Origin of the sequence: Curtobacterium sp. 314Chir4.1, from assembly GCF_900215175.1 — a bacterium.
GTDB classification, from domain to species: domain Bacteria; phylum Actinomycetota; class Actinomycetes; order Actinomycetales; family Microbacteriaceae; genus Curtobacterium; species Curtobacterium pusillum_A.
Genome location: NZ_OCMI01000003.1, coordinates 622,802 through 811,623, shown reverse-complemented (window position 1 = coordinate 811,623; position 188,822 = coordinate 622,802). Strand labels below are relative to the sequence as shown.

General features: G+C 71.7%; 175 protein-coding genes and 1 tRNA gene (1 of these 176 cut by a window edge). 97 read left to right on the top strand and 79 right to left on the bottom strand.

Annotated elements, in window-relative coordinates:
• Nucleotides 1–243 precede the first annotated feature (243 nt).
• The 3 genes from CRP27_RS12750 to CRP27_RS12740 form a co-directional block, all read right to left on the bottom strand.
• Complete coding sequence (locus CRP27_RS12750; RefSeq protein ID WP_097180986.1) at nt 244–1,002, bottom strand: HAD-IIB family hydrolase; 759 nt, start codon at nt 1,000–1,002, stop codon at nt 244–246.
• A gap of 40 nt (nt 1,003–1,042) precedes the next feature.
• A complete protein-coding gene (locus tag CRP27_RS12745; RefSeq protein ID WP_097180985.1) occupies nt 1,043–1,474 on the bottom strand; it encodes an acyl-CoA thioesterase in 432 nt (143 codons plus the stop codon).
• 65 nt (nt 1,475–1,539) lie between these two features.
• Complete coding sequence (locus CRP27_RS12740) at nt 1,540–2,136, bottom strand: nitroreductase family protein (RefSeq protein WP_097180984.1); 597 nt, start codon at nt 2,134–2,136, stop codon at nt 1,540–1,542.
• Nucleotides 2,137–2,228: 92 nt separating this feature from the next.
• Here CRP27_RS12740 and CRP27_RS12735 point away from each other — a divergent pair, with 92 nt between their 5' ends.
• Nucleotides 2,229–3,152 carry an AEC family transporter gene (locus CRP27_RS12735; RefSeq protein ID WP_097180983.1) on the top strand — a complete coding sequence of 308 codons (924 nt, stop codon included), beginning with the start codon at nt 2,229–2,231 and terminating at the stop codon, nt 3,150–3,152.
• A gap of 203 nt (nt 3,153–3,355) precedes the next feature.
• Nucleotides 3,356–3,763: an aldehyde dehydrogenase gene (locus tag CRP27_RS12730; protein ID WP_097181078.1), complete on the top strand. Its 408-nt coding sequence runs from the start codon at nt 3,356–3,358 to the stop codon at nt 3,761–3,763.
• 4 nt (nt 3,764–3,767) lie between these two features.
• Here the strand turns inward: CRP27_RS12730 and CRP27_RS12725 are convergent, their stop codons facing one another.
• Complete coding sequence (locus tag CRP27_RS12725) at nt 3,768–4,025, bottom strand: nuclease (RefSeq protein ID WP_097180982.1); 258 nt, start codon at nt 4,023–4,025, stop codon at nt 3,768–3,770.
• 101 nt (nt 4,026–4,126) lie between these two features.
• A complete protein-coding gene (locus CRP27_RS12720) occupies nt 4,127–4,963 on the bottom strand; it encodes an exodeoxyribonuclease III (protein ID WP_097180981.1) in 837 nt (278 codons plus the stop codon).
• A 107-nt stretch (nt 4,964–5,070) separates the two neighbouring features.
• Between CRP27_RS12720 and CRP27_RS12715 the strand changes: the two genes are divergently transcribed.
• The 6 genes from CRP27_RS12715 to CRP27_RS12690 are packed head-to-tail and all read left to right on the top strand — an operon-like array spanning nt 5,071 to nt 8,019.
• Complete coding sequence (locus tag CRP27_RS12715) at nt 5,071–5,529, top strand: Asp23/Gls24 family envelope stress response protein (RefSeq protein ID WP_097180980.1); 459 nt, start codon at nt 5,071–5,073, stop codon at nt 5,527–5,529.
• Entirely contained in the window at nt 5,526–5,717 is a 192-nt protein-coding gene (locus tag CRP27_RS12710; RefSeq protein ID WP_079238071.1) for a DUF2273 domain-containing protein, read from the top strand. Before CRP27_RS12715 ends, CRP27_RS12710 begins: the two co-directional genes overlap by 4 nt.
• The gene (locus CRP27_RS12705; protein ID WP_097180979.1) at nt 5,714–6,055 is read left to right on the top strand and encodes a hypothetical protein; all 342 of its coding nucleotides are present in this window, start codon (nt 5,714–5,716) and stop codon (nt 6,053–6,055) included. Before CRP27_RS12710 ends, CRP27_RS12705 begins: the two co-directional genes overlap by 4 nt.
• On the top strand, nt 6,052–6,633 hold the full coding sequence (locus tag CRP27_RS12700) for a hypothetical protein (protein ID WP_097180978.1): 582 nt from the start codon (nt 6,052–6,054) through the stop codon (nt 6,631–6,633). Before CRP27_RS12705 ends, CRP27_RS12700 begins: the two co-directional genes overlap by 4 nt.
• Nucleotides 6,630–7,223 (top strand): hypothetical protein, encoded by a 594-nt coding sequence (locus tag CRP27_RS12695; protein ID WP_097180977.1) that lies wholly within the window; start codon nt 6,630–6,632, stop codon nt 7,221–7,223. The genes CRP27_RS12700 and CRP27_RS12695 overlap by 4 nt, the downstream gene beginning before the upstream one ends.
• Nucleotides 7,224–7,230: 7 nt before the next feature.
• Nucleotides 7,231–8,019 carry an aminoglycoside 3'-phosphotransferase gene (locus tag CRP27_RS12690; RefSeq protein ID WP_255257575.1) on the top strand — a complete coding sequence of 263 codons (789 nt, stop codon included), beginning with the start codon at nt 7,231–7,233 and terminating at the stop codon, nt 8,017–8,019.
• Here the strand turns inward: CRP27_RS12690 and CRP27_RS12685 are convergent.
• Nucleotides 8,016–9,332 carry a M23 family metallopeptidase gene (locus tag CRP27_RS12685; RefSeq protein ID WP_141399765.1) on the bottom strand — a complete coding sequence of 439 codons (1,317 nt, stop codon included), beginning with the start codon at nt 9,330–9,332 and terminating at the stop codon, nt 8,016–8,018. The genes CRP27_RS12690 and CRP27_RS12685 overlap by 4 nt on opposite strands.
• 76 nt (nt 9,333–9,408) lie before the next feature.
• Nucleotides 9,409–11,076 (bottom strand): hypothetical protein, encoded by a 1,668-nt coding sequence (locus CRP27_RS12680; protein ID WP_097180975.1) that lies wholly within the window; start codon nt 11,074–11,076, stop codon nt 9,409–9,411.
• Between the two features lie 77 nt (nt 11,077–11,153).
• Here CRP27_RS12680 and pyrE point away from each other — a divergent pair, with 77 nt between their 5' ends.
• Together pyrE and CRP27_RS12670 are read left to right on the top strand one after the other, a co-directional pair.
• Entirely contained in the window at nt 11,154–11,705 is a 552-nt protein-coding gene (gene pyrE, locus CRP27_RS12675; protein ID WP_097180974.1) for an orotate phosphoribosyltransferase, read from the top strand.
• On the top strand, nt 11,702–13,822 hold the full coding sequence (locus tag CRP27_RS12670; protein WP_097180973.1) for a hypothetical protein: 2,121 nt from the start codon (nt 11,702–11,704) through the stop codon (nt 13,820–13,822). The genes pyrE and CRP27_RS12670 overlap by 4 nt, the downstream gene beginning before the upstream one ends.
• Nucleotides 13,823–13,949: 127 nt before the next feature.
• On the opposite strand, the gene CRP27_RS12665 is transcribed toward CRP27_RS12670, so the two are convergent.
• Nucleotides 13,950–14,903 (bottom strand): aldo/keto reductase, encoded by a 954-nt coding sequence (locus CRP27_RS12665; protein ID WP_097180972.1) that lies wholly within the window; start codon nt 14,901–14,903, stop codon nt 13,950–13,952.
• 106 nt (nt 14,904–15,009) lie between these two features.
• Between CRP27_RS12665 and CRP27_RS12660 the strand changes: the two genes are divergently transcribed.
• Nucleotides 15,010–15,654 (top strand): HEAT repeat domain-containing protein, encoded by a 645-nt coding sequence (locus CRP27_RS12660; protein ID WP_097180971.1) that lies wholly within the window; start codon nt 15,010–15,012, stop codon nt 15,652–15,654.
• Between the two features lie 320 nt (nt 15,655–15,974).
• Nucleotides 15,975–17,264, top strand: coding sequence for a sodium:proton exchanger (locus CRP27_RS12655; RefSeq protein WP_255257574.1), 1,290 nt, complete (start codon nt 15,975–15,977; stop codon nt 17,262–17,264).
• A 309-nt stretch (nt 17,265–17,573) separates the two neighbouring features.
• Here the strand turns inward: CRP27_RS12655 and CRP27_RS12650 are convergent, their stop codons facing one another.
• On the bottom strand, nt 17,574–18,263 hold the full coding sequence (locus CRP27_RS12650; RefSeq protein WP_097180970.1) for a metal-dependent transcriptional regulator: 690 nt from the start codon (nt 18,261–18,263) through the stop codon (nt 17,574–17,576).
• 22 nt (nt 18,264–18,285) lie between these two features.
• Here CRP27_RS12650 and CRP27_RS12645 point away from each other — a divergent pair, with 22 nt between their 5' ends.
• The 3 genes from CRP27_RS12645 to CRP27_RS12635 all read left to right on the top strand — a co-directional run bounded on the left by CRP27_RS12645 (nt 18,286) and on the right by CRP27_RS12635 (nt 22,020).
• Nucleotides 18,286–19,170 (top strand): CPBP family intramembrane glutamic endopeptidase, encoded by an 885-nt coding sequence (locus tag CRP27_RS12645; protein WP_176505586.1) that lies wholly within the window; start codon nt 18,286–18,288, stop codon nt 19,168–19,170.
• 114 nt (nt 19,171–19,284) lie between these two features.
• Nucleotides 19,285–21,069, top strand: a complete 1,785-nt coding sequence (locus CRP27_RS12640; RefSeq protein WP_097180968.1) for a phosphatase PAP2 family protein — start codon at nt 19,285–19,287, stop codon at nt 21,067–21,069.
• A gap of 72 nt (nt 21,070–21,141) precedes the next feature.
• The gene (locus CRP27_RS12635; RefSeq protein ID WP_097180967.1) at nt 21,142–22,020 is read left to right on the top strand and encodes a L,D-transpeptidase; all 879 of its coding nucleotides are present in this window, start codon (nt 21,142–21,144) and stop codon (nt 22,018–22,020) included.
• Nucleotides 22,021–22,193: 173 nt separating this feature from the next.
• Here the strand turns inward: CRP27_RS12635 and CRP27_RS12630 are convergent, their stop codons facing one another.
• Both CRP27_RS12630 and CRP27_RS12625 read right to left on the bottom strand, forming a co-directional pair.
• Complete coding sequence (locus CRP27_RS12630; protein WP_097180966.1) at nt 22,194–22,970, bottom strand: trans-aconitate 2-methyltransferase; 777 nt, start codon at nt 22,968–22,970, stop codon at nt 22,194–22,196.
• Nucleotides 22,971–22,972: 2 nt separating this feature from the next.
• The gene (locus CRP27_RS12625; RefSeq protein WP_097180965.1) at nt 22,973–23,770 is read right to left on the bottom strand and encodes an HAD-IIA family hydrolase; all 798 of its coding nucleotides are present in this window, start codon (nt 23,768–23,770) and stop codon (nt 22,973–22,975) included.
• Between the two features lie 177 nt (nt 23,771–23,947).
• Between CRP27_RS12625 and CRP27_RS12620 the strand changes: the two genes are divergently transcribed.
• From CRP27_RS12620 to CRP27_RS12600, 5 genes are all read left to right on the top strand, one after another.
• Nucleotides 23,948–24,625, top strand: coding sequence for a TetR/AcrR family transcriptional regulator C-terminal domain-containing protein (locus CRP27_RS12620; RefSeq protein ID WP_176505585.1), 678 nt, complete (start codon nt 23,948–23,950; stop codon nt 24,623–24,625).
• 234 nt (nt 24,626–24,859) lie between these two features.
• Nucleotides 24,860–25,525, top strand: coding sequence for a TrmH family RNA methyltransferase (locus CRP27_RS12615; protein ID WP_097181075.1), 666 nt, complete (start codon nt 24,860–24,862; stop codon nt 25,523–25,525).
• A 349-nt stretch (nt 25,526–25,874) separates the two neighbouring features.
• Nucleotides 25,875–41,084: a CARDB domain-containing protein gene (locus CRP27_RS12610; RefSeq protein ID WP_097180963.1), complete on the top strand. Its 15,210-nt coding sequence runs from the start codon at nt 25,875–25,877 to the stop codon at nt 41,082–41,084.
• Nucleotides 41,081–41,548 (top strand): hypothetical protein, encoded by a 468-nt coding sequence (locus CRP27_RS12605; RefSeq protein WP_097180962.1) that lies wholly within the window; start codon nt 41,081–41,083, stop codon nt 41,546–41,548. The genes CRP27_RS12610 and CRP27_RS12605 overlap by 4 nt, the downstream gene beginning before the upstream one ends.
• Nucleotides 41,549–41,563: 15 nt before the next feature.
• Nucleotides 41,564–44,017: a LuxR C-terminal-related transcriptional regulator gene (locus CRP27_RS12600; RefSeq protein WP_141399764.1), complete on the top strand. Its 2,454-nt coding sequence runs from the start codon at nt 41,564–41,566 to the stop codon at nt 44,015–44,017.
• Nucleotides 44,018–44,263: 246 nt separating this feature from the next.
• Here CRP27_RS12600 and CRP27_RS12595 read toward each other — a convergent pair whose 3' ends face one another.
• Complete coding sequence (locus tag CRP27_RS12595) at nt 44,264–45,262, bottom strand: LacI family DNA-binding transcriptional regulator (protein ID WP_255257573.1); 999 nt, start codon at nt 45,260–45,262, stop codon at nt 44,264–44,266.
• A gap of 205 nt (nt 45,263–45,467) precedes the next feature.
• Here CRP27_RS12595 and CRP27_RS12590 point away from each other — a divergent pair, with 205 nt between their 5' ends.
• Nucleotides 45,468–46,271 carry an NAD(P)-dependent oxidoreductase gene (locus tag CRP27_RS12590; RefSeq protein ID WP_176505583.1) on the top strand — a complete coding sequence of 268 codons (804 nt, stop codon included), beginning with the start codon at nt 45,468–45,470 and terminating at the stop codon, nt 46,269–46,271.
• Nucleotides 46,272–46,368: 97 nt separating this feature from the next.
• On the opposite strand, the gene CRP27_RS12585 is transcribed toward CRP27_RS12590, so the two are convergent.
• From CRP27_RS12585 to CRP27_RS12575, 3 genes are read right to left on the bottom strand one after another with little or no spacing between them, the layout of a single operon-like run.
• The gene (locus CRP27_RS12585; RefSeq protein ID WP_097180960.1) at nt 46,369–48,603 is read right to left on the bottom strand and encodes a YhgE/Pip family protein; all 2,235 of its coding nucleotides are present in this window, start codon (nt 48,601–48,603) and stop codon (nt 46,369–46,371) included.
• Entirely contained in the window at nt 48,600–49,337 is a 738-nt protein-coding gene (locus CRP27_RS12580; protein WP_097180959.1) for a hypothetical protein, read from the bottom strand. The genes CRP27_RS12585 and CRP27_RS12580 overlap by 4 nt, the downstream gene beginning before the upstream one ends.
• Nucleotides 49,334–49,993, bottom strand: coding sequence for a TetR/AcrR family transcriptional regulator (locus tag CRP27_RS12575; protein WP_097180958.1), 660 nt, complete (start codon nt 49,991–49,993; stop codon nt 49,334–49,336). Before CRP27_RS12575 ends, CRP27_RS12580 begins: the two co-directional genes overlap by 4 nt.
• Nucleotides 49,994–50,153: 160 nt before the next feature.
• On the opposite strand from CRP27_RS12575, the gene CRP27_RS12570 reads away from it, so the two are divergent.
• The 4 genes from CRP27_RS12570 (at nt 50,154) to CRP27_RS12560 (ending at nt 56,116) form a co-directional block, all read left to right on the top strand.
• Nucleotides 50,154–53,789, top strand: coding sequence for a S8 family serine peptidase (locus CRP27_RS12570; RefSeq protein WP_141399763.1), 3,636 nt, complete (start codon nt 50,154–50,156; stop codon nt 53,787–53,789).
• A 116-nt stretch (nt 53,790–53,905) separates the two neighbouring features.
• Nucleotides 53,906–54,076: a hypothetical protein gene (locus tag CRP27_RS18270; protein WP_158521898.1), complete on the top strand. Its 171-nt coding sequence runs from the start codon at nt 53,906–53,908 to the stop codon at nt 54,074–54,076.
• Between the two features lie 184 nt (nt 54,077–54,260).
• Entirely contained in the window at nt 54,261–55,556 is a 1,296-nt protein-coding gene (locus CRP27_RS12565; RefSeq protein ID WP_097180956.1) for an adenylosuccinate synthase, read from the top strand.
• A gap of 2 nt (nt 55,557–55,558) precedes the next feature.
• On the top strand, nt 55,559–56,116 hold the full coding sequence (locus CRP27_RS12560) for a low molecular weight phosphatase family protein (RefSeq protein WP_097180955.1): 558 nt from the start codon (nt 55,559–55,561) through the stop codon (nt 56,114–56,116).
• Between the two features lie 127 nt (nt 56,117–56,243).
• Here the strand turns inward: CRP27_RS12560 and CRP27_RS12555 are convergent, their stop codons facing one another.
• A complete protein-coding gene (locus tag CRP27_RS12555; RefSeq protein WP_097180954.1) occupies nt 56,244–57,491 on the bottom strand; it encodes an MFS transporter in 1,248 nt (415 codons plus the stop codon).
• 54 nt (nt 57,492–57,545) lie between these two features.
• On the opposite strand from CRP27_RS12555, the gene CRP27_RS12550 reads away from it, so the two are divergent.
• From CRP27_RS12550 to CRP27_RS12540, 3 genes are all read left to right on the top strand, one after another.
• Nucleotides 57,546–58,325 carry a helix-turn-helix transcriptional regulator gene (locus tag CRP27_RS12550; RefSeq protein ID WP_097181072.1) on the top strand — a complete coding sequence of 260 codons (780 nt, stop codon included), beginning with the start codon at nt 57,546–57,548 and terminating at the stop codon, nt 58,323–58,325.
• A gap of 227 nt (nt 58,326–58,552) precedes the next feature.
• Nucleotides 58,553–58,882 carry a hypothetical protein gene (locus tag CRP27_RS12545; protein ID WP_097180953.1) on the top strand — a complete coding sequence of 110 codons (330 nt, stop codon included), beginning with the start codon at nt 58,553–58,555 and terminating at the stop codon, nt 58,880–58,882.
• Between the two features lie 50 nt (nt 58,883–58,932).
• Nucleotides 58,933–59,271, top strand: a complete 339-nt coding sequence (locus CRP27_RS12540; protein WP_097180952.1) for a hypothetical protein — start codon at nt 58,933–58,935, stop codon at nt 59,269–59,271.
• A 9-nt stretch (nt 59,272–59,280) separates the two neighbouring features.
• Here CRP27_RS12540 and CRP27_RS12535 read toward each other — a convergent pair whose 3' ends face one another.
• Together CRP27_RS12535 and CRP27_RS12530 are read right to left on the bottom strand one after the other, a co-directional pair.
• Nucleotides 59,281–60,021, bottom strand: coding sequence for an SOS response-associated peptidase (locus CRP27_RS12535; RefSeq protein WP_097180951.1), 741 nt, complete (start codon nt 60,019–60,021; stop codon nt 59,281–59,283).
• A gap of 33 nt (nt 60,022–60,054) precedes the next feature.
• On the bottom strand, nt 60,055–60,741 hold the full coding sequence (locus tag CRP27_RS12530) for a hypothetical protein (protein ID WP_097180950.1): 687 nt from the start codon (nt 60,739–60,741) through the stop codon (nt 60,055–60,057).
• A 136-nt stretch (nt 60,742–60,877) separates the two neighbouring features.
• Between CRP27_RS12530 and CRP27_RS12525 the strand changes: the two genes are divergently transcribed.
• Nucleotides 60,878–61,303, top strand: a complete 426-nt coding sequence (locus CRP27_RS12525) for an organic hydroperoxide resistance protein (protein ID WP_097181071.1) — start codon at nt 60,878–60,880, stop codon at nt 61,301–61,303.
• A gap of 9 nt (nt 61,304–61,312) precedes the next feature.
• Nucleotides 61,313–61,699: a YchJ family protein gene (locus tag CRP27_RS12520; protein WP_097180949.1), complete on the top strand. Its 387-nt coding sequence runs from the start codon at nt 61,313–61,315 to the stop codon at nt 61,697–61,699.
• Here the strand turns inward: CRP27_RS12520 and CRP27_RS12515 are convergent.
• Nucleotides 61,692–62,558, bottom strand: coding sequence for a shikimate dehydrogenase (locus CRP27_RS12515; protein WP_097180948.1), 867 nt, complete (start codon nt 62,556–62,558; stop codon nt 61,692–61,694). The genes CRP27_RS12520 and CRP27_RS12515 overlap by 8 nt on opposite strands.
• Before the next feature lie 58 nt (nt 62,559–62,616).
• On the opposite strand from CRP27_RS12515, the gene CRP27_RS12510 reads away from it, so the two are divergent.
• Nucleotides 62,617–63,621 carry an iron-siderophore ABC transporter substrate-binding protein gene (locus CRP27_RS12510; RefSeq protein ID WP_255257572.1) on the top strand — a complete coding sequence of 335 codons (1,005 nt, stop codon included), beginning with the start codon at nt 62,617–62,619 and terminating at the stop codon, nt 63,619–63,621.
• An 87-nt stretch (nt 63,622–63,708) separates the two neighbouring features.
• Here CRP27_RS12510 and CRP27_RS12505 read toward each other — a convergent pair whose 3' ends face one another.
• Nucleotides 63,709–64,113: a DUF1304 domain-containing protein gene (locus CRP27_RS12505; protein ID WP_097181069.1), complete on the bottom strand. Its 405-nt coding sequence runs from the start codon at nt 64,111–64,113 to the stop codon at nt 63,709–63,711.
• Nucleotides 64,114–64,246: 133 nt separating this feature from the next.
• Between CRP27_RS12505 and CRP27_RS12500 the strand changes: the two genes are divergently transcribed.
• The 3 genes from CRP27_RS12500 (at nt 64,247) to CRP27_RS12490 (ending at nt 66,278) form a co-directional block, all read left to right on the top strand.
• Nucleotides 64,247–64,570 (top strand): chorismate mutase, encoded by a 324-nt coding sequence (locus CRP27_RS12500; protein ID WP_079238106.1) that lies wholly within the window; start codon nt 64,247–64,249, stop codon nt 64,568–64,570.
• Nucleotides 64,567–65,640 carry a beta-propeller fold lactonase family protein gene (locus tag CRP27_RS12495; protein ID WP_097180947.1) on the top strand — a complete coding sequence of 358 codons (1,074 nt, stop codon included), beginning with the start codon at nt 64,567–64,569 and terminating at the stop codon, nt 65,638–65,640. The genes CRP27_RS12500 and CRP27_RS12495 overlap by 4 nt, the downstream gene beginning before the upstream one ends.
• A 227-nt stretch (nt 65,641–65,867) precedes the next feature.
• Complete coding sequence (locus tag CRP27_RS12490; RefSeq protein ID WP_097180946.1) at nt 65,868–66,278, top strand: GNAT family N-acetyltransferase; 411 nt, start codon at nt 65,868–65,870, stop codon at nt 66,276–66,278.
• Between the two features lie 13 nt (nt 66,279–66,291).
• On the opposite strand, the gene CRP27_RS12485 is transcribed toward CRP27_RS12490, so the two are convergent.
• The 4 genes from CRP27_RS12485 to CRP27_RS12470 are packed head-to-tail and all read right to left on the bottom strand — an operon-like array spanning nt 66,292 to nt 70,611.
• Nucleotides 66,292–67,212 (bottom strand): 2-hydroxyacid dehydrogenase, encoded by a 921-nt coding sequence (locus CRP27_RS12485; RefSeq protein ID WP_097180945.1) that lies wholly within the window; start codon nt 67,210–67,212, stop codon nt 66,292–66,294.
• A gap of 17 nt (nt 67,213–67,229) precedes the next feature.
• On the bottom strand, nt 67,230–69,611 hold the full coding sequence (purL, locus tag CRP27_RS12480) for a phosphoribosylformylglycinamidine synthase subunit PurL (protein ID WP_255257571.1): 2,382 nt from the start codon (nt 69,609–69,611) through the stop codon (nt 67,230–67,232).
• Between the two features lie 47 nt (nt 69,612–69,658).
• Nucleotides 69,659–70,354 (bottom strand): phosphoribosylformylglycinamidine synthase subunit PurQ, encoded by a 696-nt coding sequence (gene purQ, locus CRP27_RS12475; protein ID WP_097181068.1) that lies wholly within the window; start codon nt 70,352–70,354, stop codon nt 69,659–69,661.
• Between the two features lie 5 nt (nt 70,355–70,359).
• A complete protein-coding gene (locus CRP27_RS12470; RefSeq protein WP_079238111.1) occupies nt 70,360–70,611 on the bottom strand; it encodes a phosphoribosylformylglycinamidine synthase subunit PurS in 252 nt (83 codons plus the stop codon).
• Nucleotides 70,612–70,756: 145 nt separating this feature from the next.
• On the opposite strand from CRP27_RS12470, the gene CRP27_RS12465 reads away from it, so the two are divergent.
• A complete protein-coding gene (locus tag CRP27_RS12465) occupies nt 70,757–71,371 on the top strand; it encodes a PadR family transcriptional regulator (RefSeq protein WP_097180943.1) in 615 nt (204 codons plus the stop codon).
• Complete coding sequence (locus tag CRP27_RS12460; protein ID WP_097180942.1) at nt 71,368–72,996, top strand: DHA2 family efflux MFS transporter permease subunit; 1,629 nt, start codon at nt 71,368–71,370, stop codon at nt 72,994–72,996. Before CRP27_RS12465 ends, CRP27_RS12460 begins: the two co-directional genes overlap by 4 nt.
• Nucleotides 72,997–73,172: 176 nt before the next feature.
• Here the strand turns inward: CRP27_RS12460 and CRP27_RS12455 are convergent, their stop codons facing one another.
• The gene (locus CRP27_RS12455; protein WP_255257584.1) at nt 73,173–73,994 is read right to left on the bottom strand and encodes a cytochrome c oxidase assembly protein; all 822 of its coding nucleotides are present in this window, start codon (nt 73,992–73,994) and stop codon (nt 73,173–73,175) included.
• 139 nt (nt 73,995–74,133) lie between these two features.
• Nucleotides 74,134–75,441, bottom strand: a complete 1,308-nt coding sequence (locus CRP27_RS12450; protein ID WP_255257570.1) for an acyltransferase — start codon at nt 75,439–75,441, stop codon at nt 74,134–74,136.
• 169 nt (nt 75,442–75,610) lie between these two features.
• On the opposite strand from CRP27_RS12450, the gene CRP27_RS12445 reads away from it, so the two are divergent.
• Both CRP27_RS12445 and CRP27_RS12440 read left to right on the top strand, forming a co-directional pair.
• Complete coding sequence (locus CRP27_RS12445; RefSeq protein WP_097180941.1) at nt 75,611–76,054, top strand: Fur family transcriptional regulator; 444 nt, start codon at nt 75,611–75,613, stop codon at nt 76,052–76,054.
• Between the two features lie 88 nt (nt 76,055–76,142).
• Nucleotides 76,143–77,672 (top strand): catalase, encoded by a 1,530-nt coding sequence (locus CRP27_RS12440; RefSeq protein ID WP_097180940.1) that lies wholly within the window; start codon nt 76,143–76,145, stop codon nt 77,670–77,672.
• A gap of 163 nt (nt 77,673–77,835) precedes the next feature.
• On the opposite strand, the gene CRP27_RS12435 is transcribed toward CRP27_RS12440, so the two are convergent.
• The 3 genes from CRP27_RS12435 to CRP27_RS12425 are packed head-to-tail and all read right to left on the bottom strand — an operon-like array spanning nt 77,836 to nt 80,134.
• Entirely contained in the window at nt 77,836–78,402 is a 567-nt protein-coding gene (locus CRP27_RS12435) for a GNAT family N-acetyltransferase (RefSeq protein ID WP_176505582.1), read from the bottom strand.
• A 32-nt stretch (nt 78,403–78,434) separates the two neighbouring features.
• Nucleotides 78,435–79,304, bottom strand: coding sequence for a VOC family protein (locus CRP27_RS12430; protein ID WP_097180938.1), 870 nt, complete (start codon nt 79,302–79,304; stop codon nt 78,435–78,437).
• 53 nt (nt 79,305–79,357) lie between these two features.
• Nucleotides 79,358–80,134, bottom strand: a complete 777-nt coding sequence (locus CRP27_RS12425; RefSeq protein ID WP_097180937.1) for an SDR family oxidoreductase — start codon at nt 80,132–80,134, stop codon at nt 79,358–79,360.
• A 111-nt stretch (nt 80,135–80,245) separates the two neighbouring features.
• Between CRP27_RS12425 and CRP27_RS18515 the strand changes: the two genes are divergently transcribed.
• The 3 genes from CRP27_RS18515 to CRP27_RS12415 all read left to right on the top strand — a co-directional run bounded on the left by CRP27_RS18515 (nt 80,246) and on the right by CRP27_RS12415 (nt 81,724).
• On the top strand, nt 80,246–80,488 hold the full coding sequence (locus tag CRP27_RS18515) for a hypothetical protein (protein WP_255257569.1): 243 nt from the start codon (nt 80,246–80,248) through the stop codon (nt 80,486–80,488).
• Entirely contained in the window at nt 80,475–80,777 is a 303-nt protein-coding gene (gene lepB, locus CRP27_RS18510) for a signal peptidase I (protein ID WP_255257583.1), read from the top strand. The genes CRP27_RS18515 and lepB overlap by 14 nt, the downstream gene beginning before the upstream one ends.
• 131 nt (nt 80,778–80,908) lie before the next feature.
• Nucleotides 80,909–81,724 carry a helix-turn-helix domain-containing protein gene (locus CRP27_RS12415; protein WP_097180935.1) on the top strand — a complete coding sequence of 272 codons (816 nt, stop codon included), beginning with the start codon at nt 80,909–80,911 and terminating at the stop codon, nt 81,722–81,724.
• A gap of 34 nt (nt 81,725–81,758) precedes the next feature.
• Here CRP27_RS12415 and CRP27_RS12410 read toward each other — a convergent pair whose 3' ends face one another.
• Genes CRP27_RS12410 through CRP27_RS12390 form a run of 5 tightly spaced genes read right to left on the bottom strand, consistent with a single transcriptional unit; the run spans nt 81,759 to nt 85,656 of the window.
• Nucleotides 81,759–82,079 carry a hypothetical protein gene (locus CRP27_RS12410; RefSeq protein ID WP_097180934.1) on the bottom strand — a complete coding sequence of 107 codons (321 nt, stop codon included), beginning with the start codon at nt 82,077–82,079 and terminating at the stop codon, nt 81,759–81,761.
• A gap of 10 nt (nt 82,080–82,089) precedes the next feature.
• Nucleotides 82,090–82,716, bottom strand: coding sequence for a response regulator (locus CRP27_RS12405; protein WP_097180933.1), 627 nt, complete (start codon nt 82,714–82,716; stop codon nt 82,090–82,092).
• On the bottom strand, nt 82,713–83,936 hold the full coding sequence (locus CRP27_RS12400; RefSeq protein WP_097180932.1) for a sensor histidine kinase: 1,224 nt from the start codon (nt 83,934–83,936) through the stop codon (nt 82,713–82,715). The genes CRP27_RS12405 and CRP27_RS12400 overlap by 4 nt, the downstream gene beginning before the upstream one ends.
• Nucleotides 83,937–83,959: 23 nt before the next feature.
• Nucleotides 83,960–84,730: an ABC transporter permease gene (locus CRP27_RS12395; RefSeq protein WP_176505581.1), complete on the bottom strand. Its 771-nt coding sequence runs from the start codon at nt 84,728–84,730 to the stop codon at nt 83,960–83,962.
• Nucleotides 84,727–85,656, bottom strand: a complete 930-nt coding sequence (locus tag CRP27_RS12390; protein ID WP_097180931.1) for an ABC transporter ATP-binding protein — start codon at nt 85,654–85,656, stop codon at nt 84,727–84,729. The genes CRP27_RS12395 and CRP27_RS12390 overlap by 4 nt, the downstream gene beginning before the upstream one ends.
• 139 nt (nt 85,657–85,795) lie before the next feature.
• Here CRP27_RS12390 and CRP27_RS12385 point away from each other — a divergent pair, with 139 nt between their 5' ends.
• Complete coding sequence (locus CRP27_RS12385) at nt 85,796–86,989, top strand: PP2C family protein-serine/threonine phosphatase (protein WP_097180930.1); 1,194 nt, start codon at nt 85,796–85,798, stop codon at nt 86,987–86,989.
• A gap of 523 nt (nt 86,990–87,512) precedes the next feature.
• On the opposite strand, the gene CRP27_RS12380 is transcribed toward CRP27_RS12385, so the two are convergent.
• Nucleotides 87,513–88,382 carry a phosphoribosylaminoimidazolesuccinocarboxamide synthase gene (locus CRP27_RS12380; protein WP_097180929.1) on the bottom strand — a complete coding sequence of 290 codons (870 nt, stop codon included), beginning with the start codon at nt 88,380–88,382 and terminating at the stop codon, nt 87,513–87,515.
• On the bottom strand, nt 88,379–89,653 hold the full coding sequence (purD, locus tag CRP27_RS12375; protein WP_097180928.1) for a phosphoribosylamine--glycine ligase: 1,275 nt from the start codon (nt 89,651–89,653) through the stop codon (nt 88,379–88,381). The genes CRP27_RS12380 and purD overlap by 4 nt, the downstream gene beginning before the upstream one ends.
• A 57-nt stretch (nt 89,654–89,710) precedes the next feature.
• On the opposite strand from purD, the gene CRP27_RS12370 reads away from it, so the two are divergent.
• Nucleotides 89,711–90,073 (top strand): sterol carrier family protein, encoded by a 363-nt coding sequence (locus tag CRP27_RS12370; RefSeq protein ID WP_097181065.1) that lies wholly within the window; start codon nt 89,711–89,713, stop codon nt 90,071–90,073.
• 313 nt (nt 90,074–90,386) lie between these two features.
• Here CRP27_RS12370 and CRP27_RS12365 read toward each other — a convergent pair whose 3' ends face one another.
• A complete protein-coding gene (locus CRP27_RS12365) occupies nt 90,387–92,960 on the bottom strand; it encodes a helix-turn-helix transcriptional regulator (protein ID WP_141399762.1) in 2,574 nt (857 codons plus the stop codon).
• Nucleotides 92,961–93,068: 108 nt separating this feature from the next.
• Between CRP27_RS12365 and CRP27_RS12360 the strand changes: the two genes are divergently transcribed.
• A complete protein-coding gene (locus tag CRP27_RS12360) occupies nt 93,069–93,464 on the top strand; it encodes a hypothetical protein (RefSeq protein ID WP_097180926.1) in 396 nt (131 codons plus the stop codon).
• Nucleotides 93,465–93,610: 146 nt separating this feature from the next.
• Here the strand turns inward: CRP27_RS12360 and purF are convergent, their stop codons facing one another.
• On the bottom strand, nt 93,611–95,068 hold the full coding sequence (gene purF, locus CRP27_RS12355; RefSeq protein WP_097180925.1) for an amidophosphoribosyltransferase: 1,458 nt from the start codon (nt 95,066–95,068) through the stop codon (nt 93,611–93,613).
• A 72-nt stretch (nt 95,069–95,140) separates the two neighbouring features.
• On the opposite strand from purF, the gene purM reads away from it, so the two are divergent.
• Nucleotides 95,141–96,235 carry a phosphoribosylformylglycinamidine cyclo-ligase gene (gene purM / locus CRP27_RS12350; protein ID WP_097180924.1) on the top strand — a complete coding sequence of 365 codons (1,095 nt, stop codon included), beginning with the start codon at nt 95,141–95,143 and terminating at the stop codon, nt 96,233–96,235.
• 403 nt (nt 96,236–96,638) lie between these two features.
• Here the strand turns inward: purM and CRP27_RS12345 are convergent, their stop codons facing one another.
• A complete protein-coding gene (locus CRP27_RS12345) occupies nt 96,639–96,860 on the bottom strand; it encodes a DUF3073 domain-containing protein (RefSeq protein ID WP_070417000.1) in 222 nt (73 codons plus the stop codon).
• A gap of 157 nt (nt 96,861–97,017) precedes the next feature.
• On the opposite strand from CRP27_RS12345, the gene CRP27_RS12340 reads away from it, so the two are divergent.
• Complete coding sequence (locus tag CRP27_RS12340) at nt 97,018–98,136, top strand: NAD(P)-binding domain-containing protein (protein WP_097180923.1); 1,119 nt, start codon at nt 97,018–97,020, stop codon at nt 98,134–98,136.
• A 224-nt stretch (nt 98,137–98,360) separates the two neighbouring features.
• Here CRP27_RS12340 and CRP27_RS12335 read toward each other — a convergent pair whose 3' ends face one another.
• The 4 genes from CRP27_RS12335 to CRP27_RS12320 all read right to left on the bottom strand — a co-directional run bounded on the left by CRP27_RS12335 (nt 98,361) and on the right by CRP27_RS12320 (nt 102,238).
• Nucleotides 98,361–98,801, bottom strand: a complete 441-nt coding sequence (locus CRP27_RS12335) for a DoxX family protein (protein WP_097180922.1) — start codon at nt 98,799–98,801, stop codon at nt 98,361–98,363.
• A 109-nt stretch (nt 98,802–98,910) separates the two neighbouring features.
• Nucleotides 98,911–99,177, bottom strand: a complete 267-nt coding sequence (locus CRP27_RS12330; RefSeq protein ID WP_097180921.1) for a DUF3072 domain-containing protein — start codon at nt 99,175–99,177, stop codon at nt 98,911–98,913.
• Between the two features lie 81 nt (nt 99,178–99,258).
• The gene (locus CRP27_RS12325; RefSeq protein WP_097180920.1) at nt 99,259–99,996 is read right to left on the bottom strand and encodes a hypothetical protein; all 738 of its coding nucleotides are present in this window, start codon (nt 99,994–99,996) and stop codon (nt 99,259–99,261) included.
• A 4-nt stretch (nt 99,997–100,000) separates the two neighbouring features.
• Entirely contained in the window at nt 100,001–102,238 is a 2,238-nt protein-coding gene (locus CRP27_RS12320; RefSeq protein ID WP_097180919.1) for an APC family permease, read from the bottom strand.
• A 130-nt stretch (nt 102,239–102,368) separates the two neighbouring features.
• Here CRP27_RS12320 and CRP27_RS12315 point away from each other — a divergent pair, with 130 nt between their 5' ends.
• Nucleotides 102,369–103,157, top strand: coding sequence for a MerR family transcriptional regulator (locus CRP27_RS12315; protein WP_097180918.1), 789 nt, complete (start codon nt 102,369–102,371; stop codon nt 103,155–103,157).
• Nucleotides 103,158–103,226: 69 nt separating this feature from the next.
• On the opposite strand, the gene CRP27_RS12310 is transcribed toward CRP27_RS12315, so the two are convergent.
• The 3 genes from CRP27_RS12310 to CRP27_RS12300 all read right to left on the bottom strand — a co-directional run bounded on the left by CRP27_RS12310 (nt 103,227) and on the right by CRP27_RS12300 (nt 105,426).
• The gene (locus tag CRP27_RS12310) at nt 103,227–103,808 is read right to left on the bottom strand and encodes a PadR family transcriptional regulator (RefSeq protein WP_097180917.1); all 582 of its coding nucleotides are present in this window, start codon (nt 103,806–103,808) and stop codon (nt 103,227–103,229) included.
• Nucleotides 103,805–104,638, bottom strand: a complete 834-nt coding sequence (locus CRP27_RS12305; protein WP_097180916.1) for a DUF4097 family beta strand repeat-containing protein — start codon at nt 104,636–104,638, stop codon at nt 103,805–103,807. The genes CRP27_RS12310 and CRP27_RS12305 overlap by 4 nt, the downstream gene beginning before the upstream one ends.
• Nucleotides 104,639–104,742: 104 nt before the next feature.
• Nucleotides 104,743–105,426, bottom strand: coding sequence for a YitT family protein (locus CRP27_RS12300; protein ID WP_217990733.1), 684 nt, complete (start codon nt 105,424–105,426; stop codon nt 104,743–104,745).
• A 60-nt stretch (nt 105,427–105,486) separates the two neighbouring features.
• Here CRP27_RS12300 and CRP27_RS12295 point away from each other — a divergent pair, with 60 nt between their 5' ends.
• The 3 genes from CRP27_RS12295 to CRP27_RS12285 all read left to right on the top strand — a co-directional run bounded on the left by CRP27_RS12295 (nt 105,487) and on the right by CRP27_RS12285 (nt 111,060).
• The gene (locus CRP27_RS12295) at nt 105,487–106,953 is read left to right on the top strand and encodes a PLP-dependent aminotransferase family protein (RefSeq protein ID WP_097180915.1); all 1,467 of its coding nucleotides are present in this window, start codon (nt 105,487–105,489) and stop codon (nt 106,951–106,953) included.
• Nucleotides 106,954–107,124: 171 nt separating this feature from the next.
• On the top strand, nt 107,125–107,787 hold the full coding sequence (locus CRP27_RS12290; protein ID WP_097180914.1) for a DUF6518 family protein: 663 nt from the start codon (nt 107,125–107,127) through the stop codon (nt 107,785–107,787).
• 108 nt (nt 107,788–107,895) lie between these two features.
• Nucleotides 107,896–111,060 (top strand): efflux RND transporter permease subunit, encoded by a 3,165-nt coding sequence (locus CRP27_RS12285; protein ID WP_097180913.1) that lies wholly within the window; start codon nt 107,896–107,898, stop codon nt 111,058–111,060.
• A 10-nt stretch (nt 111,061–111,070) separates the two neighbouring features.
• On the opposite strand, the gene CRP27_RS12280 is transcribed toward CRP27_RS12285, so the two are convergent.
• Both CRP27_RS12280 and CRP27_RS12275 read right to left on the bottom strand, forming a co-directional pair.
• Entirely contained in the window at nt 111,071–111,376 is a 306-nt protein-coding gene (locus CRP27_RS12280; protein ID WP_097180912.1) for a hypothetical protein, read from the bottom strand.
• 323 nt (nt 111,377–111,699) lie between these two features.
• Nucleotides 111,700–112,734: an alpha/beta hydrolase gene (locus tag CRP27_RS12275; RefSeq protein ID WP_141399761.1), complete on the bottom strand. Its 1,035-nt coding sequence runs from the start codon at nt 112,732–112,734 to the stop codon at nt 111,700–111,702.
• A gap of 208 nt (nt 112,735–112,942) precedes the next feature.
• Here CRP27_RS12275 and CRP27_RS12270 point away from each other — a divergent pair, with 208 nt between their 5' ends.
• Nucleotides 112,943–113,797, top strand: a complete 855-nt coding sequence (locus tag CRP27_RS12270) for a PPK2 family polyphosphate kinase (RefSeq protein ID WP_255257568.1) — start codon at nt 112,943–112,945, stop codon at nt 113,795–113,797.
• A gap of 269 nt (nt 113,798–114,066) precedes the next feature.
• Entirely contained in the window at nt 114,067–116,058 is a 1,992-nt protein-coding gene (locus tag CRP27_RS12265) for a DEAD/DEAH box helicase (RefSeq protein ID WP_097180910.1), read from the top strand.
• A gap of 175 nt (nt 116,059–116,233) precedes the next feature.
• Here CRP27_RS12265 and CRP27_RS12260 read toward each other — a convergent pair whose 3' ends face one another.
• Genes CRP27_RS12260 through CRP27_RS12250 form a run of 3 tightly spaced genes read right to left on the bottom strand, consistent with a single transcriptional unit; the run spans nt 116,234 to nt 117,820 of the window.
• Nucleotides 116,234–116,743, bottom strand: coding sequence for a DinB family protein (locus CRP27_RS12260; protein ID WP_097180909.1), 510 nt, complete (start codon nt 116,741–116,743; stop codon nt 116,234–116,236).
• A gap of 10 nt (nt 116,744–116,753) precedes the next feature.
• A complete protein-coding gene (locus CRP27_RS12255; protein ID WP_097180908.1) occupies nt 116,754–117,269 on the bottom strand; it encodes a MarR family winged helix-turn-helix transcriptional regulator in 516 nt (171 codons plus the stop codon).
• Nucleotides 117,266–117,820, bottom strand: a complete 555-nt coding sequence (locus CRP27_RS12250) for a MarR family winged helix-turn-helix transcriptional regulator (protein ID WP_176505580.1) — start codon at nt 117,818–117,820, stop codon at nt 117,266–117,268. The genes CRP27_RS12255 and CRP27_RS12250 overlap by 4 nt, the downstream gene beginning before the upstream one ends.
• Before the next feature lie 267 nt (nt 117,821–118,087).
• Here CRP27_RS12250 and CRP27_RS12245 point away from each other — a divergent pair, with 267 nt between their 5' ends.
• From CRP27_RS12245 to CRP27_RS12230, 4 genes are all read left to right on the top strand, one after another.
• Entirely contained in the window at nt 118,088–118,687 is a 600-nt protein-coding gene (locus CRP27_RS12245) for a hypothetical protein (protein ID WP_079238154.1), read from the top strand.
• A gap of 99 nt (nt 118,688–118,786) precedes the next feature.
• The gene (locus CRP27_RS12240) at nt 118,787–119,944 is read left to right on the top strand and encodes a S24/S26 family peptidase (protein ID WP_097180906.1); all 1,158 of its coding nucleotides are present in this window, start codon (nt 118,787–118,789) and stop codon (nt 119,942–119,944) included.
• Nucleotides 119,945–120,013: 69 nt separating this feature from the next.
• Nucleotides 120,014–121,177, top strand: coding sequence for an exonuclease SbcCD subunit D (locus tag CRP27_RS12235; RefSeq protein WP_097180905.1), 1,164 nt, complete (start codon nt 120,014–120,016; stop codon nt 121,175–121,177).
• Complete coding sequence (locus CRP27_RS12230; protein ID WP_097180904.1) at nt 121,177–124,152, top strand: AAA family ATPase; 2,976 nt, start codon at nt 121,177–121,179, stop codon at nt 124,150–124,152. The genes CRP27_RS12235 and CRP27_RS12230 overlap by 1 nt, the downstream gene beginning before the upstream one ends.
• A gap of 141 nt (nt 124,153–124,293) precedes the next feature.
• Here CRP27_RS12230 and CRP27_RS18265 read toward each other — a convergent pair whose 3' ends face one another.
• A complete protein-coding gene (locus tag CRP27_RS18265) occupies nt 124,294–124,470 on the bottom strand; it encodes a hypothetical protein (protein WP_176505538.1) in 177 nt (58 codons plus the stop codon).
• Nucleotides 124,467–125,261: a class E sortase gene (locus CRP27_RS12225; RefSeq protein ID WP_255257567.1), complete on the bottom strand. Its 795-nt coding sequence runs from the start codon at nt 125,259–125,261 to the stop codon at nt 124,467–124,469. The genes CRP27_RS18265 and CRP27_RS12225 overlap by 4 nt, the downstream gene beginning before the upstream one ends.
• A 96-nt stretch (nt 125,262–125,357) precedes the next feature.
• Between CRP27_RS12225 and CRP27_RS12220 the strand changes: the two genes are divergently transcribed.
• A complete protein-coding gene (locus tag CRP27_RS12220) occupies nt 125,358–125,795 on the top strand; it encodes a GNAT family acetyltransferase (protein ID WP_097180903.1) in 438 nt (145 codons plus the stop codon).
• Between the two features lie 109 nt (nt 125,796–125,904).
• On the opposite strand, the gene CRP27_RS12215 is transcribed toward CRP27_RS12220, so the two are convergent.
• On the bottom strand, nt 125,905–126,900 hold the full coding sequence (locus CRP27_RS12215) for an EamA family transporter (RefSeq protein WP_097180902.1): 996 nt from the start codon (nt 126,898–126,900) through the stop codon (nt 125,905–125,907).
• Nucleotides 126,901–126,936: 36 nt separating this feature from the next.
• Here CRP27_RS12215 and CRP27_RS12210 point away from each other — a divergent pair, with 36 nt between their 5' ends.
• The 6 genes from CRP27_RS12210 (at nt 126,937) to CRP27_RS12185 (ending at nt 133,108) form a co-directional block, all read left to right on the top strand.
• Nucleotides 126,937–128,061, top strand: a complete 1,125-nt coding sequence (locus CRP27_RS12210; protein WP_097180901.1) for a CPBP family intramembrane glutamic endopeptidase — start codon at nt 126,937–126,939, stop codon at nt 128,059–128,061.
• A 9-nt stretch (nt 128,062–128,070) separates the two neighbouring features.
• The gene (recQ, locus tag CRP27_RS12205) at nt 128,071–129,918 is read left to right on the top strand and encodes a DNA helicase RecQ (RefSeq protein WP_097180900.1); all 1,848 of its coding nucleotides are present in this window, start codon (nt 128,071–128,073) and stop codon (nt 129,916–129,918) included.
• Nucleotides 129,919–129,995: 77 nt separating this feature from the next.
• Nucleotides 129,996–130,739: a 1-acyl-sn-glycerol-3-phosphate acyltransferase gene (locus tag CRP27_RS12200; protein WP_097180899.1), complete on the top strand. Its 744-nt coding sequence runs from the start codon at nt 129,996–129,998 to the stop codon at nt 130,737–130,739.
• Nucleotides 130,740–130,881: 142 nt separating this feature from the next.
• Complete coding sequence (locus tag CRP27_RS12195; RefSeq protein WP_097180898.1) at nt 130,882–131,223, top strand: hypothetical protein; 342 nt, start codon at nt 130,882–130,884, stop codon at nt 131,221–131,223.
• 17 nt (nt 131,224–131,240) lie between these two features.
• Nucleotides 131,241–132,197 (top strand): M23 family metallopeptidase, encoded by a 957-nt coding sequence (locus CRP27_RS12190; protein ID WP_097180897.1) that lies wholly within the window; start codon nt 131,241–131,243, stop codon nt 132,195–132,197.
• A gap of 62 nt (nt 132,198–132,259) precedes the next feature.
• On the top strand, nt 132,260–133,108 hold the full coding sequence (locus CRP27_RS12185) for an NAD(P)-dependent oxidoreductase (RefSeq protein ID WP_255257566.1): 849 nt from the start codon (nt 132,260–132,262) through the stop codon (nt 133,106–133,108).
• 16 nt (nt 133,109–133,124) lie between these two features.
• On the opposite strand, the gene CRP27_RS12180 is transcribed toward CRP27_RS12185, so the two are convergent.
• Together CRP27_RS12180 and CRP27_RS12175 are read right to left on the bottom strand one after the other, a co-directional pair.
• Complete coding sequence (locus CRP27_RS12180) at nt 133,125–133,337, bottom strand: hypothetical protein (protein WP_097180896.1); 213 nt, start codon at nt 133,335–133,337, stop codon at nt 133,125–133,127.
• A 33-nt stretch (nt 133,338–133,370) separates the two neighbouring features.
• Nucleotides 133,371–133,886, bottom strand: a complete 516-nt coding sequence (locus CRP27_RS12175; RefSeq protein WP_255257565.1) for a MarR family winged helix-turn-helix transcriptional regulator — start codon at nt 133,884–133,886, stop codon at nt 133,371–133,373.
• Between the two features lie 153 nt (nt 133,887–134,039).
• Here CRP27_RS12175 and CRP27_RS12170 point away from each other — a divergent pair, with 153 nt between their 5' ends.
• Nucleotides 134,040–134,936 carry an alpha-E domain-containing protein gene (locus CRP27_RS12170; protein ID WP_176505579.1) on the top strand — a complete coding sequence of 299 codons (897 nt, stop codon included), beginning with the start codon at nt 134,040–134,042 and terminating at the stop codon, nt 134,934–134,936.
• A 107-nt stretch (nt 134,937–135,043) separates the two neighbouring features.
• Here CRP27_RS12170 and CRP27_RS12165 read toward each other — a convergent pair whose 3' ends face one another.
• Together CRP27_RS12165 and CRP27_RS12160 are read right to left on the bottom strand one after the other, a co-directional pair.
• Nucleotides 135,044–136,390: an MFS transporter gene (locus CRP27_RS12165; RefSeq protein ID WP_097180893.1), complete on the bottom strand. Its 1,347-nt coding sequence runs from the start codon at nt 136,388–136,390 to the stop codon at nt 135,044–135,046.
• Nucleotides 136,387–136,797 (bottom strand): MarR family winged helix-turn-helix transcriptional regulator, encoded by a 411-nt coding sequence (locus CRP27_RS12160; RefSeq protein WP_097180892.1) that lies wholly within the window; start codon nt 136,795–136,797, stop codon nt 136,387–136,389. Before CRP27_RS12160 ends, CRP27_RS12165 begins: the two co-directional genes overlap by 4 nt.
• A gap of 93 nt (nt 136,798–136,890) precedes the next feature.
• Between CRP27_RS12160 and CRP27_RS12155 the strand changes: the two genes are divergently transcribed.
• Nucleotides 136,891–137,643: an SDR family NAD(P)-dependent oxidoreductase gene (locus CRP27_RS12155; RefSeq protein WP_097180891.1), complete on the top strand. Its 753-nt coding sequence runs from the start codon at nt 136,891–136,893 to the stop codon at nt 137,641–137,643.
• 165 nt (nt 137,644–137,808) lie between these two features.
• Here CRP27_RS12155 and CRP27_RS12150 read toward each other — a convergent pair whose 3' ends face one another.
• The gene (locus tag CRP27_RS12150) at nt 137,809–138,078 is read right to left on the bottom strand and encodes a hypothetical protein (protein WP_097180890.1); all 270 of its coding nucleotides are present in this window, start codon (nt 138,076–138,078) and stop codon (nt 137,809–137,811) included.
• An 11-nt stretch (nt 138,079–138,089) separates the two neighbouring features.
• Nucleotides 138,090–139,232: an inorganic phosphate transporter gene (locus CRP27_RS12145; RefSeq protein ID WP_097180889.1), complete on the bottom strand. Its 1,143-nt coding sequence runs from the start codon at nt 139,230–139,232 to the stop codon at nt 138,090–138,092.
• An 87-nt stretch (nt 139,233–139,319) separates the two neighbouring features.
• On the opposite strand from CRP27_RS12145, the gene CRP27_RS12140 reads away from it, so the two are divergent.
• The 3 genes from CRP27_RS12140 to CRP27_RS12130 all read left to right on the top strand — a co-directional run bounded on the left by CRP27_RS12140 (nt 139,320) and on the right by CRP27_RS12130 (nt 141,906).
• Complete coding sequence (locus tag CRP27_RS12140; protein ID WP_097180888.1) at nt 139,320–140,189, top strand: alpha/beta fold hydrolase; 870 nt, start codon at nt 139,320–139,322, stop codon at nt 140,187–140,189.
• 110 nt (nt 140,190–140,299) lie between these two features.
• A complete protein-coding gene (locus tag CRP27_RS12135; protein ID WP_097180887.1) occupies nt 140,300–141,349 on the top strand; it encodes a biotin/lipoate A/B protein ligase family protein in 1,050 nt (349 codons plus the stop codon).
• A 44-nt stretch (nt 141,350–141,393) separates the two neighbouring features.
• Nucleotides 141,394–141,906: a hypothetical protein gene (locus tag CRP27_RS12130; protein ID WP_141399758.1), complete on the top strand. Its 513-nt coding sequence runs from the start codon at nt 141,394–141,396 to the stop codon at nt 141,904–141,906.
• Here the strand turns inward: CRP27_RS12130 and CRP27_RS12125 are convergent.
• Nucleotides 141,891–143,438, bottom strand: coding sequence for an AAA family ATPase (locus CRP27_RS12125; RefSeq protein ID WP_097180885.1), 1,548 nt, complete (start codon nt 143,436–143,438; stop codon nt 141,891–141,893). The two genes, CRP27_RS12130 and CRP27_RS12125, sit on opposite strands and share 16 nt — an antisense overlap.
• 190 nt (nt 143,439–143,628) lie before the next feature.
• Between CRP27_RS12125 and CRP27_RS12120 the strand changes: the two genes are divergently transcribed.
• Nucleotides 143,629–143,958, top strand: coding sequence for a hypothetical protein (locus CRP27_RS12120; protein ID WP_097180884.1), 330 nt, complete (start codon nt 143,629–143,631; stop codon nt 143,956–143,958).
• Between the two features lie 13 nt (nt 143,959–143,971).
• Here CRP27_RS12120 and CRP27_RS12115 read toward each other — a convergent pair whose 3' ends face one another.
• The gene (locus CRP27_RS12115) at nt 143,972–144,256 is read right to left on the bottom strand and encodes a GNAT family N-acetyltransferase (protein WP_097181061.1); all 285 of its coding nucleotides are present in this window, start codon (nt 144,254–144,256) and stop codon (nt 143,972–143,974) included.
• Between the two features lie 75 nt (nt 144,257–144,331).
• Between CRP27_RS12115 and CRP27_RS12110 the strand changes: the two genes are divergently transcribed.
• Nucleotides 144,332–145,228 (top strand): site-specific DNA-methyltransferase, encoded by an 897-nt coding sequence (locus CRP27_RS12110; RefSeq protein WP_255257564.1) that lies wholly within the window; start codon nt 144,332–144,334, stop codon nt 145,226–145,228.
• A gap of 35 nt (nt 145,229–145,263) precedes the next feature.
• Here the strand turns inward: CRP27_RS12110 and CRP27_RS12105 are convergent, their stop codons facing one another.
• A complete protein-coding gene (locus CRP27_RS12105) occupies nt 145,264–147,726 on the bottom strand; it encodes a DHA2 family efflux MFS transporter permease subunit (RefSeq protein ID WP_097180882.1) in 2,463 nt (820 codons plus the stop codon).
• 126 nt (nt 147,727–147,852) lie between these two features.
• Here CRP27_RS12105 and CRP27_RS12100 point away from each other — a divergent pair, with 126 nt between their 5' ends.
• Nucleotides 147,853–148,590 carry an alpha/beta hydrolase gene (locus CRP27_RS12100; protein ID WP_097180881.1) on the top strand — a complete coding sequence of 246 codons (738 nt, stop codon included), beginning with the start codon at nt 147,853–147,855 and terminating at the stop codon, nt 148,588–148,590.
• A gap of 18 nt (nt 148,591–148,608) precedes the next feature.
• Here the strand turns inward: CRP27_RS12100 and CRP27_RS12095 are convergent, their stop codons facing one another.
• Complete coding sequence (locus CRP27_RS12095) at nt 148,609–149,853, bottom strand: cellulase family glycosylhydrolase (RefSeq protein WP_097180880.1); 1,245 nt, start codon at nt 149,851–149,853, stop codon at nt 148,609–148,611.
• The gene (locus tag CRP27_RS12090; RefSeq protein ID WP_097180879.1) at nt 149,850–150,908 is read right to left on the bottom strand and encodes a LacI family DNA-binding transcriptional regulator; all 1,059 of its coding nucleotides are present in this window, start codon (nt 150,906–150,908) and stop codon (nt 149,850–149,852) included. The genes CRP27_RS12095 and CRP27_RS12090 overlap by 4 nt, the downstream gene beginning before the upstream one ends.
• Nucleotides 150,909–151,030: 122 nt before the next feature.
• Between CRP27_RS12090 and CRP27_RS12085 the strand changes: the two genes are divergently transcribed.
• From CRP27_RS12085 to CRP27_RS12065, 5 genes are read left to right on the top strand one after another with little or no spacing between them, the layout of a single operon-like run.
• On the top strand, nt 151,031–152,320 hold the full coding sequence (locus CRP27_RS12085) for an ABC transporter substrate-binding protein (RefSeq protein WP_097180878.1): 1,290 nt from the start codon (nt 151,031–151,033) through the stop codon (nt 152,318–152,320).
• Between the two features lie 24 nt (nt 152,321–152,344).
• On the top strand, nt 152,345–153,280 hold the full coding sequence (locus CRP27_RS12080) for a carbohydrate ABC transporter permease (protein WP_097180877.1): 936 nt from the start codon (nt 152,345–152,347) through the stop codon (nt 153,278–153,280).
• 24 nt (nt 153,281–153,304) lie between these two features.
• The gene (locus tag CRP27_RS12075) at nt 153,305–154,159 is read left to right on the top strand and encodes a carbohydrate ABC transporter permease (protein WP_097180876.1); all 855 of its coding nucleotides are present in this window, start codon (nt 153,305–153,307) and stop codon (nt 154,157–154,159) included.
• Entirely contained in the window at nt 154,156–156,417 is a 2,262-nt protein-coding gene (locus tag CRP27_RS12070) for a glycoside hydrolase family 3 N-terminal domain-containing protein (protein ID WP_097180875.1), read from the top strand. The genes CRP27_RS12075 and CRP27_RS12070 overlap by 4 nt, the downstream gene beginning before the upstream one ends.
• Nucleotides 156,414–157,688 (top strand): glycoside hydrolase family 125 protein, encoded by a 1,275-nt coding sequence (locus tag CRP27_RS12065; RefSeq protein ID WP_097180874.1) that lies wholly within the window; start codon nt 156,414–156,416, stop codon nt 157,686–157,688. Before CRP27_RS12070 ends, CRP27_RS12065 begins: the two co-directional genes overlap by 4 nt.
• Here CRP27_RS12065 and CRP27_RS12060 read toward each other — a convergent pair.
• Both CRP27_RS12060 and pgm read right to left on the bottom strand, forming a co-directional pair.
• A complete protein-coding gene (locus tag CRP27_RS12060; RefSeq protein WP_097180873.1) occupies nt 157,685–158,584 on the bottom strand; it encodes a hypothetical protein in 900 nt (299 codons plus the stop codon). The genes CRP27_RS12065 and CRP27_RS12060 overlap by 4 nt on opposite strands.
• Before the next feature lie 13 nt (nt 158,585–158,597).
• Complete coding sequence (pgm, locus tag CRP27_RS12055) at nt 158,598–160,217, bottom strand: phosphoglucomutase (alpha-D-glucose-1,6-bisphosphate-dependent) (RefSeq protein ID WP_097180872.1); 1,620 nt, start codon at nt 160,215–160,217, stop codon at nt 158,598–158,600.
• A 215-nt stretch (nt 160,218–160,432) separates the two neighbouring features.
• On the opposite strand from pgm, the gene CRP27_RS12050 reads away from it, so the two are divergent.
• The 8 genes from CRP27_RS12050 (at nt 160,433) to CRP27_RS12015 (ending at nt 166,204) form a co-directional block, all read left to right on the top strand.
• A complete protein-coding gene (locus tag CRP27_RS12050; protein ID WP_097180871.1) occupies nt 160,433–161,326 on the top strand; it encodes a DUF6177 family protein in 894 nt (297 codons plus the stop codon).
• Complete coding sequence (locus tag CRP27_RS12045) at nt 161,326–161,688, top strand: DUF6507 family protein (protein ID WP_097180870.1); 363 nt, start codon at nt 161,326–161,328, stop codon at nt 161,686–161,688. The genes CRP27_RS12050 and CRP27_RS12045 overlap by 1 nt, the downstream gene beginning before the upstream one ends.
• Nucleotides 161,685–163,439: an RNase A-like domain-containing protein gene (locus tag CRP27_RS12040; RefSeq protein ID WP_097180869.1), complete on the top strand. Its 1,755-nt coding sequence runs from the start codon at nt 161,685–161,687 to the stop codon at nt 163,437–163,439. The genes CRP27_RS12045 and CRP27_RS12040 overlap by 4 nt, the downstream gene beginning before the upstream one ends.
• A gap of 14 nt (nt 163,440–163,453) precedes the next feature.
• Nucleotides 163,454–163,780: a contact-dependent growth inhibition system immunity protein gene (locus CRP27_RS12035; RefSeq protein WP_097180868.1), complete on the top strand. Its 327-nt coding sequence runs from the start codon at nt 163,454–163,456 to the stop codon at nt 163,778–163,780.
• 116 nt (nt 163,781–163,896) lie between these two features.
• A complete protein-coding gene (locus tag CRP27_RS12030) occupies nt 163,897–164,244 on the top strand; it encodes a hypothetical protein (RefSeq protein WP_097180867.1) in 348 nt (115 codons plus the stop codon).
• A 43-nt stretch (nt 164,245–164,287) separates the two neighbouring features.
• Entirely contained in the window at nt 164,288–164,566 is a 279-nt protein-coding gene (locus CRP27_RS12025; protein ID WP_097180866.1) for a hypothetical protein, read from the top strand.
• Nucleotides 164,567–164,677: 111 nt separating this feature from the next.
• Complete coding sequence (locus CRP27_RS12020) at nt 164,678–165,769, top strand: DUF6183 family protein (protein ID WP_097180865.1); 1,092 nt, start codon at nt 164,678–164,680, stop codon at nt 165,767–165,769.
• Between the two features lie 57 nt (nt 165,770–165,826).
• Nucleotides 165,827–166,204: a contact-dependent growth inhibition system immunity protein gene (locus CRP27_RS12015; protein WP_141399755.1), complete on the top strand. Its 378-nt coding sequence runs from the start codon at nt 165,827–165,829 to the stop codon at nt 166,202–166,204.
• A gap of 167 nt (nt 166,205–166,371) precedes the next feature.
• Here CRP27_RS12015 and CRP27_RS12010 read toward each other — a convergent pair whose 3' ends face one another.
• The 6 genes from CRP27_RS12010 to CRP27_RS11985 all read right to left on the bottom strand — a co-directional run bounded on the left by CRP27_RS12010 (nt 166,372) and on the right by CRP27_RS11985 (nt 171,258).
• Nucleotides 166,372–166,617, bottom strand: coding sequence for a hypothetical protein (locus tag CRP27_RS12010; RefSeq protein ID WP_097180863.1), 246 nt, complete (start codon nt 166,615–166,617; stop codon nt 166,372–166,374).
• Between the two features lie 118 nt (nt 166,618–166,735).
• Nucleotides 166,736–167,398, bottom strand: coding sequence for a bifunctional 2-polyprenyl-6-hydroxyphenol methylase/3-demethylubiquinol 3-O-methyltransferase UbiG (locus CRP27_RS12005; RefSeq protein ID WP_097180862.1), 663 nt, complete (start codon nt 167,396–167,398; stop codon nt 166,736–166,738).
• Complete coding sequence (locus CRP27_RS12000; RefSeq protein WP_097180861.1) at nt 167,395–168,099, bottom strand: DUF2064 domain-containing protein; 705 nt, start codon at nt 168,097–168,099, stop codon at nt 167,395–167,397. Before CRP27_RS12000 ends, CRP27_RS12005 begins: the two co-directional genes overlap by 4 nt.
• Nucleotides 168,096–168,878, bottom strand: a complete 783-nt coding sequence (locus CRP27_RS11995; protein WP_369680019.1) for a glycosyltransferase family 2 protein — start codon at nt 168,876–168,878, stop codon at nt 168,096–168,098. Before CRP27_RS11995 ends, CRP27_RS12000 begins: the two co-directional genes overlap by 4 nt.
• Before the next feature lie 443 nt (nt 168,879–169,321).
• Entirely contained in the window at nt 169,322–170,392 is a 1,071-nt protein-coding gene (locus CRP27_RS11990; RefSeq protein WP_097180860.1) for an NAD(P)-dependent oxidoreductase, read from the bottom strand.
• Complete coding sequence (locus CRP27_RS11985) at nt 170,389–171,258, bottom strand: MTAP family purine nucleoside phosphorylase (protein WP_255257563.1); 870 nt, start codon at nt 171,256–171,258, stop codon at nt 170,389–170,391. The genes CRP27_RS11990 and CRP27_RS11985 overlap by 4 nt, the downstream gene beginning before the upstream one ends.
• A 117-nt stretch (nt 171,259–171,375) precedes the next feature.
• On the opposite strand from CRP27_RS11985, the gene CRP27_RS11980 reads away from it, so the two are divergent.
• The 6 genes from CRP27_RS11980 to CRP27_RS11955 all read left to right on the top strand — a co-directional run bounded on the left by CRP27_RS11980 (nt 171,376) and on the right by CRP27_RS11955 (nt 176,628).
• Nucleotides 171,376–172,605 (top strand): molybdopterin molybdotransferase MoeA, encoded by a 1,230-nt coding sequence (locus tag CRP27_RS11980; protein WP_097180859.1) that lies wholly within the window; start codon nt 171,376–171,378, stop codon nt 172,603–172,605.
• On the top strand, nt 172,602–173,093 hold the full coding sequence (gene moaC, locus CRP27_RS11975; protein WP_097180858.1) for a cyclic pyranopterin monophosphate synthase MoaC: 492 nt from the start codon (nt 172,602–172,604) through the stop codon (nt 173,091–173,093). The genes CRP27_RS11980 and moaC overlap by 4 nt, the downstream gene beginning before the upstream one ends.
• On the top strand, nt 173,090–173,602 hold the full coding sequence (locus CRP27_RS11970) for a molybdenum cofactor biosynthesis protein B (protein WP_097180857.1): 513 nt from the start codon (nt 173,090–173,092) through the stop codon (nt 173,600–173,602). The genes moaC and CRP27_RS11970 overlap by 4 nt, the downstream gene beginning before the upstream one ends.
• Nucleotides 173,599–174,042: a molybdenum cofactor biosynthesis protein MoaE gene (locus CRP27_RS11965; protein WP_255257562.1), complete on the top strand. Its 444-nt coding sequence runs from the start codon at nt 173,599–173,601 to the stop codon at nt 174,040–174,042. Before CRP27_RS11970 ends, CRP27_RS11965 begins: the two co-directional genes overlap by 4 nt.
• A 97-nt stretch (nt 174,043–174,139) precedes the next feature.
• Nucleotides 174,140–174,538, top strand: a complete 399-nt coding sequence (locus CRP27_RS11960; protein ID WP_097180856.1) for a PLD nuclease N-terminal domain-containing protein — start codon at nt 174,140–174,142, stop codon at nt 174,536–174,538.
• 224 nt (nt 174,539–174,762) lie between these two features.
• Nucleotides 174,763–176,628 (top strand): ABC-F family ATP-binding cassette domain-containing protein, encoded by a 1,866-nt coding sequence (locus CRP27_RS11955; protein ID WP_097180855.1) that lies wholly within the window; start codon nt 174,763–174,765, stop codon nt 176,626–176,628.
• Nucleotides 176,629–176,756: 128 nt separating this feature from the next.
• Here CRP27_RS11955 and CRP27_RS11950 read toward each other — a convergent pair whose 3' ends face one another.
• Nucleotides 176,757–177,200, bottom strand: a complete 444-nt coding sequence (locus CRP27_RS11950; protein WP_097180854.1) for a VOC family protein — start codon at nt 177,198–177,200, stop codon at nt 176,757–176,759.
• 29 nt (nt 177,201–177,229) lie between these two features.
• Complete coding sequence (locus tag CRP27_RS11945) at nt 177,230–177,724, bottom strand: MarR family winged helix-turn-helix transcriptional regulator (RefSeq protein WP_097180853.1); 495 nt, start codon at nt 177,722–177,724, stop codon at nt 177,230–177,232.
• 80 nt (nt 177,725–177,804) lie between these two features.
• Between CRP27_RS11945 and CRP27_RS11940 the strand changes: the two genes are divergently transcribed.
• The 4 genes from CRP27_RS11940 (at nt 177,805) to CRP27_RS11920 (ending at nt 182,758) form a co-directional block, all read left to right on the top strand.
• A tRNA-Gln gene (locus tag CRP27_RS11940) sits at nt 177,805–177,879 on the top strand.
• Nucleotides 177,880–178,487: 608 nt separating this feature from the next.
• Nucleotides 178,488–179,387: an SHOCT domain-containing protein gene (locus tag CRP27_RS18505; RefSeq protein ID WP_097181057.1), complete on the top strand. Its 900-nt coding sequence runs from the start codon at nt 178,488–178,490 to the stop codon at nt 179,385–179,387.
• A gap of 328 nt (nt 179,388–179,715) precedes the next feature.
• A complete protein-coding gene (locus CRP27_RS11925) occupies nt 179,716–181,152 on the top strand; it encodes a P-loop ATPase, Sll1717 family (RefSeq protein ID WP_141399754.1) in 1,437 nt (478 codons plus the stop codon).
• A gap of 1,291 nt (nt 181,153–182,443) precedes the next feature.
• A complete protein-coding gene (locus tag CRP27_RS11920) occupies nt 182,444–182,758 on the top strand; it encodes a hypothetical protein (RefSeq protein WP_141399753.1) in 315 nt (104 codons plus the stop codon).
• A 113-nt stretch (nt 182,759–182,871) separates the two neighbouring features.
• Here CRP27_RS11920 and CRP27_RS11915 read toward each other — a convergent pair whose 3' ends face one another.
• Nucleotides 182,872–183,450: a hypothetical protein gene (locus tag CRP27_RS11915; protein WP_097180849.1), complete on the bottom strand. Its 579-nt coding sequence runs from the start codon at nt 183,448–183,450 to the stop codon at nt 182,872–182,874.
• A 109-nt stretch (nt 183,451–183,559) separates the two neighbouring features.
• Between CRP27_RS11915 and CRP27_RS11910 the strand changes: the two genes are divergently transcribed.
• Nucleotides 183,560–184,132, top strand: a complete 573-nt coding sequence (locus CRP27_RS11910; protein WP_255257561.1) for a TetR/AcrR family transcriptional regulator — start codon at nt 183,560–183,562, stop codon at nt 184,130–184,132.
• A 78-nt stretch (nt 184,133–184,210) separates the two neighbouring features.
• Here CRP27_RS11910 and CRP27_RS11905 read toward each other — a convergent pair whose 3' ends face one another.
• On the bottom strand, nt 184,211–185,662 hold the full coding sequence (locus tag CRP27_RS11905) for an amidohydrolase family protein (protein WP_097180847.1): 1,452 nt from the start codon (nt 185,660–185,662) through the stop codon (nt 184,211–184,213).
• Nucleotides 185,659–186,264: a nuclear transport factor 2 family protein gene (locus CRP27_RS11900; RefSeq protein WP_176505578.1), complete on the bottom strand. Its 606-nt coding sequence runs from the start codon at nt 186,262–186,264 to the stop codon at nt 185,659–185,661. Before CRP27_RS11900 ends, CRP27_RS11905 begins: the two co-directional genes overlap by 4 nt.
• A gap of 110 nt (nt 186,265–186,374) precedes the next feature.
• On the opposite strand from CRP27_RS11900, the gene CRP27_RS11895 reads away from it, so the two are divergent.
• Entirely contained in the window at nt 186,375–187,112 is a 738-nt protein-coding gene (locus CRP27_RS11895) for an IclR family transcriptional regulator (RefSeq protein WP_255257582.1), read from the top strand.
• 232 nt (nt 187,113–187,344) lie between these two features.
• Here CRP27_RS11895 and CRP27_RS11890 read toward each other — a convergent pair whose 3' ends face one another.
• Complete coding sequence (locus CRP27_RS11890) at nt 187,345–187,611, bottom strand: hypothetical protein (RefSeq protein WP_141399752.1); 267 nt, start codon at nt 187,609–187,611, stop codon at nt 187,345–187,347.
• Between the two features lie 655 nt (nt 187,612–188,266).
• Here CRP27_RS11890 and CRP27_RS11885 point away from each other — a divergent pair.
• A protein-coding gene (locus tag CRP27_RS11885; RefSeq protein WP_097180844.1) for an MMPL family transporter crosses the window boundary here: on the top strand, nt 188,267–188,822 show its beginning. 2,384 nt of this gene lie beyond the right edge of the window; 556 of the gene's 2,940 nt are visible here — the first part of the coding sequence; it begins with the start codon at nt 188,267–188,269; the stop codon falls past the right edge of the window.

Below are 188,822 nucleotides of genomic sequence, written 5' to 3'. Positions count from 1 at the left end.
CGTGCGTCTCGAGCGGGTGAGACGCCGTGCCGGCAGCGAGACGCATCGGACGTTGCGAGACGCCGCCGGATCCGGCGGCGTCTCGTGGCGCGCGCGGTGTCTCGTGGCTGCGGCGGCGTCTCGCCGCCCAGCCAGCCCAGCCAGCCCAGCCAGCCCAGCCAGCCCAGCCAGCCCAGCCAGCCCAGCCAGCCCAGCCAGCCCAGCCAGCCCAGCGCGCCGGCGCAGCCCAGCGCGCCCCGCGCGTCAGCGCAGCGTGGGGATCAGCTCCGTGAGGAACGCGTCGGTGTCCTCCCAGCCCTCCACCGCGTGGCAGGGAACGCCGAGCGCCTTCACCGGGTAGTCGTTGCCCTCGGGGTCGAGGCGGTCCCCGACGAACAGCATGTCGTCGAGCCCGATGCCCGTGATCTCGGCGAGCCGCTGCATGCCGTACGCCTTGTCGATGCCCTTGCGGGTGATGTCGACACTGGTGGAGCCACCGGACCGGACCTCGAGGTCGGGGAGCTCGGCCTGGACCCGGCGTCGCAGGTCGTCCTTCTTCGCGCCGGTCGGGTCCCACTGCTTCTTGACGTCCACGGGGGCGGCCTGCCCGAGTGCCGAGAACGTGATCTGCGAGCCACGGTCCTCGAGGATGGGACCCCAGGTCTCGGACTCCCAGTATCCGGCGGTCTTCGCCTGGGCCTCGACCGCCGCGAGGGCACGTGCCTTCTGGTCGTCGGTGAGGTCCTCGGCGTACTGCAGCGCCCAGTCGTCACCCGCCCAGCGGTAGTACCGCGTGCCGCAGGTGGGCAGGAGGTGCAGGTCGTCGAGCGTCAGCCCGGGACGGTGCCGCAGCGGCGTGACGAGCTGCTGTTCGAACTGCGCGAAGTTGCCGCCGGAGATGACCGCGACCGGCACGACCTCGAGCAGGGAGGCGAAGGTCTCCAGCATGCGGGGGTCGAGCGCGGACTTCGAGGGGGCGAGGGTGTCGTCCAGGTCGAAGGCGACGAGGCGGGGCGTGGTCATGCCCCGATCCTGCCAGAGCCCGCCGACGACATGCCGGGTGTCATGCCCGGTGGGTGGCGGGGACCCGGTCGCGGGCGTACGTGATGTCGGTGTAGCCGTGCGGGGCCGGGTTGCCGTCGGCGTCGAGGTTGACGAACACGACCTCGTCGATGGTGAGGATGCTGCAATGCGTGAAGAGGTTCCGGGCCTCGGCACGCATGGTGAGCGAGGTGCGGCCGAAGCGGGTGGCGACGAGGCCGATCTCGACGATGTCGCCCTCGCTCGCGGAGGACACGAAGACGATCTCGGACATGTACTTCGTCACGACCTTGCCGTTGCCGAGCTGGATGATCGCGTACACCGCCGCTTCCTCGTCGATCCAGCGGAGGAGGCTGCCACCGAACAGCGTTCCGTTCGCGTTGAGGTCCTCCGGGCGAACCCACTTGCGCGTGTAGAAGTTCATCTCGGGTGCTGCTGCGGCTGCGGGTTCCATGTCAGTACATGATACGCGGCCGGGCTCCCGATCGGGAACCCGGCCGCGTGGACCGTACTGCGGTGCTACTCCTTGACGAGGACGACCTCGTCGAGGGCGATCCGGGTGCGCGGAGCGACCTCGCGCTCGGCGGCCTTCTCGTCGAGCTGCGACGGGTCCGCGACGGTGCCGATCGCCGTCACGGTGTAGGGCAGGAAGCGCTCGGGCAGGTCGAAGGCGGCACGGAGACCCTCGGCGTCGATCCCGGCCATCTGGTGCACGTGCAGCCCCTCGGCGTGCGCCTGCACGGTGAGGGCCGCCAGCGACTGGCCGAGGTCGTACTGCGCGAAGGTGCGCTCGTCGCCCTCCTCGGTCACGGTCTCGAGCACGCCGACCACCAGGGCGCTGGCGCGGAACGCCCACGCGGCGTTGAAGCCGAGCAGGTTCTCGTTGATCTTCCGGAACGTCTCGGTGCCCCGGCGGCCGGCGATGAAGCGACGCGGCTGGAAGTTCATGGCCGACGGAGCCCAGCGAGCAGCTTCGAGCACGGCGTCGAACTGCTCGTCCGAGATCGTGGCCGTCTCGTCGTAGGAGCGGGGGCTCCAGCGCTCCTCGAGGAGGGGGACGAGGGGCTGGCTGGAGTCGGTGGAACGCGTGAGCGTGCTGGTGTTCGTCGAGGTCATGGTGGCTCCAACGGTATTCGATGCGTTCGCATTTCCCGGCTGAACGACGTCACATGTCGCCGACGCCCGGGCCCGGTGCAAGGATGGGCGCGATGGGTGGCGTGTTGACCGGGTTCGCGATCATCGGCGCGATCATCGCCGCCGGGTACGTCGTCGGGCGCATCGGCCTGCTCGGGCAGCACGCCCAGTTCGTGATGAGCCGACTCGCCTTCTTCGTGCTCATGCCGTGCCTGCTCTTCCACACCATCGCGACCGCGGACATCGAGTCGCTGCTCTCGCCGATGCTCTGGGTGTCCCTCGTCAGTGCGCTCGTCGTCGCGCTCGGTGCGGCGCTCGTCTTCCGCCTGGTGCTCCGCAGGCCCTTGACGACCACCACGGTCGGCGCGCTGGCGTCGAGCTACGTCAACGCGAACAACATCGGCCTGCCGGTGGCCGTGTACGTGCTCGGTCAGGCGACGGCGGTCGTGCCGGTGATCCTGCTGCAGCTCATCGTGCTCGCGCCGATCGCGCTCACCGTGCTCGACACCGCGACCTCGTCCGGTGGCAGCTGGGGTCGGCGGGTCTCCGGGCCGTTCCGGAACCCGATCATCATCGCGTCGCTCGTCGGGCTGGTGTTCTCGGCGACCGGGATCGAGCTGCCGACGCCCGTGCTCGAGCCGTTCTCCCTCGTCGGTGCGGCCGCGGTGCCCGTCGTCCTGCTGTCGTTCGGCATGAGCCTGCACGGCGCGACCCCGCTGCGGGACCCGGCGATCCGGACGGACGTCATCGTGGCGTCGGCGATCAAGCTCGTGGTCATGCCGGCGGTGGCGTTCGTGTTCGCCCGGTTCGTGTTCGGGCTCGGCGAACAGGACGTCTTCGTGCTCACGACCCTCGGGGCGTTGCCGGCGGCGCAGAACGTCTTCAACTACGCGCAGCGCTACGGTGCGGCGGTCCCGGTGGCCCGCGACGTGGTGCTCATCTCGACGATCGGCGCCGTGCCGGTGCTCGTCGCGATCGCGGCGCTCCTGCACCCGTAGGCGGGTGTGGAGGGGACCGGACGGCGGCCTGGAGGCGCGTGGCGGGCCCGCACCGTGCCTCCCGTGCGCCCGTCGGTCGCGACCACCGCGCACGGTGGGCAGCAATGGTCGGGTCGCGTCGGGCGACCCGACCACTCCTGCTCGCGAAGCGCATCGACGGGGCGCGTACCGTGGGCGCCACCGAACGGAAGAGGAGGTCCCCGATGGACACGATGGCGATGATGAAGAGCATGTCGATGACGGACATGCCCATGGCGATGGACGCGGACACGATGCAGGACACGATGATGGCGATGAACGCCGCGTCGATGGCCGCGACGATGTGCTCCGCGAGCGACATGCAGATGGGCACGGACATGGCGACGTGCGCCGCGATGTGCTCGAACACGGCGATGATGGCCGACACGGGCATGCGCATGATGATGCGGCCGATGGGCATGGACGCGGACAGCATGCGCGCGATGCTCACGGCATGCGTCGCGATGGGCACGGCGTGCGCCGCCGAGTGCCGTAGCCACGCGGACATGGACGAGTCGTGCCGCTACTGCGCGATGGCGTGCGACGAGATGGTCGCGAAGTGCGAGGCCATGCTGGCCTCGATGACCGCCTGACGCGTCAGGCGACGCGTGCGGTGGTCTTCCGACCGCCCGCGCTGAGGATCTCCGCGGCCGGGTGGTGGGCGACCGGGTCGCCGACCGACACGACGGTGTCGGCGCCCGCCACCCGCAGCTGCGTCACGCCGCCGTCGAGGAACAGGACCACGACGTCGGCCGCCCGGACCTCGGCGACGATGCCGTCGCGCCATGCCCGGGGCGTGGCGTCGGCCATGACGCGCTGGATCGGAAGGATCGTCGACGGGGTCGTGCGGGACATGGCTTCACCTGCTCTCGAAGGGGTTCGGTGCAGGAAACCTACGTCCGGGCGTCGGTCCGCTCAACGCGGGCGGACCCGGGACGTAACAGAAGCCGCTCGGGTCAGAAGATCATCGGGCGGTCGTCGTCGAGCGAGGTCTCGAGGTCCAGGTCGACGGTCACCGGCACGTGGTCGCTCGGGGCGTCGCCCTTCCGCTCGTCGCGGTGGATGCGGGCGTCGGTGACGACGTCGGAGAACGCCTGCGACCCCATGACGAAGTCGATGCGCATGCCCTCGTTGCGGGGGAAGCGCAGCTGCTTGTAGTCCCAGTACGTGTAGCCGTCCGGCACGATCGGGCGCACCACGTCCTGCAGCCCGCGCTCCTCGAACGCCCGGAAGGCGGCGCGCTCGGGCTCGGTCACGTGGGTGTGGCCCTCGAACACGCTGACGTCCCACACGTCGGAGTCGAGCGGTGCGACGTTCCAGTCGCCCATCAGTGCCAGCGGCTGCTCCGGGTGCGTGGTGAGCCACTCGGACGTGCGGTCGGCGAGCTGCGCGAGCCAGTCGAGCTTGTACGTGTAGTGCGGGTCGCCGACCTCGCGCCCGTTCGGGACGTAGAGGCTCCAGAGCCGGACGCCGTCGACCGTGACGCCGAGCGCGCGGGCCTCCACCGGGAGGTCCGGCCCCTCGTGTCCCTTGAGGAAGCCGGGCTGGCCGGGGAAGTCGCGGGTGACGTCCTCGAGCGGCAGACGGCTGGCGAAGGCCACCCCGTTCCACTGGTTCAGGCCGTGCGCCTCGACCTGGTAGCCGGCGGCCTCGAACGCCTCGACCGGGAACTGCTCCGGCTTGCACTTGATCTCCTGCATGCCGAGGACGTCGACGTCCTCGCGCACCAGCCAGTCGACGATCCGGCCCACTCGGGTCCGGACGGAGTTCACGTTCCAGGTCGCCACGCGCATGGGTTCGAACCTACCGTGGTGCCACTGCGCGCCGTGTTCCGCTCTCGGGCGCGGCACGGCACGATGGTGTTCGCTGGGAGTCCAGCAAGCGAGCGCAGGAGGCACTGATGGCATCGACGACGAACCGCGTCGACGGGACCGCGACGACCGGCAGCACGACCGGCAGCACGACGACGCAGGTGACCACCAAGGGCAGGACGATCATCGACGACACCGTGGTCGCCAAGGTCGCCGGCATCGCCGCACGCGACGTCCCCGGGGTCTTCGCACTCGGCGGCAACGCGGCGCGGGCGTTCGGTGCGATCCGCGACGCCATCGGTTCCAGTGCGCTCGGCCAGGGCGTCCGCGTCGAGGTCGGCGAGACCCAGGTCGCCGTCGACCTGACGATCGTCGTCGACTACCCGACCCCGATGATGGACGTCGCCACCGCAGTGCGCGCCGCCGTCACGAGCGCGGTGACCGAGCTCGTCGGGCTCGAGGTCACCGAGGTCAACATCGCCATCAACGACGTCAACATCCCGGCCCTCAACGGCGTCGTGGACGAGACCGACGGTCGCGTCCGGTGAACGCCACCGTCGTCGGCATGGGCGTCGGCGCGCTGCTCGCGATCGTCGCCGTGACGCTCGGCTTCTGGGCCTTCGTGGTCGTGGCGGTCTTCATGCTCGTCGGTGGGCTCGTCGCCCGCATCGCGACGGGCGACATCGACTTCCGTCGTCTGCTCGACGTGCTCCGCGGACGGCGGAGCTCGTCGTGAGCCCGGCCGCGGTCGCCGGGTACGACCGCATCGGGTCGGCGGCACTCGTGCACACCGCACAGGCGGTCGCCGCCGAGGCGTTGCGCGTGCCGTTCCGGGAGGCCCGTGCCCGGGTCGCCGACGACGGTCACGGCGCGCTGGCGGTCGAGATCACCGCCCCGCTCACCGTGCCCGTGCTGGGGAGCCACGCGACCCCCGACGAACCCGTCACCACGACGGCGCACCGCGCCCGGGCGACGATCGCCGAGCGGGTCCGGACCATCACCGGCCGACAGGTCGAACGGGTGACCGTGACGTTCACGTCGTCGATCGTGGACACCCCGAGGAGGGTCCGATGACCCACGACCGGACCTACCGCCGCATCCTCCGCCGCGAGTCGACGGCGTCCCGCTCCGGCACCGTCGTGATCGCCGTGCTCGTGGTGCTCGTGCTCGCCGCCGCTGCCGTGTTCGCCGCCGCCCTGGTCTTCCTCGGGCAGCGCGCCCTCGGCATCGACCCGCGCGACCTCGTCGCCGCCGCAGCCCGGGCGCCGCGTGGCCTCGACACGACGATCGTCGTCGGGGTCGCCGCCATCGTCGCCGTCGTCGGCCTCGTCTTCCTCGCGCAGGGGCTCCTGCCGCAGCGTCGCCCCCGGCACACGATGTCCTCCGACCGCCTCGCCGTGGTCGTCGACGACGAGGTCCTGGCGTCCGCCGCAGCCCGCGCCGCACGCTCCGCGACGCGTCTCGGCCCGGACGCCGCAGTCGGGATCGTCGGTCGGCGCACGGTCGACGTGGTCCTGCGCCCCGCGGCCGGGGTCGACGTCCCCGCGGTCGCCGCGACGGACGCCGTGACCGAGGAGTTCCGCGCGATCGACGTCGTGCCGTCCGTGACCGCTCGGGTCCGGGTGCAGCCGACCGGACGGGTGGACGGGTGAACGCCACGAACCGCGGTGTCGGTCGCACCACGCTCGTCCTGGTCGGTCTCGCGCTGCTCGTGCTCGGCGTGGGGACGATCCTCGTGCAGACGGTGCCCTGGGCGGCATCGACCTGGCACGACTGGGCCCGGGTGCTCGGCGACCTCGGCCGGGACGCCCCGCGCGACGCCTCGGTCACCGCGTGGACGTGGGTCCTCGGCGGAGCGGTGGTCCTCGGCGTGCTCGCGCTGGTCGTGCTGACGACGCTCGGCGGCGGTCGCACCGGCACCGTGGTCGAGGACGACGGTTCCGCGGACGGGGTCGCCGGCGCCGTCCGGATCGACGCGGCGGCCGTCCAGCACGCGCTGTCCTCGGCGATCGGCGACCTGCCGGAGGTCGGCTCCCTCGCCGTCGACGTCTACCGCGTCCGTGGCCAGCGGGCGATCCGCATCCGGGTCCGTCCACGCCGTGGTGCCTCGCCCCGCGCGATCACGACGGGGGTGGAGGGCATCGTCGAGGACCTCGACGCACTGCTCGGCGACCGCCTGCCCGTCCTGCTCGAGATCGCCCGCGGCGGCGCGGGCTCCGGACGCACCGACCGGGTGCACTGAGCCCGCCGTGCCCCGCTCGATCGACGGACTCTCCAGGGCACGGGGCGACGTCGTGGTGCCGCAAGTGGTCACCGAGGCGGCCCGCGGTCGATCGGTGCAGGCCGTGTGGGTCAACGAGATCGGCGGGCGCACGTTCCGCATCGGGGACGACGGTCACGCCGAGGAGTACGTCAAGGTGCTCCCGCACGCCTACGCGCCGTGGATCGTCGGCGAGGCCGCCCGGCTGACCTGGGCATCCCGCTACGCACGGGTGCCCGAGCTGATCGACCACGGCACCGACGACGAGGGTGTGTGGCTGCGGACCCGGGCGCTCCCGGGCTGGAGTGCGGTCGACGAGCGCTGGCACGACGACCCCCGGACGGCCGTGATCGCCGCCGGTGAGGGGCTCCGCGCCCTGCACGACACCCTGCCGGTCCTCGACTGCCCCTTCGAGTGGTCGACGGCGCAGCGAACAGGTCGGGCCCGTGCCGCCGGCGCCGATCCCGACCTGCTCGGCCCGGAGCCGCCGACCGACCGCGTGGTGGTCTGCCACGGGGACCCGTGCACGCCGAACACGCTGATCGGTCGGGACGGGAAGTGGGCCGGCCACGTCGACCTCGACGCGCTCGGCATCGCGGACCGCTGGGCGGACCTCGGCGTGGCGACGATGGCGCTCGGGTGGAACTACGGGCCGGGGTGGGACGGGTTGTTCCACGAGGCGTACGGGCTGCCCGTCGACGAAGAGCGGACCGCCTGGTACCGGGCGCTGTGGAACCTCGACGACGACGGCGTCGAGTCGGCGGGGTCGACCGCTTAGAAGGCCACGCCCCGCGCCTGCATGAACGGGATCGGGTCGACGGTCGCGCCGCCGAGGTGGACCTCGAAGTGCGTGTGGCAGCCGGTCGAGGCGCCCGTGGAGCCGACCAGTGCGATGAGCTGGCCCGCGGACACCCGCTGGCCCGAGGCGACCCGGTACCCGCCGTTCACGATGTGGCCGTACGCGGTCTGGACACCACCACCGTGGCTGATCCGGACGTAGTTGCCGTAGCCGCCGTACCAGCCCGCGTAGTCGACCGTGCCCGCCGCTGCGGCGACGATCGGCGTGTAACAGCCGCTCGCGAGGTCGGCGCCGTCGTGCTTCGTGACGACGCCGGTGATGGGGTGCACCCGGTAGCCGTACGGGCTGATGACGTACCCGCTCGCCGGACGGACCCAGCCGGTGCCCGAACCGGATCCGGGCGAACCGCCGGCTCCGGAGCCACTGCTGCCGGACCCGCCGCCGCCGGTGTTCGCCGCGGCGGCTGCTGCCGCCGCACGTGCTGCGGCTTCCCGCGCCGCCTTCGCCTCGGCCGCCTTGCGGACCTTCTCGCCCTGCGCGAACTCGGCCTCGGTCCGGACGCGGCCGGACGTCAGGGTCGCGAGCTGCGCGTCGAGCCGTGCCTTGTTGCTCTGCTGTTCGTCGTAGGCCGTCTGTACTTCGTCCGCCGCGGCCTGGGCGGCCTGCATGCGCCGTTCGGCCTCGGCCGCGAGCTCGTCGAGCGCCTCGGACGCACGGTCCGCCTGCGCGGTCAGGGAGCGGGCGACGGCGGCGTCGGCGGTGGCAGCGGCCTCGACCCGTTCGGCCTGCTCGGAGAGCTTGCTGAGCGCGCCGAGGTTGTAGAGGAGGTCGGACGCGTCCTCGCCACCGGTGATGACGGACGCGGTGACGTCCGCGCCGCCGGAGCGGGCCATCTGCGCGGCGAACTGCCCGGCCTGGGCTGCGCTCTGCTCGGCGATCTCGGCGTGCTCCTCGGCGTCGGCGCGGAGCCGCTGTTCCTTCTCGGCGGCGTCCTGCGCGTCGCTCTGGGCCTCGAAGAACTCGGTGCCGAGCCGCTTCGCCTCGGCCTCGGCCGCCTTCACCTTGTCGGAGAGGCCGGAGATGATGCTCTTGATCTCGGTGATCTGGTCCTGCTTCGCGGACTCCTGCCCGCGGGCGGCCATGACCTCGTCCCACGAGGGGTACGTGGCCGCGCTCGCAGCCGGCGCGTCGAGCACCACCGTGCCGAGCAGACCCGCGAGTGCGAGTCCGGTGGCGGCGAGGCGGAGGCGCACGGTCGCACGCGGGGAGCGGTGGCTGGTGGGACGAGTCACGGGCACGAGCCTATACATCCGTACAGGCAGGAACGGGTGCCGCCGCGCGGCTGTGGACGACTTCCGGGGTGATCGCTCAGAAGCCGCGCTCGCGCCGGACGGCATCGGCGCTGCTCACCACGTCGCGCTGCAGGACCGCGGCACCCGACGTCCCGGCGTAGTCGTACACGTCGAAGCCGGTGCAGTGGGTGATCGTGGCGGGGGTGCCGAGCGAGTCCTCCACCGCGGTCGTCCAGAGGTCCCGCGTGCCGATCACGACGAACGTCGGCGCCGCGTTCCGGTAGGCCCCGAGGTCGACGAGCCACGGGTACGTCTGGAACGTGTCCCGGACCTGCAGGAGCTGCACGTTCGTCGAGGCGTACGTGGCGAGCGGCCGGACGGTCCAGAACTGGCCCACCCCGACGACGTCCCGCCCGTCGGCCCACCGGTCGAGGCAGGACGCGGGGTCGTACCGTGCCGTGCCGACCGCGCGGGCGGTGCTCGGTGCGGTCGCGACCCCGGCGAGCAACACCCCCGCGGCCGCCACCGCCAGGACCACCCGGACGCCGCGCCGCGGTCGGTGCACCCGGGTCGTGCGGACGGCGGTGCGCGTGAGCTCGGCGACCGCGACGAGCGCCAGCAGCGGGGCCGTCACGATCGGCTCGAGGTAGCGCGGGGTCTCCGACCCGGCGACGACGACCCCGACGGACACCGCCACCACCGTGACCAGGGGGAGCGCGGCGGCGACGAGCACGGTCCGCGAGGTCCGCACCCGCCACGCCCAGACGGTGCCGCCGACGGACAGGAGCACCCCGACGAACAGGAGCAGGAGTCCGGCGTCCCCGGCGGCGGTCCCCGCGCGGTCGTCGGTGAGTGCCGCGAAGAAGCGGAGGGTCTCGCCAGCGCGGGACGGCTGCACGTAGGTGGACGGGTCGAGCGACACGAATGGCCGCAGCGGGATCCGGAGCAGGTACCCGACGACCGACCCCGCGGTCACCGTGCCGGCGAGCAGCAGGACCGGACGCCAGGGCAGGCGCCGGGCGAGCGCGAGCAGCAGCAGCGTCACGACCACCGGCGCGGCCGACCACGGCACGTACAGCGGGTTCGACGCGGTGGTGCACGCGGCGACGAGCCCGAGGACGACGAGCACGGTGACCGAGGCCCGCCCGGTCCGGACCGCCCGCAGCACGAAAACCGCGGTGCCGAGCATCGCCAGCACCGCGCCGTAGTAGTAGGTCGTCGTGAGGAGCAGCGAGGCCAGCTCGAGCGACGTCGCGGTGGCCGACGACTCCGTCAGCACCAGGAGCGTCACGAACCCGAGGGCCACCGCGGACACGGCGATCCGGGCCGAGCGTCGGGCAGCGGGCATGAGCTCGTTGGCGGCCGCGCGCACCAGGGCGTACACGGCCAGCAGGACGAGCAGCCCGTTCAGCGCCAGGGCCTGCTGCGGGGTGGCGGTGACGACCGAGCAGAGCAGGTAGACCGGCAGCTCCGGGAAGAAGAACAGCGCGGGGGACATCGCCCACTCGAACGGCTGCCCGAGCTCCATCGAACGTCGGACGAGCGGCAGCAGCACCGAGTCGCCGTCGTACCAGAGCAGCTCGACCCTGGCGGTGGCGATGACGTGGCGCAGGGCCATGACGGACAGGGCCAGCGCGACCAGGCCGCCCAGCGCCTCCCGGCCGGTCGCGGCGACCAGCCCGCGCCACCGCGGGCCGCCCGTCGGACGCGCCACGACCGTCGTCGTGCGCGCGTCGGAGGCCATGCCCGGAGCGTACCCAGCCCAGGCCCCCGCAGGCTGGGGGAGCGCGTCCCGAGCCCGACCGGCTACCCTTGTGGGCTGTGACCGACGCGCGCGACCAGCTCATCCAGTTCATCTCGGACGAAGCGGTGTTCCACGGAGACTTCACCCTCACCAGCGGGAAGAAGGCGACGTACTACATCGACCTCCGCAAGGTGAGCCTGGACCACCGTGTCGCCCCGCTCATCGGCCAGGTCATGACGGACCTCGTCGGCCAGGTGCCGGACGTCGCCGCCGTCGGTGGCCTGACCATGGGCGCCGACCCGATCGCCAGCGCCGTGCTGCACCAGGCCGCCGCCCGCGGGCTCGCCTACGACGCGTTCGTCGTGCGCAAGGAGCCGAAGGACCACGGCCGCGGCAAGCAGGTCGAGGGGCCGGACCTGCAGGGCAAGCGCGTCGTCGTCCTCGAGGACACCTCCACCACCGGCGGCTCGCCGCTCAAGGCCGCCGAGGCGCTCGAGCGCGAGGGCGCGATCGTCGCCGCCGTGGCCGTCGTGGTCGACCGCGACACCGGCGCGAAGGAGAAGATCGAGGCCGCCGGGTACCCGTACTTCAGTGCGATCGGGCTGGCTGATCTGGGGCTGAGCGCGTGACCGCGGAGCGTCCGGGGGACGCGCACGAGCCCGACCAGACCGCCGGTCCCGCAGACGGGGACGACGGACTGGAGGCACGGCGCGAGTCCGCCCCGGACGCTCCGTTCCACGGTCTCCGCAGCGCTGCGGACATCTTCGGCGCTCCCCGCAGCGAGGACGAGTGGCCCTCCCGCCGCGAGCGTCGAGAGGCCGAGAAGGCGGCGCGGGAGACCGGTGCGCCGCTCCCCGAACCCTTCGAGCCGGTGCCGTCGGCCCCGGAGGCCCCCGAGGCGTCCGCGGCCCCGTCCGCTGACGACGACGGTGCCACCCAGGCGATCTCGATGCCCGAGCAGCTCACCGCGCCGTCGGTGAACCCGCAGGCGAGTGCCGAGCACGAGCGCGAGACCCTGGGCGAGCGGATCCCGCCGGCAGCCCCGGTCCCGCCGACCTCGACCGCGCCGCACCCCTCGTCGATCTCGCTCCCGACCGCCCAGTCCCACCGCGACCAGCGCGCCGCCGAGAACCGGGCGATCGAGGACGAGCGCCGCCGCGTCGACCCGTTCGGCGAAGGACGCAGCGACGTCGACTGGCTCGGCCGGGCGACCGGTTCGCAGCCGACCCCGACCGGTCCGGTCGCGCAGCAGCCCCTCGGCGTCGAGAACGTGCTGCCCGCCACCGACGAGCCACCGAGCTTCACCGAGCTGCTCCGCATCGCCGACGCCGAGGCATCCGGCACCGGCGGGCACGAGCGTCCGTTCGACTGGGCGATCCGTGACGACGAGACCGGCGAGGTCCCCGCGACCCTGACGACGAACGCGTTCGACACGACGGCGCTCGCTGGGGGCTCGTGGACCCTCGCGGACGAGTCCGACGACGACGTGGTGTCCGGGGAGCTCGAGACGCCGGTCAGCGGGACACCCGTGGTGCCGACCGCGGCAGTCGAACCGGCGCCGGCGCACGACGTGACCGAGGAGGCGGAGGGCGAGTCGCGCCTCCAGGCCGAGCCCACCGAACCCGCCGATGCGGCGACCACCGCGCTGCCCGTCGCCGGGACGCCCTGGTGGGCCGAGCCGGAGGCGACCGTGCCCCCGACCGCCGCCCCGCCGCTCGTCGAGCCCGCCGCTGCCCAGCCGGACGCGCAGGCGTACCCGGCGCACCTGCCGCCCGCCGTCGGGCAGGACCTCGACGCCGTGATGGGCATCCGCGCCCACGCTCCGGTGGACGACGACGAGCCCGCGCCGCTGCCCGCCGCCGCGCCCGACGACCTCGACCAGTCCGAGTGGGACGGCCGCGAGACCAGCGACACGAGTGCGATCAAGGACCTGTTCGGCACCGAAGCCGTGGGCCAGCTCGGCGGCACCGGGTACGACCCCACCGACAACAGCACGCGGATGATGCCGGCGGTCGGCGGTGCTCCGGCGCACGCTCCTGCTCCGGGCCGGACGCCCGTCGCGCCCGCTGCCCCGGCCGCGGCTGCCGGCGGTGGTGACCGCGACAACTTCATCAACGAGGGCTTCGCGAAGCTCCGCAACGAGGGCCAGCGCGGCAAGCGACTGCTCATCTGGGGCTCGATCGCGCTCATCGTGGTGCTGCTCGTCGCTGTGTTCGCCCTGACGCGCTGGATCCTCGGCAACACCATCGAGGACCACACGCCGGCACCGACGTCGACCTCGTCGGCGTCAGCGCCTGCGTCCTCGGCGGCAGCCGCGCCCACGCCCGCGCCGTCGTCGGACACGCTGCAGACGCTGCAGTTCGCGACGACCCCCGCTGCTCCCGGCGAGCACAGCTGGACCGAGCTGGCGGGCGGGGAGTGCCTGTCGCCGTTCACGAACGCGTGGGCGCAGACCTTCACGGTCGTGGACTGCTCGTCGGCGCACATCGCCCAGCTGACCGCACGGCTGCCGGTGTCGGCGAACCAGTGGCCCGGGCCGGACGCGCTCGCGACGCAGGCCGCGGAGCAGTGCCAGACCTCGGCTGCACTCGACACCTCGGCCGCTGCTGCCTACGGGGACGTCCAGGTGCAGGGGTCCTACGCGCCGGACCAGGCGACGTGGGACCAGGGTGACACGTTCATCTCGTGCTTCGTGACCCGGTCGTCGGGCGAACCGCTGACGGGGTCGGTCGCGCCGCGAGCGTAGCCGGGCGCGAAGCCGGGCACGACCGAGCCCCGAGACTCGCTCTGAGCGACGGTTCTCGCGGTCATCGGCCCGAGAACCGTCGCCAGGTGCGAGTCTCGCGTCGTCCCGCGCGAGACTCGCACCGTCGTCAGGCCGTCGCGGGGACCTTCGACGACACGTCGGAGAGCGTCCGCAGCTCGTCGGCGCTGAGGTCGAGCTCCGCCGAGGCGAGCAGCGCCGGGAGCTGCTCGGTGTTGCGTGCGCTCGCGATGGGGGCGACGACGTCCGGCTGCGCCTGCAACCACGCGAGGGCGACGCTCGCGAGCTCGGTGTCGTGGGCGTCCGCGATCGTGGCCAGTGCGTCCACCACGGCGAGCCCCTGGTCGGTGAAGTAGCCCGAGACCTGTCCTTCGCGGTCCTTGCCCGCGAAGTCCTCCTTCGTGCGGTACTTCCCGGTGAGGAACCCGGCGGCGAGCGAGAAGTACGGCACGACGCCGAGTCCCTCGGCTGCGGCGAGCGGCGCGATGTCCGACTCGTAGGGCTCGCGGGTGACGAGGTTGTAGTGCGGCTGGATCGCGACCGGCAGCGCGAGGCCGTTGTCCTTCGCGATGCGGATCCACTCGTCGGCGCGCGCACGCGAGTAGTTCGAGATCGCGGTGTACCGGACGAGGCCCTCCTGCACGAGCTGGTCGAAGGCGCGGACGGTCTCCTCGAGCGGGGTCGACTCGTCGTCGAAGTGCGCGTAGTACAGGTCGATGCGGTCGGTGCCGAGGCGCTGGAGGCTCGCACGCGCTGCGGCTGCGACGGTCGCGGCGCCGAGGCCGGAGAACTGCGGGTGCTGCGAGACCTTCGTGGCGATGACGACGTCGTCGCGCTTGCCGGACTTCGCGAACCACGAGCCGATGACCCGCTCGGACTCGCCGCCCTGGTTGCCGGGGGCCCAGGCGGAGTAGACGTCCGCGGTGTCGACGAAGTCCCCGCCGGCGGCCGTGTACGCGTCGAGCACCTGGTGGGAGGTCTGCTCGTCGGCGGTCCAGCCGAAGACGTTGCCGCCGAGGGCGAGGGGGAACACGGTGAGGTCGCTGGTTCCGATGCGGGGCATGGGGGTCCTTTCGTGTACGACATTGAGCGGTCCCTCCCACGCTATGCCTCGACCCTTGGTGCGCCGTCTCCGGACGTCACGCAGCACGGTGCGCTTCCATGGACCCATGTCCGCGCTCACCACCGCCCTCGCCGACCCGCGTTCCTCCGTCCGGCTGCGCGCCGTCATGGACGCCGGGACCCACCCGGACGCGGCGGACCTCGACGTGCTCGTGGAGCAGTGCGCGGTGGAGCCGGACTTCTTCGTCCGGGACATGCTCACGTGGGCGCTCATCCGGCAGCCCGCCGACGAGGTGGTCCGACGCATGCTGCCGGAGCTCGATCGACCGGTGCCGCAGGCCAGGAGCCAGGCGCTGCACACCCTGTCGAAGATCGGCGACCCGAGTGTCTGGCCGTCGGTCCGTCCGCTGCTCCGAGACCCGGACGTCGAGGTCCTGCGGGCCGCATGGCGCACCGCCGCAGCGATCGTGCCGGACGCCGAGTCCGGCGCACTCGCACGGACGCTCGCGACGCACCTCGGGCAGGGGGACCGTGAGACGCGCCTGAGCCTCAGCCGGGCGATCGTCGCCCTCGGTGCGGACACGGTCCGCCCCGTCCTCGACGACGCTGCCGGCAGCTCGGACGCCGAGGTCCGGGCGCACGTCGCCGAGATCGACCGGTTGCTCCAGGACCCGGACGCGGCGAGTGCGCTCGCCGTCGAGCGTGCTCGCCGCGAGGTCGCGCTCGGCCGCACGCGGTCCGCGAAGGGGTGACGGGCGGTGGGCGTGACCCGATGACGGCCTGGAGGCGCGTGGCGGCCCCGCCCCGCGCCTCCAGGCCGTTCCGGGGTGGGTCGGGGAACACCGGAATTCGGGACACCGAACAGGCCCGATCGGCTTGCGCGTGCGGATCGGAGCGCGCCAAGGTGGGTGTCGAAGGGGAGTAGCTCCCAGCGCGTGCATCGACACACTGGCCATCACGACGATCGGCCCGGTGCACGTGGCCCTCGAGGCGAGCGAGACCTTCGGCCGTTCCGCCATGGTCGAAGCCGCTCGAGTGGGTGCAGCGTCATGGCTCGACCACGAGGACCCCCATGACGAACACCCTGTCCCCTGCGGCCGCACCCGCCGTCGCACGGCCCCGGATGGGCGCCAGCGCCTGGGGTCGCATCGCGATCTGCATCGCCATCGCCCTGCCCGCCGTCGTCTTCCGGGTCGGCGGCTTCGCCCCGAACGCGCTCGTCGACCTGCTCGTCTTCGGCGGGGCCGTCGTCGCCGCGTCGTTCCTGCTCGCCTGGGCCGCGGAGGCCGCGCAGAAGGACATCGCCGGCGCCCTCGCGATCGCGATCCTCGCCCTCATCGCCGTGCTGCCCGAGTACGCCGTCGACCTGTACTACGCGTTCCGCTCCGGGTACGACCCCGCGTACGAGCAGTTCGCCGCAGCCAACATGACCGGCTCGAACCGGCTGCTGCTCGGGTTCGGGTGGCCGCTCGTCGTGATCATCTCGCTGCTCGTGGCCCGGCGGTTCGTGAAGACCGGCTCGCTCCCCGCGTCGGCGACCCGGGTGCTCGAACTCGAACGCTCGTCCAGGCTCGACATCGGGTTCCTGGCGCTCCTCGCCCTCGTCGCGTTCCTCATCCCGCTGATGGGGTCGATCCCGATGTGGTTCGGGTTCGTGCTGCTCGCGGCGTTCGTCTGGTACCTCTGGCGGGCGTCGAAGGTGACCGACGACGATGACGACGAGGAGCTCGTCGGCATGGCGGGCAACATCGCGTCGATGCCGCAGCGGGCCCGACGCTGGACGATCGTGGCGCTGTTCGTGGTGGCCGCCGCGGTGATCCTGTCCTCGGCGGAGCCGTTCGCCGACGCCCTCGTGGACTCCGGCAGCGCCCTCGGCATCGACAGCTACTTCCTGGTGCAGTGGCTCGCGCCGCTCGCCACCGAGGCGCCGGAGTTCATCGTCGCCGCGCTGTTCGCGCTGCGCGGCATGGGCGGTGCGGCCATCGGGACGCTCATCGCCTCGAAGGTCAACCAGTGGTCGCTGCTCGTCGGGTCGCTGCCGATCGCGCACGTCCTCGGTGGCGGGACCACGGGCGGGCTGCCGCTGGACTCCCGGCAGGTCGAGGAGTTCATGCTGACCGCGTCGCAGACCGTGCTCGGCGTGGCGATCATCATCGCGCTGCGGTTCCACCGGTGGTCGGCGATTGCGCTCGCGGCGTTGTTCGCGGTGCAGTTCTTCATCACGGACACGAACGGGCGCTGGGTGCTCAGCATCGTGCACCTGGTGGCGGCGCTCGTGGTGTTCTGGATCAACCGCCGGGACATCCTGCCGACGATCTCGGCGCCGTTCCGCCGGCCGTCGTCCCCCGCGTTCCGCGACTGACGCGGGGGGCCGGCCGCCCGGCCGGCCGGGGCCGGCCGCGAGATCGCACTTTCGGCGGTTCTGCGGGCGTGTGGGCGGCACTTCGTGCGATCTCGCCGGACGTGAGCGGCGTGTTGTGCGACCTCGCGTGGGGCGAACTGGACGCGCGGTGCGGGCGGGCACCGTGCCTCCCGTCCGGCGTAGGTCGCGATCCGGGTGCTGGCGAGATCGCACTTTCGGCGGTTCTGCGGGCGTGTGGGCGGCACTTCGTGCGATCTCAGCGGACGTGAGCGGCGTGTTGTGCGACCGCGGGCGCCGCCGCGCGGCGCGTCAGTCGGCGTCGGGGGCGAGCCAGATCGCGGACGCCGCCGCTGCCGGCAGGTCCACGAGGGACTCCTCGCCCGACGGACCCCGGCGCGACACCGCGATCACGCCCGCGTAGTCCCGCACCTGCTCCACCCGCAGGTGCGTCCCGAGCCCGACCCCGAGCTCGTCGAAGTACCGCAGCAACGAGGGGTCGTCGTCGGAGACACGGTCGACGGTGCCGCACGCGCCGGGCTCGACGCGTGCGAGCAGGGTCCCGGGGGAGTCCGGCACGGTGCCGTCCGCACGCGGGATCGGGTCGCCGTGCGGGTCGTGCGTCGGGTGCCCGAGGTCGGCGTCGACCCGGTCGAGGAACGTCTCCGACACCGCGTGCTCGAGCGACTCGGCCTCGGTGTGGACCTCGTCCCACGAGTACCCGAGACGCTGCACGAGGAACGTCTCGATCAGCCGGTGCCGCCGCACCATCGCCACCGCGACCTGCTGCCCGAGCGGGGTGAGCACGACGCCGTAGTACGGGGTGTGCTCGATGAGGCCGTCCCGGTCGAGCTTCCGGAGGTTGCCCGACACCGTCGACGCCGAGACCTTGAGCGTCGCGGCGATGTCCCGCGTCGCGAGTCCGGGGCCGCCGCGCTCGCTCGCCTTCCAGACGAGCTTGACGTAGTCCTCCGCCATGGTGGACAGGGAGGGCAGGCGCATGCCCCAATGGTACAAACAGCGGGTGACCACAGCCGCCCCCGCCCGTCGCCGCCGTTGGCCGGTCCCGCCGTCGTTGCTGGTGGGGCTCGCGCCCCTCGTGGTGTTCGCCGCGATCAGTGCGTGGCGCGCGCGTCCGAGCGACGACTACCCGACGCTCGGGCAGACGGTCGACAGCGTCGTCCGGTCGCTCGTCCTCCCGGAGGGCATCGCCGCCGTCGCCCTCTGCCTGGTCGTCACGGGGCTCGGCTGGTGGCGGATCGCCACGGTCGACCCGACCCGGACGAGGTTGCGGTGGACCTGGCTCGCTCCTGCTCTCATCGCGGTGGTCTGCCTGGTGCGGCTGCCCCTGGTCGACTGGTCCGCGCTGCCGGGGCACTACTTCCTGCTGCTGGCCGTGGGCGTGGTGTTCGTCGGCGTGTTCGAGGAGCTGATGACCCGCGGCGTGCTGCTCGTGGGGCTCCGCCGGCGGCTGCCCGAGTTCGGCGTGTGGATCGCGTCGTGCGTGCTGTTCGGCCTGCTGCACCTGCTCAACGCGCTCGCCGGGGCCGGTCTCGGTGCGACGCTCGTGCAGGTCGTGTTCGCGGCGTCCTTCGGCTCGACGCTGTACGTCGCGCGCCGGCTGACCGGGAACCTCCTCCTGCCCGTGCTGCTGCACGCGTTCTGGGACTTCGGGTCGATCGCGCTCTCGGCGACGAGCGACGTCCACGACCCGTCCACGCTCGTGCTCGTCGGTGTCGTCGGGCTGTTCTCGTTCGCGGTGCTCGCGTTCGGGATCGTCGCCGGCGGGGTGATCGCGTGGCGGGACGACCGGCCGCGCCGCCTGCGGCGCCGGTGGCGGACGGTACCGCCCATGGCGGCGTACGCGGTGCTGGGGGACGAGCCGCGCCTCCAGTCCGTCAGATGGTGACCGCCCACCGACTGGAGGCACGGGGCTGCGAGTGCGCACAGGCTGCGGCCCGGTTCACCTCGGCTTGGTGAACCGTTCCCCACTCGGCAACCACCCGTCCTTAGCGTTCGGCGCATGCACAGATCAGCACTCCGCGGGGTGACCGTCGCCGCCGTCGCGACCGCCCTCGTCGTGGGCTCGCCCCTCGTCGCCACCGCGGCGGGGTACCCGAGCGACACCGCCAAGCCCGACCTCGTCTCGCTGCTGAGCGGGTACGACCAGTACTGGACGTCGAGCGGGACGAACGACCTGCACGGCACCGTCCTCGACGCCGGGACGCTCGCGAAGAACGACGAGCTGACCTCGTGGATCAACCAGCACGCCACGACGGCGCAGCAGCGCAAGGCGCTGCAGGACTCCGAGTACCAGAACGCCACGAACACCGCCTACGACCAGTCGATGACGGTGTCGCAGGGCCTCGGTCCGGCGCTCGAGAAGATCTACGTCGAGGGCCGGAACTCCGGGAAGCTGCCGCTCACCTCGGCGCTCGTGAACTCGTCGAACGGCACCAGCGGCGCCTACGTCAGCACCGGCGACGCGAAGGCGCACTACAGCTACCCCCGGCCGTACCTGCCGGGGACCACCACCGCCACGCTGCCCGCCACCGACGACCAGACCGGCTGCGCCCCGTCGAAGGTGAACGCGTCGTCGCTCGCCGCGAACCGCGCCGGCAAGGCCTGGGCGTCGGCCGACGGGACGCTCGACATCACCCGCGTGCCGGTCGCGACCGACACCACGCACGAGTTCTCCCCGAACGACGTCGTCCTCGACCCCGGGTACGGCACCGTCGGCATCTGCACGGGCGGCTCGTTCCCGAGCGGCCACACCACCACGGCGTACCAGGCGGGCATCACCCTCGCGACGCTCGTGCCCGAGCTGGCGCCGGAGCTCCTCGCCCGCGCCTCGGAGGCCGGCAACGACCGCATCGTCCTCGGCGTGCACTACCCGCTCGACATCATGGGTGGGCGCATCGACGGCGAGGCAGCGCTCGCCGCCCGCTGGTCGGACACCCGGTACCGCACCGACGTCCTCGAGCCCGCACGGAAGGAACTCGTCTCCTACCTGGAGGCACAGTGCGGCGACACCCTCGCGAACTGCATCGCCCACTCGAAGGCCTACTCGGACGACCCGTACGGCGGCGCCGCGATCCCCGGTGGCACCGCCCAGGTCGTCACCGACCGCGCCTCGGCCGCCGCGGTGTACCGCGAGCGGATGACCTACGGCTTCGCGGCGACCGGCACCACCGGGCTCGCCCCCTCGGTGCCGACCGGTGCGTCGAACCTGCTCCTCACGGCGTTCCCGACCCTCACCGACGCGCAGCGCACCTCGGTCCTCGCGCAGACCGAGATCGCGTCCGGGTTCCCGCTCGACCAGTCCGGGACGGCCGCGGGCTCGTGGGAGCGCCTCGACCTCGCCGCCGCGACGAGCGCCACGGTCGCGGTCTCCGCCGACGGCACCGCGAAGGTCCTCGCCACCGGCGGCACCGCACGCGTCGTGACCGGTGTGCTGACGGCCCCGAAGGGCACCTCGGTGACCGCCGGCGGTTCGCTCGCCCTCGCCGGCACCGGCTTCACGGCGGGCGCGTCGCTGCGGGTCGTGCTGCACTCCGACCCGGTCACGGTGGGCACGCTCACCGTCGCCGCGGACGGCACCGTTTCGGGCAGCGTGACGATCCCGGCGGGCACCGCCACGGGAGCGCACACGATCGACGTGGTCGACGCGTCGGGTGCCTCGGCGCTCGTCGCACCGCTCGCGATCACGGTGACCCCCGCCGCTGCCGGCACGGGCACCGGTGGCGGGACCGGGACCGCGGTCGTCGACCCGGGCACCGGCGTCCACCTGCCGGTCGTCTCCGGCTGACCCGGGCCGATCCGCCCCACCCCGACCGGTCGGCGCCCGCGCGCCGACCGGTCTCCCCTTCCAGGAGTCCCCATGCGCAAGCGCACCCTCTGGGCCGGTGTGGCCGTGGCCGGCGCGGTCGTCCTCGCCGGAGCCGTCGTGGTCCCGCTCGTCGTCGGTCCACCCTCGGCCGTCTCGGCGGCACCCGGACACACCGCGCCGCCCGCGACGACGTCGGCGTCGACGGTGCCCGCCGTGCCGCACGTCGACGCCGCGGCGCTCGCCGCGCTGCCGGAGGCGCAGTACTCGGCCGTCATCGGCGGGCTGATGCCCTTCGACCGGACGGTCACCTCGGACACCGTCTTCCAGCTCCGCGCCGACGCTCCCCTGTTCGGGGCCGCGCGGACCACACCCGTCGCCCGGTTCGCCGCCTCGGACTTCCTCCGGCAGCCCACCACGGTCGTCGGACTCGAGCGCGACGGGGACTGGGAGCGCGTCCTCACCCCGGCGCGCCGACAACTGCCCTCGGCCGCCGGGGGATCCGCTGCGGCACAGACCTCGGCGTGGGTGCCGGTGGCGCTGCTCCGGGAGGTGTCGACGCCGACCTCCCGCGTCGTCATCTCGACGAAGGACCAGACCGTGTCGATCGTCTCCTTGGACGGTGCGACGGTCCAGCGGTTCCGCGCCGGGGTCGGCACGGCGGACACCCCGACGCCGACCGGGGTCACCGGGTACCTGGAGCAGCGGTACGTCGACCCGGCGCAGGGCACCGGCGACCACCCGATCCAGCTGACGTCCCTGCACTCGAGCGCTGCCGACGAACCGTACGGCGGGCACGACGGCGGGCTGATCGGTCTGCACTGGAACGCGACGACCTCGGGTGCGGTGTCGCACGGGTGCGTGCGGCTCGACGCCGGGGCGGTGGCAGCGGTGAACGCCCTGCCGCTCGGGACCCTCGTGACGGTGGAGTAGCGGTCGGGCGGCGGCTGCTGCGCCGCGGTCCCGGTCGCGCGGTCGCGCGGTTCGGCTCGCTGCCGCACAACCGAAGTGGCCCGGAACCGCGGGTTCGCGCGGCGCGAGGCCACTTTGGTTGTGCGCCGCGCCGCTCAGCCGACAGCGCCGCCGATGACCGCCGTGTCGGCGGGTCAGGGCTTGCGGCCGACGGCGAAGACCCGACGGAACGGGTACACCGTGCCGTGTGGTCCCATCGGGTACGCCCCGCGCAGGGCCGCGGCGTAGCGGGCCTCGTACGCGGCCGTCAGTTCGCCGGACGGGTCCGCAGCATCGAGCGCCTGCAGTGCCGGCCGGAGTCCGGTCCCACGTACCCACGCCAACACCGGGTCCTCGCCGGGCAGGAGCTGCGCGTACGTGGTCTCCCACGCGCGGGCCTCGTACCCGGCGTCGAGCATGATGCCGAGGTAGCCCGCCGGGTCGAGCACCGGGTCCGCGCGGAGCACCCCGTCGAGCGCGGACGCCCACGGGCCGTCGGCGGCGATCGACCGCATGAGGGCGTGCGACGGCGACCCGAAGTTGCCCGGCACCTGCATCGCGAACCACGACCCTGACGGCATCGCGTCGAGCCACCGGGGCAGCAGGGACACGTGCGTCGGCACCCACTGCAGCGCCGCGTTCGTCACGACGACGTCGTCCGTGGGGCCGGGCGTCCAGTCCTCGATCGAGCCCAGCTCGAACGACAACCCCGGGCGGACCGGTGCCGACTCCAACATCTCCGCCGAGCTGTCCAGCCCGACCACCGACGCGGAGGGCCACCGCGCTGCCAACGTGGCCGTGAGGGTCCCGGGACCGCAGCCGAGGTCGACGACGCGACGGGGCGCCTCCAGGCCGACCTGGGCGACCAGGTCGTGGAACGGCCGCGACCGCTCGTCACCGAAGGCCGCGTAGCGGGCCGGGTCCCACCGCACGGCTACATCTCGACTTCGATCGGCTCCGTGCGGACGAGTTCGTGCACGCCAGAGATGACCTCGCTCGGGCGGAACGGGTAGCGGTCGATCTCGGCCTGGTCGCTGATGCCGGTCATGACGAGGACCGTGTGGAGCCCTGCCTCGATGCCGGCCTGCACGTCGGTGTCCATGCGGTCGCCGATCATGCCGGTGTTCTCGGAGTGCGCACCGATCCGGTTCATCGCCGAGCGGAACATCATCGGGTTCGGCTTGCCGACCACGTACGGCTGCTTGCCGGTGGCCTTCTCGATCATCGCGGCGATGGCACCGGTCGCCGGGAGGACGCCCTCGGCGCTCGGGCCGGTCGCGTCCGGGTTGGTGACGATGAAGCGGGCGCCGTCGCGGATGAGGCGGACGGCCTTGGTGATCGCCTCGAACGAGTAGTTCCGGGTCTCACCGACGACCACGTAGTCGGGTGCGGTCTCGGTCATGATGAAGCCGGCCTCGTGCAGCGCGGTGGTCATGCCGGCCTCGCCGATCACGAACGCGGAGCCGCCGGGCATCTGGGACTTGCAGAAGTCCGCCGTGGCGAGGGCGCTCGTCCAGATGCGCTCCTCCGGTACCTCGAGCCCGGACCAGCGGAGCCGAGCGCTGAGGTCCCGCGGGGTGAAGATCGAGTTGTTCGTCAGGACGAGGAACTCCGTGCCCTCGTCGAGCCACTGCTGGATCAGCTCGGGCGCCCCGGGGAGCGCCTGGTTCTCGTGCACGAGCACGCCGTCCATGTCGGTCAGCCAGCACTCGACCTCGTCGCGGGTTGCCATGCCCCTCACCCTAGTGCGCGCCCGTGACGGCCCGGCTCGGTGCCGGCTCCGAGAAGGCCGGGAGGCACGGATCGGCTCTTGCGTGCCGGTCGCGGACCCGAGATGGTCGAGACACCGAACGCCGGTCGGCTTTGCCCTAGGCTTTTCGGGACACGTACCGAATCAAGGAGACCCGAAGTGCTCGTCGAACCCGGAACCCCGACCGTCACACCCCGGCCCACCGCGGCGCCGGAGCAGGCCGAGGTGACCCCGCGACGACGCCGTGGCCGGCCGAACGTGCTCAGCCGCGAGCAGGTGATCGACGCCGCCACGGCCATCGCGAACGAGGACGGTCTCGATCGGCTGTCGTTCCGGGCACTCGGCGTCCGGCTGGGCGTCGCACCGATGACCGTGCACCGCACCATCGGCGGCCTCGACGACCTGCACGCCGAACTCGTGCGCCGCACCGTCGACGAGTTCACCGCGACGTTCGTGTGGCCGGACGAGTGGCACGCCGTGGTGCGGGTCTTCGCGACGACCTTCCGCGACCTCATGCTGACCCACCCCCTCGTGCTCGAGTCGCACAGTCGTCGGGGTGCCCTGGTGTCGACCGAGTCCGATGCCGTCGTGGCGAAGGTCGTCGGGGCGCTCCGGTCCGCCGGGCTGCCCGACGCCGAGGCGATGTACGCCTTCTTCGTCGTGTACGACTTCGTGGTCGGGCACACCGGTGTGCAGGTCGGCCGGGGCTCGGCGGAGGCCGGGCGTCCGGAGCGGCACGCGCTCGTGGGGGAGCTCCTCGGTGAGCACTCGTACGACGCCCGCTTCGACCTCGGGCTCGACGTGCTCATCGCGGGGATCGAGTCCCGCATCCGCTGAGGGGTCCCGCCGACCCTCGCACGAGATACCGCCGACCCTCGCACGGTGCGAGGTCCCGCCGACGCCGCGTGGTTCGGTGCGAGGTCTCCCGCAGTGTGCGAGGGTCGCGGCCCCGCACCGTGCACGGAACCTCGCACGCTGCGGCCCTGGGGGTCGCACGGTGCGAGGGGTGCGCGCGGCCGGGGTGACCGACGCCGGACGGGGCGCGTGGCGGGCGGGACGTACGCTGGGGACGTGACCCAGCGCCTCCCGTCCGGTCCCGGCGACGCGCCGGAGCCGCAGCCCACGCACGAGGCGACCACCCACGGGGTGGGTCCGCACCCCGAGCCGTGGCCGGACGACCCGCGGCTCGACCCTGAGCTGCTGGCGAACGGGGACACCCGCAACGTCGTCGACCGGTTCCGGTACTGGTCGATGGACGCCATCGTGGCCGAGCTCGACACACACCGGCACGCGTTCGACGTGGCGATCGAGAACTGGCAGCACGACCTCAACATCGGTTCCATCGTCCGGAGTGCCAACGCGTTCCTCGCGGGGACGGTGCACGTCATCGGGCGCCGACGGTGGAACAAGCGCGGCGCGATGGTCACCGACCGGTACCAGCACGTGCGGTACCACCCGGACGTGTCGTCGTTCCTCGAGGCCATGCGTGCTGATCGTCGCCCGGTGATCGCGATCGACAACACCCCCGGGGCGTCGCGCATCGAGACGGCACCGATCCCGGAGCGGTGCGTGTTCCTGTTCGGGCAGGAGGGCCCCGGCCTCACCGAGGAAGCCGTGGCGGGTGCCGACGGACACCTCGAGATCACGCAGTTCGGGTCGACGCGGAGCATCAACGCCTCGGCCGCCGCGGCGATCGTGATGCACAGCTGGGTCGTCCAGCACGCCGAGCTGCCCTGACCCATCGGGCGTGGGGTGTCTCGCACGGGCCAGACACCGCGGCGTCGGCGAGACGCCGCCTTCCGCCCGAGACACCGCCGGAACCGGCGGTGTCTCGGACGTCCGGCGGTGTCTCGGCGTCGGGGAGGCGTGTCAGCTGCGTGAGACACCGTCCGCGGCGCGCCCGGGCTGTCCCCCGAACGGGGTGAACCGCAGGGTGAAAATCACTCGTTTGGACAACGACTGTCCACAACACGACAGATGATCGACTGGACGACCTGTGAGGCGGTCGCCGCATCCCTGATCCCACCCGGCAGCGTGGACCCGACCACTCCCAAGGGTCTCTTCGTCGTGCCCGGAAGGTCACTGCTTGCTGCTCGCACCCCGTCCCCGCCACCGCGCGGAGACCATCGCCCGTCCCCGTTGGTTCCGTGGGATCGCGATGGCGCTCGCCGTGCTCATCCCCACCGCCGGCGTCGCGCTCGGCACCGAGGGTGTCGCACAGGCCGCCGTCGTGCAGTGGGGCACCGGGGCGGACCAGTCGCCGAACTACCAGGCGACCGTCAACGGCGACTTCACCATGACCGGCAACGGTGTGCTCGCCTGCACCGGCTCCGCGCTCACCGCGACGAACACCAGCGGCAGCTGCACGGACCTGCACGCGAACAACCCCGGCACCGGTGTCTCCACGTCGTACAACGACTACTTCAAGATGGTGAACTCGAACACCGTCTCGGGCTTCACCACGAATTCGTCGACCGGCGCGCTGACGATCCCGGCCGGTGCGACCGTGGCCAAGGCGTACCTCGACTGGAGCGCCAACACGGGCGTCTTCACGGGTGCCGGCAACGTGACCTGCTCGGGCAACTCGGCGAACGGCTCGCAGTGGTACGCCACCCGGCCGGACGCCGCCTCGGGCTACCGGACCCAGGGCGTGCAGTTCAAGGTCGGCTCCGGCGCGATCCAGACCGTCGCCCCGCAGGCCCTTCTCGAGGACCCGGCGTCGCAGGCGAGTGCGCTGTACTACTCGGCCTCGGCCGACGTCACCAGCGCGTTCGCGAACGCCACCACCGGGTCGGCGCTGAACATCAGCGCCGGCAACATCTGGGCCGCGGTCGGTGCCGGCTGCTACGCGGGCTGGTCGCTCACGGTCGTCTACGACTACGGCAAGTACATCCCCGGCAACGCCGCGAGTGCCCCGCACCGGGTCATCTACTACCAGGGCCACGTGCGCGAGGCCGCCTCGGACAGCCCGCTCACCGTCAACTTCACCGGGTTCTCGGCACTGCAGGCCGGCGTGAAGTTCGGCTACACCCTGTACGAGGGCGACCGTGGCATCACCGGCGACTACATGCGGTACACCCCGCAGGGCGGCAGTCCGACCGAGGTGCTCAACACGAAGAACGCCTCCGGCAACATCGGTGTCGGACAGGCGGACGGCTCGGTGCGGTACACGCAGACCAGCGACACGTCGACGTTCACGAACCAGAGCGTCGACGTGCACACCCAGACGCTCAGCGGCGTCGACAAGGGCGACACCTCGATGACGCTCACCGTCGGCACGAGCGGTGACTCCTATTTGCTGCAGAACGCCGTGCTGTCCGTGCCGACGGCCGCGCTCAGCGTCGTGAAGACCCTGGACGGCTCGGTGAACGACCAGTACCGCACCGCGACCGAGAACACGGCGTTCACGATCACCGTGACGAACAACGGGTCGGTGTCGCTGTCGAACATCCAGCTGACGTTCCCGGACACCGAGACCTGCACGCCGTCGACGACGATCGCCGGGCCGCTCGCCTCCGGGGCGACCGCGACCGTCCGGTGCACGGGTCCGCCGCCCACCGCCGCGTCCACCACGAGCTCGGTCACCGCGACCGCCCAGGTCACGAGTGACACCACCATCACCGTCGCCGACACCGGCTCGACGAACACGTACCTGTCGTCGCTCGCCCTCACGAAGACCTCCGCCCTCGCCTCCGGTGCCACCGGCAAGGCGGGCGACACCGTGAACTACACGTTCACCGCCACGAACAACGGCACCGCCCCACTCACCGGCGTCGCGATCACCGACCCGCTGTCCGGGCTCTCCGCGCTCACCTACGGCACCTGGCCGTCCGGTACGAGCGGCACCCTCCAGCCCGGCCAGGCCGTCACCGCGACCGCCACCTACACGCTGACGCAGACCGACGTCGACGCCGGGTCCGTCGCGAACACCGCCACCGTCACCGGCACCGACCCGGACGGCGGGCCGAAGCCCACCGCGACCGCGTCCCGCACCCAGCCACTGACGGCCGCGAACGCCCTCACGCTGACGAAGGCCGGCGCCCTCGCCTCCGGGAGCACCGGACGGGTCGGCGACACCGTGAACTGGACCTTCCGCCTGACGAACTCCGGCGCGCAGACCATCACCGGTGCCGCGATCACCGACCAGCTCGCCGGCGTCTCGGCCATCACCTACGGCACCTGGCCGTCGGGCACCACCGGCCGGCTCACCCCCGGGCAGACCGTCACCGCGACCGCCACCTCGACGCTCACCCAGGCGCAGGTCGACGCCGGCACGCTGACGAACACCGCCACGGCCGCCGGACGGAGTGCGACCGGCAGCACCGTCACGGCACCCACCGCCACGGCCACCGTCGCGGTCCCCGCCGCGAACGCGCTCGTCCTGACCAAGAGCGGCGCCGTCGCCGCCGGATCGACGGGCAGGGCCGGCGACACCGTGAACTGGTCGTTCACCCTGCGCAACGCCGGCAACCAGACCGTGACCTCCGCGTCGATCACCGACCGGCTCACCGGTGTCTCGGCGCTCACCTACGGCACCTGGCCGTCCGGCACGAGCGGCACGCTCGCGCCGGGGCAGACCGTGACCGCCACCGCGACGTACGCGCTCACGCAGACCGACGTCGACGCGGGCAGCGTCGTGAACACCGCCGGGGCCGCAGCACGGGGCGCCACCGGCGGCACCGTCACCGCGCCGGACGCGACGGCGACCGTGGCGGTGACCGATGCCTCCAGTCTGACCATCGTCAAGGACGGGACCCTGGCGTCCGGCGCGACCGGGCGGGCCGGGGACACCGTCAACTGGACCTTCACCGTGACGAACGCGGGCAACCGCACCCTCACGGGCGTGACCATCGCCGACCCGCTCGCCGGGATCTCGACGATCACGTACGGGACGTGGGCCTCCGGCACGACCGGCAAGCTGGCGCCGGGCCAGTCCGTCACCGCGACCGCCACCTCGACGCTCACGCAGGCGCAGGTGAACGCCGGGTCGATCACGAACACCGCGACCGCGACCGGCACGAACCCGTCCGGCACCGCCGTGACGAGCGGGCAGACCTCGAAGACCGTCAACATCGCTGCCGCGCAGAAGATCGCCCTCGAGAAGACCGGTGCGCTCGCGACCGGAGCCACCGGCAAGGTCGGCGACACCGTGAACTGGCAGTTCAGCGCCACGAACACCGGCAACACCACGCTGTACGGCGTCGCGATCGCCGACGGGCTGAGCGGGATCTCCGCGCTGACGTACAGCTGGCCGGGGACCACCGGGCAGCTCGACCCGAACCAGACCGTCACCGCGACGGCCACGTCCACACTCACCCAGGCCGACGTCGACGCCGGCAGCGTGGTGAACACGGCGACCGGTGCGGGCAACACCCGTGCCGACGGCTCCGGTCAGCCCGCGTCGTCGACGGCCTCCGCCACGGTCGCGGTGTCCCGCGCACCCGGCATCGCGATCGCCAAGACCGGCGCGCTGGCGTCCGGGGCGACCGGCGCCGTCGGGGACACCGTGACCTACACGTTCACGGTCCGGAACGCCGGCAACACCACCCTCACCGGCGTGACCGTCGCCGACCCGCTCACCGGGCTGTCGACGATCACGTACGCGTGGCCGGGCACCGCCGGGCGCCTCACCCCCGGGCAGAGCGCCACCGCGACGGCGACCTACAAGCTGACCCAGAAGGACGTCGACGCCGGGTACGTCCAGAACACCGCGACGGCGACCGGCACCGCGCCGAACGGCACCACCGCGACGAACGCCGCCACCGCACGGACGACCGTGCCCGCGGCGCCGGGGATCGCCGTGTCGAAGACCGGCGCGCTCGCGTCGGGCGCGACCGGTCGCGCCGGCGACACCGTGAACTACACGTTCACCGCGCGGAACACCGGCAACCAGACCCTCACCGCCGTGAGCATCGGCGACGCGCTCACCGGCGTCTCCACGCCGGTGTACGGCACGTGGCCGTCCGGCACCGCGGCCACCCTCGCTCCGGGCCAGTCCGTCACGGCCACCGCGACGTACACGCTCACCCAGGCCGACGTCGACGCCGGCAGCGTGGTGAACACGGCGCGCGCGACCGCGACCACGCCCACGCAGGGGTCGGTCTCGGCGACCAGTCCGAACACCCTGCCCGTGCCGTCGTCCGGGGCCCTGACGTTCACGAAGACGGGTGCCGTGGCCGGGTCCGGTTCGCCGGCGGCCGGCGGCACCGTGAACTGGACGTTCAGCGCCCGGAACACCGGCAACGTCACGCTCACGGGCGTCGCGATCACCGACCAGCTCGCGGGCCTGTCGGCGATCACGTACTCGTGGCCGGGGACGACGGGCCGCCTGGCGCCGGGGCAGACCGTCACGGCCGCCGCGACCTCGACCCTGACACAGGCGCAGATCGACGCCGGCACCGTCCGGAACACCGCGACCATCGCGGGCACCACGCCGGGCAACACCCTGGTGTCGCAGGCGACCGCGGCGTCGGTGTCCGTCGACCGGACCGTCGCGATCAGCGTCGCGAAGTCCGGCGCGCTCGACGCCGGGTCGACCGGCACCGCGGGCGACCGCACCACCTGGACCCTGCGCATCACGAACACCGGCACCACCACCCTGACCTCGGTCGGGGCGACGGACTCGCTCGCCGGACTCTCCGGGCTGACGTACTCGTGGCCGGGGACCGCCGGCACGCTCGCCCCGGGCCAGAGCGCGACCGCGACGGCGACCGGCACCGTGTCGCAGACCGACCTCGACGCCGGATCGGTGACGAACACCGCGACGGCGACCGGTTCCGGGCCGTCCGGCACGTCGACCGCAACGGCGCAGGGCTCCGGCACGATCCCGCTCACCGGGTCGCCGGCACTCGGGTTCACCAAGTCGGTCACCACGGGCACCGGGTACACCGGCCGCGCGGGCGACACCCTGACCTACGCGTTCCGGGCCACGAACTCCGGCAACCAGACCCTCACCGGCGTCACGATCACCGACCCGCACACCGGGCTCGGGACGCTGACGTACACGTGGCCGGGTGCCGCCGGACGCCTCGCACCGGGACAGTCCGTGACGGCGACCGCGTCGTACACGGTGACCCAGGCCGACGTCGACGCCGGCGCGGTGGCGAACCGTGCGACCGTGTCCGGCATCACGCCGCAGGGGACCGCTGTGTCCACCCCGGCCACCGCCACGCAGACGATCGCGCCGGCACCGGGCATCGCCGTGTCGAAGAGCGCCGTCGTCGGCGGGACCGGCGCCGCGGGCGACACGGTCACGTACCGCTTCGACGTCGCGAACACCGGCACCACCACGCTCACGGGCGTCGGCGTGAGCGACCAGCTCGCCGGGCTGTCCGGGATCTCCTTCGGCACGTGGCCGTCCGGCACCACCGGCACCCTCGCGCCGGGGCAGACCGTCCGCGGGACGGCGACCTACGCCGTCACCCAGTCGGACGTCGACGCGGGCAGCATCGTGAACACCGCGACCTCGACGGCCACCACCCCGACCGGCGGCACCGTCCGGGCGACCGGCGCGGCCACGGTCACCCCGGCCTCCGGCGCACCGGCGATCTCCCTCGCGAAGACCGAGCGCCTCGCCACGAGTGCCACCGGCGTCGCGGGTGACACCGTCCGGCTCGGGTACACGATCACGAACAGCGGCAACCAGACCCTGACGAACGTGACGCTCACCGACGAGCAGTCCGGGCACTCCGCGTTCACCTACGGCACGTGGCCGTCCGGCACCGCGGGGACCCTCGGCGTCGGGCAGTCCGTCACCGTCACCGCGACCTACACGCTCACCCAGGCGGACGTCGACCGTGGAACCGTCTCGAGCGACGCCGCGACCACGGGCGTCTCCCCAGGCGGGACCACCGTGCGCGCGACCGACACCGGCTCGGTGGGCACGAAGCGCACCCCGGCGGTCTCGCTCACCGAGACCGGGTCCGTCACGAGCGGTTCCGGCGGCGTCGGCTCCGTCGTCACGTGGACGTACCAGGCGACGAACACCGGCACCGTCACGCTGACGATCCCCGAGGTCGTGCACGCCCTCGGCGGGACGGTGACGTACGCGTGGCCGAACGCGCCGAACTCCCTCGCGCCCGGCCAGACCGTCACCGCGACCACCACCTCCACCGTCACCCAGGCCGACGTCGACGCCGGCGCCCTGGTCGACACCTCCTCGGTCACCGGCACCGCACCGACCGGCACCGACCCGGCCACCGTGTCCGCCACCGCGGCCGCGACCGTCCCGACCTCGAGCGCAGCACCGGGGCTCGCCGTCACGAAGGCCGAGACCTTCGACGCCGACGGCTCGACGACCCGCGCAGCGACCGCGGGCGACCAGGTCGACATGCGCTACGTCGTCACGAACACCGGCAACGTGACGCTCACCGTCGTCGGCGTGCAGGACGCCCAGCGCGGCATCTCGAGCGTCGTCTTCGCCGACGGCGACACCACCATCACGCTCGCCCCCGGCCGCTCGGCGACCGCCACCGCGACGTACACGCTCAGCCAGTCCGACGTCGACGCGGGCGGCATCCGCTCCGCGGCGACCGCGTTCGGCACCACCCCGGCCGGCACCCGCGTCACCGCGACCGCGACCGACGGCGTCACCATCACGCCGACCCCGGCCGTGACGCTGACGAAGACCGCTCGGTACGGCCAGTCCGCCGACGGCGCCGTGCAGAGCGGCCGGGTCGGCGACACCGTCGTGTTCTCGTTCCTCGCGACGAACACCGGTTCCGTGACCCTGAGCGGCCTCGCCCTCCGCGACCAGCTCATCGGGCTCGGTGCCTCGACCCCCGTCGCCGACGCGGCGGCCGCCGGGCAGCTCCGCGACCTCGAGTGGTCCGGCGGCACGGCCGGGTCCCTCGCTCCGGGCGAGCGACTCCGGGCGACCGCGTCGTACACCGTGACGCAGGCCGACGTCGACGCCGGCGCGATCACGAACACCGCGACCGTCACCGGCACGACGCCCGCCGGTGCCACGACGAGCCGCGACGCGACGGTCACGATCGCCACCGACGCCGACAACACCGCGGCGATCGGCATCGTGAAGGACGCGTCCGTCCGGGACACCGGCAGCGCGCCCCGGCCGGGTGACCCGGTCGACCTCCGGTACACGGTCACGAACACGGGTGACTACACGCTGACCGGCGTGGGCATCACCGACGCCGGAGCCTCCTCCGGCCTGACGTACGGCACCTGGCCGTCCGGGACCACCGGCACGCTCACCCCGGGCCAGACCGTCACCGCCACCGCCGTGCACACGCTGACCCAGGCGGACATCGACGCCGGGTACGTCACCAGCCCGGCGACGACCCGCGGCACCCCGTCCAACGGCGGCGCGGCCGTCACGGCGACGAGCTACCGGACCGTCCCGGTCACACAGGTGAACACGTTCGACTTCACGAAGTCCGGTGTGCCCGCGGGCAGCAGCGCCGGCGTCGGCGACGACCTCCGGTTCACCCTCACCGCGCGGAACACCGGCAACACCACGCTCGACCTGCTGCAGATGACCGACCAGCTGCAGGGCGTCGGGGTGCTGTCGTACACGTGGCCGGACCCGTCCCGCCCCGGCGTGGTCGCACCCGGCGAGGTCGCGACGGCGACGGCGGCGTACACGATCAGCCAGGCGGACGTGGACGCCGGCAGCGTCGTGAACACCGCGAACGCCGTCGCCAGCCCGCCGGCCGGAGCCGCGATCACGAAGACCGCCACGAGCACCACCGCGGTCGACGCGAGCGCCCCGACGATCACGCTCGACAAGACCGAGGCCGTCGCCGACGGCGCCGCCGGTGTCGCCGGTGACACCGTGCGCTTCGGGTACACGATCACGAACACCGGGACGACCACGCTGACGGGCGTCGGGCTGACCGACGAGCAGCAGGGGCTGTCCGGCATCGCGTTCGGCGCCTGGCCCTCCGGGACCACCGGCACGCTCGCCCCCGGCCAGTCGGTCACCGCCACGGCGAGCTACCGGCTCACCCAGGCGGACGTCGACCGCGCCGCGGCGGACACCGACGGCCACGTCGCCCTGTCCAGCGGCGCCACCACCACCGCGACCGACCGGCGCAGCGGCGCGGCGGTCTCGGCGACCGACGACGGCAGCGTCGTGCTCGACCCGACCTCGACCGTGTCGACGCGCAAGACGGCCGCGGTCGTCGGCGCAGGCGACATCGGTGCCGTGCGCGTCGGCGACGTCGTCCGGTACACCGTGACCGCGACGAACACCGGGCAGACGACCCTCACCGGCGTGACGGTCGACGACCCGCTCTCCGGGCTCGGCACCCCCACCACGACGTGGCCGAACGCCACCGCGGGCAGGCTGTCGCCCGGCCAAGCGGTCGTCGTCACGGCGGACCGCACCGTCACGCAGGACGACGTGGACGCCGGGTCGATCGCGAACACCGCGACCACGACGGGCACCACACCGGCCGGCACGACCGTGTCCGGTTCGGGGACGCGCACCGTCGTCACGACGACCGGAGCGCCCGGCATCGGGATCCAGAAGACCGAGACGAACCGGGGAGCGGGCGCCGCCGGCGACACCGTCGACCTCACGTTCACGGTCACGAACACCGGCGACGTCACGCTCACCGGGGTGGGGGTCACCGACTCGCAGCAGGGCCTGTCCGCCGTCCGGTTCGACGCCTGGCCCGGCGGCACCGCCGGACGCCTGGCACCGGGTCAGTCCGTCGTCGCGCACGCCACGTACACGCTCACGCAGCAGGACGTCGACCGCGGCGGCGTCGCGAGCACCGCGACGACCACCGGCACCCCGCCGCGCGGCGCCGACGTCGCGGCGTCCGACGACGGCGGCGTGACCGTCGCGCCGCGCGGCACCCTGTCGATCGACAAGACCGGCAGCCTCGGCGGCTCGACCGGGGCCGTCGGTGACACCGTCCGCTACACGTTCCGCGTCGCCAACACCGGCAACGTCACCGTCACCGCGGTCGCCGTCTCCGACGTCCTCGCCGGGGTGTCCGACGTCGAGGTCGCCGACTGGCCGGCCGCCGCCGGACGCCTGGCCCCCGGGCAGGGCGTCACCGGCTCGGCGACGTACCGCGTCACCCAGGCCGACGTCGACGCCGGCAGCGTGCTGAACGACGCCACCGTCACCGGCAGCACGCCGACGGGCGACTCCGTCACGGCGTCCGACGCCGCGACCGTCGCGCTCGCCACGGCCGTGCCCGGCATCCGGCTCGACAAGACGGAGCAGCTCACCGGCGGCGCGACCGGGGTCGCCGGCGACACCGTGCGGTTCGGGTACACGATCACGAACACCGGCACGGCGACGCTGTCCGCCGTCGAGCTCGCGGACGCGCAGGTAGGGCTGTCGGACATCGCGTTCGGCACCTGGCCGACCGCCGTCGGCACCCTGGCACCCGGCCAGTCGGTCACGGCCACGGCGTCGTACACACTGACGCAGGCGGACGTGGACCGCGGCAGCGTCGCGAGCACCGCGACCACCACGGGCACCGGTCCGACCGGCACCCGCGTCGGCGACACCGCGCAGGGTTCGGTCGCGCTGACCGCAGCGGCGGGCGTCGGCGTCACGAAGCGCGCCGCGTACGTCGACGGCGGCACCGGCCGCGTCGGCGACACCGTCCGCTACACCTTCACGGTCACGAACACCGGCCAGGTCACGCTCGGCTCGGCCCGTGTGACGGACCGCCTCGCCGGACTCGGCACGATCACGGTGGCGGCCGGCCCGAACGGCGACGGCTCCCTCGCACCGGGCCAGGCCCTCACCGCGACGGCCGGCTACACGGTCACACAGGCCGACGTCGACGCGGGCGCGATCGTCAACCAGGCGACCGTCACGGCGACGCCGGCCCGCGGTGCGGACGTCACGGCGTCCGACAGCGCCACGATCAGGACGAACGACGGCGCCCCCGCGATCGCGCTGACGAAGACCGAGCAGCTCGCCGCGACCGGCACGCCGGCCGTCGGTGACACGGTCCGGCTCGGCTACACGATCACGAACACGGGGAACCAGACGCTCCGGGGCGTCGTGGTCGCCGATGCCCAGACCGGCACGAGCGCCGTCACGTACGGCACGTGGCCGGGCACCGCTGGCACGCTCGCTCCCGGGCAGTCCGTCACGGCCACCGCGACGTACGCGCTCACCCAGGCGGACCTCGACGCTGGTCGCGTCGCGAGTGCCGCGACCGCCACCGGCACGGCACCGACGGGAGGCACGGTGCGCGCCACCGACACCGCCGGCGTCGACCTCGCCCAGGCTCCGGAGCTCACCCTGCTCAAGCAGGGTCGGCTCGCGCCCGGTGCGACCGGCTCCGCGGGCGAGGGCATCCGCTACACCTTCACCGCCACGAACACCGGCAACGTCACCGTCACGCTGCTCGACCTGATCGACCGCATGCCCGGCCTCAGCGACCCGACCGTCGACGAGTGGCCGGGCGCGGTCGGCGTCCTCGCCCCGGGCCAGACCGTGACCGCCTCGGCGACGTACACGATCACGCAGTCGGACGTCGACGCCGGCGCCGTCACCAACACCGCGACCGTCGTGGGGCGTGCACCAGACGGCTCCGACGTGACCGGGACCGACGGCACCACCGTCGAGACCGCCGCGTCCGGCCCGCGCATCGGCGTGGTGAAGACCGCGGTGCTCGCGAGCGGTTCCACCGGTGTCGCCGGCGACCGCGTCGAGTACACCTACGCGATCACGAACACCGGCAACGTCACCCTGACCGGCGTCACCGCCCGAGACGACCAGACCGACGTGTCCGCCGTCGTGTACGGCACCTGGCCGGGCACCGCCGGGCGCCTCGCACCGGGTGAGACCGTCACCGCGACGGCGTCCCACGTGCTCACCCAGGCCGAGGTCGACCGGGGCACGCTGACGAGCACCGTCACGGCCGCGGGGAACGCCCCCGGCGGCACCGGGGTGAGCGACGCCGACACCCGCTCGGTGACCGTCGCGCCGTCGCCCTCGATCACGCTGTCGAAGACGGCCGCGTACACCGACGGGGGCACCGGACGTGTCGGCGACACCGTGCGCTACACGTTCCGCGCGCAGAACACCGGCACCGTCACCCTCACCGGGACCACGGCGTCCGACCGGCTCGCCGGGCTCTCCGCGATCGACGCCGACTGGCCGGGCACGGCGGGCACGCTCGCGCCCGGTGCCGTCGTCACCGCGACGGCGACGTACACGGTGACCCAGGCCGACGTCGACGCCGGCAGCATCGTCAACCAGGCGACGGTCGTCGGCAACCCGCCGACCGGGGCACCGGTGACCGCGACCGACGGCGCGACGATACGCACCGCGGATCCGTCCGACGCGATCGCGCTCGTGAAGGACGAGCGCGTGACCTCGGGCACGGGCGTCGCGGGCGACACCGTCACGCTGACGTTCACCGTCTCGAACCCCGGCAACCGCACGCTCACCGGCGTCACGCTCGACGACGACCAGGCGCGCCTCGGCACCGTCACCTACGGCACCTGGCCGGGCAGTGTCGGCACCCTCGCGCCCGGGCAGTCCGTCACCGCGACCGCCACGTACACGCTGACCCAGGCGGACGTCGACCGCGGATCGATCGCCAGCACCGCGACGACGACCGCGACCGTCCCCTCGGGCGAGGTCGTCACCGCCACGGCCGACGGGGGCGTGGACACCGTCCGGACCGGCTCGTGGACGTTCGACAAGACCGGCGTGCTGGCCGACGGCGACCGGGGCGACCTGGGCGACCGCATCGACTGGACCTACCGGGTGACGAACACCGGCACCGTCACGCTCACCGACGTCTCGGTCGCGGACGCCCTGCCAGGGGTCTCCGCACCCGTCGTGGGGACCTGGCCGAACGGCACCGCCGGGCAGCTCCTGCCCGGGCAGTCGGTGACCGCCACGGCACGCTCGACCGTCGCGCAGTCGGACGTCGACGCCGGCAGCGTCGTGAACACCGCGACCGCCGACGCCACCGTGCCGACCGGTGCGACCGACCCCGGTCCGCAGCGGGACAGTGCGACGGTCGGACTGCGTGCCTCGACCCAGCAGGTCGCCGTCACGAAGACCGCGAGCCTCGCCGACGGCGCGACCGGGAGGGCCGGCGACACGGTCGACTTCGGCTACGTCGTGACGAACACCGGCACGTCGACCCTCCGCGGTGTGACGCTCGCCGACGCGCAGACCGGCACGTCCGCGATCACGATCGCCTGGCCGGGGACCACCGGGGTGCTCGCACCAGGGGAGTCCGCACGCGCCTCCGCGGCCTACGTGCTCACGCAGGCCGACGTCGACAGGGGGACCCAGGCCTCCCGGGTCACCGCGACCGGCACCGCACCCGGTGGCGCGACCGTCGACGCAGCCGACACGGCCACGGTCACCATCACCGCCCGACCGGCTGTCGACCTGACGGAGGAGGGTGCGCTCGCACCCGGCGCGACCGGCGCCGTCGGCGACACCGTGCAGTGGACGTACACCGTGACGAACTCCGGCACCGTGTCGCTCGGTGCGACCGCGATCGCCCAGCAGCTCCCGGGCAGCGGCGACGTGACGTTCGGCACCTGGCCGGGCACCCCCGGCGTGCTCGCCCCCGGGCAGACCGTCACCGCGACGGCGACCTCGACGATCACGCAGGCGCAGTTCGACGCCGGGAGGGTGACCAACCCGGCCACCGCGTCCGGCACGGCTCCGGACGGTGCCGTCGTCACAGCCGACGCCTCCGCGACGGTCGGGACCGGCCCCGCCGACGCCCGGATCGGGATCACGAAGACCGCAGCGCTGCCGGACGGCGACACCGCCCCGCGGGCCGGGGACGTCGTGACGTACACCTACCGGGTGACGAACAGCGGCACCTCGACGCTCTCGGGCGTCGGAGTCGCAGACGCGCAGGACGGCGTGGGCACCGTGTCGTACGACTGGCCCGGGACCGCCGGTGTGCTCGCTCCGGGGCAGGTCGTCACCGCGACCGCGACGTACGCGCTGACCCAGGCGGACGTCGACCGCGGGAGCATCGCCAGCGCCGCGACCGCGACCGGCACCCCGCCGACCGGCACCGACGTCACGGCCAGCGCGGGCGCGACGCTCGTGCTGCCCGGCGCCCCGGAGCTCACCGTCACCAAGGACGGTGCGCTCGCGGACGGCGCGGCGGGCTCCGTCGGCGACACCGTCGACTACCGCGTGACGATCCGGAACACCGGCACCACCACCCTGCGCGACGTCGCCGCGAGCGACCCGCTGCCGGGCCTCGGCGCGCTGACGTTCCCCGCCGCCTTCGACGGCACGCTCGCCCCCGGGGCCGACGTCGTCGCCACCGCCGCGTACACGGTCACGCAGGACGACGTCGACGCCGGCAGCGTCGTGAACACCGCGACGGCGACCGCCAACCCGCCGACGGGCGGCCCGGTCTCGGCCGAGGGCAGCGCCACCGTGACCCTCGCCGCAGCGGACGCCGGCATCGACATCGTGAAGACGCAGCGCCTCGCCGACGGCGCCACCGGGCGTGCGGGTGACCAGGTCACGTACACGTTCACGATCACGAACACCGCGGCCGCGACGCTCCGCGGGATCACAGTCGCGGACGGGCAGCCCGGCCTCGGCGCGATCTCGATCGACTGGCCGGCCGCGTCCGGGGTCCTCCGGCCCGGCCAGACCGCCACGGGCACGGCGACCTACACGCTGACCCAGCAGGACGTCGACCGCGGTTCGGTCTCGAGCACGGCGACCACCACCGGCACGACCCCGGCCGGGGCGACCGTGCGGGCCTCGGACGACGGGTCGACGACCATCACGGGGACCCCCGGGCTGACCGTCACGAAGTCCGGCGCACCCGCGTCCGGCACGACCGCGGGACGTGGCACCGAGCTCCGCTGGACGATCGACGTCCGGAACAGCGGCACGGTCACGTTGACCGGGGTCGCGGTGACCGACGACCTCGCGGGCTTCCGGACCACCGGCACCGCGTGGCCGGGTGTCGAAGGCACCCTCGCACCGGGCGAGACCGCACGGGTCACGGGCACGAGCACCGTCGGACAGGCGGACGTCGACGCGGGCGGGGTCGTGAACACGGCACGCGCGACCGGCACGGCACCGGACGGTGTCGTGGTGGACGGCGGCGGCGCCGCGACGGTCCCGACGGACACCGCACCCGCGGGGATCTCGATCGTGAAGACGGCGTCCCTGGCGCCGGGAGCGACCGGCGCCGTGGGCGACACCGTCCGGTACCACTACGTCGTCACGAACGGCGGCGACACGACCCTGCGCGGCGTCACCGTGCGCGACGCCGGAGCGGGGGTCTCCGCGATGACCTACGCCTGGCCGGGCGAACCCGGCGTGCTCCTGCCGGGGGAGACCGTCGAGGTCGACGCGACCGTCGTGGTCACCCAGGCGGACGTGGACGCCGGATCGCTGTCCTCGCCGGCGACCGTCGTCGGCACCGCACCGGACGGCACCACCGTCACCGACACGTCGGAGGCCGGGGTCTCCCTGCCGAACGCACCGCACCTGACACTCGACAAGCGCGGGGTGCTCGCGGCCGGGGCGACCGGTGCCGTCGGGGACCGCGTCGACTACACGTTCACCGTGACGAACGACGGCTCCGCGCCGATCACGGACGTGACGCTCGACGACGGCCTCGCCGGGCTCACCGACGTCAGCTGGACCTGGCCGGGCACCGCCGGCACGCTCGCCCCTGGTGAGCAGGCGACCGGCACGGCGAGCTACCGCATCACCCAGGCGGACGTCGACGCCGGCGGCGTGGTGAACACCGCGACCGTCGGTGGCACCGGACCGGGCGGCACCGACGTCACGAGCGGCGCGTCCTCGGCGACCGCACCGGTCGCGGGCCGCGGTTCGTTGACGATCGACAAGACCGTGCAGTACGCCCCCGGGACCGACGGCGCCGTGGGCCAGCAGTTGCAGTACGGCTTCACGCTCGTCAACACCGGCACCGTCACCCTGCGCGGCGTGCACGTCGAGGACCGGCTCGCCGGGCTCTCCGACGTCACCTACGGCCAGTGGCCCGGCGCCGCGGGCGTCCTCGCCCCCGGACAGCGGGTGACGGCGACCGCCACCTACGTGGTCGGTCAGGCCGACGGCGCTTCCGGTAGCGTCGAGAACAGCGCGACGGCGATCGGGACGCCGCAGCCCGGGACCCTGCCCGGAGACGGCCCGGTCACGTCAGCGCCCGACACCGTCCGGATCGCGGTCCACCCGGCCGCGGGGGTCCCTGCCCTCGCGTTCACCGGGTCCGACCCCGTGCCGGCAATCGCCGTGGCCGCACTCCTCGTGGCACTCGGCATCGCAACGGCGGCCATCGGGAGCCGCCGTCGCACCAGGAAGGAACACCGATGACCCTGCGCCCCACGCGCTCCCTGTCCGTCCGACTCCTGGCACTCGCCGGGGTCGCCGCGCTCGGCGTCGGACTCGCCGGCTGCTCGGGCGGTGACAGCCCCGACGGGAAGGCCTCGGCGTCGTCCTCCGCGGCGGCCACCGAGCGTCCGGCGATCACCGACGTGCAGACACCGGCCGGCGGCACCGGGGCCTTCGTCGGCGCGAAGTCGGACGTGCAGGTCACCTCGTGCAAGCGCTCCGGGTCGTCGTGGGCCGTGGCGGGGACGGTCAAGAACCCGGAGAAGACCGGTCAGGGCTACCGCATCTACGTCTCGCTGCTCAAGGGGGCGTCGGACACCCGCGCCGTCAAGGAGGTCGACGTCGCCTCCGTCGGCGCCGGGGCCTCGGCGGACTGGGACACCACGATCGACACCTCGGAGAGCGGTCTCTCCTGCGTGCTGCGCGTGGAGCGCTTCGCGGCCTGACGGCCACGCTAGCCGGTGGTACCCCTCCCTCGCTCGCACGCGACCGCCCAGGTGGGCGGTGTCCGGCGAGCCACCCCGCTGCTCCACCGCGCGCGGCTCGTCTCGACGATCGAGCGGGCCGTGCGCTCCGGCCGGGTGGTCGTCGTCGCCGGCCCCCCGCGGTCCGGCGTGACGACGCTCGTCACCGACTGGGCGGACCGGACGGAGCTGACCGTCGACCACTCTGTGGCCTTTCGGGGTCGGCTCCGGCAGGTCGCTGACGACGACCCGGCCGGGAGGCACGTCCTCCTCGTCGACGACGCCCACGTCCTCGGGGTGGCCGGCGCCAGGGCCCTGCTCGCGTCCGCCGCGGAGCGACCGGTCGTCCTCGCCGGACGGGCGGGCACCGTGCTCGACGCCGTCGCGGCCGAGGCGCACACCACCATGGTCGGCGCAGGGGACCTCGCGTTCGACGCCGCCGAGACGGCCGCCCTGCTCGGCCGCGCGGTCGGCGTGGTGATCGCACCCGCGTTCGTCACCCGGACCACGGCCGACGTCGGGGGCCTCGCAGGGGTGCTGGCCGCAGCCGCCGCCGCCGTGGCGGGCGAGGACCGGCCGCCGGTGGACCTCCCGTCGCGGTTCGACCACGCGACGGCGACGGCGACGCGGGCGTGGGTGCGCGACACCGTGCAGGACCCGGGGTTGCGGAGCTTCGCGGAACGCGCCGCCGTGGTGCCGTCCGCCCCCGTCGCGTTCCTCGCCGAGCTGGACGGAGCCGCCCCGGTCGACCTCGGGTCGGCACACCGGTCCGCCGCGGACGCCGGCCTCGGCCGGCTCGACGGCGACGGGTTCACCTGGTTCGACGGCATCGCCCGAGCGCTCCGGGCCGCAGGTGCCGCGACGGACGCCGACCGCCACCGCGAGGTCGTCCTGCGCGCCGCCGCGTGGGCGATCACCCACGACGACACCGTCACCGCTATCGACGCCGCCGTGCAGCTCGACGACCTCGACCTGCTCTCCGACGTCCTCACCACCGCGTGGACACGGATCACCGGCCCCGGCGCCCCGGCCATCGCCCGACTCCTCGACCCGATCCGCCCGAGGCGCGCCGCACGGCACCCCGTCGTCCTCGCCGCGATCGCCCGGTCCGAGTCGGCGGCCGACCGGCACCACGCCCGCGCCTCCCGCGTGAACGCCGCCGTCATCCCCGCCGTCGCCGCCGTGCTGCCGACCGCACCGCCGGCCGACGCCGTGTTCCTCGCCGCGATCGACGCGCAGGCACGACGGATCGTCGGCGACGACGCGGGCGCCGTGGCGGCGGCGACCACGGCCCGGATCCGGCTCGACGCGCTCGACGCGACGGCCGCGGACCGACTCGCACCGCGCCTCCCGTTCGTCCTGCAGCAGATCGCGGCCACCGAACTGGCGGCCGGCGACGGCGAGGGAGCACTCGCCACCCTCGCCCGGATCGAGCCCGTCGAGGGCGCCGACGGGGACCTGCAGCGCACCGCCGCCGAGGGACTCACCGCACTCGTGCACGCGCTCGGCGGCGAGGTCGACGTCGCCCGGCGGCTGCTCGACGGAGGCCGACCGCTCGACGTGCCCACGGGGGTGCTCGCGACCGCGATCGTCGCCCTCGAGGACGGCGACCCGGACGGCGTGCAGCAGATCCTCCGGCGCGTCGACCCGCTGTTCGGCGCGTTCGAGCACTGGCCGATCGTCCTCGCCGTGCGCGCCCGCGCCAGCACCGTCGCCGGACGGGTCCCGCCCGAGGCGCAGCTCACCGCGCACGACGCCGGGGTGCAGCGGTACCGGCAGCGCAGCACCGCCGGCGGGGTCGGCGCGCGGATGCTCGCGCTCGCACGGGTCCGGCTCCAGCTCGCCGCCGGACAGCTGTCCCAGGCCGAGCGAGGACTCGACGCACTCGGTGCCGTGCAGGTGTGGAACGCCGCCGAGCACATGGGGCTCGCGCTGGCCCGGTCCGAACCGGAACGCGCGCTCGCGATCGTCAACGCGGTCGCCGTGCACGGGGTCTACAGAGCACGCACCACCGCGCTGCTCGTGCTGCTGCGGGCCGTGGCGCTCCGCAGGACCGGGGACGTGCTCGGTGCCGTCGCCGCCTTCCGCGAGGCGATGGACCTGTTCGACCGGCACGGCCTCGGCGGTGAGCTGCTCACTCCGCCGCGCGACGACGTCCGACAGCTCGTCGACGCGGCGGGGGACGAGCGTGCGCGGGCACTGTGGGCGTCGCTGAGCGGGCTGCGGTCGGTGTTCCCTGGGCCGGACGTCGGGGTCGTCCTGTCCGAGCGGGAGTCGGTCGTGCTCGGGCTGTTGGGGGAGCCGTTGAGCGTGCCGGGGATCGCGTCGGAGCTGCACGTGTCGGTGAACACCGTGAAGACCCAGGTGCGGAGCGTGTACCGGAAGCTCGGGGTGTCGACGCGGCGCGAGGCGGTGGAGCAGGGGCGGGCGCTCGGGTTGTCGGGCGCGTAGGGGCAGGCGGCGTCGTGCGTCGTCGCGGCGTCTCGTCTCAGCGAGACGAGACGCCGCCGTCCGGGCGAGACGCCGCCGTCCGGGCGAGACGCCGCCCCGCGCGCGAGACGCCGCGGGATCGCGCGGTGTCTCGCGACTCGCGAGGTGTCTCGGGCGCTGGGCGGTGTCGGACGCGACCGAGACGCCGCCGCAGCCGGCGGGGCGGGGTCGAGCCGTGCCTCCAGTCCGACGATCTGTCAGCGCGGGTCAGCGTGCGGCGGTCGTCCGCCGTGCCACCAGCCGGGGTTCGACGAGCACCTCGGTCGCCGCCAGCCCCGGGTCGGCGATGCGGGCGAGCAGCCGCTCGCCGGCGCCGCGGCCGATCTCCACGCTGCGGTCGTCGATGCTCGTCAACCCCACGTACCGCGTCGCCGCGAGCGGGGTGTCGTCGTAGCCGATGACCGAGACGTCCTCCGGGACGCGCAGCCCACGCTCCGCGAGCTCGGACAGCGCTCCGAGCGCCATCACGTCGTTCGCCGCGAACACCGCCGTGACCCCGGGGTGCGCGTCGAGCAGCTGTGCGAGTGCCCGGGACCCCGCTCCTTCGGTGGGCTCGCCGGGGAGGACGACCGTCGCGACCTCGGCCTTGCCGTCGACGCCGGCCGAGAACCCCGTGCGTCGCTCGTCGGACGCGGCCGAGGACGCGCCGATGAACCCGAGGGACGTGTGGCCGAGGGCGAGCAGGTGTTCCGCGGCCATCGCCCCGCCCGCACGGTCGTCGTTCGCCACCGTGTCCGCACGGGGGAGCGTGGCGCGGCCGCCGGCGACCACGACGGGCATGCTCGCCGGGATGGCGAGGTCGGTGTCGGGCTCGCCGGCGATGACGATGCCCTCGACGCGCATCGACAGGAAGCCCTCGACGGGGGAGACGTCGAGGCCGGTGTTGAGGAACCGGTCGGCGACGACGAGGCGGTGGCCCTGGTCCTGCAGCGCCTCGCGCAGGCCGGTCAGCAGGTCGACGAACCACTGGTTCCGGAAGTCGTCGAGCACCACACCGATGGTCCGGGAGCGTGTGCCCGCCAGCGAGACGGCCGCGGTGCTCGGTCGGTAGTCGAGCTCCTGGATCGCCTTGAGCACCGCGTCGCGCCGTTGCTGGCTCACCCGCGGGGAGCGCTGCAGCACGAGCGAGACGAGGGACTTCGAGACCCCGGCGCGCGCGGCGACGTCGTAGATGGTCGCGGGTTTGCCGGCTCCCATGATCTGCATCGACCTCCGTGGCTCTCACATCGATCGTATCGGTGGCGGCTTCGTGTCGTGGTCCTGCACGCGTACGTCGACTGAGCAGAGATCGTCGAGTCGGGGGCGCCGACCCGACGATTCCTGCTCCGTGGACCACGGCTTCTGTCCTCCACACGGGAGACACGGGGTGGGTTCCTCACAGTCCTCCTGGACCGCGCGTAACGTCCGCCGCATGGCGACCCTCCTCATCACCGGTGCTGCGGGACGGATCGGTTCGGCTCTCCGCCCCCGGCTGCTCGCGGTCGGTCACGACCTGGTCCTGTTCGACGAACACGAGCCGACGGATGCGGTGTCCGCCGGCGAGCGACTGGTCATCGGTTCCGTCAACGACACCGACGCACTCGATGACGCGTTGATCGGCGTCGACACGGTCGTGCACCTCGCCGGGATCCCGACCGAAGACGACTGGGACGCGCTGGTGACAGCGAACCTGACCGGGACCAAGAACGTCCTCGAGCGGGCTGCCGCCGCGGGTGTGCTCCGGGTCGTGCAGGCGAGTTCGGTCCACGCGGTCGGTCGCGTTCCGGAGCCCGTCGACGCACCGGGGAGCGTCTCCGGCGATCGACTTCCGCGACCTGACACGTACTACGGCGTCACCAAGGCCGGGATGGAGCTGCTGGGCAGCCTGTTCGCGGACCGGTTCGAGATGTCGATCGTGTCGGCACGGATCGGGGCGTTCGGCGACGTACCGTCCTCGCAGCGGGCGCTCCTGCTGTGGTCCTCGCCCGACGACCTCGCACGCCTGGTGATCGCCACGACCGAGCTCACCGAGCCCGGTCACCACGTGGTGTGGGCGCTCTCGAGGAACAGCGGGTCGCCGGCTGACCTGCGCGCCGGCGAGGCGATCGGTTTCCACCCGCGCGACGACGCATCTCGTGTGCTCGACCCCGATGCCCGGGACGCCTTCGAACCCGAGGACATGCGGTACCTCGGCGGTGGCTTGGCGGACGTCCCGCTCGGTCGTCGGGAGCATTGACGGTCCTGTCGACGGAGCAGAAATCGTCGGGTGCCGAACGGCGACCCGACGATTCCTGCTCACTCGACGAAGTGGGCCGCCGCCGCCCGACCGTCCGCTACCCGATCAGGCTCGGGCGCAGGTCGCGCAGCGTCCGGGAGCGGGTCTGCCGCGCCGTGACGACGTACGACACCAGCAACGCGCCGAGCAGCCAGCACGCCAGCACCCCCGCGTCCGACCACGTCGCCGCGGCCGACCCGCCGTACATCGTCTGCCGGATCGCATCGACGGAGTACGTCATCGGGAGCGCGAAGTGCAGCGCCGCCAACGGCCCCGGCAGCGTCTGCCACGGGAACGTCCCTCCGGCGGTGACGAGCTGCACGAGCATGAGCACCAGGCCGAGGAACTGCCCGACGGACCCGAGCAGCACGTTGAGCGCCATGATGATCGCCGCGAAGGTCGCCGATGCCAGCACCATGATCCCGATCGTCGGCCCCGTCCAGGCGACGTCGAGGTCGAGGGCGAACCGGACGATGAGGAACAGCGCCACCATCTGCACGAGCCCGAGCAGCGCGGGCGTCAGCCACCCGCCGAACACCACCCGCAACGGCTTCCGCACGGCCGTGATCGCCCGCTTCGAGATCGGCTTGAGGATGAGGAACAGCGCGTACATGCCGATCCACGCCGCGAGCGAGATGAAGAACGGCGCGAGGCCGGCCCCGTAGTTCGACGCCGAGGCGACGTCGTCCGTCCCGACCTTCACCGGGTCGGAGATCACCGACGCCTGGTCGTTCCGCTGGGAGGCGGTGGAGGCGGGGATCTTCGTGCGGCCGTCGTCGAGCTTCGACGCGAGCTCGGACGAGCCGCTCTGCAGCTCGGTCAGCCCGGACGCGAGGGACTTCGCCCCGTCGTCGGCGGATGCCGCACCGGACGCGAGCGAGGCCGCGCCGGAGGACAGCGTGGGTGCCGCGGCCGCGAGCTTGGACGTCCCGGCTGCGACCTGCGACGACCCCGACGCGAGCTTCGACGCCCCGTCGGCGGCGGTGGCGATCCCGCTCGTCAGCTCGGGCGCCTTCCCGGCGAGCTCCCCGGTGCCGCCCGCGAGCTCGTCGGACCCGTCGGAGAGCTTCTGGACGCCAGCGGTGAGCTGTGGCGCCTTCGCTTCGAGCTTCGCCGCACCGGCTGCGACGTCGGCGCTACCGGACTGCAACTTCGCGAGACTGCTCGACACCGTCGTGGCCCCCGTGCCGAGCGCCGCGCTGTTCGTCTGGAACGTGTCGAGCGAGGCGAGCAGAGCGGCCTTCTGGTCGGCCGTCAGCACTGTCGACGTCTGCACGACGGGCTTCAGTGTCGCAACCAGGTCCGGCGAGGCCGCGGCGAGCTGCTGCACACCCGCGATGAACGGTGCCGAGTCCGTGGCGAGCTTCGCGTTGCCGTCGGCCACGGCAGCCGCTCCGGTCGCGAGCTTCGTCGAGTCCGCCGGGAGGGTCGCGGTCTGGTCGCGGAGCGCGTGGAGCCCGCTCTGCAGCTGCTCCGCGCCGTCGTTCAGCGCAGCCGTCTGCGCCGGCAGCGACGCCGTCTGCTCCTTCGCCGACTGCAGCCCGGACGACAGCGTCGATGCACCGGACGCCACCTGCTGCGCGCCGGAGTTCAGCGCCGCGGTCTGCGACGGCAGGGAAGCCGTCCCGTCCGCCAGCGTCGCCGCGCCGTCCGCGAGCTTGCCGGTACCGTCGGCGAGCGATGCCGCCCCCGAAGCTGCAGAGCTCGCACCCGAGGCGAGCTGCCCGGCCCCGTCGACCGCGTCGCCGAGGCTGTCCCGCACGTCGGCGAGCCCGACGAGCAGGGTCTTCGCCGCCTGCTTCCCCACCCGCTCGGCCACGGCGGTGCGCATGGTCTTGCCGGCCTGCTCCGCGATGGTGGAGGCGAGGTACGAGTTCGTGTCCGCGGTGGTCATCACGAGCTTCGCCCGCTTGGGGTCGTCGGACTGTGCGGACACCAGCGACTCGGAGAAGTCGTGCGGGATGGTGACGACGAAGTCGTAGGTGCCGTTCCGGACACCCGAGCGCGCGTCGGCCGCGGTGGTCGTCTTCCACTGGAAGTCGCCGCCGTCGATGGCCTCCTTCGTGACGTCCTTCCCGTAGTCCACGTGGTCGCCGTCGAGGGTGGCGCCGGCGTCCTGGTTGACGATGGCGGCGGGCACCTGGTCGAGCTTGGCGTACGGGTCGCGGTTCGCCCAGAGGTAGGCGCCGCCGTAGAGCAGCGGCACGACCATGAGCGCGATGAACGCGAGTCGTGCGAGCGGGGTCGCGGTGAGTCGCGCCAGTTCGGCGCGGACGAGCGAGGTGGTGGTCACGGGGTTGCCTCCGTCGGGACGGTTGCGGATTCTTCGGTGACGGTGGACGGGCCTGCCTGGAGGCGCGGCTCGGTTCCGCAGGGGAGGGTCGCGTCCTCGGGACCCTCGGTCTGGGTGGTGTCGATCGGCTCGATCGTGTCGAGCAGGTGTTCGACGGTCGCGGCTGCGGCCTTCGAGGTGACGAGCACGACGGTGGTGCCGCGGCGCGCGACGTCGCGCACGACCGCGAACCAGTCCTCGACGGCGCCCCCGTGCCGCTCGGGCGAGGTGATCACGACGCCCGTGACCCCGTCCCGCAGGAGCGCGAGCTCGACGAGCAGCCGGACGCGGACGTCGGTCGGGACCCGCTGCACGTGCGTGTCGGCGTAGTGGGCGATCCCGAGCGACTCGAGCACGGTGTCGACGTGCTCGCGGGAGGGACGCTGCTCGGCGAACGCGAGCTCCTCGCGCACGATGCGCCGGACGGTCATGACGGGGAACGGTTCGGCGATGCCCGGGGTGTCGACGAGCGCGAACGCCTTCCGGATCGCTGCGGCGTCCTCGTGCCCGTCGAGCAGCACGCGGCCGGTCCCGGGCTGCATGCGGCCCCCGGCGACGAGCGAGGCGAGCACGGGCGCCTGCTCGGTCTCGACGGCGATCACGCCGGGGCGTCCCGGGGCGGCGACGGCGGAGACGACGGGCAGCGGAGCGCCCGGTTCGTCGCCGATGCCGACGTGGTCGAGTTCGAGGGTCATGGTGCGTCCTTCGGGGAGGTCGTGCGGGGAGTCGGTGCGGCGGGTTCGGAGAGCAGCGCGGTGCGCCAGTCGATGCCGGTGATGCCGAGGGCGGAGACGACGACCATGCGGCGGCCGTCCTCGTCCGAGGTGCCGGAGCGGGTGGCCTCGTCGAGGACGGCGATGCAGGCGTCCTCGACGAGCCGGCCGAGGGCGTCCGGGCTGACGTCGTCGCGCATCGTGCCCTCGGCGATCCCGACGGCGCACGCCTGGCGGACCTGTGCGCGGACGGGGGCGAACTCGGTCGCGACGGACTCGATGAACGGGTCGCGCACGGCGACGGCCGCCATCGAGCGGACGTGGGACACCTCGGACCAGAGCGCGACGGCGATGGCCGCGATGCGCGCCGCCGGGGGGAGTTCGGCGAGGTCGGAGGTGGTCGGCATGGCCGCGGCGACACGGGCGGCACCGGCCGTCACGACCTCGCGCACGAGGTCGTCGCGTGACGGGAAGTGTCCGTAGACCGCACGCCGGGAGAGCCCGGCGGCGGACGCGATCGTCTCGAGTGAGGCATCGGGATCGCCCTGCAGGACGGTCTTCGCGGCATCGAGCAGCGCCGCGCGGTTCTCCGCCGCGTCACGTCGGGGTGCTCGTACTTGCTGGTCAGGACTGGTCACGCACCCCATCGTAATAACGTGCACACATGTGTGCAAGTTATCAGGCCGACCACCCCCGAACGAGGGACGTCCCCCAAAGTGCGGACTGCGCGACCTGAGAGGAAACGCATAACTTCACAGCAATTCCTTGCGAAACACGGACGAACCGGGAGTGCGCCCTTTGAACCGTGCAACACCGAACAACGACCCGAACCCCACCCCGAACCGCATCGCGCGCGTCCTGACCGCCGGCGTCGCCGCCGCGGCCCTGGCGTGCGGCGGACTCGCCGTCGGAGGAGCCGCCTCGGCAGCCCCGACGGGACCGGTGCCGGCCGACCTCAAGCTCTCGCAGCCGCTGCGGGACGCGAAGCCCTCGAAGACGATCGCCGCGTTCGTGCGGACGACCGGCCAGGGCGCGCTCGAGGTCGACGCCCAGGCGAAGGGCGGGGACCTCACGAAGTCGAAGACCCCGTCCTCGGCCGCCAAGCAGCGCGTCAAGGCGATCGGCTCGACGGTCGACGCCGTGCGCGCCGCCGTCGAGCAGTCCGACGCGGACGCGACCGAGCTCTACTCGACCGAGTACACCGTGCCCGGGGTGGCCGTCGTCGCCGACGTCGCCGCGCTCCGGAAGGTCGCGGCCCGCTCCGACGTCGAGAGCATCATCCCGCTCACGCCGAAGAAGATCGTCGACCCGACCGTGAACGCCGACTCCGGCGCGGCACCGTCCGGCGTCGACCCGAGCCTCACGAAGCCCGGCGCGGACGGCGTCACGCCGAAGAACGCGGCGAGCGACGTCTACACCCGCTCGCTCGACGCCTGGCAGCAGACGGGCCGCACGGGCAAGGGCGTGAACGTCGCCGTGCTCGACACCGGCCTCGACTACACGCAGGCCGACTTCGGCGGCCCGGGGACCACGGCCGCGTACCAGGCGGCGCTCGCCAACACCGGCGCACCGACCGCCGGCTCCTACGACGGCGGGAAGTTCCTCGGCGGCTACGACTTCGCCGGCCCGACGTACAACGCGGACTCCACCGACCCCGCGTACGACCCGACCCCGAAGCCGGACGACAACCCGATCGACGGCAAGGGCGGCGACCACGGCACCCACGTCTCCGGCACCATCGCCGGCTACGGCCTCGACGCCGACAAGAAGACCTACCGGGGCGACTACACGAAGCTCACGACGCAGCAGGTCCAGGACATGTGGGTCGGTCCGGGCACCGCTCCCCAGGCGGGCCTCTACGCCCTCAAGGTGTTCGGGGACAACGGCGGATCGACCGACCTCACCGGTGCCGCCCTCGACTGGGTCGGCCAGGCGCTGACCGAGGGCAAGGACATCAACGTCCTCAACCTGTCGCTCGGCTCCGACTACGGCGCGCCGGACGACCCCGACAACGCCAAGATCGACGCGCTCACCGCCCGCGGTGTCCTGCCGGTGATCGCCTCCGGCAACGCCGACGACTTCACCGACATCGGTGGCTCGCCGGGCAACGCCGAGGGTGCGCTCACGGTCGCCGCGAGCGCCACCGGTCAGTCGCTGTACGACGGTGTCGAGGCGACCGCCCCGGCGGACGTCGCGAAGACCTGGCGTGCCCAGTACTCGCAGAACTTCCAGGGCACGCTGCCGGTCGAGGGTGACGTCGTCGTCCCGAGCACGAACGTCGACGGCTGTGCCGCGTTCAGCGCCGACGAGGCAGCGAAGATCGCCGGCAAGGTGGTCTGGCTCAAGTGGACCGACGCCGCGCTCGAGTGCGGTTCCGGCGTGCGCTTCACCAACGTCGAGGCCGCCGGCGGCGTCGGCGTCCTGCTGGCGGGGACGATCAACACGTTCGACTCCGGCATCGCGGGGAACGCGACCATCCCGGGAGCCGAGCTGACCGCGGACAGCGTCACGGGCCTCCAGGCCGCTGCCCAGGCCGGGACCCTGCACGTGCGCTTCGCCGACGAGCTCAAGGGCTTCGAACTCGCGACGGACCCCGAGGCCGTGAACACGCTCGCGTCGTTCACCAGCCGGGGCGTGCACGGGTCGTTCGACGACATCGTCAAGCCGGACATCGCCGGCCCCGGGGTCAACGTGATCTCCGCGGCCAACGGCACCGGTGACGGACGCCTCTCGATGAGCGGCACGTCGATGGCGACGCCGGACGTGGCGGGCATCGCTGCACTGACCTTCCAGTCGCACCCGACGTGGTCGGCACCGCAGGTCAAGGCCGCGCTCATGAACACCGCGACGCACGACGTGCGGCAAGGTGACGGCACCGCGACCCTGCTCCGCCAGGGCACCGGTCGCGTCGACGCCCTGCAGGCGGTCACCGCCGGCACCACGGTCCGCAGCATCGAGAACGACCAGCTCGTCACCGCCTCGTACGGTGTCGTCGAGGTCGCCTCGAAGACCAGCGAGAACCGCACGCTGCAGATCGAGAACACCGACGGTCGGCCGCACACCTACGACGTGGCCTACCAGCCGCAGGTGTCGCAGCCGGGTGTCGCCTTCGCGCTCAGCACGAAGCGCGTGACGGTCCGACCGCACGGCACCGCGACGGTGAAGCTCACGTTCTCGATCGCCGACCCGACGAAGCTCCGCCGCGTCATCGACCCCACCCAGGAGTCGGTGCAGCAGGGCTACCAGCGGGAGTTCGTCGCCGCGGCCTCGGGCATCGTGACCTTCACGCCGACCGACGAGAAGCTCAACCCGCTGCGGCTCGGCACCTACGTCGCGCCGAAGCCGGTGAGCACGGTGCACGGCTCCGACGTCGCGTTCCCCGCCACGAAGAACACGGCGGACCTCACACTGACCGGTCGCTCGGTCGACCAGGGCGACGCGACGACCGGCTACCACGCAGCCGTCGCTCCGTTCGTGCTCGGCGGGACGGACGGCCAGGAGTCCTTCCCGGCCGGTTCTGCGAAGCAGTCCCTGCAGGCGGCGGACGTCCGGGCCTACGGCGCGAACTACGACAAGGCGTCGGGCACCCTCGCGTTCGGCGTCCAAACCGCCGGTCCCGACGCCAACCCCGGCGCCGTGACCAACGTCGAGGTCCTCATCGACACCGACCGTGACGGCACGCCGGACTACCTGGTGTACGACGCCAAGTCGGCAGCGGTGGACGCCACGTTCGCCACGACGGTCGACCTCGCCACCGGGAAGACCGTGGACACGCAGCCGCTGAACGGCGGGGCCCCCGGGCAGGACGTGAACACGTTCGACAGCGCGGTCAAGGTCCTGACGGTCGACGCCTCGACGATCGGTGCCACGAAGGCGTTCACCTACTCGGTCCTCACCGAGTCGGCGTACGCCCCGGCCCTGGCCACGAGCGGTTCCTACGTCGTCGACGAGACGGCGGAGGCGACCTACGACCCGACCAAGCCGGCGCTCGCCTTCGCGCAGGGCACGTCCACGGGCGTGCTGTTCGCGGACTCCGGGTCGCTGCAGGTCACCCGCGGCACCGGTGTCGCGAACGCGAAGGTACTGCTGCTGCACCTCGGCAACGCGGTCGGCGACCAGGCGGACACGGTCTCGGCGACGGTCGCCGCCCCGGTCGTGACGCTCCGCAAGGGCAGCGCCGTGACGGTCAGCGGCAACCCGACGGTGGGCAAGAAGCTCACGGCGCACCACGGCTCGTGGGACGCGACGGGCGTGCGGTACTCCTACCAGTGGCTCCGTGACGGTGCCGCCGTGCAGGGTGCCACGAAGCAGACCTACACGCTGGGCTCGTCCGACGCCGGGCACCGCCTCCAGGTGCAGGTGACCGCGACGGCGAAGGGACACCAGGACGGATCGGCGACGTCGAAGCCGACCGCGAAGGTGTCGCGCCGCTAGTCACGGGCAGTCCGAACACCGCACTCCGGGCCCCGTCACCACGCGTGACGGGGCCCGGAGTGCGTTCCGAGGACATGTAGTTAGACAAACTAGTTATCGAGTGACAGGGTTGCAGCATGCAGACGCAGAGCACCCTGAAGCAGCTCCGGGCCAACCCGATGGAGTGGCGGCGCCGTGGGCTCACCCCGCCGGACGTCATCCAGTCCATGATCGAACAGCGCCTCGCCGAGCCCGGCCACTCGCAGCCGGTCGGCGACCCCTCGTACCAGGACTTCTTCCGGAGCTGATCTCGGAACGTCCCCACCTGACGGACTGGAGGCGCGGTGCCAGCTGGCACCGCGCCTCCAGTCCGTTCCCTCGTCACCATCTCGGGCACGCGCCAGGTGGCGCGGAGGTGACCGTCCGATAGACTCGGGTGGACCACCGACCCGACGGTCGCGTGAGGTCCTCCGCCAACGTGAGGAGAACCAGATGCCCGCAGCAGTCATCATCGGCGCCCAGTGGGGCGACGAGGGCAAGGGGAAGGCCACCGACCTCCTCGGCAGCCGCATCGACTACGTCGTGAAGTTCAACGGCGGCAACAACGCCGGGCACACCGTCGTCGTCGGCGGCGAGAAGTACGCCCTGCACCTCCTGCCGTCCGGCATCCTCACGCCCGGCGTCACCCCGATCATCGGCAACGGCGTCGTCGTCGACCTCGAGGTCCTCTTCCAGGAGCTCGACGCGCTCAAGGCCCGCGGCGTCGACGTCTCCCGGCTGCTCGTCTCGGCGAACGCCCACGTCATCACGCACTACCACCGCACCATCGACAAGGTGACCGAGCGGTTCCTCGGCAAGCGCCAGATCGGCACCACCGGTCGCGGCATCGGCCCGAGCTACGCCGACAAGATCAACCGCGTCGGCATCCGCATCCAGGACATCTTCGACGAGAACATCCTGCGCCAGAAGGTCGAAGCCGCGCTCGACCAGAAGAACCACCTGCTCGTCAAGGTCTTCAACCGCCGGGCGATCGACGCGGACGAGGTCGTCGAGTCGCTGCTCTCCTTCGCCGACCGTCTGCGGCCGATGGTCGCCGACACCGGTCTCGAGATCCACCGGGCGCTCGAGCGTGGCGACACCGTCCTGTTCGAGGCCGGCCAGGCCACGATGCTCGACGTCGACCACGGCACCTACCCGTTCGTGACGTCCTCGTCGGCGACCGCTGGTGGTGCGGCGACCGGCTCCGGCATCGGTCCGGGCAAGCTCGAGCGCATCATCGGCATCGTCAAGGCGTACACGACCCGCGTCGGCGCCGGCCCGTTCCCGACCGAGCTGTTCGACGAGTCGGGGGAGTTCCTCCGCGCCAACGGCTTCGAGTTCGGCACCACCACCGGACGCCCCCGTCGCTGCGGCTGGTACGACGCCCCGATCGCCCGGTACACGGCGCGCGTCAACGGCGTCACCGACTTCGTGCTGACGAAGCTCGACGTCCTCACCGGCCTCGAGACGATCCCGGTCTGCGTGGCCTACGACGTCGACGGCGTCCGCGTGGACGAGGTCCCCGTGAACCAGTCGGACTTCCACCACGCGAAGCCCGTCTACGAGGAGTTCCCGGGCTGGACCGAGGACATCACCGGCGCCCGCTCGTTCGAGGACCTGCCCGCCAACGCCCAGGCCTACGTGCTGGCGGTCGAGGCGATGTCCGGCGCCCGGATCTCCGCGATCGGCGTCGGCCCCGGCCGTGACGCCATCGTCGTCCGGCACGACCTGCTCGGCGCCTCGGCCTGACGATGCGGGTCCTGTTCGTCTGCAGCGGCAACATCTGCCGCTCACCACTCGGCGCGCAGGTCCTGACCGCCCGGCTCGGCCGTGACGCTCCGGCGTTCACGGTCGGGTCGGCGGGCACCATCGCGCAGGACGGTGCCCCGATGGACGACCAGGCGGCCGAGCAGTCGGTGCGGCTCGGCGGGGACCCGTCGGCGCACCGGTCCCGGTACCTGACACCGGCGATCGCGGGGGCGGCGGACCTCGTGCTCACCGCCGAGCGCTCGCACCGTGCGGCCGTGGTGTCCCTCGCGCCGCGGGCTGCGAAGCGGGCGTTCACGATCAAGCAGTTCGCCCGGGTGCTCGACGCCCTCGAGCCATCCGACCTGGACGGCGTGGACACCGCCGAGCAGCTCGTGGAGCGCGTCGCCCGGCTCCGGGGGACCGTGCCGCAGCCGGTCGACCCCGCCGAGGACGACGTCGACGACCCCTACCGGCGGTCGGCGGCGACGCACGAGCGCGTGGCGGACGAGATCGCCGCCGCGCTCGACGTCATCGCGGACGCGTTGCGCGCGGTGCGCTGAGGCGCGCGCCCGTGCGTGCGCGTGTGCGTGCGCGTGTGCGTGTGCGCAGTGTGCGAGGTTCCGACGAGTGTGTGGGGCTCGCGGGCTCCCACCGCGCCCGGAACCTCGCACACTGCGGCCGTGGCGGTCACCGCGCCGCGAGCACGTGCCGGTCGCGGCTCGCGGCCACCCCGGCGACGAGCTGGACCACCAGGAGCGCCAGCAGCACCACGATCGGCACCGTCCAGCCGCCGGTCGCCGTGTGCAGCAGCCCGAGCCCGAGCGGCCCGAGCCCCGCGAGCAGGTACCCCGTTCCCTGCGCCATCGTCGACACGTGCGCGGTGTGCCGGGCGTCCGGGGAGCGCCAGACGATGTAGCTCAGCGACAGACTGATCGCACCGCCCTGCCCGAGCCCGAGCAGGGTCATCCACACCCAGGCCCCGGCACCCGGAGCGACGAGCAGTCCGACGAACCCGGCCGCGCAGAGCACCACGACGACGACGACCGGCAGCCACGTCGGCCGGAGTCGTCGAGCGATCGCCGGACCGGTCACGCCGGTCACGATCCCGGGCAGGCTCGAGTACGCCAGCATCAGGCCGGCCTCGTGCGCGGAGACCCCGGCGTCCTGCAGCACCGTCGGCACCCAGGTGAGGAACGCGTAGTACGACAGGCTCTGCAACCCCATGAAGCCCGTCACGGCGATCGCCACCGGGTCGCGGAACAGCCGTGCGAAGGTCGGCTCGTCGACGGCCGTCACCGGGGCGTCCGTGACCGTGCGTGCGCCCCGTGCGTGCCCCGGGTTCCGGAGGGCGCGCGGCAACCAGACCAGGAACGCCACGACGGCCGGCACGGCCCAGAACGCCAGCGCCGGACGCCACGACCCGAACCTGCCCATCAGCGGGACGACCGCAGCAGACGCGATCGCTGCGCTGAGGAAGAGCGCCGTCGAGTAGAGCCCCATCATCAGGCCGACCCGGTGCGCGAAGTCGCTCTTGATCGCCGCCGGCATGAGCACGTTCGCCACGGCGATGGCGGCACCAGCCAGCACGGTGCCGCCGTAGAGCGCCCAGCCGTGCGGTTCGAGGCGCAGGGCGATCCCGAGCGCGAGCACCGCCATCGTGAGTCCCAGGAGTCGGTGCAGGCCGATCCGCCGGGTGAGCACGGGTGTCAGGAACGCGAACGCCCCGAAGGCGAACACCGGGATCGTGGTGAGCAGGCTCGCCGCCGACGGGCTGAGGTGCAGCGACCGCTCGATCGCGCCGAGCACGGGACCGACCGAGGCGACGCCCATCCGCAGGTTCAGTGCGACGAGCAGCAGCCCCGCGCCGACGTACCAGGCGGCGAGGAGCCCGCGCCGAGGGGCAGCGGTCGGGACGGGGACGGAGGCGGTGGTCATGCACCGATCACACCATCGAGCGGCGTCGGCGCGGAACACGTACGCTGCCCGGTGATGTCGAATTCCAGCCAACCGGACAAGTTGTCGGAGGACGGCCGCACCGAGGCGGCGTTCCGGTTCGCACACGCCGAGACCGTCCCGCCGCACGTGCACCCGCTCGGACACCTCGTGCACGCCGCGACGGGCGTGCTCTCGCTCATCACCGACGACGGCGCGTGGATCGCCCCGCCGAACCGGGTCGCGTGGGTGCCGGCCGGTGCCGAGCACCGGCACCGGGCACACGGGGTGACCGACATGCGCGTCGTCTACCTGTCCGCGGAAGCCGCCACGGGCCTCCCGTCGGGTCCGGCGGTCCTGGCCGTCTCGTCGCTCGCCCGGGAGGCGCTGCTCGCCATCACGACGCCGGCGCCGCGTTCCGACGTGGCCCGGTCCCACCTCCGTGCGGTCATCGTGGACGAGGTCGCGTCCGCCCCGGAGCAGCCTCTGCACCTGCCGGAACCCCGCGACGACCGGCTGCGACGCGTGGTGCGTCGGGTCGAGCGGGACCTGACGGAGCCGGTGTCGCTGGCGGGGCTCGCGGCGTGGGCCGGGGTCGGCGAGCGGACCCTGACGCGGCTGTTCCGGCAGGAGACCGGGATGGGGTACCGGCAGTGGCGGTTGCAGCTGCGGGTGCACCGCGCCCTGGTGCTCCTCGCCGGCGGGCGGTCGGTGACCGAGGTGGCGGCGGCGTGCGGGTGGGCGACGACGAGTCAGTTCATCGACCAGTTCTCCCCGCTCGTCGGGATGACGCCGGGCGCCTACCGGCGCGCCGCGACCGCAGTGCCGCGCGACTGAGTCCGCGAACCGGCGGACGCGCGTCCACCGGACTGGCCGGAGAACGAGTACCCCGATCTGTCCTCTGTACCCCGGAAGTGCGTCACACGACCCCGGAAAGCCGGGGATCGCTGATGCGGCGGATTGACGGAACCCGTGAATGCGCGGGCATCGCTGGCGGTGGGAGGGGCCGGTCTCGTAGCGTTCTGGTGTCAGCAGTTGTACCCCGGATCGCGAAGGAGAGCGACATGAGCACCACCGTCAGCACCGACACCCGAGCCGAGGTCACGCTCGACACCGACACCGTCGACACCATCGCGATCCTCGAAGCCCAGGCCGAGCCGCACTCCCGTCCGTCGCGCGCCAAGCTCAGCTGGACGCAGGAGGAAGACGGCGAGTGGATCGCCAACTACGGCGGGTACTTCGGCGGCTCGATCGACAAGCGCGACGGCCGTTACGTCGCCTCGGACACGTTCGGCCTCGTCGTGGGCGACTTCGACTCGCTCGAGCAGGCGCAGGCACAGCTCGCGGACCAGCTGCACGTCATGCTGCCCTCCGTGATCCGTCCCGTCGACTGACCGGTTCCGCCAGCAGCACCACCAGCACCAGCAGTACGAGGAGCACGAGCATGAGCACGACGGTCGCCCACCACCAGCAGACCGAGGCGATCGCGGACGAGGTCACGGTCGACACCGCCACGATCGCAGCGATCACCGAGATCGAGGCCGAGGCGGTCGCTCCCGAGCAACACCCGACGTACGCGCGCATCACGTGGTCCCGCCCGGACACCGGCCTCTGGGCCGCAAACTACGGCGGCTACTACGGCGGCACGGTCGACCGGCAGGGCGCCCACTACTTCGTGTCCGACACCTACGGACAGTACGTCGGCGACTTCCGCTCCCTCGAGGAGGCGCAGCAGCGCCTCGCCGAGCGACTCCACGTGCTCCTGCCGGACGTGCGTCGCTGACGGCTGCGCCTAGGCGACCCGCTCGATCAGCTGCGGGCCGTCGTTCTTGACGCTGTTCACGGTGCGCGCGACCTCGTACTGCTCGAGGCCGGCCGCGACCGTCAGTGACTCGTGGTCGAGCAGGGCGAGGAGATCGTCCGTGCCGAGACCGCCGCGATCGGCGTTCAGCCAGTCGTCGTAGCCGTCGGGCGTGAGGAACGCCGGCATCCGGTCGTGGACCTCGCCCGGGGCCACGTGGGCGTCGCGCGTGATGATCGCGAGCGACAGGCGCCACTTGTCCGGGTTGCCCTCGGGCTTCGTCGGGTCCGGCCAGGCACTGACCACGCCTGCCATCGCGAGCGCCCCGCCCGGCTCGTGGACGAAGTGGGGTTCCTTGCCGTCCTCGCGCACGACCCACTCGTAGTAGCCCTGCGCCGGCACGATGCACCGGTTCGTCGCGAACGCCCGCTTGAACATGCCGCTCGTCGCGACCGTCTCGATGCGCGCGTTGATCGGCTTCGGGCGCTGCTTCTGGAAGTCCTTCGCCCAGCTCGGCACGAAGCCCCAGCTGATCCGGGGGAGTTCCCGTTCGCCGTGTCGCTGGCGGACGGCGAACACGGGGTCGGTCGGCGCGATGTTCCAGCTCGGGACGAGGCCGGTGCCGACCACGCCGGTGTCCTCGTCCACGTGCTCGGTCCGATCGGCGAGTTCACCGATCAGTTCCGGCAGCAGATCGGCCGTGGTGTCGGAGACGACGAACCTTCCACACATGCGCCCAGTGTGCTCGCGACCACCGACAGGCGCTCACTCGCCGGGCAAGGACAGCTTGCTGCCGCTCGGCGTCCCCGGACGTCCCCTGGGCGGCCGAGGTGGCGGAACCGGAGGCAGTGCGCCCGCCTCGACGCGCAACTGTTCCTGACGTCCGAGCGTCCGGATACCCGCGATGGCCGTCCCCGCGGACACGAGTGGCCAGAACGGGATGAGGAAGAGCCCGGTGTGGAGGCTGCCGATCGCGCCGACGTCGATCGCGATGACCCCGAGCAACGCGAGCGCCCAGCCCACGAGCAGCAGGAGCCCGCGGAACGTCGCCCGGACCAGTACGTCGCGACGCTCCGGCATCCCGTCGAGGACCGCGTCACGATGCTCCGGGGCGACGGGTGGTGGGCTGCGACGGTAGTAGCGGGCGATCGCCTCCTGCGTCCGCCAGCCGATGCCGGGCAACGGGAGGACCGCCCACCCGGACGGCCCGACCGGGACGAACACCGAGGCGACGAACCCCACCCCGGTTCCGAGCAGGATCGTTCCGACGACCCACAGGAGACCGGACGGGCTGCTCGCGCCGAAGTCGCCGGTGAGGAGGCCGACGGCGAGCATGCCGACGACCACCACCAGCGCGACGACCACCCCGACGACCACGAGCCGGCGCCGACGCTCGCGGCTGATGAGCGCGGGGAACCGGTCGAGGAAGACGCGCCAGCCGATGTCGTACACCCTGCCCTTCTACGCCCGACGGACGGCGTTCGTCCGCGCCGGGACACGCCCGGGAGCGGGCCCCGCACGCGCCGGCACCCCGCACCAGGACGCCGCGCTCCAGCACTCGCTCAGGAACGCACGATGCGCTCGGACCATGAGTCTCGACATCGTCTACACCGCAGCCGCCCACGCCACCGGCGGAGGCCGCGACGGCCACGTGCGGAGCGAGGACGACCGCCTCGACCTCGACACCCGCCCGCCGAAGGAGATGGGTGGCAGCGGCGAGGGCACCAACCCGGAGCAGCTCTTCGCCGCCGGGTACGCCGCGTGCTTCCTCGGTGCGCTGCACGCCGCAGGCAAGGAGCTCGAGGTCGACACCACCGACGCCGAGGTCTCGGCCGAGGTGGGCATCGGCGGAGCCGGGAACGGTGGGTTCGGCCTCGCGGTCGAGCTCGACGTGTACGCGCCGTCGGCCCGTCCGGAGCAGCGGCAGCGCCTCGCCGAGCGCGCCCACGAGATCTGCCCGTACTCGAACGCCACCCGCGGGAACATCACGGTCGCGATCTCGATCGTCGACTAGCGTTCGGGCGTGGTCACCGACGAGTCCCGCTGCCCCTGCCTGAGCGGCAACCCCTACGGGGAGTGCTGTGGGCCGCTGCACGGCGGCGCCGCGGCACCGACCGCCGAGCGCCTGATGCGCTCGCGGTTCAGCGCGTTCTCGCTCGGCCTGCCCGAGTACCTCCTGCTGACGTGGCACCCGCGGACGCGGCCGAAGGACCTCGAATTGGACCCGGATCAGCGCTGGACGCGGTTGGACGTGCTGTCGACGCGGTCTGGAGGCCCGTTCGACTCCCGGGGCACGGTCGCGTTCCGCGCGTGTTGGCGTTCCGACACCGAGCGCGGCACCCTCGAGGAGACCAGCGAGTTCGTCCGTGAGGGCGGCCGCTGGTACTACGTCGACGGCGCGGTCAGCTGAGCACGGTTGGCGGCAGGCCCACGGCGGCGCGCATCGCCCGCCGCACGTCTGCCTCGGCGGGCAGGAGCTCGTCCTGGTCGCCGGTCAGGAAGAACCGGATCTGCCCGAGTGCCTGCTCGGCGAGCATGTCGAGGCCGTTCAGCACGCGACCCCCGGCATCGGCCCAACGGGAGGCGACCGCGGTCGGCCACGGCTCGTAGGCGACGTCGAACAGCACGGCGTCCGGCCCGGACGGCAGGACGTCGAGCGCATCGGCGGCGCCGCCGGGCAGAGTCGAGACGACGAAGCCGTGGTGCGTGCCGGCGAGGTCCGCGAGGGGCAGGACCTCGAGCGAGACGCCGAGCCGGACGGCCAGGTCGACGAGCGCGCCGGCCTTCGCGGTGTCGCGGAGGAACAGCCGGACGAACGTCGCACCGAGCCGGACGGCTGCCGTGAGGGCACTCGCGGCGGTCGCGCCGCCGCCGAGGATCGTCGCCTCGCCGGGCAGGTGGCCGAGGGCTTCGACGGGGCGGACCAGCCCCTCGACGTCGGTGTTCGCCCCGTACCGCAGCACCGTGTCCCCGGACGTCCGGAAGGCGATCGTGTTGGCGACCCCGAGTGCGTCGACCAGCGGGGTGGTGCGGTCGAGGAGCGGCAGTACGTCCCGCTTGAGCGGCATCGTGAGACTCAGCCCACGCCATTCGGGACCCAGCCCCGCGACGAACGCGTCGAGTCCGCCGGACGCGACCTCGTGCCTCCCGTACGACCACCGCAACCCCAGGACGTCGTAGGCCGCTGCGTGCAGCGTGGGGGAGAGCGAGTGCGCGATGGGGGAGCCGAGCACCGCGAGCCGGGTGCGGGCGGGATCGGTGACGGCCACGGTGATCCAGCCTATCCAGAGGCATCCCGTGCGGGGCCGTTAGGTTAGGCTACCCTTCGTGATCCGTACTCCCCTCCGTCTCCGACGCGTCCTGGCCGCTGCCGGCGCCGTCGTCGCAGCCTCCCTCGTCCTCGCCGGATGTGCCTCCGGCTCCGGTCCCGCCGACGACTCCTCCTCGTCATCGGCCGAGGGTCAGTTCCCCGTCTCCATCACGACCGCGCTCGGCACGACGACGATCAAGGAACAGCCGAAGCGTGTCGTCGCACTCGGCTGGGGCGACGCCGAGACGGCACTCGAGCTCGGCGTGCAGCCCGTCGGTGCCAGCGACTGGCTCGCCTTCGGTGGTGACGGTGTCGGACCGTGGCTGAAGGGTGCGTACACGAAGTCGCCGAAGATCATCCAGACACTGGAGCCGAGCTACGAGGACATCCTCAAGCTCAAGCCCGACGTGATCCTCGACGTGAAGTCATCGGGCGACAAGGACCGCTACGCCAAGCTGTCCGCGATCGCTCCGACCGTGGCGATCCCGAAGGGCGGCGAGAACTACCTCGCGTCGACCCAGCAGCAGACCACGATGATCGCGAAGGCGCTCGGCAAGGAGTCGGAGGGCAAGAAGCTGCTCTCCGGCCTCGACGACGCGTACGCCGCGGCCCGCAAGGCCCACCCGGAGTTCGAGGGCAAGACCGCCGTCGTCGGGGCGTACAGCTCCGAGGGCTTCGGTGCCTACGCCTCCACGGACAGCCGCTCGACGTTCATGCGGAACCTCGGGTTCACGATCCCGAAGGCCATCGACGAGCAGGCCGGCAAGGCGTTCTCGGTGCACCTGTCGGACGAGAACCTCGACCTGCTGAACGCCGACCTGACGCTCATCCTGCCGATCTACGTCGACGCGTCGAAGGCCGAGGCGGACCCGCTCTTCCAGAAGGTGCCGTCGGTCGAGGCCGGGCACTCCATCGTGTTCGACGACGCCGACGTGTCCTCGGCGTTCTCGATGGGGACCACCGCGGCGATCGAGTGGGCGCTCGAGAAGCTGCCGGACGAGTTCCAGGCGAAGCTCGGCTGATCTCCCGGGAACTCCCGTCACAGCGACAGTGTGCCGCCGTCGTTCCGCGGCACACTGTCGCTTTCGCGTGTGTGACGGTCGCGTCGGTCAGGAACCGAACGTCGACCCGAGGAACGCGAAGAGCAGGGCGATCAGCGGGAACGAGCCCTGCACGAACGCCGAGTTGAGGTAGCGCCGACCCGTTCCGAGCAGGACCACCGCGGCACCGAGCATCGACGCGGTCGAGAACACCACGAGCGTCCACCCGGTGGCACCGTTGCCCGCGACGGCGAGCACCACACCGAGGATCGCGCCGATCGCGAGGAACAGGTTGTAGAACCCCTGGTTGAACGCCATCGCGCGGGTCGCCTGCACCTCGGTCTCCGACGACAGGCCGAAGATCTTCCGTACCCGGGGACTCGTCCAGGCGACGGACTCGAGGAAGAAGATGTACACGTGCACGAGGCCAGCGAGGACCGCAAACACGCTCGAGATCACGAGCAGGACCGACATGACCTCCATTCTCGCAGTTCCGAAGCCGTGCTCAGGTCCCGCTCAGGTTGGGACAGCGGATGCGCGCGTGAGCGACAGCGGACGCGCGCGTAACCGACACCTGGCGGCCAGCCCCGGCCGTTAGGCTCGCAGCATGAGCGACGACGACACCACGCCCGCGTACGACCAGGCGGCCGTCGCCGAACTGGGCAGCATCCGGCAGAGCATCGACAACATCGACGCCGCCGTGATCCACATGCTCGCCGAGCGCTTCAAGTACACGCAGCGGGTCGGGTACCTGAAGGCCGCAGCGGGCATGCCGGCCGCCGACCCCGGCCGCGAGCAGATCCAGGTCGCACGGCTCCGGTCGCTCGCCGCCGAGTCGCACCTCGACCCCGCCTTCGCCGAGAAGTTCCTGAACTTCATCGTCGCCGAGGTCATCCACCACCACGAGCAGATCGCCGGCGGCGACGAGTGAGCGAGACGCTCCCGACACTGCTCGTCGGCTCGTACACGGCGACGGGCGGCGGCAACGCCACAGGGATCTCGATCGTCGCAGCGGGTCCCGTCGGCGACGCGGACGTCCGCACCGTCGCGGTCATCGACGACCCGTCCTTCCTCGCGGTGTCCGGTGACCGGGTCTACGCCGTGTCGGAGACCGCGGACGGCGGCGTCTCGGCGTTCCGTCGCGACGGCGCTGCGCTCGAGCACCTCTGGGACGCGCCGGCCGGTGGTGACGCCCCGTGCCACGTGCGGGTCGACCCGTCCGGTTCGCTCGTCGTCACCAACTACGTCTCCGGCACCGTGACGGCGATCTCGCTCCAGGCCGCCGAGTCCCACGCGGCATCGCTGCTCGCGAGCGACGGCGTCGTCGGGACACACGGCAGCGACGAGGTCGGCGTGCCCGCCGCAGCCGTGGTGACCGAGGTCCTGCCCGACACGACCGGACCCGTCGAGGACCGCCAGGAGGGACCACACGCCCACCAGTCCGTCGCCACCCCGGACGGCACCGTGCTCGTCGCGGACCTCGGGGGCGACGCGCTGCACGAGTTCCGGATCACGGCCGAACCCGCGATCTCGCTCGTCCGCGTGCACCACGTGGCACCGGGAGTCGGCCCGCGACACATGGCCTGGTACGACGGGGACCTGATCGTCGCCGGTGAGCTGGACGGGCACGTGCACCGCCTGCGCCGCGACGACTCCGGCTCCTTCGTCACCATCGCGTCGACGGCGACCTTCGAGGGGGCGGTGGGGGAGTCCCTGCTCAGCCACGTCGAGGTCGACGACGCCGGACGCGTGTACGTCGCCGTCCGTGGGCGGGACCTGATCGTGGTGCTCGACGCCTCGCGCGGGGAGCTGTCGCTCGTCGGGTCGGCGTCGTCGGGCGGGGTCTGGCCGCGCCACTTCGCGCGGGTGCCCGGCCACGTGCTCGTCGCGAACCAGATGTCCGACGCGATCGCCGTCCTGCCGCTCGGCGACGACGGGGTCCCCGGCGACACCGTCGCGCACATCCCGGTCGGCACGCCGACCTGCATCGTCCCGGTCTGACGCCGCGGGGCGCGCGAGGCGCCGCGGGCCGCGCGAGACGCCGCCGGGCGCGCGAGACGCCGCGGGGCGCGCGAGGCGCCGCCGGGCGCGCGAGACGCCGCCGGATCACGCGGTGTCTGGCTCGCGCGGCGGTGTCGCAGGATCGACGCGGTGTCACGTCGCCGCGAGGCGCCGCGATCCGGCCTGGAGGCACGGTGCGTGTCACCGGGACCGGCCAGACTGGGGAGATGGACGCGTCCTACACCCTCATCTCCGGTCCGCCTCCGCTCGCCGACTACCTCCGGCTGCGCCGGGACTCCGGCCTGACGCCGAAGAACCCCGAGCAGGGCGCCGGAGCCATCGCGGGGAGCTGGTCGGCGTGCCACGTCGTGGACGAGCACGGCACACCGGTCGCGATGGGGCGGACGATCGGTGACGGCGGGTGGTACTTCCACATCGCTGACATCGCCACCGATCCGTCCCACCAGCGTCGGGGAATCGGACGGCGGATCGTCGAGTGGCTCGTCGAGGACGTCCGTTCCCGAGCGCCCGAAGGGGCGTACGTCACCCTCGTCGGCGACCCGCCCGGACAGCGGCTCTACCGGTCGCTCGGGTTCGAGGACGTGGCGCCGAGCCTCGGGATGGCCCGACGCACCTGAGCAGGGACGGACGTCAGGCGTCGATGACGTTCTCGAACGGGCGGCCCTCGGCCAGCGCAGCCACCTGCCGACGCATGAGCTCGATCGACCTCGGGATGCTCAGGTCGGTGTTCCCGCCGACGTGCGGCGTGAGGACGGTGTTCGGCGTCGTCCAGAGCGGGTGCCCCGCCGGGAGTGGCTCGGGATCGGTGACGTCGAGCGCCGCCGACAGGCGTCCGGACTGCAGCTCGGCCACGAGGGCGTCGGTGTCGACGACCTTGCCCCGCGCGACGTTCACCACGAGGGCGCCGTCGGGCAGCGCGGCGAGCAGGTCGGCGTCCACCAGGCGCTCGGTCTCGTCGGTCAGCGGCGCGATGAGGACGAGCACGTCGGTCTCGGGGACGATCGATGGGAGCTCGCCGAACGCGTGCACCTGCCGGCCGTCCTGCTCGCGGGCGGTGCGCGCCACCACGGAGACCTCGGTGCGGAACGCCTCGAAGCGCGTGGCGATCGCTGACCCGATCGCGCCGTAGCCGACCACCGTCACCCGGCGGTCGGCCAGGGAACGGGTGGTCCGGGCGTCCCACACACCGTTCGCACGGTCGGCCTGGAACGCCCCGAGTTCGCGCAGTGACGTCAGCGCGAGCCCCACCGCGAGTTCGGCGGTCTCGTCGTCGTGGATGCCGCGGCCGTTCGCGAGCTGCGCGTGGCCGGGGACGTGCGGGACCGCGTGCTCGTACCCGGCGCTCGGCAGCTGCAGGAGCTGCAGGTTCGGCAGGTCGTGCACGTACTGCCACCGGTGCCGTCCACCGAAGTAGAACGGCAGGAACGCGATGGCGACGTCGTCGGGGCGTCCGTACGGCCCCTCGACGTCCCACACGTCCAGCTCGATGCCGTCCGGCACGGGGCCGAACCGGTCGACGAGCTCGGCGAACGGCAGCGTGACGATCGGCATGCTGTCGGCGACCGCGGTCAGGAGTCGGTCCGCGGCGAGAACGCGCCGTCGGAGTCGAGCGGGCCGCGGCCGACGTAGCCCTCGGTCACGTCCTCGACGATGACGTCGCCGAAGCGGCTCGGCAGCGTGGCGTTGTGCGTGCCGCGCAGCTCGTCGATCGTCGCCTCGAACGCACCCTGGACCTCGAGCGACCCGCTCGTGGCGTCCGTGACACCGATGCGGAGCACGGGGAAACCACGGCCGTCGCAGAGGCCCTGGAAGCGGACGTCGTCCTCGCGCCGGACGGTCACGATGACGCGGCCGGTCGACTCCGAGAAGAGCGCGGTTGCCGTGTCGACTCCGTCGCGGGCCTCGAGCTCGTCCAGCACCACGCGGGCGCCGAGACCGAACCGGAGCACCGACTCGGCGAGGGACTGGCCGAGGCCGCCGTCCGCCAGGTCGTGGGCGCTGGTCAGCAGCTGCTCGCCCGCCGCGGCGTGCAGGAGGTCCGCGAGGGCCTTCTCGCGCTCGAGGTCGACCGCCGGCGGGCGGCCACCGAGGTGGCCGTGCACGGTGCCGGCCCACGCCGAACCGTCCAGCTCGAGCGACGTGGTGCCGAGCAGGTAGATGTTGTGGCCGTCGTCCTGCCAGCCGGAGGGCACGCGGAGCGCGACGTCCTCGATCACACCGAGGACACCGACGACCGGGGTCGGGTGGATCGGGGTGGTGCCGGTCTGGTTGTAGAACGACACGTTGCCGCCGGTCACCGGGATCCCGAGCTCCATGCAGCCGTCGGCGAGACCCTCGACGGCCTCGGAGAACTGCCACATGACCTCGGGGTTCTCGGGGGAGCCGAAGTTCAGGCAGTCGGTCACGGCCGCGGGCACGGCACCGGTCACGGCGACGTTGCGGTACGCCTCGGCGAGGGCCAGCCGTGCGCCCTGCTTCGGGTCGAGCTGGCAGTAGCGGCCGTTCGCGTCGGTCGCGATCGTGACGCCGAGCCCGGTTTCCTCGTCGACGCGGATCATGCCGCCGTCGTCGGGGAAGGAGAGCGCGGTGTTGCCGAGCACGTAGGTGTCGTACTGGTTCGTCACCCAGTTCTTCGACGCGAGGTTCGGCGAGCCGAGCAGGCTGAGGAACTGCGCCTTGAGCGCGGGACCGTCGGCCGGACGCTCGAGCGACGCGGCGCTGTCGGCCTGCAGGGCGTCGATCCAGGTCGGGTAGGCGACCGGACGGTCGTAGACCGGGCCGTCGACGGCGACGGTGCGCGGGTCGACGTTGACAATCTCCTGGCCCTGCCAGTCGATGACGAGACGGCCGGTGCCGGTGACCTCGCCGAGCACGCTGGTCTCGACCTCCCACTTGCCGACGACGGCGAGGAACGCGTCGAGCTTCTCGGGACGGACGACCGCCATCATGCGCTCCTGGCTCTCCGACATGAGGATCTCCTCGGCGGTGAGCGTGGGGTCGCGCAGCAGGACGTCGTCGAGCGAGATGTGCATGCCGCCGTCGCCGTTGGACGCGAGCTCCGAGGTGGCGCAGGAGATGCCGGCGGCACCGAGGTCCTGGATGCCCTCGACGAGTTCTTTCTGGAAGAGCTCGAGGCAGCACTCGATGAGGACCTTCTCGGCGAACGGGTCGCCGACCTGGACCGCCGGACGCTTGGTCGGGCCGCCCTCGGTGAAGGTGTCCGATGCCAGGATCGACGCGCCGCCGATCCCGTCGCCGCCGGTGCGCGCACCGAAGAGCACGACCTTGTTGCCGGCGCCCGAGGCGTTCGCGAGGTGCAGGTCCTCGTGCCGGAGGACACCGACCGCGAGGGCGTTGACCAGCGGGTTGCCCTGGTAGACGGAGTCGAAGTAGGTCTCGCCGCCGATGTTCGGCAGGCCGAGGCAGTTGCCGTAGAACGAGATGCCACCGACGACGCCGTGCACGACGCGCTGGGTGTCCTCGTGGTCGATCGCGCCGAAGCGGAGCTGGTCCATCACGGCGACCGGACGTGCGCCCATCGAGATGATGTCGCGGACGATGCCGCCGACACCCGTCGCGGCGCCCTGGTACGGCTCGACGTAGGAGGGGTGGTTGTGCGACTCGACCTTGAAGGTCACCGCCCAGCCGTTGCCGACGTCGACGACACCGGCGTTCTCGCCCATGCCGACCATGAGGTTCTTCGTCATCTCCGGCGTGACCTTCTTGCCGAACTGCCGGAGGTAGTTCTTCGACGACTTGTACGAGCAGTGCTCGGACCACATCACGGAGTACATCGCCAGCTCGCCGGACGTGGGGCGGCGGCCGAGGATCTCGCGGATCTTCGCGTACTCGTCCGCCTTCAACCCGAGCGCCTCGTACGGCTGCTCCTTGTCGGGGGTCGCAGCGGCGTCCTGCACGGTGTCGGGCTTCGGGCGAACGAAAGTCGTCACGGTGTTGTCGTTCCCTGTCACTGGAGTTGCGGGCACTGGAGTCGCGGTCACTTGACCAGCGTCGACTCGATCACGGAGGTGAAGAAGGTGAGGCCGTCCGTGCCGGAGGCCATCGCCGCGGGGGTGTCCGGGCCGAAGCCGGGCTCCGTCGCGTGCTCGGGGTGCGGCATGAGACCGACGACGTTGCCGCGCTCGTTCGAGACGCCGGCGATGTCGTCGATCGACCCGTTCGGGTTCACGCCGACGTAGCGGAACACGACCTGACCGTTGTCCTCGATGCGCTTGATCTCGTCGGGGTCCGCCACGAAGCGGCCGTCGGCGTTCTTCAGCGGGATGGTGATCTCCTGCTGGGCGGTGAAGCCCGAGGTCCACGCGGTGCCGGTGGTCTCGACGCGGAGCTTCTGGTCGCGGCGGATGAACTGCTGGTGCGCGTTGCGGGTGTGCGCGCCGGGGACCAGACGGGCCTCGGCCAGCATCTGGAAACCGTTGCAGATGCCGAGCACGGGCATGCCCTTGCCGGCGGCGTCGACGACCTCGGCCATGATCGGCGCCTTCGCGGCGATCGCACCGGCACGCAGGTAGTCGCCGTAGGAGAACCCGCCGGGCAGGACGATGGCATCGACGCCCTGGAGGTCGTGGTCGCCGTGCCAGAGCGCGACGGGCTCGGCGCCGGCGAGACGGACGGCGCGCTGGGCGTCGCGGTCGTCGAGCGAGCCCGGGAACGTGATGACGCCGATCCGCATCGAGGTCACTGGCCTTCGACCGTCACGGACACGACGTCCTCGATGACGGCGTTGGAGAAGACGTCCGCGGCGATCGCGCGGACCTCGTCGAGCTTGGCGTCGTCGACCGGGCCGTCGACGGCCACCTCGAAGCGCTTGCCGATGCGGACGTTGGTCAGGTCGGCCTTGCCGAGACGGGCCAGGGCGTTGCCCACGGCCTTTCCCTGCGGGTCGAGGATCTCGGCCTTGGGCATGACCTCGACGACGATCGTTGGCACGTGTTCACTCCAGCGCTTCGGGGGTGGGTGGGACCCGACCAGTCTAAGCGGCGCGCGCGGCGCGCCGGACCGCTTGTGGAGAACGCATCCAAGGCGTATATTCCAAGTCGAATAGTCCACACGGAACACCGACCTGGAGGCACGGATGACGTCGATCACGCCGCTCGCGTTCGCCGCGCTCGGGCTCCTCGCCGAGGCGCCGATGCACCCGTACGAGATGTTCCAGACGATGCTCCAGCGGCGCGAGGACCAGAACGTCAAGGTCCGACCGAGCACGCTCTACCACCAGATCGGACGGCTGGTCGACCTCGGGTACGCCGAAGCACTCGGCACCGCTCGCGAGGGCAACCGGCCGGAACGCACCACCTACGCGATCACCGACCACGGTCGGACCGCGCTCGAGGACGGCCTCCGCCGCATGATCGCCGAGCCGGCGGACGAGTACCCGGAGTTCCAACTCGCGGTCTCGCACATCGACAACCTGACCGCCGAGGACGCGGCGACCGCCCTGCGGGCACGCGCCGACGCGCTCCGGGGCGAACGCGAGGAGTACGACGAAGCCGCCACGGGCCTCCAGGCCAAACAGCTGGCGGGCCGATTCTGGCTCGACGTGTCGTACGTCCGTGCCATGCTCACCGCGCAGATCGAGTGGCTCTCCGGGACCGCCGACCGGATCGCGCGCGGCGACGTCCCCTGGGACGGTCCGGCCGTCCCCACCGACTCAGCACCCCCCACGAACAGCAAGGAACACACCCGATGACCACCGTCACGCCCCCGCGGACCACCGAGAAGAAGCCGTGGCCCGCGCTCTGGGCCCTCGTCGTCGGCTTCTTCATGATCCTCGTCGACTCGACCATCGTGTCCGTCGCCACCCCCACCATCGCCGCGAAGCTCCACGCGGACATCAACTCCGTGATCTGGGTGACGAGCGCGTACCTGCTCGCCTACGCCGTGCCGCTGCTCATCACCGGTCGCCTGGGTGACCGGTTCGGGCCGAAGATCCTGTACCAGGTCGGCCTCGTCGTCTTCACGCTGTCGAGCCTCTGGTGCGGCCTGGCCGGGTCGATCGAGGTGCTCATCATCGCCCGCGTCGTGCAGGGCCTCGGCGCCGCGATGATGACCCCGCAGACGATGGCCGTCATCACGCGCATCTTCCCGCCGCAGAACCGCGGTGCGGCGATGGGCCTCTGGGGCGCGGTCGCCGGTGTCGCCTCGCTCGTCGGACCGATCGTCGGAGGCCTGCTCGTCGACGGCTTCGGCTGGGAGTGGATCTTCTTCGTGAACGTGCCGGTGGGCATCGTCGCGTTCGTCCTCGCGCAGCGCTTCGTCCCGACGTTCGAGCGTCACGGGCACCGCTTCGACTACCTCGGCATCGTGCTGAGCGCGGTCGGCATGTTCCTGCTCGTGTTCGGCATCCAGGAGGGTGAGACCTACGACTGGGGCACCATCACCGGGCCGATCTCGGTGTGGTCGCTGATCATCGCCGGCATCGTCGTGCTCGCCGCGTTCGTGGTGTGGCAGGGCGTCCAGAAGGGCGAGCCGCTGCTGCCGCTCGGCCTGTTCAAGGACCGGAACTTCACCCTGGCGAACATCGCCATCACCGCCGTGGGCGTCGCGATCTCCTCGTTCGCGCTGCCGATCATGCTGTGGGCGCAGGACGTCCTGACGTTCAGCCCGACCCAGGCCGCACTGCTCCTCGTGCCGCAGGCCGTGCTGTCCGCGGGCCTCGCGCCGCTCGTCGGCAAGAACCTCAACCGCTGGAGCCTCCGCTGGGTCGCCGCCTTCGGGCTCGCCTGCTTCTCGGGCGCGCTCTTCTGGTTCGGGTCGCTCCTGGCCTCCGGCGCCGACTGGGGCTGGGTGCTGCTGCCGTCGACGCTGCTCGGCCTCGCAAACGCGTGCATGTGGGGGCCGCTCTCGGTCTCCGCGACGCGCAACCTGCCGCCGAAGCTCGCCGGTGCGGGCTCTGGCGTCTACAACACCACGCGCCAGATCGGTGCCGTCCTCGGCTCGGCCGGCATCGCTGCGCTGATCGAGGCCCGCATCACGGCGAACTTCCCCGCCTCGACCGGTGGCACGAGCGCCGGCGGTGCCGAGCAGCAGGTCGGGGCGCTCCCCGGGTTCCTGCAGCAGCCGTTCGCCACCGCGATGGGGCAGTCGCTCGTCCTGCCGGCCGTGGTGCTCGTCGTCGCGATCGTGGCGGCGCTGTTCCTGGCGAAGCCGAAGCAGACCGTCGCCTGGCAGCAGACCGGCTCGGTCACGACCCAGCCCGACGCTGCCGGCGCCCCGGCCGAGCACGTCGGTGCGCACGCGGCAGCTGCGGCCCCGGCCACCGCCGAGCAGGAACTGGCCGCGACCGACCACCACGGGCGGCACGCGGGCGAGTAGTTCCGCGCACCCACGAGCCCCGCGCTGCCCAGGCAGTGCGGGGCTCGTCCGCGTCCGGGGTCAGGCGGCGCACGGTGCGAGCTTGCGCGCAGTGTGCGCGGGTCCAGCGCTCCCACCGTGCGCGAAACCTCGCACACTGCGACCCGACCCGACCCGACCCGGACCCACGCGCGCGCTCACCCGCGGCGCTGCAGGTGCGCCCGGGTGAGCTCCTCCATCTCCTCGTCGGTGAGGGCGTCGATCGTGCGGGCCTCGCGGCGGTCGGTGCGCTGCCACCGGATGAAGAGCGAGATGAGCACGGGGATGTCCGCGACCTCGGCGATGAACCAGAGGAGGTCGCCCGCCAGGTGCTGATCGCGCAGCGGCGACGGGAACCACGGCTGGCCGACCGCCTGCACCACCGACCCGTCGAGCACGTGGTTCGTGATCCGCAGGACGATGCCCGGGATCGCGTCCGCCATGAGTTCGACGAAGGCCAGCAGGAACTCGACGGTGACGAACGTCGAGGAACGCAGGACGCCCGGCTCGGACAGCGGCGTGAGGAGTGTGAAGCCCAGCACGGGCACGAGCACCGTGATCGCGGTGGCCCAGACCGGGGACTCCCGGATGGTCGCCGCGAACGGGGTGAGCAGCACGCAGAACAGCGCAAGGGCGATCAGGGGCGAGACGATCGCGTTGCCGAGGAACCGCGCCGGACGCGACCGCAGCATCGCGGTGGCGGTCTGCGCGAGGCGATCCGGGCCTCCGGTCCGCAGCAACGAGACGGGCGCGGCGAACGCGGCGAAGGTGGGGACCGCGAAGAAGAGCAGGGCGAGGCGCAGCACGAACGCCCAGCGGAGCTGCTGGTCGTAGACGCCGACGATGCCGAACTGCAGGATCCCGAAGAGGACGAGCGCGCCGAGGAACGCGAGGCTCCGCCACCACGGCCACCGGGCACCGCGGCGTGCTGCGCCGACCACCCACCACCCGTACGTGATCGCGGCCACGCCGATGAGCACCGCTGCCAACGGGTCGACGTGCCAGATGCTCCAGAACTCGGGTGTCGACGGCGTGGGGTGCCTCCTGTGGATCGTGCTACCGACGACAATCCTCCGCCCGCAGCGCTGCTCCTGAGGGCTGCGGGCGGTGAGAACCGGTTCAGATCCGAGCGACTCCCCGGGCCGGCACCGTCTTCGTCAGCAGCCACACGCCGGCGGGGACGAGCAGTGCGCCGAGCAGGGCGACGCCGAACGACAGGTGCAACTGCATGACGACGAACGCGGGGCCGATCGTGCAGAGTGCGGCGACGGCGAGCACCGGCCACGCGGGGCGGTCGGCACCGGGCAGGAGCCGGGGGAGCGGGCGGTCGAACCACCGGAGGCCGCGTGCGACCGCCAACGCCACGCCGAGCAGGACGACCAGTGCGACCGCACGCGTGGCCCACCAGGTCGCCGAACCAGGGTCGGGGAACGGCACGCCGACGAACAGTGCCACGCCGTTCAGTGCGATGAAGAGCGGCAGGTGCCACAGGTAGATCGTCATCCCGTCGCGGCCGAGCACGAAGACGGCCCCCTGCGCCGCCCGGGTCCGCATCAGCCGGGTGAGCGGCGCGTGCACGACCTGCACCAGGCAGGCCTGGCTGATCGCGAGGACCGCGAGCGGGAGCATCGGCGGGTTGAGGTCCTGCAGCATGTCCGGTGCCCACAGCCCGATCGACGTGATCGGGACGAGCAGCGCGTACCCGGCAGCTGCCACCACCACGAGCAGGATGCGGGACCGTCGTGCGAACCACCCGTCGGCCCAGAGGAAGCCGATCTGCTGCGCGAACAGCCACACCGGTCCGAGGTTGAGCAGCCCGACCTCGGCGGCGCCGGTCGCGAACCGCATGGCGTCGACGGCGGTGGCGAGGAGGAGCAACGCCCCGAGCGTGCGCCAGGGGGCGCGTTCGTGTAGTCGCACCATGAACGGCACGCAGCACTGCGTGATGCCGTAGGCGGCGAGGAACCACAGCGGTGACCCGATGCCGAACGCGACCTCGGCCAGCAGTTCCGGCGGGGTCCCGAGCGCCGTCGCGATGCCGAGCCCGATCGCGAGCACGGTGAACAGGGGGATCGCGGGGCGGAAGAGCCGGACGAGTCGCGTGGCGACGTAGTCGCGGGCGCCGCCGCCCCTGGCGACCGTGCTCCGCCACCCGATCGCACTGGCGAACCCGCCGACCACGAAGAACAGCGGCATGACCTGGCCGATCCAGGTCGCGGTCACGTACCAGGGGAGTTCCTGGAGCGGGCTCGTCACCGCGATGCCGTCCGGCCCGGCGGCGACACCGACCATCGTGACGTGCACGAAGACGACGAGGACGACGCACGCCGTCCGGATGAGGTCGACGACCAGGTCCCGCTTCGCGATGATCCCCCGGACGTCCTGAGCGCGGTTCGCCTGCACGGGCAGGCTCTGCTTCGTGGACATGTCCGGACGCTAGCGCGAGGTGGTGCGGTCCCAGCGTCGTTCCAGCAGATCGCGACCGGATCGTGACACTTCGTATTCCGGTTGCGGCATACGTCGACGTCGCCAACCGTCCACGCCGCTGGTGTACAGTGGCCGTGTTGTCTTGATCTATGCAAAAGAAAGGCTCAGCATGGACGTCGACGCCGACCTGCTCCGCGCCTCCGGTCTCCGGGTCACGACGCCACGGCTCGCCGTCCTCCGGGCGACCGAGACGATGCCGCACGCGACCGCCGACGACATCGTCACGGCGCTCGCCGCAGAGCTGCCCACCACCAGCCACCAGGCCGTGTACGGCGTCCTCGCGGCGCTCACCGGCGTCGGACTGGTCCGCCGGATCGAGCCGGCCGGCAGCCCCGCCCGGTACGAACGCCGGACGGGGGACAACCACCACCACGTCGTCTGCACGATGTGCGGCGCGATCGAGGACGTCGACTGTGCCGTCGGGCACGCGCCGTGCCTCACCCCGTCGGAGACCCACGGCTTCGCGGTCACCACCGCCGAGGTGACCTACTGGGGCATCTGCGAGCGGTGCGCGGCGGCCGAGCGCGACGACACGCAAGCCGTCCCCGCCTGACCGAGCGGACGGTTCCTGTCCGGAAGACGGACTCCACGAACAACCCGAGCACCCCTGACCGAACCAACCGTTCCACCAAGGAGGAACCGTGTCCGACCAGAACACGACGCCCGGCCAGCCGGCCGGCACCCCCACCACCACGACCAACTCCGGCGCCCCCGTCTCGAGCGACCAGCACTCCATGGGTGTCGGCGCCGACGGCCCCCTGGCGCTGCACGACCACTACCTCGTCGAGAAGCTCGCCCAGTTCAACCGTGAGCGCGTCCCGGAGCGGGTCGTGCACGCCAAGGGCGGCGGTGCCTTCGGTACCTTCACCGTCACGCAGGACGTCAGTCGCTTCACCCGTGCCGCGTTCCTGCAGCCGGGCAAGCAGACCGAGATGCTCGCGCGCTTCTCGTCCGTCGCCGGCGAGCAGGGATCCCCGGACACCTGGCGCGACCCCCGGGGCTTCGCGCTGAAGTTCTACACCGAAGAGGGCAACTACGACCTCGTCGGCAACAACACCCCCGTCTTCTTCATCCGCGACGGCATCAAGTTCCCGGACTTCATCCGCTCGCAGAAGCGCCTGCCGGGTTCGCACCTGCGCGACCACGACATGCAGTGGGACTTCTGGACCCTGTCGCCCGAGTCGGCCCACCAGGTCACGTGGCTCATGGGCGACCGTGGTCTGCCGGCGTCGTGGCGCGAGATGGACGGCTTCGGCTCGCACACCTACCAGTGGATCAACGCCGAGGGCGAGCGCTTCTGGGTGAAGTACCACTTCCTCACGGAGCAGGGCCACAAGACCCTGACGCAGGAGGACGCCGACCGCATCGCCGGTGAGGACGCGGACTTCCACATCCGTGACCTCCACGCCGCCATCGAGCGCGGCGACCACCCGCGCTGGACCCTCAAGGTGCAGGTCATGCCCTACGAGGACGCCGCGGGCTACCGCTTCAACCCGTTCGACCTGACGAAGGTGTGGCCGCACGCGGACTACCCCCTCATCGAGGTCGGCACGATGGAGCTCAACCGCAACCCCGAGAACTACTTCGCGCAGATCGAGCAGGCGACCTTCGCCCCGTCGAACTTCGTGCCCGGCATCGCGGCCAGCCCGGACAAGATGCTCCTCGCGCGCATCTTCAGCTACGCGGACGCGCACCGCTACCGCGTCGGCACGAACCACGCGCAGCTGCCGGTGAACGCCCCGAAGAACGAGGTGCACTCGTACTCGAAGGACGGCGCCATGCGCTTCGACTTCCAGAAGTCCGAAGTGCCGGTGTACGCCCCGAACTCGCTCGGTGGTGCGCACGCCGACCCCGCCGCGACGGACGAGACCCCGGGCTGGGAGTCCGACGGAGCACTCCAGCGCTCCGCCGCGACGCTGCACCCGGAGGACGACGACTTCGGCCAGGCCGGCACCCTCGTGCGCGAGGTCCTCGACGACGCCGCCCGTGAGCGCCTGGTCGGCAACATCGCCGGGCACGTCTCGAAGGTGACGCGTGACGACCTGCGCGAGCGGGTCTTCGCGTACTGGACCAACGTCGACGCCGAGCTCGGCGCGCGCGTGCGCGCCGCCGTCTCGCCGAGCGCCCCGGGCTCGAACGAGGACCCGGAGGAGGTCGCGGTCGAGGCGTAAGCCCCGGTCGACCCCCTGACGGACGGGAGGCACGGTGCCAGCTGGCGCCGTGCCTCCCGTCCGCGTTTGCGGTCGCGTTCTCGGGCCGTGCGCGGCCTGACGACGTCTGCGCACGTTCCACCGTGTGCAGACGTCGTCCTGCTGCGCAGGACCGGCGCGGCCGCTAGACCTGCTGGCCGTTCAGCCAGATCGGGCCGGCCGGCCAGTCCTCCAGTCGCTCCGCGACGGGCAGGACCATCCAGCCGCCCTGGTCGGTCATCGGCAGACCAGCGCCCTCGGCGGTGAACGCCGTGTAGTCGGCGACGACGTCGTCGAACACCTGCCAGCCGAGCTTCGCGTAGAACGGCACGCGGTTCTCGCCGGCGCCGAGGAAGCCGTAGGGGACCCGCAGCCCTTCGAGCACGGCGTGCGCGCGCTCCATCAGCTCGCGGCCCCTGCCCGTTCCCTGCAGCCGCGGCGAGACAGCGACGAGACCGGTGTCGCCGACCAGGACATCGCGCCCGCCGACCGTGATGAACATGCGGCGGATCCCGACGTGCGCGAGGACGACGTCGTCAGCGTCGCGGGCGAGCACCCGGCGCTCGGGCTGCATGCCGGCCCAGCTGCGGCCGCCCACGTACCAGTGCGACCAGTCGGGGAAGGCCTGCCCGAGCAGCGCTGCGATCGCCTCGTGGTCGGGGAGCGACAGCGTGCTCTCCTCGACCACCTCCCACCGGATGTCCTCAGTCACGGGTCCATCCTGCCGGAGTGGACCCGCCGCGGTCAGCCCCGACCCGGCGCCGTGACCTCGATGCGGTTCGCCCACGGGTCCTCGAACGCCACGGTCCGACCGTCGTCGGCGGTCTGCACCCCGGTGTCGTGCATGCGCGCGACGAGGGCCCCGAGGTCGTCGGCGGCCGGGACCTCGATGCGCACGAGTCCGAGTCCCAGGGCGAGCTGGCGGCGTCCGGCTCCGCGGGAGTTCCACGTGTTCATCGCCATGTGGTGGTGGTAGCCGCCGGCACTGACGAACAGCGCCTCGCCCCAGCCCGCGGTCGTCGCGAAGCCGAGCCGGTCGACGTAGAACTCCTTCGCGGTGGCGACGTCGCCGACGGAGAGGTGCACGTGTCCGACGCGTCCCGGAGCGACGGCCGCACCGTCGAGCGCGGCGGACGTCAGGTTCTCCCGAAGGAACTCGTTCGGGTCGACGTACTTCGTGTCCATGTCGACCATGCCGTGCGTCCACGACCACTCGGTGCGGTCGCGGTCCCAGTACAGCTCGACGCCGTTCCCTTCGGGGTCGGTGAAGTAGAAGGCGTTGCTCACCAGGTGGTCGGCGCTGCCGGTGAACGTCTGCGGGTACTTCGTCGCGACGGAGTACAGGGCCGCGGCGAGGTCGGCCTTCGTGTCGAACAGGATCGCGGTGTGGAACAGCCCGGCGTCGTGCGGGCCGGCGTGCTGCATCGACGGCGCGTGCTCGAGGACGACGATCGGCGTCGTGCCACGACCGAGCACGGCGACACCGCCCTCGTTCGAGAGCAGGGAGAGCCGGACGCCCTCGCGGTAGTACCCGATCATCCGGTCGAGGTTCGCGACCCGGAGCGTCACGGCGCCCATCCCGGTGTCGGCGGCGAGGAGGTCCTGCGTGTGCATGTCACCAGTGTGCGCCGAAATGGTTGACGCGTCAACCAAATCGGTCTGACGGGCTACTTCGCGCTGAACCCGCCGTCGGACTTCAGGAGCTGCCCGTTCACCCACCCGCCGTCCGGCCCGCAGAGGAACCCGACCAGCGCCGCAGTGTCGCTCGGCATCGACGGGCGCCCGCCAGGGGTCTGCGCGATCGCCGACTGCCGGATCTCCTCGGTCATCCACCCGGTGTCGTTCGGCCCCGGGTTGACGAGGTTCGCGCTGACGTGCACGTCCGCGAGCTCCTGCGCGGCCCCGACGATCAAGCGGTCGAGCGCGCCCTTGCTCGTGCCGTACGGCAGGTTGAACGCGACGTGGTCGCTCGTGAGCGCGATCACGCGTCGGCGGTCCTCCGGCGCGGGAGCCCCGGCGCGCAGTCGCGCCGCGTACGCCTGGAGGAGCAGGAACGGTGCACGCACGTTGACGGCCATGTGCCGGTCGAACGACTCGAGCGTGGTGGTCGCGAAGTCGGAGTCCACCGACTCGCAGTGCGACATCACGATGGCCGTCACCGGCGCGCCCGCCTCCGCCTCGGCGCGGCCCACGAGTGCGGCCGCCTGTTCCGGGTCCGCCAGGTCGACCGGGAGGCGCGTCACGCGTGCACCTGCGTGCTCGCACTCCGCGACGACGGAGTCGACGCCGTCCGGATCGGCCGCTCCGTGCACGCGGGCGTCGTACGGGCCCCACCACGAGATGGCCAGGTCCCAGCCGTCGGTCGCCAACCGCGCCGCGATCGCGGCGCCGATCCCGGCTCGTCGACCGACACCGGTCACCAGGGCGAGGGGTCTGTGGGACATGGGTCGTGCCTCCCGTCGGGGTCGTCGCAGCGGCGCGCCGACGCGCCCAGCTTGGCATCGCACCCGGTGTCCTGCCGGCGGAGCGCGCCGGGACAGGGCCAAGATGGAGGGATGCCACGCACACGACGTCTGCCCGACCGGCCTCGCGGTCGCCGCGGCGGCCGTCCGGACCCGTCCGAGTTCCCCGTCGAGCAGATGCGCGACCGCATGTCGTCGTACATCTACGGCAACATCACGGTGCTCGCCGCGGCCATCGCCGTCGACCCCCAGGCGATCCACCACGGCTCGGCCGTGTGGGCCGTGCTTGATCAAGCGGGTCATCGGGCTGCCGGGCGACACCGTGTCGTGCTGTGACACGCAGGGACGTCTGTCGGTCAACGGGCACCCGGTCGACGAGTCGTACGTGGTGCTCCAGCCGGGGTCCGACCGGGTCTCGCTGCAGGACTTCTCGGTCACCGTGCCGAAGGGGCAGCTCTGGGTGATGGGTGACAACCGGTACGACTCCGCCGACTCCCGGGCACACGGGACCGTGCCGGTGTCGGACGTCGTCGGGCGGGCGTTCCTGACGACGTGGCCGGTGTCCCGGTGGACGGTGCTGTCACGGCACGGGGACGTGTGGGACGGGGTGCCCGACCCGTCGTGAGCGACGCGGGCCGTCTCGGCCCGTGCGCTCGTCTCGCGACGTGGACGGGGGACTCGCGTCCGAGTGTGCCCCGCGGTAGCGTTCGGTGGCCCGCCGGACCCGGCGCGCCGAACGCCGACCGGAGGGATGCCATGACGTCGTCCGAGCAGACGTTCGACTACGTCACCGGGGGCGACGACGAGGTCTCGCTGCGGAGGATCCGCACCGACGGCCCGCAGTCCGGCACGATCGGCCCCCGTCCCGACCACGTCGTGTTCGTGCTCGCCGACGGGCGCGCGACGCTGACCGCCGACGACGGCAGCGAGTGGGAGGTCGAGGCGGGCCGCCCGATGATGCTCTCTGCACCGGTCGCGTACGCGTTCGACACGGATGCGACCGCGATGACGCTGCTGCACGTCACCCCGGCGGTGCTCGGCGACGGCGACGAGCTCTCGGAGTTCGTGCAGCCCGAACCCGAGGACCCCGGCGTGGAACCCCTCCTCACCCTGCTGAACGAGGTCACCGACCGCATCCTCGACCCGTCGCTCGACGGTGCAGAACGGGCGGCGCTCAACCGGCGGGTCGCGACCGTCGTGCTCTCGACCTTCACCCGATCGCGCTCGGACGTCGAGCACCGTCTCCGCCGGGCGATCCGGTTCGTGCACGACCACGCGAGCGAGGACCTGACGGTCGCGGACGTCGCGGCGGCGGCGGACCTCAGCGAACGCGGGCTGCAGGACCTGTTCCGCCGGCGGCTCGCGGTCACGCCGATGCGGTACCTGCGGGAGGTCCGGCTCGACCGGGTGCACCTCGAACTCGCCGCCAGGCGGAACCGGCTCGTGACCGTGGGGGACGTCGCGCGGGCCTGGCGGTTCGCGCACCTGGGACGGTTCGCGGCTGCCTACCGGCGGCGCTTCGGGGAGAGCCCGCACGAAACGCTGCGGCGGACGGGGCACACCGAGGGGTGAGCGTCGCGCAGCGCGTCACCGGCCCGCGCCGACGTCAGCAGCCCGTCGTCGTCAACGTCACCGCGGCGACCTCGTCGTTCGACACCGTCGTCTTCTGCGGGCAGAGCTCGTTCGCCCGCACGGTGACCTCGCCCAGCGGGACCCCCGCGAAGTTCGCCGTACCGCCCGGGTACACCCGCTGGTGCTCGGAGAGCTTGCCGGTGGACGCGAAGACCTTCACCTCGTAGGGGTGGTCCGCGGCGTTGTCCGACACGGTCACGGAGACCTGCCCGGTGGAGTCGTGCGCACCGCAGCCGGCGAGCGTCAGGACCGCGGCGATGCCGAGGACGAACACGGGGACGACACGACGGAGCACACCGGCAAGGCTACGCCGTCCCGAGCAGCCAGCCGTTGTCCGCGGCGACCCGGAGCGCCTCGGTGGCGTTGCGCGCGGCGGTCTTCCCGATCGCCGACGACAGGTGGTTGCGGACCGTGCCCTCGGACAGGTGCAGGGACCCGGCGACCCCGGCGACGGTCGGCGCCGTGCGGAAGGCGATGAGCACGTCGGTCTCCCGCGGGGTGAGCGGGGACGGTCCTGCGGCGAGGGACTCCGCGGCGAGCACGGGGTCGACGACCCGGAACCCGCCGGCGACGCGTCGGACGGCGTCGGCGAGCTGTTCGGCTGGGGTGTCCTTCACGACGAACCCCGCGGCCCCGGCCTCCAGCGCGCGGCGGAGGTACCCGGGCCGGCCGAACGTCGTCACGATGAGCGATCGGCACGTGGGCAGCAAGCGGGCGAGGGCGGCGGCCGCGGTCAGCCCGTCGGCGCCGGGCATCTCGACGTCGAGCAGGGCGACGGTCGCGCCCGAGGACCGTGCGGCCTCGAGGACCTCGTCGCCGCGGGCCACCTGGGCGACGACCTCGATGTCCCGCTCGAGGGACAGCAAGGACGCCAGGGCACCGCGGACGAGCGCCTGGTCGTCGGCGAGCAGCACCCGGATGGTCTCGGTCATCGTCGTTCCCTCTCGACCCGCAGCCGGAAGCCGCCGAGGTCGCTCGTGCCGGTGGTCAGCCTCGCCCCGACGGCATCTGCGCGCTCCCGGAGCCCGCGCAGTCCGTTGCCCGGGGTGGCGGACGCGGCATCGGGGTCGAGCAGCCCCGTCCCGTCGTCCTCGATCGTCAGGGCGGTCCGGGTGAGCGTGACCCGGACCCGGCTGGCCGCCGCGTGGCGGACCACGTTCGTGACGCCCTCGCGCAGGACCCACGCGAACAGGCTCCGGACGTCGTCGGCCGCCGCGTCGCCGTCGTGCGGGAGCGCCGCGTCGATCTCAGCGGCCTCGAGCGCCGCCCGTGCCGACACGAGTTCCGCGTCGAGGTCGGCTTCGCGGTAGCCGCTGACCGCGTGCCGGAGGCCCTGCAGGGCCTCGCGGGAGAGCCGTTCGACGTCCTGCATCTCGGTCTTCGCCCGGGCCGGGTCGACGTCGACGAGCCGTGCGGCGAGTTCGGACTTCATCGCCACGACGGTGAGCGAGTGCCCGAGGACGTCGTGCAGGTCGCGGGAGAACCGAGCGCGTTCCTCGACCACGGCCAGGCGGGTGATCTCGTCCTGCGCGACGCCGAGTCGCTGCTCCGCCTCGCGCTGTCGGCCGAAGAAGAGCATCGAGGCCCCGACGGACACCGTGATCACCGGGGCGAACAGGATGCCGCTGTTCACGGCGGTGTCCCACCCGGTGCTCGCCGCGACGAGGAACTGTGCGCCGAGGATCGCGAGCACGACCACGCCGGCCACCCAGAACCGTTCCGCGACGAACCCGGACAGCGCGGCGACGAGCAGCCATGTCCAGACGGCGAGCGGTCCGACGACGAACAGCAGCAGCCCCGCCAGCAGGGCGACACCGGCCAGGACGACGACCCGGCCGCGCAGGCTCCGCCGCCACATCAGCTCCGGCGCGAACAGGTACGCCGCGTAGACGACCGCGAGGGCGATCGTCGAGACGACGTGCGCCCGGAGGCTCCTGCCGTCGCTCCAGACGGCGATGATCTCGAGCACCTGCCAGAGGAGCGCGAAGACCGCTCCGGCGTACCAGCGGCGGCGGCCGATCCGGATGTCCTCGTCGCTCGCGCCCGGTGGGACGGCCCACGGGAACGAGCGCGGGGCCGGTCGCGTCGGCCTGGAGGCGCGTGGTGCGTTCTCCGCACCCCGCGCCTCGGCCGTTCTGGTCGCCTCGGACATCGGTGCCAGCGTAGGGCCGTCGGTCACTGCCGTGCGGCGTCGCGGCGGTACCGCCACACGATCACCGCGGCGAGGACGATCGCCCACGCGGCCAGCACCATCGCCGGCTCGGTCATCCCCGAGGCGCCGGTCGCTCCGGCACCCATCTGCCCGATGCGGTTCAGCCAGTACGAGGGCAGGAGGTGCGCGACGCTGCCCATCCAGTCCGGCATCACCGACAGCGGGACCCAGAGCCCGCCGAGGATCGCCAGGCCCATGAACACGACCATGAACAGCGGCTGCGCGAAGGACGGCTTCGCGAACTGCCCGATCAGGATCGCGATGAGGGCGAAGGGGATCACCCCGCACCAGATCCCGAACCCGGCGGCGAACCAGTGCGCCGGGTCGAGGGAGGCGTGCAGACCCACCGTGGCGACGAGCACTGTGACGACGATCGACACCGCGGCGAAGGCCATCGCGGCGATCACCTTCGACACCATGAAGCCCCACCCGGACAGCGGCGTCACGCGGAGCTGCCGGTTCCAGCCGATCGACCGCTCGTTGACGATCGCGAACGCCTGGCTGAGCGCGGCCATCATCGCCCCGTACGACGCCATCTGCAGCGTCGTGACGACGAGGTACTGCAGGTGGGTCGTCGGGTCGGTCTGGGAACCGAACGCCGAGCCGAACACGAGCAGCATGATCACCGGGACGGCGAAGGTGAACACCATCGCGCGGACGTTGCGGAGCTGCCGCTTCGTCTCGAGGTACACGTACCGGATCGGCAGCCGGCCGGAGGCGGTGACGGTGGTCATGCGAGGACTCCTTCGGGAGCGGTGTCGGTGGGGGCGGGGTCGGCGGTGAGCGCGAGGAAGGCGTCGTCCATGGTCGAGGCGACCACCTGGATGTCGTGCGCCTGCGGGAACGCTGTGAGGAGGGCCCTGAGGGTGTCGTCGCTGCGGTCCGAGCGGAGCGTGACGGAGTCGTGCCGCGCCTCCAGGCCGACGACGCCCGGCAGAGCGCGCAGCGCGACGTGCGCGTCGGTGCCCACCCCGGAGAACCGGACGGCGCGCGTGGCGGTGATCGCCTTGATCTCGGCAGGCGTGCCGTCGGCCACGATCCGGCCGGCGCGCATGATGACGATCCGGTCGGCGAAGGTGTCGGCCTCGTCGAGGTAGTGGGTGGCGAACACGACCGTGCGCCCCGCGTCGGTGAACTCGCGCATCGACGACCAGAACGTGTGCCGGGCCTCGACGTCCATCGCCGCGGTCGGTTCGTCGAGCACGAGCAGGTCCGGGTCCGAGACCACGGCGACCGCGAACCGCGCCCGCTGCAGCTGCCCGCCGGAGAGCTTGTTCACCCGGCGTCCGGCGATCTCGGTGCACCGCGCACGGCGCAGGGCCTCGTCGACCGGCATCGGACGACGGTGTGCAGCGGCGACGAGGGCGACCGCGTCCCGGACGGTCGTGTCCGGCAGGAGTGCGCCGCCCTGGAGCATCGCCCCGACCCGGCCGGCGACCACCGCGGCACGGGGCTCCTCGCCGAAGAGCAGGGCCTCGCCGGTCGTCGGTGTGGACAGCCCGAGCGCGAGGTCGACCGTCGTGGTCTTGCCCGCGCCGTTCGGGCCGAGGAGGGCGACGACCTCGCCCGGACGGATCGTCAGGTCGACGCCGTCGACCGCGGCCACGGCGCCGAAGCGCTTGCGGAGGTCGCGGAGCTGGATGACCGGTGTGTCGTTCATGGCTCCGAGCCTCGCGCGGGACGCGTCGTCGGTCCTCTGCGCTCCGTCACGGATCGGGCATGACATCTGTCACGACCGAGCCGGCCGTCCTCCGTACTGGGGACACGTGTCTGTCCGGTAGGCGCGTTAGCGTGGGGGCATGCACCTCGACTCCGACGTCTCCGACCGCGCCGCGCCGGACGCCGTCCGGCGGGCCGCGCTGCTCGCGGCGCTCGACGTCGTCGAGGGGGGCGCCGAGGAACGCTTCGAACGGATCACCCGGATCGCGCGAGAGGCCTTCGGCGTGAGCGGTTCGTTCCTCAACCTCGCCCGGGAGACCGACGTCTTCATCAAGTCGCAGCAGAGCGACACCGTGTTCGGCCCGACGATCCCGCTGCAGGACACGTTCTGCGGCCGGACCCTCACGGTGGAGGGCCCCGTGGTCGTCCCCGACGCCCGCGCGGACGTCCGGTACGCGGACATGCCGATGGTCGTCGACGACCCGAACGTCCGCTTCTACGCCGGGGTGCCGCTGCGCGCTGGGGAGGACGACGTCAAGGTCGGCACGCTCTGCCTCATCGACCCGCAGCCCCGCACCCTCGACCCCGACGACCTCGCCCTGCTCCAGGAGCTCGGTGTCTGGGCGGAGCGCGAACTGGCCGCCGGTGCCGACGAGGACCGCCTCCGCTCGGTGCTCGCCGGCCTCGAACCGTCCGCCGTCGACCTGCCCGGGTACCGCGTCGGGGGCATGTCCAAGCCGCACGGCGTCGTGTCCGGCGACTTCCACGACTGGCACCTCGACGGGGACTCCCTCGTGGTGACGGTCGCCGACGTCATGGGCAAGGGGATGTCCGCCGGACTCCTCGCCGCGACGATCCGGGGCGCCCTGCTCGCCCGGGGAACAGCGTCGTCGGGCGACGTCGTGGCGGCACTCGAGGCCCAGGTCGGCCCGGACCTGTCCCGCGCGGAGTCCTTCGCGACGATGTTCCACGGACGCCTGACGACCGCGACCGGGCGGATGGAGTTCACCGACGCCGGGCACGGTCTCGCGATCCAGCTCCACGCCGACGGGACCGAGAGTGTGCTGCGCTCCTACGACCTGCCGATCGGCCTGCACCCGGTGGGGGCTGCGCGGGTCACGGGGACGCTCGAGCTCGAGCAGGGCGACGTGCTGCTGCTCGTCAGCGACGGGGCGCTCGAGCTGTGGGACTCCACGCTGGCGTCACTCGGCGCGCTCGGGGCGATGTGGCGTGACGCGCCGGACATCGACGTGTTCCTGGGGCGGGTGCGGGCGCGTGCGGCGTCGCACGACCCGGGTGACGACCTGACGGTCGTCGTCGTCGCGCGCGACTGACGCGCGGGCGGGCGCGGGCGGGTGCGTGCGTGCGTGCGGGTGCGTGCGGGTGCGTGCGTGCGTGCGCCGAGGTCGCATCATGTGTCGCGTTCGGCGCCGGCGGGCGACACTTCGTGCGACCTCGCCGGACGTGAGCGGCGTGTTGTGCGACCTCGCGTGAGCGTGTGGCGGGCGTGCGGCCTGGAGGCGCGGGGCGGCTCGGCCCCGTCCCTCCCGTCCGGCGGACGCGCGAGCGGGCGCGCCGAGGTCGCAGAATGTGTCGCGTTCGGCGCTTGCGGGCGACACTTCGTGCGACCCCGGCGGACGTGAGCGGCGTGTTGTGCGACCTCGCGTGAGCGTGTGGCGGGCGTGCGGCCTGGAGGCGCGGGGCGGCCCGGTCCCGTCCCTCCCGTCCGGGGGACCCGCGGGCGGGCGCGCCGAGGTCGCAATATGTGTCGCACTCGGCGCTGGGGAGCGACACTTCGTGCGACCTCGCCGGACGTGAGCGGCGTGTTGTGCGACCTCGCGAGCGTGCGGGCTTGCGCTAGGCGCCGAGGCGCTCGATGAGCTCGCGGTAGCGCTCGGCCGTCCGGGTGACGATCTCCTCGGGGAGCACCGGGGGCGTCCCCTGCCGGTCCCAGTTCGCGCTGAGCCAGTCCCGCACGATCTGCTTGTCGAACGACTCCGTGCGGTTCCCCGACCGGGCGTCCCAGTAGCGGCTGGAGTCGCTCGTCAGGACCTCGTCCGCGATCCGGATCTGCCCCGACGCATCGCGCCCGAACTCGAACTTCGTGTCCGCGATGACGACCCCGCGCTCGAGCGCGATCGCCGCCGCCTCGGTGTACACCCGGAGCGACAGGTCCCGCAGCGCCGCAGCCGTCTCGGCGCCGACGAGCGACACGGTCTGCTCGAAGGAGATGTTCTCGTCGTGCTCGCCCTGCGGTGCCTTGTACGCCGGCGTGTAGATCGGTTCCGGCAACCGGTCGCCGTTCGACAGGCCGGCGGGGAGCGGTACGCCGCAGACGCTGCCGGAATCCTGGTACTCCGCCCAGCCGCTGCCGACCAGGTACCCGCGGACGACGCACTCGACCGGGAACATCTCGAGCGGCATCACGTGCATCGACCGGGACGCCACCGACGCGGGCACCGGGGTCCCGCCGGCGGACGGCCCGATGAGGTGGTTCGGGACGTCGGCCAGCTGGGTGAACCAGAAGCGGGACAGCCGGGTCAGCAGCTCGCCCTTGCCCGGGATCGGCGGCTCGAGCGCGAAGTCGTAGGCACTGACCCGGTCCGAGGCGACGAGCAGCAGCTCGGTGGCGCTCGCGACGTCGGCGGTGCCGGTGGGGACGTAGAGCTCGCGGACCTTGCCGGACGAGACGTGCTGCCAGCCGTCGAGCACGGGTGCCGGGCTCATCGGGTGACCTTCGCGGCGATGTCGGTGCGGAACTGCGCGCCCTCGAGCGTGATGTCGCCCAGCCCGGCGTAGGCACGGTCGCGGGCCTCGGCGAAGGAGGACCCGGTGGCGACGACGCTCAGCACCCGCCCGCCGGTCGCGACGAGCTGGTCGTCGAGGACGCCGGTGGCGGCGTGTGCGACGGAGACGCCGTCACGGGCGTTCGCGGCGTCGATGCCGGTGATCGGACGACCGGTCTGAGGGTTCTCCGGGTAGCCCTCGCTCGCGAGCACGACGGTCACGGCGACCTGGTCGCGGAACTCCGGTGCCGGGGTGGCCCCGAGCTGGCCGGTGGCCGCGGCGAGCATGAGACCGCTCAGCGGGGTCGCCAGACGGGGGAGGACGACCTGGGTCTCCGGGTCGCCGAAGCGCGCGTTGAACTCGATGACCCGCACGCCCTGCTCCGTGACGATCAGGCCGCAGTAGAGCAGCCCGACGAACGGGGTGCCCTCGTGCTCGAGCCGGCGCACGGTGGGGAGCGCGACGAGGTCGGTGACCTCGTCCACGAAGGCGCGCTCCGACTCCCAGCGGTCGGCGAGCCACGGCAGCGGCGAGTACGCGCCCATGCCGCCCGTGTTCGGTCCGGCGTCGCCGTCGCCGAGGCGCTTGTAGTCCTGCGCGGGGCTGAGCGCACGGACGTCGTGTCCGTCGCTCAGGAAGAACAGCGAGACCTCTTCGCCGTCGAGGAACTCCTCGACCACGACGTGTCCGTGCTGCAGCCAGTAGGTGGCGTGGTCGATCGCGGCCTGACGGTCCTCCGTCACCAGGACGCCCTTGCCCGCGGCCAGCCCGTCGGCCTTCACGACGTACGGTGCGCCGAGCTCGTCGATCGCCGCGACGGCTTCCTCTGCGGTGCCGGCGTACACCGGACGCCCGGTGGGCACGGCTGCCTCGGCCATGATGCGCTTGGCGAACGCCTTCGAGCCCTCGAGCTGCGCGGCGGCCTTGCTCGGACCGAACACCGGGATTCCCCGGGTCCGGACGGGGTCGGCGACACCGGCGATGAGGGGCGCCTCTGGCCCGACGACGACGAGTTCGATGCCGTTCTCGATCGCGTACTCGGCGACGAGCGCACCGTTCGTCGGGTCGAGGGACACCGTCTCGACGTCGACGTCGGCGGCGATGCCGGCGTTGCCGGGTGCAGCCGTGATGACGTGACCTGCCTGCTCAGCGAGGAGGGCCGTGATGATCGCGTGCTCGCGGGCACCGGAACCGAGGACGAGGATTCGCACCCGATCACCCTACCGATCCCGACTCGCCGGTTGCGATGCGACGGCTAGCCTGTGGACATGCCACCCAGGAGGATCGAGGACGCCGAGGGCCGCGCGGCGCTCGCCGCCGTGCAGCAGGGTTCGACCGCCCGGCCGGACCTGGCGACCGCCGTCCGCTGGTCGTTGCAACGCCTCGCCGACGACGTCCCGGGCAACAGCGTCGAGGTCCGCGTCCCGCCGTTCGCCGCCGTGCAGGCAGTACCCGGCCCGCGGCACACGCGTGGGACGCCGCCGAACGTCGTCGAGACGGACGCGGCGACCTGGTTGGCGCTCGCCACCGGCGCGCTGCGATGGGACGAGGCCGTCGCGCAGTCGCGCGTCAGCGCGTCCGGCTCACGCGCGGACCTGACGGCGTTCCTGCCGGTCCGGCTGGGCGTCTGAGACGGATCCGACGACGGACTGGAGGATCGTGGCGGGCCCGACCCGTGCCTCCAGGCCGGTACGGACGCGCCTGCGAAGGCCGACGAACCGAATTAGGTAGTGCCTACTGATGTGACGTCATCAACCGGCCGAATACCGTGGAAGTCGCCGGGATTCGGACCCGACCCGAACGGGTCCGAACCCGGCGACAGGGTCAAAGGTACGCGACATTTGTCACACCGTGTCAACTGATCCGGCGAGTCGTGCTGCATTCCGCAACGAACCTGCGACATCCGGACGGTCCGTTGCGCCCGGCAGAGCAGCTCAGAGCAGCTCAGAGCAGTTCCGAGAGCTCTGTGCGCGCGTGCAGGTCCCACTTCGTGAACACCCGGGACAGGTGCGCGTCGATCGTCCGGACGCTCAGCCCGAGCGACTCCGCGATCCGCCGGTTGCTCAGGCCCTCGGCGGCGAGCTTCGCGACCTCGTACTCGCGGTTCGTCAGGGGCGTCTTCGACCGGCCGGCGGTGACGGCCATGCCGTGCGTCGCCAGGACGCCCTGCGCCGCGATGACCCGGGTGCGGTCGCCCGCCCGGACGGCGTCGGCGTACTCGACGATCGCGCCGGCGAGGGGCCCGTCGACGCGTGCTGCCGCGGTGCGCATCCGGTCGAGCGACGCCGCGGAGTCCCGCCCGTTCAGCATGTCGTTCGTGTAGTGCAGGGCTTGCGCGTACATGACGTGGGTCCAGGAGCCGCTCGCGGTGCCCCGCTCGATGATGTCGTCGGCGTGCCGGAGTCCCGCCGGGTTGCCCAGCACGGCCTCGGTCCACGAGATCGTCACGGCGACCTGCTCCCCGATGATCCGCATCGCCCGCAGCGGTGTCGACCGAGCGCGTTCGAGCGCCGCCGTCGCCTCTTCAGCCCGGCCCGCGTAGGCGTACGACATCGCGAGCCGGGCCCACGGGTACGCCGCGAACCCGCCGTGGTCCGCAACGTCGTAGCGCTCGCAGGCTGCCGAGAACGCGGCGACGGCGTCGTCCCAGCGGCGCTGGCCGAGCGCCAGGTTGCCCTCGCCGATGAGTTCGAGGGTGAAGTCGTACTTCAGGTACGGGCTCGATCGCCGGACCGGGACCTCGGTGATGAGGTCGGCGATGTCGCCGCGCCAGACCTGGACCTGGTGCATGACGGAGACGATCTCGCCGACGCTCCACGGGGCGTCCTCGAGGTGCTCGACCGCGGTCGCCAGACACGCCTTCCCGAGGGCCGCGGCGTCGTCGAGTCGGCCGGCGGTCGCGAGGGCCATCACCGCGCACGGGGCCAGGCAGAGGAACGCGAACGGGATCGTCGGCGCGTGCACGATGCCCGTCCGCTCGAGCTCGGCGCGGACCTCCTCGAATCGACCGCCCCAGCCGAGGTGCGCCAGCCGCAGCAGCCGGAGCCGCTCGGCCCCGTCGGCCGACACGAAGCGGACGGCGACGTCGGTCAGCGCCACCGCGGCCAGGGTGTCGTCGTCGTGGAACTGCCGGATGTTGGCGAGCGTCTCGCACGCCTCGATCACCGCGGTGTCGTCGACCTCGTGCGGGGTGGACCGCACCACGGCCCACGCGGCCTCGGCATCCGCGCGGCCGGCCTCGCGACCGGTGCTGTACGAGTACGCGAGGGACCGGAGGCAGTGCGCGGCCACCCGTTCCGTCGGGGTCAGGGTCGTGCGGAGCGCGGCGGACGCCAGGGCGACGGCACTCTCGTGCTCCTGCAGCCGGACGGCGACCTGCGCGCCGTCGAGCAGCTGGTCGACGGGCGGGAGCACGCCGCACTCGAGCGACCACAGCGCGGCACGGAGCCGTGCCGCGGGCGGCGCGCCCTCCGGCCGGTCGGTGCGGAAGGCGTTGGCGCGGGCGAACAGCGCCGTGCGCCGTGCCACCGGGACGAGGGCGCGGACCACTTCGCCGACGAGCGGGTGCGACGGCCGGGCGACCGCGGCGCCGTCCTCGAGAGCGTCGATCCGGACGAGGCCGAGGGCCACCACCCGGTCGACGTCCCCGCCGCTGACCAGGCCGATCAGGCGGGCGAGGGGGATCGGGTCTGCGAGGGCGACGATGTCGACGACGTCGCGCAGGTCCTCCGGCAGGGAACCGAGCTCCGTGCGGTACATGTCGGCGAGGCTGTTCGACGCCGTGACCCGGCCGCGCCAGTACCACCCGGTGGCGGTCTGGTCGAGGGCGCCGGACGCGAGCGCGGACCGGACGACCTCGCGGATGTAGAGCGGGTTGCCGGCCGTCGCGCGGTGCACGCGTTCGGCGGAGGCGGTCTCGAGCTGCGCCCCGAGGGCCTCGGCGATGAGCGACGACGTCTCGTGCAGGTCCAGCGGCTCCAGGTCGATCCGCTCGAGCAGGTCGTCCTGCCACAGGGCGCGGAGGGGCTCGGGCAGCGCGGCGAAGTCCCGGCAGGTGAGCACCAGGCGTGCCCCCTGCTCCCGCACGAGCCACGCCACGTACCGCGCCGAGATGGCGTCGAGGTGGTCGGCGTCGTCCACACGGAGGAGGACGTCGCGGTCCGCGAGGTCCTCGGTCTCGCGCAGGCGCTGCTCGGCCCCGCCGGCGCCGACGAGTTCCGCGAGCGATCCAGGCAGTTCGCCGAACCGCTCGACGACCGCGCCGAACGGCATCGACCGGCTGGCGGCCACCGCGGTGATCGGCACGACGAGGGTCCGGCCGGAGGTGTCCCGACCGGCGACGCGGTCGGTCACGCGGGCGGCCGCGGAGCTCTTGCCGAGGCCCGGCGCACCGACGAGCGCGACGCTCCACCGGTGCTCGGCGACGACGGAGACGGCCCGGTCCTCCTCGCGACGCTGGAGGAGCGGCCACGCCACGCGGGCCGGGACACGGGCCGCACGTGCTGTCCGTTCGCGCATCCGCCTCACCTCCTCCGCGTGGGATACCGATCGGTGTCGACCATCCTCTCCCGGATCTGACCGCCCGTGCAGGCCGGAGCACGTCCCACAGTGGGGGACAATGGACGGGTGAGCAACACCGATCGACCCGACGAACGACCGGCTCCGGCGCCGAACGCCGTCACCTCCTCCGACGAGGTGACGATCCGCCGTGCCCCGAAGTTCGGGGTCTTCATCGTGGGCGGGGCGCTCCTCGGCTTCGTCGCGACGCTGATCGTGGTGTCGCTGACCATGAACATCGACCGCGGCGACCAGCAGGAGACCGCGAGCTTCGGCAGCCTGGTGGGGTACTTCAGCCTGTGGGGCGTCACCATCGGTGCCTTCGTCGGCGCGGTGGTCGCCGTCGTCCTGGACCGCGTGTTCGCGCGTCGCGCGGCCCGCCTGACGGCGGAGCGCGTCGAGGTCGAGCTGCCGCCCGAGACGGTCGAGGGTGAGATCGAGGACCACGGCGACCAGGCGCGGTAGACGCGACCAGGTCAACGGACTGGAGGCGCGGTGCCAGCTGGCACCGTCCCTCCAGGCACGGCCGTCACCCCGCTGGCGCGGTGCGCCGGTACCGGCTGGTGGGGCCCACCTCCAGTCGGTCTCGGCGTCGCGTTCGCGACCCCCACTCAGCTGAGCTGGTTGGCCTCGACCCAGGACAGGTACTCCGGGCTCACGGTGCCCGTGACGTACTCGCCCGTGAAGCAGCTCATCTCGAGGTCCGTGACGTCGGACCCCTCGATGATCGCGTCGCGCATGTCGCCGATCTCCTGGTAGATCAGGTGGTCGCTGCCGAGCACCTTGTTGATCTCCGGGATCTTCCGGTCGTGGGCGATGAGCTCCGCGCGGGTCGGCATGTTGATGCCGTACACGTGCGGGTAGCGGACCGGGGGAGCGGCGCTCGTGAAGGTGACCTCGTTCGCACCGGCGGCGCGGGCCATCTCGACGATCTCGCGGCTCGTCGTGCCGCGCACGATCGAGTCGTCCACGATGAGGATGTTCTTGCCCTTGAACTCGGACGACATCGCGTTGAGCTTCTGGCGCACGGACCGCTTGCGCTCCGCCTGCCCCGGCATGATGAACGTGCGGCCGACGTAGCGGTTCTTGTAGAAGCCCTCGCGGTACTCGATGCCGAGCTTCTGCGCGACCTGCATCGCGGCCGGACGGCTCGAGTCCGGGATCGGCATGACCACGTCGATGTCGCCGGTGGGGGCGTACTGCGCGATCGTGTCCGCCAGACGGTTGCCGAGCCGGAGCCGGGCGTCGTACACCGAGATGCCGTTCATGACGGAGTCGGGGCGGGCGAGGTAGACGTACTCGAACGAGCACGGCACCAGGCGCGGGTTCTTCGCGCACTGGCGGGCGTGCATCTGGCCGTTCATCTCGATGAAGATCGCCTCGCCGGGGGCGACGTCGCGGACGATCTCGTAGCCGCCGGACTCGAGCACCAGCGACTCGGAGGCGACGACCCACTCGGGGTTGCCTGCCTCGTCGAACTTGTGCCCGAGGATGAGCGGACGGATGCCGAACGGGTCGCGGAACGCCAGCAGGCCGTGCCCGGCGATGGTCGCGATGGCGGCGTACGAACCCTCGACCCGCTCGTGCACGCGCTCGACGGCGTCGAACACCTGCCCGGGGTCCAGGTCCTTGCCGCGCACCTGGCCCTGGAGCTCGTGCGCGAGCACGTTCACCAGCAGCTCCGTGTCGGAGCTCGTGTTGAGGTGCCGACGGTCGATGTCGAACAGCTCACGGGTGAGTTCCCGCGTGTTCGTCAGGTTGCCGTTGTGCACGAGGACGATGCCGTACGGCGCGTTCACGTAGAACGGCTGGGCCTCTTCCTCGTTGCTCGCGGCGCCCTTCGTGGCGTAGCGGACGTGCCCGAGGCCCATCGTGCCGAGGAGGGCACGCATGTCACGGGTTCGGAAGGACTCCCGCACGTGACCCCGGGTCTTGTGCATGTGGTGGATGTGACCCTCGACCGTGGCGATGCCCGTCGAGTCCTGTCCCCGGTGTTGCAGGAGGAGCAGAGCGTCGTAGATGGATTGGTTTGCAGGCCCCTGCGCAACGAGGCCGACGATGCCGCACATTCGCGGTGTGCTCCAGACCGTAGAATCGGGTGGTACCGAACAAGTCTGCCATGCCCTAGCGGAGGACTACGCATGCCCAACCCGTACGCAGAGGCCGGCGTCGACACCGCTGCCGGTGACCTCGCAGTCGAGCTCATGAAGTCCGCCGTCTCGGCGACGCACAACACGTCCGTGCTGGGCGGTGTCGGTGGGTTCGCGGGGCTGTACGACGTCTCGTTCCTGAAGGACTTCGAACGTCCCCTGCTCGCGACCTCGACCGACGGCGTCGGCACGAAGGTCGCCATCGCGCAGGCGATCGACAAGCACGACACCATCGGCCAGGACCTCGTCGGCATGGTCGTCGACGACATCGTCGTGGTCGGCGCGAAGCCGCTCTTCATGACGGACTACATCGCCTGCGGTCGGGTCGTCCCCGCCCGCATCGCGGACATCGTCGCCGGCATCGCCCGCGGTTGCTCGGAGACCGGCACTGCCCTGGTCGGCGGCGAGACGGCCGAGCACCCCGGCCTGCTCGGGCCGGACGACTACGACGTGGCCGGTGCCGCGGTCGGTGCGGTCGAGGCCGGTTCGCAGCTCGGCGCGCACCTCGTGCAGGACGGCGACGTCGTCGTGGCGATCGCGTCCTCCGGGCTGCACTCGAACGGGTACTCGCTCGTGCGTCACATCCTGTCCTCCCGCGGGGTCGGGTACACCGACTCGCTGCCGGAGCTCGGCGGCCTGGTCGGGGAAGCCCTGCTCGAGCCGACGCGCCTCTACACGACCCCGCTCCTGTCGCTCATCGAGCAGCACCCGGGCGCCGTGCACTCGCTGTCGCACGTCACCGGCGGTGGCATCGCGGCGAACCTGGCGCGCGTCCTGCCCGTCGGGTCCTGGGTCGAGGTCGACCGCTCCACGTGGGAGCCCCTGCCCGTCTTCCGGGTGCTCGCCTCGATGGCCGGGACCCCGATCGAGGACACCGAGGGCACCTGGAACCTCGGCATCGGCATGTTCGCGGTCGTGTCGGCCGCTGCGGCGTCCGACGTCATCGCGTCGCTCGGGGCCGCCGGGCTCGCGTCGTGGAGCGTCGGGACGATCTCGACCTCGGCGCGGGACCTGAGCGGATTCGAACAGGGCGCGAAGGGCGTCGACGGCGGCGCGGTGCGGCTCGTGGGGGCGTACGCGGGCTGAGGTGTCGCGTGCGGGCGCTGCGCGGGCTCCGCGCGGGCTCCGCGCGGGCCGCTCGGCGCTGCGCGGCCTGCGCGGGCCGCTCGGCGCTGCGCGGCCTCGAGGTCGCACGAACTGCCGTCCGGACTCGTTCCGGGCGGCAGTTCGTGCGACCGGGGCGGAACGGACGCGGCGGGTCGTGCGACCTCGTGGGGTGGGTGCGTCGGGGTCGCTGCGCGTGCAGGTTCCGACACTGCGCCGGTCGATCGACGCGTGCGGTGTCGAACGATGCGCGGGCATCTGTCGCGGAGCCGCGACGGGCGCGACCGGCCCGAGCAGCTGAGCGGCACGGGCGGCCGCGGGCCTGTGCGCACGACGAAACGCCGCGCTGCCCCGAAGGGTGCGCGGCGTCGTCATCGAGCCTGGGTCAGGCGGACTTGTTCTGGTCCTGTTGCGGTTCGAACTCGTCGTCTTCTTCGAGCTGGTCATCCCCGTATTGGTCTGCCCAGCGGTCGACGTAGGAGTTCTCATCCGAGTGCTGCCCGGCGGAGAGCTCGCGTTCGAGCGCACCGTAGTTCGTCTCCGGGCTGAAGTACTTCAGCTCCCGGGCGACCTTGGTGTGCTTTGCCTTCTGACGGCCGCGCCCCATGCGTGACCCCCTCGTGATCGGCTCTGGTCCGGTCCTGGCGGGAGAGGAGTCACCCGGGGAACCGAACGGTTCGTGGTTTGAAATCTGCCGATCACTCTACCATGTACCCCGATCTGGACGTCGCCGCGACGGCCCCGCGCACAGCAGAATCGAAGTGATGACAGACGACGCCCCGCCCCCGGTCGACCAGCACGCTCGTGTCGTGGTGATCGGCGCCGGTCAGGCCGGTCTCTCGGTGGGATACCACCTGCGCCGACTCGGGCTGACGCCGGGGAGCGACCTGGTGCTCCTCGACCGAGCGCCGGCCACCGGTGGCGCGTGGCAGTTCCGGTGGGAAGCGCTGCGGCTCGGGGCGGCCCACCGCGTGCACGACCTGCCCGGCATGAACGCGATGGGGCTCCGGTTCGACGATGCCGACCGGTCACGGCCCGCCCGGGACGTCGTCGGCGAGTACTACCGGCGCTTCGAGCAGCACTACGACCTGCGGGTCCGGCGCCCCGTGGCGGTGTCGTCCGTTTCGCGCATCGACGGTGCCGAGGAACTCTGCGTCACGACGACCAACGCCGACGGGGGCACGGCCAGGATCGCTGCCGAGGTGGTGGTGAACGCCTCCGGCACGTGGGGCACGCCGTTCGTCCCGTGGTACCCGGGCCGCGACGTCTTCCGGGGTCGGCAGGTGGACACGACCGAGTACCGGAGCGCCAAGGAGTTCGCCGGGCAGGACGTGGTCGTGGTCGGCGGTGGGACGAGCGCCATCGGGTTCCTGCTCGAGCTCGACGCGGTCGGAGCCCGGACGCGGTGGTTCACCCGTCGCCCGATGGTCTGGTCGGAGTCCGCGTCGCTCGACCTGGAGTCCGCCGTCGCCGCCGTCGACGAGCAGGACCGGGCAGCACGCGCGGGGGAGACCCTGCCGAGCATCGTCAGCGGGACCGGGGTACCCGTCTCGCGGCGGATCCGTGCGGGGCTCGACCGTGGGGTACTCCGCGAGTCGCCGATGTTCACGCGCCTCAACGAGACCGGGGTCGTCACGGCGGACGGTGAGCACGTGCACGCCGACGCGGTGATCTGGGCGACCGGGTTCCGCGCGGACCTGCGGCACCTCGCACCGTTGCACCTGCGGACCGCTGCTGGCGGGATCGTGGTCGAGGACGGACGCTCCGTCGACGAGCCGCGGCTGTTCCTCGCCGGGTACGGCCCGCAGGCCTCGACGATCGGGGCGAACCGCGCCGGGCGGCGGATCGCTCGTCAGGTGATGGACGTGCTCGCCGGAGCGTGACCTCGCACGGTGCGAGGGTGGCCCGACGGCGTGTCCACAGTGTGCGAGGTTCCGCGCCCCGTGCGAGGTGCGCAGGGTCGCACGACGCACGGAACCTCGCACCATGCGCAGGCGTGGCCGCCGGTGCCTCGCACGGTGCGCAGGCGCGGCCGCCCACGCCTCGCACGGTGCGCAGGCGTGGGCGCCGACGCCTCGCACGGTGCGAGGTGGGCACGGAGCCAGCGTCAGGCGGGGAGGGGCTCCTGTACGCCACGGCGCCGACGTGACGCGCGGAGGAACACCGCGTCGAGCGAGAACCGCCCCGGCCCGGTCAGCGCCACCGCCAGGGACGCCACCGCGAGCACGAGCACGTACTCGAACCCGCCGTCCTGCGAGTAGAACCCCGAGGACGCGTGGGCGAGCAGGCCCGCGACCACCATGTCGACCGCGAGCAGCACGCCCACGACCCGCGTCGCGACCCCGAGCACGAGGAACACGCCCCCGACGAGCTCGAGCCCGGCCACGAGGGGTGCGGCGACCTCGGCGAGCGGGACACCCATGCCGGAGAAGCCCTCGGTCACGGAGCCGATGCCCTGGGCGAACTTCTGGGCGCCGTGCGCGATGAACACCACCCCGAGGACGATGCGGAGCGCGGTCAGGCCGATGGAGGTCGATGTCGTTCGCATGGCGTCGAAGCTAACGGGTGACGCGTCACCGTTCCCCCTCGTTCGGGGGACTGCCCGGGCATCACCAGGACACGTCCAGGCCCGGGTCCGCCGAAACGCGGACGTGCGTTCAGGAAGCGCCGCGTCCGGTCTGCTGCTGCAGGCGGTCGATGTGCTCCGAGGCCTCGGCCTTGGTGAGGTCGGCGGGGAGCTCCTCGCCGGCCTCGCGGGCGAGGGTGTCGAGGTAGCTGCGCTGCGGGCCGGTCATCGGCTCGTCACCGGTGACCCACTCCTCCGGGTCCTTGCTGGCGTCGGTCGACGGGTCCGGACGGGCGCCGCCGAGGGTCTCGCCCGCGAGGTCGGAGGCGGGCTGCTGGGTCGGGTCTGCATCACTCATGCCGGGGACGCTACGCCGCACCCCCGACGACGACCCCAACCACGGCGTCCCCCGAACGGAACCCAGGGGCGGGACCCCGCCTCAGTCGGCGACCGCCGTGTACCGCACCAGGTCGGGCCCGATCGAGCTCGCCGCGATCGGCACGGAGCGGTCGCCCCGCCGGATCCAGATCGTCGCCGCCCGCTCGTCGATCCGCTCGACCTGGTGCAGCGTGCCGTCGAGCAGCACGGCGGCGCTGACGACCTGGTGCCCGGTGGCCTCCCGTGGTGGCAGGCCCACGACGTCGTCGTCGTAGGCGGTGTAGCGACCGGGCGACAGGAACGGCGACACCGGGGTGGTCACGATCTCCAGGCCCTCCTCGACGTGCCGGACGACCACGAGCCGCACCGCCTGGTCCGTGGGCAGCGGGACGTCCGCGACCGGAGCGTCCGCCGGGCCGGCCAGCGCGCGGAACGCGGGCCGGCCGTCGGGGGCGAGCCGTGCCTCCAGACCGTCGATCCGGACCCGTCCGCGACCGCGCGAATCCGCGTACGTCCCTGGTTCGAGCCCGGACCGCCGCGCGTCGAGTCGCGAGACGACGACGCGGTCCGGGCGGTACCAGTCGCGGAGCGTCGCGGGGTCGACCCAGCCGATGCGGTGTGTCGAGTCCTCCGCCGTCCGCTCGTCGAGCGCCCCGAGTGGGTGCGGTCCGCGGACGGCGACGAGTCCCTCGTGCGGGCCGCCGGGCGTGGGCTCGTGGTCGAGCACCTCGACGCGCTTCGAGACCTTGCCGCCGTGCCCGTCGAACGTCGCGAAGGTGCGCAGGTCGGAGATCGTCATGACGTCAGATGCTACGACCGTCACCGTGCGGAGACGAAGCACCGTCGCCGCGCGGGGGAGACGGCACGAGCACGTGCATCTCACCGGTGCACTGGGTCTGGTCGACGCCCTCGGCGGGGCCGGCCGGACGGGTCGCACGCCGCGGCTGCAGGCTGTTGCGCTGCGCGGACCGGAGCAGCCGGTCGTCCTGCGCCTCGTGCTGGAAGACGCCGTGCGGGGAGCGTCGGAGTGCCGGACGGATCGGCTCGCCGCGGCGTTCCTGGCCCGGCAGCGGACGGGAGCGGCGGCCGTAGAGGAGCTCCGACGAGTCGAGCAGCCACGGCACGAGGGCGACGGTCACACCGTGCACGAGCAGGAGCTTCTTGCGGATCCGGCGGCCACGGTGGTTGTGCAGGAAGTTCTCCCACCAGTGTCCGACGACGAACACGGGTGTGTAGACCGTGACAACCTCGGAGCCGTGCTCCATCCGGTGCGCCTTGATGTACTTGATGAGCGGCATCGAGATGTCGCGGTAGGGGCTCGGCACGATGGTCAGGGGGACCTCGATGCCGTACTCGGCCCACTGCGCCTGCAGCCGGGCGGCCTCGGCGTCGTCGATCGCGACGTGCACGGCCTCGAAGCTCGCGTGCTTCGCCGCGATCGCGTAGTCGAGGGCCTTGAGCACCGGCTTCTGCAGCTTGTTCACCAGGACGATCGCGTGGTCGCCGGTCGCGCCGAACTGGGTCTCCTCGTCGGCCTCGATCTCGTGCGAGACGTCGCGGTAGTAGCGGTTCACGCCGAGCATGAGGACGAACAGGATCGGCATGATGAGGAACACGAGCCACGCGCCGTGGGTGAACTTCGTGATCGTGACGATGACGAGGACGACGAACGTGAAGGTCGCGCCGGTGGCGTTGATCGCCCGCGAGCGCACGACCTGCCCGCGGTTGACGGGCTCGGCAGTGGTCCCCGCGCGGTCCTCCCGCAGCAACCGCGTCCAGTGCACGATCATCCCGGTCTGCCCGAGCGTGAACGACACGAAGACACCGATGATGTAGAGCTGGATCAGGCTCGTGACGTTCGCGCGGTAGACGATGAGCAGCGCCGCCGCGACGAGCGCGAGGACGATCACGCCGTTCGAGTAGATGAGCCGGTCACCGCGGGTCGACAGCGCCTTCGGGGCGTACGAGTCGCGGGCCAGGATCGAGCCGAGCAGCGGGAAGCCGTTGAACGCCGTGTTGGCCGCGAGGAGCAGCACCGCCGCGGTGGTCGCCTGGATCACGAAGAACAGCACCGTGTTGTTGCCGAACGTCGCGGCGGCGATCTGGGCGATCAGGGAACGCTGAGGGTGCGTCGCGCAGGCCGCGAAGCCCTGCAGGTCGCAGGCGTCCTCGGCGTAGTGCACGCGGGAGATCAGGGCGAGCGTGATGAGCCCGACGAACAGGACGATCGCGATCGATCCCATGAACACGAGGGTCATCTGCGCGTTCTTGATCTTCGGGCGGCGGAACGCCTGCACGCCGTTCGCGATCGCCTCGACACCGGTCAGGGCCGAGCAGCCGGAGGCGAAGGCGCGCAGGAGCAGCAGGATGAAGGCCGCCTGCGTGGTGTGCTCGACGTTCTGCACCGTGTACGCGGCGGACTCGGCGACCGGCGCGTTGCCGAACGCGGCGCGGAGCAACCCCGTGACGACCATGACGAACACGGACGCCACGAACAGGTAGGTCGGCACGGCGAAGGCCTTGCTCGACTCGCGCACCCCACGGAGGTTCGCGGCCGCCAGCAGCACGACGAACAGCAGGGCGAGCTCGACCCGGAACTCGTTGAGCACGGGGAGCGCCGAGATGATGTTGTCCACGCCCGACGCGACCGACACGGCGACGGTCATCACGTAGTCGACGAGCAGCGCGGACGCGACGACGAGGCCGGCCTTCTCGCCGAGGTTCCGGTGCGCCACCTCGTAGTCGCCACCACCGGACGGGTACGCCTTGATGAGCTGTCGGTAGGACGCGACGACGACCACGAGCAGCAGGACGACGAGCGCGGCGACCCACGGGGCGAACGTCAGGAACGCCATCCCACCGAGCAGCAGGATCATGAGGAGTTCCTGCGGCGCGTACGCCACGGAGGACAGCGGGTCACTCGCGAAGATCGGCAGGGCCAGGTGCTTCGGGAGGAGCTGCCCTTCGAGCTTCTCGGAGGGGAGGGGATCCCCGATCAGTCGCGCTTTCAACGACCGGATCTCGTTCGTCACGAGCGGCAAACCTACTCGTTTCGGAGCGCGAGTCAACACGGGTCACGGGGGCGGTATTCCCCACCTCGCCGCGTTCTCGTGCGACACGGTCCGAAAACCCCTTGTGGTTGACGCTGCGTCAACCTCTAGCGTGGGCTGCATGAGGGATTCGACAGACACGGCGGGCGCAGCTGCGAAAGCACCGCACGGCATCGCCGAGGTGGCGCGTTCCGCCGGTGTGTCGAGCCGCACGTTGCGCCACTACGACGCGATCGGGCTGCTGCCCGCCACGGCGGTCGGCGACGGCGGGCTCCGCCGCTACGACGACCGCGCGCTCGTCCGGTTGCAGCGGATCCTGCTCCTGCGCGGGCTCGGACTGGCTCTGCCCGAGATCCGACGGGTCCTCGACGGGGAGCAGGACGACGTCACGGCCCTCACCGCGCACGTCGCGTGGCTGGAACGCGAGCGCGACCGGCTCGCCCGACAGCTCGCGGCGGTGCGCACCACCATCACCAGGATCGAGAAGGGAGAGGACATGAACGCCACCGACACGTTCGACGGGTTCGACCAGACCCGGTTCAAGCAGGAGGTCGAGGAGCGCTGGGGCGCCGACGCCTGGGATCGCGGCGCACGCTGGTGGGAGTCGAAGGACGCCAGTGCGAAGGAGGCCTTCCAGGCCGAGCAACGGGCGATCGCGCACGACGCCGCGGCGCTCGCCGCGTCCGGTGCGGGGCCGGCATCGGACGCCGGCACCGCTCTCGCGCGGCGCCAGTTCGCCTGGCTCGCGCAGGCGACGCCCCCGGCCGAGCTCACCGCCGACCGGTTCCGCACGCTCGCCGACATGTACGTGCAGGACGAGCGGTTCACGCACGCCTACGAGTGGGCGGGTACGGGCGCCGCGCGCGCCCTGCGGGACGCGATGCACGCGCTGGCCGACAGCGGCCTGTGACGGACGACCCGTGCCTGCTGGCGGACTGCCTGGAGGCACGGGTCGTCCCCGTCCGTCGGCCTGCGGCCGTCAGAGCGACCTGCGCAGTGCCTCCAGGCCGTCGCGCAGACGCGTCACGGTGTCGGCGGTGAGCGTGCCGCGCGTGGCGCGGCGGCGCAGGTCCGCGCGGACCTGCTGCCGGAACGACGACAGGGCCATCTCGACCTCGCGGAGTGCTCGGGCACCCTCGGACGGCACGTCGACGGGCTCGTCGGCGGTCCGGCCGCGCGGGGCCTGCGCGCTCGCGGCGAGGTCGGCGCGGAGGGACCGCATGGCCTCGCCCACCGAGGCGCGGACGCCGTCGGCGAGCGACTTCACCGAGTCGTTCACGCCGTTCTCGACCTCGGCGATCTCGTCGGCGCGGGCGTCCAGCTCGGCCCGACCCGCATCGGTGATCGCGTAGACGGTCTTCCGGCCGTCCGCGGACTTCGAGACGAGTCCCTCTTCCTCGAGCTTGGCGAGCCGCGGGTACACGGTGCCGGCGCTCGGGACGTAGGTGCCGCCGAAGCGGTCGCCGAGGGCCTGGATGACCTCGTACCCGTGCATCGGGTGGTCGGCGAGCAGGACGAGCAGGTACAGGCGCAGGTGGCCGTGGGCGAAGACGGGGCTCATTCGACGACCTCCGTGTCCACGTCGGCCGGAGCCTCGGGTGCCGCGTGCAGCACCGCGATGTCGCCGGAGACCGAGTTCACCCGGAGGTCCAGCCACTGCCCGGACAGCTCGCCGCCCTGCTTGACGTACGAGCCACGGACGCCCCGGATCTCCGAGTCGTCGAACTGCAGCTTGCCGGACGCCGTGCTCACGGTGCACTGGTAGGGCACGCCGTCCTCGAGTCGGACGCTCACCGATCCGGACACCGTGTTCACGCGTGCCGAGTCCGGGGTGCCGTGCAGGTCGAGCACGACGTCGGCGCTCACCCCGTCGGCCGAGAACCGCGGGATCGCCCCCGTCGCCACGACGTCGCCCGACACGGTGTGGACCGTCAGTGCGCCGTCGAGCTCGCGGATGGTCGTGGTGCCGGACACCGCGTTGACCGTCACGTCGCCCGCGATGTCGTCGACGACCAGGTCGCCGGACACCGTGTTGAGCGTGGCGCCGCGGTTCGTGCCGGAAAGCAGTGCGCCGGCGGAGACGACCCCGACGGTGACGATCGCGTCGCGGGGGACCAGCACGCTGACGTCGGCGTGGGCCTTGCCGCGGAAGGACTTCAGGAACCCGATCGGGTCGTCCCAGCGGACCTGCGGGTGGTCGATGGTGAGCGTGTCGCCGTCGAGCTCGATCTTCATCGGCTTGCCGGACACGCTGTGCACCTCGACGCGGGCGGTCGGCTCGTCGTGCGCGACGACGTCGACCTGGCCACCGGCGAGGCCGACGCGCAAGCGGCGGACGATCCCGGTGTCGATCACCTTCGGCTCCTCGACGAGCCACTTCTCCTGGGCCATGTTGCCTCCTCGAACTCGCGATGTATCGCGTCTGTGGACGACACGTTATATCGCGAGTCGCGCTTCTGCAAGCACCAGGGGCCCGATGACCCGGCCGACCCGGTTCAGGCGACCGTCGTCGCGGAGGCGGGGCGTGCCTCCAGGCCGGTGGCCGCGGCGCGAGCCGTGCGTTCCGGACTCCACGGGAACCGGCGGAAGACGGGCATCAGGGGCTGGACCATCGGGCCGATCGCGAACGCGGCGATCACGGTGCCCGCACCGACGTCGCCGCCGAGCAGCCAGCCGACGATGACGACCGACACCTCGATCGCGGTCCGCGCGGCCCACACCGGCCAGCCGAGCCGCTCGTGCAGGCCGACCATCAGGCCGTCCCTGGCGCCCGTGCCGAACCCGGCGCCGATGTAGAACGCCGTGGCCAGCGCGAGCAGCAGGAGTCCGGCGACGAACAGCAGGATCCGCCCGACGAGCTCCGACGGGGTCGGGACGAGCCAGAGCACGAGGTCCGCCGACGGTCCGATCGCGAGGGCGTTGAGCAGCGTGCCGATGCCGGGCTTCTGGCGGAGCGGGATCCAGAACAGCAGGATGACGCCGCTCGACACCACGGTGATCACGCCGAACGACCACGGGACCACGTTCTCGAGGCCCTCGGTGAGCACCGTCCACGAACTCACGCCGACGACGGCCCGGACCTGCAGCGCGGTCGACGCCCCGTAGAGGAACAGGCCGACGAAGAGCTGGGCGAATCGGAGCGTGAGGGCGGTGGAGCGGGGCATGGTGGAGCGGGGCATGGCTCGATCGTGCGCGGGATTGGACTGCACGTCGAGGGCCAATTCGGCTACCGTGGATCCATGACCGTCCTGCCCGCGACCCGCACCGGCGCCGTCCAGCTCAGCGCCCGTGCCGCCGCGCACCTGCTCACCGACTGGCGTGCAGCCACCGACGCCCCGGCGTACGAAGCGCTGTCCGACGCCCTCCGCGTCCTGGTGATCGACGGTCGGATCCCCCTGGGCGTGCGTCTGCCGGCCGAGCGCGGACTCGCGACCGCCCTCGGGGTCTCCCGCACCACGGTGGCGAACGCGTACTCGCGGCTGCGGTCCGACGGCTTCCTCGTGTCGGTCCGTGGCTCCGGCAGTGTGGTCCACCTGCCGCGGGACCTCGCCGGGCGGCCGGACCCGGAACGGCTCGGCGGCGTGGTGTCCGGCGACCTGCTCGATCTCCGCAAGGCGGCGATGCACGCGGCCCCCGGGATCGCCGAGGCCGTCGAACGGGCCGTGCGGCACGTCCCGGCGGCGCTCGCCGGCATCGGCTACGACACCGTCGGTGACCCGGGACTCCGCGCGGCCATCGCCGCTCGGTACACGGAACGCGGGCTGCCCACCGACGCCTCGCAGGTCGTCGTCACCATCGGCGCGCAGCACGCCATCGCCCTGCTCGCCCGGGTGCTCGTCCGTCGCGGCGACGCCGTCCTGGTCGAGTCGCCGACCTACCCGCACGCGCACGAGGCGTTCCGCGAGGCCGGCGGCCGCCTCGTCGGCGTCCCCGTCGACGCCCGGACCGGGTGGGACGCCGCCGCGCTCGAGACCACGTTGCGGCGGACCGCACCGGCCGTGGCGTACGTGATGCCCGAGCTGCACAACCCCACCGGGGCGACGATGTCGGAGTCGACGCGGGAGCTGCTGCTGTCGGTGGCCGCCTCGACCGGCACCACGGTGATCGCCGACGAGACGATGGGGGAGCTCCGGATCGAGGGGACGCCGTCGCTCCCGCTGGCCGCCGGGTCCGATGCCGTCGTGATGATCGGGTCGGCGGACAAGGTGTTCTGGGGCGGCTTGCGCATCGGGTGGATCCGGGCTGCGCCCGACCTCCTGCAGCGCTTGCTGCTCGCCCGGCCGACGGGCGACCTCGGCACGCCCGTCCTCGACCAGCTGGTCGCGCGGGAGCTCGTGCCACGTACGGCGGCCGTCCTGGAGGCGCGGCGCGAGTACCTGCGGCAGGGTCGCGACGACGTCGTGGGCGCGTTGCGCGCGCGGCTCCCGGAGTGGGACGTCCCGTCGCCGGCGGGCGGGTTGACGACGTGGGTCGGGCTCGGTCGGCCGGTGTCGAGCGCGCTCGTGCTCGCCGCGCGGTCCGAGGGCGTCGTGCTCGCGTCCGGCGGGGTGTTCGGCCCGGACGGCGGGTTCGAGCGGTTCCTGCGGGTGCCGTTCACGATGCCGCCGGCCGACCGGGTGCGACTCGTCGACGTGCTGGAACGGTCGTGGGCGCGGATCGGTGGGGACAGTGCCGGAGTGCGGGGGTCGTTGGCCGCGGTGGTGTGAGCGTGGGGGTGCGCGCGTGAGCGCGGGTGCGCGCGTGGGCGCGTGGGCGCGGGTGCGCGGGTGCGCGCGTGTGCGCGTGTGCGGCCCGTCATCCTGTGGGGTGACGGCGGGGCGGGCATCTCGCTCCGTGGGGTGATGTGGTCCGGCCGGTCGGCACGGGAGTCTTGTCGCATGGACACGACCATGAAGGCGACGCCCACGGCTCCGGAGCGCGTCGCGTGTGCAGCGGTGCCGCCGGCCGCCCGCGTCACGATGGCGCTGACCGGCTCGCTGCTCGCCGGCGTGCTGACCTCGTTCGGTCAGGCGGTCCCCGGGCTGTCGACCGTCTCGAACTCCGCCGGACCGTGGTTCGTCGTCGCCGTGCTGCTGTGCCTGCTGGCCGGCGTCCGCGCGGGCCGGGTCGCGCTGCCGCTCGCGATGCTCCTCGGCGTGGTCCTGCTCGAGCTCATGCACGTGGGGTACTGGGCGACGACGAACCTCCGTGGCTTCCCGGACGTCCTGTCCGTCACGAACTTCTGGGTCCTCGTGGGGATCCCCGCTGGGATGCTCGCCGGGGCCGTCGCCGTGGCGGTCCGTTCTCCGAGCGTGCGGTGGCGTGGCGCTGCCCTCGGTGCGACCGCGGCGGTGCTCGTCGGAGAGGGCGTCCGGGCACTGCTCCAGGTCGCCGACACCACCGGGCCGGTGGCCTGGGTGGTCGAGATCGTCGTCGGGGTCGTGCTCCTCGCGGTGGCCGTCCTGACCGCCCGCGACCCGCTCGGCCGGGTCGTGGCGCTCGGGATCGGTGTCCTCGGCACGGTCGGGGTGCTCGGTGCGTACCTGGCGTTGGGCGGCTGAGGTCCGTTCGGTACCGGATCGTCCTCCACCGGTACCGGTCCGCTCCGGGTTCTCCACGGATCGCGGTGATCGCGTCCACGCACGGGTCGGTCCTGCAAGGATCGGACCGTGCACCTCCTCTCGGTCTTCAGCCTCCGCAACCGGGCCCTCATCGCGCTCGTCACCATCGTCGTCGCGGTGTTCGGCGGCATCGCGCTGACGAGCCTCAAGCAGGAGCTCATCCCGAGCGTCCAGTTCCCCCAGATCGCGATCGTCAGCGCCTACCCCGGTGCCACGCCGGAAGTCGTGTCGAACGACGTCTCGACGAAGATCGAACAGGGGATCCAGGCGGTGCCCGACCTCAAGTCCACCACCGCGACCTCGTCCACCGGCCAGAGCGTCGTCTCCGCGGAGTTCGCCTACGGGTCGAACCTCGCCAGCGCCGAGGACAAGATCCAGACCGTCGTCAACGCGCTGTCGCTGCCCGACTCGGTCCAGACGCAGATCGTCACCGGGTCATTCGACGACCTGCCGGTCATCCAGCTCGCGGTATCGGCGACGGGCGACCAGGAACAGCTCGTCGACCGGTTGAACGCCACGGCGATCCCCGACCTCGAGAAGCTCGACGGCGTGCGCGAGGCCGACGTCTTCGGCAACCCCGGCCGCCGCGTCGTGATCACCCCGGACCGGGCGGCGCTCGCCGCACGGGGCCTCTCGCAGACCGCCATCTCGGACGCCCTCGACGACAACGGCACGCTCATCCCCGGCGGCACGATCACGCAGGACGGCACGACGCTCTCGGTGCAGACCGGGCAGCGGATCGCGTCCCTCGACGACATCGAGGCGCTGCCCCTGACCGGCGGGACCTCGGCGGCCACCATCGGCGACGTCGCGAAGGTGGCGATCCAGGAGTCCCCGCGCACCTCGATCAGTCGCGTCGACGGCGAGCAGGCCCTGACGATCGCGATCACCAAGACGCAGGAGGCCAACACCGTCGACGTCTCGACCACCGTGCGGGACGCCCTGCCGGACATCGAGAAGAAGATCACCGGCGACCCGAAGATCACCGTGGTGTTCGACCAGGCGCCGTACATCCAGCAGTCGATCGACTCCCTCGCCGAGGAAGGCCTGCTCGGCCTCGGCTTCGCCGTGGTCGTGATCCTGCTCTTCCTGCTGTCGGTCCGGTCCACGATCGTCACCGCGATCTCGATCCCGACGTCGGTGCTCCTCGCCGCGATCGGCATGCGGGCGGCGGACTACACGCTGAACATCATCACCCTCGCGGCGCTCACGATCGCGATCGGCCGCGTCGTCGACGACTCGATCGTCGTCATCGAGAACATCAAGCGGCACCTGCAACCCGGCGTCGACCGACGGCAGGCGGTGCTCGACGGCGTGCGCGAGGTCGCCGGCGCGGTGACGGCGTCGACCGTGACGACGGTCGTCGTGTTCCTGCCGGTGGCGTTCGTGGCCGAGCTCGTCGGTGAGCTGTTCCGGCCGTTCGCCCTGACCGTGACGATGGCGCTCGTCGCCTCGCTGCTCGTGTCGCTCACGATCGTGCCCGTGCTCGCGTACTGGTTCCTGCGCGCCCCGAAGACGCACAAGCACGCCGGCGCGACCACCTCGTCAGCCGCGGCCGACGCGTCCACCGACACCGCGCCTCCCGGCCGGTCCGCGACGACCGGAGCCCTCGCGTCCGCGGCGGACCTGCACGACGCGGCCGCTCCCGACCGCCTGCGTCGGGGCTACCAACCCGTCCTCCGGTGGGTGCTCAGGACCCCGTGGACGGTGCTCATCCTGGCGGTCGTCGTCCTGGGCGGCACCGCGGCGGCGCTGCCCTTCGTCAAGACGAACTACCTCGGCGACTCCGGCCAGAACACCTTCACGGTGACGCAGGACCTCGACCCGGGCACCAGCCTCGACGTGCAGTCGGACGAGGCCCGGAAGGTCGAACGGCAGCTGCGCGAGGTGGACGGCGTCGACACCGTGCAGACGACCATCGGCACGAGCGGACAGTCCATCCAGGCCGCGTTCGGCGGCGGGGCGTCCGCGTCGATCCAGTACGCCGTGACGACGGATGCCGACGCCGACCAGGACCGCATCCAGTCGGACACCCGGAAGCGGTTGAACGCGCTCGAGGGGGCCGGTGACGTCACGGTCTCGTCGGCGGGCGGTGGCTTCGGCGGCAGCAGCGACATCGAGGTGGACGTCACGGCGCCGACCCAGGACCAGCTCCGGACCGCGGCCGACCGTGTCCTCCGCGAGATGCGGAAGGTCGACCACACCACCGGGGCGTCGAGCAACCTGTCCTCGGCGGAGCCGTACCTCGCGGTCCGGGTCGACCGGTCGAAGGCGGCGGCGCTCGGCCTCACCGAGACGCAGATCGGCGGGATCGTCGCCGCAGCCGTCTCACCGCTCGACACCGGCACGGTGGAGATCGACGATGCCTCGCTCGACGTGTACATCGCCGACCCGGAGCCGCCGACGACCTCGGCCGCGCTCCGGGGCCTGTCGATCCCGACGTCGACGGGAGTCGTCCCGCTGTCCGACGTCGCGACCGTCGAGCGTGCCGAGGGCCCGACCACCGTCACCACTTCGGACGCCGTCCGGACCGCGACCATCACCGTCACCCCGGACGCCACCAACCTGGGCGCCGCGGTGCAGGCCGTCACGACCGCGGTGGACGGACTCGACCTGCCCCGGGGTGCTTCGGCGACGATCGGCGGCGTGGCCTCGAGCCAGTCGTCGGCGTTCAGTCAGCTGTTGCTCGCGGCGCTGATCGCGATCCTCATCGTCTACGTGGTGATGGTGGCGACGTTCCGCAGCCTGCTCCAGCCGCTCCTGCTGCTCGTGTCCGTGCCGTTCGCGGCGACCGGGGCGATCCTGCTGCAGATCGCGTCGGGCATCCCGATCGGCGTCGCGTCCCTGATCGGCGTCCTCATGCTCGTGGGCATCGTCGTGACGAACGCCATCGTGCTCATCGACCTCGTGAACCAGTACCGCCGACGAGGCCTCCGTGTGCGCGAAGCACTGGTCGAGGGCGCGATCCGACGCCTCCGCCCGATCCTGATGACGGCCCTCGCGACGATCTTCGCGCTCGTCCCGATGGCGATCGGGCTCACGGGCAAGTCGGGGTTCATCTCGCAGCCGCTCGCGTTGGTCGTGATCGGCGGCCTGGTGTCGTCGACGCTGCTCACCCTCGTGGTGCTGCCGGCGCTGTACTTCGTCGTCGAGCGGGCGCGCGAGCGTCGGGCGGACCGGCGTGCGGCGGCTGCGGAGTCTGCCGCGGGCTAGTGGCGGAGGGCTAGCGGCGGTACTCGGCGTCGACGGCGGCGATCGGGTCCGCCGGAGCGGCCGGTGCCGCCGGGCGCTCCTCGCGCTCGACGGCGCGGAACCACGACACGAGCACGCACGTCAGCGTCACGAGGAACACGACCCCGGCGCCCTGCGACAGCACGGTCATCCGACCGGTCACGGCGGCGTACCCACCGAAGGCCACGGCAGCGGTGAACGACAGGCCGAGCAGGAGCTCGGCGAACGTCTGCAGCGTCGAGTGCCGCTCCCAGCGGGTGGCGGTGTCGCGGGCAGGGCGGGTCGAGGTGTCGGTCACCCCGGAAGTCTGCGCGGGTGCGGCTCTCGGCGGCAGTCCCGACTCCGGGTGCCACCCGCCCGGGGTACGCGCGCCCGGCTCGGTTCTGCCGGCCCTCCGCGAAAGCGACAGATCCACGCCGTGTTCCCGCAGCACGATGTCGCGATGGCGGTACGGACGTGGCGACTCGGCGGCACGCTGTCGCTTTCGCGCCGCGAACACCCGCGGAGTGTCCGATCAGCCGAGACTCGGGCTGAGCGACACTTCTCGCGCTCCACAGCCCGAGAACTGTCGCTGACCGCGAGTCTCGGGCCGCACGCCGCACGCCGCACCGGCCCCGGCGCTCAGCCCAGGTGCCCCCGGAGGAACGTCGCCACGCGCTTGCTCATCGCCTCGTCGAGCTGCGCGATCGAGTGCGCCGACCCCTCCACGGCCACGAACGTCACCGGCACGTCGTGCTTCCGCAGGGTCGCCGCGAACTCCTGCGACTCCCACAGCGGGATGAACTCGTCCGTGGAGTGCCCGATGAAGAACGGCGCGGTGTCCGAGGTCACGTGGTACTCCGGCGAAGCCCGGGTCGCCGCCGGACAGTTCGCGTAGGTCCGACACCCGAGGTACAGCAACTGCTTCCGCTGGAACGACGCCGAGACCCCGTCCGCCCGGGTCGACCGCGAGGTCAGGTTCGTCGGCCCGCTCAGGTCGACGACGGCACGGATGCGATCGCCCTCGGCGTAGGCGGTCGAGTCGTGGTCGGTGACGGCGAGCATCGCCGCGAGGTTCCCGCCGGCGCTGCCCCCGAACACCCCGACCCGCTTGCTGTCCACGTCGTAGGTCGACAGCGTCGTCGGGCGGAACACGAAGTCGAGCGCCCGTCGGACGTCGTCGAGCCCGGCCGGGAACGGGTCGGTCGGCGCGAGCCGGTAGTCGACGTTGAACGTGACGAACCCCTCGGACGCGAGGTACTTGCACACCGACCGGTACGCCGCCGTCGCCTTGTCGCCGTGCGACCAGCTGCCGCCGTGGATCATCAGCACGGCGGGGCGGGTGCCGCTGGCTGCCTCGGCGAGTGCACCAGGGTCAGCCGCCGCGGACGCAGCGGCAGTGGGCGTGGGGACGGCCGTCGCGGTCGGCGTCGTCGTGGTGTCCGGGGCGCTGTCCGCGGGCAGGCACACGTCGAGGCGCTGCAGGGCCTCCGAGCCGTACGGCACGTCGGCGACCACGTCGATGCCGTGGTACCGCAACGACAGCGGGTAGATCACGGGGTCGGCGGTGACCGTGCGGTTCTCGTCGCCCACGGGGTCCGAGCTGCACGACGCGACCGCGCCGAGCGCCACGACCGCGGCGACGAGCGCGAGCAACGTGCGACGGCCTGACCTCATCGAGTCCACCGTAACTCGCCGCCCGCGCGCCGACGTCCACCTGCGGGACGAACGACCACACGGCGCACTCCACCCAGCGGACGACTCCGCCGGCCGACTCCGCCGGCCGACCCCGCCGGCCGACCCCGCCGGCCGACCCCGACGGACCGGCCCCGGGCGAACCCGCCCCCGCGGTGCCAGGATGAGACACGACCCCACAGGAGGACCCGTGAGCCGTCGCAAGGCCTGGAACGCCGACCCCGAACCGCTGCTCCGCGTCGAGGAGGGCTTCCGCCTCGACCGCGTCGACCCCGACGGCACGCCGGGCTTCCCGGGTCGCAGGATCGACGGCCTCGAGGCGCTCGCCGCGGGGGCGTCCCGCCTGTCCGCCCTGCAGGAGCGGCTCTGGGCGGCGTCGACCGCGGGGGACCAGCGTCGAGTGCTGCTCGTGCTCCAGGCGATGGACACCGCCGGCAAGGGCGGGATCGTCTCGCACGTGGTCGGCGCGGTGGACCCGAACGGCGTGCACTACGCGGGCTTCAAGGCCCCCACCGCCGAGGAACGCGAGCACGACTTCCTCTGGCGCATCGAACGACAGCTGCCCAGTGCCGGCCAGCTCGGCGTGTTCGACCGCTCGCACTACGAGGACGTCCTCATCCAGAAGGTCCGCTCCTTCGCGCCCCCGGAGGAGATCGAGCGCCGCTACGGTGCGATCGTCGACTTCGAGGACGCCCTCGCCGAACAGGGCACGAGCATCGTCAAGGTGATGCTGCACATCTCGAAGGACGAACAGCGCGAGCGGCTGGGCGAGCGCCTGGACCGTCCCGACAAGCACTGGAAGTTCAACCCTGGTGACATCGACGAGCGTCTGCTGTGGGACGACTACCAGGAGGCGTACCAGACGGTCTTCGACCGCACCTCGACCTCCCGTTCCCCCTGGTACGTGATCCCCGCGAACCGCAAGTGGTACGCGCGGCTCGCCGTCCAGCAGCTCCTCCTCCGCACGCTCGAGGACATGCAGCTCACGTGGCCCGCGGCGGACTTCGACGTGGCCGAGCAGCGACAGCGGCTCGCCGAGTCCTGACCCCGACGGACTGCCTGGAGGCACGGATCGCCGCCGCCGCGCACCGCGCGCCCGCCTCGGGGCTGGCATCAGGGCGCGTGGTCGCGTAGACTCCGTCGGTCGGCCTTCGACGCCGTGACATTGCGATCACGGAGTTCAAGTTTGGGTGTGTGTTGCTCGAGGGCTGGATTCACGTCGATCCGCGACGGGAAGAACCCCCTCTCCGCATTCAGCCCCCGCCGATGTCGCTGCCGGGCGCTGCGGTACGTCTGCACCCCGAGAAAGTAGCCATGGCCCCGTACAACAAGGGCGGCGCGGACAACCGCGCCTCCGACCGTGTCCGTCACCCGAACGGCACCCCCGCCGCTCGCAGCAGCAAGCACCGCGGCTTCCGCGCTGCCGACCCGTCGGCTCCGCGGCAGAAGCAGCGCTGGGACGCCGAGGAGCGTCGCGGCCGTGCATCGCAGGGCGAGCGCCCGAGCCGTCCGAACTGGGAGCCGCGCGACGGTGGCCAGGGCCGCCCGCAGCGCGACGACCGCGCCCCCCGTCGCTTCGACCACGACGACCGTGCGCCCCGTCGGTTCGACCGTGACGACCGTGCGCCCCGTCGGTTCGACCGTGACGACCGTGCGCCTCGTCGTGACAGCGACGACCGTCCGCGCCGCAACTTCGACCGTGATGACCGTGCCCCGCGTCGCTTCGACCGTGACGACCGTGCCCCGCGTCGCTTCGACCGTGACGACCGTGCCCCGCGTCGGTTCGACCGTGATGACCGTGCCCCGCGGCGTGACAGTGACGACCGTCCGCGTCGGAGCTTCGACCGTGATGACCGTGCCCCGCGTCGCTTCGACCGTGACGACCGTGCCCCGCGTCGGTTCGACCGTGACGACCGCGCGCCGCGCCGGTTCGACCGTGATGACCGTGCCCCGCGGCGTGACAGTGACGACCGTCCGCGTCGGAGCTTCGACCGTGATGACCGCTCCCCTCGTCGTTTCGACCGCGACGACCGCGACCGCACCGAGCGCAGGCCGTTCGTCCCGGCCGACGACGTCAAGCTCGAGAAGCTCCAGGCCGAGGCCACCGTCGCGGCCGACGTCGAGGGCGTGACCTTCGGCGACCTCGGCATCGGCGGCAACATCTCCCGCGCCCTGCAGGAGCTCGGCGCCAGCAGCCCGTTCCCGATCCAGGCGGCGACGATCCCCGACGTGCTCGCAGGCAAGGACGTCCTCGGCCGTGGCCGCACCGGCTCCGGCAAGACGATCGCGTTCGGTGCGCCCCTCGTCGAGAAGCTCATGGAGAACGGCGGCGGCACGAAGCGCAAGATGGGCCGCGCCCCGCGTGCGCTCATCCTCGCGCCGACCCGCGAGCTCGCCCTGCAGATCGACCGCACGGTGCAGCCGATCGCCCGCTCGGTCGGTCTGTTCACGACGCAGATCTACGGCGGTGTCCCGTACGGCCGGCAGGAAGGTGCACTCCAGCGCGGTGTCGACATCATCGTCGGGACGCCGGGCCGCGTGCAGGACCTCATGAACAAGGGGAAGCTCGACCTGAGCGAGGTCGTCATCTCCGTGCTCGACGAGGCCGACCACATGTGCGACCTCGGGTTCCTCGAGCCCGTGCAGGAGATCCTCTCCGCCACGGCCGAGATCACCCCAGAGGGCAACCGTGCCCAGAAGCTCCTGTTCAGCGCGACGCTCGACGCCCAGGTCGCCTCGCTCGTCGAGGAGTTCCTGCACGAGCCGTCCGTCCACGAGGTCGCCGGTGAGGACCAGGCGTCGTCGACGATCGACCACCGCGTGCTCGTGGTCGAGCAGCGCCAGAAGGACCAGCTCCTCGAGGAGCTCGTCGCAGGCTCCGGCAAGACCATCGTCTTCGCCCGCACCCGCGCCTATGCCGAGCGTCTGGCCGACCAGTTCGAGGACGCCGGCATCCGCGCGACCTCGCTCCACGGCGACCTGAACCAGTCGCGCCGGACCCGCAACCTGCAGCTGCTCACGAGCGGCCGGGTGAACGTCCTCGTCGCGACCGACGTCGCCGCCCGCGGCATCCACGTGGACGACGTCTCGCTGGTCGTGCAGGCCGACGCCCCGGACGACTACAAGGCGTACATGCACCGTTCGGGCCGTACGGGTCGTGCCGGCAAGGAGGGCACGGTCGTGACGATCGTCCCGCGCAGCCGTCGCCGCAAGATCGAGGGCATCCTCGAGCACGCGGAGATCGAGGCGGAGCTCGTCGACGCCGCTCCCGGCGACGGGATCGTCGCGGAGCTCGCCGCGCGCTGACCTCCCGGGCGCCAGAACACCCCCGTCTCGCTCCGGCGAGACGGGGGTGTTCTCGTGTGGCACCGCCTCCCGAGCGAGACGCCGCTCGATCGAGCGGTGTCCCGCGGCCGATGCGGCGTCTCGCCAGCGCGGCGGCGTCTCGTGTCGCTGAGACGTCCCGTCCGCCCGTACCGCGTCAGCGGTTGAAGAAGAGCAACCCGCGCACGTACCCGGCCTGCCCAGCGTGCTGCGTGCAGTCGTCGAGGATGCTCACGAGCCGCGCGCCCCGCGTGACGGGCGGGTCCCACGCGTCGTCGACCACGGGGTCGAAGTCCTCCGGCGAGAGCGTCCCCACGTAGGCGACGGTCCGCTCGTGCACGGCGCGGAGGTACCCGACCAGCAGCTCGGCAGAGGCACGCACGCGCCCGACGTCGTCACGGGACATGCCGTACCCGAGCGCCTCGGCGGGGAACGGCAGCCCGAACCGCTCCACCCAGCCGTCCGCGGTCCACACCTGCTCGCTGCCCGCGAGGTCCGCGACCTGGGCGTCCTGCCCGCGCGCGATGTGCCACGCGAGCCAGGCGAGCGTGTTCGCACCGGCGGCCGGACGTGCGGCCAGCTGGTCCTCCGACAGCCCGTCGACGGCGCGTTCGACGGTCGACGGGATGCGCGAGAACGCTTCGATGAGGAGTTCTGAGGGGGTCATGCGGCCAACGCTACGCGCGGGCTCCGTGTGCCGCGAGCTCGGCGTCGAACGCCTCGAGCAGGGTCGCGAGCGTGCCCATCTGGTCCGCGGGGATCGCGGTGGTGAAGGCCTCGCGGTAGACGTCCTTGACCTCGTCCACGGTGCGGGAGCCCTCGTCGAGGATGACCACCTCGACGCTCCGCCGGTCGTTCGGGTTCGGGATGCGCCGGACGAGGTCGCGCTGCTCGAGCCGGTCGATGAGCGACGTCATCGCGCCCGTGGAGAGGCCGAGGTAGGCGGTGGCCTCCTTCGGCAGGACGCTGCCGCCCGGACGTGCGGCGAGCGAGAACAGGAAGCGGAGGTCGGTGAGCCCGAGTCCGCGCCGCGACGCCTCGACGTTCACGAGCCGGGAGTGGTGGATCTGCAGGCGCCGGTAGACCTCGAGCACACGGTCCAGTTCGGTCGCCGGTGCTGCCCCGGTCACGGGCGACACGGGCGACGACGACCCGGTGGGGACCGCTGGGTCGTCCGGGAGCACGGCGGTCACGAGGCCGGTCCGGCCTGCGGCGCGGTGACCGTGCGCGAGTGGTGGTCGAGCGCCACCCCGAGCCGGTCGAACGCGTCCGCGAGGGGATCCCGGTCCCCTGGAGCGATCACGTCGCGGAACGCCGCCGTGTAGACGGCTCCGATCTGCTTCGCGACCTCGGCCCCGGACGGGGTGAGGTGGATGAGGATGCTGCGGCGGTCCTGCGGGTTCGGGCGGCGTTCGATGTGGGCGCGCTTCTCGAGCCGGTCGATCAGCGAGGTCATCGCGCCGGTGGTGAGCTCGAGGTACTCGCCCGCCTGCTTCGGGGTGACGCCTTCGCCGTCCGCTGCCGCGAGGAAGAACACGAACCGGGCGTCGGTGGCGTTCAGGCCGCGGCTGGAGCTCTCGTGGTGGAGCACCCGCGCGTGCTGCATCTGGAGCATCCGGAACGCGGTTATCAGCCGCGCGAGGCCGGTGTCCGGCGCGAGTTCGGGAACGGTGACGTCGGGCGAGACCGGCACGGCGGAGACGGCGTCGAGCGACGGCGGGAGTACGGGGACGGTGTCCGTCATCGGGCGGCTCTCTCGGGTGCATGACCGCCTGGGCGATCGTGGGGACGGCACGGGCATGCCGTCGTGCTGCTCATTGAACAAGTATCTCACTCGTCGAACTACCCCCAGCAGTGGGGGCGTACCTTCCCTTGTGAGCCGCACGGCGTCCAAGTAACTTGATCGTCGTACCAACCACAGCGCCGAACAACCACGGCGTGGTACCAACCACAGCGTCGAAGAGCGGCCAACCACCGCGGGCCCGGCGCACCATGGATCAGGAGTCCCGTCATGTCCCGTGTCACCCCTCGCGCCGCCCGTCTCGCCGCCTGGATCGCCATCCCCGCCGCTCTCGTGGCCTCGGGTGTCGTCGTCTCGACCGCGTCCTACTCGGCGTTCTCGGCCACCACCGTCAACCCGACCAGCAACTGGACCGCCGGCAGCGTCGCCCTCACCGACGACGACAACAACACGGCGCTCTTCACCGCGACCGGCCTGAAGCCGGGTTCGACCGGCGCGAACTGCATCACCGTCACCTCGACCGGCTCGCTCGCCTCGACGGTGAAGCTCTACGGCACGAACCCCGCCACCACGAACAACCTCGCCGGCAACATCAACCTGCAGATCGAGCAGGGCACCGGCGGCGGCTTCGGCTCGTGCACGGGCTTCACCCCGGCGTCGACGAGCGGCACGCTCTACAACGGCACGCTCGCCGCGTTCGGCACCGGCTCGACGAACTTCGCGACCGGCCTCGGCACGTGGGCCCCGACCGGCTCCGCGTCCGAGTCGCGCGTCTACCGCTTCACCTACACGGTCTCGAGCACCGCGCCGAACACGGTGCAGGGCGGCACCGCGTCGATCGGCCTCACGTGGGAGGCCCAGAACAGCTGAGCCCGGGCTCCCGTCCCCGCTCGCTGGTGACGTCCGGGACCGGGCCCGACGCGGTCCCGTCCGTCATCCCCGTCAACGCGCCCCCGGTCGAAGGCAGTCATGGTCAGCATCGAAGTGCACGGTGGTCCCACACCGCACGACGTGCTGCGTGACGCCGTCGACTGGGGGCGCGTCGTCGTCGCGACCCTCGCCCGCGGGGTGGTCGCGACCCTGCTCGGGCTCGCGCTCTGGGCCGCCGCACCCGCCGTCATCGGCTGGCAGCCGACGACGGTGATGACCGGGTCCATGGAGCCGCGACTCGCCCCTGGTGACGTCGTCGTCTCGCGTCCGGTGTCGGCCGGCGAGGTCCGGATGGGCAAGATCCTGCTCGCCGACGACCCGGACCAGCCCGGGCACCTGCGCATGCACCGCTACGTCGAGGACGGCCCCCGCGGCACCCTGGTCACGAAGGGCGACGCGAACCCCCAGCAGGACTCGACACCGCTCGAGCGGTCCGCCGTGCACGGGGTCGCGTTCCTGCGGGTGCCGTTCGTCGGGGCGCCGATCCTGTGGATCCGGGAGGGCGAGTGGATCAAGACCGGCATGCTCGCGCTCGGGTTGCTGGCCGTCCTCGCGCTGTGCACGATCGACGGGTCGCTGCGGCGACTCGTCGCGGCCGACGGTGACGACGGTGACGGTGGCGACGACGGCGACGGGCCGGCAGACGGTCCGGAGGACGGCCTGGAGGCACGGGACGGCGCCGCCACGCGCCTCCAGTCCGTCGCCCCCACCGTCCAGGGCACTGCCCCTGCCAGCCGACGCGCCGCCTGTCGACACGAGCGGCGCGCGCGTCGGCTCCGCCGGCTCGGCGGCGTTGCCGCCGTCCTGGTCGTCGCCGGCGGGGCCGGTGCGTTCCTCCCCGCCCAGGCCGTCGCCGCCCCGTGGTCGAGGACGACGACCGCTGCCGGCTCCTTCGCCGCCCTGACGGTGCCGCAGGCGACCTCGCTCGTCTGCTCGGCCAACGCGGACGGCTCGGTGAACATCGCGTTCGCGTACGGGGGCCCGGCGGCGACCTCGTTCTCCGTGATGAACGGCACGACGGTGCTCGCGACAGGGGCGACGACGCCGGTCCGGGTCGTCGGGTCCGGACTGCTCCCGCTCGGCCAGACGTACACGGTGACCGTCCGGGTGAACTACCTCGGGAACTGGGTGTCGACCAGCACCGCGACGGCCCGCATCCAGACCGCGCTCATCGGCACGAACCTCAGCTGCGGCTGACGCTCCGAGTTCTCCACAGGCGGCCGCGGGGCAACCGGGGATGTCCGCGGCCGGCGCTACCGTGGCCGCATGCGCATCCTGCACACCAGCGACTGGCACCTCGGCCGCACGCTGCTGGGTGCCGACCTGCTCGAGCACCAGGCGGCGTTCCTCGACTGGCTCGTCGACCTGGTGCGGGAGCGCGCGATCGACCTCGTCGTCATCGCCGGGGACGTCTACGACCGGGCCATCCCGCCGGTGGACGCCGTCCGGATGCTCTCCCTCGCGCTCGAACGCCTCGCCGAGTCCGCCACGGTGGTGCTGACGCCGGGCAACCACGACTCCGCCGCGCGCCTGGGGTTCGGTGCCGGGGTGATGGGTGCTCGTGTCCGGATCCTCGCCGAGCCCGCGGGCATCGCCACCCCCGTGCTCGTCGACGACGACTCCGGCCCCGTGGCCGTCTACGGCATCCCGTACCTCCACCCCGACCTCACGCGGTACGCCCTCGCCGCCGTACCCGACGAGCCGCTCGCCCGTTCGCACCAAGCCGTCGTCGGTGCCGCGATGGACCGAATCCGTGCCGACCTCGCCGGGCGTGCTGGTGCGCGCAGCGTCGTCGTGGCGCACGCCTTCGTCGGCGGCACCGAGCCGAGCGACAGCGAGCAGGACATCCGCGTCGGCGGGGTCGACCGGGTCGCCGAATCGGTGTTCGACGGCGTCGACTACGTGGCGCTCGGGCACCTGCACGGGCCGCAGCGGGTGGGGGCGGGGGACCGGATCCGGTACGCCGGGTCGCCCCTCGCGTTCTCGTTCGGTGAGCGGAACCAGCAGAAGTCGGTGACGGTCGTCGACCTCGACGCCTCCGGCACGGCCACGGTCGAGCTCGTCCCGGCCCCGGTACCCCGTCGGCTCGTCGACGTGCGCGGCACCATCGACGAGATCGAGTCCGGCGCGTTCCGAGCGGCGTCGGACGCCTGGGTCCGCGTGGCCGTGACCGACCCCGTGCACCCCGAGCGGATGTACGCGCGGGTGAAGGACCACTTCCCGCACGCCCTCGCGATCACCCACGAACCGGCCGACCGCGGCGAACGCGCCGCCGCACGTGCCGTCACCGCGACGTCCGACCCGGTCGAGGTCGCGGCCGACTTCGTGTCGTTCGCCACCGGTGCGGCACCGGACGACGACGACCGCGCGATCCTGACCGAGGCGTACGAGGCCGCGGCACTCACCCTGCAGCGCGAGGGGGACCGCTGATGTACCTGCACCGTCTCGAACTCCGCGCGATCGGCCCCTACCCGGAGCTCGTGTCGATCGACTTCGCCGCGCTCGCCGCCTCCGGGGTGTTCCTGCTCGAGGGACCGACGGGCTCCGGTAAGTCCACGATCATCGACGCCGTCGTGTTCGCCCTGTACGGCGGACTCGCCGGTGCCGACGCCAGCAACGACCGGCTGCACAGCCAGCACGCCGACCCCGCGGTCGAACCGTACGTCGAACTCGTGTTCGAGACCGGTGCCGGCGTCTACCGGGTCCGCCGCTCCCCGCAGTACGACCGCCCCAAGCAGCGGGGGACCGGCACCGTCAAGCAGCAGGCAGCGGCGCAGCTGTTCCGGCTCGCCGGTCCGGCCGACGTCGCGGGCGAACCGGTGTCGTCCCGCATCCCCGAGGTCGGGGCAGAGATCACCAGGATCGTCGGACTCGACAAGGCCCAGTTCCTGCAGACCGTGGTCCTGCCGCAGGGTGAGTTCGCACGCTTCCTGCGGTCCCCGGGCGAGGAGCGCCGGAAGCTCCTGCAGTCGCTGTTCGGCACGCAGGTCTACGACCGGACCGCCGACGAGCTCGCTGCCCGGCGCCGCGCGGTGCAGGCCGAGGTCGACGGTGCCGATGCCCGTGTGCGCGACGCCCTGAACCGGTTCGCGCAGGCGTCGGGCACCGACGACCCGGACGAGTCCGAGGTCCCCGCGACCGTGGCCACGCTGCGCTCCGTCGCCGATGCTGCCGAGGCGGCTCGCGTCTCCGCCGCGACGGCAGCCACCGCCGCGGCGGACCACGAGCAGGCCGTCACCGCACGTGCCGCCGCACTCGACCGGCGTGCGGCGCTCCTCGGGCGTCGTGCACTGCTCGATGAACGCGCCCCGCTGGTCGACGACGCCCGGACCCGTCTGGCGCTCGGCGAGCGGGCTGCCCGTGTCGTCGCCGTCGCGGACGGACTCGACGCTGCCCGCGCCCGGTCGGCACAGACGACCGCCGACGCCGAGGCCCTCCGTGCTCGGCACGACGTCACGGGCACGGGGGACGACCTCGCCCGCGAGCGTGCCGCCGTCGCGGCGTCCCTCGCCGAGGTCCGGCACCTCGTCGCCGTCGAGCGTGCCCTCCCGGGCCGACGCCGGGCGATCGCCGACGCCGTGACACGGGGGGAGCAGCTCGTCGACCGCCTGGCGGCACTCGATGCCGCGCTCGAGGCCCGCCCCGCCGAACGCGCCCGGATCGTCGAGGACTCCCGTGCCGCCGCCGCCCTCGCCGCCGGAGCCGAGGCTGCTCGGGTCGAGGTCGAGCGGGTGGACCAGCTGCGTGCCGACCTGACGGCGCGTGGCGAGGCGGCCCGCCGTGTCCGCCTCGCCGAACAGGCCAAGACCGACGCCGGTGCCGTCGCGCTCGATCGGGTCCGCGCCGAGCAGCAGCTCCGAGAACGTCGGATCGCCGGGCTCGCGGGGGAGCTCGGCGCCGCGCTGACACCGGGCGACCCGTGCCCGGTGTGCGGCGCGACCGAGCACCCGGTGGTCGCGACCCCGCAGGACGACCACCCCACGACCGAGGCGATCGAGGCCGCGGCTGCCGTCGCCCGTCGGGCGGAGCGGGACCTGTCCGACGCCGCCGCGGCGCTCGCGGTCGAGCGTGCTGCCCTCGAACGCCTCGTCGAGCTGCTCGGCGACACCGACGCGACCACGGTCGACGGGTTGGCCGCCGCCGCTGCGGCACGGGTGCAGGCTGCGCACGACGCTGCCGTCCGGGTCCGCACCCTGGAACAGCAGCGGGCCGCGCACGACGAACAGACCAGGGCCCTCGAGCGGCAGCGCAACGACGTCGATGCCGAGCGTGCCGTCCTCGCGGGGTCGACTGCGTCCGACCGGGAACGGCTCGATGGGGACGTCGTCCTCGTGCAGCAGGGTGTCGAACGGGTCGCCGCGCACCTCGACGCCACCCCCGACAGCCTGCAGGAGGGTGTCGAGCAGCTCGACGCCCTCGTGGTCCGTCTCGACGCCGTCGCCCAGGCGGACGCCCGTGCCGCCACTGCAGCCGAGGCCGTGCGGGACCGCACCGCCGACGTCGAACGGGTCCTCGCCGAGCAGGGGTTCGACGACGTCGCGGCCGCCCGTGCCGGCGTGGTCGACCAGGCGTCCGCCGAGCGCCTCCGCGACGAGGTCGCCGCGGCGGACCGTGAGCGAGCCGTCGTCGACGCCGGACTCGCCGAAGCCGCCGTGGTCGCCGCCGCTGACGACGACCGGGAACGACTCGACCTCGACGGCGCCCGAGCCGCGCGCGAGCAGGCCGCGGTCGCCGCGGACGAGGCCACCCGGCTCGCGACCTCCGCCGGTGACCGTGCTGCCGCGTCCGAGCAGTGCGCCGCCGACCTCGCCGCCGCGGTCCGGGCACGCGACGACACCTCGGCGCGCAGCCGTGCGGTGGTCCGGCTGGCCGACATCGCGGCCGGGGTGACGTCGGTGAACCCGAGCGGCATCACCCTCGGCACCTACGTGCTCATGCGTCGGTTCGAGGACGTCGTGGCCGCGGCGAACGACCGGCTCCGCGCCATGCTCGCCGGCCGGTTCACGCTCGAGACCTCCGACGAGCGGGAGTCCGGTTCACGGTCGCGGCGCACCGGGCTCGCCCTCGCCGTGCACGACCAGACGACCGACACCGTCCGGGACCCACGGAGCCTGTCCGGCGGCGAGACCTTCACGGTGTCGCTGTGCCTGGCGCTCGGACTCGCCGACGTCGTGCAGGCCGAGGCCGGCGGGGTCTCCCTCGGCACGCTGTTCGTCGACGAGGGGTTCGGCACGCTCGACCCGGAGACGCTCGACGACGTCATCGGGCAGCTCTCCCGCCTGACCGCCGGTGGACGGCAGGTCGGCATCGTCAGTCACGTCGAGGAGCTGAAGCAGCGGATACCGGAGCGGATCGCCGTGCGCCGGACGGCCGAGGGCGGCTCCCGGGTCACGACCACCGTCTGACGCGCGCGCGGCCGCACGCGCCGCGGCGTGGGCGTTGCGCGTGCGGCGTAGTGTGCGAGGGTCCGCGCGGTGTGCGAGGAGATCGGCGTCCCACCGCGTACGGAACCTCGCACACTGTGGGAGCGCCCGCCCGACCGCGGGTCAGGGCGACGGACTGACGTCCACCGTGCCGTCCGGCGGGGGCAGGATGTCGGCCGCGACCCACGGGAACACCCACGTGAAGAGGACGAAGACGATCGCGGCGAGCAGCACGAGCAGCTCGATCACCTTGAGCGCAGCAGGTCCGGGCAGGATCCGCCAGACGAACGGGAAGATCACTTCGAGATCTCCTTCGGAGTGCCTTCGGACGCGGGCATCCAGTAGTCGAGCTTGGCGTGCGTGACGTACCGCTCCTTGGCGGACCACATCGGGTGGCACGCGGTGAGGGTGAGCCAGCGGTCGCTCGCGGTCGGTTCCACGCCGGGCTTGTTCGGCACCGGGGCGATCGTCTCGACGTGGTCCGGTGTGACGATCTGCGAGTCGGTGACCTTGTACACGTACCAGACGTCGAACTTCGTCTTGGCGTCCGTCACCCGCACGACGATGTCGTCCCCGGTCTTGAGCTCCGCGATCTGGTTGAGCGGCTTGCCGTAGGTGACCCGGTGCCCGGCCACGGCGAAGTTGCCCTCGGCGCCCGGCATCGCGGTGTCCTGGTAGTGACCGAGCCCGATCGTGTTGAGGACCTTCTCACGGTCCGTGCCCTCACCGATGGGACGCTCGTAGTCCTTGCCGAAGCGGGGGATCTGCATCGTGCCGAAGACGTCGGTCACGTTCGGCGGCTCGGCGAGCACGGGCGCCGGGCCGCGGTGCTCGGTGCCGGTCCCCGACGTGTCCTTCTGTCCGAGCCCGTCGACGAGCTTCGTCTGCGCGTTGACCGCGACGACGTCGGTCCACCACGCGGTCCACACCACGTAGAGCCCGGTACCGGCACCGGCGATGATCAGCAGCTCGGCGATGAGTGAGACGATCGCGCCACCGACGGTCTGGCGACGCCGGGGAGCCCGACGCGCGGCACCACCGTGGCCGTCGCTGCCTGATCGACGCGACGGGAGTGTCTCGTGTGCGGTCACGGGGCTCCTGATCCGGATGGGGTGGTCGGACAGGTCTATCAGACCACGGCGGCGCCTCCGTGACGAGGTTCTCCACAGGACCGTTACCGTGAGGAGATGCAGCACGTCCTCCGCGCCTTCACGCCCGCCGACACCGAGCCCGTCGTCGCCCTGTGGGAGGCGTGCGGTCTCGTGCGTCCGTGGAACGACCCCCGACGTGACATCGCCCGCAAGCTCTCGGTGCAGCCCGAGCTGTTCCTGGTGGCCGAGGACGCCGACGACCCCGACCGCCCGGTCGTCGGCGCGGGCATGGCCGGGTTCGACGGGCACCGTGGCTGGGTGAACTACCTCGCCGTGCGGCCGGACCTCCAGGGCTCCGGACTCGGCCGGGCGTTCATGACCGAGTTCGAACGGCTGCTGACGGCGCTCGGCTGCCCGAAGCTCAACCTGCAGGTCCGCGCCGGCAACGAGCGGGTCATCGGGTTCTACGAGTCCCTCGGCTACACCGACGACCGCACGGTCTCGCTCGGCAAGCGGCTGATCCCCGACGCCTGACGGCGACGTCCGCCCGAGTCTCGGACTGGGCGACGTTTCTCGCGTCCTGGCGCCCGAGAAGTGTCGCCCAGTCCGAGACTCGGCACCCACCCGGCGCACGCGGGCACGCCTACGCCAGGGCCAGTCCGACCGAGGCCGCGAACGCCAGCACGATCCCGCTCCACTGCACCGCAGTCAGCCGCTCCCGCAGCACGATCCCGGCGAGCACGACCGTCCCGATCGGGTACAGCGCGTTGAGCACGCTCACGACCGGCAGCGTCGCCGGGTCGTCGCTGGAGTGCAGCCCCGCCTGGATGAACACGTTCGCCATCGCGTCGAGGACGCCGCAGGCGACCACCGCCACCACCAACCGGACCGGCCACCGCGTCGACAGCCGCACGGTCTGCCCTGGAGGCGCGGCAGACCCCGCGACGTCCGCCCGCGTCGCGGGGTCTGCCCCGCCTCTCCCCACCGGCACGGCCTGCCCGCCGCTGGCGCGACGGTCAGGAACCGGCGGCGTGGGCCCCGAGCGTCGCACCAGTCCCGAGACGACAGCCGCCGTCCCCAGCAGCACCGCCTGCAGCACCCGCGACACGATCAGCGGCGCGACCCCGGAGTCCGCCGGCGTCTGGTCGTACGCGAGGACGATCCCGCCGAACCCGCACCCGGCGACCGCCGCGGTCACGAGCCCCAGGGCGGTCACGCGCGCGCCGGAGGTGTCCCGGACCGCCGCGACGAGCACGACCGCGACCACCGCGACGACGAGCGCGCCGATCGCGAGTCCGGACAGTGCCGTCCCACGGACCACCGCCACGAGCACGGGCACGACGGCAGCGAACACCGCCGTCAGTGGTGAGAGCACGCTCATCGGGCCGATCGCGAGCGCACGGTAGAGCAGCAGGACGCCGACCCCGCCGGACACCCCCGCGACGGCACCCCAGATCGTCCCGGTCCACGTGAAGCGACCTCCGACCACGACGAGCCCGAGCACCAGCGGCGCGATCCCGACGGCGGCGGCGACCGCGGCGACCGTCACCGCACGGACGCGTCGCGCCGCCAGGCCGCCCAGGAAGTCGGCGAAGCCGTAGACGAGGGCGCCGGACAGGCCGAGCAGGACGGTGAGCACGGCTCCCATCCTGCCCGGCCCGGTAGCCTGCACGGCGTGAGCGTTCCCTACCACCGCCTGCCCCGCGTCGACGCACGCTGGAGGTGGTGGCGCCCTCTCGTCGCCCTGGCGTTCCTGGCGGGTTGGTACATCGCCTCCCAGGTCCTCATCACGATCGCCTACTTCGTGCCGATCGCCGCGGTGCAGGGGGAGTCCGGGCTGACGGGCCTGCTCGACGACCTGCAGAGCGGCGCCCTCGACCCGACCGACCCGCTGACCCTGTCGCTGAGCCTGGTGTCGCTGGTGATCCTGCTGCCCGGCATCCTGCTCGCGGTGCGGATAGCGCGCCTCGGGCCGTCGGGCATCCTGTCGTCGACGCGCTTCCGCGTGCGCTGGGCCTGGGCGGCCTGGTGCCTCATCCCCACGCTCGTCATCGCCGTGGTCATGTTCCTGTTCCAGACCGCGGGCATGTTCACGTTCGACGGTGGCTTCGGCTGGGACCACGCCGCGATCGGTCAGTCGACGGTCTCGGTCGGCACGCTGACGCTCACGATCGTGCTCGTCCTGCTGCTCGTGCCGTTCCAGGGCGCGGCGGAGGAGTACATCTTCCGCGGCTTCCTCATGCAGACCATCGGCTCGTGGATCCCGGTGCGGGTCCTCGGCACGGTCGTCGCCGTCGCGGTCTCCACGGTGGTGTTCGCGCTGCTGCACATCCCGAACGGCTACAACGTGTGGGGCATCCTCGACGTCGGCTCGTTCGGCCTGATCGCCGCGATCATCGTGCTCCGGACCGGCGGCATGGAGGCCACTGTCCTGCAGCACGCGTTCAACAACATCATGATCTTCGTGGTGCAGGCGCCGGGGTGGTCGAAGATCGACCTCACGTCGCAGGACGCCAACGGCACCGTCGGCGGGTGGCTCCTCACCCTCGCGACCTCGCTCGCGTACTGGGGCATGGTCGAACTGCTCGCGAAGTGGCGGCACCTGGACCGGCGGTTCGCCGGTCGCCAGGCGCCGCGGTTCCGCGGTGCGGCCCCGGCCTGGGCGGGCGGCGCACGGTGGCTCCGGCCTGGAGGCACGGGCTGGGTCGACGCGCCCGCCGGCCCCGACGACGTGGCCGGGTCCGGCGCGGCTCCGGCGGAGCCTGTGGACAACGTCGTGGGTGTCGCCGGTCGCCCGTAGGCTCGTGGCATGAGCACCACGCCCGCGCCCGCCGCCGTGTCCGCGTCGCGTGCCGCCGCGCTCGACGTGCTGCACCGCGTGTGGGGCTACGACGACTTCCGGGGCGAGCAGGCGTCGATCATCGACCAGGTCGTCTCCGGCGGGGACGCGCTCGTCCTGATGCCGACCGGTGGCGGCAAGTCGCTCTGCTACCAGGTGCCGGCGCTCGTGCGGGACGGCGTCGGGGTGGTCGTCTCGCCGCTCATCGCCCTCATGCAGGACCAGGTCGACGCGCTCGCGGCCAACGGCGTGAAGGCCGCGTTCCTCAACTCCACGCAGGGGCCGGACGAACGCGCCCGGGTCGAGCGCGCCGTCGTGTCGGGCGAGGTCGACATGCTCTACCTCGCGCCGGAGCGGCTCCGGCTCGAGTCCACCCGCGCACTGCTCGACCGCGCGCAGATCGCCCTGTTCGCCATCGACGAAGCCCACTGCGTCGCGCAGTGGGGCCACGACTTCCGCCCGGACTACCTCGAGCTCAGCGTCCTGCACGAGCGCTGGCCGACCGTGCCGCGCATCGCGCTGACCGCCACGGCGACGCCGCAGACCCACCGCGAGATCTCCGCCCGGCTCGGCCTCGACGACGCCGCGCACTTCGTGGCCGACTTCGACCGGCCGAACATCCAGTACCGCATCGAACCGAAGACCGGGGCGCTGCAGCAGCTGCTCACCTTCATCCGGACGGAGCACAGCGGCGACGCGGGCATCGTCTACTGCCTGTCCCGCAACTCGGTCGAGCGCACGGCGGCCGCCCTCGCCGACCAGGGGATCCCGGCGCTGCCGTACCACGCCGGCCTCGATGCCAGGGTGCGTGAGCGGAACCAGTCGACGTTCCTGCGCGAGGACGGCATCGTCATGGTCGCCACCATCGCGTTCGGCATGGGCATCGACAAGCCGGACGTCCGGTTCGTCGCGCACCTGGACCTGCCGAAGTCGGTGGAGGGCTACTACCAGGAGACCGGTCGTGCCGGCCGTGACGGACTGCCCTCGACGGCGTGGCTGGCGTACGGCCTGAACGACGTCGTGCAGCAGCGCCGGATGATCGACCAGTCCGAGGGCGACGCCGCACACCGTCGGCAGCTCAGCGCCCACCTCGACGCCATGCTCGCCCTGTGCGAGACGATCGAGTGCCGCCGGGTGCGGCTGCTCGCGTACTTCGGGCAGGAGAGCACGGCGTGCGGCAACTGCGACACCTGCATCGCCCCGCCCGAGTCCTGGGACGGCACGGTGCCGGCGCAGAAGCTCCTGTCCACCGTGGTGCGGCTCGACCGTGAGCGCGGGCAGCGGTACGGCGTCTCGCACCTCGTCGACATCCTGGTCGGCAAGCAGTCGCCGCGCGTGCAGGAACTCCGGCACGAGTCCCTCGCGACGTTCGGCATCGGCAGTGACCTCGGCGAAGCAGAGTGGCGCGCGGTGGCCCGGCAGCTCCTCGCACAGGGGTACGCCGCGGTCTCCGGCGACGGCTTCGGCACCATCGTGCTCAGCCCGACGAGCGCTGACGTCCTCGGCGGCAAGGTCGTCGTCCGGATGCGCCGTGACCCGGTGAAGGCGCCGCGTGGCAACCGCTCCCGGCGGTCCGTCGTGACGGACATGCCGCAGGAGGCCCTCGGCCTGTTCGAGGCGCTGCGGGCCTGGCGCGCGACGCAGGCCCGCGAGCAGGGCGTCCCCGCGTATGTGGTGTTCAACGACGCCACCCTGCGGGGGATCGCTGCGGTGAAGCCCGCGGACGAAGACCAGCTCGCCGAGATCTCCGGCGTCGGCGGCGCGAAGCTCGAACGGTACGGCCGCGCCGTCCTCGACGTGGTCGCCTCAGCGGACTGACCGACACATTCCGCAGCGGGCATGCGACCGCTGACGTGATCACTACACTCGGAACCTCCCGTCACGAGGAGGCCCGGGTGTCCGGTTCGACCAAGTTCACCACCACGCTGAGCCGCGCGGTGGTGACGCCGCTCGCCCGCCTGCTGTGGCGTCCGCGGATCATCGGCCGGAAGAACGTCCCGAAGCGCGGGCCGGTGATCCTGGCGAGCAACCACCGCTCGTTCATCGACTCGCCAGCGATCACGCTCATGGCTCCGCGGAAGGTGTCGTTCCTGGCGAAGCAGGAGTACTTCACCGGCACGGGCCTGCGTGGTGCCGTCTCGCGTGCGTTCTTCGGCGGCATCGGCGCGATCGGTGTCGAGCGCGGTGCGGGTTCCGCGGCGCAGCACGCTCTGGACCTCGGCCTCGAACGGCTCGAGGCGGGGGAGGCCTTCGCGATCTACCCCGAGGGCACACGCTCCCTCGACGGCCGTCTGTACAAGGGCCGCACGGGGGTGGCGTGGCTCGCGCTGACGAGCGGTGCTCCCGTGGTCCCGGTCGCACTGACCGGCACCGAGGACGTCCAGCCCGTGGGCTCGCGGATCCCGAAGCTGGCGAAGGTCACGATCGAGTTCGGGAAGCCGCTCGACCTGTCCGGCTTCGGCGAGGCGTCCTCGGGACGTGCACGCCGGCACGCCACCGATGCCGTGATGGCGGCGATCCTGGAGCTCAGCGGTCAGGAGCCCGCGAACGCCTACAACAACCCGCCGGCGACCATCGTCGAGCGCGTCCGCCAGGTGCTCCGCCGTGACGACCCGACCGAGGCCGTCCAACCGGATTGACCGCGAACTGTAGCGTACGTGACCAACTGCTATTGCACATTCGGAATATCAGTGTTTGAATAGGGCTGTGCCCAGGGGCACACTCTCACCGCGGTCCGCCCGAGAACGGCCCGCCCAGACACCTGATCGGAAGGCAAGCAGCATGTCCTCCACGCCGCTCTTCGACTCCATCGCCCGCCGCACTGACGGGGCCGCACCCGCGTCGGCTCCGACCGTCGCCCGCGCCACGTTCACGCCCGCACCGACCTCGCCGATGTCAGCCCCGGTCGCTGCCCACGAGTCCCTCCTCGTCCCCGCCGCCCTCGTCGCGGCGATCGACGAGATCCCCGGCCGCATCGCCGTCGCGATGGAGACCGAGCACCGGGTCTGCGCCGAGCAGCTCGTCCTGGTCGAGGCCGTGGCCGACGCGATCACCCGCGCCGTCGTCGACGCCGTCGTGACCGAGCTCGACTGCATCGCCCGCGACGGCGTCGTCCGCGTCTGACGACCCCTGCCCACCCGATGACCACGATGACGGACCACCTGCCGATGCGCCCGCGCGGCGCAGCCCGACACGCGGCGAACGCGACGGCCGCCCTCGGCACCGACGCGTCCGGCGCGTCCGACGTGTCCGACGCGTCCGAAGCCACCGGGGCGGCGGTGCACACCCTCGCAGTCCCGGTCTCCACCGCCGCGCAGACTGCGCCGGCACTCCCGTCACGCCGCGAGCTCCGTCCCGCGACCCGGACGACCGGGCCCGGCGACCTCGCCCGAGCCGTCACGCAGGCGGTCACCGTCCCGCTCCGCACCCTCGGCAGCGCCGTCGCCTCGGCGAAGGCCGTACCGGTCACGGCGACCGCTGTCGTCGCGTGCTTGTTCGTCTCGGTCGCGACCCCGCAGACCGCGATGGCGTCGACCCCGCAGGGCATGCTCCCCGCGCTCGACGCGCAGGAGTACACCGCGTCGGCCGACACCTCGATCACGGTCGAGCGGGACGCCTTCGCCATCGGGACGATCCCCGTCCGCACGGCACCGGCGGCCGATGCGGCAGCGGCGTCGACGAGCCCCGGTTCGTCCTCCGTGCGCCCGGTCGCCGGGTCGATCCCCGCAGCGGGCGGCTTCGGCTCCCGGTGGGTGCAGGGCTGTGCCGCCTGTTCGACGAACCACCAGGGACTCGACTTCGCCGCTCCCACCGGTACCGCCGTCGTCGCGGCGATGTCCGGCCGTGTGGTCTCCGCCGGGGCGTTCGGCGGGTACGGCAACCAGGTGCTCCTGCAGCACGCAGACGGCTCGCAGACCCGCTACGGGCACCTGTCGCAGATCGGCGTCCGTGTCGGTCAGGCCGTCGCTGCCGGCCAGCGGATCGGCGCCGTGGGCAACACGGGCGTCTCCACCGGCTCGCACCTGCACTTCGAGGTCATCATCGGCGGCGCGCCCGTGAACCCGGCCGCCTGGCTGCAGAACCGCGGCCTGCTCTGAAGCCGGGCGCGTAGCGTCGGATCCGCGAGCGGCAGGGAGCCGCCGCGGAGACGGAGACGCGCGTGCGGGTGAGTGTGCTGGGGACGGGGACGATGGGTGCCGGAGTGGCGGGGTCGCTGCTGCGCGAGGGGCACGAGGTGACGGTGTGGAACCGGAGCGCCGACAAGGCCGCTCCGCTCGGTGACCGGGGCGCGACGGTCGCCACCGACCCGGGCTCCGCGGTCGCGAACGCCGAGGTCGTCCTGCTGACCCTGTTCGACACCGACGCCGTGGTGGACGTGCTCGAGTCCGCTGCCGGCGAGGCCCCGACCGAGGCCGTGTGGGTGCAGTGCTCCACGATCGGCGTCGCCGGCACCGAGACCGTCGTGCAGCTCGCGGCCAAGTACGGCATCACCCTCGTCGAGGCGATGATGCTCGGCACGAAGGCCCCGGCCGAGCAGGGCACGCTGACGATGCTCGCCGCTGGTCCCGCAGCGGAGCTCGACCGCATCGAGCCGGTCCTCGACGCCATCGGCGCGAAGACCGTCCGGGCGGGTGACCAGGTCGGTGCCGGGACGGCGCTCAAGCTCGCGGCGAACGCGTGGATCGCGTCGATCACGGCGGCGACGGGCCAGTCCCTCGCGGTCGCGAAGTCGCTCGGACTGGACCCGGCGCTCTTCCTCGAGGCGATCGACGGCAGTGCCAGTGACTCCGCGTACGCGCACACCAAGGGCACGGCGATCATCGACGGCTCGTTCCCGGCGCAGTTCGCCCTCGACGGCCTCCGGAAGGACATCGGGCTGATCACGGACGCGGCGCGGGACACCGGGGTCTCGACCGTGCTGCTCGACGCACTGGGACGGGTCTACGCGGACGCGAGCGCAGCGGGCCACGGCGGCGACGACATCGCGGCCGTCGGGACCGCCTTCTGACGGGCTCGGGGAACCACTAGCTCCGGCGGAACAGCCGTCGGACGGCGTTCGTCAGTCGTCCGACGGTCTCGTCGTTCATGGTGTTGGCGAGGTCGAAGGCCTCACGCGCGGGGTCCGACCCGGCCCGGATGCGACGCAGTGCGGCGTCCGCCCGTGCCCGGGCATCGAGCTCGGCGAGGGGCATGTCGTCCTCGGGGTCGTGCGGCGCCGGGTCGGGCGTGTCTGCCATGCCAGCAGGCTACGCGGGACGCACGGCCGCGAGCTACGCGGAGCGCCCGCCGACGGCGTCCACGTCGTCGACCACGCGGACCATCTCGTCGAGGAACGACACGATCACCGCCATGTCGTCGGTCGACAGGTGCTCGGTGGCCTCGATCGCGCGGGAGTCGAGCTGGTCGATGACCTGCAGCACCTGGCGCATCGAACCACCGGAGGCGGTGAGGATGACGCCGCGTCGGTCGTTCGGGTCCGGGTGCCGCTCGACGTGCCCGCTGCGGACGAGCCGGTCGACGAGCGCCGAGGTCGACGCCGCCGTGATGTCGAGCTCCTCGGCGAGGTCCTTGGCGTTCACCGTGCGGCCGGCCGACTCGGCGTCGAGGAGGGCACGGAGTGCCAGGAGGGCGTTCTCACCGATCCCGAGTGCCTCGCGGGCTCGGCGTTGCGCGGCGCTCTCGGCGCTACGGTACCGACGGAGCGCGTTCAGCACGTCCACCGCATCGACCCTGGCCGAATCGCCGTACCAGAATCCCGCGGTGCCGGTCATCACCTCGGAAGTCATGAGGACAATGCTAGACGCTCTAGTTAGATTGTCTAGCGAGTGCGCGGACCGGCCGAACCGGATCGCAGCCCGGACGACTGCAACACCCGTGACGCGGCGCCGAAACACCCCGGCAATCCCCGGTCAGTAGGTTCACGACATGCAGGAGCCGACGTGCTGAGCCGACTCGCGGGGAGCGTGTTCCACGTCGGGAACGCCGTCGAGCGCACCGACGTGGTCGCCCGGATGCTGGACGTGTACGTGGCGCGGGGCGAGCCGGCCGGTGTCGAACAGGACCGCCTGGTCGCGGCGGAGCTCCGATCGGTGGTGGGGGCGGCGGGGCCCGCGAACGACCCGGACCGTGCCTCGACGATCGACGCCCTGGCGCTCGACCGGCACGAAGCCGCCTCGATCGCCTCCGCCGTCGCGGTCGCCCGGGACCACGCCCGCCGGGCACGCGAGGTCGTCTCCACCGAGCTCTGGGACTGCCTCAACGTCACCCGCTCGCGGATGCCGCGCAAGGTCGCGCCGGACCGGGCCCACGAGTTCCTCGGCTGGGTGCGGGAGCGGAGCGCCCTGGCGATCGGCGTGGTCGAGGCGGATGCGAGCCGCGACGAGGTCTGGGAGTTCTTCACGCTCGGCCGGTCGTTGCAGCGCTGTGCGACCACCGCCCGGCTGCTCGCGTCGGGCCTGCTCGACCCCGGGTCGGGGACGTCCTGGTCGACCGCGCTCCGTGCGTGCGGTGCCGGTGAGGCGTTCCAACGGGGCCGTGACCACCACACGCCGGCCCCCGAGGACGCCGCGGCGTTCCTGCTCCTCGACGAGCACAGTCCGCGATCGCTGCGGTTCCTCGCGCGGCGTGCCGACGAGTGCCTGACCGACGTCGCGCCGTCGTGCGTCGCCGACGAGGCGCGGGCGTTCGCGGAGACCCGGGCGGACCTCGAGGCGGTCTCGGCGGAGACGGCCCTGCTGGCGGCACGCGTCGCAGGGGAGCGGCTCGCGGTGGCGGCCGATCGCGTCGTCGCGGCGCTCGACGAGCGCGTGTTCGCCGAAGCGGCTCCCACGCACTGAGGTGGGCCGTCGTCCGGAACGGTCGCGGTGCGGTGGTGGTGACCAGGAGACGGCCTGGAGGCGCGGTGCGGGCCCGACCCGCGCCTCCAGGCCGCCTCAGGGTCGCGTCAGACCGCGCTGGACCGGTCGGCGACCGCCTCGTCGCGTTCCAGGTCCTGCCGGAGGGCGGCGCGGGACGCGCGCGTCCCGACCACCGGCACCGCGTGCGTGATCGCCAGGTGCAGCCGGGTGTCCGCGTCGTACCGCACCCGGAACCGCTCGTACCGGAGGAGCCACACGAGCGCGATCGCGAGGGCCACGAACCCGGAGACCGCGCCGACGCCGATCGCCCAGCGAGGCCCCCACGCATCGGCGACGGCGCCGACGATCGGGGCGCCGATGGGGGTGCCTCCCGCGAAGATCGCCATGTAGAGCGCCATCACGCGTCCGCGCATCGCCTGGGCCGTCGTGGTCTGCACCAGGGCGTTCGCCGTCGTCATGAAGGTCAGCGACGCGAGCCCCACGAAGACCAGGACGATCGCGAAGGTCCAGTAGGTGGGGGCGAACGCGGCGGCCGTGCACGCGAGACCGAACCCGGCGGAGGCGATCACGAGCGTGCGCATCCGCGGGCGGTCGCGACGGGCGGACAGGAGTGCGCCGGCGACCGAGCCGATGGCCATCACGGAGTTCAGCAGGCCGAACTCGCCGGCGCCCTTGTGGAACTCGACCCGGGCCATCGTGGAGGTGAAGATCGGGAAGTTCACGCCGAAGGTGCCGACGACGAAGATCATGCAGAGCACGACGATGATGTCCGGCCTGGTCCGCACGTAGTGGATCCCCGCCATGATCTGGCCCTTGCCGCGTTTGGCCCGAACACGGTCGGCGAGCTGCGCGGGGTCGACGAAGCGGAGCGCGACGAGGACGGCCAGGAACGAGGCGGCGTTGATGACGAACACCCAGCCGGACCCGATCGCCGCGATGAGGACACCGGCGACCGCGGGGCCGATCAGGCGCGCGGCGTTGAACGAGGCGGAGTTGAGCGCCACCGCGTTGGCGACGTTCTCACCCTGCACGACGTCGGACACGAAGGTCTGGCGGATCGGGGTGTCGAACGCGGCGACGACGCCGAGTGCCAGGGCGAAGCCGTACAGCGACCAGATGGTGGCGGTGTCGGTGAGCACCATGATCCCGAGGCCGAGCCCCAGCGCACCCATCAGGCCCTGCGTGAGCATGAGCATCTTGCGGCGGTCGAACCGGTCCGCGGCGAGCCCGGTGAGGGGCAGGAGGAGCAGCTGCGGGCCGAACTGCAGCGCCATGGTGATGCCGACCGCGATGGCGTCGTTGTCGGAGAGCTTCGTCAGGACGAGCCAGTCCTGGGCGGTTCGTTGCATCCAGGTGCCGACGTTGGACACCAGGGCACCGGCGAACCAGATGCGGTAGTTGCGGCCGGACAGGGAGCGGAACATGGCGGTCACTGCTGGGCCAGCCTCCTCATGATCTCGGTGGCGTCGGCCAGGGTCTGCCGCTCGGCCTCGGTGAGGTCGGCGAGGCGCGGGGTGAGCCAGCCGTCCCGACGGCGGCGGGTCTCCTGCACGAAGTCGGCGCCGGCGTCGGTCGCGCAGAGGAGCACCTTGCGGCGGTCGTCCCCGTGGCCGCCCTTCGACACCAGCCCGCGGTCGATCAGCACGGCGACGGTCTTCGTCATCGACGGGGGCGTCACACCGTCCTGGCGGCTGAGCTCGGCGAGCGTCATCGGGCCGTCGCGGTGCAACCGGGCGAGCGCGGAGAACTGCGCATCGCTGACGGTGGAGTCGGCCTTCTGCGCACGGAGCGTGCGGGAGAGGCGGTTCACCGCGATGCGGAGGTCGGTGGCGTCGGTCACGATCGTTAGCCTAGCAAATTAGTTCAGCGAACGAACTGGTTTTCCGGTGTATCGTGCTTTTGGGCAACAGGTGTTGCCTAGAGAGAAGGAATCATGTCCGAGTTCGAGGGCAAGGTCGCCATCGTCACCGGTGGCGGCAGCGGCATCGGCGAGTCCGTCGCCGAGGAGCTCGCCGCCGCGGGCGCGACCGTCGTCGTCACCGACATCAGGTTGGACGCCGCCCAGCGCGTCGCGAGCGCGATCGTGGAGGCCGGCGGCACCGCCAGCGCCTTCGAGGCGAACTCCGCCGTCGCCGCCGACAACGAGCGCATGGTCCAGTTCGCCGTGGACACCTACGGTGCGCTCCACCTCGCCGTGAACAACGCCGGCATCGGCGCCGCCCCGCAGCCCATCGGCGAGTACGACATCGCCGCCTGGGACCGCGTGCGGGCGGTGGACCTCGACGGCGTCTTCTACGGACTCCGCTACGAGATCCCCGCGATGGTGGCAGCCGGCGGAGGCTCGATCGTGAACATGGCATCGGTGCTCGGCACGGTCGGCATCGCCCAGAACGCCGCCTACGTGGCGTCGAAGCACGCGCTCGCCGGCCTGACCAAGGTCGCGGCGCTCGAGTACTCGGCGCAGGGCGTCCGCACGAACGCGGTCGGCCCGGGCTTCATCGACACCCCGCTGCTCCGCAACTCGATGACCCCGGAGGCGATCACCGCCCTCGAGGACGAGCACGCCACCAAGCGCCTCGGCACCGACAAGGAGGTCGCGGCGCTCGTGCTGTTCCTGCTGAGCGACAAGGCCTCGTTCATCACGGGCAGCTACCACCTGGTCGACGGCGGCTACAGCGCCCACTGAGCGGGTGCGCGGGCGTGCGGGCGTGCGGGCGTGCCGGGGCGGGGTCGTTCCGTGGCCGGGTCGTTCCGCGCGTAGCTGGCGGAATCGGGCGTACCGGGTCGTTTCTTCCGGCCAGGTACGCCCGGTTCGGCTTCCTACCGCGGGCGCTGTGGGAAGGAACGAACGTCAGTGGAACTGGGGGATCGTCAGCCAGATGCCCGTGAGGACCGCCGCGATGCAGACCGCGAAGCACACCCCCGCCCCCGCGAGGGCGAGTGGCGGCGTGTGCCCGGACCGCGGCGTCTCCTCGGAGTACTGCGTGCGCTCCCCACCGGCGTCGACGGGCTGGCCCGTCCCGAGCAGCCGCAACCCGAGCGCGTAGACGAGCACCACGCCGACGGCGGCCACGAAGCCGACGCCCGCGACCGTGCCGATCGCACCGAAGTCGATGTCCATGTGCGGTCCCCTCAGTTCCCGGTGGTGGCCGGCTCGCGCTCGGCGGTGTCGGCGGTGACGTCGTCGTGCGAGATCGGCTTGCGCTTGGCGAGGCCGTAGAACGACAGGCCTGCGGCCAGCGCGAACACGGCCACCAGGACGAGACCGATCACCGAGGTGGACGCGACCCAGGTCGCGAGCGCCCCGACCACCGCGGCGGCGGGCAGCGTGATCACCCACGCGACGACGATCCGCCCGACGACCGACCAGTGCACGTCCGCGAGCTTCTTGCCGAGCCCGGAGCCGATCACCGAGCCGCTCGTGACGTGCGTCGTGGAGAGCGCGAACCCGAGGTGGGACGACACGAGGATCGTCGCCGCGGAGCTCGTCTCGGCCGCGAAGCCCTGCGGGGACTGCACGTCGGAGATCTTCTTGCCGACCGTCTGCATGATCCGCCAGCCGCCCATGTACGTCCCGAGGCCGATCGCGAGACCGCAGGCGAGGATCACCCACAGTGCCGGGCCGCTCCCGGCGGGCTGGTAGTTCGCGGCGATCAGGGTCAGCGTGATGACGCCCATGGTCTTCTGCGCGTCGTTCGTGCCGTGCGCCAGCGACACCAGCGACGCCGAGATCGTCTGCCCGTGCCGGAAGCCCGTCGCCGCACCGTGCGTCGTCGCGTTCTTCGTGATCGTGTACGCCAGGTAGGTCGCCACGAGCGCGATGACCCCGGCGATCACCGGCGAGAGCAGCGCCGGCAGCACGACCTTCGAGACGACCGTCGCCCAGTCGACCGAGTTCAGGCCGGCGCCGATGATCGACGCGCCGATCAGGCCACCGAACAGGGCGTGCGTGGACGACGACGGCAGGCCGAAGTACCACGTGGCGAGGTTCCAGAGCACGGCACCGACGAGGCCCGCGAAGATCATCACGGGGGAGATGTGGATGCCGTCCTGACCCTCGCGGATGATGCCCTGCGAGACGGTCTTCGCGACCTCGGTGGACAGGAACGCGCCGACCACGTTGAGGACGGCGGAGATGAGCACGGCGGTCCGGGGCTTGAGGGCACCCGTGGCGACCGAGGTGGCCATGGCGTTCGCGGTGTCGTGGAAGCCGTTCGTGAAGTCGAACACGAGGGCCACCACGATCACCAGCACGACGGTGACGAGGACGTCCATGCGCGAGACGGTAGGCCCGCCCTGCACCGCCTGCGTGAACGCCGGGTGAACAGGCTGGACCGGCCGCCGGTCTGGGAGGATCGACAGGTGCCCACCTTCTCCGCAGCACGAGGCGACGCCTCGTTCACCGACGCGCACGGCGTCGAGATCGTCTACTCGACCTGGCGTGCGGCGCGGCCGAAGGGCATCGTGCAGATCGCGCACGGCGTCGGGGAGCACGGCCTCCGGTACGAGCCGCTCGCGCAGGACCTCGTCCGCGCCGGCTACACCGTGCACGCCAACGACCACCGCGGGCACGGTCGCACCGGCCTCGCGCAGTGGGACGGCGACCACGCCAAGCTCGGTCGGCTCGGACCCGGCGGGCTCCGGGCCGCCATCGCCGCCGTCGAGCAGATGACCGCGGTCGCGAAGGCGGACACCCCAGGCGTCCCGCTCGTCCTGCTCGGGCACTCGTGGGGCTCGCTGATGGCCCAGCGGATCGTGAACACGTCGTCGGAGTCGTACGACGGGGTCGTCCTCTCCGCCACGGCGTACCGGCTGCCCGGCTGGATGAACAGCGGCGACCTCAACGCCCGGCACGCGGGCTCGGGTCCGACGAAGTTCGAGTGGCTCACCCGCGACCGGGCGATCATCGACGCCGTGGCGGCGGACCCGCTCGCCGTCGAGGCGGACGTCATCGGGCTGTTCGGCGTCCGCGATGCCCTGCGGCTGCTCGGGGTCCCGCGTCGGGGCATCCCGCACGACCTCCCGATGCTGCTGCAGGTGGGGTCGGAGGACACCCTCGGCGGCCCGCGGTCGATCGAGCGGCTCGCGCAGGCGTACCGACGACGCGGCGGGCTCTCCGACGTGTCGGTGCGGGTGTACGAGGGGGCGCGGCACGAGGTCTACAACGAGACCAACCGTGACGAGGTCGTCGCCGACCTGGTCGCGTGGCTGGACCGGGTGACGGCTCGCTGAGCCGACCAGGCGGCGGCCTGGAGGCGCGTGGCGGCGCCGCCACGCGCCTCCAGGCCGTCCTGGGCCCGGCCCACTGCCGGGCGGTCACCCGACCGGAATAGGGTTGCGACATGCACGGTGAGTACAAGGTCCCGGGAGGCAAGCTGGTCGTCGTCGACCTCGAGGTCGTCGACGGGGTGATCCAGGACTTCCGGCTCGCCGGGGACTTCTTCCTCGAACCGGACGACGCGCTGCCCCTGATCGACGCCGCCGTGAACGGTCTGCCGGCCACGACCGACGCCGCGGGCATCGCCGCCGCCGTCCGTGCCGCGCTGCCCGAGGACGCCGTGCTGCTCGGCTTCACCCCCGAGGCCGTCGGGGTCGCCGTCCGCCGGGCGCTCTCCCGTGCGTCGACGTGGCAGGAGTACGACTGGGAGATCATCCACGAGGGACCGATCAGCCCGAACGAACACCTCGCGCTCGACCAGGTCCTCACCGAGGAAGTGGGCGCCGGACGTCGTGGGCCGACCCTGCGGATCTGGGAGTGGGACCAGCCGGCCGTCGTGATCGGGTCGTTCCAGTCCCTCAAGAACGAGGTCGACCCCGAGGGCGCCGCGAAGTACGGCGTCGAGGTCGTCCGTCGGATCTCGGGCGGCGGCGCGATGTTCATGGACGCCGGCGCGATCATCTCGTACTCGCTCTACGTGCCGACCGACCTCGTGCAGGGCATGACCTTCGCCGACTCCTACGCGTACCTCGACGAGTGGGTGATCGAGGCGCTGAAGTCCCTCGGCATCGAGGCGTACTACCAGCCGCTCAACGACATCTCCTCGACGAAGGGCAAGATCGGCGGCGCGGCCCAGAAGCGGCTCGGCACCGGATCGCTCCTGCACCACGCGACCATGAGCTACGACATGGACGGCGAGAAGATGGTGCAGGTGCTGCGCATCGGTCGCGAGAAGATGAGCGACAAGGGGACGACCTCGGCCGCCAAGCGGGTCGACCCGCTGCGCTCGCAGACCGGCCTCACCCGGGCCGAGATCATCGACCGGCTCATCGCGACGTTCACGAAGCTGTACGGGGCACACGAGGGGCACGTCACGGCGGATGAGCGGCAGCGCGCGCAGGACCTCGTGGCGTCGAAGTTCGCGACGCGGGAGTGGCTCGAGCGCGTCCCCTGATCAGGTGGCTGTCGACCAGGGGCGGCACTCCGTAGGGTCGGCAGGTGCGCAGATCACCCCGTCCGTTCTCGGTGCTCGTCGGAGTCGGCCTCGTGGTGACCGCCCTCGCCGGGTGCTCGGACGGTGCGCCGGACGACGCCTCGCGCGATGCGCAGGTCGGACTGCAGCGGTGGACGTCCCTGATGCAACAGGCGATCACGGACCCCGAGCACGGTCGAGGTGGGGCCGGGGGCTCCGGCGCGGGCTCGGTCACGCTCGAGGAGGTTCCCGCCGGGGACTGGGACCTGCTGCTCGCGTGCAACGGCGTCGACGGCGAGTACTTCCGCGCGACGGCCGGAGCCGACGTGGCGGATGTGCTCGGGCGGACGGACGCACCGTGCGGAGCCACGACGCGGATGTCGATCACCGTGCCGGAGCCCGGCGGGCTGACGATCCGGGTGCGAGGGCTCAGCGATGCTCCGGAGGCTGTGCGTCGCGGAGACGTGGTGACGTACTGGTACGTGGGCGTCGTGCCGAAGGGGTTCGAGCCCGAACAGCGGACCTACGAACTGGGCTGATCCTCCTCCTCGTCGTCGTACTCGTCGGGCGCGCTGAGCACGAGGTCGACGGCACCGGCGGACTGGCCTGGCCGGACGAAGGTGTGGTGCACGGGTGCCACGTACGAGCCGCTGAAGACGACTTCGTGCTCCTCGTCCTCGTCGTCGGGCTCGGTGGTGTCGTCGTCGGAGCGCGTGCCGAGCAGCTTCCGCGTCAGCGACGACCGCTCGGTCAGCAGTGAGTCGAGCGCCGCCCGCAGGTCCTGGTCGGCCGGCTCCGCACCGCGCAGGGCCGCCCCGAGGACGCTCCGCCGCATGAGCTCCTTCGCGAACGACCCCGTCGTGCCCTCGGCGCGCTCCGCTGCCTCGGCGAGGGCGTCCTCGGAGAACGGCAGCGTTCCGGCGTACCGGCGGAACAGTCGGACCCGCTCGGGCAGGGCGGGCAGCGGGATCTCCACGGCGAGGTCGACGCGGCCGGGCCGGTCCGCGAGGGCGCGCTCGAGCACGGACACCCGGTTCGTGGTCATCACGAAGGCGACGTCCGCATCGCCGTCGAGCCCGTCAAGGGCGTCGAGCACCTCGAACAGCAACGGCTGCGGTGAGCTGTGCCGCTCCATCGCGACGAGGTCGATGTCCTCCATGACCACGAGCGACGGCTGGAACGTGCGGGCGATCTCGGCGGCGGCTCCGATGGCCGCGATGCTCGAGCCGGTGAGCAGGACCGCGGTGACGCCCTCGGTCCGGGTGAGCAGGTGCCGGATCGTGAGGGTCTTCCCCGTCCCCGGAGGACCGTAGAGCAGCACGCCGCGCTTGAGGTGCTGCCCGGCGGCGAGGAGGGCCTCGCGCTGCTCGCCGATCCCGACGACGTGGTCCACGACCTCGTCGAGCACACCCTCGCCGAGGACGACGTCGTCCGCGCCGACCTCGGGCCGTCGGAGGAAGGTGGCCCCGGCGTCCGCACCGTACTCGGACTGCACGAACGACAGCACCTGGCCGCGCAGGACGCTCCGCTCGATCATCAGGGCGCGGAGCCGCAGCAGGAACGCGGTGGCGGCGTCCTGGTCGGGGGAGAGGATCTCGAGGGTCGCGCGCCCGCGACCGTACTCGGGCTTCGCGGACCGCTGCACCACGGCGACGGGAGCGCCGTCGTACGTCAGGAACCGCAGACCGAACGAGACGACCCGGCGGGTGGTGTCCGCACCGGTCGCGCGGGTCGCGTAGCTCACCGGACCGGGAGCCCAGCGCATGTGCGGGTTCGCGATGAACTCGCTGACGGAGCTGTGGAAGCGACTGTCGTCGCCGGCGATGCCGATCAGCGCGTCGGGATCGGTGCCGGCGAGCTCCTCGAGCGCGATGTCCGCGTCGACGAGCCGGTGGTCGGGGAACTCCTCGGTGACCACTGGGACGGACTGCGGGTCGACGCCGAGGTGGGTTCCCACCCGTTCACCGATCGGGGTCAGCACCGCCTGCTGCTCGGCGGAGGCGAGTTCGTTCGCCTTCTCGATGTAGCGGGCGAACGCCCGCATCAGGTCGCGGTCTGCATCGTCGAGCACGTCGCCATCCTGGCACGTGGTCGGTCGAGCCGACCAGGGAGCCGGACGACTTGGTCGGCCGCCCGGGGAGGGGGTCCCGGACGGCCGCACCACCAGTGTGGACATCGTCCTGAAGAACCAGGTGTGTGGATCGCAAGAATCCTCCGCGCGGCTGATGTCGCATCCTGATCGTCCACGTAGCGTCGTGTGCGTGAACTGGTTGATCCTCCTGGGGGCGGTGGCCGCGGCGGCCGTCGTGATGTGGATCGCCGACCGCGTGGGGTGGATCGACCTGTCGAACAAGGCCACGCGCAGCGGCGGATCCGGCGGCGTGATCTCGATGATGGACGAGGTGTTCGCACCGACCCGTCATGAGACGCAAGCGGAGTACGAACGGCAGTCGCGCCTCCCGAAGGAGGCACCGACGCCGGCGGACGACGACCACGACCTGCTCAGCGGCAGCGTGCTCATCAAGGTCCCCGCGGTGCGGGGCGCCGGCCGCCACGAGGCGCGGGCCGGCACGCACGACCGCAGCTACTGACGAGCAGCGCGCGTCAGCGCGTCGTGAGCTCCTGGTAGTCCGGGTGCCGCTCGATCCACGCGGCGACGTAGCTGCACTGCGGCACGACCCGCAGTGATCCCGAGCGCACGTCGTCCAGCGCGTGCTCGACGAGGATCGACGCGTGCCCACCGCCGCGGTGCGCGGGGTCCACCTCGGTGTGGACGAAGCGGATCTCGTCGCCGTCGACCTCGTACGCTGCGAAGCCGATCACCTCGCCGTCCTCGAGGAGGGAGTACTGCCGCTTGTCGGTGTCGTTCCGGACCTCGGGTGCTGCCATGGCGACGACGCTACGCCGCGTCCGGCCGCGGAGCCTGAGCGGCACCTCGGCCGCGCCGTGCACCAGAATGGTCGCGTGCACAGCGGAGACGATCGCGGCCCGGACCGGGTGGTCCTCGGCGACAACCTCGACGTGCTCCCGACCCTCGCGGACGGCTCGTTCACGCTCGTCTACCTCGACCCGCCGTTCAACACCGGCCGCTACCAGCGCCGGCACGCGAGCGCCGCGGTTCGCGAGTCGGCAACGGGCGAGCGCCGCGGCCGCCGCGAGACCGTCACCGGCTTCCGGGGCAGCACCTACGAGCGGGTCCGCGGCGACCTGATGCGGTTCGACGACCGGTTCGAGGACTACTGGTCGTTCCTCGAGCCCCGGCTGCTCGAGGCGTGGCGGTTGCTCGCCGAGGACGGCACCCTGTACCTGCACCTCGACTACCGCGAGTCGCACTACGCCAAGGTCCTGCTCGACGCCCTGTTCGGCCGTGACGCGTTCCTCAACGAGATCGTCTGGGCGTACGACTTCGGCGCGAAGTCCCGGTCGCGCTGGCCCACGAAGCACGACACGATCCTGGTCTACGTGAAGGACCCGGCGCGGTACCACTTCGACTCCGAGGCCGTCGACCGTGAGCCGTACATGGCGCCGGGGCTCGTCACCGCGGAGAAGCGCGCGCGGGGCAAGCTCCCGACGGACGTCTGGTGGCACACGATCGTCTCGCCGACCGGCCGCGAGAAGACGGGCTACCCGACGCAGAAGCCCGAGGGCGTGCTGCGGCGCATCGTGCAGGCATCCTCGCGCGAGGGCGACTGGGTCCTCGACTTCTTCGCCGGCAGCGGCACGACCGGTGCGGTCGCGCAGGCGCTCGGGCGACGGTTCGTCCTGGTCGACGACAACCCCGTCGCCGTGGACGTGATGCGCCGTCGACTGCCGACGGCGTCGTTCGACGTCGTGGAACCGCCCGCCGCCTCCGCGATCTGACGCGGGGACGACGGGCGGGTCCGTCGGGTGGTCGGTTACTCGGCCGAGTGGCGGCCGTGCGCGTGGTCGTCCGGCCTGGAGGCGCGGCTCGGGTCCGCCGCGTCCGCTGCGGTCGTCTCCGGGGTCGCGTCGACGGGCGTCGGAGCGGCGTGTGCGGCTCGGGTCCGGATCGCGCCGGTGGTGACCGGCGGTTCGTCGACCGGCGCGGCGGCGGAGTGCGCCCCGTGCGTGGTCGCGTCCGGCAGGGGCGCGCGGGTCCCTTCGATCGACACGGTGTCGCTCCCCGTCCGTCCCGCGACGGCGGAACCGGCGGAGCGGGGCTGCGACGGCACGTCCGGCGAGGTCGGGACGATCGCCATCGACCCCGTGTCCGGGGACACGAGCGAGCCCGTGCCGGCGGCTGCGTTCTGCGCGTCGACGGTGAGCCGGTCGGCGTCGGCCTTGTCCGACGCGGCCTTCTCGGTGTTCGCACGGTCGGTGTTCGCCTGCTCCTGCAGCGCGGACACCTTGCGGAGCGGCGGCACCCGGAAGAACCAGGTGAGCACGAACGCGAGCAGGATCACCGCGAGGCCGACCCAGTAGACGACGACGGCCGAGTCGCTGAAGCCGACGAGGAACGGACGGGTGAGTCGCTTGTCCGCACCGTTCAGGAACGAGGTGTCGCTCGTCGACGAGCTGGAGGACGAGTTCGCCGCCGAGTCACCGCTCTTCAGCTGCTTGATCAGGGTCGGTGCGACCTCGTCGACGACGTTCTGCCGCTGGTCGGCGTTGGAGTAGTCGACCTGGAGCGTGCCGTCCACGACGTCGGCCTTCGCCTTCGACGCCGCGGTCTCGAGCGCCTGCTGCTCGGCGGCGGGCTTCGCGGCCGCGACCCGCTCGGCGATGACCGAGTCGGCCGATGCTGCCGGGACCCGACCGGCGGCGACCTGTGCCTGCACCGCCGCGGTGACCTGCTTCGTGACGGCGGCGTCCGCGGCCTCCTTGGCCTGCACGGCACCCTTGTTCAGGCCGTCCTGCACGTTCTGCTGCACCGGGTCGACGATCTTGTTCCAGATCTGGTCCATGACGCCCTTGTTGTCCGCGGCGTTCGCGACGGAGGGCGTCAGGGCGGCGTTCAGTGCGGGCTTGAGGTCGCTCTCGTTCTGCATCGCCGTCGTGATGTTCGTCGGCATGAGCGTGAAGAGGACGGAGAGGAGCACGGCCGTGCCCATCGTGCCGCCGATCTGGCGGAAGAACGTCGCCGCACTGGTGGCGACACCGATGTCCCGCGGGCTGACGGAGTTCTGCGCCGCCAGGGTCAGCGTCTGCATGAGCTGCCCGAGCCCGAGGCCGATGCCGAACATGCCGAGCATGAGGAACCAGAGCGGGCGGTCGGCGGTCAGGAAGGTGAGGACGGTGAACCCGATCGCGGTGAACGCCGTACCGGTGATCGGGAAGACCTGGTAGTTCCCGGTCCGGGAGATGATCTGACCCGAGGCGATCGACGAGATCATCAGACCGAGGACCATCGGGAGCATCGCGAACCCGGATTCGGTCGGCGTCACGCCCTTCACGATCTGCAGGTAGAGCGGGATGGTCAGCATCGCGCCGAACATGCCGAAGCCGACGAGCACCGAGAGCACCGCGGACATCGAGAACACGCGCGACCCGAAGAGCTTGAGCGGCAGGATCGCGTCGTCCTTCATGGCGCGCTCGACGAGGATGAACGCGATCAGACCGGCCGCGCCGATGCCGTAGCAGGCGAAGGCGCCCGCGGAGCTCCAGCCCCACTCGCGGCCCTGCTCGGCGATGAGCAGCAGCGGCACGAGGGTCACGATGACGAGGGTCGCGCCCCACCAGTCGATGCGCGGCTTGCCCCGGTTGCCGAACTTCGGCAGGTGCAGGAACGTCAGCACCATGAACAGCGCGATGATGCCGATCGGGACGTTGATCAGGAACACCCAGCGCCAGCCGGAGATGAAGAGCAGCTCGCCCGAACCGGCGAAGACACCGCCGACGAGCGGACCGATCACCGAGGAGATGCCGAACACGGCGAGGAAGTAGCCCTGGTACTTCGCGCGCTCGCGCGGGGCGAGCATGTCGCCCATGATCGCGAGGGGGAGCGACATCAGACCACCGGCGCCGAGGCCCTGCAGCGCGCGGAACCCGGCGAGCATGAGCATCGAGGTGGAGAACGACGCCGCGAACGACCCGACGATGAAGATGCCGATCGCCGTGAGGAACAGCGGGCGCCGGCCGAAGATGTCGGACAGCTTGCCGTAGATCGGCGTGGTGATCGTCGAGGCGATGAGGTAGCCGGTCGTCACCCAGGCCTGCTGGTCGAGGCCGTGCAGGTCGTCGCCGATGGTGCGGATCGCGGTACCGACGATCGTCTGGTCGAGGGCGCCGAGGAACATGCCGGCCATCAGGCCGTAGATGACCAGCAGGATCTGCCGGTGGCTCATCACGGCGTTGGACGACGTGGTGGGTGCCGCGGGTGCGGTCGCGGTCTGGGTCATGTGCAGGATCTCCCGAAAACTTTGCGCTGGCTGCAAAGTTACATCTGCCGCAAGGTGGCTGGTCACGCCGGGGAGGGTTCCTGAGTGGATCGGCAGCACCGGCGCCGGAACAGTAGGGTCGCGGTCATGAGCACGCCCGACGCCGTCACAGTACGCCCGAGCGTCCTGTCGGGTTCCCGCCCGGCGATCATCGTGCTGCCGGGCGGGGGCTACGAGGAGCACGGACGGGCGAGCTCGGAGCCGATGGCCGACTGGTTCGCCGGGATCGGCGTGCACGCGTTCCTGTTCCGCTACCCGCTCCGGACGCCGGACACCTCCGGACCCCTGCACCCGGCGCCGGTCGAGGCGACCCGTCGGGTGTTCGACTGGCTGCGCGCTGGTGCCCCGGGCGCCGGCGTGACGGTCGACGCCGGTCGGGTCGGGGTCGTCGGGTCGAGCGCCGGCGGTCACCTGGCGGCGTGCCTGGCGAACGGCATCGACGACCCCGCCCTCGACCGTCCGGACTTCTGCGTCCTGAACTACCCGGTGATCAGCATGGAAGCGCCGACCCGGCCGCGGCCCGTCGTGGGGCTCCTCGGGGACGCGCCGACCTGGCGGGAGCGACGTGCACTGTCGATGGAGACCCGGGTGGATGCCCGCACCCCGCCGACGTTCGTGTGGACGACCGCCGACGACCGGATCGTCCGGGCGACCAACGCACTGGCGTACGCCGACGCCCTCGTCCGGAACGAGGTCGACGTCGAGGTGCACGTCTTCCCGCACGGCCGGCACGGCGTCGGGACAGCCGTGCGCGAGCCGCACACGTCGCAGTGGACGCGGCTCTGCGAGAACTGGCTGCGGTACCAGCGCGTGCTGACCGACTGAGGCGATCCGTGCCTCCAGTCAGACCGCCGCGGCCTCGACGACGCGCGTCACGCCCCGTGCTGCCAGTGCGGCCGGATCGGCCGCCGTCCGGCTGGTGACGACCGTCACGGCCTCGCCCGCTGCGCGGAGCCGGTGCCACCGGTCGAAGACCGGCCCACCCGGTGCCAGGTCCGACCGGCGCAGTGGCACGTCCTCGTGGTCGACCTCGACCACGACGGCCGCCGTGCGCGGCGTCGGCGCCGGGGCGGCGCGGCGGGCGTCGGCGACGACCTCGGCGTAGCGGCGTCCGAGTGGCTTGACCCGGTTGTCGACGTCGAGGAGCCCGAGTGAGTACTCGAGGTCCTTGAAGTCACCGAGGTGGCGCGAGACGTCGTGCGAGCACCACCACGTGATCGCGTGCAGCCGCTCGGTGGTGAGGGTCGCCGCGATCGTTCGCTCAAGGAACTCCGGCATCTCGGACTCGGCGAGGTGGCGGTCCGGTGCGCCGACCTCCTGCAACCACACCGGGCGCTCGGCATCGGTCGCGAACGCACGGGAGAGCTCGATCATCCACTCGGCGTGCCGCACCGATTCGTCGGAGAGCGCGCCGTACCGACCCGCCACCCCGTTGAAGATCCACGAGTGCACGGTCGTGACGTCCCCGAGCCGGCTGGCGTGCGTCGGGACGAACGGGTGGCCGTCCCGGTACCAGAGGTGGTCGTTCTCGCTGTGCGTGACGACGTGGCGGGGGTCCTTGTCCCGCGGTGCGTCGAGCAACGACCGCAGCCAGTGCGTGACCTGCGCGGTGTCGGCGGGCATCGCGGCGGGGTTCGGCGGCTGGAACTGGTTGACCTCGTTGCCGAGCGTCAGGCCCGTGAAGTTCGGCCGGTCACGGACCGCGTCGTAGACGGCGGACACGAGGGCCGCCTGCGCATCGATGGCAGGCTGGTCCGTGAACATGTTGCCGTCGTGCCAGTTCACGAGCCACGCCGGGACGAAGTCGAAGCCGGACATGTGCCCCTGGATCACGTCGACACTCGCGTCCAACCCGAACTCGTCGGCCACGTCGACCACGGCGGCGACGTCGTCGAGCGCCCGACGTCGGATCAGGGTGCGGTTCGGCTGGAGCGTCGGCCACAGCGGGAACAACCTGACGTGGTCGAGTCCGAGCCCGGCAACCGCCTCGAGGTCGCGGCGCACGGTGTCGACGTCGACCGCCTGCCACTGGAACATCCAGTCGGTGGACGGTACGTAGTTCACGCCGAAGCGCGTGGCGGTGGTCATCGGTCTCCCTCGGTCGGAGTGGTGTCGGCGGGTGCTGGGCCGGTCGACCCACGGACGTGCAGGGCTCGGCCGCTCACCTCGGCGTCGGCGACGTCCTCGCCGCGCACGAGTCGTTCGACGAGTGCGACCGCGGTGCGTGCGGACTCCTCGACGGGGGCGTCCAGCGCGGTGAGCGTCGGGCGGACGATCGAGGAGACCCACGAGTCCTCCCAGGCGACGACGGACAGGTCCTCCGGCACGCGGACGCCGAGTTCGGGTGCGTGCGCGATCACCTCGGCGGCGATCGCCTCGCCGTCCAGGACGATCGCGGTCGCGCCGTCGAGCCGGCCGAGCAGGTCGGCGACCGGATCCTCGCTGTGGGCGCGCCAGTCGAGCACGAGCGCCTCCACACCGCGTCGGTTCGCCGCCGCGGTGAAGCGGGCGTCGCGGGCGCTCGTGTGGGCGAGTGTCGGACCGTCGCCGACGCGGGCGATCCGCCGGTGGCCGAGCGCACCGAGGTGGTCGAGCAGCGCCTCGGTCGCGTCGGCGTCCCCGACGGTGACCGCGGGGATCGTGCTGCCGGGGACGGGGGCGCCGAGCATCACCGCGGGGGCGGAGAGGTGCTGCAGCAGCGACGTGCGCGGGTCGTCGGTGCGGACGTCGACGAGCAGGAACCCGTCGACCCGCTGCTCGGTCCACCACTGCCGGTAGACCTCGGCCTCGTCCTCGGCGCGCACCAGCGTCATCGAGAGCGACCAGCCGATCGCGGCGAGCGGTTCGGTGAGGCCGGCGATCAGGCGCATCGTGAACGGGTCGCGCTGGAAGGTGTCCCGCGAGCGTGCGAGCACGAGACCGAGACTCCGTCCCGCGCTGCCGGAGAGCTTCCGACTCGCGAGGTTCGGGCGCCAGTTCAGGTCGTCGGCCGCCTTGCGGATGCGGGCCGCGGTCGCGGCGGAGACGTTCGGGCGTCCGTTGAAGACGTGCGAGACCGCCGACGTGGAGACCCCGGCGCGCTTGGCGACCTGCGCGATGGTGACGCGGCGACGGTCGACGGCGCCGGCGGTGGTGTCGCTCATGCCGTCGAGCGTAGAGGGTTGACCCATTCGTGTAAAGCGGTATACGTTGCTCGTCACCTGAAGTACACCGCTGTACCAAACGCATCGCGAACCGCTCCACCGACCACTGCCAGGGAGGCACCGTGACGGACGGCATCAGCAGGCGCACCCTCCTCGGAGCCGGCCTCGGCGCCGGGCTCCTCGCGCCGATCCTCGCCGGGTGCAGCGCACTCACGCCGGCCTCGAGCGGACCCGGGACGCTCAGCGTCCACACCCAGTTGAGCGGCGCGGTCGCCGGGGCGCAGACGTTCACGGACGTCGTCGCGGCCTACCGGCGCCGCACCGACCGCCGGGTGGCCCTGCTGTCGAACGGCTCGGACCTGCCCATCGTCTTCGAGACCAGTTCGCTCGCCGGCAAGGAAGCGGACGTCGCCATCGTGAACATGGTCGGGCGCACGCTGTCGTGGACGGGTGAGCACGCGACCGTCCCGGTGAACCAGTACCTCGACGACTGGGGGCTGCGCGACCTGATCATCCCCGAGGCGATCGACGAGTGGACCGATCCCGAAGGCCGGGTCCGCGCGTTCCCCTTCACCCGGACGAACTGGCCCGTGTCGTTCAACACCGCGCTTCTCGAGCAGGCCGGAGTGAGCGAGATCCCGACCACCTCCGACCAGCTCATCGCCGCGGCCGATCGGTTGCGTGCTGCCGGCATCGGCCCCGTGACCGTCGGTGGCTCGGACTGGAGCGGACAGAAGCTCCTCATGCAGATCATCCAGGGGTTCGTGTCCCAGGACGAGGCCGCCACCGTCTTCTCGACGGGGAAGATCTCGGAGAGTGCCGGAGCGGTCCGCGGCGTGCAGCACTTCGTCGAGCTCCGCGACGCCGGGGTCTTCGTCGACTCGGTGCAGGGCTTCACGTCGGACTCCGAGCTCACGCAGTTCACCACCCGCAAGGCGGCGATCGTGCCGGCGATGTCGTCGGCGCTCGCGCTCGTGTCGAAGGAACGAGCGGAGGAGGTCACGGTCGGCGGCTGGCCGGTGCCGTCCGAGCACGCCGCGATCGCGCACCCGAGCGTCATCAAGAGCTACAACGGGCACGGCATCTGGATCAGCGAGAACGGCCGGGACAAGCTCGACCTCATCAAGCCGTTCGTGCAGTACCTCTACTCCGCCGCGGTCACGAGCGAGTTCGTCCTCGACTCCGGCCGGGACATGAGCCGCATCACCGACACCGTCAGCCGTGACTTCCCCCTCGTCGCCCAGGCGTCGAAGCTCACCGACGACCAGGTCACCCCGGTGATGCTGCCCGATCTGCTCGTGCCCGACTCGGCGTACGAGCCGATGATCCGCGCGACGTCGCTCGCCTACGGCAGCGGGACCTCCGCCGACCGCATCATCGACCTCTTCGAGCGCGCCTACACGGCCGCCTGACCCCCACCCGAGAAGGAGCTCCCCATGGCAGTGCTCGTCGAGGAACCACCCGTCCGGTCCGCCGGCACCCCACCGCGCCCGTCCCGTCGTCGCCCGGCCCTCGGCACCGCACGGGGCAGCTTCCCGACGTTCGCGATCCCGGCACTCGCCTGGTACGGCGTGTTCATGATCGGCCCGGTCGTCGCGATGATCGTCATCGCGTTCCTCAGCTGGCCCGGCATGCTCGTCACGCCGACGTTCGCCGGTCTCGACAACTTCCGGGTGCTGTTCTCCGACGAGACCTTCTGGGCGGCGGTCCGGAACAGCACGGTCCAGATCGTGATCGGTCTGCCGATCATGATCGTGCTCGCGTTCCTGCTCGCCTTCCACGTGGTGCAGAAGCCGCGCGGCCACCGGGTCCTCCGCTACCTGCTGTTCATCCCAGCGCTCATCTCGGCCCCGGCGACCGCCATGATGTTCTACGCGATGCTCAACCCCGACGGTCTCGTGAACGGAGTCCTCGAGACGCTGGGGATCGGCGGCAAGGCCTGGCTCGCCGACCCCGCCACGGCACTCGGTGCCCTCATCGTCGTCGACCTCTGGGCCGGCATCGGCTACTCGGCGGTCCTCATCGCGAGCCGGCTCGACGGTGTCGACGGCGAGGTCGTCCAGGCGGCCCGGATGGACGGTGCCGGATCGTGGCGCCTGGCGTGGGGCGTGTACTGGCCGATCGCCCGGGACTTCATCGGGGTCGTCGCGATGCTGCAGTTCCTGTCGATGCTGTTCAGCTCGGCGCAGAACGTCCTGCTGCTGACCCAGGGCGGACCGGGTACGGCGACCACCACCCTCTCGTACCTCGTGTACCAGAAGGCGTTCGTCGACACCGACCTCGGCTACAGCCAGGCCGTCGGCGTGGTCCTGTTCGTCTTCGGCCTCGTGGGCATGTTCATCATCCGTCGCGTCCTGCGCAAGACGCACTGACCAGCACCGACCAGGGAGACCACCATGGCCAAAGCGCCCGTCGGCACGAAGCTCCGCGACCGGATCGGCTCGATCACCGGCGGGACCGTCGCCTGGATCTACGCTGCACTGCTGATCCTGCCCTTCTACTACTTCGTCGTCTCGTCCTTCAAGGACAACGACGGCATCTTCGAGTCCCCACTGGCGTTGCCGGCGTCGTGGGACCTCGACAACTTCGTCGGCGCGATCCGGCAGGCGTCCCTCGGACCGGCGATCGCGAACTCGGTGATCACGACCGTCGCCGCGCTCGCGCTCACGCTGCTCCTGGCGCTGCCGGCGTCCTTCGCCCTCGCCCGGGCCACCGGCCGCGCCGGCAAGATCGTCGAGGGACTGTTCTCCCTCGGGTTCCTCATCCCGTCCTTCGCCGCACTGTTCCCGACGTTCCTGCTGGCGGCGACCATGGGGCTCTTCCACACGCGGACGTTCCTCGTGCTGCTCCTGCCCGCGACGGCGATGCCCCTCGCGATCGTCATCCTCACGCAGTTCATGCGGACGATCCCGCGCGAACTCGAGGAAGCCGCGTCGATGGACGGCGCCTCGGCGTGGCAGGTGATGCGCCAGGTCTACCTGCCGATCTGCATCCCCGGCATCGCCACGGTGCTCCTGCTGAACTTCCTGTCGTTCTGGAACGAGTACCTCTACGCCCTCGTCCTCATCGGACCGGACACCGCGCAGCGCACGATCCAGGTGGCGTTGCCGACGCTCAAGGTCGACGCGGGGACGGACTACGGGATGCTCATGGCCGGCACCCTCTTCACGCTGCTGCCGGTGTACCTCGTCTACACGATCCTGCAGCGTCAGATGCAGAAGGCCCTCGTCTCCGGGGCGATCAAGGGATGACCGTCACCGCCGGCGACCTCGACGTCCGGGCCCGGATCGGTCAGGCGAACCAACGGCTCAAGGGCTGGGAGGCCGTGCGCTGGGTCGACGGCCGACCGCGCATCACCGACGTCCTCCGCGCCGAGGTCGACCGGTGGGGCGGGATCGGCGCCGTCTACGGCGTGCTCCGTGCGGACCCGTGGTCGGGCGTGCACTGGGGCAACGGCATCCCGCCCGAGCGCTCGGCCGAGGCGTACGCGGCGGTGCAGGAGCACGTGGTGGCGCACAGCGACGGCGGGATCCCGACCCTGTTCGTCGAGGAGGTCCCCCACGGACTGCAGGCGCTCGGTGCCACCACCCTCCCCGTGAACCTCGCGCTCGGAGCCGCGATGGACGCCGACCTCGTCGAGGAACTCGCCGCCGCGGTCGCCGCCGAGGTCCGCGCCCGCGGCACCCACGTCGCGTTGGTGTCCGGCCTCGACGTCCTCCGCGACGCCCGCTGGGGCCGTGCCGAGGAGTGCTGGTCGGAGGACGCCGCGCTCGCCGCGATCATGGTGCGCGCCACGGTCCGCGGCATGCAGGGCAGCGGTGGCGGACCGATCGACGACCGGCACGTCGCCGTCGTCGCCAAGCACCTCGCTGGTCAGGGAGCGGGGATCGGCGGTCGGAACGGCTCGGGAGCGCCGATCGGCCGACGGGAGCTCGCCGAGGTCCACCTGCCGCCCGCGTTCGCCGCGGCCGAGGAACACGTCGCCGGGTTCATGGCCGCCTACAACGACGTCGACGGGGTGCCCTGCTGCGGCAACCGCGACCTGCTCACCACCGCCATCCGCGACGGGTGGGGGTGGGACGGCGTCGTCATGGCCGACGGCACCGCGATCGACCGCCTCCGCGACACCACGCCCGACCCCGCGACCGCCGCCGCGGTCGCACTCCGGGCCGGCGTCGACCTGAGCCTGTGGGACGACGCGTACACGCACCTCGACGAAGCGCTCGAACGCGGGCTCGTCGCGGTCGCCGACCTCGACCGCGCCGTCGACCGTGTCCTGGCGCTCAAGGAACGCGTCGGACTGCTCGACGTGCACCCCGTCACCGCCTCCCCCGATCCCGCCCGCGAGCGCGCGACGGCGACCATCGCCGGGCGAGCGGCCCGCAGGTCCGTGGTCGCCGTCGACACCGGCGTGCTCCCGCTCGCGTCCGACGTGACCGTCGCGCTGCTCGGTCCGAACGCCGACGACGTCGACGCGCTGCTGGGCGACTACTCGCCACCGCGACCGCTGGTCGACCCCGGCACGTCCACGGTCCGCTCCGCCCTGGAGGCACGGCTCGGCCCCGACAGGGTCCGCCACACCGCGGGCAGTCGGCTCCGACACCCCCTGCCGGACGCCGCGGACGCGGTCGCGGCGGCACTCGCGGGCGCGGACGTCGCCGTCGTCGTGCTCGGCGGGTCCAGCCGACGCACCTACGACGACGGGTTCGAGGACAACGGCGCCGTGAGCGGACCCGCCCCGGACACCACGAACGGCGAGGGGGTCGATCTCGCCTCGGTGGCCGTCCCGGACCCGCAACTCGCGCTGCTGCGCCGCGCGCGGGACGCCGGACTGCCCGTCGTCGCGGTCGTGGTGGACGGGCGCCCCCGGGTCCTCACCGAGGTCCGGGCACTCGCGGACGCCGTCCTGGTGGTGCCGTTCCCCGGGCCGACCGGCGGCACGGCGATCGTCGACGTGCTCTTCGGAGCGGCGGCGGAGGGACGGCTCCCGGCGACGTGGCCCGGTGCCGACGGCGTGCAGCCGGCCGCCCACGACGAGCGGCTCGAGACCGCGCGCGGCTACGTCGACGTCACCGCTTCGAACACCGTCACCGGCCTGCCGGGGCCAGGGCGGGCAGTGGAGGTGGGACTCGACGCGGTGACGGACGCGATCACGGTGTCGCGCCTCCAGGCTGGTGACCTGGTGACCGTCCCGGTGACCGTCACGAACACGTCGGACGTGCCACGACGGGTGTCGGTCCCGCTCTGGGGGCGGCGCCGCGAGCCCGGTGTCCGGCCGCGACGCCGGGTCGTGCTCGCCCTGGTGACGCTCGACGTGCCGGCCGGCCGGACGGTCACGGCCGGGTTCCCGCTCGGACGTGCGGCCCTCGGGACCTGGAGGGACGACCTCCGGCCCACGGTGCGCCCCCTCGAGGTGGACTGCTGGACGGACGACGTGCTCGACCCGCCTCCGGACGCGGTGCGCCTGCGCGTCACCGACGAGGACGGGGCCGTAGCGTGGGTGGGATGACGACGACGCTCGACGACGAGATCGCCCGCACCGTGCGCGGTGCGGCAGACCGTGTCCGAACCGCGCTCGGGACGGAGATCGGCGACCGCGTCGAACGCGCGCTCCGCCGGACGCTCACCGACACGATCACCGTGGATGACGACGGCGCGTTCGTGATCACCGGCGACATCCCGGCGATGTGGTTGCGCGACTCGACGACCCAGATGACCCCGTACCTGCGCCTCGTGGGGGAGTCCCCGGCCCTCGCCGACGTGCTGTGGGCGGTCGTCGCCCGGCAGTTCCGGCTCATCGAGCACGACCCGTACGCGAACTCGTTCAACCGAGAACCGAACGGTGCGCACTACGACGACCACGACCTCAACGCCGACCCGCTCGTCTGGGAGCAGAAGTACGAGGTCGACAGCCTGGCCTACCCGGTGACCTTCGCGCACGCGCTCTGGCGTGCCACCGGGTCGACCGCGGTGCTCGACGACCGGGCGCAGCGGGTGTTCCGGACGATCGTCGCCCAGTGGACCGCGGAGCAGGACCACGACCGGTCGCCGTACCGGTTCGTGCGACCCGGGGCGATCGCGACCGAGACGCTCGCGCGGGACGGTCGCGGCACGCCGGTGGCCGTGACGGGGATGACGTGGAGCGGCTTCCGGCCCTCCGACGACGCGTGCACGTACGGGTACAACGTCCCGGCGAACCTGTTCGCGGCGCAGGCGCTGCTCGCGATCGCGGCGATCGCCCGGTCGGTGTGGGACGACGGCGGACTCGCTGCCGACGCGGATGCGCTCCGGGCGGCGATCCTGGACGGTGTCTCCCGCCACGGGATCGTTCCAGGGCCGGACGGTGCGCCCGTGTACGCGTACGAGGTGGACGGACTCGGCGGGGTCCTGCTGATGGACGACGCGAACACCCCGTCGCTGCTGTCCCTGCCGCTCGACGCGCCCGACGTCGTGGACCGGTCGGTGTGGGAAGCGACCCGGTCGTTCGTGACCTCGCCGGCGAACCCGTACTGGTACTCCGGCTCGGTCGCGTCCGGGATCGGGAGCCCGCACACGCTGCCGCGCCGGGTGTGGCCGATCGCGCTGGCGGTCGAGGGGCTCGTCTCGACGTCGTCCGCACGGCGGCGAGAGCTGCTCGACCTGCTCGTGGCGACCGACGCCGGGACCGGGGACATGCACGAGTCGTTCGACGTCGACGACCCGACGCAGTACTCCCGCCCGTGGTTCTCGTGGGCCGACGCGATGTTCTGCGAGCTGGCGCTGGCGGCGGCTTCCGACTAGCCCTCGGCGGCCTGTTCCAGGGCCGTCTGGAAGCGTTCGTCGATCTCGATCCGCATCGCGCCGGACTCCTCGTCGAAGCCGGACACCGCGCTGACCTGCCCGTTCCGCGAGAAGAACAGCAGCGGACTGAGCTGACCGCCCGGCAGCCCGCGGTCGGTGCTGGTGAGGACCTGCAGCAGCATCCCCGCGAGCGTCTGCACCGCCTGGATGCTGTCCGCGTCGCGGATCGGTGCCGCGAGCAGCAGGTGCCGGTGCGGGATCGCGAAGGCGGTGCCGAAGGGGGCGGCACCGAACAGCGCGGGCAGGTTCACCGCCTTCGACGCCACGAACAGCGACTCGCCCTCGACGACGAACACCCCCGGCGCGATCTCGGCGTGGCCGTCCACCGGTTCGTCGTCGGTGTTGAGCTGGCCGATGGCGAAGAGCTCGTCGATGCCGAGCGCGAGCTTCGGCAGCGACGACGCCGAGAGGGTGCTCACCATCGTCGGGTAGTCGACGCACAGGCCGAGGACGAGTCCGGGGGCGAAGGGTCGCGCGTACGACAGGTCGGCCGGGTCGGACGGGGTCCCGCTGTGCTCCGACAGGATCCGCATCCGAATCCGTGCGCGGAGTTCGTCGGCAGACAGCTCCTCGGGCGCGGGTTCGCTGTACGCCTGGATCATCCGGTCGAAGTGGTCCGCGACCAGGTCGGCCTGCACCGCCGGGGACTCCCCGTGCACCTGCGACGCGAGGTTCTCGAGCAGGAACACCCGGCCGTCGGTGCCCACCAGGCGAGCGTGCTCACCGGGCGGGACCTCGACGGTGGTCTCCATCCCGCGCTCGGCGAGGGCCCGCTGGGCGAGCACGACGAGCGTCGGCGCCGATCCCTCGGGCTTCTTCCGTCCGAACCACCCCATGCGCGTGGCGGTGTCAGGCGCCCAGGGCGGCGTCCACGATCTCCTTGGCCTCGCGCTGCACCTGTTCGAGGTGCTCCTGCCCGACGAAGCTCTCGGCGTAGATCTTGTAGACGTCCTCGGTGCCGGACGGTCGGGCCGCGAACCACGCCTTGTCGGTCACGACCTTCACGCCGCCGACGGCCGCGTCGTTGCCCGGGGCCTTCGACAGCTTCGCCGTGATCGGGTCGCCCGCGAGGGTCTCCGCCGTGATCGCGTCGCCGTCGAGCTTCGACAGGCGTGCCTTCTGCTCCTTGCTCGCCGCGGCGTCGACACGCTGGTAGACGGGGTCGCCGAAGCGTTCGGTCAGCTCGTCGTACAGCTGCGACGGGGTCTTGCCCGTGACGGCGATGATCTCCGACGCGAGGAGCGCCAGGATGATGCCGTCCTTGTCGGTCGTCCACGCCGTGCCGTCCTTGCGGAGGAACGACGCCCCCGCGGACTCCTCGCCGCCGAACGCCACCGAGCCGTCGATCAGACCGGGCACGAACCACTTGAAGCCGACCGGGACCTCCCAGAGGCGGCGGCCGAGCGACTCGGCGACCTTGTCGATGATGCTCGACGACACCAGGGTCTTGCCGACGGCCGCGTCCTCGCGCCAGGCCGGACGGTGCGCGTAGAGGTACTCGATCGCCACGGCGAGGTAGTGGTTCGGGTTCATCAGGCCGCCGTCGGGCGTGACGATGCCGTGCCGGTCGGAGTCCGCGTCGTTGCCCGTCAGGACGTCGAACTCGTCCTTCCGCGCCACGACGGACGCCATCGCGCTCGCGCTCGACGGGTCCATCCGGATCTTGCCGTCCCAGTCGAGCGTCATGAACGACCACGTCGGGTCGACGTCCGGGTTCACCACGGTCAGGTCGAGCCCGTAGTGGTCGCGGATGCGGTTCCAGTACGGCAGCGATGCGCCACCGAGCGGATCGGCGCCGATCTTGACGCCCGCACGCTTGATCGCGGCGATGTCGATGATGTTCTCGAGGTCGGCGACGTAGTTCCCGAGGAAGTCGTACCGGTCCGGCGAGGCCTGCTCGGTGCGCTGCACCTCGGCGTTGCCACCGGCGATGATCGCGTTCGCGCGGTCGGCGATCCAGCTCGTGGCGTCGCTGTCGGCGGGACCGCCGTGCGGCGGGTTGTACTTGAAGCCGCCGTCGCGGGGCGGGTTGTGGCTCGGGGTGATGACGATGCCGTCCGCCGTGTCGCTGTGGCCGGCCTTGTTGTAGGCGATGATCGCGTGGCTCAGCGCCGGGGTCGGCACGTAGCCGTTCTCGCTGTCGGCCAGCACGTGCACGCCGTTCGCGGCCAGGACCTCGAGCGCGGTGCGCTCCGCCGGACCGGACAGCGCGTGGGTGTCGCGCCCGATGAACAGCGGACCGTCGGTGCCCTGCGCGGTGCGGTACTCGACGATCGCCTGCGTGATCGCGGCGATGTGGGTGTCGTTGAACGCGGAGTCCTGGGACGAACCACGGTGGCCCGAGGTGCCGAACACGACCTTCTGCTCGGGGACCGAGACGTCCGGCACGCGCTCGTGGTAGGCGGCGATGAGGGCGTCGAGGTCGACGAGGTCGTCTGCAGTGGCGGGGGTGCCGGCGCGGTCGTTCATGGGTCCATCCTGGCATCGCGGGGCTCGGGGCGCTCAGGGTCGCGTCGGGGTGCGCACGCGGGGCGGCGGTGCGGGTGTGGGCGCGGGGTGCGCGCTTGTGCGCACTATGACGACATCTGCGCGTGGTGGACCGTGCGCACTCGTCGTCCCGGTGAGCAGTCGCCAGCGGGACCGCGGTATCCGGCATGTCACCGGCCGGGGCTAGGGTGGAGTGCATGGGGGACGTGATCCGCGCCGACGCAGCGCTGCTCGCCGAGGTGCAGGCCGGCGACGGAGCGACGCTGCACACGGCGAGCGGCGCGGTCGTGTCCTGGGCGGCGCTGCACCTGCTGGCAGCGCACGGGTTCCGTTGGGCGCCGGAGGACCCGAGCACCGTGGAGCCTGGACCGACAGGCGTGCGGTTGCACGTCGACCTGACGATCGAGCACGCCGCACACGCCGGCCTGGTGCTCGCCGCGACGCCGGCGCGGTTCGTCGAGCGTTCGTTCGGGACGGACCTCGCGTTCAGTCTCGCCGAGGGCTCGTCCGCACTCGCGCCGGCCCGCCTGACGGCGATGGCCGAGCGCCGATCCCCTCGTGACGCCTCCTTCGTCGTGACCGGCACGGGATCGCGCGCAGTCGGCGGGGTGCTCACCGTCCAGCGTGGCCCCCGGTCCGTCGTCGAGACGCTCCGGTGCATGGTCGCGTTGCCGGAGCCGACCGACGATCTCCGCGTGGTCCGAGACGGACTGGAGGCGGGCCTCCAGTCCGTCATGCTCGGTCGCCACCCGCAGTCGGCACAGTTCTCGACCAGTCGTGGGCGCGTCGACGGCGTCGTCGACACGGCGATCGCGGGGCCGCCGGCCCCACTCGGTGTGTTCTCCGGAGCGCGCGAGACGCGCGCTCGTGGCTTGGCGGACGCGGCCGAGGCCCTCGGTGGCCACACGGTCGGCGTCAGTCCGTCTCCGGGAGTCGTCTTCTGGTTCGACGGCACGGAACGGGATCGTTGGTCCGACGCCGCGGCGCTGGCCAGCGGGCTGCGGGATCTGCAAGCGGATGCCGTGCATCTCGAGGACTTGCGAGAGCGTGGCGGGCTCCGCCACGATGGCACCCGTACGGGGGGACAGTGATGGGTGCAGCGGGGTGGCGGATCGATCCGGCGGGGGTCGAATCCGTGATGAACGACGTGAGCGCTTCGGTGAACGGCACCGCGAGCGCACTGCAGTCGGTGCAGGGCGGTGTGGCCGAGGTCGCGGGCGGAGCGGGCGACATCGTGAACGAGGCACTGGGCGCGTTCCTGACGAAGACGCAGGACGACGTCGACCAGGTCACGTACCGGCTGATCGGCGGGGTCCAGGGCGTGACGAACGCCGTCGACGCCTACCGCGCTGGGGACCTCGAGATGGCAGCGAACGCGCAGCGCGCCGGGCTGTCGGCGCACGAGAGTCACGACGTGTCGTTCTTCATCCGAGCGGCGGAGGCGCGACGGTGAGCGGCGTCGGGTACGGCGACCACGGATTGGTCGATCCGGACGGCATCCCCGGTGCGGACCTCGACTTGGCGGTCGTGTCCTCCGGCGCCGGCACGATCAAGTCCGGCGGCCAGTCGATGAAGACCGTCGCCGACGACCTGCCGGCGAAGTGGCAGCGGCTGTCCGGCGTGTACGAGTCGCCGGAGTCCGAGCAGGTGTTCGCCCTGATGGACCCCGTGACCGATGACGTCCACACGATCGGAACCGTCGCGCGGAAGGTCGCTTCGGCGCTCGAGACCTACGCGTCGGCCGCGGCCGATCCGAAGCGCAAGCTCGACGAGCTGCGGGTGGAGGCTGCTGCGTTCGTCGCCGAGGTGCAGCACGGCATCACGCGGCCGAAGCAGGTGCCGATCCCGAAGACCGCCGCCGAGTGGGATGCCTACGACCCCGGAAAGTACGAGGGACAGACCGAACACGTCGCCTGGTACGACGATCCCGGCACGACGCTGCAGAACAACAACCTGATCCGCGAGATCAACGAACAGGTCGCGCTCCTGCAGGCAGCGCAGGCCGATTGCGCGCTGGCGATCAAGAAGGCCTCCGGCGCCAGCGTCAAGAAGGCGTTCACGGCTCCGACCGAGAGCGACCTCAACGAGCACGGCATCGACCTCCCCTGGTCACGCGTCGGAACGGCAAAGGGCAAGAACTGGGCTGAGCAGTTCGAAGAAGGGTTCAAGGACGACTTCCTCAAGACCGTGATGGGCGTCGCGCACCTCGCCGGATGGGACAACAGTGGCGACTGGAGTTGGGGCACGCTCGGGTCGGCGTGGAAAGGGTTCGGCGACGGCGCGGTGGCCTTCACCCTGCTCGTGAACCCGATGGCGTGGGCCTGGGGTGCTCTCGATCCTGATGGGCTCGCCGGCAGGACTCAGCGCAACGCACTGGAAGGCGCCGCTGCGTGGGCGAAGAAACTGCCGACCGAGTCTGGGATCGCCGCTGGGGCTGCCGCATCCGTCGTCGGATCGTCGCTCGTCGGACCTGGGGGATGGGCGGGACGCGCAGGTCGGGCCGAGGAACTCGCATCGGGACTCGGCAAGCTCGGTGCCAAAGACCTCGGTCGATCCGTTGAGCGCTGGGCAGCGGATTCCGGGAATGCCGAGCACATCGATGCCCTCGCGGACATCCTCGACGACGCCCGTCGAGCGTGGGACAGAGACGCTCACGTCGACTCGAGTCCGTTCACCGATCGTGCGTTCCGCGAGTTGTGGGACGAGCGAGTGGAGGATTATCAGCTTGCCAATCCCGATTTCCATCGAGACCAGATCGAGTCAAAAGACTTCGTTGACCAAGGCGGGGTTCGAGGCTACGAGAATCCAAGTGATCCGTACGGTCCGCACACGAGGCAAAGGCACATCCGGACCGGAGCGTCCGGGCCGGCGCTCGACGCCGAGCTGAGTTCACGTGCCCAGCCACCGAAGCCTCCGATGAGGCACAGCGTCTTCACCGGGACGGAGGATGAGGTCAACGGTTTGGTTGCTCAGACGCTTGATTATCGACATGAAGCTGTGCAGCGTTGGCTCGACGACGTTCGCCACGGGCGCGTTCCGTTGAAGCGTGGGGCGACTTTCGACCTTCCCGTCGATAGGAGCATTGGCCGTGGGTGGGATCCAAAATCGGGCTTCTATGATGGGAGAAGTGTGCGGGTAGTTCTGAAGTATGATCCGACTTACCCCAGTGGATATCGCGTCCAGACCGCGTTCCCCCAAGACTAGGAGAAGGAGTGAACATGGATAAGAATGTGCTCCTCAGGTTCCCTGAGTTCGAGCAGTTGATGGGTGGGGCGTTCAATCAAGACTGGCGCGATGAGTGGTCATCGGAAAATGAAGTCCTGTCCGAACTCTTGGATGACTACCCGACATACAGGTTGAGGTTGCTTGCCGAGTTGGTGAGTATTCAAGCGAAGTATGATTCAGCTGAGATCGGAGAGCTGATCCAGATGTGCGGATCTGGATTCATTCCTGAGCAAGACGCCGGGGTGTCTGCAGGAAAGTGGATAGGTGAGCTCATCGAGCGGATTGAGCAACTACAGATTCGTGCATCAAAATCGCGCTGACTGCTTGACGGCTGAGGGTTGGCTCGCGAAGGTCCGTGGTCGTTTGCGGTGCGGTCGCCTAGGGAGCGACGATGTCGGTCGGCTGGGCCTGACCGGGCACTCGAAGGAGGCCCGTGATGGATGAACACGAGTACTACAGGACCGTTGCAGCGCGCGTCCCGCAGTTGAGGTCACTCCTGGCTGCTGAGTTCAACTACGACTGGGAACTCGACTGGCCTGACGTCGAGTCCGTTCTCGTCAACGACTTCGACGAGGCGTCGCGTGCGGAGAACATGCGATACCGCGAAGAGTTGGGGTACGTGTTGGGGGAGTTGCCCACCGACCGGGACGTCGATGGTTTCTTCAGGTTCGTGGGTAGCGGCCTCTCGCCGAGAGTGGATCTCGGGCAGTCGGCTCGATCGTGGTTGGTTGAGCTTCGAGATCGCGCCGCGCGAAACGTCGAGACCGAAGACGGGCAAGGGTGATGATGACATGGACAAGCGGAGCCTGGCTCGGCGTGCTCCGCGCATGACCAACGTCATCGGAGCGCTCTTCTACCAAGGTTGGTACGAGGACCGGTCGGCTGATGAGACGTTGGAACTCGCATTCGGGCACTGCTGTGAGACGGAGCGTGAGGGCGTTGTGCGTGAGATTGATGCATTACTCCTCGCTCTTCCCTCGTCAGGAGATGTCGAGGCGTTCTTTCTCTCGTTCAATGTGGACATCGACTTCCGGCGCGACTTCGACGGTGATGTCCGTGCTTGGCTCGAGGCTGCCCGCGGCTTAGTGATGGGGTTCACCCCATGATCGCCTTGACGTCTCAGATTGCGACGCAATCGATGGTCCGCGGGTGTTCGCTCATCGACGGGAGTGTGGCTGGTGGCTGATCGCCCAAGCACGGGGGACTACGCAGGTCGCATGGCCATCGCGGAATACCTCGAAGGATTTCGGGCTGGCGGAGACCCGATCACCGCGCGGTGGATCATCGATCAGGCGACACGGCACAGTGACTGGCAGTTCATCGCGGATGTGATCACAGTCATCCACGGTGAGGGCACCGCGACGCGACCGAACTGGGACGACGTCGAACTCGCGCGGTATGCCTGTTGGCAGCTCGTGCGGAGTCCGGACATCGAGCGGATCCGTGTCGCTGCCAGTGCGGTCCTCGTGGGGAGCGGGATCGAAGGGGCGGAGCGTCTCGCAAAGCATCTCGTCAAGGGGTATCCGCCGGAGCTCTTGGGGGCGATGTTCGCGGGCCAAGCGGACCAGCACGGTCGGCCGGTCGTGCTGGAAGCACTCCTCCAGGAGATGATCATCCAGGGGCTCCAACCCCACCTGAACCCGCACGTGCAGGTTTGGTTGGCCCAAGGACGCGACCCGAGCGCGGCAGCGGTCCTTCCGCCGTACGCGGTGGCGTTCGAGTATGGATTCGAGGGCAGCGCGCCCGTCGGCAGATCGGGTGGTTTCGGAGTCTTCCACGCGAATGTGGAGCAAGTTCGAGGACCCGCGCGAACGACGCCGTTCCGTGTTGTGTCGGTGGAACTCCACGACCAACGAGCGACCGCGCCGTTCGAGTGGCTCCGTGTCGAGGCAGCCCGCATCACGACCGACCGGCCCCTCGCCGACTCCGAGGTGCTCAGCGCGCTCATCGCGGCAGATTTGGGTGCCCTCCACGGTGCGGGCTCGGATGCGAATGTGTCGTTCGTGAAGATCGACCCCCACCTTGTGTGGCGTGCGCTCTACGGCGCGGCGACCGATGGAGGCGCCTATCCACCGCGGCACGGGCCGGCCGTTGGGCGAGCGAGAGCGCTGGACGCGATGCGTGGGCTGCTTCGCCTCGATCCGTCAACAGTGCCAGAGCTCGTCGCTGCCTCCGCTGCACGATGCATGTGGTTCACGTTCGAAGCGGACACCGAGTGGTACGAGGGTGATGGATGGGATGTCGGGCTTGTGTGTCTGTCCTCCGATCGAACGGAGTTGGGCGTTGTCGCTGCTACGGATACCGACTGACACACAGCACTCGACCTGCAATCGCGGACAGCCTCGCAACTTCTCGGAGCGGTGGACGTGACGAACGACGAGGACTTCCTTCGGTGGCTGACGGCGAGGACACCTGCGTTCAGCTCCCTGCTCGCGGCGGAGTTCAACCTCGACTGGGATCTCGACTGGCCCGACGCCGAGTCGGTCCTGGTGAACGATCTCGATGACGCGTCGGTGCAGGACAACGCCCGGTACCGAGACGACCTTGATCTCCTGCTGCGCGAACTGCCGACCGATGACGCCGTCGTACGGTTCTTCACGTATCTCGATACAGGTCTCAGCCCCGAGGACGCCTTCGGTCTGTCCTCCCGGGACTGGCTGATCGAGCTTCGCGCGCGGGCCACCCGCAACGTCGATTCGGCGGAGTTGAGGTCCGAGCGCCCAGTGTCACCGGAGCGAGGTTGATTCGCTCGCTGACCGAGGAGATCGGTCCGACCGGAACTTCGGCTGCGACGAACGTGCCTGGCGCTGTCGGGCCGACGTCGGCAGGGCATGGAGCGAGCGGCCGCCCACACCGGGTCGAAAGGGGGACAACCCGGGTCAGACGACCGCTCGCGGTCTGGGGGAGTACGTCAGGCGGTACGGAACGATCCCGTCGCCGTGCGCAGCGACCCGGTCGCCGTGCGCGTCGATGACGTCGCCGTGCCGGGCCGACGGAACTGCGTGTCGACGAACCGACCGAGCGCACGCCCGATGCCGGTTCCGGTGTAGCTGCCGACCGGTCGCCATGCCGCGTCGACCGCGTAGGCACCGATCTCGTCGCGTGCTTCGAGGCCGGTCACGTAGGCGCCGCCCAGGGGGTTCTGACGGTTCTGCATGGGTGCTCCTCGTCGTCGTGCCGAGGGTCGTCGGTCACCGGGCCGGCGACCACGACTCCGTCGGCCTGATGACGTTCAGCGTACCGCCTTCTTTTGCATCATGCAAAGAAAGGAAACCTCAGGCGACGAGCTCGCAGAACGTCCGGCCGCTCGCGGTCCAGCTCTGTCGGGCGACCAGGCCCACCGACTCGGCGTGGTCGAGCAGTGCGTCGACACCGACCTCGGCCCAGGGGAACCCCTCGCTCTGGTGGCCGTCGGCGTCGACCACGCGGGCGGTGTAGACCCGGTCGGCGCTCCGGTCGACGTGGGTCTCGACGACGATGCGTCCACCGACCCGGACGATCTCGGCGCAGCGGGCGAGCAGTGCTGCGGGGTCGCCGCCGATGCCGATGTTCCCGTCGATGACGAGCGCGGTGTCCCAGTGGCCCTCGTCGGGAACCTCGTCGAAGACGGACCCCTGCAGTGCCGTGCCACCGGAGCGCTGGGCGATCGCGACGGCATCGGCGGAGACGTCGACGCCGAGCGCCGGGATCCCGAGGGTCCGTGCGGCGACGAGCATCCGGCCCGGACCGCAACCGATGTCGATGACCGGGCCGTCGACGCCGTCGAGCAGCGATCGGTCGACCCGGTCGGCGGCGGCGCTCCACCGTCCGACGTCGAGCGTCACGGCGGAACCCGGGCGCGAGGTGTCGGTGAGTCGGATCCGGCCGTCGGTGCGGAGGGCTCGTGCGTACGGCTCGCCGCCACCGGCGCCGAAGGAGACGGGGGCTTCCATGGTCATGAGCGAGTCCCTCCGGTTGTGGTGAACGAAGACCGGGCGAACGAAGACCGGGCGGACGATGACGGAGCGGCCGACGACCCGGCCGAGGACTCCTCGGCCTGCAGCGCCCGCGCGAACCGCGAGTCCGGCACCAGCGCAGCGACGCGCTCGGCATCGGGCACGGTGTCGACGTCGAGCAGGGTCTCGAGGACACCCACGTCGAGCCCGGCCCCGGTCAGCCGAGCGAACTGGACCGCACCCGTGTCGTCCTGCGACATCGGCACGCCGCGTAGCAGATCCCCGGTCGGCTCGCGCAGGTACAGCGACCAGAAGCCCCCGTCCTCAGCGGGCCCGAACCAGGCGTCCCGCTCGGGGTCGTCGAACAGCGGGGCGAGCGCCTCGGCGGAGACCTGGGGCGTGTCCATGCCGACGAGCAGCAGGGGGCCGTCGATCGCGTCGAAGAGGAACCCGAGCCGCTCGTCGAGGCCGCCACCGGGCTGGTGCAGCACGTCGAAGTCCTCGGCGCCGTCAGGGAGGACGTCGCCGTCGAAGAACAGCACGTGGCGGGCCGCGGGGAGTGCAGCAACGGTGGCGAGCGTGTCCGCGAGGCTGGCGGCAGCGACCCGCGCCGCCCCCGACGGGGTGAGTGCCGGCGTGAGCCGGGTCTTCACCTTGCCCGGCAGGCACTCCTTGGCGACCACGGCCACGGTGATGTCGATCACGACCGGACCCCCTCGGTCGCGGCCGATCCGACCGGACCGGCCGTCTCGACCGGATCAGCTGTCTCGACCGGACCGGCCGCCTGGCGGACCGTAGCCGGTGCGCCCATGGTGCGTCGTGCCTCCAGGCGGTACTCGCGCAGGAGACGCGACATGTCCTTGACGGCGTTGACGGTGCCGCGGAGCGTGCCCGTGACCTTGCTGTCACCGATGCGCTGTGCGTACCCGATGTCGGACTCGTCGACGCGCCACCCGGCCGCGTGCGCGGCGAGGACCATCTCGAGCGGGTAGCCGCTGCGGCGGTCCCGCAGGTCGAGGCCGACGAGGTCCTCGCGACGCATGACCCGCATCGGACCGAGGTCACGGAGGCGGTAGCCGGTCGCGCGGTGCATGAGCACGGCGAGGACGCGGTTCGCGAAGCGTGCGTGCGGTGCCCAGGCGCCGGGTGTGGTCGGGACGCGTCGGCCGAGGGCGAGATCGGTGTGCCCGGTCGCGACGCGCGCGACGAGCGGGACGAGTTCGGCGGGGTCCATCGAGGCGTCCGCGTCGCAGAACGCGACGTACTCGGCGGTCGCGGCGGCGACGCCGGCGGCGCAGGCCGAGCCGAAGCCCTTGACCGGTTCGGTGACGACCGTCGCGCCGTGGGCGCGGGCGACGTCGGCCGATCCGTCGGTCGATCCGTTGTCGACGACGATCGCGCGGTAGCCGCGGGGGAGTCGGCCCAGCACCTCGGGGAGGGCGTCCGCCTCGTCGAGACAGGGCAGGATCACGTCGACGTTCATGGCATCCATTCGGCGCCGGGCGCCGGATCGACTGGTCGCGGCGTGCTCCGCGTGTGTCGCCGCGTCGGTGCGGTCGGTCTCGTCGGCCGGCTGTCGATCCATGCCTACGACACAACACGGAACCGTGCGGCGGGGTACAGGTTCGGTGTCCCCCGCTGGTCGTTCCGCGCACTCGCGCGGTGCCGTCACCCGCGAACGGGGGACACGTGCGTCGGTCGGTGGGGGGACGGAACGATGGTCACTGCCTGACCGTCGGTGCGTCGCCGGCCAGGTGACGCTTCGCTCGCGCGAGGCACCGCCCCGCCCGCGACACACCCTCGTGCCGGCGAGACACCGCCGCATCCGGCGGCGTCTCGCTGGTCGAGCGGCGTCTCGCCGGTCGAGCGGCGTCTCGCCGGCCCGGCGGCGTCACGTCGGATCGAGACGTGCCCGCCCCAAGGCCCCTACTGCACGGCGGCGCGCAGCGGCGCGGTCGCGAACTCGCGCATGCCGCGTTCGAAGTCGACCTCGGCTCGCCAGCCGAGCTCCGACGCGACCCGGTCCGACGACGCCGTGACGTGCCGGACGTCGCCGAGCCGGTACTCGCCCGTCACGACCGGCTGCGGGCCCTCTGGTCCGGCGATCGCGGCGGCCATCTCGCCGATCGTGTGCACGACACCGGACCCGACGTTGTAGGCGCGGAACGTCTCCGGCGGCAGCTCGGCGGTCGCGGCGATGGAAGCGGCGTTCGCTCCGGCGACGTCCTCGACGTGCACGAAGTCGCGACGCTGACGGCCGTCCTCGAACACGCGAGGTGCCTCGCCGCGGGCCAGTGCCGAGCGGAACAGTGACGCGACACCGGCGTAGGGGGTGTTCGCGGGCATGCCAGGACCGTAGACGTTGTGGTAGCGGAGCGCGACCGCGCGACCGCCGGTGGCACGGGCCCACGACGACGCGAGGTGCTCCTGCGCGACCTTCGTCTGCGCGTACACGTTGCGCGGGTCGAGCGCCGCGGACTCGTCGATGAGACCCGGCAGGAGCGGCTGGCCGTCGTCGCCGATCGGGTCGAAGCGTCCGGCGTCGAGGTCCTCGCGGCGACGTGCCGGCGGTCGGACGGGGGTGCCCGCCGCCGTCGTGTACGCACCCTCGCCGTAGACGACCATCGAGCTCGCGACCACCAGACGACCGATGCCGTGGCGGTCCATGCCGGCGAGCACGTGCGCGGTGCCGGCGTCGTTCGAGGACACGTAGTCCGGGGCGTCCTGGAAGTCGACACCGAGCCCGACCTTGGCGGCCTGGTGGCAGACGACGTCGACCCCGTCGAGGGCGGCGTCGAGGGCGACCCGGTCGCGGACGTCGCCGTGCACGAACTCGATGCCCTGCTGCTGGTGCGCGGTGACGATCTCGGCGGGGTCGCCGTGCACGTCGTCGCGGAGGGAGTCGAGCACCCTGACGTCGTACCCGTCGGCGCGCGCGCGGCGGACGATGGCGGAGCCGATGAACCCGGCGCCGCCGGTGACGAGCAGGCGGGTCACGCGGTGGCTCCCGTGGCGGCGAGCGCGCTCGCGCTGGCCTCGGCCGGGACGAGCTCGCGCGGGCTGTAGTCGTCCGGGATCGCGCCGACGATCGAACCGATGGCGCGGACGATGACCTCGTTCGCGCGGGCCAGGCGCTCCATCACGAGTGCGTGCGTGACCGGGGTCTCGCCGGCTGCCGCTGCTGCTGCCTCGTCCTCGCTCGGGGCCAGGCCGGCGTCGGCATCCGTCACGAAGGACAGGTTCACGGTGCCGATGCCGAGCTCGGCGGCGAGCGGGACCTCGGGCGTCATGGTCATGTTGATCGTGTGGCCGCCGGCCTCGCGCATCCACACGGACTCCGCACGGGTCGAGAACCGCGGCCCCTGGATCACGACGCAGGTCCCCGTCGGCCGGAACGGCACGTCGAGCTGCGCGAGCGCGTCGACCGCGACACCGCGCAGCACAGGGTCGAACGGGTCGGCGAACGACAGGTGCTGGACGGCGTCCTCGAAGAAGGTGTCCGCGCGGCCCCACGTCCGGTCGATGAGCTGGTCGGTCACCACGAAGGTCCCCGGTGCGTAGTCGGGGTGCAGGCCGCCGACGGCGCTCGACGAGACCACGGCCCGGACGCCGAGCGACCGCAGGGCCCACAGGTTCGCGCGGTGGTTGATGCGGTGCGGGGCGACGGAGTGCGCACGGCCGTGGCGGGTGAGGAACGCGACGCGCTTGCCCGCCATCGTGCCGATGCTGATGGGACTCGACGTGGGGCCGAAGCGGGTGTCGACGTCGATCTCGTCCGCGGTGCCGGCTTCGAACAGCTCGTAGAGGCCCGAACCCCCGATCACCCCGATGCGTGTCTCGTCCACAGCTCCGGTCGTGGTCACGTCGTTCTCCACAGGTCCTCCGAATGGTCCTCGGCGCGTTCTGCGCGCTCGTTACGCTACTGAAGCCGCCCCCGGACGAACCGGGAGCGGGCACTTCTCACCTGTTCGGAGGCACACGTGCGAACGATCGGTCAGCACCGCGACGAGATCGCGGCCCTCGTCGCACCGGTCCTGTCCGGCAGACGGCGGTCCGGACTGGAGGCACGGGTCGTCGACGACCTGGCGACCGGGGCCGGCGCCGGACGGGGTCGCCGCGTGCTCGGACGGGCCGTCGTCGCACCGGTTCCCCTCCCGCCGTTCGACAACAGCCAGATGGACGGCTTCGCCGTCCGTGCCGCCGACGCCGGGCGCACGCTCCGGGTGGTCGCCCCGATCCCGGCGGGGGCGATGCCGCCGCCGTTGGAACCGGGTGCCGCGGCGCCGATCATGACCGGGGCGCGCATCCCGCTCGGCGCCGACGCGGTGTTCCCGGTCGAGGCCACCGCGGTCGGCGCGTTCCCCGCGGCGTTGGCGCTCGACCAGGTCACGGTGCCGGACGGCCTCGCGGCGGGGACCTTCATCCGGGCGACCGGCACCGACCTGCCGAGCGGGGGCGAACTCGCTCCGGCCGGCGCTGCCGTGACCCCCGCGTTGCTCGGCACGCTCGCCGCTGCCGGGGTCACGTCGGTCGACCTCGTCCGGCAGCTCCGCGTCCTCGTCGTGTCCACCGGGTCCGAACTCCAGGGCGCCGGCGACGCCACGATCGGCGACGCGAACGGCATCGCGCTGCGGGCGGCGCTCGCCGAGGTCGGGGTGGCCTCACGGTCCGTCCGGGTGCCGGACGACGACACGACGTTCGTCGCAGCGCTCGACGCGGCCGTGGGGGACTGGGCCGACCTCGTGCTCACCACGGGTGGCATCAGTGCCGGGGCGTACGAGGTCGTGCGCCAGGCCCTCGAACCCCGCGGGCTCGCGGTGACACCGGTCGCGATGCAGCCCGGCGGTCCGCAGGCGTTCGGCACGGTCGAACTCGCCGGGCGTCCCGTCCCGGTGGTGTCCTTCCCCGGCAACCCGGTGTCGGCGCTCGTGTCCTTCGAGGTGTTCCTCCGCCCGCTGCTGGCGGCCGATGCCGGACTCCCCGACGACCGTGTCGCCGAGGTCCTGCCCGCAGCCGATGCCGCGACCTCGCCGGAGGGCAAGCACCAGGTCCGGCGCGGCCGGGTCGAGGACGGCCGCGTGCACTTCGTCGGCGGCCCCAGCTCGCACCTCCTCGCGCACTACGCCACCGCCACGCACCTCGTCCACGTCCCGATCGGCACCGCCACGGTGGAGCCCGGTGACCCGCTGACCGTCTGGAGCCTCCGTTGACCGAACCAGCACCCGCCGCCGACGACCTCTCGCACGTCCGCGCCGACGGCAGCGCGCACATGGTCGACGTCTCCGAGAAGGACGTCACCGCCCGCTCGGCGACCGCGACGGCGACCCTCGTCACCCGACCGGACGTCGTCGCCCGGATCCTCGACGGGACGCTGCCGAAGGGCGAGGTCATCGGCACCGCCCGCATCGCGGCGATCATGGCGGTGAAGAAGACCTCCGACCTCATCCCGCTCTGCCACCCGCTGCCGATCGCGGGGGTCGAGGTCGACATCACCGGGAACGGCGACCGGGTGCTCGTCGAGGTGTCCGTGCGGACGACCTCACGCACGGGCGTCGAGATGGAGGCCCTGACCGGGGCGAGCGTCGCGGCGCTGACCGTGTACGACATGGTGAAGGCCGTCGACCGGGCGGCCACGATCACGGACGTCCGGGTGCTCGAGAAGCACGGTGGCCGTTCCGGGGACTGGAGCAACCGATGACCTCGCAGCCGACCAGGGGCCGAGCGGCCGTCGTCGTCGTGTCCACCCAGGCCGCCGCCGATCCCGCGCTCGACCGCACCGGGCCGGTCATCGCGGGCTGGCTCCGGGAACACGACTTCACCGTGGCGGAACCGATCATCGTGCCGGACGGCGGTCCGATCGCCGACACCGTCGCGGCCGAACTCCTCGCCGACGCCCGCGTCGTGATCACCACGGGCGGCACCGGGGTCACCCCGACCGACCGCACGCCCGAGGCCGTCGCACCGCTCATCGACCTCGAGCTCCCGGGCATCACCGAGGAGATCCGTCGTCGCGGGCTCGCCGGCGCCGGCCCGACCGCCCTCCTCAGCCGCGGTGTCGCCGGGGTCGCGACCGGCGGCGCGCTGCTGGTCACGCTGCCCGGGTCGCGCGGCGGCGTCGCGGACGGGCTCGCCGTCCTCGACGGACTGCTCGACCACGTGCTGGCGCAGGTGTCGGGCGAGGGCCACGCCCCGCGGAGCGCCTCGTGACGGACGCCGTGGCGGGCGCCGACCGGGTCGTGGTCGCCGACGTCGTCGACCGGACGATCACCGTCGACGAGGTCTCGACGGTCGTCGCCACCGACCAGGACGGCGCCGTCGTCACCTTCGCCGGGGTCGTCCGTGACCACGACGGCGGCAAGGGTGTGACCGCCCTCGAGTACGAACGGCACCCGAGCGCCGGCGCCGTCATCGCCGAGGTTGCCCGGACCATCGCCGAGGCCCACCCCGAGGTCCGCATCGCGGTGCTGCACCGGGTGGGGGCACTCGTCGTCGGGGACGTGGCGCTCGCCGCCGCGGTGTCGTCGCCGCACCGGGCCGAGGCCTTCGCAGCGTGCGGGGCCCTGGTCGACCTCGTGAAGGAGCGGGTGCCGATCTGGAAGCACCAGCAGTTCACCGACGGTTCCGACGAGTGGGTCGCCGCACTATGACCTGTACGACCGCGCAGCGGACCGTTGCCGGATCGCAACCACGGCACGCGTTCGGGGCGTAGCGCACGTTCGTAGGCGATCCATAGACTCGCTGCTCATGAGCGTGCTGCTGTACGGGGCGTCGATCGTCCTGCTGGTCTTCGCCCTGATCGACATCATCACCAAGAGCGACGACCAGGTCCGGGGCCTGCCGAAGTTCGCGTGGATCCTGATCTGCATCTTCCTGCCCGTCGTCGGCAGCATCGTGTGGTTCGCCGTCGGGCACGACTGGAGCCAGGGCGACCGGAACCACGGCCGCTACATCGAGCCCAGGCGTCACGAGGACCAGTACGCGAGTCTCGGTCACGCCCGCGCCGCCCACGGTGACAAGCGCGTGACCGGCACGGAGCAGGAGCTCGCCGAGCTCGAGCGTGAGATCGAGTACTGGGAGGCCCAGGCGCGACTGCGCCGTGCCAAGGAGGCCGCCGGCGAAGGCGAGCCGACCTCGGGGAGCTGACCCGCGCCTCCAGGCTGGTGCGCGGTGCGCGCCTCTGCGACGTGACCGGACTCGGAACGACAACGCCGGTGTCGCACGACACCCGATCTGTCGTTCCCGCGCGTCGGCAACAGTTGCGTGCGCGCGGTTGCGACAACGCCGATGTCGTACGACGTCGGACCTGTCGTTCCGACTCGGCCCCCACCCCGCACCCCGCACCCCCGCGCGCCGCCTACCCTTGACGGGTGGCTCATCTCCTCGGCGCCGAGAACCTGCATCTCGAGTTCCCCACCAAGGTCGTCTTCGACAGCGTCACCCTCGGCATCGACGAGGGTGACCGCATCGGCGTCGTCGGTCGGAACGGCGACGGCAAGTCGACCCTCCTCGCCCTGCTCGCACAGCGCCTCGAGCCGGACGGCGGCCGTGTCACGCACCGCCGCGGGCTGACGGTCGGGTACCTCGACCAGCGCGACATCCTGCCCGCGGGCGAGGCCGTCGGCACCGTCGTCGTCGGCGACCTGGCCGAGCACGAGTGGGCCGGTGACCCGAAGATCCGCGACATCATCGGCGGCCTCGTGTCGGACATCCCGTGGGACGCCTCGGTCGACGACCTGAGTGGTGGGCAGCGGCGCCGCGTGGCACTCGCCCGCCTGCTGGTGGGGGACTGGGACGTGCTGTTCCTCGACGAGCCCACGAACCACCTCGACGTCGAGGGCATCCAGTGGCTCGCCGAGCACATCAACCGCCGGTGGTCGGCGAACCAGGGCGGCATGGTCGTCGTGACCCACGACCGGTGGTTCCTCGACGCCGTCTCGACCGACACGTGGGAGGTCCACGACGGTGTCGTCGACCCCTTCGAAGGTGGCTACGCGGCGTACATCCTGCAGCGCGTCGAGCGGGACCGGCAGGCAGCGGCGAGCGAGCAGCGCCGGCAGAACCTGGCCCGCAAGGAGCTCGCGTGGCTCCGCCGCGGTGCTCCGGCACGCACGAGCAAGCCGAAGTTCCGCATCGATGCGGCGAACGCCCTCATCGACGACGTGCCCCCGATCCGCGACACGGTCGCGCTGGCGAAGACGGCGACCGCGCGACTCGGCAAGGACGTCGTCGACCTGCTCGACGTCAGCGTCTCGTTCGACGGCACCCAGATCCTCGACCGCATCGAGTGGCGGATCGCGCCGGGGGAGCGCACCGGCATCCTCGGCCCGAACGGTGCAGGCAAGTCGACGCTGCTCAACCTCGTGGCGGGCAAGCTCCAGCCGACGTCGGGTCGGGTGAAGACCGGCAAGACCGTGCAGATCGCCGTGCTCGACCAGCAGCTTGCCGACCTCGCGCAGTTCGCCGACGACCGCGTCCGCGAGGTCGTCGCCCGCAAGAAGACGAGCTACGTCGCGGACGGCAAGGAGATGACGCCCTCCCAGTTGCTCGAGCGGCTCGGCTTCACCTCGGCGCAGCTCTCCACGCCGGTCAAGGACCTGAGCGGTGGTCAGAAGCGCCGCCTGCAGCTCATGCTCATCCTGCTCGACGAGCCGAACGTGCTCATCCTCGACGAGCCGACGAACGACCTCGACACCGACATGCTCGCCGCCATGGAGGACCTGCTCGACACCTGGCCCGGCACCCTGTTGGTCGTGTCGCACGACCGCTACCTGCTCGAGCGCGTCACCGACCAGCAGTACGCCGTGCTCGGCGGGCACCTCCGGCACCTGCCGGGCGGCGTCGACGAGTACATGCGGCTCCGGTCGTCCGGCACCGGTGGCGGGACCGCATCGGCGGCTGCCGCCGCGTCTGCCGGGAGGCCCGACACCGCCGGCGGGACCGGCTCGCCCGCCGCGGTGGCCGGGTCCACTGCCGCCGGGTCCGGTTCCGGGTCTGCCGCGTCGTCGCTCTCCGGCGCCGATCGTCGGACGGCGGAGAAGGAGATGTCCGCGCTCGACCGTCGCATCGCGAAGGTCGGGGACGAGCGGAAGAAGCTCCTCGACGCGTTCGCGACCCACGACCAGTCGGACTACGCCGGCCTCGGGGAGCTGCAGTCGCGCCTGGCCGACCTGGAGGCCGAGGTCGAGCAGCTCGAGGAGCGCTGGCTCGAGGTCGCGGAGTTGCTCGGGGTCTGAGGCGGCGCGGCGCGGCGCCGGGCGGCGCGGGGCGGCGCGGCGCCGGGCGCGTTCGGGTTCCGCACAACCAAAATCAACGCACACCGTGCGATTCCGTGGTGCCGCGTGACTTCGGTTGTGCGGCGGTCCTACGTCGACGCAGGCTTCCCGTCCTCGGGCGCGCCGCCGCCGGGGTTCGCGACGACCTCCCAGAGGTGGCCGTCGGGGTCCTGGAAGAAGCCGGACCACATGCCCCACGGACGCGTGTACGGCGCCGCGAGCATCGTCGCTCCCGCGGCCCGTGCCCGTTCGAGGAACGCCTCGGCATCGGCCTGCGAGTCGACGAAGTGCCCGATCGTGCTGCTCGGTGCGGTGGCGAGTGACACACCGGAGTCCTTCGCCATGTCGTCGCGGCCGTAGACGCTCACGATCACGCCGTCGTCGAGCGTGAACATCGCCGTGGTGCCGCCCGCGTCCGTCTCGGTCGCGGGGTACTCGGTGCCGATCACCCCGCTGCCGTCGATCCCGAGCAGGGCACGGTAGAACTCCGCCGAACGTGCGACGTCGGCGACGGCCAGGGTGATCGCGTGCATGGGCCGGAGCGTAGTCGCCGGCCGGCGGGTCAGTCCCCGAGGCCCAGGATGAGTCGCCGCAGCAACCCGGACAGCTGGTCCTGCTCGGTGTCGGACACCCCCGTGAGGATGTCCCGCTCGGCCGCCAGGAGATCCGCGATCGCGGCGTCCACCGCGGCGCGACCCTCGGCCGTCAACGACACGAGGATGCCCCGACCGTCCTTCGGGTCCGTGCGACGCGCGACGAGTCCGCGCGCCGCCAGTCGGTCCACCCGGTTCGTCATCGTGCCGCTCGAGACCAGGGTCTGTTGCAGGAGTGTCTTCGGGCTCAGCTCGTACGGCTCACCCGCCCGCCGCAGTGCCGACAGGACGTCGAACTCCCACGGCTCGACCCCGCTCTCGTCGAACGCGGCGCGTCGGGCGCGGTCGAGGTGCCGGGCCAACCGGTCGACGCGGGACAGGACCTCGAGCGGTCCGAAGTCCAGGTCTGCTCGTTCCCGTCCCCACGCAGCGACGATGCGATCGACCTCGTCCTCCTGCGGCATCCCCCCATCTTGGCGGACGCGAGGGCTGCACGGCCAGCCTCGTCGGTCGTGGGAGGATGGTCGGGCGCCTCCGTGCGCGTTCCGCCTTGGTGTAATGGCAGCACGACGGCCTTTGGTGCCGTTAGGTCCGGGTTCGAATCCTGGAGGCGGAGCCAAGGACCGATCGGCCTATCGACGGAATCGGTTCGGTGTATTCGATCCGGCCCTCCTTTGAGCCTGCGCGGACCCCCTTTGCGAAGCGCGCGCCGCCTCGTCGCATTCGACGCAACCTCGGTCCGTGCCTCCCCGACCCCGGGCGCGCCGCGCCAGTCGAACTACAACTCCGGCTGGTACGTGAAGGAGCCTTCGCCGGCTTTCCGACACGCGCAGCGGGAGATCGAGTTCACAATCATGACGCGCAACGACTCCGAGCCTGCGCCGCGCCTGCTCGACTCCGACTACGCCCGCTAAGTCTCGCCCACAACGTTGCGCTCTGACTGCGGTGGCCCTGTCGGCGCTCGGAGCCGGCGGCCGCGCTGAAGCCATGAAAGCGCCGCCCACCGATGGTGGACGGCGCTTTCGTTGCACCGAAGGCTCGTAAGGAAACGGGGGGGGGAGGGAGGGAGCGTCAGCCGCGTTTGCGATCGCCCCGAGCCGCGACGGGGTGAGAAGCTGCCCTCGTCCGCTCAGTGAGCGTCCTTGAGTGGATCGAACATGACAAGCATCCGACGGCGGCCGCAACTTCATCCGGTCCGCCCGCGGGTACCAGGTGTTTGCCTTAGCGATGACGGAGCTCGTACAAGATGGTGTCGATGTGCCGCCGGCGCTAACGTGCGGGGAGGATCTCTTGACCGTTGAAAGGCTCTTCATGGCTATCGCACGGACCATCGACTGGCGTCTGCTCGTTACACCCGACGAGGCTGACCAGCTCCTCCGAACAGCGTTCACGAAGCTCGGGCTCGACCCGACCGGCGCACCTGGAGAGATCTCCGGGGCGTCGAAGACTCAGTGGTTGAAGAACCGGTGGGCAGCCACGGTAACCGCGTCAGTGCGACCCCACCCCGTCGGCTCCACGGTCGCTCTTCGCGTGGAGATGTCGGCCGGAACAAAGCACTACGCAGTGGCGACTGACATCGCGAACGAACTCGGCGACGACGTCTTCGACGACCGCGGACTAAGCGCAGTCCTCAATCGTCTCAGTCGGAGCAGCAAGTTCTTTGGGGCCATGGAACTCAAGAACATTCGGCACTACCTCACCGCGACTGAAACGGTAGTCGAGATCGGGCAAGGCACCTGGGGACGGAACCAGGGCATCATCGTTCTGACCGACGAGCGGTTGTTCTTCTTCGACAAGGCGATGGTTGGCGCAACCATCGAGGAGTTTCCTCTCACTGCAATCACGTCCGTCGCCGTTCAGAAGCGGCTCGGAGGTGAAGCGCTTGCCATCACCGTGTCCGGCAACCTGTCCACCATCGGCGGCATGATGCACGGCCAAGGCGACTCCATCGCCCGCGCGTTCCGCGATGTCAAGGCGAACCTAGCCCCCGCCGGTGGTCAGACGACCATCCTGCAGCCGCACTCCGACGCGGACGAGCTCGAGAAGCTGGCGGCACTACGGGACCGCGGCATCCTCACCGACGCGGAGTTCGATGCCAAGAAGGCGGACATCCTCAACCGGATGTAGCCCGATACCGCGGGGTCAGCACGCGCCCTACCTCGGACTGCGATGACGTTGACGATGAGCCAGGACAGCCCTCGAATCTCGTATCAGTGGACGATCACGTCGGCTGCTTCGACGGCTGGCCCTCGTCAACGCTGCTCGTCTGCGGATGAACTCTGTCCCCGCTCTGCTCCGACGAGCGGGCACTCTCGTGATCGCGCATCCTGACTCCGACGGACTGAGCGTTATCAGCGACGGAACTGACGAGCTGGCCGATCGCAGAGGGAGGCGCAGATGCTGCGCTCGCTAGCGACACCTCGATGCCTGAGCCGATGTCATGTACTCTCCCGCTATGCCTGACTCGTCTCTCCCCAACTTCAACGAGCTGCACTTCGGAGAGATCGACGCCAGTCAAGAGGCGTCTGAGACGCCAGAACTGTTGACCAGGGGCTATTACGACTTTCGGGAGGCTGCCTATGGGCTACAGACGGGCGGCGTGTGGGTGCTGCTTGGACCAAAAGGCTCCGGAAAGTCGGCAGTGCTCGAGAACATCAGGCTCACTTGGCGCCACGACGCCCGTCGGTTCTACAGTGCTTGGGATCTAAGTGGTTTCCCTGTCAACGATGTGACTCGCATACCAATGGGTCAGACCGCCGGCGCATCAAGATCTCAAGCTGCCTGGGAGTTCTTGCTACTCCTGCACATTGTGGGGTCCCTCGCCGAAGATCAAGGATTGACGGCCCCAACAAGCTTTGATGCGATGGTCAAAGGGCTTCGGAAGGAAGGACTACTCAGCGGCAACTGGACCTCGCGTGTTGCGAACTGGTCGTCGCTGACGCTCAAGTTTGACGCGAAAATCTTCGGGGCTGAGCGCAGCTACAACTCGGGCGTCATCACTCCACTCGAGGCGAGTGCCCATATCAGGAGCGTTTTGAGCGAGGTACGGACCGAGAGCCGTCACATGATCGCACTAGACGGGCTTGACTCGTTCTTCTTCGAAGCTGACGACGAATGGACTTCGCTCGCGGGGCTGGTCCAGGCTGTGTACGGGATCAATACGGAGATGACGCAACTTGAGCTGCCTGTAACTGTAGCCGCGGCGATGCGGTCGGACATCATCGACGTACTGCCTGGGCCCAACGTCAACAAGGTGAAATCGAAAGCCATCTACCTCGACTGGCATGCGCGTGGCATCGGGGCAAACAATCACCTCTGGCAACTGCTCAGTAACAAAGCAGCCGTCGCCCGTCCCGTCGTGCGAAACATAGTAAATCAGTACCTCAAAACGCCTGTTTCCATTGGGCCGCACACAGACCTTGCCGAGTACTTCCTGGACAACACCCGACTCCTTCCAAGAGATGCAGTAGCGCTGATGGGCTACGTCCAGCGTTTCTATAAAGGCAACAAGGGCGTGACCGAGCATGCAGCGAAGAATGCGGTACGCGCCTATGCTGAGGAGTACTTCGTCGGCGAGATTTTCGACAACCTTGCGGGCATCCTTCCTTCAGCCCGAGCTAGGGAGATTGCTTCCTTCAAGGAGGCGTTGCGGACCGCACCGTCGCGTTTCTTCACGTTTGACTATCTCAAGGAGGAATTGTCTGGCGAGCTTGACCCGGCGGATATCAAAAAGCTGCTTAAGCAAATGTTCGAAGTCGGCGGTATTGCAGTGCGTAACGGTGGGTATACCGACTTCGTCTTTAGGCGAGTGTCCGGAGCGGGTTTCAGCACTCGGTACGAGTTTCTCCTCCATGACGCCCTGACTCGGGCGTGGAATCGTCCGTGGCGCTGACTGTGCCATCGAGGCAGCTCGCGGGAACGGCGACGTCGGCTGCACGACCCCCCACTCCGCGGGCGTGGTCGCGGCCAGAAGTACCTAAGCTGAACGCTGCTCCCCGCTGCCATTGACGCCACTAGGGTTGTACTTTGTCGGGCACCTGCGGTCCTGCCCGAAGCGCGGATCGTGATCTTTGCCCGTAAATGCAACTCGACGATGCTTCTCTCTCTTGAACAGCGGCGATTAGGGGTGAGGACTGGGTGGGCCTCGCCTTTATGCTGCAGTGTTGATGCCCAGGGCCCGAAGTATCTGGCGCAGAGAATTGTTACTTTTGGCAAGGTTGCGGACATCCGTAGTCCGCAGTCTTTGAATGACCTCATCCGGTGATGACTGCCGAAGGGACTTGCGGGCTTCCCAGGGAACGTCTGGCCTGGACAGTCCCGGAGCAACTTCCAGCTCAGGCTCAACCCAATTCAATTCGATAGAGGTACCGCGAGACTCAGCTTGGGTCTGGAGTGACCGCAACGCTTCATGTAGCGGTGAACTTTCTAGGTCCTGGTCAATCACGAGAACGATTGAGGGCGTTTCTCCCATCGTGAGTAGGCTTTGAACCAAGGAAGGCATAGCGGAAGACCCGCCGGTCGATACAATCCGCGGCGCCGCGGAAGTGCCGAAAAGCGTCTGTACGGACTGAAGGTAAAGAACATCCGCTTGGCCCTCAGTGATCGCGATTCGCCTACCAGGAAGTGCCGGCGAGTCTTGCGCGATGCTACTCAATGGGAACGAAGGATTTCCATACTCTCCCGCTTCACGGAGTTTCCTTCGCAAAGCTTCGGAGACTGTCAGTGCAGTATTCGCGAGGGTGCGAATGTCGTCACCATCTGCGAGTATAAGGTTCAACTCCTTGCCGGATCGCTGTGTCCGCCGGCTGCTGGTGGTGGGACGGAGATGAAGGGGTAGGCTCCGCACGAACCCACACCCCGTCACTGCTTCGAAGCCATCCGCGCTCATGTCGAGGTCGTGCTCGATTCAGGCGGCGGTATGGCGGGCGGCTCGTGTTCGCTGATGGTGGAAGGTCCTTGCTTCGAAGTTGGATGTCCCGGAGGCGCGTCCGTCGGTACCGTTCCAACGCTCGGCCTGCTGAGGGCGTCGTAGCTGACCCTGGCGTTTAGTGCCACTGTGGCGTCAACGGGCCGCCCCTTGGGCGAGGTTCTGGATGAACGAGTGAGCGCAGTGCGCTGTGCGGCTCCTTGTCCCGCGGCTCCTCGTCCCGCGGCTCCTCGTCGGACTGCGAAAGCGCGACAGGGTGATCGCGACGTGGCTCTCCACCCAAGTAAACGTGATGAACGCCGCGCCTACCCAAGGCCAGGTCTGCAAGATCACCATTGAGGCGAGTAGTCGCATCGCGAGCTGGCACACCGGCGAGGTGCCGACAGCGTGGTTCGAAGAAGCGGTCCAGGCGCACTTGCCGCGCAAGGTATGCGGAGCTCTCCGAGTGATCGTGACCAGCACCGCAGCCGCAGCTGGGCTCGTGCTGACCGGCCTGACCGCTAGTGCTGTAGCGGGAGGCGGCACCAGCGTGGCGCATCTACGGGTACAGAAGACAGTCGACGACAACTGACCGCGCGAGGGCGTGGAACAGAATCCCGAAACCCGTGGAACGCTCGTCAGCACTGGGATCCGCGATCCGCGCACCGCTGGCATCCGCGAATAAGCCGAACACCTCGCCAACGCTCATGCCCGTTCCGCCCCTGCGCTGGCCAGCTTCGCGGCACGCTGCAGCCGGATCGCCGAGACCAGGAAGAACACCGCTCCGAGGATCGCGTACCCGCCGACGCCGGCGACGGACTCGCTGTTCGCCGACCCGGCGAGGAAGCCCACACCGGCGAGCACCGAGATGCCGCCACTCAGGATCATCGGCCACTGCCCTCCGAGGCGGCGTCGGCGGAGCGCCACGACGAGCTGCACGGCGCCGGCCGTGATCGCCCACAGGCCCCAGACGACCATCACGGCCGGGATGCCCGAGGCGACGGCGAACACGAGGCCGATCGCGGCGAGGAGGCTGAGGCCCATGTTCACGGACAGCAGCGGTGACGGCCCGGTGCCGCGGGACGCACGGTGGTCGACGATCGCCGCGACGACGTCGAAGAGCGGGTAGAGCAGCAGCAGCGTGACGCTCACCGGACCCAGCCCGGCGGAGGCCGTGAGGATCAGCACGAGTGCCCAGACGAGCTGGAACACGAAGCGGACGGCGTACAGGGTGCGGAGCGTCGCGGCGATGCGTGCCGGATGCGGAGCGGAGGTGGTGGACACGGGTGCCTCTCGTCGAGATCAGAAGTAGAATGACTAGTAACTCTACTGACGGTAGGGCGTACAAGTGGGAAGCGCAAGTGAGGACGGAGGACCGCTTATGATCGGTGCGGTGAAGGTGTCCATGCGCGATCGTCTCATCGATGCGGCGACCGAGCTCTTCTACGCGTCGGGCATCCGCGCCGTGAGCGTGGATCGGGTCATCGAGCGTGCGGGGACGACGAAGGTCACGTTCTACCGGCACTTCACGAGCAAGGACGACCTCGTCGTCGCCCACCTCGAGCGACGTGCGCAGCAGGAGCGGGACGGCGTCGGCGCCGCGATCGCGCACGCCGACGGCGACGCCGAGCGGACCTTCGAGCTCATCGCGGGGACCCTCGGCTCGATGGCGTGCGAGCCCGGGTTCCGAGGCTGCCCCTTCATCAACGCCGCGGCCGAGTACCCGGACCGCGACAGCGGCGTGCGCCAGGCGGTGGACCGCCACCGGGCCTGGTGCAAGGCCACCTACGCGCAGGTCATCGAGCCGTTGCACCTGCCGGACCCCGAGGGGGTGGCGACGGACCTCATGCTGCTGCGGGACGGTGCGATGGTCGCCGGGTACCTCGACGGCGAGGCGGCGTTGGCCGCGTCCTACCTCCGCAGTGCACGCGCGCTGATCCGTCCGGTCGGGGCGACGTCGCGCTGACGCGCGCACGGACGGACAGGAGGCACGGTGTCAGCTGGCACCGCGCCTCCAGTCCGTTCGCCAGTCACGTCACGACGGTCAACGGGCGCCCGGTGCGGCAGCCACTGCGTCGAGGGTCGTGTCGAGCGCTGCCCGGTCCCAGAACGATCCACCACGGATGACGCCGCCGATCCGCGCGAGCGCCGTGTGGCTCGCAAGCGGGTCGGCGGTGAGGAGCACGGCGTCTGCGCGGTAGCCGGGTGCCACGCGACCGGATCGTCCGTCGATCCCGAGGAACCGTGCTGCGTCGGACGTGGCCGTCCGGAGGATCTGGACGGGGGCCAGACCAGCGGCGGCGAGGTGGGCGAACTCATCGTGGAGCGCGAAGCCCGGGATCACCCCGGCCGCGCCGTCCGCGTCCGTGCCGGCGATCATGGGGACCCCCGCGTCGGCGAAGAGCTTGACGAGGCGCAGTTGGGTCGCCCAGTGCGACTCGAGTGTGTCGCGGGTCTCCGATGGGAGGTCGGCGAACTTCCGCCCCGACCTGTCCCACGCGCGGAGCTCGTCCGGGGCGATGTACCGGCGGCGTTCGTCCTGTCGGTGCTCCGGTGCGTTCGGGAACTGCTGCGTGTGCAGGCGGATCAGCGTCGGGCACTGCCAGGTCTCGTGTTCGACGAACAGTGCCGCGAGTTCCTGGGCTGCGGCCTCGTCGTACGAGTCGTCCGCGATGGTGAGCGCCTGCGCGGATGCCTCGGACGTCCTGGTGGCCGGGTTCACGACGATCCCCCGGATCATCCGACCGACGATGCGGTCCATCCCGGGCAGCTTCACCGTGGGGATCTTCGGCGCGCGCCCATTTCCGACGAGCGCGCGGACCTCGGACTCGCGGGACGAAGTGGCCGCGAAGACGGTGGAGCCGGGGCCGAGGTGCTCGATCGCGCGCATCCCGCCGCGCGCGGCTTCGCGGGGGTCGACGTCGTTCGGGAGGTGACCGGCGAGCGGGATCCCGACCCGGCGTGCCTCGTCGAGCGCCGCGAGGAACGCGTCGCGCCCGACCAGGGCGGCCTTGATGAAGTCCGCCCCCTGCGCGTGCTGTTCGCGGACGGTCGCGACGGCGGCCTCCGGTGTCGACGCGTTCATCGGGGTGAGGAGGTCTCCCGGTGTCGCGAGGAGCGCGGGTGCCCCGAGCGGTGCGGGCAGTTGGCCCGCAGCGCGTCGCGACAGCAGCGCGGGTGAGCCGGACATCTGTCGGAACCCGACGATGCCGTTCGCGAGCATCAGGGCGTACGCCCCGTCGACGTCGTCCGGGGTGTTGAGCGGGTGCGCGTGCATGTCCGTGAAGCCCGGGGTCAGGAACCGCCCGTGCCCGTCGATGACGTGCGTGCCGGTGGCCCCGCGCGCGTTCCCGGTCGGGGTCACGGAGGCGACGAGGTCGCCGATGATCCTGACGTCGAGCCCGGCGGTGGCGGATCCGTCGGCCGGGTCCACGACCGTGACGTCGCGGATCAACAGGTCCGTCCCTGCGGTGGGCGTGGTCACGTACCGGCTCATGCGTCGTCCTCGTCTCGTTCGTCGTCGAGCAGCCAGTCCTGCTCGGCCTGCTCGATCGCGGCCACGGAGTCGGGTCGGTCGTCGCCCGGCAGGTCGTCGGCCACGTGGTGACCCGTCGCGCCGAGCACGGTCGCGAGCCAGCGGTACGAGGGACGGCGGCCGTCGACGGACACCGCGCCGAGGTCCGATGCCGTTCCGGGGACGACCGGGGCCACCGCGTCCGACTCGTAGACGCACGTCATGGCCGTCAGCCGCCAGCCCGCTGGTCCACGTCGGACCCGGTACAGCAGTCGGACTCGCGAGGCCAGGTCGACCTCCACCTCGTCGAGGTGTGTCCGGAGCTCGATGACCGCGGGCGCGGTGACGATCGCGCGGTCGTCGAAGACGTCGACCACGGGCGGGCTCATCCGGTGCGTGGCGGACGTCCCGCCTGCTGCCATCGCGATCGAGCCCCGGATGAACTCCGTCGCGCTCCCGTCGATCCAGCTGATGCGGACGCGTCCCTCGGGATCCCATGCCTCGCGCATGCGGTCCCAGCGTCCTCGGTCCCGCCCCTGGCGTTCCCGCAGGACGAGTTGACTGATCTCGGCTGTGTCGTCCACGTCGTGCTCCCTCGTTCGTCGGAGACGGTAGGACGCCCGGGGGCGGACGCGGTGAGGGGTTTCCACTGAGCGGAAGACCGGGTCGGCGCTAAGGTGCTCAGGTGGACGGGATGCCCGTGGGGATGGTCGGTCGGGCCTTCGCGATCCTGGGGTGCTTCGACGACCGGCACGTCGTGCTCACCCTCAGCGAACTCGCGCGTCGCGCCGGGCTCCCGGTCAACTCGACCCTCCGGATCGCTCGGAGCCTGGCCGATGAGGGTGCACTCGAGCGGCGGGAGGACGGGCGGTTCGCCATCGGACTCCGACTGTACGAGCTCGCGGCACTCGCGCCCCGTGGTGTGGGTCTCCGCCAAGCGTCGCTGCCGTACCTCCACGACCTGCACGACCTCACGGGACAGCACGCGATGCTCAGTGTGCGCGAGGGAGACGAAGCGGTCCTCGTCGAACGGGTCTCGCCCAAGCGCGCGACCCGGAGCGTCGGGTACCGGGTTGGTGGTCGCATGCCGCTCACCGCGACCGGCGGCGGGCTGGCACTGCTGGCGTTCGCACCGGACGACGTCCAGGAGACCGCCATCGCGACGTTCGGCGCGCGGGACGCGATCGACGAGGTGACGACGTCGGCCGAGCTCCGTCGCTACTTGTCGGCCGTCCGCCGGACGGGTGCCGCGGTCGGTTCGCAGCGGTCACCGCGTGCCCTCGTCGCCGCCGGCGTGCCGATCCGGGACACGGCGGCAGCCGTCGTCGCCGCGCTCTCGGTCGTCATGCCGGTCGGAGGCGCGGATCCGCGTCTCATCGTGCCCGCCCTGCAGGCGTGCGCGCGGGCGATCACGCGCGACGCGAGCCGCTGACCCTGTCGGTGAGGGCAGTCGTCCGGTGCATCCGTCTGACGGGAGGCGCGTGGCGGGCCCGCCCCGCGCCTCCCGTCAGCTGACCGTCAGGAAGGCGGGAGGCGGCCCGTCAGGCTGGCGCGGGAAGACAGCCTGTCTCGCCGGCGAACATCTCGCGCTGTGGGACCCGGCCTCTCGCGGTGGGTTAGGTGGACCTAGTCTCGATGATCGATCGGCGGTCCGCTTTCGTGGATCAGGCGTCGAGGACGAGCACTGGGTCTTTCCCGCGGGATACGCACGGGTGCATCAGCTCAGTGCTGTTGCGTCCGTCGCCGGCACAGATGTCGTCACGGTGCTCGGGTCGACCGGCGGGGACGTCGACGGTTTCGCCAGCTTGCGCGAGGAACACCTGGAACGGCCGGTTTTGGCTGTCGTCTCGTGCGGTCGCGGCGAAGCGTTCGACATGCAAGGTGAGGTCGGGGTGTTCGCTGGTGATGAGCTCGTCGAGGGAGTCCATCATCGACGCCGGCCCGCAGCAGTACACGGCGGCACCGTCCCGAAGGCCGTCGAGGGCAGCGGCGAGGTCGGGACGCGGGCTGGTGTCTGCAGCGGAGAGCTGACGTTGACCGCGGGCTTCTCCTCGTACGACCCCTCGTCGAGAGCGTCGCAGCGAACGCCGCATTCACGTTTGCCGACACCCTCCTGGCTGATGTCCCAGCCCGGGCACACGTGGAGGGTCCCGGTCGTGGTGAAGATGATTACGAGACTGGCCTAGTTGTGCACGACAGAGACAGCGTTGCAATCGACACCTGGACTGTGGAACTTGTACGCCCGATCTGCCGACTCGAAGGCGGGTAGCTGTCCGCCGTCCGAGGAAGCAGCCTGATCCAACGGCGCCTTCATCAGGCGGCAGTACCGGGCGTGATGCTCATCGCCCGATGGGCGGCCTGTGGTGTGGCGACCTCGCGTTGCGATCAGAGCCGTGAAACGGGGGTGGAGATCTCACCAACTCCCGCCCTTCCGCGCAGCCAGAGGGAGATGTGCCAACGCGTGCTACCGATCGTAAGACCGTCAGGTAGCCGTCAGGTTCCTCCGCCCTCGCCGATCAGGTCGAACAGTTGGAGTGATGGCTCGGGACCGGCTGCGGGCGGTCCCGCAATCGCGAAAGGACCGTCGTGTCGCTCTTCCTGTACCGAATCGGCCGCTTCATCGGCGCACATCGTGGTTGGTTCATCGTCGGATGGATCGTGGTTCTCGTGGCCGTCGGTGGGTCTGCTGGGGTGTTGAAGTCGAACTATGACGACACGTTCACGCTCCCTGGCTCCCAGTCGCAGGCGGGCCAGGATCTACTCGCCCAGCGATTCAGCACGTCGGGCGGGGGCGGCAGTACCGGACAAGTCGTGATGAGCGTCCAGTCCGGGCGCATCGACACCAGCGATGCCAAGGCTGAGGTCGAGTCCATCACAAAGGCGATCGACGGTCTGCCCGATGTGACCATGACGGATCCGCTCACCTTCGACAGTCCGGTGGTTTCGAAGGACGGCCGTGCCGTGCTGGGGCAGGTGATGTTCGCGGACCAGAAGCCATCTCAGTCACTCCTCGACAAGGTCGTGGACACTGCGGACTCGGCCGCGACGGAGGACGTCGATGTGACCGTCGGCGGAGCCCCGTACAGTTCTGACACCGCCAAGACGAGCAAGCTCCCCGAGCTCCTCGGGCTGATCCTCGCGT

Bases quoted from the DNA above. Each gene is read 5' to 3' on its own strand.
- CRP27_RS12750 (WP_097180986.1), bottom strand. From the start codon at position 1,002: ATGACCACGCCCCGCCTCGTCGCCTTCGACCTGGACGACACCCTCGCC.
- CRP27_RS12745 (WP_097180985.1), bottom strand. From the start codon at position 1,474: ATGGAACCCGCAGCCGCAGCAGCACCCGAGATGAACTTCTACACGCGC.
- CRP27_RS12740 (WP_097180984.1), bottom strand. From the start codon at position 2,136: ATGACCTCGACGAACACCAGCACGCTCACGCGTTCCACCGACTCCAGC.
- CRP27_RS12735 (WP_097180983.1), top strand. From the start codon at position 2,229: ATGGGTGGCGTGTTGACCGGGTTCGCGATCATCGGCGCGATCATCGCC.
- CRP27_RS12730 (WP_097181078.1), top strand. From the start codon at position 3,356: ATGGACACGATGGCGATGATGAAGAGCATGTCGATGACGGACATGCCC.
- CRP27_RS12725 (WP_097180982.1), bottom strand. From the start codon at position 4,025: ATGTCCCGCACGACCCCGTCGACGATCCTTCCGATCCAGCGCGTCATG.
- CRP27_RS12720 (WP_097180981.1), bottom strand. From the start codon at position 4,963: ATGCGCGTGGCGACCTGGAACGTGAACTCCGTCCGGACCCGAGTGGGC.
- CRP27_RS12715 (WP_097180980.1), top strand. From the start codon at position 5,071: ATGGCATCGACGACGAACCGCGTCGACGGGACCGCGACGACCGGCAGC.
- CRP27_RS12700 (WP_097180978.1), top strand. From the start codon at position 6,052: ATGACCCACGACCGGACCTACCGCCGCATCCTCCGCCGCGAGTCGACG.
- CRP27_RS12680 (WP_097180975.1), bottom strand. From the start codon at position 11,076: ATGGCCTCCGACGCGCGCACGACGACGGTCGTGGCGCGTCCGACGGGC.
- CRP27_RS12665 (WP_097180972.1), bottom strand. From the start codon at position 14,903: ATGCCCCGCATCGGAACCAGCGACCTCACCGTGTTCCCCCTCGCCCTC.
- CRP27_RS12660 (WP_097180971.1), top strand. From the start codon at position 15,010: ATGTCCGCGCTCACCACCGCCCTCGCCGACCCGCGTTCCTCCGTCCGG.
- CRP27_RS12655 (WP_255257574.1), top strand. From the start codon at position 15,975: ATGACGAACACCCTGTCCCCTGCGGCCGCACCCGCCGTCGCACGGCCC.
- CRP27_RS12650 (WP_097180970.1), bottom strand. From the start codon at position 18,263: ATGCGCCTGCCCTCCCTGTCCACCATGGCGGAGGACTACGTCAAGCTC.
- CRP27_RS12640 (WP_097180968.1), top strand. From the start codon at position 19,285: ATGCACAGATCAGCACTCCGCGGGGTGACCGTCGCCGCCGTCGCGACC.
- CRP27_RS12635 (WP_097180967.1), top strand. From the start codon at position 21,142: ATGCGCAAGCGCACCCTCTGGGCCGGTGTGGCCGTGGCCGGCGCGGTC.
- CRP27_RS12625 (WP_097180965.1), bottom strand. From the start codon at position 23,770: ATGGCAACCCGCGACGAGGTCGAGTGCTGGCTGACCGACATGGACGGC.
- CRP27_RS12605 (WP_097180962.1), top strand. From the start codon at position 41,081: ATGACCCTGCGCCCCACGCGCTCCCTGTCCGTCCGACTCCTGGCACTC.
- CRP27_RS12595 (WP_255257573.1), bottom strand. From the start codon at position 45,262: ATGCAGATCATGGGAGCCGGCAAACCCGCGACCATCTACGACGTCGCC.
- CRP27_RS12590 (WP_176505583.1), top strand. From the start codon at position 45,468: ATGGCGACCCTCCTCATCACCGGTGCTGCGGGACGGATCGGTTCGGCT.
- CRP27_RS12580 (WP_097180959.1), bottom strand. From the start codon at position 49,337: ATGACCCTCGAACTCGACCACGTCGGCATCGGCGACGAACCGGGCGCT.
- CRP27_RS18270 (WP_158521898.1), top strand. From the start codon at position 53,906: ATGCAGACGCAGAGCACCCTGAAGCAGCTCCGGGCCAACCCGATGGAG.
- CRP27_RS12565 (WP_097180956.1), top strand. From the start codon at position 54,261: ATGCCCGCAGCAGTCATCATCGGCGCCCAGTGGGGCGACGAGGGCAAG.
- CRP27_RS12560 (WP_097180955.1), top strand. From the start codon at position 55,559: ATGCGGGTCCTGTTCGTCTGCAGCGGCAACATCTGCCGCTCACCACTC.
- CRP27_RS12555 (WP_097180954.1), bottom strand. From the start codon at position 57,491: ATGACCACCGCCTCCGTCCCCGTCCCGACCGCTGCCCCTCGGCGCGGG.
- CRP27_RS12550 (WP_097181072.1), top strand. From the start codon at position 57,546: ATGTCGAATTCCAGCCAACCGGACAAGTTGTCGGAGGACGGCCGCACC.
- CRP27_RS12545 (WP_097180953.1), top strand. From the start codon at position 58,553: ATGAGCACCACCGTCAGCACCGACACCCGAGCCGAGGTCACGCTCGAC.
- CRP27_RS12540 (WP_097180952.1), top strand. From the start codon at position 58,933: ATGAGCACGACGGTCGCCCACCACCAGCAGACCGAGGCGATCGCGGAC.
- CRP27_RS12535 (WP_097180951.1), bottom strand. From the start codon at position 60,021: ATGTGTGGAAGGTTCGTCGTCTCCGACACCACGGCCGATCTGCTGCCG.
- CRP27_RS12525 (WP_097181071.1), top strand. From the start codon at position 60,878: ATGAGTCTCGACATCGTCTACACCGCAGCCGCCCACGCCACCGGCGGA.
- CRP27_RS12505 (WP_097181069.1), bottom strand. From the start codon at position 64,113: ATGTCGGTCCTGCTCGTGATCTCGAGCGTGTTTGCGGTCCTCGCTGGC.
- CRP27_RS12500 (WP_079238106.1), top strand. From the start codon at position 64,247: ATGAGCGACGACGACACCACGCCCGCGTACGACCAGGCGGCCGTCGCC.
- CRP27_RS12490 (WP_097180946.1), top strand. From the start codon at position 65,868: ATGGACGCGTCCTACACCCTCATCTCCGGTCCGCCTCCGCTCGCCGAC.
- CRP27_RS12485 (WP_097180945.1), bottom strand. From the start codon at position 67,212: ATGCCGATCGTCACGCTGCCGTTCGCCGAGCTCGTCGACCGGTTCGGC.
- purQ (WP_097181068.1), bottom strand. From the start codon at position 70,354: ATGCGGATCGGCGTCATCACGTTCCCGGGCTCGCTCGACGACCGCGAC.
- CRP27_RS12465 (WP_097180943.1), top strand. From the start codon at position 70,757: ATGACGTCGATCACGCCGCTCGCGTTCGCCGCGCTCGGGCTCCTCGCC.
- CRP27_RS12460 (WP_097180942.1), top strand. From the start codon at position 71,368: ATGACCACCGTCACGCCCCCGCGGACCACCGAGAAGAAGCCGTGGCCC.
- CRP27_RS12450 (WP_255257570.1), bottom strand. From the start codon at position 75,441: ATGTCCACGAAGCAGAGCCTGCCCGTGCAGGCGAACCGCGCTCAGGAC.
- CRP27_RS12445 (WP_097180941.1), top strand. From the start codon at position 75,611: ATGGACGTCGACGCCGACCTGCTCCGCGCCTCCGGTCTCCGGGTCACG.
- CRP27_RS12430 (WP_097180938.1), bottom strand. From the start codon at position 79,304: ATGCACACGCAGGACCTCCTCGCCGCCGACACCGGGATGGGCGCCGTG.
- CRP27_RS12425 (WP_097180937.1), bottom strand. From the start codon at position 80,134: ATGTCCCACAGACCCCTCGCCCTGGTGACCGGTGTCGGTCGACGAGCC.
- CRP27_RS18515 (WP_255257569.1), top strand. From the start codon at position 80,246: ATGCCACGCACACGACGTCTGCCCGACCGGCCTCGCGGTCGCCGCGGC.
- CRP27_RS12415 (WP_097180935.1), top strand. From the start codon at position 80,909: ATGACGTCGTCCGAGCAGACGTTCGACTACGTCACCGGGGGCGACGAC.
- CRP27_RS12405 (WP_097180933.1), bottom strand. From the start codon at position 82,716: ATGACCGAGACCATCCGGGTGCTGCTCGCCGACGACCAGGCGCTCGTC.
- CRP27_RS12400 (WP_097180932.1), bottom strand. From the start codon at position 83,936: ATGTCCGAGGCGACCAGAACGGCCGAGGCGCGGGGTGCGGAGAACGCA.
- CRP27_RS12395 (WP_176505581.1), bottom strand. From the start codon at position 84,730: ATGACCACCGTCACCGCCTCCGGCCGGCTGCCGATCCGGTACGTGTAC.
- CRP27_RS12390 (WP_097180931.1), bottom strand. From the start codon at position 85,656: ATGAACGACACACCGGTCATCCAGCTCCGCGACCTCCGCAAGCGCTTC.
- CRP27_RS12385 (WP_097180930.1), top strand. From the start codon at position 85,796: ATGCACCTCGACTCCGACGTCTCCGACCGCGCCGCGCCGGACGCCGTC.
- CRP27_RS12380 (WP_097180929.1), bottom strand. From the start codon at position 88,382: ATGAGCCCGGCACCCGTGCTCGACGGCTGGCAGCACGTCTCGTCCGGC.
- CRP27_RS12370 (WP_097181065.1), top strand. From the start codon at position 89,711: ATGCCACCCAGGAGGATCGAGGACGCCGAGGGCCGCGCGGCGCTCGCC.
- CRP27_RS12365 (WP_141399762.1), bottom strand. From the start codon at position 92,960: ATGCGCGAACGGACAGCACGTGCGGCCCGTGTCCCGGCCCGCGTGGCG.
- purF (WP_097180925.1), bottom strand. From the start codon at position 95,068: ATGTGCGGCATCGTCGGCCTCGTTGCGCAGGGGCCTGCAAACCAATCC.
- purM (WP_097180924.1), top strand. From the start codon at position 95,141: ATGCCCAACCCGTACGCAGAGGCCGGCGTCGACACCGCTGCCGGTGAC.
- CRP27_RS12345 (WP_070417000.1), bottom strand. From the start codon at position 96,860: ATGGGGCGCGGCCGTCAGAAGGCAAAGCACACCAAGGTCGCCCGGGAG.
- CRP27_RS12340 (WP_097180923.1), top strand. From the start codon at position 97,018: ATGACAGACGACGCCCCGCCCCCGGTCGACCAGCACGCTCGTGTCGTG.
- CRP27_RS12335 (WP_097180922.1), bottom strand. From the start codon at position 98,801: ATGCGAACGACATCGACCTCCATCGGCCTGACCGCGCTCCGCATCGTC.
- CRP27_RS12330 (WP_097180921.1), bottom strand. From the start codon at position 99,177: ATGAGTGATGCAGACCCGACCCAGCAGCCCGCCTCCGACCTCGCGGGC.
- CRP27_RS12325 (WP_097180920.1), bottom strand. From the start codon at position 99,996: ATGACGATCTCCGACCTGCGCACCTTCGCGACGTTCGACGGGCACGGC.
- CRP27_RS12315 (WP_097180918.1), top strand. From the start codon at position 102,369: ATGAGGGATTCGACAGACACGGCGGGCGCAGCTGCGAAAGCACCGCAC.
- CRP27_RS12310 (WP_097180917.1), bottom strand. From the start codon at position 103,808: ATGAGCCCCGTCTTCGCCCACGGCCACCTGCGCCTGTACCTGCTCGTC.
- CRP27_RS12305 (WP_097180916.1), bottom strand. From the start codon at position 104,638: ATGGCCCAGGAGAAGTGGCTCGTCGAGGAGCCGAAGGTGATCGACACC.
- CRP27_RS12300 (WP_217990733.1), bottom strand. From the start codon at position 105,426: ATGCCCCGCTCCACCATGCCCCGCTCCACCGCCCTCACGCTCCGATTC.
- CRP27_RS12295 (WP_097180915.1), top strand. From the start codon at position 105,487: ATGACCGTCCTGCCCGCGACCCGCACCGGCGCCGTCCAGCTCAGCGCC.
- CRP27_RS12290 (WP_097180914.1), top strand. From the start codon at position 107,125: ATGGACACGACCATGAAGGCGACGCCCACGGCTCCGGAGCGCGTCGCG.
- CRP27_RS12275 (WP_141399761.1), bottom strand. From the start codon at position 112,734: ATGAGGTCAGGCCGTCGCACGTTGCTCGCGCTCGTCGCCGCGGTCGTG.
- CRP27_RS12265 (WP_097180910.1), top strand. From the start codon at position 114,067: ATGGCCCCGTACAACAAGGGCGGCGCGGACAACCGCGCCTCCGACCGT.
- CRP27_RS12260 (WP_097180909.1), bottom strand. From the start codon at position 116,743: ATGACCCCCTCAGAACTCCTCATCGAAGCGTTCTCGCGCATCCCGTCG.
- CRP27_RS12250 (WP_176505580.1), bottom strand. From the start codon at position 117,820: ATGACGGACACCGTCCCCGTACTCCCGCCGTCGCTCGACGCCGTCTCC.
- CRP27_RS12245 (WP_079238154.1), top strand. From the start codon at position 118,088: ATGTCCCGTGTCACCCCTCGCGCCGCCCGTCTCGCCGCCTGGATCGCC.
- CRP27_RS12240 (WP_097180906.1), top strand. From the start codon at position 118,787: ATGGTCAGCATCGAAGTGCACGGTGGTCCCACACCGCACGACGTGCTG.
- CRP27_RS12235 (WP_097180905.1), top strand. From the start codon at position 120,014: ATGCGCATCCTGCACACCAGCGACTGGCACCTCGGCCGCACGCTGCTG.
- CRP27_RS12230 (WP_097180904.1), top strand. From the start codon at position 121,177: ATGTACCTGCACCGTCTCGAACTCCGCGCGATCGGCCCCTACCCGGAG.
- CRP27_RS12220 (WP_097180903.1), top strand. From the start codon at position 125,358: ATGCAGCACGTCCTCCGCGCCTTCACGCCCGCCGACACCGAGCCCGTC.
- recQ (WP_097180900.1), top strand. From the start codon at position 128,071: ATGAGCACCACGCCCGCGCCCGCCGCCGTGTCCGCGTCGCGTGCCGCC.
- CRP27_RS12195 (WP_097180898.1), top strand. From the start codon at position 130,882: ATGTCCTCCACGCCGCTCTTCGACTCCATCGCCCGCCGCACTGACGGG.
- CRP27_RS12190 (WP_097180897.1), top strand. From the start codon at position 131,241: ATGACCACGATGACGGACCACCTGCCGATGCGCCCGCGCGGCGCAGCC.
- CRP27_RS12180 (WP_097180896.1), bottom strand. From the start codon at position 133,337: ATGGCAGACACGCCCGACCCGGCGCCGCACGACCCCGAGGACGACATG.
- CRP27_RS12175 (WP_255257565.1), bottom strand. From the start codon at position 133,886: ATGACTTCCGAGGTGATGACCGGCACCGCGGGATTCTGGTACGGCGAT.
- CRP27_RS12155 (WP_097180891.1), top strand. From the start codon at position 136,891: ATGTCCGAGTTCGAGGGCAAGGTCGCCATCGTCACCGGTGGCGGCAGC.
- CRP27_RS12150 (WP_097180890.1), bottom strand. From the start codon at position 138,078: ATGGACATCGACTTCGGTGCGATCGGCACGGTCGCGGGCGTCGGCTTC.
- CRP27_RS12145 (WP_097180889.1), bottom strand. From the start codon at position 139,232: ATGGACGTCCTCGTCACCGTCGTGCTGGTGATCGTGGTGGCCCTCGTG.
- CRP27_RS12135 (WP_097180887.1), top strand. From the start codon at position 140,300: ATGCACGGTGAGTACAAGGTCCCGGGAGGCAAGCTGGTCGTCGTCGAC.
- CRP27_RS12115 (WP_097181061.1), bottom strand. From the start codon at position 144,256: ATGGCAGCACCCGAGGTCCGGAACGACACCGACAAGCGGCAGTACTCC.
- CRP27_RS12105 (WP_097180882.1), bottom strand. From the start codon at position 147,726: ATGACCCAGACCGCGACCGCACCCGCGGCACCCACCACGTCGTCCAAC.
- CRP27_RS12100 (WP_097180881.1), top strand. From the start codon at position 147,853: ATGAGCACGCCCGACGCCGTCACAGTACGCCCGAGCGTCCTGTCGGGT.
- CRP27_RS12095 (WP_097180880.1), bottom strand. From the start codon at position 149,853: ATGACCACCGCCACGCGCTTCGGCGTGAACTACGTACCGTCCACCGAC.
- CRP27_RS12090 (WP_097180879.1), bottom strand. From the start codon at position 150,908: ATGAGCGACACCACCGCCGGCGCCGTCGACCGTCGCCGCGTCACCATC.
- CRP27_RS12080 (WP_097180877.1), top strand. From the start codon at position 152,345: ATGGCAGTGCTCGTCGAGGAACCACCCGTCCGGTCCGCCGGCACCCCA.
- CRP27_RS12075 (WP_097180876.1), top strand. From the start codon at position 153,305: ATGGCCAAAGCGCCCGTCGGCACGAAGCTCCGCGACCGGATCGGCTCG.
- CRP27_RS12070 (WP_097180875.1), top strand. From the start codon at position 154,156: ATGACCGTCACCGCCGGCGACCTCGACGTCCGGGCCCGGATCGGTCAG.
- CRP27_RS12065 (WP_097180874.1), top strand. From the start codon at position 156,414: ATGACGACGACGCTCGACGACGAGATCGCCCGCACCGTGCGCGGTGCG.
- CRP27_RS12060 (WP_097180873.1), bottom strand. From the start codon at position 158,584: ATGGGGTGGTTCGGACGGAAGAAGCCCGAGGGATCGGCGCCGACGCTC.
- pgm (WP_097180872.1), bottom strand. From the start codon at position 160,217: ATGAACGACCGCGCCGGCACCCCCGCCACTGCAGACGACCTCGTCGAC.
- CRP27_RS12050 (WP_097180871.1), top strand. From the start codon at position 160,433: ATGGGGGACGTGATCCGCGCCGACGCAGCGCTGCTCGCCGAGGTGCAG.
- CRP27_RS12045 (WP_097180870.1), top strand. From the start codon at position 161,326: ATGGGTGCAGCGGGGTGGCGGATCGATCCGGCGGGGGTCGAATCCGTG.
- CRP27_RS12035 (WP_097180868.1), top strand. From the start codon at position 163,454: ATGGATAAGAATGTGCTCCTCAGGTTCCCTGAGTTCGAGCAGTTGATG.
- CRP27_RS12030 (WP_097180867.1), top strand. From the start codon at position 163,897: ATGGATGAACACGAGTACTACAGGACCGTTGCAGCGCGCGTCCCGCAG.
- CRP27_RS12025 (WP_097180866.1), top strand. From the start codon at position 164,288: ATGACCAACGTCATCGGAGCGCTCTTCTACCAAGGTTGGTACGAGGAC.
- CRP27_RS12020 (WP_097180865.1), top strand. From the start codon at position 164,678: ATGGCCATCGCGGAATACCTCGAAGGATTTCGGGCTGGCGGAGACCCG.
- CRP27_RS12010 (WP_097180863.1), bottom strand. From the start codon at position 166,617: ATGCAGAACCGTCAGAACCCCCTGGGCGGCGCCTACGTGACCGGCCTC.
- CRP27_RS12005 (WP_097180862.1), bottom strand. From the start codon at position 167,398: ATGACCATGGAAGCCCCCGTCTCCTTCGGCGCCGGTGGCGGCGAGCCG.
- CRP27_RS11995 (WP_369680019.1), bottom strand. From the start codon at position 168,878: ATGAACGTCGACGTGATCCTGCCCTGTCTCGACGAGGCGGACGCCCTC.
- CRP27_RS11970 (WP_097180857.1), top strand. From the start codon at position 173,090: ATGACCTCGCAGCCGACCAGGGGCCGAGCGGCCGTCGTCGTCGTGTCC.
- CRP27_RS11960 (WP_097180856.1), top strand. From the start codon at position 174,140: ATGAGCGTGCTGCTGTACGGGGCGTCGATCGTCCTGCTGGTCTTCGCC.
- CRP27_RS11950 (WP_097180854.1), bottom strand. From the start codon at position 177,200: ATGCACGCGATCACCCTGGCCGTCGCCGACGTCGCACGTTCGGCGGAG.
- CRP27_RS11945 (WP_097180853.1), bottom strand. From the start codon at position 177,724: ATGCCGCAGGAGGACGAGGTCGATCGCATCGTCGCTGCGTGGGGACGG.
- CRP27_RS18505 (WP_097181057.1), top strand. From the start codon at position 178,488: ATGACGGAGCTCGTACAAGATGGTGTCGATGTGCCGCCGGCGCTAACG.
- CRP27_RS11925 (WP_141399754.1), top strand. From the start codon at position 179,716: ATGCCTGACTCGTCTCTCCCCAACTTCAACGAGCTGCACTTCGGAGAG.
- CRP27_RS11905 (WP_097180847.1), bottom strand. From the start codon at position 185,662: ATGAGCCGGTACGTGACCACGCCCACCGCAGGGACGGACCTGTTGATC.
- CRP27_RS11895 (WP_255257582.1), top strand. From the start codon at position 186,375: ATGCCCGTGGGGATGGTCGGTCGGGCCTTCGCGATCCTGGGGTGCTTC.
- CRP27_RS11890 (WP_141399752.1), bottom strand. From the start codon at position 187,611: ATGATGGACTCCCTCGACGAGCTCATCACCAGCGAACACCCCGACCTC.